General features: G+C 52.2%; 188 protein-coding genes and 5 tRNA genes (1 of these 193 cut by a window edge). 67 read left to right on the top strand and 126 right to left on the bottom strand.

Features of this window, described 5'->3' with window-relative positions; all coding sequences use genetic code 11:
- From pelA to pelZ, 4 genes are all read left to right on the top strand, one after another.
- Positions 1 to 1,056, top strand: the 3' portion of a protein-coding gene (pelA, locus tag CLR69_RS19690) for a pectate lyase PelA (RefSeq protein ID WP_129708436.1). 69 nt of this gene lie to the left of the window's left edge; only the last 1,056 of its 1,125 coding nucleotides appear in the window; the start codon falls outside the window, past its left edge; it ends in the stop codon at positions 1,054 to 1,056.
- 540 nt (positions 1,057 to 1,596) lie between these two features.
- Positions 1,597 to 2,721 (top strand): pectate lyase PelB, encoded by a 1,125-nt coding sequence (pelB, locus tag CLR69_RS19685; protein WP_129708438.1) that lies wholly within the window; start codon positions 1,597 to 1,599, stop codon positions 2,719 to 2,721.
- Between the two features lie 620 nt (positions 2,722 to 3,341).
- Positions 3,342 to 4,466, top strand: coding sequence for a pectate lyase PelC (gene pelC / locus CLR69_RS19680; protein ID WP_129708440.1), 1,125 nt, complete (start codon positions 3,342 to 3,344; stop codon positions 4,464 to 4,466).
- 167 nt (positions 4,467 to 4,633) lie between these two features.
- The gene (gene pelZ / locus CLR69_RS19675; protein WP_131535094.1) at positions 4,634 to 5,911 is read left to right on the top strand and encodes a pectate lyase PelZ; all 1,278 of its coding nucleotides are present in this window, start codon (positions 4,634 to 4,636) and stop codon (positions 5,909 to 5,911) included.
- Between the two features lie 85 nt (positions 5,912 to 5,996).
- On the opposite strand, the gene ppiA is transcribed toward pelZ, so the two are convergent.
- The 7 genes from ppiA to CLR69_RS19640 all read right to left on the bottom strand — a co-directional run bounded on the left by ppiA (position 5,997) and on the right by CLR69_RS19640 (position 13,394).
- On the bottom strand, positions 5,997 to 6,566 hold the full coding sequence (gene ppiA / locus CLR69_RS19670; protein WP_129708446.1) for a peptidylprolyl isomerase A: 570 nt from the start codon (positions 6,564 to 6,566) through the stop codon (positions 5,997 to 5,999).
- Between the two features lie 191 nt (positions 6,567 to 6,757).
- Complete coding sequence (locus CLR69_RS19665) at positions 6,758 to 7,534, bottom strand: ABC transporter ATP-binding protein (protein WP_197730596.1); 777 nt, start codon at positions 7,532 to 7,534, stop codon at positions 6,758 to 6,760.
- 44 nt (positions 7,535 to 7,578) lie between these two features.
- Positions 7,579 to 8,466, bottom strand: a complete 888-nt coding sequence (locus CLR69_RS19660) for an ABC transporter ATP-binding protein (protein ID WP_395303059.1) — start codon at positions 8,464 to 8,466, stop codon at positions 7,579 to 7,581.
- Positions 8,438 to 9,319, bottom strand: coding sequence for an ABC transporter permease (locus CLR69_RS19655; protein WP_129708934.1), 882 nt, complete (start codon positions 9,317 to 9,319; stop codon positions 8,438 to 8,440). Before CLR69_RS19655 ends, CLR69_RS19660 begins: the two co-directional genes overlap by 29 nt.
- A 38-nt stretch (positions 9,320 to 9,357) precedes the next feature.
- The gene (locus CLR69_RS19650; RefSeq protein WP_010277605.1) at positions 9,358 to 10,398 is read right to left on the bottom strand and encodes an ABC transporter permease; all 1,041 of its coding nucleotides are present in this window, start codon (positions 10,396 to 10,398) and stop codon (positions 9,358 to 9,360) included.
- Positions 10,399 to 10,529: 131 nt separating this feature from the next.
- Entirely contained in the window at positions 10,530 to 12,140 is a 1,611-nt protein-coding gene (locus CLR69_RS19645) for an ABC transporter substrate-binding protein (protein WP_131535110.1), read from the bottom strand.
- A gap of 99 nt (positions 12,141 to 12,239) precedes the next feature.
- A complete protein-coding gene (locus tag CLR69_RS19640; RefSeq protein WP_131535092.1) occupies positions 12,240 to 13,394 on the bottom strand; it encodes a mandelate racemase family protein in 1,155 nt (384 codons plus the stop codon).
- A gap of 634 nt (positions 13,395 to 14,028) precedes the next feature.
- Between CLR69_RS19640 and nirB the strand changes: the two genes are divergently transcribed.
- From nirB to CLR69_RS19600, 8 genes are all read left to right on the top strand, one after another.
- Entirely contained in the window at positions 14,029 to 16,599 is a 2,571-nt protein-coding gene (nirB, locus tag CLR69_RS19635; protein WP_131535091.1) for a nitrite reductase large subunit NirB, read from the top strand.
- A complete protein-coding gene (gene nirD, locus CLR69_RS19630; protein ID WP_129708458.1) occupies positions 16,596 to 16,964 on the top strand; it encodes a nitrite reductase small subunit NirD in 369 nt (122 codons plus the stop codon). The genes nirB and nirD overlap by 4 nt, the downstream gene beginning before the upstream one ends.
- Before the next feature lie 85 nt (positions 16,965 to 17,049).
- Positions 17,050 to 18,429 (top strand): siroheme synthase CysG, encoded by a 1,380-nt coding sequence (gene cysG / locus CLR69_RS19625; protein WP_131535090.1) that lies wholly within the window; start codon positions 17,050 to 17,052, stop codon positions 18,427 to 18,429.
- A 518-nt stretch (positions 18,430 to 18,947) separates the two neighbouring features.
- Positions 18,948 to 19,664 carry an ABC transporter permease gene (locus tag CLR69_RS19620; RefSeq protein ID WP_129708463.1) on the top strand — a complete coding sequence of 239 codons (717 nt, stop codon included), beginning with the start codon at positions 18,948 to 18,950 and terminating at the stop codon, positions 19,662 to 19,664.
- A complete protein-coding gene (locus CLR69_RS19615) occupies positions 19,664 to 20,398 on the top strand; it encodes an ABC transporter permease (RefSeq protein WP_129708467.1) in 735 nt (244 codons plus the stop codon). Before CLR69_RS19620 ends, CLR69_RS19615 begins: the two co-directional genes overlap by 1 nt.
- Complete coding sequence (locus CLR69_RS19610; protein WP_129708470.1) at positions 20,395 to 21,159, top strand: ABC transporter ATP-binding protein; 765 nt, start codon at positions 20,395 to 20,397, stop codon at positions 21,157 to 21,159. The genes CLR69_RS19615 and CLR69_RS19610 overlap by 4 nt, the downstream gene beginning before the upstream one ends.
- A gap of 98 nt (positions 21,160 to 21,257) precedes the next feature.
- A complete protein-coding gene (locus tag CLR69_RS19605) occupies positions 21,258 to 22,127 on the top strand; it encodes a transporter substrate-binding domain-containing protein (RefSeq protein WP_129708472.1) in 870 nt (289 codons plus the stop codon).
- Positions 22,128 to 22,220: 93 nt separating this feature from the next.
- Positions 22,221 to 23,678: a M20 family metallopeptidase gene (locus CLR69_RS19600; RefSeq protein ID WP_131535089.1), complete on the top strand. Its 1,458-nt coding sequence runs from the start codon at positions 22,221 to 22,223 to the stop codon at positions 23,676 to 23,678.
- A gap of 74 nt (positions 23,679 to 23,752) precedes the next feature.
- On the opposite strand, the gene trpS is transcribed toward CLR69_RS19600, so the two are convergent.
- From trpS to pilM, 12 genes are all read right to left on the bottom strand, one after another.
- The gene (gene trpS / locus CLR69_RS19595) at positions 23,753 to 24,757 is read right to left on the bottom strand and encodes a tryptophan--tRNA ligase (RefSeq protein ID WP_131535088.1); all 1,005 of its coding nucleotides are present in this window, start codon (positions 24,755 to 24,757) and stop codon (positions 23,753 to 23,755) included.
- The gene (locus CLR69_RS19590) at positions 24,754 to 25,458 is read right to left on the bottom strand and encodes a phosphoglycolate phosphatase (RefSeq protein WP_131535087.1); all 705 of its coding nucleotides are present in this window, start codon (positions 25,456 to 25,458) and stop codon (positions 24,754 to 24,756) included. Before CLR69_RS19590 ends, trpS begins: the two co-directional genes overlap by 4 nt.
- Positions 25,451 to 26,128, bottom strand: coding sequence for a ribulose-phosphate 3-epimerase (gene rpe, locus CLR69_RS19585; RefSeq protein WP_039492116.1), 678 nt, complete (start codon positions 26,126 to 26,128; stop codon positions 25,451 to 25,453). The genes CLR69_RS19590 and rpe overlap by 8 nt, the downstream gene beginning before the upstream one ends.
- 123 nt (positions 26,129 to 26,251) lie before the next feature.
- Positions 26,252 to 27,064: an adenine-specific DNA-methyltransferase gene (gene dam, locus CLR69_RS19580; protein ID WP_129708484.1), complete on the bottom strand. Its 813-nt coding sequence runs from the start codon at positions 27,062 to 27,064 to the stop codon at positions 26,252 to 26,254.
- A 79-nt stretch (positions 27,065 to 27,143) separates the two neighbouring features.
- Positions 27,144 to 28,163, bottom strand: coding sequence for an SPOR domain-containing protein (locus tag CLR69_RS19575; RefSeq protein ID WP_131535086.1), 1,020 nt, complete (start codon positions 28,161 to 28,163; stop codon positions 27,144 to 27,146).
- Between the two features lie 149 nt (positions 28,164 to 28,312).
- Entirely contained in the window at positions 28,313 to 29,398 is a 1,086-nt protein-coding gene (gene aroB / locus CLR69_RS19570; protein WP_131535085.1) for a 3-dehydroquinate synthase, read from the bottom strand.
- 51 nt (positions 29,399 to 29,449) lie between these two features.
- Positions 29,450 to 29,971 (bottom strand): shikimate kinase AroK, encoded by a 522-nt coding sequence (gene aroK / locus CLR69_RS19565; protein ID WP_005969451.1) that lies wholly within the window; start codon positions 29,969 to 29,971, stop codon positions 29,450 to 29,452.
- Positions 29,972 to 30,322: 351 nt separating this feature from the next.
- Positions 30,323 to 31,597, bottom strand: a complete 1,275-nt coding sequence (gene hofQ, locus CLR69_RS19555) for a DNA uptake porin HofQ (protein ID WP_131535084.1) — start codon at positions 31,595 to 31,597, stop codon at positions 30,323 to 30,325.
- A gap of 87 nt (positions 31,598 to 31,684) precedes the next feature.
- On the bottom strand, positions 31,685 to 32,062 hold the full coding sequence (locus CLR69_RS19550) for a DUF2531 domain-containing protein (protein ID WP_131535083.1): 378 nt from the start codon (positions 32,060 to 32,062) through the stop codon (positions 31,685 to 31,687).
- On the bottom strand, positions 32,059 to 32,646 hold the full coding sequence (locus CLR69_RS19545) for a hypothetical protein (protein WP_131535082.1): 588 nt from the start codon (positions 32,644 to 32,646) through the stop codon (positions 32,059 to 32,061). The genes CLR69_RS19550 and CLR69_RS19545 overlap by 4 nt, the downstream gene beginning before the upstream one ends.
- Complete coding sequence (locus tag CLR69_RS19540) at positions 32,639 to 33,208, bottom strand: PilN domain-containing protein (protein WP_131535081.1); 570 nt, start codon at positions 33,206 to 33,208, stop codon at positions 32,639 to 32,641. Before CLR69_RS19540 ends, CLR69_RS19545 begins: the two co-directional genes overlap by 8 nt.
- Before the next feature lie 2 nt (positions 33,209 to 33,210).
- Positions 33,211 to 34,062 (bottom strand): type IV pilus biogenesis protein PilM, encoded by an 852-nt coding sequence (gene pilM, locus CLR69_RS19535; protein ID WP_131535080.1) that lies wholly within the window; start codon positions 34,060 to 34,062, stop codon positions 33,211 to 33,213.
- 111 nt (positions 34,063 to 34,173) lie between these two features.
- Here pilM and mrcA point away from each other — a divergent pair, with 111 nt between their 5' ends.
- Positions 34,174 to 36,729, top strand: coding sequence for a peptidoglycan glycosyltransferase/peptidoglycan DD-transpeptidase MrcA (mrcA, locus tag CLR69_RS19530; RefSeq protein ID WP_131535079.1), 2,556 nt, complete (start codon positions 34,174 to 34,176; stop codon positions 36,727 to 36,729).
- A gap of 128 nt (positions 36,730 to 36,857) precedes the next feature.
- On the opposite strand, the gene CLR69_RS19525 is transcribed toward mrcA, so the two are convergent.
- Complete coding sequence (locus tag CLR69_RS19525; protein ID WP_131535078.1) at positions 36,858 to 38,282, bottom strand: DUF1593 domain-containing protein; 1,425 nt, start codon at positions 38,280 to 38,282, stop codon at positions 36,858 to 36,860.
- 232 nt (positions 38,283 to 38,514) lie between these two features.
- Entirely contained in the window at positions 38,515 to 39,072 is a 558-nt protein-coding gene (gene nudE, locus CLR69_RS19520) for an ADP compounds hydrolase NudE (protein ID WP_131535077.1), read from the bottom strand.
- Positions 39,073 to 39,508: 436 nt separating this feature from the next.
- On the opposite strand from nudE, the gene CLR69_RS19510 reads away from it, so the two are divergent.
- The 5 genes from CLR69_RS19510 to pckA all read left to right on the top strand — a co-directional run bounded on the left by CLR69_RS19510 (position 39,509) and on the right by pckA (position 45,799).
- The gene (locus CLR69_RS19510) at positions 39,509 to 41,656 is read left to right on the top strand and encodes an intracellular growth attenuator family protein (protein WP_131535076.1); all 2,148 of its coding nucleotides are present in this window, start codon (positions 39,509 to 39,511) and stop codon (positions 41,654 to 41,656) included.
- A 128-nt stretch (positions 41,657 to 41,784) separates the two neighbouring features.
- The gene (gene yrfG, locus CLR69_RS19505; RefSeq protein ID WP_129708522.1) at positions 41,785 to 42,471 is read left to right on the top strand and encodes a GMP/IMP nucleotidase; all 687 of its coding nucleotides are present in this window, start codon (positions 41,785 to 41,787) and stop codon (positions 42,469 to 42,471) included.
- 118 nt (positions 42,472 to 42,589) lie between these two features.
- A complete protein-coding gene (gene hslR / locus CLR69_RS19500; protein ID WP_129708525.1) occupies positions 42,590 to 43,000 on the top strand; it encodes a ribosome-associated heat shock protein Hsp15 in 411 nt (136 codons plus the stop codon).
- Between the two features lie 113 nt (positions 43,001 to 43,113).
- The gene (hslO, locus tag CLR69_RS19495) at positions 43,114 to 43,983 is read left to right on the top strand and encodes an Hsp33 family molecular chaperone HslO (RefSeq protein WP_129708527.1); all 870 of its coding nucleotides are present in this window, start codon (positions 43,114 to 43,116) and stop codon (positions 43,981 to 43,983) included.
- 196 nt (positions 43,984 to 44,179) lie between these two features.
- Positions 44,180 to 45,799, top strand: a complete 1,620-nt coding sequence (gene pckA / locus CLR69_RS19490; protein WP_131535075.1) for a phosphoenolpyruvate carboxykinase (ATP) — start codon at positions 44,180 to 44,182, stop codon at positions 45,797 to 45,799.
- Positions 45,800 to 45,995: 196 nt separating this feature from the next.
- Here pckA and envZ read toward each other — a convergent pair whose 3' ends face one another.
- The 10 genes from envZ to CLR69_RS19440 form a co-directional block, all read right to left on the bottom strand.
- Positions 45,996 to 47,360, bottom strand: a complete 1,365-nt coding sequence (gene envZ, locus CLR69_RS19485) for a two-component system sensor histidine kinase EnvZ (RefSeq protein ID WP_129708533.1) — start codon at positions 47,358 to 47,360, stop codon at positions 45,996 to 45,998.
- The gene (ompR, locus tag CLR69_RS19480; protein WP_005969424.1) at positions 47,357 to 48,076 is read right to left on the bottom strand and encodes an osmolarity response regulator transcription factor OmpR; all 720 of its coding nucleotides are present in this window, start codon (positions 48,074 to 48,076) and stop codon (positions 47,357 to 47,359) included. Before ompR ends, envZ begins: the two co-directional genes overlap by 4 nt.
- 321 nt (positions 48,077 to 48,397) lie before the next feature.
- Positions 48,398 to 48,808 (bottom strand): ParB N-terminal domain-containing protein, encoded by a 411-nt coding sequence (locus tag CLR69_RS19475; RefSeq protein WP_129708537.1) that lies wholly within the window; start codon positions 48,806 to 48,808, stop codon positions 48,398 to 48,400.
- Between the two features lie 62 nt (positions 48,809 to 48,870).
- Positions 48,871 to 50,022 carry an ABC transporter substrate-binding protein gene (locus tag CLR69_RS19470; RefSeq protein ID WP_131535074.1) on the bottom strand — a complete coding sequence of 384 codons (1,152 nt, stop codon included), beginning with the start codon at positions 50,020 to 50,022 and terminating at the stop codon, positions 48,871 to 48,873.
- Positions 50,015 to 51,265, bottom strand: a complete 1,251-nt coding sequence (locus tag CLR69_RS19465) for an MFS transporter (protein ID WP_131535073.1) — start codon at positions 51,263 to 51,265, stop codon at positions 50,015 to 50,017. Before CLR69_RS19465 ends, CLR69_RS19470 begins: the two co-directional genes overlap by 8 nt.
- Positions 51,266 to 51,302: 37 nt before the next feature.
- Positions 51,303 to 52,460: an NAD/NADP-dependent octopine/nopaline dehydrogenase family protein gene (locus CLR69_RS19460; protein WP_131535072.1), complete on the bottom strand. Its 1,158-nt coding sequence runs from the start codon at positions 52,458 to 52,460 to the stop codon at positions 51,303 to 51,305.
- Positions 52,461 to 52,470: 10 nt separating this feature from the next.
- Positions 52,471 to 53,487 (bottom strand): PLP-dependent cysteine synthase family protein, encoded by a 1,017-nt coding sequence (locus CLR69_RS19455; RefSeq protein WP_129708548.1) that lies wholly within the window; start codon positions 53,485 to 53,487, stop codon positions 52,471 to 52,473.
- Positions 53,488 to 53,500: 13 nt separating this feature from the next.
- Positions 53,501 to 54,904, bottom strand: coding sequence for a Y4yA family PLP-dependent enzyme (locus CLR69_RS19450; RefSeq protein WP_131535071.1), 1,404 nt, complete (start codon positions 54,902 to 54,904; stop codon positions 53,501 to 53,503).
- A gap of 41 nt (positions 54,905 to 54,945) precedes the next feature.
- On the bottom strand, positions 54,946 to 57,141 hold the full coding sequence (locus tag CLR69_RS19445) for a TonB-dependent receptor (protein WP_131535070.1): 2,196 nt from the start codon (positions 57,139 to 57,141) through the stop codon (positions 54,946 to 54,948).
- A gap of 81 nt (positions 57,142 to 57,222) precedes the next feature.
- Positions 57,223 to 59,124 carry an IucA/IucC family protein gene (locus CLR69_RS19440; protein ID WP_131535069.1) on the bottom strand — a complete coding sequence of 634 codons (1,902 nt, stop codon included), beginning with the start codon at positions 59,122 to 59,124 and terminating at the stop codon, positions 57,223 to 57,225.
- A 250-nt stretch (positions 59,125 to 59,374) separates the two neighbouring features.
- Here CLR69_RS19440 and CLR69_RS19435 point away from each other — a divergent pair, with 250 nt between their 5' ends.
- On the top strand, positions 59,375 to 60,256 hold the full coding sequence (locus tag CLR69_RS19435; protein WP_131535068.1) for an HpcH/HpaI aldolase/citrate lyase family protein: 882 nt from the start codon (positions 59,375 to 59,377) through the stop codon (positions 60,254 to 60,256).
- A 68-nt stretch (positions 60,257 to 60,324) separates the two neighbouring features.
- On the opposite strand, the gene greB is transcribed toward CLR69_RS19435, so the two are convergent.
- On the bottom strand, positions 60,325 to 60,804 hold the full coding sequence (greB, locus tag CLR69_RS19430; protein WP_129708562.1) for a transcription elongation factor GreB: 480 nt from the start codon (positions 60,802 to 60,804) through the stop codon (positions 60,325 to 60,327).
- 174 nt (positions 60,805 to 60,978) lie between these two features.
- On the opposite strand from greB, the gene olsF reads away from it, so the two are divergent.
- Both olsF and CLR69_RS19420 read left to right on the top strand, forming a co-directional pair.
- Positions 60,979 to 62,694 carry a bifunctional ornithine lipid synthase OlsF gene (gene olsF, locus CLR69_RS19425; protein WP_131535067.1) on the top strand — a complete coding sequence of 572 codons (1,716 nt, stop codon included), beginning with the start codon at positions 60,979 to 60,981 and terminating at the stop codon, positions 62,692 to 62,694.
- Between the two features lie 327 nt (positions 62,695 to 63,021).
- Positions 63,022 to 64,689, top strand: coding sequence for a methyl-accepting chemotaxis protein (locus tag CLR69_RS19420; protein ID WP_131535066.1), 1,668 nt, complete (start codon positions 63,022 to 63,024; stop codon positions 64,687 to 64,689).
- A gap of 93 nt (positions 64,690 to 64,782) precedes the next feature.
- Here the strand turns inward: CLR69_RS19420 and CLR69_RS19415 are convergent, their stop codons facing one another.
- On the bottom strand, positions 64,783 to 66,066 hold the full coding sequence (locus CLR69_RS19415) for a citrate synthase (protein ID WP_131535065.1): 1,284 nt from the start codon (positions 66,064 to 66,066) through the stop codon (positions 64,783 to 64,785).
- A 385-nt stretch (positions 66,067 to 66,451) separates the two neighbouring features.
- Between CLR69_RS19415 and CLR69_RS19410 the strand changes: the two genes are divergently transcribed.
- The 5 genes from CLR69_RS19410 (at position 66,452) to CLR69_RS19390 (ending at position 73,229) form a co-directional block, all read left to right on the top strand.
- On the top strand, positions 66,452 to 68,785 hold the full coding sequence (locus CLR69_RS19410) for a Tex family protein (RefSeq protein ID WP_131535064.1): 2,334 nt from the start codon (positions 66,452 to 66,454) through the stop codon (positions 68,783 to 68,785).
- A gap of 226 nt (positions 68,786 to 69,011) precedes the next feature.
- Positions 69,012 to 69,800 carry an IclR family transcriptional regulator gene (locus CLR69_RS19405; protein WP_129708576.1) on the top strand — a complete coding sequence of 263 codons (789 nt, stop codon included), beginning with the start codon at positions 69,012 to 69,014 and terminating at the stop codon, positions 69,798 to 69,800.
- Positions 69,801 to 70,126: 326 nt separating this feature from the next.
- The gene (gene kdgT, locus CLR69_RS19400; RefSeq protein ID WP_129708579.1) at positions 70,127 to 71,083 is read left to right on the top strand and encodes a 2-keto-3-deoxygluconate transporter; all 957 of its coding nucleotides are present in this window, start codon (positions 70,127 to 70,129) and stop codon (positions 71,081 to 71,083) included.
- Positions 71,084 to 71,094: 11 nt separating this feature from the next.
- Complete coding sequence (gene kduI / locus CLR69_RS19395; RefSeq protein ID WP_129708582.1) at positions 71,095 to 71,931, top strand: 5-dehydro-4-deoxy-D-glucuronate isomerase; 837 nt, start codon at positions 71,095 to 71,097, stop codon at positions 71,929 to 71,931.
- A 248-nt stretch (positions 71,932 to 72,179) separates the two neighbouring features.
- Complete coding sequence (locus CLR69_RS19390) at positions 72,180 to 73,229, top strand: asparaginase (protein ID WP_131535063.1); 1,050 nt, start codon at positions 72,180 to 72,182, stop codon at positions 73,227 to 73,229.
- A 141-nt stretch (positions 73,230 to 73,370) separates the two neighbouring features.
- Here CLR69_RS19390 and CLR69_RS19385 read toward each other — a convergent pair whose 3' ends face one another.
- From CLR69_RS19385 to bioH, 8 genes are all read right to left on the bottom strand, one after another.
- A complete protein-coding gene (locus CLR69_RS19385) occupies positions 73,371 to 74,726 on the bottom strand; it encodes an FtsX-like permease family protein (RefSeq protein ID WP_129708587.1) in 1,356 nt (451 codons plus the stop codon).
- Complete coding sequence (locus CLR69_RS19380) at positions 74,723 to 75,415, bottom strand: ABC transporter ATP-binding protein (protein ID WP_131535062.1); 693 nt, start codon at positions 75,413 to 75,415, stop codon at positions 74,723 to 74,725. Before CLR69_RS19380 ends, CLR69_RS19385 begins: the two co-directional genes overlap by 4 nt.
- An 8-nt stretch (positions 75,416 to 75,423) precedes the next feature.
- Positions 75,424 to 75,903, bottom strand: a complete 480-nt coding sequence (locus CLR69_RS19375; RefSeq protein WP_131535061.1) for a hypothetical protein — start codon at positions 75,901 to 75,903, stop codon at positions 75,424 to 75,426.
- Between the two features lie 12 nt (positions 75,904 to 75,915).
- A complete protein-coding gene (locus CLR69_RS19370) occupies positions 75,916 to 77,661 on the bottom strand; it encodes an alkaline phosphatase (protein WP_129708596.1) in 1,746 nt (581 codons plus the stop codon).
- Between the two features lie 124 nt (positions 77,662 to 77,785).
- The gene (locus tag CLR69_RS19365; protein WP_129708599.1) at positions 77,786 to 78,769 is read right to left on the bottom strand and encodes a GlxA family transcriptional regulator; all 984 of its coding nucleotides are present in this window, start codon (positions 78,767 to 78,769) and stop codon (positions 77,786 to 77,788) included.
- Between the two features lie 106 nt (positions 78,770 to 78,875).
- The gene (locus tag CLR69_RS19360) at positions 78,876 to 79,490 is read right to left on the bottom strand and encodes a LysE family translocator (RefSeq protein WP_129708602.1); all 615 of its coding nucleotides are present in this window, start codon (positions 79,488 to 79,490) and stop codon (positions 78,876 to 78,878) included.
- 149 nt (positions 79,491 to 79,639) lie between these two features.
- Positions 79,640 to 82,756, bottom strand: a complete 3,117-nt coding sequence (gene acrD, locus CLR69_RS19355; protein ID WP_131535060.1) for a multidrug efflux RND transporter permease AcrD — start codon at positions 82,754 to 82,756, stop codon at positions 79,640 to 79,642.
- Positions 82,757 to 83,133: 377 nt separating this feature from the next.
- Positions 83,134 to 83,901 carry a pimeloyl-ACP methyl ester esterase BioH gene (bioH, locus tag CLR69_RS19350; protein WP_131535059.1) on the bottom strand — a complete coding sequence of 256 codons (768 nt, stop codon included), beginning with the start codon at positions 83,899 to 83,901 and terminating at the stop codon, positions 83,134 to 83,136.
- 103 nt (positions 83,902 to 84,004) lie between these two features.
- On the opposite strand from bioH, the gene gntX reads away from it, so the two are divergent.
- Positions 84,005 to 84,706: a DNA utilization protein GntX gene (gene gntX / locus CLR69_RS19345; RefSeq protein ID WP_131535058.1), complete on the top strand. Its 702-nt coding sequence runs from the start codon at positions 84,005 to 84,007 to the stop codon at positions 84,704 to 84,706.
- A gap of 60 nt (positions 84,707 to 84,766) precedes the next feature.
- Positions 84,767 to 85,342: a Fe-S biogenesis protein NfuA gene (gene nfuA / locus CLR69_RS19340; protein ID WP_129708614.1), complete on the top strand. Its 576-nt coding sequence runs from the start codon at positions 84,767 to 84,769 to the stop codon at positions 85,340 to 85,342.
- A gap of 83 nt (positions 85,343 to 85,425) precedes the next feature.
- Here the strand turns inward: nfuA and malQ are convergent, their stop codons facing one another.
- The 5 genes from malQ to glpE all read right to left on the bottom strand — a co-directional run bounded on the left by malQ (position 85,426) and on the right by glpE (position 92,083).
- Complete coding sequence (gene malQ, locus CLR69_RS19335; protein WP_129708617.1) at positions 85,426 to 87,501, bottom strand: 4-alpha-glucanotransferase; 2,076 nt, start codon at positions 87,499 to 87,501, stop codon at positions 85,426 to 85,428.
- 12 nt (positions 87,502 to 87,513) lie between these two features.
- Positions 87,514 to 90,033, bottom strand: coding sequence for a maltodextrin phosphorylase (gene malP / locus CLR69_RS19330; RefSeq protein ID WP_131535057.1), 2,520 nt, complete (start codon positions 90,031 to 90,033; stop codon positions 87,514 to 87,516).
- 41 nt (positions 90,034 to 90,074) lie between these two features.
- On the bottom strand, positions 90,075 to 90,833 hold the full coding sequence (locus CLR69_RS19325; protein ID WP_005969330.1) for a DeoR/GlpR family transcriptional regulator: 759 nt from the start codon (positions 90,831 to 90,833) through the stop codon (positions 90,075 to 90,077).
- A gap of 24 nt (positions 90,834 to 90,857) precedes the next feature.
- The gene (gene glpG / locus CLR69_RS19320) at positions 90,858 to 91,691 is read right to left on the bottom strand and encodes a rhomboid family intramembrane serine protease GlpG (RefSeq protein ID WP_129708623.1); all 834 of its coding nucleotides are present in this window, start codon (positions 91,689 to 91,691) and stop codon (positions 90,858 to 90,860) included.
- A 68-nt stretch (positions 91,692 to 91,759) separates the two neighbouring features.
- Positions 91,760 to 92,083 carry a thiosulfate sulfurtransferase GlpE gene (gene glpE / locus CLR69_RS19315; RefSeq protein ID WP_129708627.1) on the bottom strand — a complete coding sequence of 108 codons (324 nt, stop codon included), beginning with the start codon at positions 92,081 to 92,083 and terminating at the stop codon, positions 91,760 to 91,762.
- 156 nt (positions 92,084 to 92,239) lie between these two features.
- On the opposite strand from glpE, the gene CLR69_RS19310 reads away from it, so the two are divergent.
- The 8 genes from CLR69_RS19310 to CLR69_RS19280 all read left to right on the top strand — a co-directional run bounded on the left by CLR69_RS19310 (position 92,240) and on the right by CLR69_RS19280 (position 100,533).
- Positions 92,240 to 92,695 (top strand): bleomycin resistance protein, encoded by a 456-nt coding sequence (locus CLR69_RS19310; RefSeq protein ID WP_242451664.1) that lies wholly within the window; start codon positions 92,240 to 92,242, stop codon positions 92,693 to 92,695.
- 185 nt (positions 92,696 to 92,880) lie between these two features.
- Positions 92,881 to 94,383, top strand: coding sequence for a glycerol-3-phosphate dehydrogenase (glpD, locus tag CLR69_RS19305; protein ID WP_131535056.1), 1,503 nt, complete (start codon positions 92,881 to 92,883; stop codon positions 94,381 to 94,383).
- A gap of 554 nt (positions 94,384 to 94,937) precedes the next feature.
- Positions 94,938 to 96,965: a type VI secretion system Vgr family protein gene (locus CLR69_RS19300; protein WP_131535055.1), complete on the top strand. Its 2,028-nt coding sequence runs from the start codon at positions 94,938 to 94,940 to the stop codon at positions 96,963 to 96,965.
- 1 nt (position 96,966) lies between these two features.
- On the top strand, positions 96,967 to 97,692 hold the full coding sequence (locus CLR69_RS19295; protein WP_131535054.1) for a DUF4123 domain-containing protein: 726 nt from the start codon (positions 96,967 to 96,969) through the stop codon (positions 97,690 to 97,692).
- Positions 97,689 to 98,174: a hypothetical protein gene (locus CLR69_RS19290; protein WP_131535053.1), complete on the top strand. Its 486-nt coding sequence runs from the start codon at positions 97,689 to 97,691 to the stop codon at positions 98,172 to 98,174. Before CLR69_RS19295 ends, CLR69_RS19290 begins: the two co-directional genes overlap by 4 nt.
- 6 nt (positions 98,175 to 98,180) lie before the next feature.
- Positions 98,181 to 98,303 (top strand): hypothetical protein, encoded by a 123-nt coding sequence (locus CLR69_RS23330; protein ID WP_277950133.1) that lies wholly within the window; start codon positions 98,181 to 98,183, stop codon positions 98,301 to 98,303.
- Entirely contained in the window at positions 98,300 to 98,818 is a 519-nt protein-coding gene (locus tag CLR69_RS19285; RefSeq protein ID WP_131535052.1) for a hypothetical protein, read from the top strand. Before CLR69_RS23330 ends, CLR69_RS19285 begins: the two co-directional genes overlap by 4 nt.
- Positions 98,818 to 100,533, top strand: coding sequence for a DUF2235 domain-containing protein (locus CLR69_RS19280; protein ID WP_131535051.1), 1,716 nt, complete (start codon positions 98,818 to 98,820; stop codon positions 100,531 to 100,533). The genes CLR69_RS19285 and CLR69_RS19280 overlap by 1 nt, the downstream gene beginning before the upstream one ends.
- Positions 100,534 to 100,665: 132 nt before the next feature.
- Here CLR69_RS19280 and glgP read toward each other — a convergent pair whose 3' ends face one another.
- The 5 genes from glgP to glgB all read right to left on the bottom strand — a co-directional run bounded on the left by glgP (position 100,666) and on the right by glgB (position 110,124).
- The gene (gene glgP / locus CLR69_RS19275; RefSeq protein ID WP_129708646.1) at positions 100,666 to 103,113 is read right to left on the bottom strand and encodes a glycogen phosphorylase; all 2,448 of its coding nucleotides are present in this window, start codon (positions 103,111 to 103,113) and stop codon (positions 100,666 to 100,668) included.
- Between the two features lie 75 nt (positions 103,114 to 103,188).
- Entirely contained in the window at positions 103,189 to 104,628 is a 1,440-nt protein-coding gene (glgA, locus tag CLR69_RS19270) for a glycogen synthase GlgA (protein WP_131535050.1), read from the bottom strand.
- A 28-nt stretch (positions 104,629 to 104,656) separates the two neighbouring features.
- Complete coding sequence (gene glgC / locus CLR69_RS19265) at positions 104,657 to 105,934, bottom strand: glucose-1-phosphate adenylyltransferase (RefSeq protein ID WP_129708651.1); 1,278 nt, start codon at positions 105,932 to 105,934, stop codon at positions 104,657 to 104,659.
- A 35-nt stretch (positions 105,935 to 105,969) separates the two neighbouring features.
- Entirely contained in the window at positions 105,970 to 107,946 is a 1,977-nt protein-coding gene (gene glgX / locus CLR69_RS19260; RefSeq protein ID WP_131535049.1) for a glycogen debranching protein GlgX, read from the bottom strand.
- Entirely contained in the window at positions 107,947 to 110,124 is a 2,178-nt protein-coding gene (glgB, locus tag CLR69_RS19255; RefSeq protein ID WP_129708658.1) for a 1,4-alpha-glucan branching enzyme, read from the bottom strand.
- A 387-nt stretch (positions 110,125 to 110,511) separates the two neighbouring features.
- Between glgB and CLR69_RS19250 the strand changes: the two genes are divergently transcribed.
- Positions 110,512 to 112,230 (top strand): sensor histidine kinase, encoded by a 1,719-nt coding sequence (locus tag CLR69_RS19250; protein ID WP_129708661.1) that lies wholly within the window; start codon positions 110,512 to 110,514, stop codon positions 112,228 to 112,230.
- Between the two features lie 91 nt (positions 112,231 to 112,321).
- Here the strand turns inward: CLR69_RS19250 and CLR69_RS19245 are convergent, their stop codons facing one another.
- The gene (locus CLR69_RS19245; protein WP_131535048.1) at positions 112,322 to 112,807 is read right to left on the bottom strand and encodes a GNAT family N-acetyltransferase; all 486 of its coding nucleotides are present in this window, start codon (positions 112,805 to 112,807) and stop codon (positions 112,322 to 112,324) included.
- 77 nt (positions 112,808 to 112,884) lie between these two features.
- The gene (asd, locus tag CLR69_RS19240) at positions 112,885 to 113,988 is read right to left on the bottom strand and encodes an aspartate-semialdehyde dehydrogenase (RefSeq protein ID WP_129708667.1); all 1,104 of its coding nucleotides are present in this window, start codon (positions 113,986 to 113,988) and stop codon (positions 112,885 to 112,887) included.
- A gap of 297 nt (positions 113,989 to 114,285) precedes the next feature.
- Between asd and CLR69_RS19235 the strand changes: the two genes are divergently transcribed.
- Positions 114,286 to 114,879 (top strand): YhgN family NAAT transporter, encoded by a 594-nt coding sequence (locus tag CLR69_RS19235; protein ID WP_039484765.1) that lies wholly within the window; start codon positions 114,286 to 114,288, stop codon positions 114,877 to 114,879.
- A gap of 372 nt (positions 114,880 to 115,251) precedes the next feature.
- Here CLR69_RS19235 and CLR69_RS19225 read toward each other — a convergent pair whose 3' ends face one another.
- Positions 115,252 to 116,628, bottom strand: a complete 1,377-nt coding sequence (locus tag CLR69_RS19225) for a GntP family permease (RefSeq protein ID WP_131535046.1) — start codon at positions 116,626 to 116,628, stop codon at positions 115,252 to 115,254.
- 158 nt (positions 116,629 to 116,786) lie between these two features.
- Between CLR69_RS19225 and CLR69_RS19220 the strand changes: the two genes are divergently transcribed.
- Positions 116,787 to 117,299, top strand: a complete 513-nt coding sequence (locus CLR69_RS19220; protein WP_131535045.1) for a gluconokinase — start codon at positions 116,787 to 116,789, stop codon at positions 117,297 to 117,299.
- A 9-nt stretch (positions 117,300 to 117,308) separates the two neighbouring features.
- On the opposite strand, the gene gntR is transcribed toward CLR69_RS19220, so the two are convergent.
- Positions 117,309 to 118,304 (bottom strand): gluconate operon transcriptional repressor GntR, encoded by a 996-nt coding sequence (gene gntR / locus CLR69_RS19215; protein ID WP_131535044.1) that lies wholly within the window; start codon positions 118,302 to 118,304, stop codon positions 117,309 to 117,311.
- 359 nt (positions 118,305 to 118,663) lie between these two features.
- On the opposite strand from gntR, the gene CLR69_RS19210 reads away from it, so the two are divergent.
- The gene (locus CLR69_RS19210; RefSeq protein ID WP_131535043.1) at positions 118,664 to 120,460 is read left to right on the top strand and encodes a glycoside hydrolase family 3 N-terminal domain-containing protein; all 1,797 of its coding nucleotides are present in this window, start codon (positions 118,664 to 118,666) and stop codon (positions 120,458 to 120,460) included.
- Between the two features lie 65 nt (positions 120,461 to 120,525).
- Here CLR69_RS19210 and CLR69_RS19205 read toward each other — a convergent pair whose 3' ends face one another.
- The 12 genes from CLR69_RS19205 to glpA all read right to left on the bottom strand — a co-directional run bounded on the left by CLR69_RS19205 (position 120,526) and on the right by glpA (position 135,622).
- On the bottom strand, positions 120,526 to 121,221 hold the full coding sequence (locus CLR69_RS19205) for a pirin family protein (protein WP_131535042.1): 696 nt from the start codon (positions 121,219 to 121,221) through the stop codon (positions 120,526 to 120,528).
- 208 nt (positions 121,222 to 121,429) lie between these two features.
- Positions 121,430 to 123,094: an alginate lyase family protein gene (locus CLR69_RS19200; protein ID WP_131535041.1), complete on the bottom strand. Its 1,665-nt coding sequence runs from the start codon at positions 123,092 to 123,094 to the stop codon at positions 121,430 to 121,432.
- Between the two features lie 101 nt (positions 123,095 to 123,195).
- Complete coding sequence (locus CLR69_RS19195) at positions 123,196 to 124,023, bottom strand: Cof-type HAD-IIB family hydrolase (RefSeq protein WP_131535040.1); 828 nt, start codon at positions 124,021 to 124,023, stop codon at positions 123,196 to 123,198.
- A 107-nt stretch (positions 124,024 to 124,130) separates the two neighbouring features.
- Entirely contained in the window at positions 124,131 to 124,988 is an 858-nt protein-coding gene (locus CLR69_RS19190; RefSeq protein WP_131535039.1) for a PTS system mannose/fructose/sorbose family transporter subunit IID, read from the bottom strand.
- Complete coding sequence (locus CLR69_RS19185) at positions 124,981 to 125,784, bottom strand: PTS mannose/fructose/sorbose/N-acetylgalactosamine transporter subunit IIC (protein ID WP_131535038.1); 804 nt, start codon at positions 125,782 to 125,784, stop codon at positions 124,981 to 124,983. The genes CLR69_RS19190 and CLR69_RS19185 overlap by 8 nt, the downstream gene beginning before the upstream one ends.
- A gap of 11 nt (positions 125,785 to 125,795) precedes the next feature.
- The gene (locus CLR69_RS19180; protein WP_131535037.1) at positions 125,796 to 126,290 is read right to left on the bottom strand and encodes a PTS sugar transporter subunit IIB; all 495 of its coding nucleotides are present in this window, start codon (positions 126,288 to 126,290) and stop codon (positions 125,796 to 125,798) included.
- 23 nt (positions 126,291 to 126,313) lie between these two features.
- Complete coding sequence (locus CLR69_RS19175; RefSeq protein WP_131535036.1) at positions 126,314 to 127,489, bottom strand: glycoside hydrolase family 88 protein; 1,176 nt, start codon at positions 127,487 to 127,489, stop codon at positions 126,314 to 126,316.
- On the bottom strand, positions 127,486 to 127,968 hold the full coding sequence (locus CLR69_RS19170) for a PTS sugar transporter subunit IIA (RefSeq protein WP_129708708.1): 483 nt from the start codon (positions 127,966 to 127,968) through the stop codon (positions 127,486 to 127,488). The genes CLR69_RS19175 and CLR69_RS19170 overlap by 4 nt, the downstream gene beginning before the upstream one ends.
- Before the next feature lie 207 nt (positions 127,969 to 128,175).
- A complete protein-coding gene (locus CLR69_RS19165; protein ID WP_131535035.1) occupies positions 128,176 to 130,791 on the bottom strand; it encodes a sigma 54-interacting transcriptional regulator in 2,616 nt (871 codons plus the stop codon).
- 700 nt (positions 130,792 to 131,491) lie between these two features.
- The gene (gene glpC / locus CLR69_RS19160; RefSeq protein WP_131535034.1) at positions 131,492 to 132,703 is read right to left on the bottom strand and encodes an anaerobic glycerol-3-phosphate dehydrogenase subunit GlpC; all 1,212 of its coding nucleotides are present in this window, start codon (positions 132,701 to 132,703) and stop codon (positions 131,492 to 131,494) included.
- Positions 132,700 to 133,962: a glycerol-3-phosphate dehydrogenase subunit GlpB gene (gene glpB, locus CLR69_RS19155; RefSeq protein ID WP_131535033.1), complete on the bottom strand. Its 1,263-nt coding sequence runs from the start codon at positions 133,960 to 133,962 to the stop codon at positions 132,700 to 132,702. Before glpB ends, glpC begins: the two co-directional genes overlap by 4 nt.
- Entirely contained in the window at positions 133,952 to 135,622 is a 1,671-nt protein-coding gene (gene glpA / locus CLR69_RS19150) for an anaerobic glycerol-3-phosphate dehydrogenase subunit A (protein ID WP_131535032.1), read from the bottom strand. The genes glpB and glpA overlap by 11 nt, the downstream gene beginning before the upstream one ends.
- A 318-nt stretch (positions 135,623 to 135,940) precedes the next feature.
- Between glpA and glpT the strand changes: the two genes are divergently transcribed.
- Entirely contained in the window at positions 135,941 to 137,290 is a 1,350-nt protein-coding gene (glpT, locus tag CLR69_RS19145; RefSeq protein ID WP_129708722.1) for a glycerol-3-phosphate transporter, read from the top strand.
- 75 nt (positions 137,291 to 137,365) lie between these two features.
- Positions 137,366 to 138,451, top strand: coding sequence for a glycerophosphodiester phosphodiesterase (gene glpQ / locus CLR69_RS19140; protein ID WP_131535031.1), 1,086 nt, complete (start codon positions 137,366 to 137,368; stop codon positions 138,449 to 138,451).
- Between the two features lie 82 nt (positions 138,452 to 138,533).
- Here glpQ and yigL read toward each other — a convergent pair whose 3' ends face one another.
- Positions 138,534 to 139,334: a sugar/pyridoxal phosphate phosphatase YigL gene (gene yigL / locus CLR69_RS19135; RefSeq protein WP_131535030.1), complete on the bottom strand. Its 801-nt coding sequence runs from the start codon at positions 139,332 to 139,334 to the stop codon at positions 138,534 to 138,536.
- Positions 139,335 to 139,383: 49 nt separating this feature from the next.
- Positions 139,384 to 140,421: a lysophospholipase L2 gene (gene pldB, locus CLR69_RS19130; protein ID WP_131535029.1), complete on the bottom strand. Its 1,038-nt coding sequence runs from the start codon at positions 140,419 to 140,421 to the stop codon at positions 139,384 to 139,386.
- A 132-nt stretch (positions 140,422 to 140,553) separates the two neighbouring features.
- Between pldB and rhtB the strand changes: the two genes are divergently transcribed.
- Complete coding sequence (gene rhtB / locus CLR69_RS19125) at positions 140,554 to 141,174, top strand: homoserine/homoserine lactone efflux protein (protein ID WP_129708734.1); 621 nt, start codon at positions 140,554 to 140,556, stop codon at positions 141,172 to 141,174.
- A gap of 69 nt (positions 141,175 to 141,243) precedes the next feature.
- Here rhtB and rhtC read toward each other — a convergent pair whose 3' ends face one another.
- The 3 genes from rhtC to pldA form a co-directional block, all read right to left on the bottom strand.
- Positions 141,244 to 141,867 (bottom strand): threonine export protein RhtC, encoded by a 624-nt coding sequence (gene rhtC / locus CLR69_RS19120; RefSeq protein ID WP_129708737.1) that lies wholly within the window; start codon positions 141,865 to 141,867, stop codon positions 141,244 to 141,246.
- Positions 141,868 to 141,910: 43 nt separating this feature from the next.
- Positions 141,911 to 143,737: an ATP-dependent DNA helicase RecQ gene (recQ, locus tag CLR69_RS19115; protein ID WP_129708741.1), complete on the bottom strand. Its 1,827-nt coding sequence runs from the start codon at positions 143,735 to 143,737 to the stop codon at positions 141,911 to 141,913.
- 98 nt (positions 143,738 to 143,835) lie between these two features.
- A complete protein-coding gene (gene pldA, locus CLR69_RS19110) occupies positions 143,836 to 144,702 on the bottom strand; it encodes a phospholipase A (protein ID WP_129708743.1) in 867 nt (288 codons plus the stop codon).
- Between the two features lie 251 nt (positions 144,703 to 144,953).
- Here pldA and CLR69_RS19105 point away from each other — a divergent pair, with 251 nt between their 5' ends.
- Entirely contained in the window at positions 144,954 to 145,442 is a 489-nt protein-coding gene (locus CLR69_RS19105; protein ID WP_131535028.1) for a thioesterase family protein, read from the top strand.
- A gap of 133 nt (positions 145,443 to 145,575) precedes the next feature.
- Positions 145,576 to 146,505, top strand: a complete 930-nt coding sequence (gene rarD, locus CLR69_RS19100; RefSeq protein WP_129708746.1) for an EamA family transporter RarD — start codon at positions 145,576 to 145,578, stop codon at positions 146,503 to 146,505.
- Here the strand turns inward: rarD and CLR69_RS19095 are convergent.
- From CLR69_RS19095 to lptM, 10 genes are all read right to left on the bottom strand, one after another.
- Positions 146,471 to 147,529, bottom strand: a complete 1,059-nt coding sequence (locus CLR69_RS19095) for an AbrB family transcriptional regulator (protein ID WP_129708749.1) — start codon at positions 147,527 to 147,529, stop codon at positions 146,471 to 146,473. The genes rarD and CLR69_RS19095 overlap by 35 nt on opposite strands.
- Before the next feature lie 199 nt (positions 147,530 to 147,728).
- Positions 147,729 to 148,679, bottom strand: coding sequence for a magnesium/cobalt transporter CorA (gene corA / locus CLR69_RS19090; RefSeq protein ID WP_129708752.1), 951 nt, complete (start codon positions 148,677 to 148,679; stop codon positions 147,729 to 147,731).
- A gap of 166 nt (positions 148,680 to 148,845) precedes the next feature.
- Positions 148,846 to 148,902: a YsgD/CorL family protein gene (gene ysgD, locus CLR69_RS23465; protein WP_349814568.1), complete on the bottom strand. Its 57-nt coding sequence runs from the start codon at positions 148,900 to 148,902 to the stop codon at positions 148,846 to 148,848.
- Between the two features lie 187 nt (positions 148,903 to 149,089).
- Entirely contained in the window at positions 149,090 to 149,836 is a 747-nt protein-coding gene (locus tag CLR69_RS19085) for a cyclase family protein (protein ID WP_131535027.1), read from the bottom strand.
- Between the two features lie 189 nt (positions 149,837 to 150,025).
- On the bottom strand, positions 150,026 to 152,188 hold the full coding sequence (gene uvrD, locus CLR69_RS19080) for a DNA helicase II (RefSeq protein WP_129708758.1): 2,163 nt from the start codon (positions 152,186 to 152,188) through the stop codon (positions 150,026 to 150,028).
- An 82-nt stretch (positions 152,189 to 152,270) separates the two neighbouring features.
- Positions 152,271 to 152,987, bottom strand: coding sequence for a 5-amino-6-(5-phospho-D-ribitylamino)uracil phosphatase YigB (gene yigB, locus CLR69_RS19075; protein ID WP_131535026.1), 717 nt, complete (start codon positions 152,985 to 152,987; stop codon positions 152,271 to 152,273).
- Positions 152,987 to 153,922, bottom strand: a complete 936-nt coding sequence (xerC, locus tag CLR69_RS19070) for a tyrosine recombinase XerC (RefSeq protein ID WP_131535025.1) — start codon at positions 153,920 to 153,922, stop codon at positions 152,987 to 152,989. The genes yigB and xerC overlap by 1 nt, the downstream gene beginning before the upstream one ends.
- On the bottom strand, positions 153,919 to 154,623 hold the full coding sequence (locus tag CLR69_RS19065; protein ID WP_129708768.1) for a DUF484 domain-containing protein: 705 nt from the start codon (positions 154,621 to 154,623) through the stop codon (positions 153,919 to 153,921). The genes xerC and CLR69_RS19065 overlap by 4 nt, the downstream gene beginning before the upstream one ends.
- A complete protein-coding gene (gene dapF, locus CLR69_RS19060) occupies positions 154,620 to 155,444 on the bottom strand; it encodes a diaminopimelate epimerase (protein WP_129708771.1) in 825 nt (274 codons plus the stop codon). The genes CLR69_RS19065 and dapF overlap by 4 nt, the downstream gene beginning before the upstream one ends.
- Before the next feature lie 77 nt (positions 155,445 to 155,521).
- The gene (gene lptM, locus CLR69_RS19055) at positions 155,522 to 155,689 is read right to left on the bottom strand and encodes an LPS translocon maturation chaperone LptM (RefSeq protein ID WP_131535024.1); all 168 of its coding nucleotides are present in this window, start codon (positions 155,687 to 155,689) and stop codon (positions 155,522 to 155,524) included.
- A 78-nt stretch (positions 155,690 to 155,767) separates the two neighbouring features.
- Between lptM and cyaY the strand changes: the two genes are divergently transcribed.
- Positions 155,768 to 156,088 (top strand): iron donor protein CyaY, encoded by a 321-nt coding sequence (gene cyaY / locus CLR69_RS19050; RefSeq protein ID WP_129708777.1) that lies wholly within the window; start codon positions 155,768 to 155,770, stop codon positions 156,086 to 156,088.
- 37 nt (positions 156,089 to 156,125) lie between these two features.
- On the opposite strand, the gene CLR69_RS19045 is transcribed toward cyaY, so the two are convergent.
- Complete coding sequence (locus CLR69_RS19045) at positions 156,126 to 157,298, bottom strand: MFS transporter (RefSeq protein ID WP_131535023.1); 1,173 nt, start codon at positions 157,296 to 157,298, stop codon at positions 156,126 to 156,128.
- 48 nt (positions 157,299 to 157,346) lie between these two features.
- The gene (locus CLR69_RS19040; RefSeq protein WP_131535022.1) at positions 157,347 to 159,902 is read right to left on the bottom strand and encodes a class I adenylate cyclase; all 2,556 of its coding nucleotides are present in this window, start codon (positions 159,900 to 159,902) and stop codon (positions 157,347 to 157,349) included.
- A 458-nt stretch (positions 159,903 to 160,360) separates the two neighbouring features.
- Here CLR69_RS19040 and hemC point away from each other — a divergent pair, with 458 nt between their 5' ends.
- From hemC to hemY, 4 genes are read left to right on the top strand one after another with little or no spacing between them, the layout of a single operon-like run.
- On the top strand, positions 160,361 to 161,302 hold the full coding sequence (gene hemC, locus CLR69_RS19035) for a hydroxymethylbilane synthase (protein WP_131535021.1): 942 nt from the start codon (positions 160,361 to 160,363) through the stop codon (positions 161,300 to 161,302).
- A complete protein-coding gene (gene hemD, locus CLR69_RS19030) occupies positions 161,299 to 162,039 on the top strand; it encodes a uroporphyrinogen-III synthase (RefSeq protein WP_131535020.1) in 741 nt (246 codons plus the stop codon). The genes hemC and hemD overlap by 4 nt, the downstream gene beginning before the upstream one ends.
- Positions 162,040 to 162,062: 23 nt before the next feature.
- Positions 162,063 to 163,187 carry a uroporphyrinogen-III C-methyltransferase gene (hemX, locus tag CLR69_RS19025; RefSeq protein ID WP_131535019.1) on the top strand — a complete coding sequence of 375 codons (1,125 nt, stop codon included), beginning with the start codon at positions 162,063 to 162,065 and terminating at the stop codon, positions 163,185 to 163,187.
- 2 nt (positions 163,188 to 163,189) lie between these two features.
- Positions 163,190 to 164,383: a protoheme IX biogenesis protein HemY gene (gene hemY / locus CLR69_RS19020; RefSeq protein ID WP_129708795.1), complete on the top strand. Its 1,194-nt coding sequence runs from the start codon at positions 163,190 to 163,192 to the stop codon at positions 164,381 to 164,383.
- A 584-nt stretch (positions 164,384 to 164,967) separates the two neighbouring features.
- Here the strand turns inward: hemY and CLR69_RS19015 are convergent.
- Entirely contained in the window at positions 164,968 to 165,618 is a 651-nt protein-coding gene (locus CLR69_RS19015) for a GntR family transcriptional regulator (RefSeq protein ID WP_131535018.1), read from the bottom strand.
- Positions 165,619 to 165,955: 337 nt separating this feature from the next.
- Here CLR69_RS19015 and CLR69_RS19010 point away from each other — a divergent pair, with 337 nt between their 5' ends.
- From CLR69_RS19010 to CLR69_RS18980, 7 genes are all read left to right on the top strand, one after another.
- Positions 165,956 to 167,308 carry an MmgE/PrpD family protein gene (locus CLR69_RS19010; RefSeq protein ID WP_131535017.1) on the top strand — a complete coding sequence of 451 codons (1,353 nt, stop codon included), beginning with the start codon at positions 165,956 to 165,958 and terminating at the stop codon, positions 167,306 to 167,308.
- A gap of 78 nt (positions 167,309 to 167,386) precedes the next feature.
- Positions 167,387 to 168,712, top strand: coding sequence for an MmgE/PrpD family protein (locus CLR69_RS19005; protein ID WP_131535016.1), 1,326 nt, complete (start codon positions 167,387 to 167,389; stop codon positions 168,710 to 168,712).
- A 75-nt stretch (positions 168,713 to 168,787) separates the two neighbouring features.
- Positions 168,788 to 169,549 carry a sulfite exporter TauE/SafE family protein gene (locus tag CLR69_RS19000; protein WP_129708949.1) on the top strand — a complete coding sequence of 254 codons (762 nt, stop codon included), beginning with the start codon at positions 168,788 to 168,790 and terminating at the stop codon, positions 169,547 to 169,549.
- Positions 169,550 to 169,770: 221 nt separating this feature from the next.
- Positions 169,771 to 170,823, top strand: a complete 1,053-nt coding sequence (locus CLR69_RS18995) for an amino acid ABC transporter substrate-binding protein (RefSeq protein ID WP_131535015.1) — start codon at positions 169,771 to 169,773, stop codon at positions 170,821 to 170,823.
- 125 nt (positions 170,824 to 170,948) lie between these two features.
- Positions 170,949 to 172,172, top strand: a complete 1,224-nt coding sequence (locus CLR69_RS18990; RefSeq protein WP_131535014.1) for an amino acid ABC transporter permease — start codon at positions 170,949 to 170,951, stop codon at positions 172,170 to 172,172.
- Between the two features lie 10 nt (positions 172,173 to 172,182).
- Positions 172,183 to 173,292, top strand: a complete 1,110-nt coding sequence (locus CLR69_RS18985; protein ID WP_131535013.1) for an amino acid ABC transporter permease — start codon at positions 172,183 to 172,185, stop codon at positions 173,290 to 173,292.
- A 42-nt stretch (positions 173,293 to 173,334) separates the two neighbouring features.
- Positions 173,335 to 174,135, top strand: a complete 801-nt coding sequence (locus CLR69_RS18980) for an amino acid ABC transporter ATP-binding protein (RefSeq protein WP_131535012.1) — start codon at positions 173,335 to 173,337, stop codon at positions 174,133 to 174,135.
- A gap of 65 nt (positions 174,136 to 174,200) precedes the next feature.
- Here the strand turns inward: CLR69_RS18980 and CLR69_RS18975 are convergent, their stop codons facing one another.
- The 6 genes from CLR69_RS18975 to purB all read right to left on the bottom strand — a co-directional run bounded on the left by CLR69_RS18975 (position 174,201) and on the right by purB (position 179,702).
- Positions 174,201 to 175,358 (bottom strand): M20 peptidase aminoacylase family protein, encoded by a 1,158-nt coding sequence (locus tag CLR69_RS18975; protein ID WP_014701786.1) that lies wholly within the window; start codon positions 175,356 to 175,358, stop codon positions 174,201 to 174,203.
- Positions 175,359 to 175,435: 77 nt separating this feature from the next.
- Positions 175,436 to 176,197, bottom strand: coding sequence for an amino acid ABC transporter ATP-binding protein (locus CLR69_RS18970; protein ID WP_039305227.1), 762 nt, complete (start codon positions 176,195 to 176,197; stop codon positions 175,436 to 175,438).
- A 9-nt stretch (positions 176,198 to 176,206) separates the two neighbouring features.
- The gene (locus tag CLR69_RS18965) at positions 176,207 to 176,878 is read right to left on the bottom strand and encodes an amino acid ABC transporter permease (protein ID WP_011095665.1); all 672 of its coding nucleotides are present in this window, start codon (positions 176,876 to 176,878) and stop codon (positions 176,207 to 176,209) included.
- A gap of 119 nt (positions 176,879 to 176,997) precedes the next feature.
- Positions 176,998 to 177,789, bottom strand: a complete 792-nt coding sequence (locus CLR69_RS18960; protein ID WP_107168958.1) for an amino acid ABC transporter substrate-binding protein — start codon at positions 177,787 to 177,789, stop codon at positions 176,998 to 177,000.
- The gene (locus CLR69_RS18955; protein ID WP_131535011.1) at positions 177,786 to 178,328 is read right to left on the bottom strand and encodes a GNAT family N-acetyltransferase; all 543 of its coding nucleotides are present in this window, start codon (positions 178,326 to 178,328) and stop codon (positions 177,786 to 177,788) included. The genes CLR69_RS18960 and CLR69_RS18955 overlap by 4 nt, the downstream gene beginning before the upstream one ends.
- A 9-nt stretch (positions 178,329 to 178,337) precedes the next feature.
- Positions 178,338 to 179,702 carry an adenylosuccinate lyase gene (purB, locus tag CLR69_RS18950; protein ID WP_129708822.1) on the bottom strand — a complete coding sequence of 455 codons (1,365 nt, stop codon included), beginning with the start codon at positions 179,700 to 179,702 and terminating at the stop codon, positions 178,338 to 178,340.
- A 248-nt stretch (positions 179,703 to 179,950) separates the two neighbouring features.
- Between purB and CLR69_RS18945 the strand changes: the two genes are divergently transcribed.
- Entirely contained in the window at positions 179,951 to 181,252 is a 1,302-nt protein-coding gene (locus CLR69_RS18945; RefSeq protein WP_131535010.1) for a histidine-type phosphatase, read from the top strand.
- A gap of 122 nt (positions 181,253 to 181,374) precedes the next feature.
- On the opposite strand, the gene CLR69_RS18940 is transcribed toward CLR69_RS18945, so the two are convergent.
- The 18 genes from CLR69_RS18940 to trxA all read right to left on the bottom strand — a co-directional run bounded on the left by CLR69_RS18940 (position 181,375) and on the right by trxA (position 198,351).
- Positions 181,375 to 181,451 (bottom strand) — tRNA-Pro (locus tag CLR69_RS18940).
- A gap of 44 nt (positions 181,452 to 181,495) precedes the next feature.
- A tRNA-Leu gene (locus CLR69_RS18935) sits at positions 181,496 to 181,582 on the bottom strand.
- A gap of 52 nt (positions 181,583 to 181,634) precedes the next feature.
- Positions 181,635 to 181,710: transfer RNA gene (locus CLR69_RS18930), tRNA-His, on the bottom strand.
- Positions 181,711 to 181,827: 117 nt separating this feature from the next.
- Positions 181,828 to 181,904, bottom strand: a tRNA-Arg gene (locus tag CLR69_RS18925).
- Between the two features lie 142 nt (positions 181,905 to 182,046).
- Complete coding sequence (thrP, locus tag CLR69_RS18920) at positions 182,047 to 183,435, bottom strand: bifunctional threonine/serine APC transporter ThrP (protein ID WP_129708828.1); 1,389 nt, start codon at positions 183,433 to 183,435, stop codon at positions 182,047 to 182,049.
- Between the two features lie 297 nt (positions 183,436 to 183,732).
- Positions 183,733 to 184,482, bottom strand: a complete 750-nt coding sequence (gene wecG / locus CLR69_RS18915; protein ID WP_129708830.1) for a lipopolysaccharide N-acetylmannosaminouronosyltransferase — start codon at positions 184,480 to 184,482, stop codon at positions 183,733 to 183,735.
- Positions 184,479 to 185,870: an ECA oligosaccharide polymerase gene (gene wzyE / locus CLR69_RS18910; RefSeq protein ID WP_131535009.1), complete on the bottom strand. Its 1,392-nt coding sequence runs from the start codon at positions 185,868 to 185,870 to the stop codon at positions 184,479 to 184,481. The genes wecG and wzyE overlap by 4 nt, the downstream gene beginning before the upstream one ends.
- On the bottom strand, positions 185,867 to 186,952 hold the full coding sequence (locus tag CLR69_RS18905) for a TDP-N-acetylfucosamine:lipid II N-acetylfucosaminyltransferase (protein ID WP_131535008.1): 1,086 nt from the start codon (positions 186,950 to 186,952) through the stop codon (positions 185,867 to 185,869). The genes wzyE and CLR69_RS18905 overlap by 4 nt, the downstream gene beginning before the upstream one ends.
- Positions 186,949 to 188,199 carry a lipid III flippase WzxE gene (wzxE, locus tag CLR69_RS18900; RefSeq protein ID WP_131535007.1) on the bottom strand — a complete coding sequence of 417 codons (1,251 nt, stop codon included), beginning with the start codon at positions 188,197 to 188,199 and terminating at the stop codon, positions 186,949 to 186,951. The genes CLR69_RS18905 and wzxE overlap by 4 nt, the downstream gene beginning before the upstream one ends.
- Before the next feature lies 1 nt (position 188,200).
- Complete coding sequence (gene rffA / locus CLR69_RS18895; RefSeq protein ID WP_129708841.1) at positions 188,201 to 189,331, bottom strand: dTDP-4-amino-4,6-dideoxygalactose transaminase; 1,131 nt, start codon at positions 189,329 to 189,331, stop codon at positions 188,201 to 188,203.
- 4 nt (positions 189,332 to 189,335) lie between these two features.
- Positions 189,336 to 190,067, bottom strand: coding sequence for a dTDP-4-amino-4,6-dideoxy-D-galactose acyltransferase (gene wecD / locus CLR69_RS18890; RefSeq protein ID WP_131535006.1), 732 nt, complete (start codon positions 190,065 to 190,067; stop codon positions 189,336 to 189,338).
- 54 nt (positions 190,068 to 190,121) lie between these two features.
- Entirely contained in the window at positions 190,122 to 191,195 is a 1,074-nt protein-coding gene (gene rffG, locus CLR69_RS18885; protein WP_197730594.1) for a dTDP-glucose 4,6-dehydratase, read from the bottom strand.
- Positions 191,186 to 192,448, bottom strand: coding sequence for a UDP-N-acetyl-D-mannosamine dehydrogenase (wecC, locus tag CLR69_RS18880; protein ID WP_131535005.1), 1,263 nt, complete (start codon positions 192,446 to 192,448; stop codon positions 191,186 to 191,188). The genes rffG and wecC overlap by 10 nt, the downstream gene beginning before the upstream one ends.
- A gap of 99 nt (positions 192,449 to 192,547) precedes the next feature.
- Positions 192,548 to 193,672 carry a non-hydrolyzing UDP-N-acetylglucosamine 2-epimerase gene (wecB, locus tag CLR69_RS18875; RefSeq protein ID WP_131535004.1) on the bottom strand — a complete coding sequence of 375 codons (1,125 nt, stop codon included), beginning with the start codon at positions 193,670 to 193,672 and terminating at the stop codon, positions 192,548 to 192,550.
- Between the two features lie 67 nt (positions 193,673 to 193,739).
- Positions 193,740 to 194,786: an ECA polysaccharide chain length modulation protein gene (wzzE, locus tag CLR69_RS18870; protein ID WP_131535003.1), complete on the bottom strand. Its 1,047-nt coding sequence runs from the start codon at positions 194,784 to 194,786 to the stop codon at positions 193,740 to 193,742.
- 21 nt (positions 194,787 to 194,807) lie between these two features.
- Entirely contained in the window at positions 194,808 to 195,905 is a 1,098-nt protein-coding gene (wecA, locus tag CLR69_RS18865; RefSeq protein ID WP_129708859.1) for a UDP-N-acetylglucosamine--undecaprenyl-phosphate N-acetylglucosaminephosphotransferase, read from the bottom strand.
- Positions 195,906 to 196,269: 364 nt separating this feature from the next.
- A complete protein-coding gene (gene rho, locus CLR69_RS18860) occupies positions 196,270 to 197,529 on the bottom strand; it encodes a transcription termination factor Rho (RefSeq protein ID WP_010283881.1) in 1,260 nt (419 codons plus the stop codon).
- 495 nt (positions 197,530 to 198,024) lie between these two features.
- Positions 198,025 to 198,351, bottom strand: a complete 327-nt coding sequence (gene trxA / locus CLR69_RS18855; RefSeq protein ID WP_011095683.1) for a thioredoxin TrxA — start codon at positions 198,349 to 198,351, stop codon at positions 198,025 to 198,027.
- 118 nt (positions 198,352 to 198,469) lie between these two features.
- Between trxA and rhlB the strand changes: the two genes are divergently transcribed.
- Together rhlB and ppx are read left to right on the top strand one after the other, a co-directional pair.
- Entirely contained in the window at positions 198,470 to 199,759 is a 1,290-nt protein-coding gene (gene rhlB / locus CLR69_RS18850) for an ATP-dependent RNA helicase RhlB (RefSeq protein ID WP_129708862.1), read from the top strand.
- A 6-nt stretch (positions 199,760 to 199,765) separates the two neighbouring features.
- Complete coding sequence (ppx, locus tag CLR69_RS18845; protein WP_129708865.1) at positions 199,766 to 201,262, top strand: exopolyphosphatase; 1,497 nt, start codon at positions 199,766 to 199,768, stop codon at positions 201,260 to 201,262.
- Positions 201,263 to 201,385: 123 nt separating this feature from the next.
- Here ppx and rep read toward each other — a convergent pair whose 3' ends face one another.
- On the bottom strand, positions 201,386 to 203,407 hold the full coding sequence (rep, locus tag CLR69_RS18840) for a DNA helicase Rep (protein ID WP_131535002.1): 2,022 nt from the start codon (positions 203,405 to 203,407) through the stop codon (positions 201,386 to 201,388).
- 159 nt (positions 203,408 to 203,566) lie between these two features.
- Between rep and ppiC the strand changes: the two genes are divergently transcribed.
- Positions 203,567 to 203,848, top strand: a complete 282-nt coding sequence (ppiC, locus tag CLR69_RS18835; RefSeq protein ID WP_015842110.1) for a peptidylprolyl isomerase PpiC — start codon at positions 203,567 to 203,569, stop codon at positions 203,846 to 203,848.
- 74 nt (positions 203,849 to 203,922) lie between these two features.
- Here the strand turns inward: ppiC and putA are convergent, their stop codons facing one another.
- Positions 203,923 to 207,894: a trifunctional transcriptional regulator/proline dehydrogenase/L-glutamate gamma-semialdehyde dehydrogenase gene (gene putA, locus CLR69_RS18830; RefSeq protein ID WP_131535001.1), complete on the bottom strand. Its 3,972-nt coding sequence runs from the start codon at positions 207,892 to 207,894 to the stop codon at positions 203,923 to 203,925.
- A 196-nt stretch (positions 207,895 to 208,090) separates the two neighbouring features.
- Here putA and putP point away from each other — a divergent pair, with 196 nt between their 5' ends.
- Positions 208,091 to 209,575 (top strand): sodium/proline symporter PutP, encoded by a 1,485-nt coding sequence (gene putP / locus CLR69_RS18825; RefSeq protein WP_131535000.1) that lies wholly within the window; start codon positions 208,091 to 208,093, stop codon positions 209,573 to 209,575.
- A 42-nt stretch (positions 209,576 to 209,617) separates the two neighbouring features.
- Here putP and CLR69_RS18820 read toward each other — a convergent pair whose 3' ends face one another.
- Complete coding sequence (locus CLR69_RS18820; RefSeq protein WP_129708879.1) at positions 209,618 to 210,505, bottom strand: LysR family transcriptional regulator; 888 nt, start codon at positions 210,503 to 210,505, stop codon at positions 209,618 to 209,620.
- Between the two features lie 101 nt (positions 210,506 to 210,606).
- Here CLR69_RS18820 and CLR69_RS18815 point away from each other — a divergent pair, with 101 nt between their 5' ends.
- Entirely contained in the window at positions 210,607 to 211,233 is a 627-nt protein-coding gene (locus tag CLR69_RS18815; RefSeq protein WP_131534999.1) for an NADPH-dependent F420 reductase, read from the top strand.
- A gap of 119 nt (positions 211,234 to 211,352) precedes the next feature.
- Here CLR69_RS18815 and ilvC read toward each other — a convergent pair whose 3' ends face one another.
- Entirely contained in the window at positions 211,353 to 212,831 is a 1,479-nt protein-coding gene (gene ilvC / locus CLR69_RS18810) for a ketol-acid reductoisomerase (RefSeq protein ID WP_129708884.1), read from the bottom strand.
- 185 nt (positions 212,832 to 213,016) lie between these two features.
- Here ilvC and ilvY point away from each other — a divergent pair, with 185 nt between their 5' ends.
- Both ilvY and CLR69_RS18800 read left to right on the top strand, forming a co-directional pair.
- Positions 213,017 to 213,907 carry an HTH-type transcriptional activator IlvY gene (gene ilvY / locus CLR69_RS18805; protein WP_129708887.1) on the top strand — a complete coding sequence of 297 codons (891 nt, stop codon included), beginning with the start codon at positions 213,017 to 213,019 and terminating at the stop codon, positions 213,905 to 213,907.
- A complete protein-coding gene (locus CLR69_RS18800; RefSeq protein WP_131534998.1) occupies positions 213,904 to 214,704 on the top strand; it encodes a lysozyme inhibitor LprI family protein in 801 nt (266 codons plus the stop codon). The genes ilvY and CLR69_RS18800 overlap by 4 nt, the downstream gene beginning before the upstream one ends.
- 18 nt (positions 214,705 to 214,722) lie before the next feature.
- Here the strand turns inward: CLR69_RS18800 and CLR69_RS18795 are convergent, their stop codons facing one another.
- The 7 genes from CLR69_RS18795 to ilvL form a co-directional block, all read right to left on the bottom strand.
- Entirely contained in the window at positions 214,723 to 215,466 is a 744-nt protein-coding gene (locus tag CLR69_RS18795) for a DUF2461 domain-containing protein (protein ID WP_131534997.1), read from the bottom strand.
- 106 nt (positions 215,467 to 215,572) lie between these two features.
- Positions 215,573 to 217,117, bottom strand: a complete 1,545-nt coding sequence (ilvA, locus tag CLR69_RS18790; protein ID WP_129708902.1) for a threonine ammonia-lyase, biosynthetic — start codon at positions 217,115 to 217,117, stop codon at positions 215,573 to 215,575.
- A gap of 5 nt (positions 217,118 to 217,122) precedes the next feature.
- Positions 217,123 to 218,973 (bottom strand): dihydroxy-acid dehydratase, encoded by a 1,851-nt coding sequence (ilvD, locus tag CLR69_RS18785; RefSeq protein WP_129708905.1) that lies wholly within the window; start codon positions 218,971 to 218,973, stop codon positions 217,123 to 217,125.
- Between the two features lie 77 nt (positions 218,974 to 219,050).
- Positions 219,051 to 219,977: a branched-chain amino acid transaminase gene (locus tag CLR69_RS18780; RefSeq protein ID WP_129708908.1), complete on the bottom strand. Its 927-nt coding sequence runs from the start codon at positions 219,975 to 219,977 to the stop codon at positions 219,051 to 219,053.
- A 25-nt stretch (positions 219,978 to 220,002) separates the two neighbouring features.
- Positions 220,003 to 220,263: an acetolactate synthase 2 small subunit gene (gene ilvM, locus CLR69_RS18775; protein ID WP_005969103.1), complete on the bottom strand. Its 261-nt coding sequence runs from the start codon at positions 220,261 to 220,263 to the stop codon at positions 220,003 to 220,005.
- A gap of 57 nt (positions 220,264 to 220,320) precedes the next feature.
- Entirely contained in the window at positions 220,321 to 221,967 is a 1,647-nt protein-coding gene (gene ilvG / locus CLR69_RS18770) for an acetolactate synthase 2 catalytic subunit (RefSeq protein WP_131534996.1), read from the bottom strand.
- Between the two features lie 140 nt (positions 221,968 to 222,107).
- The gene (ilvL, locus tag CLR69_RS18765) at positions 222,108 to 222,206 is read right to left on the bottom strand and encodes an ilv operon leader peptide (RefSeq protein ID WP_071531109.1); all 99 of its coding nucleotides are present in this window, start codon (positions 222,204 to 222,206) and stop codon (positions 222,108 to 222,110) included.
- Between the two features lie 395 nt (positions 222,207 to 222,601).
- Here ilvL and CLR69_RS18760 point away from each other — a divergent pair, with 395 nt between their 5' ends.
- Entirely contained in the window at positions 222,602 to 224,128 is a 1,527-nt protein-coding gene (locus CLR69_RS18760; protein ID WP_131534995.1) for a YifB family Mg chelatase-like AAA ATPase, read from the top strand.
- A 57-nt stretch (positions 224,129 to 224,185) separates the two neighbouring features.
- On the opposite strand, the gene CLR69_RS18755 is transcribed toward CLR69_RS18760, so the two are convergent.
- Positions 224,186 to 224,524, bottom strand: a complete 339-nt coding sequence (locus tag CLR69_RS18755) for a MaoP family protein (RefSeq protein ID WP_048262976.1) — start codon at positions 224,522 to 224,524, stop codon at positions 224,186 to 224,188.
- 120 nt (positions 224,525 to 224,644) lie between these two features.
- Here CLR69_RS18755 and hdfR point away from each other — a divergent pair, with 120 nt between their 5' ends.
- Positions 224,645 to 225,472, top strand: coding sequence for an HTH-type transcriptional regulator HdfR (hdfR, locus tag CLR69_RS18750; RefSeq protein ID WP_129708917.1), 828 nt, complete (start codon positions 224,645 to 224,647; stop codon positions 225,470 to 225,472).
- Positions 225,473 to 225,493: 21 nt separating this feature from the next.
- Here hdfR and yjfF read toward each other — a convergent pair whose 3' ends face one another.
- From yjfF to CLR69_RS18725, 5 genes are all read right to left on the bottom strand, one after another.
- Positions 225,494 to 226,456, bottom strand: a complete 963-nt coding sequence (gene yjfF / locus CLR69_RS18745; RefSeq protein ID WP_039286283.1) for a galactofuranose ABC transporter, permease protein YjfF — start codon at positions 226,454 to 226,456, stop codon at positions 225,494 to 225,496.
- Positions 226,456 to 227,466 (bottom strand): galactofuranose ABC transporter, ATP-binding protein YtfT, encoded by a 1,011-nt coding sequence (ytfT, locus tag CLR69_RS18740; RefSeq protein ID WP_129708920.1) that lies wholly within the window; start codon positions 227,464 to 227,466, stop codon positions 226,456 to 226,458. Before ytfT ends, yjfF begins: the two co-directional genes overlap by 1 nt.
- Positions 227,453 to 228,973 carry a galactofuranose ABC transporter, ATP-binding protein YtfR gene (gene ytfR, locus CLR69_RS18735; RefSeq protein ID WP_131534994.1) on the bottom strand — a complete coding sequence of 507 codons (1,521 nt, stop codon included), beginning with the start codon at positions 228,971 to 228,973 and terminating at the stop codon, positions 227,453 to 227,455. The genes ytfT and ytfR overlap by 14 nt, the downstream gene beginning before the upstream one ends.
- Positions 228,974 to 229,163: 190 nt before the next feature.
- The gene (gene ytfQ / locus CLR69_RS18730; protein ID WP_129708925.1) at positions 229,164 to 230,120 is read right to left on the bottom strand and encodes a galactofuranose ABC transporter, galactofuranose-binding protein YtfQ; all 957 of its coding nucleotides are present in this window, start codon (positions 230,118 to 230,120) and stop codon (positions 229,164 to 229,166) included.
- Positions 230,121 to 230,560: 440 nt separating this feature from the next.
- Positions 230,561 to 230,636: transfer RNA gene (locus tag CLR69_RS18725), tRNA-Trp, on the bottom strand.
- Positions 230,637 to 230,686 lie beyond the last annotated feature (50 nt).

Here is a 230,686-nt window from a genome sequence, read left to right as displayed (position 1 = left end):
AACACGGGAGGTTATGCCACCACTGACGGCGGCGACGTTTCCGGCGCTGTGAAAAAAACCGCACGCTCTTTACAAGAGATCGTCGATATCATTGAGGCAGCAAAAAAAGACTCAAGCGGTAAAGCAGTCAAAGGTGGGGCATACCCGCTCGTGATTACTTATAACGGTAATGAAGATGCGCTGATCAAAGCCGCTGAAGCCAATATCTGTGGCCAATGGAGCAAAGATCCGCGTGGCGTAGAAGTCAAAGAGTTCACCAAAGGGATCACCATCCTCGGGACCAACGGTTCTTCCGCTAACTTTGGTATCTGGATTGTAAACTCTTCCAACGTTGTCGTACGTAACATGCGCTTCGGCTATATGCCTGGCGGTGCAAAAGATGGCGATGCTATCCGTATTGATAACTCACCGAACGTCTGGATCGACCACAACGAAATTTTCGCCAAGAACTTCGAATGCGCTGGTACGCCAGACAACGACACCACCTTTGAATCGGCTGTCGATATCAAGAAAGCATCAACTAACGTTACGGTGTCGTACAACTACATCCATGGCGTGAAAAAGGTAGGTTTGAGCGGTTCAAGCAACACGGATACGGGTCGTAACCTGACTTATCATCACAATATCTATAGCGATGTTAACTCACGTCTGCCGCTGCAACGCGGTGGCCAGGTGCATGCTTATAACAACCTGTATGATGGTATCAAAAGTTCAGGCTTTAACGTCCGTCAGAAAGGGATCGCACTGATCGAAAGCAACTGGTTTGAAAATGCGCTTAACCCTGTGACCGCACGTAATGATGACTCCAACTTCGGTACCTGGGAACTGCGTAACAACAACATTACCAGCCCGTCTGATTTTACTAAATACAACATCACTTGGGGTAAACCTTCCACACCGTATATTAATGCAGACGACTGGAAGAGTACTGGTAAGTTCCCGGCAGTCCCTTACAGCTACTCCCCAGTATCCGCACAGTGTGTGAAAGATAAACTGGCGGACTATGCTGGCGTAGGTAAAAATCAGGCCGTACTGACAGCAGCCAACTGTAAATAAACGCGTTAATCCCGGTGTATTCACTCTGCACCGGATTCTCTTGAGCGAGCTATTTAAGCTCGCTCATTTTTAAGCGGCATAGAAATCAATAATAATTATTTCTTAACAAACTAAAATTAAATATACAATTAACCTCATAACAAAAAAACTGAATACACCTTGGTACTATATTTTTACTTAAGATGAATTTTTACGTTAGCCAGAGTATCTCTCACAATAAGAGTAGCGTTCTTAAATCAAACCAATGAAGAAACTGAGGTAAACTCGTTACTCGTTAAAAAATAACTCACTGATTTTATGTCATTTTAAAAGAGTGCTGTTTCCTATAAAATCCAAATCATTCAATCATCAGTATTACAAAATGTTTCCACTGTAATACATTTAACATTTCACCCTTGAATTGAACTTATTTTTTGACCACACTCCCCTTGGTTTTTCATCAAATTTGATGATTCATTTTTGTTGAAAAATGTATACCTGTGACATCGGGCATATGGAGCGATAAATGCCCATGAATTATATTCCAAGGAGACAGTTATAATGAAATATCTATTGCCTACGGCAGCCGCCGGATTATTACTTCTCGCTGCTCAGCCAGCCATGGCCGCCAATACGGGCGGTTATGCCACTACGGATGGCGGAGAAGTTTCCGGTGCCGTGAAAAAGACCGCACGTTCTATGCAAGAAATTGTGGATATCATTGAAGCCGCAACCGTGGATTCAAAAGGCAAGAAAGTCAAAGGCGGTGCATATCCGCTGATCATCACCTATAACGGTAATGAAGACTCGCTAATCAAAGCGGCCGAAAAAAATATCTGCGGTCAGTGGAGCAAGGACGCCCGCGGCGTACAAGTCAAAGAGTTTACCAAAGGGATCACCATCCAAGGCACCAATGGCTCATCTGCCAACTTCGGTATCTGGATTATCAATTCATCTAACGTTGTCGTACGTAATATGCGCTTTGGCTATATGCCAGGCGGCGCGCAAGACGGCGATGCTATTCGTATTGATAACTCACCGAACGTCTGGATTGACCACAATGAGATCTTTGCCAAAAACTTTGAGTGTAAAGGCACACCAGACAATGACACCACTTTTGAATCGGCCGTCGATATCAAGAAAGGGTCAACTAACGTCACCGTGTCATACAACTATATTCATGGCATCAAAAAGGTGGGGTTGAGCGGTTCAAGCAATACGGATACAGGCCGTAATCTGACTTACCATCACAATATCTATCGCGATGTTAACTCACGTCTGCCGCTACAGCGTGGTGGTCTGGTTCACGCTTACAACAACCTGTATGACGGTATCACTGGTTCTGGCTTTAACGTTCGTCAGAAAGGGATCGCACTGATCGAAAGCAACTGGTTCGAAAATGCGCTTAACCCAGTGACGGCACGTAACGACAGCTCCAATTTCGGTACCTGGGAGTTGCGTAACAACAACATCACGAAAGCGGCGGATTTCTCCAAATACAACATTACCTGGGGCCGCCCTTCTACGCCTCACGTCAATGCGGATGATTGGAAAAGCACCGGCAAGTTCCCTTCCATTTCTTATAAATACTCTCCGGTTTCGGCACAGTGTGTGAAGGATAAACTAGCAAACTATGCTGGCGTAGGTAAAAACCTGGCGGTACTGACAGCAGCTAACTGCAAATAAACACAGTCAGATTTACCCTCAAGCGAGCTCCATGAGCTCGCTTGTTTTTTATAGGAGCCCACGCGAGACATACCTACAAACAAACACAAATTAAATACCAAGCTAATTATATTAATTCGCAATCAATCGCCTTATTAACTAATGGAAAGACCATTTTTTAATTAAGGGTTAAGTGATAAAAAACAATGAATCCTCAACACAGGATTAATTAATAACTTGATCGGCATCAATTATTTTTTGACACTACCATCTCAATGAGAAAATTTTACTTATTCTTTGATAGCGCTCACAGTTATCACCTATATCAAAATATCCTCATCATAGAATAATAAAACGAAATATAATTTTATTTTTCATAAAAACTCTAAGCTCACTTATTTTATAAAAAATGAAAAGAATATTTTCATTTAAAATAGAGACTTATTAATCATCGATATTTCCCTGTGTTATTCAGTCGATATATTTAATATCTAAATATTGAATTATTTTATTTTTATGATAACACTTAAACGGGATTTCAATAAACCTTGATTTCATTTTTATTGAAACACCGCAATAATATAATCGGGTGATGTGGAACATTAATACCCAAAAAATTCTATTCCAAGGAGAGTACCTTAATGAAATACCTACTGCCTTCTACAGCCGCTGGGCTGTTATTGCTTGCGGCCCAACCGACGATGGCGGCAAATACGGGGGGTTATGCTACCACCGACGGTGGTAACGTTGCCGGTGCAGTGAACAAAACTGCACGCTCCATGCAAGATATTATCGATATTATCGAAGAAGCGAAGCTCGATTCCAAAGGTAAGAAAGTCAAAGGTGGCGCTTACCCGCTCGTCATCACCTATAACGGTAATGAAGACGCGCTGATCAAAGCCGCTGAGAACGATATCTGCGGTCAGTGGAGTAAAGACGCTCGTGGTGTGGAAGTCAAAGAGTTTACCAAAGGGATAACCATCATCGGAACCAATGGATCTTCTGCTAACTTCGGGATCTGGCTGGTAAAATCATCCGATGTAGTCATACGTAACATGCGTTTTGGTTATATGCCGGGCGGCGCACAGGACGGTGATGCTATTCGTATCGATAACACGCCTAACGTCTGGATTGACCACAACGAGATCTTCGCGAAAAACTTTGAATGCGCAGGCACAAAAGACGGTGACACCACATTCGAATCCGCGATTGATATCAAGAAAGCTTCCACCAACGTGACGGTGTCGTACAACTACATTCACGGTATCAAAAAAGTCGGTTTGAGCGGCTTCAGCAGCAGTGATACAGGCCGTGACCTGACTTACCATCACAATATTTACGATGACGTTAACGCTCGTCTCCCACTGCAACGTGGCGGCCAGGTTCACGCATACAACAACCTGTATACTGGCATCACCAGTTCTGGCCTGAATGTGCGCCAGAAAGGGATTGCGCTGATCGAACGTAACTGGTTCGAGAATGCAAAAAACCCAGTGACTTCACGTTACGACGGCTCCAACTTCGGTACCTGGGAACTGCGCAATAACAACATCATGAGCCCAGCCGACTTCGCGAAATACAACATCACCTGGGATAAAGACACCAAGGCCTACGTGAATGCTGAAGACTGGAAAAGCACCGGCACGTTCGCTTCTGTTCCTTACAGCTACTCTCCGGTTTCAGCACAGTGCGTGAAGGATAAACTGGCGAACTATGCTGGCGTGAATAAAAACCTTGCCGTGCTGACAGCAGCAAATTGCAACTAATCACGAAATGTAAAGTGTAATAAGCGAACTTCAGGCTCTTACCCTCATTATCCTGTGCTAGCAGGAGCCTGTAAGCGAGCGCAATGCCCACGGTTTATCCTTTGGGCCATACTTGAGCGAGCCCTAAGGGCTCGCTCATTTTTATCGTTAATATTCAAGGAAATGAAATGAAACGTTCTCTTCTGTTCGCCGCACTGTTTAGCACCAGCACAGTATTCTGTGTCGGCATACCGATGGCTAGCGCCGCCACACCGGCAGCACCAGAGTTGAAAGGATTCGGAACTGATACCGTGGCAGGCAGCGGTGGGCACATTATTCGCGTCACAACACTGGCTTCTTCCGGGGCTGGTTCACTCAGAGAAGCACTGGCCGCTAAAGGGCCACGCATTATCGTTTTCGAGGTTGGTGGCATCATCGACCTGAATAAAAGCGATCTTCGATTAACCGAGCCGTTTGTCACCATCGCTGGCCAAACCGCCCCTTCTCCTGGCATCACAATCATTCGCGGCGGAATGGGAATTAGCACGCATGATGTACTCATGCAGCATATTCGTTTTCGCATCGGCGATGCCGGTACGGGTAAAAAAAGCGGTTTTGAACGCGATGTTTCAATCAATGGCAAAGATGCCTATAACGTGGTCATCGACCACTCCAGTTTCGCCTGGGGGACAGATGAGAACCTGTCTATTTCAGGCCCACGCTACGACGGGCCGCAGGGAACCGCACACCGCATCACACTCTCAAACAATATCGTTGCTGAAGGCTTATACGACTCAGCTCACACCAAAGGCATTCACTCAATGGGGACGCTGGTTCACGATAACGTGACCGATGTGTCGATCGTGGGCAGCCTGTATGCTCACAACAACGAGCGCAACGCCTGGTTCAAGGCGGGTTCAACGGGCGTGATGGTCAATAACCTGATCTACAACCCTGGCATTTGGGGCGTTCGCGTTGGTGGCGTAAAAGGCGAGTGGGAAGGGAAAACCATGCCAGCCAGCCCACTCGTTTCCGTTGCAGGTAACGTGATGCACTACGGCGAAAATACCAAAGCAGGCTTAGGATTGGTAGGAAGCAACAGCTCCGGCGATGTCTGGATGTCAGATAACCTTGCATACGATGCCAAGGGCAAAGCCGCTCCGCAAACATCAGGCACCGGGATTACGTTGCTCAAAGTGTCCCCGATCTGGCCTGCGGGCTTAACGGCATCACCAGCCAGCGCCGTTACCAATCAGGTACTGCAAAGCGCGGGTGCGCGTCCCAAAGATCGTGATGCCGTCGATAAGCGTATCGTAGACAACTTCAAACAGCGGAAAGGTGGCTTCGTGAACAGCCAAGAAGACGTCGGCGGTTACCCCGTTGCAACAGCAACCTACCGTCAGTTAAACGTGCCGAGTACTGGCGTAGATGCCTGGCTACAGCAGATGGCAAAAGCACTGGAATAACGTGATAGCTGAGGTATTAAGATCGCAAAAGGCCACTCTCGTGGCCTTTTCATATTCTCAGTTTCTTACTTCTCTATCTCACCAATCAGGGCAACACTTTCGCGGATTGGATCACAACTGGCGTAGTCGGTACGTTCTGATAAGGCCCGACATTTTTCGTTGGTACCTGCGAAATCTTATCCACGATTTCCATGCCCTTCACGACTTTACCGAACACGGCGTAGCCAAAATCGCGCTGCCCGTGATCGAGGAAAGCGTTATCCGCTACGTTGATGAAGAACTGGCTGGTCGCACTGTCTTTATCAGAGGTACGCGCCATGGCGATGGTACCGCGTTGGTTACGCAAACCGTTATCCGCTTCATTCTTGATCGGCGCATTTGTCGCTTTTTGGCTCATTTCGCCAGAAAAGCCGCCACCCTGCACCATAAAACCAGGGATTACACGGTGAAATGTCGTCCCGTTGTAAAAGCCGTTGTTAACGTACTCGACGAAATTTTTTACCGAAACCGGTGCCTTCTGGTTATCTAAAGACAGTTCGATATTGCCCGCGGACGTCGTCAGCAGCACATGAGTAGTGCCAGAAGCCGCAAAGGCTGGGGAAAATGCCGCCAGTGAAATAAGGGCCGCCGCAGCAACCAGAGTACGTTTGAACATGAGAATTCCTTTTTGAAGAGGCCGACTACACAAAGCGTAATGATTGTAAGTATCCGCACCCTTCAACGCTACCCATTTACCTTTTTTTACGTATAAAAGTCTGTTCGTAACCAACTATTAGCGAAAACCTGCATAAAAGATAAAAAAAGAGCCGATTGGATCGGCTCTCATGATGTGATCGCGTATTGTATCTAGCCCATACGCTCAGAGCGCACCGCCAGATCGCGACTGTATTGACGGCTGGCATCCACCAGCATCGAGGTGTAGGCATCTTTCGGCACATCGCCGGTCAGGTCGTCGGTTTCCAGCGTTTCCAGTATTTTGCCGTATTGCATCACCGCCACTTTATGGCACAGGTGGGAAATGACGCCCAAATCATGCGTCACCATGAGATAGGTCAGTTTTTCCTGCTGCTGCAACTCCGTCAGCAGATTGAGAATCTCCGCCTGCACTGAGACATCCAGCGCCGACGTCGGCTCATCCAACAACAATACTCTCGGCTCCAGAATCAGCGCGCGGGCAATCGCGACACGCTGACGCTGCCCACCCGAAAGTTGATGCGGATACCGGCGACGGAAGTGTGTTCCCAATCCCACTTTCTCCAGCAAGGTATCGATACGGTCGTCACGGTCGTCAAAACGGTGGATCGACAGCGGTTCTTCCAGAATCGCCTCCACTGTATGACGGGGATGCAGCGATCCGTACGGATCCTGGAACACCATCTGTACCCGGCGACAGCGCGCCTGTTCGATCCGATGCGCCAGTTTCTTTCCGTCAATGTGCAGCGTGCCTTCCCAGTGATTAAATAGCCCGGCCAGACACTTCAGCACCGTGGTTTTACCGGAGCCCGATTCCCCAACCAGACCAAAGATATCGCCATCGTTGACGGTAAGGTTCACATCGTACAACACCTGATTCTTCGCGCTGCCGTGACCAAAAGAGAGATTCAGGTTATTCACTTCGATCATCGGCTTACGCTGACTCATTGCTTCAGTTGCCATGATTATCCCCTTTATCCGTTGATCCAGGCGGGATCGCGATTCATCACCGGCAAACGCGGACGTCGGTGATCGATATCCGGCAGCGAATTCAGCAACCCACGCGTATACGGATGCTGCGCGTTGTCCAGATCGGCGGCGGCAATCGACTCCACGACGCGCCCGGCATACATCACCAGCACTCGATCGCAGAAGCTGCGCACCAGATTGATATCATGGCTGATGAAAATCAGCCCCAGGCCGCGCTCACTCACCAGATCGTCCAGCATCGCCAACACCTGCAAGCGCACGGATACGTCCAGCGCGGAGGTCGGTTCATCGGCAATCACGATTTCGGGTTCGGTAATCAGCATCATCGCAATCATGATCCGCTGCCCCTGACCACCCGAAATCTCATGGGGATACAGATGATAAACACGCTCTGGCTGACGAATACGCACCACATCCAGCATCGCCATGACCTTTTCCTTCGCTTCGCGGTGCGACACCTTATGGTGTGCCAGATAGGCTTCGGCAATCTGATCGCCGACGCACACCACCGGATTCAGTGAATATTTTGGATCCTGCATAATCATGGATATGCGCTTGCCGCGAATCTGACGCATCCGCGCCTCATCCGCTTTCAGTAAATCGGTATCACCGAAACGTAGTTTGTCTGCCGTAATCCGCGCGCTGTGTGGATGCAGTTGTAATAACGCACGTCCGACTGTCGATTTACCTGAGCCGGATTCGCCGACAATCGCCAGCTTTTCACAGCCAAGCTGGAAGGAGACGCCGCGCACGGCATCCGTCACCGCACCACGATTCACGAAGCTTACCCGCAGATTTTCCACTTCCATCAGGGGCGAGCTTCCCGGCGCACGTTGAGAAAACTTATTCAGTTCTGGGATCGAGGATGTCACGTAGGCCGTCTCCAAGAAAGTTGAACGCCAGGCTGTTAATCAAAATCGCCAGCCCCGGAATAGTTACTAACCACCAGCACTCCATCATGTAACGACGACCCGCAGAGATCATCGCTCCCCACTCAGGATCGGGCGGCTGCGCGCCCAACCCCAGAAAGCCCAGACCCGCCGCCGTCAGAATGATGCCCGCCATATTCATGGTGATACGAATAATCACCGACGGCAGACACAGCGGCACAATATGGTGCAGCAGAATGCGGATAGATGATGCACCTTGCAGCTTTACGGCAGAAACAAAGTCCGCGTGGCGCAGCGACAGCGTCTCCGCCCTTGCAAGACGAGCAATCGGTGGCCAGGCCGTCAGCGTAATCGCGATCACCACATGGTCAAGACCAGGACCGAGTGCAGCAACAAACGCCAGCGCCAATACCAGGCTGGGGAAAGAGATGAAAATATCGGTGATACGCATCAGGATGGTATCGACGATACCGCCGTAATACCCCGAAACCACGCCCAGCGCCAACCCAATCGGCCCAACGGTCACCGACACCAGCGCAACGATATACAGCGTGATGCGTGAACCGTAGACCAGACGACTAAACACATCGCGCCCAAACTCATCGGTGCCGAAGTAATGTGCCGCACTCGGCGCCTGTAGCGCGTTGGCCAAATCCTGTACCAGAGGGTCGTGCGTGGCGATCCACGGCGCGAAGATAGCAACCAGCATCAACATCAGCACAATCGCGGAACCAATCGCGGTGAGCGGATTGCGCAGCATCGTCAAAAGAAACCCACCGATTCTCGCACCGCGTAGCCGCAGACGGCTCACGCGTTTTTCCGGCGGTGTCCGCATTACCGACTCACGGCTGACCGGCTGCTCAGAGGAAATATTCATGCGTTCGTCCTCGGATCAAAGATTTGATACAACATGTCCGACAGCAGGTTAAGCGTCACGAAGATCAACCCCACCAGCAGCACACATCCCATAACCGCATTCATATCCCCCAGCAGCAGGCTACCTGTCAGATAGGAACCAAAGCCCGGCCATGAGAAGACGGTTTCGATCAGCACCGCCCCTTCCAGCAGCGAGCCATACGCCAGCGCCACTACCGTCAGAAGCTGAACCAGAATATTGCGAAACGCATGCGCCCAGACAACACGGAACTCAGACAGTCCCTTAACTCGCGCCGTAATGATGTATTCCTGCGAAAGCTGCGCCAGCATGAAGCTGCGCGTCATACGGCTGATATAAGCTAGTGAATGGAAACCGAGAATCGTGGCTGGCAGCACCAGATGGTTCAGCGCGCTGCGGAACACATCCCACTCACCTGCCAGTAATGAATCCACCAGCAGCAGGCCGGTACGGTTCTCAACCAGGCCGTCGTAGGCCATATCAACCCGACCAGCACCGCCAACCCAGTTCAGCCAGGCATAGAACACCAGCAGCCCCATCATCCCGACCCAAAATATCGGTGTGGAATAGCCCGCCAGACTGATAAAACGCACCACATAATCCGCCCACTTACCGCGTCGCGCCGCAGCCAGCACGCCTAGCGGCACACCTAGACCCGCCCCAACAATAATTGCCATGGTGGCTAGTTCGATGGTGGCGGGGAAAACCCGGATAATGTCATCCACAACCGGCCGCCCAGTCAGGAGTGCATTGCCCAAATCCCCATGCATCAGTGAATTGAAGTAAATAAAGAACTGCACATACAGCGGTTTATCCAACCCCAGCTGTTGGTAAACCTGTTGATAGGTACTTTGGTCAGCGTCCTGCCCGACAATCGCCAGGACTGGATCGATTGGCATCACGCGGCCGATCACGAAGGTCAGGATTAATAACCCGAACAGCGTGACAACGACCTGAAACAGACGTTTTGCCAAACGACGCAGTACTCCACCCGGCTTGATCCAATCAGAGAAAACCATATTCTTTCTCCTGATAACCCAGTTAGCGGCGACAGCAAGTCACCACTCACGCGGTCATCTCTTTTGACGTATCTGAGCGGGATAATTAACCGGGAACATATCGGTTAATTCTCCGGTTTAACGTGTGGAAATTAGCGCTGTTTATAGACCTCGCGCAGATGCGTCGTAGAGGACGGGTGCGGTACATAGCCTTTCACGTCCTTACGCAACACCACAGAATCGATCATCTGCGACACCGGAATAATGGCCGGGAACAGTTCTTCATAGCGATTCTGTACGTCGATATACATCTGCTTTTGTTTCTGAGGATCTTTCTCCAACAGCGCTTGATCGATCATGTCGTTCAGCGGCTTATCGTAGAAAGAGGTGCGCCAGCCCTGGAAGTTGGTCAGTTTGGCTTCGTCGCTGTTATCGGGGTTATAGACAACAGAACGCAGGCTGGAGTGAGGATGCGGATCGACGCCGCCGCCGCCGCGGCCAACCAGCATATCGAAGTTACGATCGCGCATCGCGCCGTAAACCTGATTACCCGTGCCGGAGATGATTTTGGCTTTGATGCCCGCCTGTGCCAGCGTGGACTGTACCGATGTCGCCAGATTCAGGAACGGCTGATCGGACAAGACACGCAGCGTAGTTTCAAATCCATTCGGGTAGCCCGCTTCAGCCAGCAGCGCTTTCGCACGCGGCACGTCCAGCTTGTAGCCAGGATCCGGCAATGTCGCATCCATCCCTTTCTGGATAGGGCGCTGGTGATAGAAGCCATAGCCGGGCATCACCGTCTTATTAACGCCATCGTAATCAATCAGGTAACGAACTGCTTCACGTACTTTTGGTTTAGCGAAGTATTCATTTTTCAGACTCATAGCAACGTAGTACAACGTGCCTTTTTTCACCTCATCGACCACAACATCTTTGTCTTGTTTCAACGCGTTGATATCCGGCACCGACATCCCAGAGGCAACATCAATGTCACCTTTTTCAATCATCAGGCGCAGCGCCTGTGATTCGGTCATGTGGCGGAAAATCACGCGCCGCATTTTTGCGTCGCCCTGCCAGTTGTTCTCAACCTTGCTGATGCGCAGCACGTCTTTCGCCTGCCACACGTCCAGCTTGAACGGGCCAGAACCGGCTTCGTTCGTGGTCAGCCAGCCGTTGCCCCAGTCACCGTTTTTCTCATGCTTCATGACGGTTTTACTGTCCAGCACCGAACCGCTACCCAACGTTGCCAGCGAATAGATCACCAACTTAGGGTCGTTCGGTTTCGGCAGCTCGATTTCAACGGTGTGATCGTCTTTGGCACGGATCATCTTCTCCACGTTTTCCGCGGTGAAGCCGTAGGATTTCCACGTCGTGGCCTGTGCCATATTGAGGTTAAGCAGACGCTTCATCGACCAGGCGAAATCTTGTGCCGTCACGGGGTTGCCAGAATGGAATTTGGCGTTATCCACGAGATTGAAGGTAATGACGTTACCAGCATCATTGACGCTCCAGCTTTTCGCCAGAGAAGGCAGGATGTTACTCAGATTGGCAGGATCGAGCACCACCAGCGAGTCATAGAGGTTAACGATAATGCCCACCACTTCATTACCGGTCATCGCGGCCGGGTCGAGTGAGAGCATGTTGTTCATGTTCATCCCCACGATCAGCTGATCGTCAGGGGTTTTTGCCGATAGAATGGCCGGCGTAGCGGCCATGCAGAGTGAACCTAACAGCAGGGTACGGAGTATTGCTCGTGCTTTCATCATTATTCTCCAGGTGTGGGAGCATGGAAGACGACAACTTTTTATTTTTTAGGTAAGGCTATCTTTCAGATCGAACAAAAAACCATTCATACAAAAAAGTTATTCTTTACTTAGGGTATGCTCCTCAATCCAGTCAAAATTGATATCTTCTCCCAGCCCCGGACGTTGCGGCAGATGCACAAAACCTTCATCATCCATCGGATCGACAATCGAATTCAGATAAGCAGCAGGTTCGTCGTAATCGAGGAAAGGATGTAGCAGACCGCGCTCGTACCAGCGGCAGTTTTTGATCGCCCCAACGACGTTGAGGTTTGGTGCGCCGTTACCGTGAATTTCACAGTCCATACCAAAGGATTCCGCCAGGCTAGCGACCTTCATACACGGCCAGAGACCGCCCACGCCTTGCACGCCCGCACGTAAAATGTCGCATGCGCCTTCTTTCACCCAGTCAGCACGGCTGAAGTATTTACCTGACAAACTTTCCGGCCCGATGACATCGATATCCAGGCTCTTGGTCAGCCAGCTATAGGACGCCATGCTCTGTTCTTCCATTGGCTCTTCAAACCAAGTGAAATCAAGCTTTTGCAGTTCACGACCGATATAGAGCGCATCGCTACGGCTGTACCAGTGGTAACCATCCAGCATCAGGCAGATGTCTGGGCCGACAGCTTCACGTACTGCCGCACAGGCTTTCACATCCATTTTCGGGCTAGGCGCGAACGATACTGGCGGCATCCAGGTATGCAACTTGATGGCTTTATAACCGCGCTGCACCAGCTTTTCTGCAAACTGGCCAAACTCCTCTGGCGTCGATAAACCACCTTCCAGCTCATCACCACACATGGTACTGCCGTAGGCAGGGACTTTTTCACGATAGCCACCGAGCAGTTTATGTACTGGTATGTTCAGCACGCGTCCTTGCAAATCCCACAGTGCAGATTCCACAATCGACAGCGCGCGGTCGGTCAGTTGGTTGGCGCTGCCGCGTTGCCAATGCACCAGATCCTGCCAGAGGCGCTCACGGTCGAACGGATTCTGCCCAATTAACACTTTGCGGAAGAAAGCATTAACGATATGAGGACGAATCACTTCCGGCGGAGCGAAAGCGTAACCTTTTTGGCCGTCATCCGCCGTGATGGTCAACAGCGCCATCTTGGCCTGATTCTCGGCTCCCGGGTGTGAATGACCCGCACTGTCGGAAACCCGACGTGTGGGATAAGTGAAGACGGTGACATCAATTGATTCTATTTTCACGTTGTTACCTGCCTTGATGTTTAACACAGCTCATGTACGCGATTGCGCATGTAAGCCACACAAATAATTAAAGAAGCGCTCCACTGACGGTGTTGGGATGGTAGATAAAAAGTGCATATCTCTTTCTGGTACGACCTTATAAGTCGATCGGCATCACAAAAAGAAATAGCGTGCTGATTAAAAAAAAATAGCGTTTTATTTTTAATTATTAAGGTTGTTACGCCGTTAGTCATTAGGCAATTTCTTTCATATGAAGAAATTATGTCGTGGATAACTGTGCAGTTGCACATAAAGCTGTGAGCGTTATCACCAGAAAATTTCATATCCTTATTAAATAAATGGATAATCCCTTAGTTTTATTTTTGAGCCACCAGGAACGTGAATGATTGATAAGAGAGATGATTACCCTGATAGTGGATTGGCCGCTAATCAGTCCGCTTCTGACCAAAAGCGTGCTATAGATCTCATTTTTACCCGTCACTAAAACCCCAACAAAAACCAAGACTTAATAAAAAATAAGTAAAATCATCAACATACCCATAAAGAAGTATATAAAAGACAACTTGATATACATCAATAAGCGGCCTTTGTAGCGCGATAAGGTAGCCTCAGAAGAAGCAATTTTGAGGCAAAAATGAACAAAGTCAGACTCGCTGTAATCGGTAACGGGATGGTTGGCCACCGTTTTATCGAAGAGTTGCTGGATAAGGCCCCAACATCCACCTACGATATTACTGTTTTTTGTGAAGAACCCCGCGTCGCCTACGATCGTGTCCACCTCTCTTCTTACTTCGCACACCACACAGTAGAAGAGCTGTCTTTGGTACGCGAAGGCTATTACGAAAAGAACGGCGTTAAAGTCCTGTTAGGTGAACGTGCCATCACCATCAACCGCAGTGAAAAAGCCATTCACTCCAATTCCGGCCGTACCGTGTATTACGACAAGCTCATCATGGCAACCGGCTCCTATCCCTGGATCCCTGCCATTAAAGGATCAAACGGGCAAGACTGTTTCGTTTACCGCACCATTGAAGATCTGAACGCTATCGAAAACTGCGCGCGCCGCAGTAAACGTGGGGCGGTGATCGGCGGGGGTCTATTAGGTCTGGAAGCAGCTGGCGCACTGAAACACCTTGGCGTGGAAACACACGTCATTGAGTTCGCTCCGGTGCTCATGGCCGAACAGCTGGATTCACAGGGTGGCGCCCTGCTACAACGTAAGATTGAAAATATGGGTGTGCGAGTGCACACCAGCAAGAACACGCAGGCCATTCAGCACTCCGGTCTGGAAAGCCGCAAGACGATGGTGTTTGCCGATGGCAGTACGCTGGAAGTCGACTTTATCGTGTTCTCTACCGGTATCCGTGCCCAAGACAAGCTGGCCCGCCAATGTGCGCTGGAAATCGGCCCACGTGGCGGTATCACCATTAACGACTGGTGCCAAACTTCCGATCCTGACGTCTACGCCATCGGTGAATGTGCCGCATGGCAAGGCAGACCGTTTGGTCTGGTCGCACCCGGCTACAAAATGGCACAGGTTGCCGTCGACCACCTGTTAGGGCATGAAAACCGATTCCAGGGTGCCGATATGAGCGCCAAGCTCAAGCTGATGGGGGTCGATGTCGGCGGGATTGGCGACGCACATGGCCATACACCGGGCGCTCGCAGTTATATGTGGCTGGATGAAAACAAAGAAACCTACAAACGTCTGATCGTCAGCGCCGATAACAAAACGCTGCTCGGTGCCGTACTGGTTGGCGACACACGGGATTACGGCAACCTGCTGCAATTCATGTTGAACAAGATCCCGCTGCCAGATTCCCCTGAAGCGCTTATTCTTCCGGCTACGGCTGGCAGTGCGAAGCCGACGCTGGGTGTCGATGCGCTACCGGAAAGTGCGCAAATCTGCTCCTGCTTCGACGTATCCAAAGGCGACATTATCAAAGCGATTAACGGCGGCTGTCATACCGTCGCGGCGCTTAAGGAAACCACCAAAGCCGGTACAGGCTGCGGAGGCTGTATCCCGCTGCTGACACAGGTGTTGAATGCGGAACTCAGCAAGCAAGGGATTGAAGTCAATAATCACCTGTGCGAACACTTTGCCTATTCGCGTCAGGAGCTATACCACCTGATCCAAATCGAAAAAATCAAAACGTTCGATCAACTGCTGGAAAAACACGGTTCGGGCTATGGCTGCGAGGTCTGTAAACCCACCGTCGCGTCTCTGTTGGCTTCCTGCTGGAACGAATACGTGCTCAAACCACAGCACGCGCCGTTACAGGACTCCAATGATAACTTCCTCGGTAATATCCAAAAAGACGGCACCTACTCTGTCATCCCACGCTCCGCAGGCGGGGAGATCACACCAGATGGCCTGATCGCCATTGGCCAGATCGCCAAGCAATATAACCTGTACACAAAAATGACGGGCTCCCAGCGCATGGCGCTCTTTGGCGTACAAAAAGACGACCTGCCTGACGTATGGGCCCAGCTCATCAACGCTGGATTTGAAACAGGCCACGCTTACGCCAAAGCGCTACGTATGGCAAAAACCTGCGTCGGCAGTACATGGTGCCGTTTTGGCGTCGGCGACAGCGTGGGCTTTGGCGTCGAGCTTGAAAACCGCTACAAGGGCATCCGCACCCCGCACAAAATGAAATTTGGCGTCTCCGGCTGTACGCGGGAATGTGCTGAAGCACAGGGTAAAGACGTGGGAATTATTGCCACCGAAAAAGGCTGGAATCTCTATGTATGCGGGAACGGCGGGATGAAACCGCGCCACGCCGACCTGCTGGAAGCCGATCTGGACCGCGAGACTTTAGTCCGCTATCTGGACCGTTTCATGATGTTCTACATCCGCACGGCCGATAAGCTCCAGCGTACGTCCGTCTGGCTGGATAATCTCGAAGGCGGCATCGACTATCTACGCAATGTAATTGTGAAAGACAAGCTGGGCATTAACGATCAGCTTGAAGCCGATATCGCGCGGTTACGGGAAGGCTACGTCTGTGAATGGCAAGCGACACTGTCAGCCCCAGAAGCACAGAAACGCTTCGCCCACTTCATTAACAGCCCGGAACGAGACCCGAATGTACAAATGGTGGGTGAACGTCAACAACATCGTCCGGCACGCCCTGCCGAGCGTATTCCGGTGAAACTCATTACTCAGATAAAAAACAGTGAGCTTGAAGGAGAAAGCGCATGAGCCAGTGGACTACCGTATGTAAATTAGACGATATTCTGCCCGGTACTGGCGTTTGTGCGTTGATCGATCAGCAGCAAATCGCCGTGTTCCGGCCACGTAACGACGAACAGGTTTACGCCATCAGCAATATCGATCCTTTTGCACAGGCTAGCGTACTCAGTCGTGGGATAGTGGCAGAACATCATGAAGCGCTGTGGGTCGCAAGCCCATTGAAAAAACAGCATTTCCGCCTTTATGATGGTTTCTGTCTGGAGGATGGAGCCTATTCTGTTGCAGCTTATGATACTCAGGTAACCAACGGTGATGTGCAAATATCCATCGCAGACAGTGACGTAGCGGTTGATAATAGCCAGCCATTACCCTAGCCCTCATGGGCCGTGTCCTGAGTAAACCGCAGAACACACCACCATCTTATTTTTTAAGATAATCTGAGTTTTCAAGAGGCGTTACATGGATTACCTACCAATATTCTGTCAGCTACACGATAAACCTTGTCTGTTGGTAGGGGGCGGTGAAATAGCCGAGCGTAAAGCACGGCTATTGCTGGATGCTGGCGCAGTGATTACCGTCAATGCGCTCGATTTTAACAAGCAGTTTCGGACGTGGGAGCAGGATGCTCAATTAACGCTGGTACACGGCACCTTCGATCCTACGTTACTGAACGAAGTCTGGCTGGTAATTGCCGCCACAGACGATCAGGACGTCAACAATCACGTTTATGCCAGCGCCAGCGAGCGCCGAATTTTCTGCAATGTCGTCGATTCACCGGAACGCGCCAGCTTCATCATGCCGTCAATCATCGACCGTTCACCGCTGATGGTCGCGGTGTCCTCTGGCGGTGCCGCACCGGTATTGGCTCGCCTACTACGGGAAAAGCTGGAAAGTATTCTGCCGCAAAATCTCGGTAAGCTGGCAGCATTCGCAGGCGAATTACGCAGTCGGGTAAAAAAACGGTTCTGCAAGATGAGCGCACGCCGCCGCTTCTGGGAAAAGCTCTTCGTACACGATCGGTTGGCACAGGCGCTGGCCAATGAAGACAGCCAGAGCGTTCAACAACTGACGGAACTGCTGTTCTCCGCACCGTTGGATGACAGAGGTGAAGTGACACTGGTTGGTGCTGGGCCCGGCGACGCAGGATTACTGACGCTGAAAGGTCTACAGCATCTACAACAAGCCGACATCGTGGTTTACGACCGGCTGGTATCGAAAGAGATCCTCAACCTGTCACGCCGCGACGCAGAGCGAATCTTTGTCGGTAAAACGTCTGGCTATCACTGTGTTCCTCAAGAGCAAATCAATCAGTTGCTGGAAGAAAAAGCACGAGCGGGCCATCGCGTCGTCAGGTTAAAAGGCGGCGATCCCTTTATCTTCGGCCGTGGTGCCGAAGAGTTGGAGCATCTGCAACAGGCTGGCGTACCGTTCTCTGTCGTTCCCGGCATTACCGCCGCATCAGGCTGCTCCGCCTACAGCGGTATTCCACTCACCCATCGCGATCACTCGCAGGGCGTCAGACTGATCACCGGGCACGTCAAACACGACACCGACCTCGACTGGTCGAGCCTCGCAGCAGAAAAACAGACGTTGGTGTTTTACATGGGGCTTCAGCAGGCTGAGTACATTCAAAATAAGCTCATCGAACAGCAATTACCGGAAACGGTGCCGGTCGCCATTATCGAAAACGGCACCTCAACTAAACAGCGCGTTCTGAGTGGGCAGCTCTCCCAATTAAGCGAATTAGCCCAACAGGCCAGTAGCCCGAGTTTGATCATCATCGGCAACGTCGTCGGTTTACGAGAAAAGTTGAGCTGGTTCTCTGACCAGACAGCATAATCCTCTCTCTATCACCTCGCTCACCCGCTATCCATTCTGCCGGATAGCGGTTATTGCACCATCATAATGCAACGCCCCACCAAATAGCATAACAATGCACTATTTTGAACATACCCCCTTACAAAATGTCACTTTAATGCTTTACCACAGGCCATATCTGTCTTATTTTGACTAAAACAAAACCCATTAATAAGCAGACTATATGAATAAATAATCAATAATAGTTTACGTAAAACGTGGCCCGACTATTGCTTAGCTTTCTATAGATTTGCGGCACGACCTCTGAATCGTTCACATCGAACAGATTTCATCGTCAAACCATCGTGGTTCATTACATTAGTGCTTCATCGAGTTCGTACTCCATAGAGTCAGTACATCGTCGAGTTAGTAAAAATCGAAGAGTGATACATCGCGTCATTACGCATTTCTACTCTCGTTCCTGAACGGAGTAGGTAGTCCTCTCATCACAAAAACAGTTCTGTCCAGCAGAACCATAAGCAAGCAGTTTGGAGTCACTTGTGGAAGACGTTACTTTCTGGCAGCTCATCAGTTTTGGTGAACACGGCTGGGGGAAATTATTACTGATTGGAGCAGGAATGACGCTCGCACTGGCGATCTGCGGATTCCTGCTGGGAGCAGCGATCGGCACACTCGGTGCATGGTCCAAAATTTGCGGCAATCGCCCTGTACGCTATCTGGCCGATGGTTACACCACCATCACCCGCGGTATACCAGACCTGCTCATCATCTACCTGCTTTACTTTGGCGGCAGCTCCGCGTTAACCCTGCTCGCCAAACTGTTTGGCAGCAATGAATTCTTTGGCTTTCCGGGCTTCCTCGCAGGGGTAATCGCCGTTGGCATTTCCTCCGGCGCACAGCAGACGGAAGTCTATCGCGGCGCATTCTACGCCGTTTCCAAAGGAGAGATTGAAGCCGCCAAAGCCTGCGGTATGCCGACACTGCTACGCCTGCGCCGCATCATCATGCCGCTCCTGCTACGCCACGCCATCCCCGCACTCGGCAACGTATGGCAACTGGTGCTGAAAACCTCCGCGCTGGTTTCCGTTACCGGCGTTGCAGAGCTGATGACTCAGTCGCAAACCGGTGCCGGTTCTACTGGCAAACCGTTTGATTTCTTCATGGCGGCCGCGCTGCTGTATCTACTTATCTCAATCTGTTCCGGCTGGATTATGCGCCGTGCTGAGTCTCATTATTCCCGGGGTGTGAAACGCTGATGGATTTCCCTTTTCTGTACGAAACGTTTCTGGAAATTATTCCCGGTATCCCGCTGACGCTACAACTGGCGGTCAGCTCTGTTTTTCTGGGCTTCTTTCTGGCGCTGGGCTTAGCACTGATGCAGCTGTCATCCTTTGCCGTACTGCGCTCAATTGCACGAACCTACGTACTGTTCTTCCGCGGTACACCGCTGCTGGTTCAGCTGTTCCTGATTTACTACGGACTGGGGCAATTCCCCTGGGTTCGGGAAAGCATACTTTGGCCGTTCCTACGGGAACCACACTGGTGCGCCCTGCTGTCGCTCAGCCTATGTACCGGTGCCTACGCCAGCGAGATTATCCGTGGCGGATTGCAGTCCGTTCCCACAGGCCAGATCGAATCTGCGCGAGCCTGCGGCATGCCGTCGTTCATGATTTTCAAGCGTATCGTTTTCCCACTGGCGATTCGTCAGGCACTCCCGGCTTACGGCAATGAGCTGATTTCGATGGTCAAATCGACCTCGTTGGCTTCCATTATCACGTTGATGGAAATCACCGGTATTGCCGCACGCCTCATTGCGGAAACCTATCGGGCGCTCGAAGTCTTCCTGGTTGCTGGCGCTATTTATCTGTTTATTAACCTTATTCTGACACGCTTACTGATGTGGACAGAATTTACGCTTACCCCTCATCTCCGTGCGCCGGGCGCGCAACCGGCAGCGAAAAAAATTAAGAAATTGGGAGACCTGCAATGACGATACCCGCCATTAGCCTGCGCAACATTCATAAAAGCTTCGGCTCTCTGGACGTCCTGAAAGGGATTTCGATTGAGGCCAACCAAGGGGAAGTCATCTCAATTTTGGGTTCGTCCGGCTCAGGTAAATCAACGCTGCTGCGCTGTAGCAACCTGCTTGAGCTTCCCGATCAAGGCGAGATTATCGTCGGCGGAGAAGCCATTGAAATGAAGCCGAACCGTAAAGGGCAGAACCGCCCATCGAACCTCAAGCAGATAGACCGAATCCGTACCCAGTTAGGCATGGTATTCCAGAACTTTAACCTCTGGTCACACAAGACCGTGCTGGAAAACATCATCGAAGCGCCCGTGCACGTCCTAAAACGTCCACAGGCGGAGTGCGTGGAACACGCCGAGCAGTTGTTAGAGAAGGTCGGTCTGGCGGATAAACGTCACTACTATCCCGCTCACCTATCCGGTGGTCAGCAACAGCGCGCAGCAATTGCGCGTGCGCTCGCGATGGAACCGAAAGTCATGCTGTTTGATGAGCCAACCTCTGCGCTCGATCCAGAATTAGTTGGTGAAGTACTGCGCGTCATGCGCACGCTGGCTGACGAAGGGATGACCATGCTGGTCGTGACTCACGAAATGGATTTTGCCCGCGAAGTGTCTAACCGTATCGTCTTCCTCCATCAGGGGGAAATTGAAGAACAGGGAACGCCGGAGCAGGTTTTCACCGCCAGCCAGTCGGCTCGCTTCCGGCAATTTATTGCCAGTTGGTAAACACAATCCTACTGATTTCGTGCATCACCTTTATCGATTGGCGAAATTCCGTAGGGGAATAAACAAAATATAACGATATAGAATTCCGGGAGAAAAACATGATCAAATCAAAACTGACTCTGCTCGTCTGCTCGCTGTGCATGGCAGGCACGCTGGCCACCTCATTCACCGCCTCAGCGGAAGAGAAAAAATGGACGACTGTCCGTATCGCAACCGAAGGCGCTTACCACCCGTATAATTTCACTAAGCCAGACGGTACATTAGATGGCATGGAGATCGAGCTGTACAAAGTGCTGTGTAACAACATGCAGGTGAAATGCGAGATCATGGTTCAGCCGTTCACCAGTACCATCCCAGCCCTGAACGCCGGTAAATTTGACGCCATCATTTCGGGTATGTCCGCGACAGAAAAACGCCGCGAGGTGATCGATTTCAGCCAGCCGTACACACAGGCAGGGCAGACTTTCGCCGTGCTGAAATCCAGCAAACTTGCGAAAGATTTCCCAGACGCGGGCCAGCGTTTCTCCATTAACCCAGCGGATGAAGCCACCGCACAGGCAGAAATTGAGAAGCTGAAACCTCTGTTGGAAGGCAAAACTATCGGCGTACAGTCCGCTTCTATCGCCAGCGCCTTTTTGGACAAATACCTGAAAGGCGTGATGAAAGTTCGCGAGTATAAAACCACACAGGAACACGATCTGGATCTGAAGGCAGGCCGTGTGGATCTGGTTATCGCTTCTGCACCCTATCTGAAAAGTATTTCAGAAAAACCGGGCAATGCCGACATCGTAACACCAGGACCACAGTTCATCGGTGGCATTCTGGGTAGCGGTTCCTCCGTTGGTCTGCGTAAAAGCGACCCTGAGCTGAAGGCCATGTTCGATAAAGCGATCGATCAGGCCAAGCAAGACGGCACCATCAGGAAACTGAGTGAAAAATGGTTCGGAATGGACACCACACCACTCTGAGTGTGACCCTCTAGTTGAATCGCGTGTCATAGCCAGCTGGCTGTGACACGTCCCGCACAAATGCATCAAAGAAATCAAACGAGCGCACCACGCATGAATGCAATACACAATGAAGGAACGCTGCCTACCGTCAATCATCAGACTGTGGAAGAGATCTGCGGCCTGATTGCGGCCAAGCGGCAGCAATTCTGTACGCTGAGTGATGGTATCTGGGATACACCAGAACTGAACTACGAAGAGCATCGTTCGGCGGCACAGCACGAAGCAGTCCTTAAAGCAGAAGGCTTCCGCCTGACGACAGGCATCGCCGGCATGCCGACCGCGCTACTGGGCGAATTCGGCGAAGGTCTGCCCATTATTGCCATCCTAGGTGAATACGATGCCCTACCGGGCCTGAGTCAACAGGCAAACGTCGCAGAACCGAAACCACTGGAAAATGGCGGCAACGGCCACGGCTGCGGGCATAATCTGCTCGGCACAGCCGCGCTACAGGCGGCAACGGCAGTAAAAGACTATCTGCAAAAGCACGCACTGACTGGAACCGTGCGTTTTTACGGCTGCCCAGCGGAAGAAGGCGGGTCGTCAAAAGGCTTTATGGTCAAGGAAGGCGTCTTTGACGACGTCGATATTGCCCTCTGCTGGCATCCGGCGACCTTCACTGGCGTCAACAGCCCGGTATCACTGGCCTGTAACGAACTGAACTTTTACTTCAAAGGCCGTGCCGCTCATGCTGCCAGCAGCCCACACCTGGGGCGCAGCGCGCTGGATGCCGTTGAATTAATGAATGTTGGCGTGAACTACATGCGCGAGCATATGCCGTCCTCCGCGCGCGTTCACTACGCGATTACCGACAGCGGCGGTCAGGCACCAAACGTCGTTCAGGCCAACGCTACCGTACGTTACCTCGTACGAGCACGTCAGTTGCCGGAGCTGCATCAGTTGGTCAAACGCGTGAAGAAAATTGCCGAAGGCGCGGCGCTGATGACAGAAACCGAAGTCAGCAGCGAGGTGATTAGCGGCGATGCTAATCTGTTGGCAAACCCACCGTTGGAAGCGCGTATGCACGAACATCTGCTGGCGCTCGGCCCGATACCGTTCGATGACGAAGATCGTAAGGTAGCGGCGATGTTCCAAACGGCGCTGAGCGCCGAAGACATCGCCGAATCCTACGCACGTTTTGGCGTCAAACCTCAAGCGGGTTTAACACTGCACGACGGAATTTATCCGCTGTATAGCCCGAATGAAGCCTTTATCGGTTCCACCGATGTGGGAACGGTCAGTTGGGTTGTGCCAACCGTGCAGATCCGTAGCGCTACCTACGCGATCGGAACACCGGCGCATTCCTGGCAGTTGGTTGCACAGGGGAAAACCGGTGCAGCACACAAAGGTACGGAATACGCGGCAAAGGCCATGGCATCACTGGCTATCGATCTGCTGGTAACACCGGAATTGATTGCACAGGCAAAAGCCGACCATCAGGAAAGATTACAGCACACACCGTTTGAAAATCCGATTCCAGACGACGTATTCCCGCCTATCCCGCAGGGATAAGAATTTGATTCGAAGGGATAAATCAGAAAAATCAGTAAACCGTCAGGAGAGCATCTCCTGACGGTAATTAAGACTTACGGGCGGGAAACAAAACCAACAGCATCGTAGACTTTCTTCAACGTTTCCTGTGCGCGAGCGCTGGCTTTTTCCGCGCCTTCACGCATCACCTGTTGCAGGAAAGGCTCATCGTTGCGGAAACGGTGATAACGCTCTTGCAGTTCAGACAACATGCCGGATACGGCATCCGCTACCGCGCCTTTCAGGTGACCATACATCTGGCCATTAAACTCCTGCTCCAGCTCAGGGATGCTTTTTCCCGTCACACCAGACAGAATATCCAACAGGTTAGATACCCCCGCTTTATTCGCGACGTCATAGCGAATGACTGGCGGCTCATCGGAATCTGTCATCGCGCGTTTGATCTTCTTCACTACCGCTTTCGGATCTTCAAGCAGCCCGATAACGTTGTTGCGGTTATCGTCGGACTTGGACATTTTCTTGGTCGGCTCCAGCAGAGACATCACACGTGCACCTGACTTCGGAATGAATGGCTCAGGCACTTTGAAAATGTCGCCATACAGGCTGTTGAAGCGCTGACCAACGTCGCGGCTCAATTCCAGATGCTGCTTCTGATCTTCGCCCACTGGCACCTGATTCGTTTGGTACAGCAGGATATCCGCCGCCATCAGCACCGGATAATCAAACAGGCCAGCGTTGATATTCTCTTCATAACGCGCGGATTTATCTTTGAACTGCGTCATGCGGCTCAACTCGCCGAAATACGCGTAGCAGTTCAATATCCAGCTCAGTTGGCTGTGCTCAGGCACGTGTGACTGAACAAAAATGGTGCTCTTTTTCGGATCGATGCCGCAAGCCAAATACAGCGCCAGCGTATCCAGCGTCGCTTTTCTCAGCGCCTGCGGATCCTGACGTACCGTGATGGCATGCAAATCCACGATGCAATAGATGCAGTCGTAATCGTCCTGCATGTTGACCCACTGACGTAACGCCCCCATGTAGTTACCAATGGTCAATTCACCAGACGGTTGCGCACCGCTAAATACAATGGGCTTGCTCATACTAAGGGTTCCTGATTGTGTGAAGAAGAATGCCCTATCAGGGGCAAAATATCGGCAAAACGATCCAGAACGACATCCGGCTGACTCAGCTCGATCGCTTCACCATAGTTATAACCATACGTCATGCCGACACTGCGACAGCCCGCTGCCTGTGCCGCCTGAATATCATTACGGGAATCGCCGACAAACAAAAGCTCGCTGGCGCGCAGCCCTAATTTACCGAGTACCAAATAGAGTGGCGCGGGGTGAGGCTTTTTCACAATGACGTCATCGCCACCGATAATCAGCGAAAAATAACCACCGATCCCTAGACCTTCCAGCAGCGGCGCAACAAACGGCGTGGGTTTATTGGTCACCACCGCCATCGGAACGCCTTGCTGTACCAACTGTGCCAGCGTCTCTTTTACCTGTGGGAACAGCGTGCTTCCGCTATCGACTGTCTGCGCATAATAGCTATCGAACCGCTCACGGGTTTCCTGCAAACGTGAAGAGGTCGGCTCAACGCCAGCCCAACGTAACGCCCGTTCAACCATCACATCCGCACCATTACCAATCCAGGTTGCGACACGGGCTTCACCCGCCGCAGGCAACGATTGCGCCACCAATGCTTGATCGATAGCCGCCGCCAGACCTGGCGCGCTGTGAATCAACGTGCCATCCAAATCAAAAGCCAACCCGCGAATCGCGGTTAATTCAGTCATGTTTCGTCCTTGAAATTTCATTACGCATTTGATCAATGACGGCACGGTAATCTGGATGACCAAAAATAGCCGAACCCGCCACAAACATATCCGCGCCAGCTTCCGCTATTGCGCCAATATTCTCCACTTTAACGCCACCATCGACTTCCAGTCGAATATCGTAACCGCTGTCATCAATCAAGCGACGAACCTGGCGCAGTTTATCCAACGTGCTGGGAATAAAGGACTGACCGCCAAATCCGGGATTAACCGACATCAACAGAATGATATCCAGCTTATCCATGACGTAATCGAGATAACTTAACGGGGTCGCAGGGTTAAATACTAGCCCTGCCTTGCAGCCATGATCTTTGATCAACTGTAGTGAACGATCGAGATGATCAGTGGCTTCGGGGTGAAAGGTAATGAAACTGGCTCCCGCGTTGGCGAAATCGGGGATGATACGATCAACAGGTTTCACCATCAGGTGAACGTCAATCGGCGCGGTAATGCCGTAATCGCGCAGGGATTTCAGAACCAGCGGGCCGATCGTCAAATTTGGCACATAGTGGTTATCCATAACATCAAAATGAACCACATCAGCTCCGGCAGCCAATACGTTAGCGGTATCTTCACCAAGACGGGCAAAATCAGCCGACAAAATGGACGGCGCGATTAAAAACGGTTTCATTCATTTCTCCAAACGGTAAAGTCTGAATGCCTGCGGGTAACCTATTCTCGGCTAATGAGGCCTCCTGGACGACATTAACCGATTCACTGCGCTCTGTTTACCCCACCTGTACACAAAATGGTATTACCGATATAAAGCGAGTAACTCGCTTACTTTACTACGCCCTAAAATATTACGGCTAATCGTTCGACGCGCTTTGACAACATACAGCACAGCCTCCTGATACCACTCACGCGTCAACAACGTGTCATGATTGGAAATCAGCACTGGGATCTGGCTTTCTACAGACAAACGACGTGCCAATTGCGCCAAACTCTGCTGGTCGGCACGGCTGAAATTATTGGTGTGGTAGGCCGTAAAATTTGCAGTAGCAGACAGCGGCGCATAAGGCGGATCGCAATAAATAACCGAACCCTTCTCTGCTTTTTCCAGCGTATCCTGATAATGCTCACAGACGAAAGTGGCATTTTGCGCTTTGAACGCGAACCAGCGAATTTCTTCTTCAGGAAAATAGGGCTTCTTATAGCGCCCGAAAGGAACATTGAATTCACCGCGCATGTTGTAACGGCACAGACCGTTATAACAGTGGCGATTCAAATAGAGAAACAGCAGCGCACGACGATAGGCATCGCTGCAAAGATTAAACTCTTCACGCAGCAAATAAAACGTCTCAGACGTGTTTACCTCATCCGTAAAAAGTTTACGGGCGTCGGTAACAAATTCATCTGCATTCGATTTGACAATATTGTAGAGATTAATCAGGTCGCTATTAATATCGGCCAGTATGTAGCGATCGTATTCCGTATTCAAAAATACGGAACCCGCGCCAACAAAGGGCTCAATAAGACAGTCTCCTGCAGGTAAATAGCGACGAATTTCTTCTACCAGCGGATATTTACCACCAGCCCATTTTAAAAAAGCGCGGTTCTTCTTCATGCCGTCGTTAGTTACTCATACGTTTCAGAGCCGCGGATTGTACTCTGTGTCAGACAGCACATCAGGGCTAAAATTGGTGTTACTTATTCAAGTCCTGCTTCACCTGGCGGATCGGCTTAACCCATGGTTTTTTCGCTTGTACCTCTGCGGGCAACGCGGCAATCGCCTGTTTCGCTTCCGCAGAAGAAGCATAGACTCCGGTCACTAACACATACCAGGATTTTCCGTCTCGTTTGGTTTCATACACCCACGAATGGGCGAGGTTATGCTGTTTCGCGTAGGCTTTCAGCGTATCCGAACGTGAAGCGCTGCTCAGTTGCAACGTAAAATGGCTGGCAGGCGCATTTTGTACGGAAACGTTCTGTCCAGCAGCCGCTGGGGCCGCTTTTGCGTTAGTAGCAGGTTTGCTTGCTACTGGCGTTTTTGGCGCGTTGTTTGCAGCAGGCTTAGCGTTGCTAGCGTGCGCTGGCGCCGTATTGTGCGCATTTTTAGCTGAGGACGCCGCAGGGGTTTTCCCCGTTGGAGCGACCGTCGCTGGTGCCGTTGGCAGCGTCGAGTTTCCTGCCGCGCTCTGAGAAAATTCACTCACACGCCCCTGCTGCTGCGACAGCGCATCAGTAATATTACCCGGCAGTTCGATACGCTGCTGGCCTGTCACTGGCGGCTGAACCTGCGCATCAGTCGGCGTACCAGAAATCGGTGGTGCGCTTAATGTTTGAGGCGACATCGGCGCTTGAGAAGACGCCTGCGCAGGTGTCTGACCATGACCAGCATCACCAGGAACCGCCATAGGGCTCTCACCCTGTGAGGAAGGCTGTGCGCTCTGTGTCATAGAGGATGATGATGAAGAGAGATCGATATTTCTCTCGCCAGCCGTTTGATTCTGCGTTTGTGACGTTTGTGGCTGAGAAGGAGCCTGCAAAGCAGAACCGATACCCACGATCAGCAACACCAGCACCGCGATCCCGATGCCAATCATTAGGTGCTGTCTGGATAGCGCGATTTTTGGTACCGCGAAGTTACTGCTTTTTTGCTGACGAGTAGGTCGACGGTCACTGGTATCAGGCTTCAGCTCATCTTCCGGCTTGAACTCATCCATTTAACATCTCCCCACTAAAAAACTCGAATCCGCCACGCGGTCGCCAAGGCGAATCATTGAATCGTAACGCATTGTATTTTATTAACCATAACCCATAAGGGCTTGTCTGTCGTTAATACTTCTGTTTCATAACTGGCTAGCGTTGCGCATCAGGCCTGACAATCTGCTATCGAAGCCAACACCATGTCATGTGCAACTCCACCGCGGACTTCTGATTGACCAATTGCCGTTGGCAGTACCAAGCGTAGCTCACCTGCCAGTACTTTCTTGTCGCGCATCATGTGGGGAAGATAGGATTCAGGTGCCATTTGCGTCGGGCCGTTCACTGGCAAACCAGCACGAACCAGAAGAGATTTAACTCGCTCGACGTCCGAATCGGAGAACTGCCCGAGGCGACGTGCCGTATGCGCAGCCATCACCATGCCTGCCGCAACCGCCTCACCGTGGAGCCAGTTACCGTATCCCATTTCTGCTTCAATGGCATGTCCGTAAGTATGACCTAAATTGAGCAGTGCGCGCATGCCACTTTCACGTTCATCAGCTGCAACCACCGCCGCTTTGATTTCACAGCAGCGTCGAATGCAGTAAGCCAGCGCGTCATACTGAAGCTCACGCACTGCCTCAATGTTTTCTTCAAGCCAAAGAAAGAAGTCGCGATCCAGAATAATGCCGTACTTGATGACTTCCGCCAGCCCGGATGACAATTCCCGTGCCGGTAAAGATTTCAGGCAGTCTAGATCGATCACCACCGATACGGGCTGGTAAAACGCCCCGATCATGTTTTTACCCAACGGGTGATTGACGGCGGTTTTACCACCGACGGAAGAATCTACCTGTGATAACAGCGTTGTCGGCACCTGAATGAATCGGACACCACGCTGATAACTGGCTGCGGCAAAACCGGCTAAATCGCCGATGACACCACCACCCAAGGCAACAATCGTCGTGTCACGACCATGTGGCTTCGCCAGCAGCGCGGTAAAAACCTGATCCAATACGGTCAGCGATTTGTATTGCTCGCCGTCAGGTAAGATAACCTGATCGACGTGCACGCCATTGTTTTCCAACACACCACGGACGCGGTCAAGATACAGAGGGGCCAATGTCTGGTTTGTCACCAGCATGGCCTGATCCCCCGCTTTTAACGGCATAAAAGAAGCCGAATCATTAAATAATCCGGCGGCTATCGTAATGGGATAACTACGTTCCCCAAGTGTTACGGTAATTCTTTCCATGCTCGTTAAACAACCCGTTCAGGATCCGCTCAATGCGGATAAGGTATGCTCTTAGTTACTTTCCAGCATATTGATAATCTGGTTAGCAACGACCTTGGCACTTTGCTCGTCAGTCCGAATGGTAACGTCAGCGATTTCTTCATAAAGCGGGTTCCGCTCTTTCGCCAACGCTTCCAATACTTCACGTGGAGGGGTTTCAACCTGAAGTAACGGACGCTTCTTGTCACGCTGCGTGCGGGCCAGCTGTTTCTCGATTGTCGTTTCCAAATAAACGACAACGCCGCGCGCGGAAAGACGATTACGCGTCTCACGTGATTTGACTGAGCCACCACCTGTCGCCAGTACGATGCCTTGCTTTTCCGTCAATTCATTAATGACTTTCTCTTCACGATCGCGGAAGCCTTCTTCGCCTTCCACATCGAATACCCAGCCCACATCAGCTCCAGTGCGTCGCTCAATTTCTTGATCGGAGTCGAAAAACTCCATATTGAGTTGCTGAGCTAACTGACGGCCAATAGTGCTTTTGCCGGCACCCATAGGCCCAACCAGAAAGATATTGCGTTTCTCTGCCATGTTTTTTGGTATTACTAAGACAATTCGTTAATGATAACCCGCCCCGCCAATCAACCCAGCGGCGGGACCTAAACTGAAACCTCATGAGCGATAGTGCGAGAATCAGACAAAAAATTATCTCAAGACTCAGGGTAGTTTGGCAACCGAATAAAATGTCACACCGACCACAGGTGGCCAATGTAGTATGTTTTATCGACATTTTCGGTGGAACAACACTTCAGTGCTCAATTCGCTAACCCTTGTAAGCTAAATCCGCCGCAGCGTCAAACTCATAAGCGTCGAACGTGACAAAATATTGCTCCCTGTCCGAGCAGAAACTACCGTATAACATCAGAGCCAGACTGGGTTTACTCATAATGACGCGGGTATCAGCGTCGGTGTAATGAAAATGACCAATTCTCGTCGCGTATGCTGTTGAGTATGGTTTCTGAACAGATGACCAAATACGGGAACCTCACCCAATATTGGCACCTGTCTGTCGGTGTTTTTCTTTTGCTGTTGGAAAATACCGCCTAATACGATGGTTTCTCCATCAGCGACCGTCACCTGGGTTTGAATCTCCTGTTTATCGATCGCTAACGCCTCGCCATTATCACCCTGCTTAATCGTCTGTCCCGGCATGTTTTGACTGATTTTCAGGTTCAGCGTAATACGCCCGGCACGCAGAATGTCAGGTGTGACCTCCATACCTAATACCGCCTCTTTGAATTCGATAGACGTCGACCCGCTCGCACCGCTAGAAACCTGATAGGGAATCTCCGTCCCCTGTTTAATACTGGCGGTCTGCTGGTGTGCCGTAAATAGACGAGGACTGGCGATAATTTCGACCTGACTTTCCTGCTCCAGCGCCATTAATTCCAGATCCAGCAAGCGACCATTTAATCGGGCCAAATGGAACCCGGCATTTATCGCTGGCGTATCCACTGGCAAGCCAACGTTAAAATTATTCAGCCTGAGCGCTTTGTTTGCTGCGTCCCCTTCCCCCAGTCCCCAATTAACACCCAGCGCCTGCAAATGTTCACTGCTGATGGTGACAATATGCGCCGCTAGCTGTACCTGCGCTAACGGTAGATCGAGCTCTTTCACCCAAGGTTCGAGCTGTGATAGAGCCTCCTCCGTATCGCGAATCAATAAGGTATTCGTCCGTTTATCCACAGTTACGCTGCCACGCGTAGAAAGTAGCGTCCCACGCTGAGACTGAACACTGGCCGCCACTTCCGTCGCATCAGCATACTGCAAGGCAACGGAAAGATTGTGCAGCGGTAATTTCTGCGCCTGCTCCGCTATTCGTTCATCCCGTTCTTTCTGCAAGGACTCAAGATGGTCAGCAGGGAAAACCAGAAGCACATTACCGTTTCGCTCTACGCTGAGCTTCCCCATACGTAAAACAATATCCAACGCCTGCTGCCAGGGAATATCTGCTAGCCTCAGACTGAGATTTCCCGTCACGCCCGGCGCGATCACCACATTGAGCTGCTGATGATCGGCTAACGCCTGTAACACGCGAGATATCGGCGAATCTTCAAACGCCATCGATACCGAACTCTCCGCACTAGCCTGATATGGCATGCTGAGAAGCAGCAGCCAGCTCCACGCCAGCACCCGACATAACATCCTAATATTCATAACCTTCCTTGTTATTGAACTACGCTGTTGCCAAAAAATCGTTGTCCCAAAACCACTTTCAAACTATGCGGCACCAGACAGGTTTCTTCATTCCGCGGGCCTTTTGATAAACGGAGAAGCCAGCAGCAGCTTCTCAGGCAGGCCGTCACAACCTGCTTCACGCTCAGTGGGGACAAGTTTGGCCCCTGATTTATCCAATTCACTGACCAACCAGTTTCCTGGCGGGATCGTCTCGCCACTTGTCAGCCTGATCCATCCAGCCTCTGGCTGCGCGAACCAACCAATCCAACGAGCGCCAGAGCCAATAACGCCTTTTAGCTGCCCCTGTGGCAATGTTGCCGTGGGCGAACAACGCACAGCAGCCAGAGAACGAAAAGGGTCGATGCGTTCCACGTACTTTTCTGCCTGCGCACTATGTGGCAAAAAGAGCAACATCAATACGATACAAAGCGTGATATGACTCATGGCACCCCCTCAGGCCTGATTAGCGATAGCTCAACCTGTAAACGTGGCCTTTCTAATGACGGCTCCGTTTGAGCGGTATCTGGCTTTACGGTCAGTTGCGCGATTCGCAGCACATAAGGTAACTCCGTCAATTCACGAAGCACCTGCAACACGCTCGCGTAATCAGCGCTAAATGCCAATTGCCAACGTTCCTGAGGAGGTTCAGTTGCGTGACGCTGAGCGGGCTGCCAGGACAGCAAAGAAGCACCAGCTTGCGACAAAGGCTCGACAATAAGCTGTGCCAGTCTGTCGGGCTGAAAGGGGGCGGCTTGTACGGTTTTTGCCGCTAATTCCGTACGTAACACGGACAATAACGGCATTGCGTCTAGTTTTTGTTGCACCTCTTGTATATCCAGACGCGTCTGAACGGTTTGCGCTTCTATACTAATCGCCGTTCTCCGTACTTCGCCGATGAGGAATCCGCCTGATAGCAGTCCGGCAGCGGCAATAAACGCCGATTGAAGAACGAACTGCTGCCATAACGGCTTATTAATGAGCCTCGGCCAGTTCAGTACGACATCAATGACGATGGCTTGATTAATCATGGTCTTCCCCCGCAGAGGAAACGGCACTACCGCGCCAGTCGGCTTGAAAGGAAAAGCGCAGCCCAGTGCTCGCACCGCGCTCTCGGGTGGTATGCAGCAGTTGTACGCGTTCGACTGAAACATGGCGCAATAGCGCGTGCTGTAGCGTGATGATATCGCGATAGCTTTCACTTACACCGGAAAGCAGCAAGTGCGATCCGCGGTCGGTTATTTCCGTCAACCACAGACTCGCGGGCATCATACTGGCAAGCAGATCTAACAAATGGAGGTTACGGCGGTTGTCATGCCGAACTATTGCGTCAGCGCGTTCTTGCGCCTGATAGCGACGTAACGTCTCTCGCGCCTGGTGAGTCTGCTGATACAACGCCGTCAGTTGCTGCTGTTGGGCCTGCGCCGAATTAAACGCATCCTGCGCACGTTGCTGCCTATGTTGCCAAAGTAGATAAATCACCGCGATAAGGCAGAACATCAACCCCATCTGAAGCCACAACAGCCTTAGCCAACGACGTGCTCGCTGGCGCATTTGAGTTTTACGCCAGGGTAAAAGATTAATCAGCAGCATAGTCAGGCATCCTCTGAACGCAATGCCAGCCCACCCGCGATCGCAAAACTCGAAGGGAAGCTTGGCAGCGGCGGCTGCATTTGGCTAAACACCGTTAACGGCGACCATGGCTGTAGTACGTCAGTCCGCAGGCAAGGTAAATCAGGCGAGACGCTAGAGTAATAGACTATTTCCTCGACATCGCGCTGATAGCGAGTGCTTACAACGGATAAGATATCGGTCTCGTCATTCAGCTCATCAAGGTGTATCACGCCAGAGTAGAAAGCGTGATTAAGCGGAGATACCCACAGCCAGCCATCCAACAGGCGATGCAGAAACAAGCGGTTAGGCTCAAGCTCTGCCCGTTGTGCCATCGCTCGAAGCGCACACGTTGAAACCTCAAGAATATCAGTGCGTAATCCCGCGTTATTCAGGCATACCAGCCAATTATCGATCTCCTGTCGGCGTGCAGCCGTCACCAGCAGCGCCCCTTGCATTTGCGGGTCTTCCCGAGAGTCTATTGCCAATGATTCGCTGCCGATCGGCAGCTTACGTGCCGCCATGGTTTCAATATAGAGACTACGCTCTGGTTCCTGTAAACGCAGGTCGGGCAGCGGTAAATGCTGCTGTAAAATCAGTTGGGCAGGAAACCCCACCCGTAGAGAAATGTGTCCAGGCAGTAAACGACGCCATGTTCTTAAGACCTCACAAAGCGCCTCAGTATGGTGTAGACTACCTGAGCGCAACGTATCGTCTGGTAGCGGATATTGCCACCAGTGACGAAGCTGCCAGCCATAGCGGCGACGCTGAACTGCCAGCGCACGCATGAAGCCGTTTTGTATATCTAATCCAACCCGCCAGATGTGATAAGCCATGTTCAACCCGATTTCCTTATCCAATAAACGTATCCACAGTGCTGGGTTATCTTTATACTAGCGCCCGATTGTTTATAAACTGTCCAAACGCTACTGAATGGAAAATCCCAGGTGAAGTTCGTAAAGTATCTATTCATCCTTGCAGTCTCTTGCATTCTGCTGGGAGCTGCCTCGATATATGGTTTGTACCGCTATATCGAACCCCAACTGCCCGATGTCGCCGCGCTGAAAGACGTTCGGCTGCAAACGCCGATGCAGGTCTACAGCGCCGATGGTGAGCTGATCGCTCAGTTTGGTGAAAAACGCCGTATCCCGCTCAAACTGGATCAGGTTCCCCCTGAGCTGGTACATGCCTTTATCGCGACCGAAGATAGCCGCTTCTATGAGCACCACGGTGTCGATCCCGTCGGGATTATCCGCGCCGCGTCTATCGCGCTTACGTCCGGTCACGCCTCTCAAGGGGCAAGTACCATTACGCAACAGCTCGCCAGGAACTTTTTCCTGAGCCCGGAACGCACCCTGATTCGCAAGATCAAGGAAGTGTTTCTGGCTATCCGTATTGAGCAATTGCTGACCAAGGATGAAATCCTTGAACTCTATCTGAACAAGATTTACCTCGGCTATCGCGCCTATGGCGTTGGCGCGGCTGCACAGGTTTACTTTGGCCGTCCTGTTGACCAGTTAACGCTGAGCGAAATGGCGATGATTGCCGGTCTGCCGAAGGCTCCATCGACGTTCAACCCACTCTATTCGTACGATCGCGCCGTTGCCCGCCGCAACGTAGTACTTGCCCGTATGAAGGATGAAAACTACATCACGCAGTCGCAATACGATGCGGCACGTAACGAAAAGCTGGTCGCGAATTACCACGCGCCTGAAATTTCGTTCTCCGCACCGTATGTCGCAGAAATGGCACGGCAGGAGATGGTCAAACGCTACGGCGAGGATGCTTATAACGACGGTTATAAGGTCTACACGACTGTCACCAAAAAATTGCAAACCGCCGCACAGGATGCATTACGTAATAACATCCTCGCCTATGACATGCGCCACGGTTATCGCGGCCCGAGCAAAGTGCTGTGGAAAGTGGGAGAAGGTGTCTGGGATAAAGCGAAGATGACTGCCGCCCTGAAAGCGCTGCCGATCTACGGCCCGCTCTATCCAGCCATCGTTACCAGCACAACGGCAGACAACGCGATTGCTATCCTGTCTGATGGCAGCAACATTACCTTGCCGATGGCGGGCATGCGCTGGGCACGCGCATACCGTTCCGATACGCAACAAGGACCAACGCCGAAGCGCGTAACGGATGTTGTACAGGCTGGCCAACAGGTCTGGGTACGTAAAGTGAACGATGACTGGTGGCTGGCACAGGTGCCGGACGTCAACTCCGCTATCGTCTCGCTCAACCCGAAAAATGGTGCCATAGAAGCGCTGGTTGGCGGCTTTGACTTTAACCAAAGCAAATTCAACCGCGCGACACAGGCACTGCGTCAGATTGGTTCCAACATCAAACCTTTCCTGTACACCGCAGCAATGGACAAAGGTTTAACGCTGGCAACGATTCTGAACGACGTCCCGATCACTCGTTGGGATGCTGGGGCAGGATCTGATTGGCGGCCGAAAAATTCCCCGGCAACCTATGACGGTCCGATCCGTTTGCGTCAGGGGCTGGGTCAATCCAAAAACGTGGTGATGGTTCGCGCCATGCGTGCGATGGGTGTGGACTATGCGGCGGATTACCTGCAACGCTTCGGTTTCCCGGCGCAGAATATCGTCCATACCGAATCGCTGGCGCTGGGTGCAGCCTCGTTTACGCCGCTACAGGTAGTACGCGGTTATGCCGTCATGGCAAACGGCGGCTATCTGGTCGATCCCTATCTGATTAGCAAGATAGAGAGCGAAGCGGGTGGTACGGTCTTTACCGCAACACCGAAAGTCGTCTGCGATACCTGCAATCTACCGTTGGTCTACGGTGAAACGCCACGTTCTCCAGTGTTAGCAACCACTAACGTTGAAGATGTTGCCACGTCAAACGAAGCACCGCCGGTAGGTCTGCCGCAGCCAGAGCTGGAGCCTGTTACACCAGAGGCCGCACAGCAAAGCGCGGCGCAGCCTTATGCACCACACGTGATCAACACGCCGCTGTCTTTCCTGATTAAAGATGCCCTGAACAGTAACGTGTTTGGTGAACCGGGTTGGATGGGGACGGGTTGGCGTGCGGGTCGTGATTTGAAACGTCATGATATCGGCGGAAAAACCGGTACAACGAACAGTTCTAAAGACGCGTGGTTCTCTGGCTATGGTCCGAATCTGGTGACTTCAGTCTGGATCGGCTTCGACGATCACCGCCGCGATCTGGGTGCTAGCAGTGCATCTGGTGCAATCAAAGATCAGATCTCCGGCTATGAAGGCGGTGCAAAATCAGCGCAGCCTGCGTGGGATGACTTCATGAAAGCCGCACTGGATGGCATACCTGAACAACCTCTGACGCCACCGCCCGGCATCGTCAGCGTAGTCATTGACCGCAGCAGCGGTAAGCTGTCTAACGGTGGTGGGAACAGCCGCTCGGAATACTTCATTGACGGTACACAGCCGAAAGAATATGAAGTGCATGAAGTCGGCACGACGCTGATGGATAACGGACAAAGCGAAGAGCTATTCTGATATCCGGCATTACGTTCATTGATGGCCTTCCTGACGGAAGGCCATTTTTTATTGCCAATTCAACACAATTCTCTGTTGATCCGTTAACGAAGTTACCAGCTATCAAGGCCTTCTTCTTTCAAATCACATCACTTCGGCATCACGGTGATAATCGCCCGACGATAGGAAAACAGGTTTGGCGTGCCTTCGTCTTTCGCCTGCAAAATAATATGGAAAGGCGTCGGCGTTTTGACTTCAGGAGCGACAAACTGCGTTTGCATGCCTGAATCATTAGCCAATTTCACTTCTGGCGCAAAATGTACGCCAATCGCAGTAGCCGTAGGTTCCTTATATTGCCACCAGGTATAATTCACCTTGTCACCATCGCGGTCGTGTGAACCGTTAGCAGACAGCTTCACGATCTCACCCGCTTTCACGCTGAGCGCCACAATGGAACGCCCAGCCTGACCATTCAGCACCAGGTCAGGATTATGGTTGGCCTTGTTATTCTCCTTCGTCAGCGTCCAGTCCATGCGAGCGGCAAAATCACTCTGGAATGCCTCACGCCAGCGCCAGATTGTGGCCGAGGCGGTGCGGTACATTTTGCCATTATTGCTCATAACCTGATCGGACGTGCTGACGCGAAGTCCGCTGGTATCGCCCGGAACGATGGCCGCATAGCGTCCTCCCCAACTGCCATATTCCGTGTGCTCTGGATCGCCAAGTCCGTTTTGAATCAGATAGAGAAACGAGGGAGTATCCCCTTCCATCGTATATTCAATCGCAGGATAGACCGCGCCGAGTGGGCCTTTGCTGCGGATATGTTTGCTCAGCCATTCGTTATTCACCTGGCTCATATCGCTGCCTTCTGCAAACGACGAGGACATGCCAATCCAGGTAGACAGAAAATAATCATTCCAGGCATGGATACTGGTGATGTAGCGCAACGTCGGGAAATTCGCCCGAATCCAGGCACCGGTATTGTCCTGATCGGAGATCGCATATACGCGAATTTTACTGACAAACGCCGTCACCTGTTCCGGTGAGCGAGTAGTGCGTACGTCATGAAGAGCCTGTGCCAAATCGACAGCACCGCCCCATACCGTGATCCACAGCGGGCGGGCATCCTGTTTGTCCACCGCCTGAATAATCAACTTAGATGCTTCCGTCGCTTTATTATCGCCAACGACGTCCATGCCAAATCCGGCACGCCCAGATCTGACAACCTGACGCAATGCGTCCGCAGACGGGTAGCCGGACGCATGCTGGCGCAGATTGGGCAGCACCTGTTCGTAGGCATCAAGGCGCTGCATAATCATCTCTGGATTAACTTTATCCCTCAGCCAGGTTGACGTGGTTGCCACAATCCCCTCGACATCGAATTCATTACTGTAGAGCAGGAAGCGCACCAAAGACTGCGAATCATCCGGCTCATTGCCAATGTCCGTCAGGATAAGTATCCGGGTTTTCTCTGGCTCAGTTTCCGCAGTCAGACCCAGCGCAGGAAATAGCAACGTGCTCATCAGCGCCAGCAACATCAACGGCGCTCGTATTATCCCCTTCGGTATATTCATCATTTTCCCCTTTGTGTCAGTGTCGTTTTACTCATTTATCCAGGGCTAAAAAACAAAAAAACCCGCCGTGAATAGCAAGTTTTGCTATCCACGGCAGGTTCGCCTTAATTAATTCAGTCACGCCCTGTGCAGACGTTATAGACGCCAGCACCTGTCACGACAACGAACTAAAAAAGGATGTGTGACCAACATCACCGGAAAAGGTGTGCGCTTTCTGTTATGCCACAGGAAATTAACGGGGTATACGACGCAGCCAGTCATGCGTCAGAAACAGCGCACTGACATTACGTGCTTCACGGAAATCAGGCTCTTGCAGCAGCGACATCATGTTATCTACTGGCCAGCGGACTTGCGGCATAGGCTCCGGTTCATCACCTTCCAGGCTCTGCGGGTACAGCCCACTCGCCACCACAATATTCATCTGGCTGGAAAAATAGGAAGGCGCCATGGTTAACGTTGCCAGCAATTCCAGCTTTTCCGCACCAAAACCGACTTCTTCCATCAGTTCACGGTTAGCCGCTTCAAAGACCGTTTCACCGGGATCGATCAGCCCTTTGGGAAACCCCAGTTCGTATTCTTCAACGCCGACGGCGTATTCGCGGATCAAAAGCAGCTCATCATCAATGATCGGGACGATCATTACCGCCTGCCGACCGCTTGAACGCATCCGCTCATAAACCCGGCGCACCCCGTTGCTAAATTCAAGATCGACGGATTCCACGTTGAACAGGCGCGAACGCGCTATCGTTTCCACCTTGAGGATTTTAGGTTTTTGCAGGTTATGACTCATTGATGCCCCCAGAGAGTTACGACCAGAACGGCACCTTAGCCCAACGAGCATGAGAGGTTACCTTTACCGTAACCTGAATACGGAATGCTGTTGAATAAGAAGAGATCGTAAATAATCTTTTTTGATTCTGTTCACATTGTGCGTTAACAGTCACCTCCGCTGCAACTATCGTGACGATGAATTTACGTGTGAGCAACATGCAAGATACATCCTGAATGAGAAACCACCGCCAAAAGTCAATAACTTTAAAAAAATAGGATTATCCTCATTCAAGAGGCAATTTTTGCTTGTTACTATCATCACCTTATGCGATTAATTCCACTCACAATTACGTTATTAATCTAAGAAAACAATGCCATACGGGTTATCATCGATTGTATAATTTTGTTAAACTCCGACGAGAACAAGGAGCAGCGCGTTTTGGAATGGAGATGACATGAGCACAATATTTACCCTATTGGCGATATTGCTTGCCTGTCTGATCGTTATCGGAGGTCTTGTCGGCTACCGTATGCGACGCCGTTTCCTGTCCGCCCCACCCTTGCCCGTTTCGCAATCGCTTCCCCGTCGGTTAACTGAAGATGAACGGATCGCCGTTGAGCGTTATCTGACTCAGGAAAACAGTCAGCAAACCACGCCGCTTGATACCCCCAATACACAGCCAAAACTACCGCGTTCCCTGCAAAGTAATCGGGTTTATCCCATCACCCATACGATTACACGCTACGGCCTGAGCACCGATGTTCAGAATAAGTGGCGCTATTATATTGATACACAAGAAATCCATCTTCCCCCTAGTTGGGAACAGTTCATTACCGAAAACAACACCGTCGAACTGATTAAGACACGCTCGATCCCGCTGGTTATTTCTCTGAATGGACACTCGCTAACCGAGTGTCTTGACGATCGTCCGCTGGCTCCGCTAGCGGCTGGAATACCCGTACCAAATGCCTCCATCCGTCAGGAAGGTAATGAACACGCGGAGTTGGTCACTATCCGCAAAGAAACACGTGAAGAACATGCTATTCACCACTCTAGAGGCGTGAAAGAAACAGCCGTACTCTGCCTGTCTTTTCTACTCCTGTTCATCAGCCTGAATAGCCCAATTGCTCTGCTCCCCTGGTTGATAGGCACCGCATCATTGTTAGCAGGCTGGAGTCTGTGGCAGCTTTTCCGGTCGCCGTCTGCTCAGGAACTGCGGGATGTGCATTGCCTCCACGGTACACCTCAAGGTTTGGGACTGTTTGGCGAATCCAATCAGGGGCCACTCGGCAATATCTCTCTTGGCAATATCGATCTGATCTACCCACCCCATTGGCAACCCTATATCACGCAGGATCTGGGGAGAAAAATGGACGTAGATATCTACCTCAACCGCCAGGTGATCCGTCAGGGAGAGTACCTTTCGCTGCACGATGAAGTGAAAAATTTCCCGTTACAGCGCTGGAGCAGAAATCTGCTGCTGGCCGCGGGTTCGCTGCTCAGCCTGATTTTGCTGGTCACTAACGTGCAGCTTGAACTGCCGTTAAAACTCAGTCTGGCCTGGCTTCAAGGCGCACAGCGCATTGAGGTAACGCAAGTCAGCGATCTGGAAAAAGCTCAGCTCCGCATTGGCGACACGCTGGCCGTTCGCGGTAGCGGTATGTGCTATGTGCCAGCAGGAATTCCTCCCGTCTCCGCACTGTCGTCCTACGCGTTCAGCCCTTTCGATTGCTCCGCCATTTACTGGAACAAAGCCGCACCGTTACCGTTGCCGGAATCTGAGACAATTGAAAAAGCCTCCGCGTTGCTTAAATCAGTCAACAGTCAACTCCATCCGCAGGCGGACAAAGAAGGTCAGGTAAATTCTCAATTAGCGTCCACGATCCAGAAATCAGGGCTGATTTTGATGAAAAACTTCGCTGATGTCGTTTTGAGAACACAAGATTTGTGTAAACAGGAAAACGATTGTTCCCGCCTAAAAAATGCGCTGGTGAATCTGAGCGACGTCAAGAATTGGAATACGCTGGTAAAAGATGCCGACTCCGGCAAGCTAAAAGGCATGAATGTCGTGCTGCCCGCCGTCAGCGCAGAAACACTGGAGTCATTGGTCAACAGTTCCACCGATCAATTCTTCTATCAGGAAATCAACAACGCAGCAGAGTCGCTGAACAGCCCACCTCCCGATGGATTCCTGATTCGCAGCGACGAAGGTCGGCAGTTCGTTAATCATCCACTCCCACCGATGCCGCTCCATGAATATCGTCCATCGGATCAGTGGCAGGAACTCCAGCGGCTTTCGGCCATGCTGTTGCATACGCCGTTTAATGCTGAGGGCGTCATCACTCAGCTTAATACCGATGCCAACGGGACGCAGCACATCAGCCTGCACAGCGAACCCGATGTCATTACCGTCTGGCGCTATCTCGGCAGTTGCCTGCTACTTCTGCTCTTTTCCGTGACGTTTATCGTTAATGCGATCCTGACTGGCATTAAAATGCGTAAAAGTCAGAAACGAGTTACCGATATTCAGCGCTATTATGCCTCACGCTTCAATATGATGGCCGATTCGTTCCCAGATCACCGCCCCCTGCTACCCCGCTAACGGCATCGTGCCCTCTCTGCGGTTATGCTAACCTAGCGGAATCGGTTTCTCGTCCCTATTATCACAATTGCATTGCGCGCCTCATGCTTCATCACCCCCTATGGCACGACGCGACATCTGGAGTCGTTATGAATCCCCACGTTAACTGGCACAACATCGACACCGTGATACTGGATATGGATGGCACGCTTCTCGATCTGGCGTTTGACAGCTATTTCTGGCTTCAACTGGTGCCGCAGTCGCTCAGTGAAAAACGCCGAATCAGCCTTGAACAGGCGCACCAGCTTATCAAGCAAGAATATCAGGCGGTTCAGCACACGCTAAACTGGTATTGCTTCGATTACTGGTCAGAACGTCTCGATCTGGATATCTATCAAATGACGACGGATATTGGCACCCGAGCGCGATTGCGCGATGACACCACGCCGTTTTTAGCGGCACTGCGCGAGTGCGGCAAGGAGACGATTCTGCTGACCAATGCCCATCCACACAGTCTGGCGGTGAAAATCGAACATACGGGACTGGATCAGCACCTTGATTTATTGCTTTCCACCCATACTTATGGGTATCCAAAAGAGAATCAGCGTTTGTGGCAGGCCGTACAGCAGCAAACGGGCTTCGACCCCGCCAGAACGTTATTCGTGGATGACAGCGAGCCGATTCTGGATGCCGCGAAAACATTCGGCATCCATTACTGTCTGGGCGTACGTAATCCAGATTCTGGCCAGCAGGAAAAGGCATTCTTGCAACATCCATCAATGAACGACTATCTTGCGCTGCTACCAGCCCTACGTCACTCCGTTAACGCAGGGTAATGCAGGTGGCCTGAGGGGGAAACACGGTGATGAGGTTCCCGCAGGGATGCCTCGTGCCGTGGTCGCCCCCGGTAACGCGATCCTTAAACGATCGGCATGAGGGTAATCAGGGGGATTTATGGCGAAAGTTACCGAGCAAGCTGACGACGCGGTTCGTCTGGATAAATGGCTCTGGGCCGCCCGTTTCTATAAAACCCGAGCGATGGCCCGTGAGATGATCGACGGCGGCAAAGTGCACTATAACGGGCAACGCGGTAAACCGAGCAAACAGGTCGAGCTGAATGCCGAGATTAAGCTGCGTCAGGGAAATGATGAACGCACCGTAATCATTGTGGCTGTCAGCGGCCAGCGCAGAAGTGCGACAGAGGCGCAGGCTCTGTATCAGGAAACGGCTGCAAGCATTGAGAAACGAGAAAAGCTGGCGCAGGCGCGGAAAATGAATGCGCTGACGATGCCACATCCCGATCGCCGCCCTGATAAAAAAGAGCGACGCGATCTGATTAAATTTAAATACAGCGATCAGGACTAACACGCAGAGCTTCATTTGTTGGTCATCAAACGGCTGACAATAAGAGAAGACTCAGCGATTACCGCACCACTCATCGCTGCACAACTCATCGCGTACTACAACGAGAAAATATTATGGCTCACGACCAACTACATCGTTATCTGTTTGAAAATTATGCCGTCCGCGGCGAATTGGTGACCGTTAACGAGACATATCAACGTATTTTAACCAACCACGACTATCCGGCTGCGGTACAAACGCTGCTGGGTGAAATGCTAGTTGCCACCAGCCTGCTGACCGCAACGCTGAAATTCAGCGGTGATATTACCGTTCAACTTCAGGGCGATGGTCCACTGAAGCTGGCGGTGATTAACGGCAATCACCAGCAGCAGATGCGCGGCGTTGCCCGTCTGCAAGGGGAGATCGCACCAGGAAGTTCGCTGAAAGAGATGGTTGGCAATGGCTATCTGGTCATTACCATTACGCCGACTGACGGTGAGCGTTATCAAGGCGTCGTTGGTTTAGAAGGTGAAACGGTTGCGGAGTGTCTGGAGAGCTATTTCCAACAGTCCGAACAGTTACCGACGCGGCTATTTATCCGTACCGGACAGCACGAGGGCAATCCGGTCGCTGCGGGTATGCTGTTACAGGTATTGCCTGCGCAGGATACCGACCGTAATGATTTTGATCATCTGGCCCAACTCACCACGACTGTCAAAGCCGAAGAGCTATTTACCCTGCCTGCCAACGAGGTGCTGTACCGCCTTTACCATCAGGAAGAAGTCACGGTGTACGAACCACAGGATGTCGAATTCCGCTGCCACTGCTCGCGCGATCGTTGCGCTGATGCATTAATGACGCTGTCCGATCAGGAAGTGAATGAGATGATCGAACAAGATGGCGAAATCGATATGCACTGTGATTATTGCGGTACGCACTACCTGTTTAATTCTCTGGACATCCGCGCCATACGGCACGATTCATCAGGAAATCTGTTGCATTAATCGTTTTAACGGGTACGAAAGTACCCGTTTTATTTTGCTTATTTTCCCATCTATAAACCGCCGTGATTATTTTTCAAACACCTAAATAAGCAAAGTTATTAATGAATTTATTTAATTTTATGATTGCTATCGCGGTTAAAATAAGCTCACTCCCTACAATGTTTAGTAGTACGACTATAACTTGAGGAGTGGCAACATGCAGATCAACGGTATTACCCCGCAAGCCCTGACGGCTTATGGAATCCACGATGTCCGCGATATTGTCTACAATCCCAGCTATGAACTGCTTTTTGAAGAAGAACGCTCTCCTACCCTACAAGGCTATGAACGCGGTATCGAAACCCAACTGGGTGCAGTAGCCGTCGATACCGGAATTTTCACCGGCCGTTCCCCTAAAGACAAATACATCGTACGCGATGACATCACCCGTGACACCGTGTGGTGGTCCGATCAAGGCAAAGGTAAGAACGATAACCACCCATTGAGCCAGGAAACCTGGACGCATCTGAAGCAGCTCGTCACCACGCAGTTGTCTGGAAAACGGTTGTTCATTATTGATGCCTTCTGCGGTGCCAATCCAGACAGCCGCCTCAGCGTGCGTTTCGTGACAGAAGTGGCCTGGCAGGCACATTTCGTCAAAAACATGTTTATTCGTCCGAGCGATGAAGAACTGGAAGGTTTTGAACCGGATTTCATCGTGATGAACGGTGCAAAATGCACTAACCCTAACTGGCAGGAACAAGGGCTGAACTCTGAGAACTTTGTCGCGTTCAACCTGACGGAGCGCATCCAGCTGATTGGCGGCACCTGGTACGGTGGCGAAATGAAGAAAGGGATGTTCTCCATCATGAACTACCTGCTGCCGTTGAAAGGCATTGCCTCAATGCACTGCTCGGCAAACGTCGGTGAAAAAGGCGACGTGGCGGTCTTCTTCGGCCTGTCAGGTACGGGTAAAACCACGCTTTCTACCGATCCGAAACGTCAGCTGATTGGCGATGACGAGCACGGCTGGGACGATGACGGCGTCTTCAACTTTGAAGGCGGCTGCTACGCTAAAACTATTAAGCTGTCCAAAGAAGCGGAGCCGGATATCTTCGATGCCATCAAACGCGATGCGCTGCTGGAAAACGTCACCGTGCTGGCAGATGGCGCAGTGGACTTCAACGACGGTTCCAAAACTGAGAATACCCGCGTCTCTTACCCGATCTACCACATCCATAATATCGTTAAACCGGTCTCCAAAGCGGGCCATGCAACCAAAGTGATCTTCCTGACAGCGGACGCCTTCGGCGTGTTGCCACCTGTTTCCCGCCTGACATCCGATCAGACGCAGTATCACTTCCTGTCCGGCTTTACGGCCAAACTGGCGGGAACTGAGCGCGGCGTGACGGAACCAACACCGACCTTCTCCGCCTGCTTTGGCGCGGCATTTCTGATGCTGCACCCAACGCAGTATGCTGAAGTGCTGGTGAAACGAATGAAGGCAGCAGGCGCACAGGCCTATCTGGTGAACACCGGCTGGAACGGCAGCGGTAAACGTATCTCCATTAAGGATACACGTGGGATTATTGACGCCATTCTGAACGGCAGCATTGATGATGCAGAAATGCAGACGTTGCCTGTCTTCGATTTAGCGATCCCGACCTCGCTGCCCGGCGTCAATCCTGACATTCTCGATCCTCGTGATACCTACGCGAGCGTCGAGCAATGGCAGGAAAAAGCGGACGATCTGGCACAGCGCTTTATCACTAACTTCGATAAATACACCGATGCGCCAGCAGGCGCGGCGTTGGTAAAAGCAGGGCCGAAGCGCTAAACGTTCACAAGAAGCACAAAGAGAAAAGGCGCGGAATCCGCGCCTTTTGCTATTTTAGGACTTAAAAAGAGGCTTATGACTAACGCTGGTAGCCTAAGCCTCATTTTAGGAGAAACACGGGGATGAGGTTCCCGCAGGGACACCTCGCCCCGTGGTAGCTCCGTGTATCTCGGTTCTTAAACGATCGGCATTAGGCTTACGACTCTTTCGTGGCACCGTTATCCGCGACCGAGGAGGCTTCCGATAACAACGGCAAATACGCGCGGACACAAAGCCCACCGCGTTCGCTCGTGCCAACATCCAGCACACCATTGTGTGCATCGATGATACGCTGCACAATCGCCAGTCCCAGTCCTGTACCACTCGTGGTTCGTGCGCTGTCGCCGCGAACAAATGGCTGGAACAAGTGCTGTAATTGATCGGCCGCGATGCCTTCCCCGTCATCTTCTACCTGGAACCACACGCGCTGTAACTCACGTCCGGTACTGACTTTTATCCAACCGTTACCGTAACGCGCCGCATTCACCACCAGATTCATCGCCGCACGTTTTATCGAGAGCGAGCTGATACGCACGAGTAGTTCACCGGTAGCAAACTCGCTATCAATCTGACGCTCATAGCCGCTCTCCGACGCCACCACTTCGCCCATGATAGCGTTCAGATCGGCGACTTCTGTCTGCATTTCCTGACCGGTACGCAGGTAGTCGAGGAATTGCTCAATAATCGCATTACACTCTTCAATGTCCTTATTGATTGACTCAGCCAGATAGTCATCTTCCTTACCCATCATTTCGGTCGCCAGACGAATGCGCGTCAGCGGCGTACGCAGGTCATGACTGACGCCCGCCATCAGCAACGTGCGGTCATCGGCCAGCAGCTTCACGCCGGAGGCCATCTGGTTAAAAGCGCGCGTCACGGAACGAACTTCTGAAGCACCATATTCCCGCAGCGGCGGCGGAATAATGCCCTTACCGACCTGCAAAGCGGCGTGTTCAAGCTCAACCAAGGGTCGATTCTGCACCCGAATAAATAACCAGGCACCGCCAATCACCAGCAGCATTATCGCTAGCGTATAGCGGAAGAGCGGCGAGAAATCGCCCTGATGAATTTCAGTGAGAGGAACGCGCACCCAGATATCCGGTGACAGCCAGGTTTTCAGCCACACCACCGGCGTATTTTTACTGACTTCAACCCGCACATCCGTCGGGCCGCCCAGCTGTTGCGCCATCTGGTCACTCAGAAACTTGTAGTGCTGCGCCCAACGCAGGCCGCTTTCCTCCGCCGCTGCATTGGTGTACAGCGATATACCCAATTCGCGGTAAATCTCACGCCGGAACGCAGGTGGCACCTCAAGCGTGGAGCCATCTTCCAGTTGCAGACTGTCCGTCATCAGCATTCTTACTTCGTATGCCAGCACCTTATTGAACTGCTGCAAACTCGGCAAAATAGCGAAGTTGAGCACCACCAGATAGGTGGTGACCAAACTGACAAACAATAACGTGACAATCAGTAGCAACGTCCGTGCAAATGAGCTGCGCGGAGAAAAGCGCCATTGAATCATGCCTTACTGCCGTCCGGGACAAACACGTAGCCAAGGCCCCACACGGTCTGGATGTAGCGCGGGTGCGCCGGATCCTCTTCCACCATGCGGCGCAGGCGAGAAATTTGTACGTCGATGGAACGCTCCATCGCGCTGTATTCGCGACCACGCGCCAGGTTCATCAGCTTATCGCGAGACAGCGGCTCACGCGGGTGACTCACCAGCGCCTTAAGCACGGCAAATTCACCGCTGGTCAACGGCATCGGCTCATCATCGCGGAACATCTCGCGCGTGCCCAGATTCAGTTTAAATTTACCAAACGCGATAATCGCTTCTTCCTGTGATGGCGCGCCCGGCAGTTCATTTGCCTGACGACGCAGCACCGCACGGATACGAGCCAGCAGTTCACGCGGGTTGAAAGGTTTAGGAATATAATCGTCCGCGCCAATTTCCAGCCCGACGATACGGTCCACTTCTTCCCCTTTCGCCGTCACCATAATGATCGGCATCGGGTTGCTTTGGCTGCGCAAACGACGGCAGATGGATAGCCCATCCTCGCCCGGCAGCATGAGGTCCAGCACCATGAGGTGAAAGGATTCACGGGTCAGTAAACGGTCCATCTGTTCAGCATTGGCTACGCTACGTACCTGAAAACCCTGTTCAGTCAGATAACGCTCTAACAGCGCGCGCAAACGCATGTCGTCATCTACAACCAGAATTTTATAGTTTTCTTGCATTCTCTTTCTCCAAAGGCGTAATAGCGCCGACGCTGCTATTGTTCAGAAACACACGAATTACTGACAGTCGTTTCTGGTATACATTCTAGGCAAAATTGTTACAAAGCATATTAAAATTCGTGTAATCAATCATTTCCTGTGCTGTCAGTCATAAAATAATCGGCGATTTACGAAGATTACGGTTAGTAAAGATTGTCGTTTACGAAGATTATAGTAACGCCGCCGACAATAAAAAGGCACGGGGACGGTAAAAGCAGGAGAAAAGAGAGGCGGGAAGGCGTTGCCGCCCAGACTCAGGGCGACAGCGTGAAGCGGTTAACGTTAGCGCATCAGTTCATCCAGAACGACACTCACCGACGGCAGCGCGGGCTGAAAAAGGTGACGCGTTGTTTTATAGGGAAACAGGCTCTTTTCCGTCACAATCGTCTGCATGATCAGATTCTTGCAAAAAGGCTGCCCGGTCTTCCAGTGATAAACGGACACGCGGGGATCTTCATAATCGAGCAGTACACAAGGGATATGCTTTAATCCCAGCTCGGTGGCAGCACGTAACCGATGGTTGCCATCCATGATAATCCCTGTCTCTTTCTCTATCGGCACCAGCGTCGTCCAACAGCCACAACGACAGATGTCCTCCATCAGGCATTCCACGTTCGACATATCGACATTTTCAGAGGGCAACAAGAACTGCACGGGCGTAAGGGCAATGTGGTAGGTCATACTGTTAAACATTCTCCACCTCCTGACGTAACGGTCATGCGCAGCGCCGACATGACGCCGGAGCTGCCTCTCATTTACGGCGCAAGACTGACGAAATAGCCCGGCTGGTAGTCAACCGGTAAAAACTGCTGATGAAGCTGGCGGAAGGTGTCATCCGCGTTGAGATCGCGGAATAAGTCAGGATGAAACCACTCAGCCAGTTGCTGAATCGCGATGAAATCATAGGGGCCGTTGTAAAACTGATGCCAGATCGCATGGAACGCGCGTTTCTGTTTAGCGATAGTGTTGGTATAGGCCGGACGCCCCAAAAACCATTCCAGCCGCTTGCGCCCTTCAGCCATATCCTGCCCCGGCCCTAACCCAATCCAACGTCCGCCAGGTACGAAGGCCTCAAAGTTGCCGCTGGTGATCACCACTACTTCTGGGTTTTCTACAATCACCTGCTCAGGATGCATCTGCATAAAAGTGCTCGGTGCATTTTTTGCTGCCACGTTATCACCACCGGCCAGTTGCACAAATTTACCGAAATTATCCGGGCCAAACGTCAGGCAGCACTCATCGGTATAGCCACCCAGTCGCTCAACGAACACACGCGGAGAACGCGGATGTTTCGCTGCCAGCACGTCGGAAACGCGTTTTAACTGCGCCTCGCGGAATGCAAGAAACGCTTCGGCGCGTGCTTCCTGATTAAACAGCTTGCCGAACAGACGCATGGTCGGCGCGGTATTTTCCAGCGGGTGATAGCGGAAATCGACGTAGACGATCGGGATCCCGACGCTATCCAGTATCCGGTCGTAGCCCGCATCGACAATCGCCCGCTGTGCTTCAATGTTCATAATGATGACGTCAGGCTTCAGCGACACCGCCTGCTCCACGTCAAACGTGCCTTTCTCCGTGCCATCAAACGTCGGGATCGTTGCCAATTGAGGAAAGCGGTCGAGATACTGGTGCCACGTTGCTGGATCGGACTGAATCAGATCGCGCCGCCAGGCAACAATTCTTTTCGCCGGATCTTCCTTGTCGAGCATCGCCACCAGATAAAGCTGACGCCCCTCTCCCAGCATCACGCGCTGCACCGGCGTGTTGACTCTCACCTCACGCCCCAATACGTCCTTGATAACGGTTGAGGTTTGCGTAGCCTGCCCCACCAGCGGCAACAGGAACACCATCAACAGCACACTCAGGAATAACGGACGGCGACACTGCCGCTTCCAGCTATTAAACATTTTCGATATTTCCCTTCGTCGAGAGAGAGTCATGTTTTTCCGCCTGTATCCGCAGATGTCGTAGCAGCATCAGAGCAACCAGGAAGGTCACCAGATACGCGGCGCCAACGCAGAAGAATAGCGAACGTAATCCGGGGGTGTAGAGAACTAACCCGCCCAAAGAAATACCTAGAATCGAGGCAAATTGGCTGACGCTTTGCGCCACGCCGAGTATATAACCCTGCTGTCCCGCCCCCGCCGCACGGGAAATCATCGCCATCAGAACCGGCGTGGTTGCCCCTAGCAGCACACCCCACAGGAAGTAAAGCGGGATGAAAATCGCAATATTCAGCATTGTGGCAGCAGTCAATGTCACGATGGCACAGGCCATCGTGACCACACACAGACGGCTCAGCGTCTGTGGCAGTGAGAAGTTTTCAAAATAGCGCGCCCACAGCGACGCGGAGACAATCACGCCCGTTGCCTGCAAGCCATAGCACAGACCGATAATCCATTTATCCACCTGAAAGAAACCGTCCATGTAGAGGGAAAATGGCGTTTGCGGAATCATCCGGCTAGTCAGCAGCAGGCCAGAAATCAGCAGCAAGCCCGGAATCGGCGACAGCGCCCAGAGCCGTTTGCGGGGTATGTTGCTCTCCTGCGTGTCCTTGATCGAAACAGCAGGAGTCACGGGGGCAACATGCGGCAGGAACAGCGCCACGGTCATGCCACATAAAGCACACAGGATCGCGGCACTCAGGTTGATCCAGAAGAAGTTCAGATAATCGAGAATCAGCCCGCCGACAATTGCGCCCAGCAGCGATCCCACGTTGGTAGAGACCTGAAGCCAGGCAAACAGCCGCGTGCGCTGTAACGGGCTGACCACCGCGACGCCATACGCCTGCGCGGGCGCAATATACCCCGCACAAGCCCCCTGAATAAAACGCAGCGCGACTATTGTCCAGATGTCATTGGCCCACGCCAGCCCGAGCTGGGTCAACGCCAGCCCAAACAGCGCGCGGATCATCATGGCTTTGTTGCCCAACCGATCGCCCATTCGGCCCCAGAAAGCGCTGGTCAGCATAATACCCAGCATCGGCCCGACGTATACCGCAATCCCCGCGATACTCAGTTCCGCACCGGACGACATACTTTCCAGATGCAGCGGCCAAAACGGCCCGCTCATCTCCATCGCCCCCATCGCCACCAGCTGTACGACAAACATAAAGTGGATGATGAAAGCGACCTGCCCACTTAAGCGCATGCATCAGTTCCTTCTGCTTTCACGGCGTCACCCCGTCTCATTTCAGCCACTGTAGCGGAAAATAATCGGGACGATCCTGCGTGGAGGCTCCCATGTAATCGCTACACCACCGGTAGACTTCATCAATGTAAGGGACGCTAACCGCCAGATGCTCCGAAAGGGTCACTAACAGACTCAGGCCGTAGGCGATATCCTCCTGAAACACCCGGTGCTGGGTATCAAATACGTACCCGCCAGCATCATGCTTTCGCAGTGGCAAACCGATGCCGTAGTAGGCCTGATTGGTACGCAGTACGGAGAGCATCGTGTGTGCATCGGCAATCTGATCGCCATAGGCATCGATAATCTCCTGCTTGAGCGGCAGCACCGAATCCAACTGCACGCCAAGCCGCGTTTCCAGTGCCGCACACAGCCGCTGATTCTCTTCATCCATACGTTCCAGATAATATGCCCCCAATTCAGGGCAGTCGTTCCACCAACACAGCGGCTGCGAGAAGGGCCGCGCATGCCACTGGCCGTAGGGGCCGATCAGGCCATAAATTACTGCACTGTGCATAATCGGGTTACCCGGTGTCAGCGTGATCTCCAGATAGTCCGGCAATAGCACCACGGGCGCAGAATAGAGCCGTTGCAACAGCGCCATCAGCGCCTGCTGGCTCACAGCGGTTTCGCGCCGATGGGTGGCGACATACAGCGTGGCCTTTTCACCGCCCATCTTGATCGACTGACCTGACACTAAATCAAACGCAATGTGCGCGACGTCCTTCATGCCCCAGATCACCGCATTCGGCCGTGCAGCCAGCTCACGCTCAGCCAGCCAGTCAAAGCCACAAAAACCGGGGATCGCACCAACGTAGACCGGCTTATCGATAGGCAAATGGGGAACGATCCGTGTCAGAAGATCGGCACGAAAGTGGGCAGGAACGGTGATAATAACAACGTCGGCATCACGACAGGCTTCCGCCGGGTCGCAGGTCACGCAGTCCGGGGTGGCTGTCAGCGTTTCGCCATCCGGCAGCAACGCGTGTAGCCGTTTACCGTGCTGCTGATAGTCTTCCGGCAGTCGGGGATGACTGCCCAGTAGTGTCACCTTGACGTCTGGCCGTTGTTTAAACAGTACCGTGGCAAGATGGCCGGTTTTACCGGCCCCGCAAATCACCACGTTAAGCGGCTGCCCGCTTAGCGTTTCGCGCATCCTTGACTCCTTAGCTTGCCTGCTCCAGAGAAATCGCGTTGCCCAGCCAGCGATCGAGATCGTGCCACACGCCACTATCCGTGAGATTACGCGCCGCCAGCCACTCTTCGTTAAACACCGTGTGCAGGTATTTTTCACCGCCGTCGGCAATCGCCAGTACGACGTTACCGCCGATACGATCCTGATAGATCAGCTCCAGCGCTTTATAGATCACCCCGCCCGTTGAGCCGCCGACCAGCAGCCCGTAATGTCGTGCGACATAACGGGCCGTTTCAAACGCTTGTGCATCTGAAACCTGTTCGCCACAGTCGATGCAGCTGTAATCCAGTACCAGCCCCACGGTGTCACCTGCTGGCGTACCGGTACCGGACTGATAGTAAGGTTTACCGGGGTGGCCGAAGACGATAGAGCCAACCGGCTCAACAGCAATGGTCACAATATCCGGGTTATGGACTTTCAGGCCGTGTGAGATGCCAGTCATCGATCCGCCCGTACCCACGCAGCCGACAAACGCGTCAATCTTGCCAATCTGGCTGAATAACTCGCGGACAAAATCGGCATAGCCGCCTGCATTCGCCGCGTTATCCGACTGGTTCATAAACACCGCGCCGGGGATTTCCTCCGCGAGCTGTGCCGCCATACGCTGGCGCTCCACCACCGCCACTTCGTCTTCGCCGTAGTCGCCGGAGACATAGCGAATTTCTGCACCGAGCGCGCGCATGATGGCAATCTTGTCCTGTGCCGCATGATGATCGACCACGGCGATAAAGCGCAGACCGTATTCAATCGACGCCAGCGCCAGCCCGATGCCGGTATTACCCGATGACGACTCGACAATCGTGCCGCCGGGACGTATTTTTCCTGACTTCAGTCCAGCGACAATCATGTTTCTCGCCATGCGATCCTTCATGCTGCCGCCGGGGTTGTTCTTCTCCACTTTTAAAAACAAACGCGCATCCCCATAGGGAACGGGAATTTGTATAACGGGCGTATTACCAATTAAATCAGTTACTTTATTCAGGATCATGGTTCTGCTCCATTCAGTTATCACTGGAAAAAATCAGCTCACCTTTCTTACCTTTGAAAGCGCACAGGCGCGCAGGCAGCGGATGTCGATGAAACGCGTTTTCCAGCAGGTCCATCTGGTATCCCGCCGTATTCGCGTAAATCAGTAAATCGCCTGGCTGCGGCACGGTTTGAAAATGAATCAATCGGTTCGTAATGACATCGTCGTCCAGACAGCTGTGTCCGGCGATCCAGGCTTTACCCGGCGTCGGACGTGTGTCTTTTTTGACAGAAAAAACATGCAGAGGATCAATCAAAAACTCAGAGTTAAACCAGGTCTCGCACGCGCTGAAGCTGCTGCCTTCGACAAACACGACATGGTTGCCATCCGGCTGGCGGCGCGTTCGCGTGACGCGAAACACGGTAATCGCACTTTGGTCGGCCAGACTGCGTCCCGGTTCAATCGCCAGAATCAGGTCGTGCTGTTTCAGTATGTCCGCCACACAATACTGCCCGATAGAAGCTGACAAGAATGCCTCAAGATAGTCGGCTGCCGAGCGCTCGCCGCCATACGGGTAAAACGACGTCGGCACCTGACCGTGGCGGTAATCTGCCTCATTCTGCTCCGCCACATACGTCTGATAGCGAGAAGCCGAAAGATATTGAATCGGCAATCCACCGCCGATATCAATAATGGCGGGCTCCAAACCCCGTGCCCGCGCCTGCTCCAGTAATGGCAGCAGCTCAGCGAATGCGGCCACACGGGTATCGGGCTCATAGCCGCCCAGATGGAAATGGAAGCCTTCAAGATGAAGTACATCCTGTCTGGTGCTCAACATCTCCAGACAGCGCATAACCTCAGCAGCCAGCATGCCAAAACGGCTGGCCTGTGCGAACGATGGGCGATAGCGCAGCAGTACCCGTACCGGTTTCGTCACACGTAACAACGCCGCCAGCGCCAGCACCTCAGCAAACTCTTCAGGCGAATCCAGCACGATAAGCGCACGGTGATGCACCAGTTCAGTCAGAAACTCCCGCGTTTTTGCCGGACCGGTGGCGCACAGGCGCGCACCATCGCAACCTGCACGTAGCGCATCTTTCAGTTCCTGCAAACTGGAAACATCCACGCCGACGCCCGCGTTCACGGCCGCCTGTACCAGCCCCGGCGATTTGTTCACCTTCGCGCCGTAGTACAGGCGGCAGTCCACGTCGTGACGCTGCAACACGGTTCGCAATGCCGAAATATTGTTAGCCACGGTGTGCGGCCAGACAATATTCAGCGGCGACCCATACTGTTCAACCAGCCATGACAACCTTTGCGGCGAGTTGAAAAGAAACTGCTCAATCTCACTATCCAGATAAGGCGTCAATCTCTCAGGCCAGTGGGCCTGCGTAACAGCGGGGGAAGACACTGCGGCAAAGCTAAACAGGTTGCTCATCGCTATCTCCTTAACATTCAGTTCCTGAAAAATTCATATCCTTAAAAATCAACCGCTACGGAAAGCATCAGCGTCCGTGGCGTTCCTTGCGATACCGTGCTGAACGACGTCACGCCAGACCAGTAATTGCGGTCAAAGGCGTTAAGTACATCTGCACGGAACGTGGTAGGGGCGTTATAGATTCGCGTCTTGTAACGCGCGCCGAAATCAACGGTGGTCCAGGAAGGAATAGACTGGGTATTGATGGTGTTAACGTTCTGCTTCCCGTTATGGGTGACGTTGGCGTTCAGCGTCAGATCGCGCAGGAACGGCAGGTCATATTCCACGCCAGCGTTAGCCTGAAAACGCGACGTGCCCGGCGCGCGCTTACCCTGAGCCCCCGGCGTCACGCTTTTGGTCAGTTCGGCATCCAACAGCATCACCCCCCCGGTTAAACGCAGATCCTCCAGCGGTGAGCCAACCACATCGAGCTCAATACCCCGATTGCGCTGCTCGTTAGCGTCAACAAACGTGCCGTTAACCAGCGCGCCGCTTGGCTTGGTGATCTGGAAAACGCTCAGCGTGGAGATCGTCCCCAGCGCATCCACTTTCACCCCAGCTTCATACTGTTTGCTCTTATAGGGCGTGAGTACCTGCCCCGCATTGCTCGCCGTGGTAGGAGCGACATCGCCTTTACTCAGCCCCTCGATGTAGTTGGCATAGAGCGAGACGCGCTGCCAGGGTTTAACAATCACCCCGAGCATCGGGGTGATTGCGCTCTTGTCATAAGAAGAGCGCACCCCACCATCCGGTGCGGAGAAGTTATCCGAGTTGATCTGCTGATAACGTAAACCACCTGTAACTTGTAGTACGTCGTTCCAGAAGCCGAGCGTATCCGCCAGCGCGATACCCGACAGCGCGGTGGAGGAACGTTTGTATGTACTAGAAGGCGCGGCAATATCCTGTGCCGGAACATAAACCGGATTATAAATATTTGAATCAATCGCCGTTCCTGCCCTGCTGGCGCTGGCCTGACGATCGCGATAGTAGCTGGTCTGTGCCGACAGCTTGTGCGTCACCGATCCGGTTTCCACATCCGCACGAACACCGGTCGCCAAGGTGTAGCGGCTGGTGGTAAAGCGATAATTCCCTACGCCGGAACGAATATCGCCGTTATTGTTGGTAACCTGCGGCACTTGCTCCGACAGTCGGCTTACGTGTGCGCTGGAGCCACCCAAATCGGTAAACCAGGTGACGTTATCCGCCAGATCGTATTCGGTATGCAGCAGCACCGACTGATCTTTGGAGTGCCAGAAGCCCCACGGCTGGGAAATATTGTTATTGCCATCCGGCGCGTCGGGCACAGTCACCCCCGCCGCAAACGAATAAGGTCGCGACGGTGCACGGGTTTTCAGGTGCTGCGTAATGAGATCCAACGTGGCGCGGAAACGTTCTGATGAAAAATCCAGCCCAAGTGCGCCGACCTGTGTGCGCTTGTCGCTACCGTTCCACACCGTGTCGCCGTAGCCATAGTTGCCATTAAAACGAACGCCGAGCAGATTGTTATTTTCCAGCGCATAGACGCGAGAAATATCCGCATGCTGCGTGAATTGGGAATCAGACTGCCAGCTGGTGGTGAGGCGGGTCAGATTGCCTACGGTGGTCGGACGCTTGGTCACGGCATTAATCACGCCGCCCACGCTGCTGTTAGGCGACAGCCCATACAGCAGCGCCGAAGGCCCTTTCAGTACTTCCACCCGTTCAATGTAGTCGGTCATCAGTTGATAGTTGGGGGCAACACCGTAAACGCCGTTCATGGCGATATCGCTCAGGTTTCCTTCGTTGAGTGGAAAACCGCGGATGTAGTAAGAATCCAGCAGGCCCCCCTGAGAACTACTCACCCGCACCGAGGCGTCATGGGCAACGACCTGTCCCAGCGTTTGTGCCTGTTTGTTTTCAATAAACGATGAGGTCACGTTGCTGACGTTAAACGGCGTATCCATGACATCCTTTTTGCCCAGCAATCCGGTGCTGGACGAACGTGCCGACATACCGCCTGCCACCAGCCCCTGCGCAGCTTCGGCGTCTTTGGCTTCAACCACAATAGTGGAATCATCGCGCTCGCCCGTTTCAGCCTGCACAGGTATCGCGATGCCGCTTAGCACGGCCATTGCCGCCGTTACGGCGACGGCCAACGCGGAGGGAATAGGAAAACGCGTTTTCCCGGTAGGTGGAGTGAAGTTCTTCCTGGCGTTCATCAACAAAGTTATCCATCTCAAAATGAGGATTGAAAAGATGCTCCCGTTTTTCAGTCGGTGAGGCAGGAGCATCGCCATACATCACGACCCGATGCGGATTTCTTCCTCTTCGGTGAGGAAGGGATTGCTCAGGCCGTGCTGAATCCGGTAGTCGCGATATTCCTGGATATGCATGCGCAGCAGCGAACGCGTATACCAAGGTTGGGTCAAAAACATGTCGCGTTCGGTCTGCCACAGCTCGCCATCAACGCGCGACTTCACGGCGTCAAACGCCGCTGCGGTTTCCTCTTTCATCACTTGCCACAGTCGAGCATCGGCAAAGCCATATTCCGCGCTAAGCGCCAGCGCCAGTTCGTGCAGGTGGCTGACAAAACAGGCATCGACGACAAACATCCGCACGGGTTCAATATCGCCTTCAAATACCGTGGGCAGAATGCCGGGCCAGACGTAAGGTTGCAGGTGATAGCCGCGCTGGCGCAGTAGCGGCGCATAGGTGCGCCCGTCACCGAAATCGCGGATTAACAGTCCCTGCGCGACGCCTTCAGATGAAAAGAGGATCTGGCTGTTCTGCTGATGCGCTTCCAGCCCGATGCCGTACAGCAGATAGATGGCGATGACAGGACGGGTAACGGCGCGAACGTATTGACGAAACCACGCTTCAGCGCCAAGCTCGGACAGCGTAACCAACTCGGTGAACAGCGGTTGGTCGCGGTGAGGCAGCGCCGTAAACAGCGTGGCGACGGTCACGGGCAGCGAGCCGTCAGAACGTTCATAGGCGTGGGCATCACGGAAGACGACGGAGAGGTGTTTGCCCAGTGCGTCATCCTGATGCACCGCGTGTTTGTAGTGGAATGCGGCCTCTTCGCGGAAAAACTCCAGCCGCTGCTCAAATCCGCCTTCCTGCGTCAGAATCGCTTCGATAATGGTGCTAATACGCGGCCCCATATGGATCGATTTTGCCTGTAAGCTGCGCATTTCGCTGGTCATCCAGATGGCGACAGGCAACTTGATAAACGGGGAAGAAGGGGGTTCAACGGGCAAGACGGTACGGAAAGACATACCCGGCAGCGTGATGAGATCGGGGCCGTCGGTGAGCAAAATCCCTTCGGCGATCTCATCCACATAGTGGGATTTCACCCAGTTTTCCAGATGCCAGCTGTGAATTGGCAGTGGCAGCCACTGCGTCTCATCCAGCCCTTGTTGATTCAAGCGCTGTTTCCAGTCCTGCCAGAGCGCAGGAAACGCCTGAGCAAACCATTGATGAAAATCATCAACGTGCGGCATGCATTCCACATACGCCATATCGCGGCGCAGTGCGGTAATACGCAGCGGTACACGGGCATTGAATTCGGGCGACAGCAGTTGGACGTCTTCGTCACTCAAGCCCGGACGGGATTTCCAGGTTGGATAATAGGGATGCCCTTCCAGCGATCCCCACTGATCGAGAAACATCGCAGCGTCGCGAATACTTCGCTGCCGACGCAGCCACTGCGTGAAATATTCCTGTCCATCCTGCTGCATGGCATCAGCCACCTCAGCACGCCATTGACACCGATAACGCCGGGCGTTCGTATCGTTACGGATACTATTGCCGACATCTTTTTTCAGGCCATTAATACCGCTGTCTTCAGGATGAAAATCAAAACTATCACGGAGTAAATCAATCAACTGCTCGTGATCAGTAATGGGGAAAGACACACCATTGGAATTAATGTGATAAATATTTCCATTATTAATATAAGTGTTTGCCGGGGCCGAATAAATATCATCAAACTTCAATTCGCCATTGCTGTCGCGCAAAGAAAACGTTGCCTGACCGTAATTAACCTCAGTAAAAATCAGGTTATATTTATTCAAAATTCCTTCCGCGAAAAAGCAGCGAATCAATCGCCTTAACGCATTTTTATTTGAATAATCAGAGAGAAAATCATCTGAAATCTTCCGTATATCCCTGTGTTCAACTGCGTCTACCTTGATATTCATAACCACTCCTCATACCGATAAAACAAGTAATAATTGATTGCAGTAACGTATAAAAGGGTGTCATTAGACCTCGGGTTAACACATCCCGAAACTTAATAAAAATGTCGCGATTGATAGATTGAAAAATAATGAACGGAAAGCTAGCATATCACCAACGACAATGTAAATAGGTATCATTCTTATTCGCAACTAATTAGTTACATTTTTATAAATTCATTTTTTATCAATTAAATAAGCAAAGGAGAACAGCATGGAACACGCTAAGACCTACCTCTTCGTGCCTGGAAATGCGCCTCATCGCTTTCAACATGCCATCAGCTGTGGAGCCGATGCGGTGATATTTGATCTGGAAGATGCTGTTCATCCTGATGAAAAAAATCAGGCTAGAGAAAATATTATCCAGTGGTATGAAAACGATACTCCCGTCTCTGAAATAAATTGTAAAAAACATATACGTTTAAATAAATTTGGATCACCAGAATTCAATCAAGACATAGAGTTTCTAAATAAACTCAATAATAAAGAGAGATTAAGAAATAGAACCGCATCCAGGCATGAAATAGCCACACAGGAAATTGTCTTACCGAAAATAGAGTCCGCGGCAATGTTGAATGAAGCGCGGAAAATGATAAGTCGTAATAGATTGGAAAACGTGAATATTATTGCGATTATTGAGACTGCTCGGGGATTACATAATGCGGAAGAAATTTGTGCCGCAGGTGTAGAAAGGGTGGCGTTTGGTTCACTAGATTTCTCACTCGATATCCATTGCGATCAATCTTTACACGCATTGCTGTATGCCAGGAGCCGTATTGTACTGGCGTCCAGATTGGCTGATTTACCGCCGCCAATAGATTGCGTTAATCCTGACTTCACGCACCATGAGCGAGTGCTGGCTGACGCATTACATGCGCGCTCGATCGGCTTCTCGGCCAAACTCTGCATCCATCCCTCACAGATCGATGCTGTTCAGCAGGCTTTCACGGCAGATAGCAGCAAAATAGACTGGGCAAAACAGGTTTTGAAAGCGGCCGAACACAGCTACGCTTTCCAGATAAACGGCGAGATGGTGGACTTACCCGTCATTGAACAGGCCAGACAGCTCTTGCGGGCACAAAATTCAGATAACTAAACCTGTTTTAGGATACATGGCGTTTTTTACGTCAGCGGTGAATCCGCCCGGCGTGAACCGGGCGACGCTCATGACTTAACGTAATCAATCGCGTTGACGAACCACTCACGCGGGCCGTCTGGCGTGTTCACGGTGAACTCTTCATCAACCGCTTTTTTCAGCATCGCGCGTGCCATCGGTGAATCGATCGAAATATAGTCTTTACTGTCGCCATAGATCTCGTCTGGGCCGACAATCCGCAAGCGCTTCACATCACCTTGCTCATTTTCGATCTCTACCCAGGCACCAAAAAATACGCTGCCATCCTGCTGCGGTGAATAATCAACGATTTTCAATTCCGTCAGACACTTTCTCAGGTAACGCACACGACGATCGATCTGGCGTAATAGACGCTTATTATAGGTGTAGTCCGCATTTTCCGAGCGATCTCCCAGACTCGCCGCCCAGGATACGATTTTAGTAATTTCCGGGCGCTTTACATTCCAGAGATGCTCGTGCTCTGCTCGTAATTTTTCATACCCCTCGCGGGTAATCAGATTGGTTTTCAAGTCAATAACCCCGTTAGGCTCTTAGTCAGTACCACGTTCTTCAAAATATCCGCGCGCAAAAAATCGCACGTTCATTACACAGATTTACAATTTTGGCTAATAATCTATCAACAGACATAAATATGTCATTTCTATCCCGTACTTTTAGCCACGGAGAGCTACGGAGAACGATTTATGTTTAGCTTAGACGCCATTCTGCAAGATCTTGCCCCGCATCGCCATACGCCACCCTGGCAGAAAACGGTTTTGCGTTCTCTGCTATTTGAAAATGAAATGCAGCAATTTGCGCGGCGTTACCCGCACTTGAAAGGATTGGATCTGGTCGAACAGATCCTTGATTACTTCAACTTCAGTTGCGAAATGGTCGAGGGGGATTTAGAGAATATCCCCAGCCAGGGGCCGGTGGTGCTGGTCGCCAACCACCCGATTGGCTCACTGGACGGCCTGGCGTTATTACGCACCGTCGCCAGCGTCAGGCCCGATGTCCGCATCGTCGCCAGCCAGCTACTCTCTTATGTCGCCCCGCTCAAAAATCTGTTTTTTTCCGTCGATAACTTCAACAACCGTACCAAACGCCAGCAAATCAGCGCCATCCAGCAGCATCTGGAAGGCGACGGCGCGATCATCGTATTCCCTGCTGGCGAGGTTTCACGTGCCAGCCTGCAAGGTATTCGTGATGGTCATTGGCACAACGGATTTATCCGCATGGCAAGCAAAGCCCGTGCACCCGTAGTACCCATCCATATCGGCGGACGCAACAGTACGCTGTTCTATCTCTCCTCCATGATTTATCGCCCGCTGTCCACCCTTCTGCTAGTCAGAGAAATGTTCGGTCAGCGTGGGCAAACTCTCAAACTGCGTATCGGAGCCAGAATTCCCTATACGTCCTGGAGCCAAGGCGAATGGAACGCCAACGATCTGGCGGCCCGCTTCCGGCGACATGTTTATCGATTGGGACAAGGAAAACCTGGCTGCTTTGTGGGTGAGAAGCCCATTGCGCTGGCCGAAGATCGTGTGCTGCTGAAGCGCGCGCTGTCAGAGTGTGAAACGCTGGGCACCACGCCGGATGGCAAAGTGGTCTATCTGTATCGGCGCGGTGAAGAGGATTACGTACCGCTGTTGCGTGAACTCGGACGCCTGCGTGAAATCGCCTTCCGCGCCGTGGGCGAAGGCTCCGGTCAGCGCCGCGATCTGGACAGCTATGACGATGACTATATGCACCTGATCCTATGGGACGATCGCGAGCTAGAGATTGTGGGTGCTTATCGCTTTATCTCAACGGCAAGCCTGATCGCCGAAAAAGGGAAAAGCGGCCTCTATAGCCACAGTCTATTCCAGTACGGCGACGAAATGGACCCGATACTGGCGTCAGGCATTGAACTGGGACGCAGTTTTATTCAACCAAAATACTGGGGTAAACGCGGACTGGATTATCTGTGGCTGGGTATTGGTGCTTATCTGGCGCGTTATCCAGAACATCGCTATCTGTTTGGTCCTGTGTCACTTTCTGGCACCTTACCGTCAAATGCCCGCGATTTGCTGGTCGCTTTTTATCGGCTGCACTTCTCGCCAGATTTGCCAATGGCAACATCACGCCGCCCCTACCCTGCCTCGTTACCCGATGTCTTAAAACAGTTTGGAGGCACCGACTATCAAGAGGATCTCACACGGTTGAAAAGCATGCTCAGCAATATGGGCTGCGCCATTCCAACACTCTACAAGCAGTATTCGGAGCTGTGTGAGCCCGGAGGCGTGCGATTTATCGACTTTGGCATCGATCCCGATTTCAATAACTGCATCGACGGTCTGGTGTTAATTGATATCTCCCGCTTTAAACCACAGCGTTATCAGCGCTATATTGCCCCTTTTATCAGCGATAAAACCTCTTGATTGATTAGTGCGTTAGCCTCTGAAGGGCTAACGCACCACTTCCCTTCGTGCCAATCGTTTCAGAACCGAGATACGCGGAACGCGTTTTGTCTCTCAGATCACACATTTCATACGAAATCCCTCTCACGGTAATTTACGTGATCAACTGAACGCTTTTCCTGCCGATATTAAAGATATTCTTATCGATATGTTTTTGAATGCGGGAGTGGCCGATGTATCCCGAAAATGCTAAACATAGCTATAATACCTTGTCATTACTTGCATCGGTTACGATAGCAAGCACCCACCGTTATACCTTCATAGCATGTCAAAAAATTAAGGATGTTTATGAATATGCTGAACAGAATCAAACTCGGCAAGATGCTGGGTATGGGATTTTCTCTGGTTATCATCATCAGCCTGATGGTGGCATTCTTCGGACGACTCCAACTGGTTGGGCTGGGTAACGACATTGACCGACTTTCGGGCACTACGCTAGCCAATATGTTATTGATTCAGGAAGTTAAAGCCGGTTTTGATGCCAATGCTCGCCTGATCCGCAACATTGCGATTAGCACGGACCCTGCACAAATCAAGCAGGAAAAGCAGTTCGTTGATGAGCAAATCGCCCGTAATACCGCCAACCTGAAAAAGCTGGGGCAACAGTTGGATACCGCAGGAACTAGCGCGCTGTTGAAGCAGTTTCAGGATACCCGCCCGCCGTACCTTGCCGCGTTTTTGAAAGCCATAGAACTGGTGCAATCCACCGATCCACAACGGCGTCTACAGGGTAACGCTATTATTCTCAATGAGATGCAGACTGCACAAAACGCGCTGTTTAAAGTGTTGGACGCGATGATGGCCTCACAACAGCAGGATACCAACGAGATTGTCAGCCACGCCCAGCATAGCGCGCAATCCGGCAGCGTCATCATGCTGATTCTCGCCCTTGCCGCCACCGCGATGGCCGCAGTCGTAGCCTGGTTGATTACCCGCACGTTAAAAAATCAGCTGGGTGGCGAACCACTTTATGCGACCCACATTGCCCGGCAGGTGGCCGATGGCGATCTGGCTGTCGATATCAACATCAAGCCGGACGATCACAGCAGCCTGTTAGCCACTATGCATCATATGAGTAATAACCTCGGTGATATCGTCGAGCAAGTGCGACAGAGCAGCGAAGCCATCGCTTCCGGTTCCAGCCAAATCGCCGCAGGCAGCGAAAATCTTAGCCAACGCACCGAAGAACAAGCTGCCAGCTTGCAGCAAACCGCCGCATCGATGGAGCAGATGAGTCAGGCCATTCGTCAAAATGCGCATACCGTGCGTAGCGCCACGCAACTTGCCAGCCAGGCCAGCGAAACGGCAACGAAAGGTGGTGATGCCATCAGCGATATGGTCATTACGATGAAAGAGATCTCCACCAGCTCGCACAAAATCCGGGACATTATTAGCGTCATTGATGGCATCGCCTTTCAGACCAATATTCTGGCGCTGAATGCGGCGGTCGAAGCCGCTCGTGCAGGCGAGCAAGGTCGCGGCTTCGCCGTGGTAGCCGGAGAGGTTCGTTCACTGGCACAGCGCTCTGCCTCCGCAGCCAAAGAGATTGCGGTACTGATCAACACCAGTGTCGAGAAAGTTGAAGCAGGGAATCGTCTGGTTGAAGACACTGGCAGCACAATCGATGAACTGGTACGTCAGGCACGCAGCGTGGCAGATTTAATCGGCGAGATCGGGACGACCACGCAGGAACAGGAATCCGGCATTTCGCAAATCCATGATGCAGTGAACCAGCTCGATCAGGTTACGCAGCAGAACGCAACGCTGGTTGAAGAGTCCGCCAATGCAGCAACCAGCCTGAGCGAACAGTCGTCCCATCTGGTCACACTCATGAACCATTTCCACCTGCGAGGCACGCCAGCAACCCGTCCCGCACCGATGACAAAGAAAGCACAACCGACCCGCTTGGCACTTGCTCCGGCAGGAAACACGCAGGATAACTGGGAAAAATTCTAACGCATTTCCCCTCCCCCTGATGCCGCAGCATCGGCATCAGGGGGCAATCGCATTAGTCCTTCATTTGAGAAACATTATCCCTTCTGAGAAACATCATTTCTTCTGAGAAACATAGTCCCGACGCGGCTGTCCGGTATAAATTTGGCGTGGGCGGTAGATGCTGATTTCCTGCTGTTTGTGCATTTCATCCCAATGCGCGATCCAACCGATCGTCCTGCCAACGGTAGAAATGACGGTAAACATCGACGGCGGTAGCCCCATCGCTTTCAGGATGACGGAGGTATAGAAATCGACGCTCGGGTAGAGTTTATTCTCCAGAAAATACGCATCCGTCATGGCGATATGTTCCAGCTCCATCGCCACCTGCAACAGGCTGTCTTCCGTGCCAAGTTCATTCAGCACTTCGTAACAGGTTTTACGCAGAATCGCCGCGCGTGGATCGAAGTGCTGATAGACCGAGTTACCGAATCCCATCAGACGGAATGAGTCACAGCGGTCTTTCGCACGCCGTACAAATTCAGGAATGCGATCGACCGTTTTAATCTCTTCCAGCATGTGCATGCAGGCTTCGTTCGCACCGCCGTGCAGCGGCCCCCACATCGACGCCAGCCCAGCCGCAATGCAGGCGAACGGATTCGCGCCAGAAGAGCCAGACGCTCTGACCGCCATGGTGGACGGGCATTGACCATGATCGGCATGCAGAATCAGGATGCGGTTCATCGCCCGTTCCAATACCGGATTGACTTCATATTTCTCTGCCGGAATCGAAAACAGCATGTGCAGGAAGTTGCCAGTATAGGAGAGAGAATTACACGGATAGACGGACGGCTGTTCGACGGAGTATTTGTAGCACATCGCTGCCAACGTCGGCATTTTTGACAACAATCGCACTGCCGCCAGTTCGCGGTGCTCTGCGTTGTGGATATCCAATACATCGTGATAGAACGCGGCCAATGCGCCAACGACCGCACACATCAGCGCCATCGGATGGGAATCGCGACGAAAGCCGCTGAACATCCGGGTAATCTGCTCATGCACCAGCGTATGGCGGGTAATGTTATCAGCAAATTTCGCATACGCCTCCGGTGAAGGCGCTTCGCCGTGCAGCAGGATATAACAAACCTCAGTAAAGTCGCACTGCTCGGCAAGCTGTTCGACAGGGAAGCCCCGATGCAGTAACACGCTGTTCGCTGCGTCAATATAGGTAATTGCCGACTCACATCCTGCCGTATTGGCGAAACCGGGGTCATAGCTGCACAACCCGTGTTCACCGAGAGGGCGAATATCCACCGCCGCTTTCCCCAATACGCCGGAACGCATTTCCAGCGTAATATCCGCCTGCCCTTCTGCCGCCAACGTGGACGTTCTGACTGTCATGAATCTTCCTCCTGCCCGAATAATGATGTTGTTCCCGTCCGCTCTCACAGGCTTTGGATAGGTAACCCCGTGCTATACGCCCTGATTAACGCGACGCTCAATTTAAAACGGCACTCAATTTACAGCGACACTTAATTTACAGCGACACAAGGCCAACGTATGTCATACGCTAAAATCGTGAGTGGGTTGCAAGAATCTGACGGAATATTGATTTAGGTAAAGATTGTTGCGTTGAACAGTCCGAGATCTTCCACGCTTTCCAGACGGCGGCGGCTGGCATTTTGCACGCTCAATCCGTATAACTGTCCTCACTTGTTTACTCCAATACTTATTTATTCCACTACTTATTTACTCCACTAACTTGATGACGATTGATATCAGACCTATGAATGATTCATTAAGCCAAATTATCGCCAGCGAATTGCAGGCGCGCACGGAGCAGGTAGACGCCGCAGTCCGCCTGCTGGACGAAGGAAATACCGTCCCTTTTATCGCCCGTTACCGTAAAGAAGTGACCGGCGGGCTGGATGACACCCAACTACGCCAGCTCGAAACGCGTCTCGGTTACCTGCGTGAACTGGAAGATCGACGCCAGACTATTCTGAAATCCATCGACGAGCAGGGAAAGTTAACCGCGCAGCTCGCTACCGCCATTAACGGCACGCTGAGCAAAACCGAGCTTGAAGATCTCTACCTGCCGTATAAACCTAAGCGACGCACGCGTGGACAAATCGCGATTGAAGCCGGTCTGGAACCGTTGGCTGACGGCCTATGGCAAGACCCAAGCCAAGAGCCGGAACTGACGGCACAGGCTTATGTCGATGCCGAGAAAGGCGTAGCAGACGTGAAGGCCGCGCTGGACGGCGCACGTTACATCCTGATGGAACGCTTTGCCGAAGACGCAACGCTGCTGGCAAAAGTGCGTCATTATCTGTGGAAAAACGCGCATCTGGTTTCCCGCGTGGTAGAAGGGAAAGAGGAAGAAGGCGCGAAGTTCCGTGACTATTTCGATCATCACGAACCGATTGCGCAGGTGCCCTCACACCGCGCGCTGGCAATGTTCCGTGGGCGTAACGAAGGCGTACTGCAACTGGCGTTGAACGCCGATCCGCAACACGAAGAAGCACCGCGTGAGAGCTACTGTGAACAGATTATTATCGACCATCTGAATCTGCGGCTAGGCAACGCGGCAGCCGACAGCTGGCGGCGCGCCGTCATTAGCTGGACGTGGCGCATCAAAGTCCTACTGCACCTTGAAACCGAGTTGATGGGCAGCGTGCGTGAAAAAGCCGAAGACGAAGCGATCAACGTTTTCGCCCGTAACATGCACGATCTGCTGATGGCCGCGCCTGCGGGCATGCGCGCCACCATGGGTCTCGATCCGGGTCTGCGTACCGGCGTAAAAGTCGCGGTAGTGGATGCCACCGGCAAGCTGGTCGCGACCGACACCATTTATCCGCACACCGGTCAGGCAGCTAAGGCGGCACCGATCATCGCCGCACTGTGCCTCAAACATCAGGTTGAGCTAGTGGCGATTGGTAACGGCACCGCATCGCGTGAAACCGAGCGCTTCTTCCTCGACACACAGAAACAGTTCCCGGATATCAAGGCGCAGAAAGTGATTGTCAGCGAAGCAGGCGCGTCGGTGTATTCCGCCTCTGAACTGGCCGCGCTGGAATTCCCCGATCTGGATGTATCGCTGCGCGGCGCGGTATCCATCGCCCGCCGTTTGCAGGACCCGCTGGCGGAGCTGGTGAAGATCGATCCGAAATCCATCGGTGTTGGCCAGTATCAGCATGACGTGAGCCAGAGCCTGCTGGCGAAGAAACTGGATGCAGTGGTCGAGGACTGCGTAAACGCCGTCGGCGTTGATCTGAACACCGCGTCCGTTGCGCTGTTAACACGTGTCGCAGGGCTGACGCGCATGATGGCACAAAATATTGTGACCTGGCGTGATGAGAACGGCCGTTTCCACAACCGCGAACAGTTACTGAAAGTCAGCCGTCTGGGGCCAAAAGCCTTTGAACAGTGCGCGGGCTTCCTGCGTATCAACCACGGCAATAACCCTCTGGATGCGTCCACCGTTCACCCGGAAGCCTATCCAATTGTGGAGCGAATTCTGGCCGCGACCGAACAGGCGTTGCAGGAGTTAATGGGGAATCCAACCGCGCTGCGTAACCTGAAACCGTCGGATTTCACCGATGAACGTTTCGGCGTACCCACAGTGACTGACATTATCAAAGAGCTGGAAAAACCGGGTCGCGATCCGCGTCCTGAATTCAAAACCGCCAGCTTCGCCGACGGCGTGGAAACCTTAAACGATCTGCTGCCGGGTATGATTCTTGAAGGCGCGGTCACCAACGTCACCAACTTTGGCGCGTTTGTGGATATCGGCGTCCATCAGGACGGCTTGGTCCATATTTCATCACTGGCCGATCGTTTCGTCGACGATCCACATAAAGTGGTGAAAGCCGGTGACATCGTGAAAGTGAAAGTGATGGAAGTCGATCTACAGCGTAAGCGTATCGCACTGACCATGCGGCTTGATGAGCAACCGGGCGACACCGCATCACGTCGTAGCGGTGGCAATGCACGTGGTGACAGCAATACCTCACAGCGTCAGCCAGCCGGCAAACCACGTCCACGCCCTGCTAGCGCACCTGTCGCAGGCAACAGTGCAATGGGCGACGCTCTAGCAGCGGCATTTAAAAAGCGTTAATCCCCGTTCTTCTATTATTTAAAAGATTACTGACCCCATTAATGAGGTCAGTAATCTTTCCTGCCAAAATATCGCTATTCTGTTTCCCTAATAAAACTACGTTTCATTTATATTGAAATATTCAACCATTTTACGATTGATTTGTGATCTGCATCTAGGTAAATAAATTACCGTTGCGTTATTATTGTTCTATATAGGAAACCATAGTTTTACATATAGAACAATCATGAATATATTCCAACAGCTCGAACACAGTAAAGCACCGGCAGCGGTTCGTTTAGTGATGATTATTGACTATATCGCCAAACGTGATGAAGCCAGCTTCACTGAGATTTGTACTGATTTGTCTATACCCAAAAGCAGCGTGCATCATTTATTAGAAGTGTTGGTGGTTACACAACTGCTACGCCAGCGCGCTGATGGGCGTTATGTTTTGGGGCTAAGACTATTTGAGCTGGGTGGTCTGGTAATAAAGAATATTGACCTGCGTAAAGACACAATCAACTTTATGCATGAGCTGGTTAAAGAGACGGAATTGACCTGCCATCTGGGTATTTTAGACGGTGATAACGGATTCTTCCTGAGTAAGGTGGAATCTCCCAAGGCCATCGTAAAAACATCCTGGGAAGGTAAGAAAATTGTTTTTAACCGTATGTCTCTGGGAAAAGTGTTATTAGCCTGGCTACCGCAGGAAAGAATTGAATCACTGATTGCCGATTGTACTTTTGAGTATTTAACACCACGGACGATTACCAACAAAGAAGATTTCCTGCAACACTTGAAAACCGTCAAGGAGCAGGGTTGGGCAATAGACGATGGCGAAGACATAGAAGAAATCTGCTGTATGGCCGCGCCGATTTTTAATCAGGATGGTGACGTCATCGCCGCTATCGGCGTTAACGGTATGCAATCGCAATATGCTAACGGAAAAAAAGAGAAGCATCTGGCAAGCCTGATTAAAACCAGCAAAGCTATCACCGATCATATTAACAGTCGGAATATTGATATTAGATAATATATCCATATTAAATATACATAGTGAATTTGTGATTTATTAAAAAATCACTCAGCAACAGTCACGAAAAAACACCTGTAATCGCGAATTACGCATTACGGGAAGACTATCTATATCTGAACCATGCTCAAAACCATAAACATCAAAGCAACGAAGAGTATTTATTATCAATTTTATAATAAGGACGACCATCTTCAATAATTAATGAAATTGGGTAATAACACCTTAGTTATTATTCCCCTCTATTTATTACTTTATACAAATAACCTCTCTGTCTTTATTGACGGCGGGCTGAACATATTTCTATTTTTACAATGAGAACTGTTATGAAAATCAAACAAGCTATTGATAAAATCCCTGGGGGATTAATGCTGGTTCCGCTCTTTTTGGGCGCGTTCTGTAATACCTTTACACCGGGGGCTGGGAAATATTTAGGTTCTTTCAGCAACGGTCTTATTACTGGCACGATACCTATTCTGGCCGTTTGGTTTTTCTGCATGGGCGCATCTATTGAGCTTAAAGCAACGGGAACGATGCTGAAAAAATCAGGCGTTCTGGTGGTGACAAAACTCGCCACCGCCTGGGTTGTTGCGCTGATCGCGGGCACATTCTTGCCGGGAGACGGCATCCAAAACGGCTTGTTGGCGGGCATCTCCGTTCTTGCGCTGGTCGCGGCAATGGATATGACTAACGGCGGTTTGTACGCCGCATTGATGAACCAATACGGTTCGAAAGAAGAAGCCGGTGCCTTCGTGCTGATGTCTCTGGAATCGGGTCCGTTGATGACCATGGTCATTCTGGGTGCGAGCGGTATCGCCACTTTTGAACCTCAATTATTTGTTGGTGCCGTACTGCCTTTCCTGATTGGTTTTACATTGGGCAACCTGGACCCAGACTTGAGAAAACTGTTCGGTAATTCAGTACAAACCCTGATTCCTTTCTTCGCCTTTGCGTTGGGCAACACCATTAATTTATCAGTGATCCTTCAAACAGGCTTCGCAGGTATCTTCCTCGGCGTATTGGTGATTATTGTTACCGGTATTCCATTGATTCTCGCCGATAAATTTATCGGCGGTGGTAATGGAACCGCAGGCGTGGCCGCATCCAGTAGCGCAGGTGCTGCCGTCGCCACGCCCCTTCTGATCGCGAATATGGCTCCTGAGTTCGCGCCAGTCGCTCAGCAGGCGACAGCGTTAGTCGCCACCAGCGTCATTGTGACGTCAGTATTGGTGCCCATCATTACGGCATTATGGGCAAAACGCTTTTCACCTAAACACGCATAGAAGGTAACAGAATGGACGTACGACAGAGTGTACACAGTGAACATGCGAAAACGCTTGATACCACCGAGCTGAGAAAGAAATTTCTCATTGAGAAAATCTTCACGCCAAACCACTACACCATGACTTACAGCCACATCGACCGCATTGTTGTGGGTGGGATCATGCCGGTAGATGGCGAGATAACGTTTGATGACGACATCGGCAAACAGTTTGGCGTGAACTATTTTCTTGAGCGGCGCGAGCTGGGACTGATCAATATCGGCGGCCCGGCAAAAATCGTTATCGACGGCACCAGCTATCAGGTTGGCAATGAGGAAGCGCTCTATGTCGGAAAAGGCGCCAAAGCCTTAGCTTTTAGTAGCCTGGATAAGACTAAACCGGCAAAGCTGTATTATAACAGCGCGCCAGCGCATGCCGTTTACCCGACACGCATCATCACACAGGATGAGGCGATCAAAGCCCCGTTGGGAGACGTCACAACCTGCAACAAACGGACGATTTGCAAATATCTGGTGCCAGAAGTGGTGGAAACCTGCCAGTTGAGCATGGGGCTAACCCGTCTGGCGGAAGGCAGCAACTGGAATTCAATGCCGACGCATACCCATGAACGCAGAATGGAGGTTTACTTCTATTTTGACATGGCGGAAGACACCATTATTTTCCATATGATGGGCGAACCACATGAAACGCGCCATCTGGTGATGCATAACGAACAGGCAGTGATCTCGCCGAGCTGGTCAATTCACACTGGCGTCGGCACCAAAAACTACGCCTTTATCTGGGGCATGATCGGCGAAAATCTGACGTTTGACGATATGGACCATATCGCGATGTTGGATTTACGCTAATCCCCTTTGGCGTTACGCCGAGAAAGTAAGATGCAACAGGGTGAACCACGTTCACCCTGTTTCTTTATGTTGTATCAGGAAAGCACTCACCATTGCGGTGCAATATGGTCGCCCTCTCCCGCTGCGATGCACCAATAAAAAACAAAATCCCATTTAATCAGCTGATAAACAAAGAAAATTCGCCTAAAAAATTGGTATAGAAGTTGCTTTTGTTCTTGCATTCACATGCCAAAAACAAGGACCTGCCAATGCAACTCTCATTCATCGCTCGCACCATCACCGCCGCTTGTCTGATGCTGTCATCCCATGCGCTTCTGGCCGATGACGCCAAACCTGGCGTCACTATCTATGCTACCGGCGGCACCATCGCCGGAAAGGCAGAATCCAATACGGACACGACAGGCTATAAGGCGGGCGCGATCGGCATTCAGGAACTGCTGAATGCGGTACCGACTATTGGCGATGTTGCGACGGTAACAGGTGAGCAGATCGCTAACACCGCCAGCGGAAATATCGATCAGGCCATTCTGTTAAAGCTATCCAAAGCGATTAACAAACAGTTAGGTGATTCAAATACGCACGGCGTCGTCATTACTCACGGCACCGATACGTTGGAAGAGACCGCGTTCTTCTTGGATCTGACGGTAAAAAGTGAGAAACCAGTGGTAATTGTTGGCGCAATGCGTCCCGCCACTGCCATCAGCGCGGATGGTCCTATGAACCTGCTGGAAGCCGTCACGCTGGCAACCAGCAAGAACGCGGAAAAACGCGGCGCGCTGGTATTGCTGAACGATCGCATCGGCTCCGCATTCTATACCACTAAAACCAATGCCACGGCGCTGGACACGTTCAAAGCCAATGAACAAGGCTATCTAGGCGCATTCTACGGCGGCGTTCCGCGTTTCTTTTATCAGCCTGCTGCCCCCGAGAACAAACCGTTCTTTGACGTAAGCAATAAAGAAACGCTGGCGAAGGTCGACATTCTCTACGGCTATCAGGATCAAGACAGTGGTCTGCTGAATGCCGCCATTGAACAGGGCGCAAAAGGCATCATTATCGCGGGTAGCGGCAACGGCGCGACGCCTACACGAATCAAAGAAGACATCAAGAAAGCGGTAGCGAAAGGCATTCCAGTAGTGATCAGTACGCGTACCGGTAGCGGCTATGTAACCGATAAGAAGAAAGACGGGGCAATCGGCAGTGGATTCTACAACCCGCAAAAAGCACGCATTTTGCTTTCGCTGGCGTTATCTAACGGCGACAACATCGAAAAAATCCGCACCTATTTCGAGCAGTAGGAGCAGGTTAAGCCGTAATAATGGGGGTATCCCGCGCATAAACCTGCGAGATACCTTTTAAAACAACGTATTACTTTCAGTATGGATGCACACGTGCGCCGTCATTTACGACGGCGCACGCCGCTATTCCCCGCTACACACTTATTCCCCTCGCAGCGCCGTTGCGGGAGATTGACGATAAGACAGCATGGCCGGAATGGTGAGGACGACAGCAGCGACCAGCAACAGGAGCAAGACGAAGTGGATGTCTTCCCATTCCAACGTCACCGGCAGAACAAAGCCGCTTTTTTCGCTCATCACCACCGCAATCGCCTGTGCAGCAAGGTAGCCCAGGCCGACACCCAATAGCACGCCGACGCTCACCAATGACATCAGCCCGCTCCAAATCAGCGTGAAAATGCCGTAGCGCGGCGCGCCAAATGCGCGGAGTGCGCCAATCTGTTTCTGTCGCTGCCGCAGGTGAATAACCGCCACCATTGCGACGGCTACACCCACCAGCCCCTGCGTCCCCAGCGAGATATAGGTCAGCAGTTCACGAATATCGCCCAGCATCGAGTACAACTTCACCAGCACTTCACCGGGGAACACCGCCAGCGTGGTGTTGCTACGATACAGCGAGCGCAGTTGATAAGCGCCCGCGATCGTTTTCGGTTTCACGACAATCGCAGGGAGTCCCGCCTGATGTTTGTGCTCATGTGCTTCTGCATCGCTATGATCGTCACCATGTGCAGTCGTAGCCGGATGCGAGGCATCATCATGATGTTCCTCACCTTCAGGATGATGTTCTCCATCAGATGAATGCGCCACGCTGGGTTCGTCGTGGTGCACATCTTCGTGATCGTGTGCATCTTGTTCATGCGCATCATCTGCATCATGCGGTGGATGGATCCCATGCACTCGCCACACGGCATTTACTGGCACCAGAATCGCTTTATCCCACGCACTACCGTCAGCAGGTAACACACCGACAACGGTATAGCTGACGTCATCATGCGCGTGCGCTCCTTCCGTTCCCACCTGACCATGAATAGGGCTAAATTTACTTCCCACCGTCAGCCCCGTTTGCGCACCAACCACAGCCTCAAAGCCGTCATTAAACACGCGTCCGGCGGTAAGCTGTCGCTTACCGTTATCTGTGACCAACGGCAGCGTAGTGCCGATAATCGGCATCCCTTGATAGAAATCACCGAACGCGACCGGTGCCGCCCAGGCGACCAGAGGGTTCTTCTCCAAATCCGTCAGCACCTGTGCAGGAATCAACGTCAGCGCAGACGGTTGCAGGAACACGGATGACAGCACCAGTTGCGTTTCACTCCCCGGCGCGCCAATCACCAAATCGAAACGATCGGCCGCTTTGGCACTCCCCATGCGCAGCGCTCTTTCCTGCAAACTCACCGAAATACTTAACGCTGTCGCCATCGCGATCAGCAACACCACGACCAGCACACCCGGCCAGAGCCGACGCCAGTCGACCCAGATAAGACGCCATGGAATCATGCACGATCCTCCTGATACGGCGTGTCCGCCACGAGGCGTCCTTTTTCCAGTTGAATACAACGCGACATCTGCGATGCCAGACGTGCATCGTGCGTGATGGCAATAAGCGTTGCACGACTCTCTCGCGCCAGCGTCACCAGCAGGTCAGCAATCTGCTCACCGCTCAGCGCATCCAGACTGGCCGTCGGTTCATCGGCGACGATAATGTCTGGATTGCTCAGCAAGGCTCTCGCGACCGCAACCCGCTGCTTTTCGCCGCGTGATAACACCTCAACCGGGCGTTTTCCCGTATCCAGTCCGACCTGTGCCAGCAAATCTGCCGCCCGTTGCCTGAGCGACGTGGGTATCCGCCAGTGATGAAACTGCGCGGGCAGTAAGACGTTCTCTATCGCATTCAGACCGGGAAAAAGGTGGAAATCCTGCATCACCAGCCCGATATGCTTTGCCCGCCAGCGGTCACGTTCCGCTTCATTCAACTGCCAAATGTCCTGCTGTTCCCACTGCACCTGACCCGTTCCACTGTGATCCATGCCAGTAATAGCATTCACCAGCGTGGTCTTACCGGAGCCAGAAGGCCCCATCACGGCAACCCGCTCGCCAGAACGAATCGACAGTGCGGGAATATCCAGCACGGCCTCAGACGTATCGGGGAAGGTCACACTCAGGTGTTGAATCAATAACTCAGCCATCAGCGCTCCTAAAGGGTATCGAACGTGGCTTCACGCAGTCGCAGTAGGCTGACAAAACCCGTTTCAGGATCGGTCCACGATCCATGCTCCAGCACGCCTTCCACCTCAATCATGGTGTTGTTCTGTACGAAGGTCTGTCGCTTGGCGAGATAGACAACGACGATATCTTCTGGCCAGTCCGCATCAGACGAGCAGAAAGGGCACAGCGCCATCGGCATTTTGGTTAAAACAAAGAATTGTGACTCCGCCTTGAGTGGCGGTGCCATAAAGCCACTCATCTTTACCCGTTTACCGGAGAGTGCTTTGACGTCATTGGAGAATTCCAGACCCAGCACGCCGTAAGAGGCGTATAGCTTATCGAAGGAGAGTTCAGACTGCGCGGCGTTCACCGGGGCGATACCACCGAGGAGGAGGAGCACCAGCACCGCACGCAGCCAGGAGAATAAAAGCGGGGTTGCCCCCGCTTTGCTGCATTTCGCATTATTCATAGCGTCGTAGGATTACTTTTTGTCCTGCGGTTTCACCGCAAGCGCGTCCACAATCACCCGGAACAGGTCGGTGTTTTCCATGTAACCACGGATACGTTCTGCACCTGGGCCGCTCGCCTGAATCACCATATCGTCAACGGCATGAACGCCGGTATCGGAAGAGCGTGGCAGGATCCCTTCACGGAATACCGCACCCGGCACTTTCTCGTAGGCTTTGTTGGCAACATACTCATCTTTTTCGTTCTTGATAGCAGGAACGAACTGGCCATCCAGCTTCGGACGGAACGTTTCATAATAGTCTGGGTAGTTGTTGAAGAACACCGCCAGACGCTTGGAGACGTTCAAATCATCCGGGTAACCGTCTTTATTGGCGTCTTTATAGTTCGGATAGCCTGCGTCTTCATACACGCCGACTTTCTCACGCATCTCGGTGCCTGGCTTGCTGTCATCTACCGTACCGATGATAGACAGGCCGTGCGTATGGTCGCCCGTTACGATAATCATCGTGTCTGGGTTTTTCTCCACGAACTTCTTGGCGATCGCGACAGACTGATCCAGCATGATGGTGTTAGTAAACGCACGTTCCCAGTCCAGCGGGTGAGAGGCTTTGTCGATCAGCGCAGATTCTACCATCAGGAAGAAACCGTCTTTGTTTTTGGACAGCACATCCAGCGCCGCCTGCGTCATTTCAGTCAGGTCAGGCTGATTAGGGAATTTCTTGGCAACGTCATTTTTCAGGAAACGACGATCCATCACACCATCCATATTACCGGTGTGGAACAGCCCCAGCAGTTTGGTGGCCTGTGAAGCGTTTTTCTTCAGTGAATCCGCATCGGTAACCAGTGAGTAACCCGCCTGCTGGAATTTCTCAACGTAGTTAGTCTCGTCTTTGCGCTTTGAACCCGGCGTGCTTTTCGGCAGGAAGTAGGCAGAACCACCGCCCAGCATGACCGTAGGCTGCACGTTGTAGAACATTTCAACGATTTCAGCTTTATCCGCACGGCGGCGAGTGTGGGAAACCACCGCGGCTGGCGTGGCATCCTGAAGTTCAGCATCGCTGACGACACCGACAGACATTTTGGTAGAACGGGTCAGCAGCTCACCCAGCGTCTCTTGCTTCGGGTGATCCAGTGAATTTTTGCTACGGCTGACGTACACACCCAGCGCATTCACACCGGATTTATGACCGGTCATGTAAGCACTCATGGTGTTGGCGCTATCGGCCGCGATGGAGTCGGTACTGGATGTACCGCCAAACGCCATATATTGCAGGTCATCAATCGCCAAACGACCATCCGCTTTCCCTTCCGTCACCCCTTTGGACAGGATGCGCGCGCCGGTGCGGTGCGCAACGGACAGGCCATCTCCGATGAACAGAATGACGTTCTTGGCTTTACGCGTACCGGGCGCGGAATAAACGTCCCAGCTCACCTGAGTCTTTTTGCCTTTGGCTTCCGCTTCTACTACGTATTTGCCTGCTTCTGGCAGATTCACGTCTCGCAGCCAGATCGTGGAAGCGTTGCCGCCATCCTCACGCTCAACAAACGAGGCCGTTTTGCCCAGCACCTGCTGGTAATCTTTGCCGTTGATCAGAATGCGGATATCTTCCGGCTTGAGTACTTCATCAAACTCGACTTTAAAATCGAATTTCCCGCCCGCCAGCATGGTGGCGCGGTCAATGGGATAAATGGCCTGAGCCTGCACCATTCCTGGCAGTGCAGCAGAAATCAGTAAAGGCAGTAACCAGCGAGCTTTCATTGTTATGTCCTTGGTTGCGTAGTTTAGCAGGACATAACGTAGTTACCTTTTTTTACAGTTTGATGAATTTCACCATAAATTATTGCATCTACCTCTATTTTTAATAACAAATACAATCTGGCTGTTACGTTTCAAATGCATTCGCTCGACGCCATTTTCCAGGCGTCAGACCCAGATGCTGCCGGAAAATACGACTCAAATGGCTGGGATCTGAAAATCCGGTATCTGCCGCAATTTGGGACAAGGTACGGGAAGTGCGTAACATCAACCAACAGGCCTGAGCGATCTTCATGTCCATGTATGCCTGCTGGATGGTACGGCCGATACTCTTTTGCAGCGACCTATCCAATTGTCTACGCGATAGGCCGCTGCGCTGAGCAATATCCTCAGAAGTTAGCCTGCTTGCCAGACTCTGACGCATAATAACCAGCGCCCGCCGTACCGACGTCGGCGCGCCTTCAAGCTCAGGGCTGTTCCATGTCAGGCTGGACGGCGGAACAAACCCACCGACCAACATATCTGACAATCCCTTGATAGCCCGTTCTCTTCCCAGTTTTTTTTCCAGCAGAAAGGCGGCCAGCTCGATGGTGGCGCTGCCGCCGGGGCAAGAATAGAGATTCCCTTCCTCCATGACGTTCTTGTCTGTAACGGGGGTGATCGACGGAAACAACGCTTTAAACTCACTGAAATGACGCCAGTGAACAAGAATACGCTTGCCGGAAAAACCCGTCTCCGCGAGAAGAAAGGCGGCGTTATCGACACTCACAAGGGGGATTTTGCTGCGTCGAAGGTGCCGCAGCAGCGGGAGATAAGAAGCGGTATCCGATAATATTTTGGCTGGCGTATTCCCACCGAAGATCACGAAATAATCGCAGTTTCCAGCATGAATTTGTCGTGCTGAAACTGCCTCGTCTGGCACGAGCACCGCTCCACAGCTTGCTGTCACAGGCAGGCTATCCAGCGCGGTCAGCGTCCAGGAACAGTTCAACTGACGGCTATAGTCCTCCTCATCGCTGGAGAACCGTAGCTTGTCAAGAAACCCACCGACTGACAAAAGGGAAAAACCCGGCATCAGCAGCAGAACAAATTTTACCTGGGTATTAGCCATTTTATGCCTGCTCAAAAAATGGATCGCGACAACACAATCCAGACAGAGATAATCCTATTTTAACGCTCAGCGGAGAAACGCGTTTTTTTGGAACAGGACTCGTCGTTTACTGCATAAACAATACCAGACCGCCAATCATCATAAAGATGGCACCACAGACCAGACTAAAGGCTTTGCCATGCACAGCAAGGTAAGCTCGGAATCGTCCCGCCGTCAGGTTGATAGCCAGTTCAACCAGAAACTCCACGGCAGCGAAGGTGGCAACCATCACGGCAAATTGCAGCAATGTGTCCTTTGTCGGATCGATAAATTGAGAGAGAAATGCGCCGAAAAATAAGAAGACTTTTGGATTCGAGCCTGCCGATGCCGCGCCCTGGGTAAAGAGAGATAACCGATTTATCGAGGCCACCAATGGCGCAGATTCACCGATGTTCAGCGTCCTTAACCGCCATTGCCTGAAGCCCAGCCAGATAAGGTACATACCGCCCGCAAATTTTAGGTAAACCAGAAAAGAAGGGTAAGCCTTAAGCAACACGTCAATGCCAAACAGGGACACAATCATCAGTAGCGTAAAGGCCAGTATGCCGCCCCAAATGGTATACAGGGTGACAGCAGGCCCGAATCGGATACTGTGCGTGATGACCAATAACGCATTCGGCCCAGGGGTCAGGGCAAGGCCACAACAGGCAAGCGCGAAGTAAAACCACACATGGATATCCATAACATCTCCTCTTTTACAGAGGTATTAGAGCGAACTGTTCAGCGTGAAGAAATGAACAGTTCGGACTAAATAGTGTTGTTTATGGACACCCAGCCAGCCACCATTCGACGAATGCCATCATGTCGTCAGGCAATGTCACCTATTATTCCCTATTCCAGCACCTTATCCTTTAACGGAAAGCGGCGGCGCACGACGACAAAGAATAGCGGCACGAAAAAGATAGCGAGGAAGGTGGCAGCCAGCATGCCGCCGATCACGCCCGTCCCCACCGCATGCTGGCTGGCAGAACCCGCGCCACTGCTGGTCGCCATCGGCAGTACGCCAAAAATAAATGCCAGCGACGTCATCAATATCGGCCGCAGTCGCTGGCGGGAAGCCTCCAGCGTGGCCTCAACCAGATCCTTCCCTTTGTGGTTCATCTCGTTAGCGAATTCCACAATCAGAATGGCGTTCTTTGCCGATAACCCGACCACCGTCAACAGCCCAACCTGAAAATAGACATCGTTTTCCAGACCGCGCGCCCAGGTCGCCACCAGCGCCCCGAGCACCCCCATCGGCACCACCAGCATGACGGAGAACGGCACCGTCCAGCTTTCATACAACGCAGCCAGACACAGAAACACCACCAGCAGCGAAATCGCATACAGCGCCGGAGCCTGCGCCCCGCTCAAACGCTCCTGCAAGGACATCCCCGTCCACTCCAGCCCAAAACCTTCCGGCAGCTTCGCCACCAGCGACTCCATAATAGTCATCGCTGTACCAGTACTCACGCCCGGCGTGGCCTCACCGACAATCTCCAACGATGAATAACCGTTGTAACGCTCTAAGCGTGGCGATCCGGTTTCCCAAACGGTTTGCGCAAACGCGCTGAACGGCACCATGCCGCCGCTGTTGTTGCGCACATACCATTTACTGATGTCGTCCGGCAGCATGCGGAACTTCGCTGCCGCCTGCACATAGACTTTCTTCACACGGCCACGATCAAGGAAGTCATTGACGTAGGTCGAGCCCCAGCCGGTTTTCAGCGTACTGTTAATGTCATCCACCGACACGCCCAGCGCCTGTGCTTTGCGCTGATCGATATGAATACGTAATTGCGAACTGTCATCCAGACCGTTGTGGCGCACGCGCGCCAGTTCTCGGTTGCTGTCAGCCATGTTCAGCAGTTGATCCCGCGCTTCCATCAGCGCATCGTGCCCCAGTCCGCCGCGATCCTGTAACCGCATAGCGAAACCCGCAGCGCTCCCCAACCCGTTGATAGATGGTGGGCTGCTGGCAAACACGCGTGCTTCCTTGATATTACGAAAGGCTTTAGTTGCACGTTCAATAACGGCAAACGAACTGCTCTCTGGCGTCGTGCGTTCATTCCAGTCCTTAAGACGCACAAACAGCCGTGCCACGTTCTGCCCATTCCCGCCCGGCCCCGAGCCAATGGTAGAAAACACGGATGTCACCGTGTCCTTTTCCTGCGTAAGGTAATACTGCTCGATCTTGTTGACCACCTGTAAGGTCTGCTGCTGTGTCGCTCCCGGAGGGAGCTGCACCTGAGTCGTAAACACGCCCCGATCTTCCTGTGGCAGGAATGAGGTAGGCAGCCGAAAAAACAGAAAAGCCATAACGCCGATGATACCCATATACAGCAGCAGCCAACGCCCGCTACTGATCAATATTTTGCCCACGCCACGTTCATACTTCAGGGACGTGCGGGTAAAACTCCGGTTAAACCAGCCAAAGAAGCCTTTACGACCGTGATGTTGGCCCTTGGCGAGCGGCTTGAGCAGCGTCACACATAGCGCGGGCGTCAGAATCATCGCCACCAGCACCGACAGAATCATTGACGTCACAATCGTGATGGAGAACTGGCGGTAAATCGCCCCCGTGGTACCACCAAAGAAAGCCATCGGCACAAACACGGCGGACAGCACCAGCGCAATCCCTACCAGCGCCCCCTGCACCTGCCCCATCGATTTCCGCGTCGCGTCTCGCGGCGAGAGCCCCTCTTCGCTCATCACCCGCTCCACGTTTTCGACTACTACGATGGCGTCGTCCACCAGCAGGCCAATCGCCAGCACCATAGCGAACATCGTCAGCGTGTTCAGGCTAAAACCGAAGGCATACAGCACGGCAAACGTACCGAGCAGCACCACCGGTACAGCAATCGTCGGAATCAGCGTAGCGCGGAAATTCTGCAAGAACAGGTACATCACCAGAAAGACCAGCAGCACCGCTTCAAACAGGGTTTTCACCACATCGGTGATAGAAGCTTTAACAAAAGGGGACGTTTCGAAGGCGATTTTGGCTTCCAGCCCGTGTGGGAAGTACCGCGACAGTTCTTCGATACGTTCTCTGACGCGCTTATCGGTTTCCAGCTCATTCGCACCAGACGCCAGCGTCACCCCCAGGCCAGAAGCGGACTGACCGTTGAAACGGCTGAGAAAATCGTAGCGTTCGGCACCCAGTTCGACTTCCGCAACGTTAGCTAAGGTCACAGCAGAGCCGTCCTGATTGACGCGCAGCGTGATATCACGGAACTGCTGTGGCGTCTGTAACAGGGATTGTGCGTTGATCGTCGCGTTCAGCGCCTGATTATCCACCGACGGTACTCCGCCGACCTGTCCTACCGAAACCTGACTGTTCTGTGATTCGATGGCCCGTACCACGTCGCTGGTCGTCAGCGCATAGTTCATCAGTTTGGCAGGATCCAGCCAGATGCGCATCGCATACTGTGATCCATAAGCAGAAACCTCGCCGACCCCACTGATACGGCTAATCGGTTCCTGAATATTCGTCGCGACATAATCGGCGATATCCTGTTTATCCATACTGCCATCGGTAGAGACAAACGCGACCATCAGGATATTGGTATCGCCAGTTTTACTCACGGTGACGCCCTGCTGCTGGACTTCCTGCGGCAGCTTGCGGATAGCGGATTGAAGCTGGTTTTGCACCTGCTGACGGGCTTCATCGGGATCGGTACCCGCCTCGAAGGTCAGCATGACACGGGCCTGTCCGGTATTGCTGCTGTCCGAGGACATGTACATCAGGTTGTCCAGCCCGGTCATGCTCTGTTCGATAACCTGCGTAACGGTGTTTTCCAGCGTCTGTGCCGATGCGCCAGGGTAGCTCGCCGTGATCCTTACGCTGGGCGGAGCCAGATCGGGATACTGTTCTAGCGGTAATGATTTGATCGCCAACATACCGCACAGGCTGAGAAGGATAGCCAGCACCCACGCAAAAATAGGACGGTCGACAAAAAAATTCGCCATCTCTCCAACACTCCTCAGCCATATTTTGACGAGGCTGCTTTATGAGCAGCCTACTTATAATCGAACAGAATCGGGTTCATTCAACCCAGAGAAAAACCTGCATACAAGGTAATGCTGATCACTTCAGCATGGATTTACTCGCCCAGTTCCTGTGCTCGCCCTGACGGGCTGCCACAAGTGGCATTTAAAATGCGTTTGCATTTTATAAGGGGAAACACGGTGATGAGGTTCCCGTAGGGATGCCTCACACCGTGGTAGCCCCCGGTATCTCGATCTTGAAACGACCGACATTATGCATACAGCGTGTCGAATAACCTTAACTGCCAACATTGGCTAGATCGTGGAGAAATTGAGGAGAAAATGTAAATTATCGTCGGCTACGCCTGAGCAAACGCGATCACCTGCTCGGTAAACGCATCAGGATGCGAGATAAACGGCGCATGCGCGGCCTTTGGCATCACCACCGACGTCGAATTCGGCCACTCGTCATCCAGCAATCCGGCGACCTTGCGCGGCACCAATCCGTCTAACGCGCCATAGAGCCGCAGCAGAGGCACCGTCAAATCGGTTAACGGCTGGCGTAAATCCGCTGCACGCAAAATATCCAGTCCGCCATTAAGCACATCCACTGAGGGCATCGGTTGTTCCAGAACCACACTTTTTAGCAATCTTGCATCTTGCCGTGCGCTCTCCGTTCCCAACGTTTGCAGTGCCAAAAACCGCTCAACCGTGCGCTGAAAATCCTCACTGAGCTGCTGCTGAAAGCCCTGTAATACGTTCGGCTTGATACCCGGCCAGCCATCCTGTGCGCTGAAACAGGGCGATGACGCCACGGTAATCAGTTTTTCTACCCGAGAAGGGGCGCTCAGCGCAATTTGGCTGGCAACCAATCCACCCAATGACCATCCCAGCCAGACGGCACGCTCCGGTGCCTGCATCAGTACAATGTTCGCCATGTCACTCAGGGACATCGGCCCGAATCCCTGACTTCTGCCATAGCCCGGCAGATCGACCAGATGCAGACGGAAATGCGGAGCAAGTCGCACCACCATGCTTTGCCATACCTGTGCGTTCAATCCCCATCCGTGCAGCAACACAAGATCCGTATTTCCTGCGCCTTCGGTCTGCCAATACAACGATGCCATCAGTTATCTTCCTTCCTCAGGGAACCCCTTCACGCTTACGTAGGGTCAATATATTTCAGGGAAAAGCCCCCTATTTAGGGGAGAACTATATTTAGGGAAAAATATGTTAACCATCGCAGCACGCTGCTGGCTATGTTTATTGCCGCTTCATCGCAGCCAGCAGGGAATTTGTTCGTACTGTCAGCGCCATTTGCCCCACTTGCCTCCTTGCTGCCCGCGCTGTGGCTTACCCGCTAGCCAGACAACACGTCAATGTGGCCGCTGCCTGCAACATCCACCGCCGTGGCAATCGATGACCTTTGTCAGCGACTATGCGCCGCCGTTTAACACACTGCTTAAACATTTCAAGTTTCACGGTAAAACCGAACTGGCAGTGGTACTCGCACGACAGCTGTTATTGCGCTGGCAGATGACATATCGCGAACGAAAACTCACTGGGCAACTTCGCCTATTCCGCCCCGATCGCCTGTTTACCGTTCCCCTACACCGAAACCGCCAGTGGCATCGTGGTTTTAACCAGACCGAACTGCTCGCTCGCCCTCTCGCTCACTGGCTGAACTGTGCTTACGATCCACGCGAGTTGCAGCGCACGCGACGCACACTGCTTCAGCAAACGCTAAGCGCCGGTGCACGACGAAGAAATCTACGAGGTGCCTTTTCCTGTGATGTCCCGCTATCCGGGCAGCAGGTGGTTTTACTGGATGATGTGGTTACGACGGGCAGCACCGCAGCCGAAATCAGCAGGCTGTTACTGGCTCAAGGCGCGGTGGGCGTTCAGGTCTGGTGTTTGTGCCGAACCTTGTAGTTGGGGGGAGGATGGGCGTATTATAACCGATAAGTGCAGTCAACTATTGAGCTTACTATTATGATCCGTATTACCGATGCTGCTCAGGAGCATTTCCTGAAACTGTTGGCAAAACAGGAAGAAGGCACACAGATTCGCGTATTTGTTATCAATCCAGGTACGCCAAACGCCGAGTGCGGTGTCTCTTACTGCCCGCCGGATGCCGTAGAAGCCAGCGATACCGTACTGAAGTTTGAAAAGATTTCCGCCTACGTGGACGAACTCAGCGCACCTTACCTGGAAGAGGCTGAAATCGACTTCGTGACTGACCAATTAGGTTCTCAGCTTACGCTGAAAGCACCGAACGCCAAAATGCGTAAAGTGGACGACAGCGCCCCGCTGATGGAACGCGTTGAGTATGTACTGCAATCGCAGATCAACCCACAGCTGGCTGGCCACGGTGGTCGTGTGACGCTGATGGAAATTACCGATGATGGCCTGGCGATTCTGCAATTTGGCGGCGGCTGTAACGGCTGTTCTATGGTCGACGTCACGCTGAAAGAAGGGATCGAGAAAGAGCTGCTGGAAAAATTCCCTGAGCTGAAAGGCGTGAGAGACCTCACCGAACATCAGCGCGGCGAACACTCCTACTATTAATGTCCCCCGCTACTGATTTTTCCTGCTGATGTATTCTGCTTAATCCTCCCGCAGTTTAGGGGAGGATTACCCTGCCGCTCTACTTAACCTTTTACCGGTACACCGCGACGTAAATCCACATCCCGAACCAGTCGTTCAAGGCAGCGGTCAGCGAAGATCGATTCCAGCGGACGCGTGAGCTTACGCCGCCAGTTGGGATACTCGCGATTAGTGCCCGGAACATTGACCGGCGTCGCCATATCCAGCCAGTCTTCCAGTTGAAACCCGACCAGTGCGCTGGCGCTATCTGCAACATAGCGGTGAACGCCACGACTCAGCGGTGCGCCCATTGTCGTCAGCGCCGAGTTGCGGCCAACACGCTGCGGCAATAGTCCGTAATGGTGTAATGCGTTAAGCAGCCCCTGCTTTGCTTTCTCACGCTGTTGCATCTGCTCTTGCAACAACGACTCCTCAGGGTAAAGCCCTAGCTCACGCCCAAGCGATAAGTCCACCGTTTGCCAGTAGCCGCGCAGTGTCGGTAGGTCGTGAGTGGTAATGGTTGCCATCGCCTGACGCGGATAATCTTCAGGGGCGCGAAAATGGTTCTCTTCGTCCTTTTCAAAGAACAGCACTTTGTAGGAATAGATGCCGTAGTCATGCAGTTTGCTGACAATTTCCGGCGGCACCGTGCCTAAATCCTCACCGATAATCAGGCAGCGATGTCGCTGGCTTTCCAGCGCCAGCACCGCCAGCAGATCGTCGACCGGATAATGCACATAAGCTCCGCTGCCTGCTGACTCCGCTTTGGGGATCCACCACAGGCGCAAGAGCGCCATCACATGATCGATGCGCAATGCACCGCAGTGTGCCATGTTGCTGCGCAGTACATCGATAAAAGGTTGATAGCCGCGAAGCTGCATCATGGTGGGGTTCATCGGTGCAAGCTGCCAATTTTGTCCCTGTGGCCCCAGCGGATCCGGCGGTGCCCCGATAGAAGCATCGAGACAATATAGCTGTCGTTCGTCCCAGGTTTCCGCGCCGCCTTGTGCGACGCCAACGGCCAGGTCGCGATACAGACCTAGCGGCAGACCAAGCTGTTTACTGTGTGCGTAGCAGTCCGCTAATTGCTCATGCGCCACCCATTGTAGCCAGCTGTAGAACGTAATCTCATCGCTGTTTTCACGCCGGAATGACTTCACCGTTTCACTGTGTACATCATGATAGCTGGCAGGCCATTGGTGCCAGTCCGCGTAGTTCTCGCCCTGCTTTTTCAGGTAGGCCTGCAACGCATCAAACGTCGCCTGGAGTTGCAGGCTCTGTCCGCCGCTGACGACAAACTGACGAAAGGCGCTAATGCGCGGATCCAGCGTACTGCGGGTAGTAAAGTAGCGAAATGCCAGCCGCAATGCAGTCAGTTTGAGCTGCGTAACGGGCTCATAATCGACCCAGCGACCCGCTCGCAGTGACGTAACCGCACTTTGCGTATCCTCACGATGCCACCACTCCTGCGCTTCGGCACTCTGCTGGAAATCATCGATTCGATTCACATCGATATAAATAATGTTCAGCCAGTGTCGGGAAGAAGGACTGTAAGGGCTCGCAGCTTCTGGCAGGGCGGGATACAGCGAATGCAGCGGGTTCAGTCCCACAAAGGCACCGCCACGCCGGGCAATTTGTTCCACCAGTTGGCGCAAATCGCCAAAATCCCCCACGCCCCAGTTGTTCTGCGAACGCAGGGTGTAAAGCTGGACAGTAGCCCCCCACCAGCGTTTTCCCTGCTGTAAGGCTTCGGGTTCATAGCAACGGTGAGGCGCCACAATAATCCGGCAACTCCAGCGTTGGTCCGCCTGCGTCAGCGTCAGGTAGTGGTAACCCAGCGGCAACACGCCCGGCAGAGCCAGCATTGAGCCACCCGTTATCTGCCCTTGAATTTGACCGCCGTTTTCATACATCAGCGTCCAGAGGAATTCACCGCGACCAGCAAGCTCGATGACCGCATCTCGGCCTTGCAAAAAGACACGAACAGGCGGCAAGGGCGCATTACCGCTATCAGAAACGTCCATCATTGCCTGAATCTGGTTTCTGATTGCGGCCGCAACAATGTGCTCTTTGCCATAGGCATCGGTATAGCTTTCCGCGATGCCTGTCTGTTGGCTTGCCAGTTTATCCACCTTGAACACCCTCTCCTTTTCCTAACGATGCGCCTGCCAAATGCGCGTCTGGTAATCATGAATCGCTCTGTCCGAACTGAACATCCCCATTCTGGCGGTATTCAGCACACAGCGGCGCGTCCATTCATCCGGTTCGCGGTAAAGCGCATCAACACGCTGCTGCACCTCACAATACGGTGCAAAATCGGCCATTAACATATAGGGATCGCCCAGTTTCAGCAGGCTATCCAGCAGCGGTGCAAATGCGTTTTTATCCCCCTGACTGAACGCGCCGCTCGCTAGCTCGTTCAGCACCTCACGCAGCAGCGGCGTCGCAGTAAGGTAGTCAGACGGTTCGTAACCCTGCGCCTGTAACGCTTTGACCTGCTCCACGGTGTGGCCAAAAATGAACAGATTGTCTTCACCAACCTGCTGCGCCATTTCCACATTCGCCCCGTCCAACGTACCGACAGTCAACGCCCCATTCAGCGCCAGTTTCATATTGCCAGTACCGGACGCTTCTTTACCTGCCGTCGAAATCTGCTCAGATACATCAGCGGCAGGGATCATCCGTTCAGCCAGCGATACACGATAGTCCGCCGGGAAGATGACCCTTAGGCGATCGTTAACCCGGCGATCCTGATTAATGACCGCAGCAACCCGGTTAATGGCATAAATGATGTTTTTCGCTAATACATAGCCCGGTGCCGCTTTGGCACCGAACAAAAAGACGTGCGGCACTATATCCAGATGCGGATTGTCACGCAATTGACGATATAGCGCGAGAATATGAAGTAGATTCAAATGCTGGCGCTTGTATTCATGCAATCGCTTGATTTGCACGTCAAACAGCGCCAGTGGATCGACCACGATGTCGTACTGCTGGCGGAGATAGTTCGCCAGTTGTATTTTATTATCGGCCTTGATTTGTCGATAACGTTCACGAAAACCCGCATCGTCAGCGTAAGGTTCCAACCCTTGTAGAGCAGGCAAATCATTCACCCACGGTGTATGCAGCGTGTCGTCAATCAACGCCGAGAGCGCTGGGTTACACTGCTTCAGCCAACGGCGTGGCGTAATCCCGTTGGTCACATTGTGGAATTTGGTCGGCCACAGCTGGTGGTATTCAGGGAACAGATCTTTCACCACCAGCTCCGAGTGCAATGCCGCCACACCGTTGACCGCAAAGCAGCTCACGACGCACAGGTTCGCCATGCGAATCTGGCGCTGATGGCGGATGGCAAGCTTAGCCCACACCAGCCGATCGCCAGGCCATTTGCGTTCAACCTGCGCTTTAAACTGCGTATCAATCTGCCGGATAACCGACAGGTGGCGTGGAAGTAGGCGACCAAACAGCCGCTCGTCCCAGCGCTCAAGCGCTTCCGGCATCAGCGTGTGGTTGGTATAGGCAAAGGAACGCCCGGTTATCGACCAGGCTTCATCCCACGACATCTGATGTTCATCCAGCAGCAGGCGCATTAATTCAGGGATCGCCAGCGTCGGGTGAGTATCATTAAGCTGGATGACTTCATAATCCGGCAACGCAGACAATGCGCGCCCTGCCTCGAGGTGGCGACGCAAAATATCGGCCACCGCACAGGCGCAGTGGAAATACTGCTGCATCAGACGCAGGCGCTTGCCTGCCGCATGGTTGTCATTCGGATACAGCACGCTGGTCAGGCTGGCGGCGGAAATACCCGCCTGCGCCGCGCGCAGATAGTGACCTTCATTGAATAAGGTTAAATCAAACGGGTCGCGATGCGTCGCACGCCACAGTCGCAGCGGCTGAGCGGCACCGTTGTGATAACCAATCACTGGCAGGTCACAGGCTTCTCCTCTGAAAACCGTATCCGGCAGCCAACGCAGGCTCCCGTCGGTCTGGGGTTGCAGACGCCCACCGAACCCGACATCCACCGCCAACTCTGCTCGCGGTAAAAGCCACGGATAGGTGTCACGCTGCCAGTCATCAGCCGTTTCCTGCTGCTGTTCTTGCGCAAAATGCTGACGAAACAGACCATACTGATAATTGAGACCGTACCCCGTTGCAGGCTGCCCCACCGTCGCCATCGAATCCAGAAAGCAGGATGCCAGCCGCCCTAATCCACCGTTGCCTAAACCCGGATCGGTTTCCTGCTCCAGAATATCGCTCAGGTTGAGTCCCTGCTCGGCCAGCGCGGCGGCGACGGCGTCATACCATCCCAGATTCAGCAGATTGTTGCCCGTCAGACGGCCGGGCAGAAACTCCATCGACAGGTAGTTCACATGGCGCTGAGGGGGATTGGAAACGGGAGGTGTTAACGCGGAGTGCGTCAGTAACTGTTCGGCTAGCGCAAGACTGACGGCGCGCCAGCATTGGACTGGTGTCATCGCCTTCAGAGAAGCAAAGCCACCGAGCTGCCGTTGGCGAAGCAGCGCGGCGGCAAACTGTGATGTATCAAAATCGATAGCTGGGTGGGAGGAGGAAACGGGCTGCGTCAGAGCCTCTGACTTTTTTGCAGCCACTGAACGTTTTGACGATCCTGACTTTTTCGAAGAACCAGACTTGGTTGAAGAATCTGACATCGTGCCCCTCCTTTGTCCATCATGGAAAAGGCACATCGGACTCAACACAACTCCAACTGTACCTTATGTTGTTCAATGATTTTCAGTACGCTGGGTGGTGGTGACTGATCGGTAAAAAGATAGTCGATCAAATCCATGTTACCCAAATTCACCATCGCATTGCGGCCAAACTTGGAATGATCCGTCACCAGCATGACGCAGCGAGAATTTTCAATAATCGCCCGTTTTGTGCGCACTTCATGGTAATCAAACTCCAGTAATGACCCATCCATGTCAATACCGCTGATGCCCAAAATACCGAAATCCAGACGGAACTGAGAGATAAAATCGAGCGTCGCCTCACCCATGATGCCGCCATCACGGGTGCGCACTTCGCCACCGGCCAAAATCAGGCGAAAATCTTCTTTTGCCGTCAGCAGCGTTGCCACATTCAGGTTATTGGTGACCACACGCAGATCCTTATGCTGCATCAGCGCATAGGCCACCGCTTCAGGCGTGGTGCCGATATCAATAAACAAGGTGGCACCGTCTGGAATCTGGCTCGCCACCCGACGGGCAATCCGCGCTTTTTCATCCGACCACATCATTTTACGGTCATGATAGGCTGTATTCACTGAACTGGATGGCAAGGCCGCGCCACCGTGGTGACGATGGATTTTATTCTGTTCGGCCAGATCGTTCAGATCGCGACGAATGGTCTGCGGGCTCACCGCAAAATGATCCACCAGTTCCTCAGTACTGACATACCCCTGCCGACGCACCAGTTCAATAATGGCGTCGTGCCGTTGTGTCTGCTTCACATTTATCCCCTAAGACGCCCCGATTTACCGGGGGTTTGTTTTATTATACGTGTCCCAAAAGGCCATCAATAGCCCGACAACCAGACCAGCCACATGCGCCGCATTTGCGATCGACATGCCTAAAATATCGAAATATCCGGCGACCAGCCACAGTAAAGCAAAGGCCATCAAACTACGTGGCATAGATAAATAGCCATCAGGCTCTCTTTCCCCTCGCAGCCAGACATACCCCATCAGGGCATACACCACGCCAGACAGGCCACCAAAATAGGTGCCGCTAAACCAGGACTGCGCCCAGCCGCTGACCAGCGCGGAAACCAGTGTGATGACCAACAGCTTGCCGGTTCCCAGCACTTTTTCAACTGGTCCCCCCAAATACCACCACCACATCAGATTGAACAAAATGTGTAGTAGGGAAAAGTGCAACAAAGCATGACTGAACCAGCGCCACAGCTGTAGCTGCTGCCCTTCAGCGGGAAACGCCAGCCATGTCATGACGCTCTCATAGCCTGAAACCTGCATCAGGATGAACACCGCAATCGTCACAACCATCACGGATAGCGTGAGCGGCCCGGCCTTTTGCTTCAGCGTTTGCAGGTAAGAATAACGCTGGTATTGAATACCGGTATCCATCGTTCCCGTTTGCCAACTGGCCGCCAGATAGCGCGGATTTGTCGGATCGTGCAGAAAGATCTCCAGCGCTTCCTGAACCTTGCTCAGTTGGGTTTCATCTTCCAGCCACAGTTCAGCTTCATGTCCGTGAGGCCGCATTTCCAGATGAACCTGTTGCGTGCGCATATAATCAACAAATGCCTGAGCCAGACGCGGGTTGGAGAGAGCAATAACGCGAATCATCATAGCGGGAAGCGCCAGTGAGTGGGTTGAGTTAGGAACATGATAATAAAGATTCTTTCATCGTCATGCGATCAGGCTTGTGACTGCGTGTCTTGCGGGTAACGATTTTGCCAGGCTTCAAAGCCACCATCGATACTGTACACCGAGTCAAACCCCAGGCTAATCAGGTACTGTGCGGCATTGCGGCTACTAATACCGTGGTAGCAAATCACCATGACCGACGCTTCCAAGTCAGCTCCGCGCACAAAGTCAGATAGCGTTTCGTTCGTCAGGTGCGTCGCGCCGGGAACATGGGCAACGGCAAAGCTCTGTGGATCGCGAATATCAACGACAACGCCCCCTTCCTGCCAGCGGGAATGGGCTTGCTCAATGCTAATAGCTTCAAATTGTTCCATCTAAAGTGACAACCTTGTTAATAATGGACAGGATGTTAGTAACAACTGGCGTCATTGTAACCCGCCTTCAGCGGCATAAAACCTATATGATTATAAGGTTATTTATAAAAACAGTGTTCCACTAACGTGAAACGTGACGATAAAAACGGTAACCACATGACGCAGACCTACTGGAACCGCATGGTACCTGAACTCACAGTGACGGACTTTTCCGCTTCGCTACATTTCTATGTACGCATACTCGGTTTCACCGTAACGATCCGCCGTGAGAATCCAGATTTCGCCTATCTTAGCCTGGGTGAAGCGCAGCTGATGCTGGAAGCATTGCACGATGGAGGATGGAACACGGGGAAGCTCGTCAAACCTTTGGGACGGGGCATTAATCTTCAGATTGAGGTAGATGATGTAGGGTCGCTGCTGGACAGTCTGGCGCAGCATCGCATCCCACTTTATCGGTCACTGAGAGATAACTACTACACAATAGAAGCTGGCGAAGATACGACAGAGCCAACCCAAGCCTGTCAGCGAGAATTTCTGGTTCAGGATCCTGATGGTTATCTCCTGCGCTTCAGCCAATATATCGAACAGACATCACCTCCTAACGAGCGATGACGTCAAAAATAGCCCTAAAAAGCCCTCAATACCCCTTATTTTAATGTGACAACTATCATCATATTGTTAGCTTCATCACGCATAAATGTTTTTATTTGGTTAACCATTAGCTGATTTGTTTGTTTTCGATTATCATAATGCTCGAAAACGAACATTTTGATTTATTCGAGGGTGGAGGAAGAAACGTGGAAACCAAAGATCTCATCGTTATCGGCGGCGGAATTAACGGTGCAGGCATCGCCGCAGATGCGGCTGGGCGGGGTTTATCCGTCCTGTTGTTGGAAGCACAGGATCTCGCCTGTGCCACGTCCTCCGCCAGCTCCAAACTGATTCACGGCGGCCTGCGTTACCTTGAACACTACGAGTTTCGTTTGGTCAGTGAAGCGCTGTCTGAGCGTGAAACGCTGCTGAAAATGGCTCCGCACATTATTTTCCCAATGCGCTTTCGTTTGCCTCATCAGCCGCACCTGCGTCCTGCCTGGATGATTCGTATCGGCCTGTTCATGTATGACAACATTGGCAAGCGCGTCAGCCTGCCTGCCAGTAAGGGACTGAAATTCGGTGCAGATTCCGTTCTTAAGCCTGAACTGAAGCAAGGCTTTGAATATTCTGACTGCTGGGTGGACGATGCGCGTCTGGTGGTGTTAAACGCGCAGGAAGTGACAAAACGCGGTGGCGACGTCCGCACCCGCACTAAAGTTACCCGCGCCCGCCGTGAGCAAGGCGTATGGATCGTGGATGCCGTGGATTCACTGACCGGTGAAACCTTCACCTGGCGTGCCAAAGGTCTGGTGAACGCGACCGGCCCGTGGGTAAAAGAATTCTTTGATGACGGCTTACAGCTGAAATCGCCTTACGGCATCCGTTTGATCAAAGGCAGTCACATCGTGGTGCCGAAAGTTCATAATCAGCCGCAGGCTTATATTCTGCAAAACAAAGATAACCGTATCGTGTTCGTGATCCCGTGGCAGGACGACTATTCGATCATCGGCACCACTGACGTGGAATACAAAGGTAATCCGCACGATGTGAAGATCGACGACAACGAAGTCGGTTACCTGCTGGATGTGTATAACGATCATTTCAAACAGCAGCTCACGCGTGATGATATCGTCTGGACCTACTCTGGCGTGCGTCCGCTGTGTGATGACGAATCCGATTCTCCACAGGCAATTACGCGTGATTACACGCTGTCGGTAGACGACGATAACGGCCAAGCTCCACTGCTTTCTGTATTTGGCGGCAAGCTGACGACGTACCGTAAGCTGGCCGAGCACGCGCTGGACAAGCTGCACAAATACTATCCTCAGGCGGGCAAAGCCTGGACGAAAGATGCGGTACTGCCGGGTGGGGATATCGCTGGCACACGTGATGACTACGCCGCTGCGCTGCGTCGCCGCTTTAATCTGCCTGAATCACTGACGCGCCGTTACAGCCGTACCTACGGTTCAAACAGCGAGCTGATTCTGGCAAACGCGAAAGGCCTCAGCGATCTGGGTGAAGATTTCGGTCATGACCTATATGAAGCGGAGCTGCGCTATCTGGTCGAGAAAGAATGGGCCGTCACACTGGACGACGTCATCTGGCGCCGCACCAAGCTGGGCATGCGTTTTGATGACGCACAGAAACAACGCATCAGCGATTGGTTAGCAAGCTACCGCCAACAGCAGATGGCAAAAGCGGGTTAATCGTTTCTATATTTACTTCTCGATCAGGCCCCTGATCGAGAAGCCTTCCCTCTGTAAAAATAACAGACGTCAAACATCAGCAATATATCCGTATCGTACCCTGCCCTTAGATGATTATACCGTCACTTAGTTCGCTGACTAATTTATCAACAACTAAATTATTTTAATTAAAATCAATTAGTTTACTCAGATTTTGTCCTTTCCTTGTGCTATCAGCGCTGCGAGCATCTTGTTATCCTTTACACGTATTTTCTCAAAAGGAATAGCATCAAAGATGTCACATGGAATGTTTTCATTATTCTTCACTCCGCTTCAACCCCGTGTCCTTTTTGTCTCTGATGGCGTGAGTACGCCAAATCTCTGCTGCTCCTGATTTTCTGCGTTTTCCTCTGAAACCGTGTTTCCCGTGAGATGTTTTTAGCAACCTGATTTCTGGTGTGAGCGGACTCAGACCACAACGCAGGTTTTCATTTTAATCAGGATAGCGATATGCCGCTCCGGGGCATGCGGTAGCCATGTCTACGGCGAAGGAAGAAGGAAGAAGGAGAGGACAGGTGGCAAACAGTACAGGATTACAGTTCACCGTAAAGGTCGGTGCATTGGCGGCAAGCACCTTTGCTGTGGTGGATTTCAGGCTGGATGAGGGGCTGAATCGGCCCTTCAGCCTGTCACTGAGTCTGGCGAGCGCGTTGCCGGATATCGATTTTGGTGCCGTGCTGGACCAGCCGTGTGAGCTGCTGATTTGGTATGAAGGTGAACTGAAGCGTCGGGTCAGCGGGATTATCAGCGGGTTCACGCAGGGCGATACCGGCTTCCGGCGCACGCGCTATCAGGCGGAAGTCCGGCCTGCTCTGTGGCGGCTGGGGCTTCGCACCAACGCCCGACTCTTTCAGGCACAGAAGCCGGACGCGATTATCGGCGCATTGCTGGAAGAGGCGGGCATTACCGACTACGCGTTTGCACTGCGTAACGAGCACGCGGTGCGGGAATACTGTGTGCAGTACCGGGAAAGTGATTTGGCGTTTATCACCCGTCTGGCTGCCGAAGAAGGGATGTATTTCTTCCACGAGTTCGAGGAAGGCAAGCATCGGTTAGTGTTTGCTGATGATGCGGGGGCACTGACCAAAGGCCCCGAGCTGTTCTTCAACCTGGCGACGCAGGGGCTGAGTGAAGGTGAGTACGTGCGACGCTTCCACTACGCAGAGCGGGTGAGCACGGCGGAAGTAGAGCTGAAGGACTACAGCTTCAAGACACCGGCTTATGGGCTGTCGCACAAGAAGATGAGCACCGAGCTGGAGCACCAGCGCGAAAGCTATCAGCATTACGACTATCCGGGGCGTTATAAGCAAGACCCGAGCGGCAAGGCGTTCAGCGGCTATCGTCTGGATGCACTGCGGTCAGGGGCAGTAACGAGCGAAGGCGAATCCAACTGCGCGGGGCTGATGCCGGGCAACACCTTCACCCTGACGGAGCACCCGAATGCAACGCTGAACGCGGTATGGCAGACGGTGAGCGTGACGCACGTCGGGCAGCAGCCGCAGGCGCTGGAAGAGGAAAGCGGCGGCGAACCGACGACCATGAGCAACAGCTTTGCGGTGGTGAAAGGGACGACGACGTGGCGCGCCGCGATGCCGTACAAACCGATGGTGGACGGCCCACAAATCGCTACGGTGGTGGGGCCGGCAGGAGAAGAGATTTACTGCGACCCGTACGGTCGAGTAAAACTGCAATTCCCGTGGGACAGATACGGCGCGAGCAACGACCAGAGCTCCTGCTGGGTACGCGTCAGTCAGGGGTGGGCGGGCGGTCAGTACGGTATGATAGCCATCCCGCGCATCGGTCATGAAGTGATCGTCAGCTTCCTCGAAGGTGACCCGGATCAGCCGATTGTCACCGGGCGTACGTTCCATGCGACCAACCGTCCTCCTTACGACCTGCCTGCGCACAAGACGCGCACCGTGCTGCGTACGGAAACCCATCAGGGCGAAGGATTCAACGAGCTGCGCTTTGAAGATCAGGCAGGTCAGGAAGAGATTTATATTCACGGTCAGAAAGATCTCAATGCGCTGATTGAGAACGATGTTGTCTGGCATATCAAACATGATGCACAGACGGATATTGATAATGACCGTGTCACTCGCATTAAAGCCAACGATCACCTGACGGTCGAGAGCGAGAAACGTGACCATGTTAAAGGAGATTACTCCCTGAGCGTCGATGCCTCAATGCACCAGAAACTGGGGCAGGCCTTGCTGGTCGAGGCCGGGCAAGAGATTCATCTTAAATCGGGTAACAAAATAATGCTGGAAGCCGGGGCTGAACTGACTCTCAAGGTTGGTGGCAGCTTCGTGAAGATTGACCCCAGCGGCGTGACGCTGGTCGGCCCCAGCATCAAGATGAATTCAGGCGGCAGCCCAGGCTGTGGCTCTGGTTGGGCAGGCCAACTGCCCTCATTACCGGGAGCGGTTGAGGTGATTGCGCCGCCCCAATTGCCCAAAATACCGCCTCTTGAAAAACCGGTCTGTATTCCCTGTCTGCTGCGTGCCATGGCGCAGGGCGATGCGTTGATACAAGGAGAATAAGATGCTACCCGAAGCAATCTGGCATCAGGGTGCCTGTATCGTACTGTTGGAAGGGGCTTACCTCACCGCTGAGCAGCGGGAACGGTTGTGCGAAAGGCCATTTTTGCCGCTCTATTTTCATGATGACTTGTTTGAATTGATCAATCTGGGTCCCTGGCTTTGGTATTGTCCGCAAGAGGAAGAAATATTACTGGCTACGCTCGTTCAGCAGGGGCATGTGGTTGGCCTGCTTGAAAGCGGCCAACCCCTAAGCGCCCTGCAAAAGCAGTTGGCTTTGGGTGTGAGGGTGATTGAGCCCGAAGGGAAATTTAGCCAACTACTGCGGTTCTATACACCGCACGCACTGCCTCTGCTTGTCGAGCAACACGACGCCCCGTGGCTCGGTGGGCTTTTTGGGAGGATTGACCGCTGGTGGTTACGAGAATGCGACGGCAGTTGGCGCGAACTGAGTCTATCGATCTCTCCCACAGAACCTGTTCTGGTGAAATTGACGCCTGCGTTATATCAAGCGTTGCAAGGTTCATCTGACGAGCATCGCCTACTCGCTCTGTGGCAAGAGGGGGATAGCATAAGACATTTCCCACCCTGTGAAAGAATGAACATGGTCCGCAAGGCATTGGCGAAAGCCGAGCAGGCTGGAGCGACAGATGCCCAAAGACGGTTATGGGCATTGGCCTATCTGGAAGGTGGCCGTCAGGCGCTGGAAGAACAAAAGGGACGAGCATGAGCGCGGCAAACGGTTTGATTAGAGCAATCTCGGGGCTGATAACGGCGATATGGCAGATATTGCCGCGCTGGGGGCGGTGGCTGGGCTGGACGTTCCTGGTTCAGGAGCGACACGGTGGGGCGTCAATTGTCGTCTATTCAGTGATCGACCGCCCCATCAGCTATGTGTACGTCAACGGAAACATGGGAGGAAATACCTTTGCGTTTGATGGGCTTAATTCAGGAGGGAGTTCTGCGGGACCTTATCGGATAGAGGGGGATACGGTCAAAATAGACTGGGAATTGGATATGACAGAAGAGCAGGAGAAAGCTGGACTCCAATTTGAAAAGCATACAGTGACCCTACCGATGCCGAAACGTGATAAGGGCCAAAATGGTTTCTGTGTGCTGATGTTACCTGATAATAAACCGATGATCCGGTGGGCTGAAAGCTGTGTCGTTGAAATAGATAGCATCGTCGATACATATAGAACAAGGAGATAAATTAAAGTGGACTGGGATGATATGGAGTGTCGCGTTGCGCGTGAAGAGAGCCGTCATCAGGCGGGCGTAATGGCTAACCCGCGCGTGACAAGGGAATTGAATCAGCAAGAGAAAAAGGGACGAGCATGAGTGCGGCAAACGGTTTGATTAGAGCAATCTCGGGGCTGATAACGGCGATATGGCAGATCTTGCCGCGCTGGGGGCGGTGGCTGGCGAGCATTCTGCTGGTGCTCTGGCTGGGCTGGACGTTCCTAATACAGGAACGACATGGCGGAGCGTCATTGGTGGTTATGTCAGTAATGGATCGGCCGATTAGTTATGCCTATGTCAACGGAAATATGGGGGGAAATACCGATGCATTTGACGGGCGGAATGCGGGGGGGAAAACCGCAGGTCCCTATCGAATAGGCGGAGGTACAGCCATTATTAAATGGGAACTTGCGATGACTCGCAAACAATATGATGAGCTTGGATATCGTCCAGAGATCCATACTGTAGTCTTACCGATGCCTAAACGAGAGAAAGGCCTGAATGATTTTTGTGTACTGTTTTTGCCCGATAACAAGCCGATGATACGTTGGGCTTATCGTTGTCACCAAGATATGCAGGATGTAATAAATACTTATCGGACGAGGAAGTTGTAATGGTGGATTGGGATGATCTCGAATGTCGCGTTGCGCACGAAGAGAGCCGTCATCAGGCGGGGATAGGCACCTGTTCTCTCGCGTTACAAATCGGCTTCTTCTTCGATGGTCTAAAACGCAATATCAATGTAGATGAGGATAGCCAGCATCTGACTAACGTAGGCCGTTTGTTTCGTGCTCATCCAGAAAGAAGAACGTCAGAGATTGGCTCGTCATATGTTTATTCTGCGGTCTACATTCCTGGATTAGGTACCACGCTTGATGATACAGCCACTGAGCGCTTACATAGTATTATGGACGCCCGACAGCAGGCGCTGCCTGAGGATTATGCCGATGCACTGATTGAGCAGGGTAAAGAAACGGCAGTCGATACCGTCAAAGGCGTTTTCAAAGGAGACTGGAGTCAGGTGCTCTCCAACAAGCTGGGCGACTTAGTGACCATGAAGAGTGGCTTCGATGCCACCGTCTCCGCAGCCAAAAAGGCGGCGACCCGCGCGCTGCTCGAGGCGGCCGAACCTATCCGGGATAACCCGATCGTGGCTGAATTGCTGATGACCGGCGTCGATGCGCGAGTGGATTCAGCAAAGAACCAATTCAAGTTGAATGTGGTAGATGTAAAAAAAATTAATCAACTGCCCATCAAACTGATCCAAATTTCCGTTTTTGGTGCCGATCTGGGGGCCGCATTGGCCCGACGCTTTATCGACGAGTTACTGGGGTCGGTTTGTACCAAAGTGGGAAACGAATACCGCTACGAAGACAGCAAGGTCGAAGTGATTTTTGCAGGGCTGTTCGACTGCACGCGCCGTAGCTCGATGGATATGGGCGATACCGTGGCTGCCGCCTCTGACGGGGCGGGATTAGTTGCCCGTCATCCCGTGGTCGGGCTTATCACTACGGCCTTTGGCGCGAAAGTGATTGCGTTCGATAAACCCCTTCACCCCGCAGTCAAAAGCGCCTTGCACTTGATTGCGGCACATGAACGACGAGAATATCGTCCTCTGTTGCCTCTGGGGCCACTCAGATCCGGCTGGCGTGAAGTGCTCTGCCCCGGCATCAGTGAAGACGTAACGGGCGGGCTGTTGCCCAACGAACAGCGCCCCAGTGCCGAACTGTGTCGGGTACCACTACGACAAATGTTTGAAACCGCACGTCGGGCGCAGGTTCCTTTTCCCAACTTCCCCACTCTCGATGCTAAAAACCCACGAATAGCCCAGTATTTCATCATGCAGGATAGCCGACTGGGCTATTCCGCGAAGAAATACAGTGAGTACTACAGCAAATGGGTGGGAAAAATGACACCGACGCCGGAAGCGTTCGAACTGCATATGATCCACTACTGCTTTTGGCTGGGGGAAAAATTGCATGACTATAAAATACTCCGCCAAAACGTGAGCGGAAGCGAGCGGGATAAACTCAACGCGCAGTGGGGCTGGCTAATACAGGTCGGACGCGATGCGGAAAACGTGTTGAGAAGCAGAGGGCTGCGTCGGCAGATGTATCGGGGGGCCGATTTGGTGAAGTTCTTTAATGGCTCTGAGCGGGTGCCTCGTGAGGCGGATATCTTCTTCAACTATTTTATGCACGATTTCACGTCTGAGGAACTCAAGTTCGCTACGCTGAACGAGCAGGCGAATACCATGTTGAGGAGCAATAATTTCTTCGTCCCGCGTGGCATAGAGATCGTCGCTGCCGATGACGAAGCCGCAGCATGATCGTTGCAGCAAGCCTGTCTCTCTGACGTCTCACGGTCATCGTCGGAGTATCATCGGCGGCTTATACAGGCGTTCATTGAACGCCTGTTATCTTTTCAAAAATTAGCCCTTAATGGAAAAGCTTTCCCCCCATCACAGCCGTATCGGTTTGATATTCCAAATATCTTCTGCATATTCACCGATAGTGCGGTCAGACGAGAAATAGCCCATGCCGGCAATGTTTTGTACCGCACAGCGCGCCCATTCATCCTTGTTCTGGTACAGCTCGTCCACCCGATCCTGCGTATCCACATAGCTACGATAGTCTGCCAGTAGCTGGTAGTAATCACCAAAGTTCACCAGTGAATCAAACAGATCACTGTAACGTCGGCTGTCATCAGGGCTGAAGACGCCCGTGGTAATTTGCGTCAGCACGCGGCGCAGTTCTTCATCCTGATCGTAATATTGCCGTGGGTTATAGCCGCTCTGGCGTAACGCTTCGACCTGATCGGCCGTATTGCCGAAGATAAACATATTCTCTTCGCCAATATGTTCCAGCATTTCGACATTCGCGCCATCCAGCGTGCCGATCGTCAGCGCGCCGTTCAGTGCAAACTTCATGTTACTGGTTCCCGACGCTTCCGTCCCTGCCAGCGAGATCTGCTCAGAGAGATCGGCAGCCGGAATGATCAGCTGTGCCAGACTCACGCTGTAGTTCGGGATGAAGACCACTTTCAGCCGATCGTGCAATGCCGGATCGTTGTTGATCACCTTCGCGACGTCGTTGATCAGGTTGATAATGTGCTTCGCCATGTAATAGGCCGATGCCGCCTTGCCCGCAAAGATGGCGACACGCGGTACACGCACGACTTCCGGATCGTCTTTAATGCGGTTATAGAGCGTGATGATGTGCAATACATTCAACAACTGCCGTTTGTATTCGTGAATACGCTTAATCTGCACATCGAACAGCGACTCGGGGTTAACTACTATGTTCAGATTTTCCGCCATATAGGTCGCTAAGCGCACTTTGTTCTTCAACTTCACCTTACGGATTTTCTGCACAAATGCTGGGTAATCGATGTGCTGTTTCAGTTCGCTCAACTGACTCAGGTCGGTGCGCCAGGTCTGCCCTATCGTGTCGTCCAACAGTTTGGAGAGTGATGGGTTAGCCAGCGCCAGCCAGCGCCGTGGTGTCACGCCATTGGTTTTATTACAGAAGCGATTAGGGAAGAGCCGAGCGAAATCGGCAAACAGAGACTGCACCATCAGATCCGAATGCAGTTCCGATACGCCGTTGACCTTATGGCTGGCAACCACCGCCAGCCACGCCATCCGAACTTTACGCCCGTTGTTTTCATCAATGATGGAAACTCGTGCCAACAGGTCGTTGTCATCGGGTACTTCTTTCTGAACGTATTCCAGAAAATGCTCGTTAATTTCAAAAATCAATTGCAGATGGCGCGGCAGGATTTTACCCAGCATATCGACAGGCCAGGTCTCCAGCGCTTCCTGCATCAGCGTATGGTTGGTATAGGAGAAGACTTTCCTCACCACAGTCCACGCCTCTATCCATTGGAATTTATGCTCATCAATCAGCAGACGCATCAACTCAGGGATGGCCAACACGGGATGCGTATCATTCAGGTGGATAGCAAATTTTTCCGCCAGATTGGCGTAGGTCTTATGCATCATCCAGTGACGATTCAGGATGTCCTGCACCGTAGCCGAAACCAGAAAGTATTCCTGACGCAAGCGCAGCTCACGGCCTGAATAGGTGGAATCATCGGGGTACAGCACGCGCGACACATTTTCCGAGTGGTTTTTATCTTCAACCGCTGCAAAATAGTCACCCTGATTGAATTTACCCAGATTGATTTCGTTACTGGCCTGCGCGCCCCACAAACGCAGTGTATTGGTCGCATCGGTATCAAAACCGGGGATGATTTGGTCGTAGGCGCACGCGATAACTTCTTCCGTTTCCAGCCAGCGCATTTTGCTGCCTTCCTGCTGGATTCGACCGCCAAAGCGCACTTTGTAGCGCGTGCTGTGACGCGGGAACTCCCACGCATTGCCGTATTCCAACCAGTAGTCCGGCGATTCTGCCTGCTTGCCGTTAACGATATTCTGTTTGAACATGCCGTATTCGTAGCGAATACCGTAGCCGCGCCCCGGCAGAGCCATCGTCGCCAGCGAATCCAGGAAGCAGGCCGCCAGACGCCCCAGACCACCGTTACCTAGGCCAGGGTCATTTTCTTCCTGTAGCAGATCGTCCAGTTCCAGCCCCATGCCATCCAGCGCCGCTTTCAGATCGTCATACAATCCCATCGCCAGTAGCGCGTTCGACAACGTCCGCCCCAGCAAAAATTCCATCGACAGGTAATACACCTGCCGCACATCTTGAGAAAGCTGAGCACGGTTCGAGCGTAGCCAGCGTTCCACCATCCGGTCGCGCACGGCAAGCAGCGTGGCGTTCAGCCAGTCATGTTTATTCGCAATCGAGGGATCTTTCCCCACAGTAAACATGAGTTTGTAAGCAATAGAGTGTTTCAGCGCTTCCACACTGAGCGTTGGCGAAGTATAGATAAACGGAGAGTTCATAATATTCATTCCCAAGTGAGTGTCACCATACCCTGTCGTTTTCAGATTGCACGCGGATGACGCGCAGCGAGAAAGCTAGTGGGTATACAAGCGTTGATAGAGCGCCCCATAAGCCTGAGCAGAAACCTGCCAACCAAAGTCCATCGCCATCGCCTGACGCTGCACATAGCGCCATAGCGTGGGTCGGGACCACAGCACAAACACACGACGAATCGCGCGGGATAGCGATCCCACAGTACAATCGTTAAAGACAAACCCGCTTGCCAGACCATCCGCCAGATTCTCTAGCGAACAGTCGGATACCGTATCCGCCAGCCCACCCGTTCGGCGCACCAGCGGCAACGTGCCATACTTCAAGCCATAGAGCTGTGTTAACCCACAAGGTTCAAATCGGCTGGGCACCATGATGACATCCGCACCGCCAATGATTCGATGCGAGAAGGCTTCGTGATAGCCAATCTGTACGCCAACCTGACCGTGATATTCGGCTGCGGCGGCCAGAAAACCTTCCTGCAAATCGGCATCCCCTGCGCCTAATACCACCAGTTGCCCCCCCTGCTCCAGCAAATCGGGGATCGCGCTTAATGCAATATCGAGCCCTTTCTGGCTGGTCAGACGGCTGACGATGGCAAAAACCGGGGCCTTCTCGTCAACCTTCAAGCCCATCGCTGTTTGCAGACGTCGTTTGTTTTCCGCTTTGTTCGCCAGCGCATCACGACTGTAATGGTTTGTGAGTAACGGATCGTGCGCCGGATTCCAAATCGCGTCATCAACGCCATTAAGAATGCCAGACAGCCGCCCTTCTTCTTCACGCGCCTGTAGCAAACCCTCCATACCGTAACCATAGGCTGGCAGCGTGATCTCATGCGCGTAGGTCGGGCTCACGGTCGTAATGTGATCAGCGTAGAACAATCCCGCTTTGAGGTAGGAGATCTGGCCGTAAAACTCTAGCCCGTAGACTTGAAAGAAATCGCTCGGTAAGTGGAGATTCGCCATATGCCGGGCATCAAACAGCCCTTGATAGGCAAGGTTATGAACGGTAAACACTGATTTCGCAGGGCGGTTACGCGCAGCCAAATAGGCACAGGTCAGCCCCGCGTGCCAGTCATGGGCATGCACAACATCAGGCCGCCAGTAGTGGTCCAGCCCGCACGCCATTTCACATCCCATCCATCCCAGCAGCGCGAACCGCAGATAGTTATCGGCATAAGCGTAAAGTGCCGGGTCGTGATAAGGGCTGCCCGCGCGTTCATATAAATCGGGCACATCAATCAAATAAATACCGACGCCGTTAAAATGGCCGAACAGCAAGGTTACGTGTCCGGCGAAGGTGTCCAGTTCACGCACGACCTCTAGGTTAGCGATGCCTTTTTTCAGATCGGGGAAGGCAGGCAAGATGACGCGGACATCCATCCCCGCCGCAATCTGCGCGCCGGGCAACGCACCAGCCACATCCGCCAGTCCACCGGTTTTCAATAGTGGAAATAGCTCTGAACAAACATGTAAGACCCGCATTATTACTCCCGTTTTGTTCCGATGGTGTTTACAGCTTTTCCAACATCGATCGCGTGACCAGCACGATCCCCTCTTCCGAACGGTAAAAACGGCGGCTATCCTCTTCCGCGTTTTCACCAATCACCATGCCTTCCGGCAAGTGGCAGGCACGATCGATCACGCAGCGGCGTAAACGACAGGAGCGCCCCACGTTGACATCCGGCAGGATCACCGTCGAATCTATACTGCAAAAAGAATTGACCCGCACACGCGGGAACAGCACCGAATGCGTGACAACCGAGCCAGAGACGATGCAGCCTCCCGATACCAGCGAGTTCATCGTCATACCATGGCTGCCGGAACGGTCCTGAACAAATTTGGCTGGCGGCAACGATTCAATCGCGGAACGAATCGGCCAGTGCCGATCGTACACATCCAGCTCCGGCGTGACTGACGCCAGATCGAGGTTGGCACGCCAATAGGCTTCCAACGTGCCGACATCTCGCCAATACTGGTTTTCATCTTCACCCGACGTGACGCACGACAGAGTAAAAGGGTGCGCCCAAGCCAAACGCTGCGAGACGATCTTAGGGATCAGATCCTGCCCAAAATCATGATTAGAGTCCGGCGCGTTATGATCCGCTTCCAGTAATTGATAAAGATAGTCCGCATTAAAAACATAGATCCCCATGCTCGCGAGCGCCATATCGGGGTTATCTGGCATCGGCGTTGGGCTATCCGGTTTTTCGGCAAAATCGAGGATCCGATGCTGTTTATCCACGCTCATGACGCCAAAGGCGCTGGCTTCTTCCAGCGGCACGGGCAAGCAGGCGACGGTACATTCAGCCCCCTTTTCCACGTGATCAATCAGCATACGTGAGTAGTCCATCTTGTAGATGTGATCGCCCGCGAGGATCACTACATACTCCGCACGGTAGCGCCGAATGATATCGAGATTCTGGCAAACCGCGTCTGCCGTTCCCCGATACCAATGATCAGTAGAATGGCGCTGCTGCGCGGGCAGCAAATCAACAAACTCGTTCATCTCCGCATTCAAAAACGACCAGCCACGCTGAATGTGCTGCACCAGCGTATGAGACTGATATTGTGTAATCACACCAATGCGGCGAATGCCGGAGTTCAGGCAGTTAGAGAGCGCGAAATCAATAATGCGGAATTTGCCGCCAAAGTGAACAGCGGGCTTGGCGCGCAGCGCCGTCAACCCTTTCAGTCGCGTTCCACGGCCTCCGGCCAAAATTAATGCCACGGATTTCAAAGGGAGCTGTCTTGCCAACATCAGAGGGTCATGCTTGTCGTTATTCACCATGGCTATCTCCTGATTATTCTTTTAATGGCTTGCGCTTAGGCGGTCTGTTTTATCAAGACGCATACCGCCTGCGCTTGTCCGTGCCAGATTCCACCCTCGGGCGGGTTCGTTTCATCAAACGGCGGTGAAACCTGCCAGTGGCCTTCTGGCAAAATGAACGCGCCGCCATGCAGGCTGGCGTTAAACAGCACAAGCCAACGACCAGACAGTAAAATCTGTAGCTGATGCTCCCCTTGTTCCCACTGCGGCGGCGTCAAAGGCTGCCCTTCGCTGTTCAACCACTGCACCGCGCCATTGCCTTCTTGCCACCACGTTTCCTGCTGTAGTGCCGGGATCGTGCGGCGAAGCTGGATCAATCCGGCGACAAATTCGCGCAATGTGCTATCCGCGTTTTCCCAGTGCAGCCAGGTCAATTCATTGTCCTGACAGTAAGCGTTGTTGTTGCCCTGCTGGCTATGACCCAGCTCATCGCCCGCCAGCAGCATGGGTGTTCCCTGCGACAAAATCAGCGTCGTCAGCAGCGCCTTCTGGCTAGCCAACCGGCGCTGAAGGATGTCATCCTCCGCTTCCATCCCTTCCGTACCGTGGTTATTGCTGAAGTTACTGTCGGTACCGTCGCGATTGTCCTCACCGTTGGCATCATTGTGCTTGTGGTTGAAGCTCACTAAATCGCGCAGCGTAAAGCCGTCATGGGCCGTCAGTTTGTTGATAGAGGCGTAAGGCAGGCGGTCATGCTGCTGGAAGATGTCGCTGGAAGCGGCAAAGCGGCGGGCAAATGCGCCGAGAGAGAGGTCACCATGCAGCCAGAAGCGGCGCATGTCGTCACGATAGCGGTCGCTCCACTCTGCAAACGGCGTCGGGAACTGACCCAGTTGATAGCCGCCATATCCAATATCCCACGGCTCGGCGATCAGCTTGCAGCCTTGCAAGCGGCTATCGTTTTTCATGGCAGACAGCAGCGGTGCAGCGGCGGTAAAATCGGGAGTACGGCCCAGCACGGTAGCCAGATCGAAGCGGAAACCATCAACGTGGCAGACCTCACGCCAGAAGCGCAGGCAGCCCATCACCCAGTCAATCACCGCCGGATGATTCAGGCGCAGCACATTGCCGCAGCCGGTCCAGTTATGATATTCACCGCTTTCACCCAGCCAGTAATAGCTGCGGTTGTCGATGCCGCGCTGGCACAGCGTAGGGCCTTCAACGTCCAGTTCGGCGCTGTGGTTGAACACCACATCCAGAATGACCTCAATACCTGCGTTATGCAGTGCTTTCACCGCATCCCGGAATTCATTCAGCGCGTCGTCGCCTGCGGCCAGACTATTATCCACGGCAAACGGCAGCAGCACGTTATAGCCCCAGTAATTACGCAGCCCCATTTGTTGAAGCCGAGGTTCATCGGCATGCTGCTGCACCGGAAGCAGTTCCAGCGCGGTCACGCCCAGCGATGTCAGGTAGTCAATCATCACCGGGTGGCCTAACGCCGCATAGCTACCGCGAATATCTTCGGGAATATCGGGGTGCAGTTGCGTCAATCCGCGAACGTGCGCCTCATAAATCACCGTCTGATTCCAGGGCGTTTGCGGATGTTGATCATCCTGCCAGTCGTAATCCTCTACTGTGACCACGCACTTCGCCATGATCTCAGCGCTATCGCGTTCATCTCGCTGGTCAATTCCGCCTTGCAGGCTAGCGTCATCTACCACCCAGCCATCAAGCTGGCGCGCGCACGGGTCCAACAGCAGCTTATGCGGATTGAAACGTAAACCCTGTGACGGTTCGAACGGCCCATCGACACGAAAACCGTAGCGTAAGCCCGGCTGCGCATCGGGAAGATAGCCATGCCAAATATCGCCGCTGCGCGCCGTCAGCGCGATCCGCTGCTCCTGCTGGCGCTCATCAAACACACACAGTTCTACCCGCTCGGCATCCGCCGAAAACAGCGCGAAATTCACGCCACTGCCGTCAAAACTTGCCCCCAGCGGCGTCGGCTTGCCCGTCTGCAATTCTGCCATTTACGCCTCCTTCACCAGATACAGTGTGGCAAGCGGCGGAATGGTCAAGACAAGGGAGTGATGGCGTTGATGACTGCCCCACTCCTCACTGTAAATCGTCCCAACATTGCCCTGATCGCTACCGTTGTAGTGAACAGAATCGGTGTTTATGACTTCACGCCAGCCGCCAGGCTGGTTAATGCCAATCCGATAACCATAACGTGGCACGGGCGTAAAATTGCTGACCACCAGCACTTCGTTGCCCTGCTCATCACGCCGGACAAAGGCAAAAACCGAATTTTCCCGATCGTCCACCACCAGCCATTCAAAGCCCTGCGGCTGAAAATCCAGCTGATACAGTGATGGCTGCTGGCGATAATAATGGTTGAGATCGCGCACCAGCGCCTGAACACCGCGATGCCATCCTTCCGGTTCATCCAGCAGATGCCAGTCCAGACTGGCGTCGTGATTCCACTCACGCCCTTGTGCAAATTCACCGCCCATAAACAGCAGCTTCTTGCCGGGATACGCCCACATAAAGCCGTAATAGGCGCGTAAATTGGCAAATTTCTGCCAGACATCACCGGGCATACGATCCAGTAGCGAACGCTTGCCATGCACCACTTCATCGTGGGACAGCGGCAGCACGAAGTTCTCGCTGTAGGCGTACAACATACCGAATGTCAGCAGATCGTGATGGTATTTGCGGTGAACCGGATCGTGCTGCATATAAGCCAGCGTGTCGTGCATCCAGCCCATATTCCATTTGTAGTGAAACCCTAAACCATTGCAGTCCGGCGGCAGCGTGACACCCGGATAGTCCGTAGACTCTTCAGCCAGCGTGATCGCCGCCGGTGCCGCATGACCCAGCATGTGGTTGGTGTAGCGCAGAAACGCAATCGCTTCGAGGTTCTCTTTACCGCCGTAATGGTTCGGTACCCACTCGCCTTCACTGCGGCTGTAGTCGCGGTAAATCATGGAAGCCACGGCGTCTACCCGCAGCCCGTCGATGCCATAGCGCTCCATCCAGAACAATGCGTTACCCGCCAGGTAGTTACGCACCTCATGGCGGCCATAGTTATAAATCAACGTGTTCCAATCCTGATGATAGCCTTCACGCGGATCGGCGTATTCATACAGCGCGGTGCCGTCAAACTGCGCCAAGCCGTATTCGTCGCCGGGGAAATGCCCCGGAACCCAGTCCAGCAGAACGTTGATACCCGCACCATGGAGCGCATCAACAAACGCTCTAAACTCTGATGCCGTACCGAAACGACGCGTTGGCGCATACAGTCCCAGCGGCTGATAACCCCAGCTGCCATCAAATGGGTGTTCATTAATCGGCATCAGCTCAACGTGTGTGAAGCCCATGTACTGTACATAATCAATCAGTTGCTTCGCCAGTTCCTGATAGCTCAGCCAAAAATTGTTATCCGTATGCCGTCGCCACGAACCGAGGTGGACTTCATAAATAGAGATAGGGGAACGCAGGCTATTCGCCTCACGGCGAGCCTCATTGGTCGGGACTTTCTCAGGCAGCGGCGTAATCAGCGATGCAGTGTCCGGGCGCATCTGCGCTTCAAACGCATACGGATCGGCCTTCAGCCGAACGCTACCGTGACTGTCGATCATTTCGTATTTATAGAGCTGCCCCGCTTTCACATCGGGCAGAAATAGCTCCCAAATGCCGTTTTCCCTGCGCAAGCGCATCGGATGACGTCGGCCGTCCCAGAAGTTGAATTCTCCCACCACCGAAACACGTTGAGCATTCGGCGCCCAAACGGCAAAACGCGTGCCTTCAACCCCATCCAGCGTTTCCAGATGTGCGCCTAGTCGCTCGTAAGGTCGCAGATGGGTACCTTCAGCCAGCAGCCAAATATCCATATCCTGCAACAGCGGGCCAAAGCGGTAAGGATCTTCAATCACCCAAGTTTCTTCACGCCAGGTGACAGCCAATTGGTAGTGAAAAGCCTGTTTCCGACGCGGCACCAGACCACAAAAAAAACCGCGTCCATCGATACGTTCCAGCTCGGCGATTTTTCGTCCATTGCTGGCATCAACGACCCAGGCGGCCTCCGCATCTGGCAGCAACGCGCGAACTTCAAGACCTTTGGAGGAATGATGCATACCTAACAGCGAAAACGGATCGGCATAATGCCCGGAAATAAGTGAATTAATCGCCTCAGAAAACGCTGACATGGTATCCATCCTCTGATTAACCATTTGAATTAAATAAACAAGTCACATAAAAAACACATTACGTTGCGCTTATATTCTTCTGTTACTTGTTTTCAACAAAAATCCAATAAAAATAATGGGTTATTAGCTTGCTAATGAATAACGGCGACGTGTAAAAATAATGAATACTATGAAAGAGTTCTTGAACCACGTCCCTTAATTCAGCGTAGTCAAAGAACGGAGAAATATCTGAGAACTGATCAAATTTTTCCGTTTATATTTATATGAATAAGTTATGACACGGGATAATTAGCATCTTTTGTTTAAAGATCGATTCGCCCGTTAGCAAAAAGCAGTACAATTTGGCGATTGTGTATGTTGATAGATGATGTATTAAGAGACCAGCCCATGGTTAGCCAGATTGATCTCATTCTTTCCCTGTTACAGCAGATGTGTGTTTATCTGGTGATTGCCTATTTACTCAGTAAGACACCGCTGTTTATCCCGCTAATGCAGGTCACCATTCGCCTGCCACACAAGCTGGTGTGCTATCTGGTTTTTTCCGTGTTTTGCATTATGGGAACCTACTTCGGTCTGCATATAGACGATTCGATTGCCAATACCCGTGCGACCGGTGCTGTGCTCGGGGGCATGCTGGGCGGCCCTTCCGTTGGCTTTCTCGTCGGGTTAACGGGCGGATTACACCGCTATTCAATGGGAGGCATGACCGCGCTGGCCTGTATGCTGTCGACTATCGCCGAAGGTCTGCTCGGCGGGCTACTGCATCGCTATCTGGCACGCCGCAACCGTATCGATCTGCTCTTTAAGCCCCTCGTCGTCGGCCTGACCGCACTGGTTGCGGAGATACTGCAAATGGCGATTATTCTGCTGGTCGCCCGTCCATTTGATAACGCCGCAGAACTGGTGAGGGATATTGCGCTACCGATGATGATTACTAATACCATCGGTTCCGCCATGTTCATGCGTATCTTGCTCGACCGACGTGCCATTTTTGAAAAATACACCTCCGCGTTTTCCGCCAAGGCGCTGCAAATCGCGGCCCGCGCTGAAGGGGCGTTGCGTCAGGGATTCAATCCACAAAACAGTATGCGCGTTGCCCGTATTTTGTATGAAGAGCTGGGTGTCGGTGCCGTGGCGATTACAGATCGCGATAAATTACTGGCGTTTATCGGGGTGGGTGACGACCACCACAATGTTGGTGCGCCTATCACGTCATCACACACGCGCCGGGCGATAGACAACAATCAGGTGGTGTACGCCGATGGCAACGAAGTGTCTTATACCTGTTCCGTGTCGCCGCAGTGTAAGCTCGGCTCCACGCTGGTGATCCCGCTGCGTGGCGAAGATCAGCGTGTTGTCGGCACGATCAAGCTTTACGAGCCCAAGAATAAGCTATTTTCCAGCATAAACCGTACGCTGGGAGAAGGGATCGCCCACCTGCTTTCTGCACAGATTCTGACTGGACGTTTTGAACAACAGAAACAGCTGCTGGCGCAGTCGGAAATCAAGCTGCTGCACGCGCAGGTCAACCCACATTTTCTGTTCAACGCATTGAACACGCTATCCGCCGTGATACGACGTAATCCCGATCACGCCCGCCAGTTGGTGCTCTCTCTGTCGACGTTTTTCCGTAAAAATCTCAAACGCAGCAACGATGAAGTGTCGCTTAATGACGAACTGGAGCACGTTAATGCCTATCTCGAAATCGAAAAGGCGCGCTTTGCCGATCACCTGACGGTAGAAATTTCGCTACCTGAGACGCTGCGTGAGGCGCGACTGCCGGCATTTTCCCTGCAACCGATTGTCGAAAATGCGATTAAGCACGGTACCTCACAGATGATTGAAAACGGGCACATCCACATTAGCGGACGCCTGCATGCCAATACGCTGGAACTGTCAGTCGAAGATAACGCTGGCACCTATCAACCCCGCAGCGGTGGCGATGGGCTAGGCATGAATTTGGTCGACCGCCGCATTAAAGCACGCTACGGCAACCGCTATGGCATCACGGTGGTCAGCGAAGCAGATAAATTTACCCGGGTCGAAGTACGCGTCCCGCTGATTTCAGCGCGTAAAGCATTGGAACAGATGGATAGCGTGGCGTGACGAGGGGGATAAACATGTCAGGTCTCCAGAATAAAATCAGGCGATGAAAACGGCCTGAAAGCAGGAGATGATTCTTAGTCTGACGGGTGACTCAAACCGGGTGAATCTTCGATTGATATATATCGGGACGCGTAATCGTCCAGACATAGTTTTCTTTGTTAATCGGAGAATATCCTGCTTTTTCATAGAGCCATGGAGCAGTAGAGGTCAGTAGAATAATACGCCGCAGCCGCTTAAGTACCGGATGGTCAAGGCAACATTCCATTAACCAGCTTCCCAACTTTTGCTGCTGATATTCTTCTAGAATATAAACATCACAGAGATAACCAAAAGTCGCAAAATCCGTCACGACTCGCGCCAATCCAATCTGCTTATCGTCAGTAAATAAACCGAAATTAAGGCTGTTAGTGATAGATTCCCGAACAGTATCAATATCAATGCCTTCTGCCCAACTTGAACGCGTTAAATAGCAATGTATGGCATGAATATCCAGTAGATCATTATTTGTCGTAACAACAAATTTCTGATTTTCCCATGTTAATACCCGTGACATATCCTTTTCACTGTTGGTACTCATTCGTTTATTTTCTCGATGTAATCTGAGTATGAAACTGGCGCAACACCAACCGATGCTGCGCCAGCAAGCAAGGTGAATTACAGCAAGATGCGCAGCATACGACGCAGCGGTTCAGCGGCTCCCCACAGCAGCTGATCGCCGACCGTGAAGGCGGACAGGTATTCCGGCCCCATGTTCAGCTTACGCAGACGACCCACTGGCGTGGAGAGCGTGCCGGTTACCGCAGCAGGCGTCAGTTCACGCATGGTGATGTCGCGATCGTTCGGAACCACTTTCACCCAGTCGTTGTGAGTTGCCAGCAGTTGTTCGATTTCCGGCAGCGCGACGTCTTTTTTCAGTTTGATGGTGAATGCCTGGCTGTGACAGCGCAGTGCGCCAACGCGCACGCAGAGGCCATCAACAGGAATGACGCTGCTGGTGCTCAGGATCTTGTTAGTTTCCGCCTGACCTTTCCACTCTTCACGGCTCTGGCCGTTATCCAGCTGTTTATCGATCCACGGAATCAGGCTGCCTGCCAACGGCACGCCGAAGTTATCAGTCGGCAGCGCACCGCTACGGGTCAATGCCGTGACTTTACGCTCGATATCCAGAATCGCAGAAGCTGGATCTTGTAGCTCTTTCGCCACTTCACCGTGCAGTGTCCCCATCTGAGCCAGCAGTTCACGCATGTGACGCGCACCGCCGCCAGAAGCGGCCTGATACGTTGCAGCAGAAACCCACTCCACTAGGTTGTTAGCAAACAAGCCGCCCAATGACATCAGCATCAGGCTGACGGTACAGTTACCGCCCGCAAAGGTTTTGATGCCTTTATCCAGACCTTGCTGAATCACCCCGTGGTTAACCGGATCCAGAATAATAATCGCATCATCTTTCATACGCAGCGAGGATGCGGCGTCGATCCAATAACCCTGCCAGCCACTTTCACGCAGCTTTGGGTAGACTTCATTGGTATAATCGCCGCCCTGACAGGTAATGATGATGTCTAGCGCGCGCAGTGCTTCGATATTATAAGCATCCTGCAACACGCCTTGATGACCACCCAGTGCCGGTGCAGGTTCACCGTGCTGAGAAGTCGAAAAGAATACCGGGTGAATCACATCAAAGTCGCGTTCTTCCACCATGCGCTGCATGAGAACCGAGCCGACCATACCGCGCCAGCCAATAAAACCAACATTTTTCATGGTAACTGTCCTGCTTTGGGGGTAACAAAAAGAATTCTGGCTAACGTCGATAGCGCTTAGTTATTGCTGACTCAGTGATCTGCCGCAGAGGTCGCGCGCGTCGTGTCGTAAACCTGTAAATTATCGTGTCGTTCAACCTTACAAAATGTACATAAAGTCGCAAGTGAATTTATTCGATAGTACGGCATTTTTCAGCAGTCATTCTAATATCATCAACCTGGCACAGGATAACAATGTTGGTCAGTCCATGAAGATGGCCCCGGTCAGGAAATACGGTTTTGGGAGTAAAAAACCAACATGACAGAAATGATCTCTGCAACGGTACTCCTGTTGCTCATTATGGACCCACTCGGCAACCTGCCGATTTTCATGTCTGTACTCAAGCACCTCGACCCCAAACGCCGACGTGTAGTGCTGATCCGTGAAATGCTGATCGCACTTGGACTGATGCTGATTTTCCTGTTCGCCGGTGAACACATTCTGGCGTTCCTGAATCTGCGCACCGAAACCGTGTCCATTTCCGGCGGTATTGTGTTGTTCCTCATCGCGATTCGGATGATTTTCCCTTCTCAGGAAGGCAATAGCAGCGGTCTGCCAGCGGGAGAGGAGCCGTTTCTGGTGCCAATGGCGATTCCTCTGGTGGCAGGGCCGTCGATCCTCGCGGCGCTGATGCTGCTTTCCCACCAGTATCCCAATCAGTTACCCCACCTGACGCTGGCGCTGTTCATCGCTTGGACGATCTCCTTCATCATCCTGTTGATGTCAGATTTGTTCTTGCGGTTGCTGGGTGAGAAAGGCGTAAGTGCGCTGGAAAAATTGATGGGCCTGATTCTGGTGATGCTATCGACGCAGATGTTCCTCGACGGCATACGTGCGTATATGAAGTTATAGGCGTCGTTGCCCCCAGAGTCTTATACATAAATGCGCAAATTATTATGAGGGTTGACGTTATCTGGCGTAAAAATTATGCAGCGGTGGGCATGACCACCGAGTGAGCGGCAGGGACGCCGCGAAAGACTGTGCCGCGCTGGGAGCGCGTCACAGTCGGCTCGAAAGGGGGTCATGAACGCCGATGGCACCGCGTAGCGGCATAATTTAGCCAGAAGCCAGGGGTCATGGGGCGCGCGGCGTTTGAGCCGCCCCATGTCGGGCGCGTGCTACAACGTAGCATGAAAATAACGACATTATCGCGCACGAAACCGTCTCTTAGTCGGCATAAAAAATGTGGCTAAAAGCCCCCTCCACAAGGGGGGGCTAAACACATCAGAGGAAAATACTCCCCACTAACGCAATCAGGAACGCGATGGTGCCGAGCAGCGTTTCCATCACCGTCCAGGTTTTCAGGGTCGTCTTCTCATCCATTTCGAGGAAACGACCAACCAGCCAGAAACCGGAGTCGTTCACATGCGATAGCACGGTCGCTCCCCCCGCAATCGCCACCACGATAAAGCAGAGATCGAACTGACTCAGCCCAGGAGTCGCCGCCACCGCAGGCGCCATCAGCGCCGCCGTGGTCGTCAATGCCACCGTCGCCGACCCCTGCGCCACACGCAGTGCGGCAGACACCACAAACGCCGCCACAATCACCGGCATACCGGTATCCGCCAGCGCGCCAGACAGCGCATCGCCGATGCCGCTGGAACGCAGCACACCACCGAACATCCCACCCGCACCAGTGACCAGAATAATCGAGCAAACCGGGCCCAGCGCGCCTTCACAGATCTTCTCAAGGTGTTTACGGCTATGCTGACCGCTAAACATAATCATGGCGAACAAGACAGTAATTAGCAGCGCAATCGGCGTTTTCCCCAACATACGCAGGAACTGCACCAGACCGCTATCACCGCTGATAACGCCCATTACCGTCAGAGTATTCAGACCGGTATCGAGGAAAATCAGGATTAGCGGCAGCAACAGCACCCACATCACCACGCCAAACGCCGGTGGCGTATGCTGCTCGTCCGCTTTGACTTCTGTCAGGAAGGTTGACGGCAACGGCAAATGGAATTTTTTGCCTGCCCACAGGCCGAACAGATAACCGCCCAGATACCAAGTGGGGAAAGCAATCACGGCCCCCACCAGCACCAGCAGACCAATGTTGGCACCCAGCAGTTCACTGGCAGCAACCGGGCCGGGATGCGGCGGCAGCAAGGCGTGCATAACGGCAAAGGCACCGGCTGCTGGGAACGCATACGTCAGCGTCGAGCCACCAAAGCGTTTTGCCACACTGAAAATAATCGGCAACATCACGATCAGACCAGCGTCGAAAAAGATCGGGAAGCCGAACAGTAGAGAAGCAAGACCCAGCGCGAAAGGCGCGCGTTTCTCACCAAATTTATTGATGAGCGTATCCGCCAGCACATTTGCGCCACCGGTCACCTCCAGCAGGCGGCCAATCATTGCCCCCAGACCAACCAGCAGGGCAACGGATGCTAACGTGCTACCGAACCCACTGAGCAGTGTAGGTACGAGTTTCTCGAAAGGCGTTTTTGTCGCCAGCGCCGTGATCAAGCTCACCAGCGTCAACGCCAGAAATGCGTGGACACGGAAGCGCATAATCAGCACCAGTAACAGTGCGACCGAACCAGCAGCGATGGTTAATAGCACACTGGCGCTATAAGCGGATGTTATTTCTGTCATCGTTAATAATCTCTTTAGGGCACCCAGTCTGGATTGGCTGATTGTTTGTGAGGTGTATCACATCATCATTTGATACCGGTAACATGATACGGGTAACATGTTAAAATCGGGAACCATTAAGTATCATTTAATTTACAGTTTGAGATAGAGATCAAATTATGTCAGGTCGAAGCATTATTCTGATGGGCGTATCAGGCAGTGGAAAATCCTCAGTTGGCGCTGAACTTGGCCGCGCCATTCAGGCAAAATTTATTGATGGCGACGATCTGCACCCGCGCGCCAATATCCAGAAAATGGCCAGCGGTACGCCGTTGAATGATGAAGACCGTGCACCGTGGCTCGAGCGACTTAGCGATGTCGCCTACAGCCTGGCACACAAAAACGAGACGGGCATCATCGTCTGTTCCGCGTTGAAAAAGCGTTACCGCGATCGCCTGCGCGAAGGGAACGAAAAGATGGTGTTTATCTATTTGAAAGGCAGCTTTGAACTGGTTCTGGAGCGCCACAAAGCCAGAGCAGGCCACTTCATGCCGACAGACCTGCTGAAAAGCCAGTTCGATGCGCTGGAAGAACCGGGCAGTGATGAACAGGATGTCCTGAAGGTCGATATTGACGGCACACGGGAAGAAGTCGTGCAGCGCTGTGTTGAAGCACTGCGCGCAGCAGGCTAATGACGCGACTTAGAGGCTTTCGCCGTCCAGTAGAGTAAAGCCGACATCGACCATCTCCTGCTCCACTGGCTCGCCTCGCAGGCGGGCCAGCAGGCGCTCGGTGCCAACGCGACCCATGTGTTCACGCGGCGTCAGTACGCTAGCCAGCTTCGGCACCATCGCCTGCCCAATGTCGTGTCCGTGGAAACCGGCTACGCCAATATCTTCCGGTACGCGCAGCCCCTGCCGCTGGCATTCAAACATCGCACCGACGGCTAAGTCGTCATTGGTACAAAACAGGCTATCAACCTGCGGGTATTCCGCCTGCGTCTGTCGCAACAGCTCACCACCGAGCGAATAGGAAGACGCCCGCTCGCTCATCACACAATAACTTTTGAGATCGCTTTCCCACATCGCTTGCTCGTAGCCCCGACAGCGCATGAGGGTTCGCTCATCCTGTCGTGCGCCGAGATAGACGATATGACGATGCCCCAGCGCCACCATACGTAATGTCATCTGGCGGGCAGCTTCGACGTTATCAAACCCGACGGCCATATCCAGACAGGGTGAAACGGAATCCATCAGCTCCACCACTGGAATGCCAGCGACGTCCAGCATCTGTCGCGTTCGCGGTGTGTGGGTGCGTTCAGCCAGAATAAGCCCGTCAATGTGATACGACAGCAGTGAAGTTAGACGCTGTTCTTCTCTGTCAGGATGATAGCCATAGTGCGCCAGCATGGTCTGGTAGCCATGCGCTTCCGCCGTGCGTTCAATCCCACGCAACACCTCAGCGAAAACCTGATTGGTTAATGATGGCAACAGTACGCCAATCGCCCGGCTAGTCGAGCTGGCGAGCATATTCGGTGCGAGATTAGGGATGTAACCCAGCTCATCCAACGCAATAGCGATCTTTTCCTGCAAGGCGGCGGACACCTGAGCGGGGTTGCGCAAATAGCGGCTCACCGTCATTTTGGTAATCCCAACGCGGTCAGCAACATCCTGGAGAACGGGTCTTTTCTTCTTCATCGTCGACTAAAAATGCCTGAAAAACAGTAAGCTAAGTCTAGCAAAAAAAACGTAAAGAAAGTAAAGGTGGAGGGGAATAAAATAATTAACGTGTGCCAGAAAATACGCAATGCCCTTTAAGTATTCATGTTGATAATAACGACTCAGCTTATTTTAGCGCGGCCCATCCATTACCCCGATGCCTAAAAATCAAACAACTCACTAATTAAGATTAATATTTACTCTTTTTTATACTCTATTTAATAGATTTTCAGAATATTGCTGTCTGATATCTGAATATAAAAAATGACAGGTGAAGCTATAGCACTCAAATATTACTTCTCTGTCATTAAACCCTGGTCTGAAAGAGGAAATATTTTATGAATATTAAACAGAAAATAAAGGCAATGACGCTGGAAGAGAAAATCGGACAAAAGCTCATGCTGGACTTTCGCTATTGGGATCCAACGGGAAAAAGTAAACAGGACATGACAGTTCCCGATGAAACGGTAGGTAAACTAATCACGGATCACCATATTGGTGGCGTGATCCTATTTGCCAACAATTTGAAGGATAAGCAGCAAATTAAAAAACTGACCGCGTGGTATGCCGCGATGGAAACCTGTGGCGGCGTCCGACTATTCATTAGCACAGATAATGAAGGGGGAAACGTTTTCCGCCTACCGCGCGGCGATTACGCATCATTTCCCGGCAATATGGCACTATCCGCAGCGATTGAAGGGGGTTCTGATATACAGATTGCCAGCGAACAGGGACGTCTGATGGCACAAGACATGATTTTTATGCATATCAATACCAACTTTGCACCGGTCGTTGATGTCAACACGAACCCTTTCAACCCAGTCATTAACGTGCGCGCTTTCAGCGACGACGTGAATACCGTTTATCGTTTGGCGGAAAAAATGACGGCAGGCATGAAACAGCAAGGATTGATCACCGCTTACAAGCATTTTCCGGGGCACGGTAGTACATCCACGGATTCTCATACTGGTCTGCCTCGCGTTGACCGCTCACGAGAAGACGCCTTTGCCATCGATATCATGCCTTATAAACGGGCGATTGATAACCAGACAGTATCGGATATGGTCATGACGGCTCATATTCAGTATCCGGCACTGGATAACGATCAGATTACTACACGTAGCGGTGAGAAAATTACGGTGCCTGCGACCATGTCACATGCGATCCAGACTGATATCCTGCGCGGTGAGTTGGGTTATGCTGGTGTGACGATTTCAGATGCACTGGATATGGGCGCGATTGCCGATCATTTCAGTCAGGAAGACGCTGTGCGACAGGTGTTCACCGCTGGCGTGGATATCGCCCTGATGCCCATCAGTATTTCATCTCCTGAGCAGGTCAAACTCTTGCCAGACTTGATCCAACACATTGTGGACATGGTGAAGAAAGGGAACATCAGAGAAGCTGAAATTGATGCATCGGTAGAGCGAATTTTAACCCTCAAAGCACGGTATCACCTGTTATGTAAGAAAAAACGAGCCGTCGCTGACGCTTCTTCTACATGGGGATACAAGGTAGAAAAACACATTGCCGATCGTTCCATAACCGTGGTGATCAACCAGCAATCACTGTTGCCATTAAAAGACAAAACCCTACGCTATTTTATCCTGACGCCTTGGGGAGAGCAGGCCAAAGGCATCGCAGCGGTGATGACACAGGAGGGATACCTGAATGTGGTTGCAGCAAAGGAAACGGAACTGACCGATGCCCAAGTCAGAGATCATATTTCCAACTGTGACGTATTTCTTCTCGGGACGTTGTCAACCAGCTTTACGCCAGTTGAGCAGGATGGCACCGCCACCGCACAAGCAAAAGACGGTGTCGCGAATAACCCTTACCCTAACTGGTTACGACATGCTACCAATCTGGGAAAAAAGCGCGTTCACCTTTCACTACGTGCACCGTATGACATTATCAACTACGCTGGCGATGTTAACGCTGCTGTGGCGACGTATTCCTATTACGGGTATGACAACGGCAGCTGGCGTGGTCGCTCGATGATTTCTTTGGCAGAGGTACTGACAGGTAAGCGCGCCCCACAGGGAAAACTCCCAGTCAATATCTGGCAATACTACGATGTGGAAACGAATACCGGTACGGTGGCGTTTTCCAGAGGGTTTGGGCTGAGCTGGTAATGTGGCTGATGAAATAAGCCCGCGTCCTTTCCTACGCGGGCTTATCCGTTATTTCTTAACCGTCGTTATACTGGCGGCAAATCAAACAGCAGAATTTCGCTATCTTCGCTGGCGTGTACGGAGATCGCCGTTTCGTCCCACACTGCGAACGCATCGCTGGTTTCCGCTTTTTGGCCGTTAATCTCTACACTGCCGCGAACAACCTGAACCCAGACGCGCCGATCGGCCTGAATCTGATACACCGATTGCTCCTGCGCTTTCAGTGCCCAGCGCCACAGCATCATGTCCTGAAAGACTTTCAGCGAGCCGTCACGCGCATCCGGTGACAGCACCAGTTGACGCCCTTGCTGCACATCAAAGCGCTTCTGTTCGTAGCGCGGCGTCAGCCCGGTTTTTTCCGGGATAATCCAGATTTGATACAGGTGCAGCTGTTCATCCTTGCTGGCATTGTATTCAGAGTGACGAATACCCGTTCCCGCACTCATAATCTGGAATTCGCCCGCTGGCACCTGCTCTTTATTTCCCATGCTGTCCTGATGCTCAACCGCACCGGATAAAACATAGGTCAGAATTTCCATATCTTTGTGCGGGTGTGTGCCAAAGCCCTGACCGCCTTCAATAAAGTCTTCATTAATTACGCGCAGTGCTGAGAATCCCATGAAATCAGGATCGTAATAATCGGCAAATGAGAACGTATGCCAGCTGTCGAGCCAGCCGTGATTCGCATGTCCGCGATCTTGCGCTTGACGTAAATAGATCATGTTCTTTCCTCCCGCGTTTTTGATAAGGAAAGTGTAACGGGCGGAGGTAAATAAGATAGCGCAAAAAACTCACCGCTCTGTTCGAAAAATCAGAACGGGATGCCGCATTGGGAAATGGGGTACAACACACACTCATTTGTATGGAAAAATTGTGTATGGAACAATTGTGCACGGAACCAGAGGTTCGCTCCGGTTCCGTATTCGAGTATTACTTAACAACACCTAACGCGGTAGGATCGGGATATAACATCATCCAACGGCCATTATCATTGTTAACGCTGGTTCCGGTTGCTGAAAGTTGATAAGTATCAGCATCCATTACAACATAGCGACGGTTAGACACGGCAAGTAACGTACCGTTGCCATTACCCGAATCGGTATAAATAAATGACTCGCTGTCGGTCACATTGTCAGCAGATGCTAATAAACGCCCATCAGAGGAGACAGAAATATATTTCCCTGTCTGTATCGAACGAAAAGCGAATCTATTCTGATTAATGTAAACAGCCTGAATGCCACTATTTACCGACGGATTGACCCCATTCACGATAATTGGCGCGGAAGCACCGGTGATGGCAGCCAGCGTTCCCGTGCTATCTTTATTCAGAGATTTACTGACGGACTGCAATACAATATACATATTGCTTGAAGAAGAATCTGTCGCATTGATTAATCCTTCATAGGAAGGATGATCAAAATAAAACTTACCTATCGGCATACGACTAATGACTTCTTTAGTGTAAGGCAGTTTGGTTTCAGACACGCCAGCTGCGGTGAATAAGCTGAGAATACCACGATATATTGGCCTAAACTCGCCACGAAATGCAGAAGAGATGGTCAGTCCTGGGATCCATGCGTGCCCTTTTCCCATGTCCGCAAGCGTATAACCTTTGCCAGGAATCGGCGTATAGGGAACTGTATATCCCAGGTTATATTTCGCTGTATACTCCGCCGCCTTAACGAGTGGATAAGTATTATTCGGGTAGCTCACCATATCTGCGCCATTAGTGTGATATTGGCGCTGGTTATAGCCAATCTGTGCGGCCATCACTAATAACCCTAATCCACCTTGCGCATGCGCCTGATCCCGGCCACTCTCCTGTAGTTGCCCATTATCATTTTGTACATAATGGATAACCGAACCGTTGCCTTCCCCCTGTTTAAAGTAAGTTACGGCATTGTCATATATTTCAGAATCGTTCAGCCAGACACCTAAGCTCAGATGAAATACGGTGTCAGCAGCATCCCAGTTGCCATTCGCCCAGCCACCGTTCACCTGACCATATGTTTTGGTTAAGGGGTAAAATACGTTGCTCATCATTTTACTAAACTGCGCAATATCAGCCGATGACCAGCCGCTTTCGGTGTAACGCAAAATTTCAGCCGCATTAAGCAATTTATAGCCATAAAGACTGGCGGCAAGCTGGGCGTCATTACCCTTAATTGCCGTCAAGGTCGTTGACCAACCGTTAAGAATTTTTATCGCTGCTTTAGAATAGACAGGATTTTTTGTAATAGCCCATTCAATTGCGAGGGACAATGCGGCTGAAGCACTATTCTGTAATTCGCCATTTCCCGCGCTGCCATTAGTGGGATCGTTTCGGTATACCACCGCTTTTGGCGTGACCGAATAAGTTGAGCTTGCCAAATAGTGAGCTTGCAGCAGTTGCCAATCCGTATACCAAGGCTCTTGCTTATTATCGACTCCCGTCTTCATTCGCGCCAAATCAGCTTGCGTATAAAGCATGCCTGGATGCAGGAACGCTTTATCATTGGCGGCCGCGTGACTCACCGTTAGTCCGCCTAGAAACAAACTAAAAAACATCATTATTAAGAAAAATATACTTTTCTTCTTACTGAAGCAGATATCCATACACAGTTTCCTTTTTATTGATAGACCACAGAAATCATGGAGCAGTAGTTACATTGATTCTCTACCCTAAATAATTCGAGTTACAGGAAGACGGCACGCTATCAACCAATGCCACCATTTTTTGGGATCACGTAACGTTGAAGCGCGACAGCCACGCCTTCGTTGTCATTATTTGTCGTTACCCAGTCCGCAATCGCTTTAATCGTTGGCACCGCATTACCCATCGCGATCCCCGTTCCCGCGAATGCTAACATCTCTCTATCATTTTCCTCATCGCCTATCGCCAGAACAGTCTCTGGAGGAATAGTAAGATAGCGAGCCAACGCCTGACAGGCCGCGCCTTTGTTAACGCCATACTGCATGACTTCAAAATAGTTAGGTTCACTACGCACGAAATAATAGCAGCGGGAAAGAGATGAGGGAACGCGTTCGGTCAGAGCATCAATCGTGGTTCGTCCCTCAATAAACATCATTTTTGGCGTTTGTCGTCGGGAACGCGTTTCCCAATCTGAAGGCAGGCTAACCATCGGCATACGGCAGTATCGCAGAGCACCTGCGTCAGGTGGAACGGGCCTGCTGGCGACCAACTGCTGCCCATCAATTTGGTAGCATTCCAGATTCAGGCTACGACCAAAGTGCGTCAACGTCAGAATATCGTCATGTTCTAGAACATGGGCGTTAATCATGGCGGATTCTTCCTGGCTCCAGGTCAACGCACCGTTACAAGCAATCGCCCAGCAACGAGGGCCGACTAACGCTAACTGCTCCATGAGTTGCAACACGCTGGGCAGCGTTCGCCCTGACACCAACGCAACATGAAGCCCCATAGCGAGAGCCTCTTGCAGTAGCCTGCGTGTCGCTGGCGTCACTTCTTTTTGTGAAGTCAGCAACGTGCCATCCAGATCAATAGCCAGCAATTTAAATCTCATTGCCTCTTCCTGCTCATTATCGCTCTTAACGCGAACGAGAACGCGGGATATCAGCACCCCGCGCCACCTAACGGTAAGTATCCTCCCTTAAATGAGGGAGGATACATTTAGATGATGCCAACACCTGCCGCGGCAAAGCCTGAGACAATTAACAGGATAAGCACCCGATTCGGGCTGACTTTTTTCTGAAGCAGTTTGAAGCACCCCAGAACCAAAAGCAGTGGGATGAGGCCGACACAGATCTTGTCGAGGATCTCCTGCAAGACGAAGGGCTGACCCGCGATGGTGGTTTGGTAGGTCGCAGTAAACTTCACCATACTGGCGCTCATCGCTCCAACCATCATCAAGCCCATAATCGACGATGCTTTGGTAATGCAGCCCAAAAGACCTGACTGGGTCGCTTCCGCAATGTATTTCGACCCCAGCCGATACCCCATTACCCCGCCATAATAACGAACCAGATAGCTTGGAATGTTGTAGACCAGCAGGAAGAGCAAGGGACCAAGCGGATTCCCCTGAGAGGCCAACCCTATCGCAATCCCGGTCGCGATGATGCGCAATACGCCATAGAAGAAAGAGTCTCCGACACCCGCGAACGGCCCCATCAAGGCGACTTTGATACCGTTGATACTGGATTTATCAAAATCGGGGTTATTGGCGTTTTCTTTTTCCATCGACAGCGTCAACCCCATAATGAAGGGAGCCAAATGCTGGTTGGTATTAAAGAACTGGCTATTACGCTTTAACGCATCAAGATAACGATGCGGGTCTGGGTAGATTTTTTTCAGCATCGGTGCCAGTGCCCAACCGTAGCTCAGCCCTTCCATACGGGTAAAATTCATCGATCCCAGTAGCTGAAACTGACGGAAAAACAGTTGGCGAAACAGTTTTTTCTCGCTCTTATTATCGCTGTATGCGCTGACGTTATTTGTTGTGCTGGTATGGTTGGTTTGGATATCAGTCATTGAAGAACCCATCCTTATCGTCTACAGATGCCGTAGGAGTAACAGCGGTATTCTGCTTGTTAGCTTTGAGTTGGTTGAACTCGTTAAAACACAGGTAAACAGCGACAGACGCGGCGATAATGGCGATCCCCATGATCGGCAGTTTTAAGTAGGCCGCCATGGCAAAACCGATAAAAAAGAAAGCCGCGATATTACGGTTCCACAGCGCCTGAAGCAGAATGGCAAAGCCCAGAGCAGGAAGCATGCCGCCTACCGCCGTCATGCCACGCATGACGGTACTTGGGATACTTTCCACCAAACTACGGATGACATCCGTACCGTACAGCACACCAAAAAATGCGATTACAGCAAACGGTACGCCGTAGAACAGAGTCATACCCAACGTCATGCCGAGTGCTGCACGATCCCTTCCCTTTTCAAGCAGAGCGTCATATTTCTCGACCAGTCCGGTGTAAATCAGTTTCTCAACCTGATAGACGAAGACCGCCAGCAAACTGATGGGTAATGCCAACGCTACGGCAACGGCGGGCTCTGCATTCGTTAAAATGGTAAAGGCCGTAGCCAAAACCGATCCGACCGCAAGGTCGGCAGGCACCGAACCCCCGATGGTGATAGTGCCGAGGAAAATCAGCTCTAACGCGGCACCAATAATAATTCCCTGCTGGAAGTCGCCCAGAACGAATCCGACCATCGCGCCACACACCAGCGGACGCTCAATCAATGGCTGCCCCAGCGTGTGGTCGGCAAATTTGGCGATATACATCACCAAAGCAATAAGAAGTGCTGTTGTTAACATGGTGACCTCGCTTAATGAGCGTTATCCAGCATCTCAATCAGGTTTTTTATCGGATGTGAAGGTAAGACCTGATACTCCACCGCAACGCCACGTTCAGCAATTGCATGGAAATCAGCCACATCCTCCGGCGTCACATACACGGTGTCGCTAATTCTCGCTTTTGCCGCCAGGTTGTCGGTAATACGCCCGTAGTTCGCAACGTTTAAGGTTTTTATCGCAGGAACCTGTTCAATCAGACGTCGGGCATCAGCAGCGTTATTAATGATGATCAGAATTTTCATACTGTCGGATCGTGCGTCATTTAGGACATCGGCGGCATCCGCCACCGTCATAATGGCGCATTTGGCCGTATCTGGAGCGGCCATGCGTAACGACATCTTTTGTACGTCGTTATTCACAATCTGATCGTTCGCAACCAGAATGCGATTCACTCCGAGGTGTTTTGTCCAGACAACGGCGACCTGTCCGTGAATCAGACGATCGTCAATACGAATAAGAGAAATCATGCTGTTACTCCTGTTATTAGAATCTACCAGTAGGGTGTCCAGGTTCGGGTAAGGCGTACCAGGGCTTCGAACCAGAAATAGTCGCCCCAGAGATTGGGTTCGTTAATTCCCATGTTGCGGCCAAAGTTATAAACACCTTCACGCAACAGCCCATCAGCGTGATGAGCAAAATAGTGCTGACGCAAATTCTGCGCGATCTGCGTGATGGCATGGTGATAAGCGGGACGCAGCGGATCGGTAATCGGTAGTTGCTTAAGCAGTTCCGCCATCCCACACACCGCGATCGCCGCCGCTGAGGTGTCACGAAATGCGTTATCCTGCGGCGTGAAGATAAGATCCCAATAGCAGACGTAATCTTCCGGCAGTCGGTTGAGAAAGTAGTGAGTCAGTTTGCGCGATAGCTCTGTAAGCTCGCCCGCGCCGGTGTAGTTGAAACCCAGCGCAAAGCCATACATGCCCCAGGCTTGACCACGCGACCAGCAGGAGTCATCGCTAAATCCCTGATGAGTATCGCCATGCAACGGGCGGCCCGTGTGAATATCCATATAAAAGGTATGGAAGGTTGACGCATCGTCTCTGACCAAATGGCGCGCCGCTAAAGTAAGATGCCGCTGTGCAGCCTGCCGATAGCGGGCATTTCCCGTCTCATTAGCAGCCCAGAACAAAAGGGGGACGTTCAGGTTACAATCAATAATCATGCGTCCCTGACGTGCTGGGTCGCTGAGATCACCCCATGCCTGAATCACACCGGCGGTTTCGTTATAGCGTTGGTAAAGCAGTTCAGCAGCACGCAGCGCGAGTGAGCGGGCACGCTCATTCCCAGTAAGACGCCAGGCATTCACGCAAGACAGCAGGTACAGGAACCCTAAATCGTGGGTATCAACTTTGATTTTTTTATCCAGACGCGCTTCAAAGCTGTCCAGTAATCCTTCCGCTACCTGACGATATTTATTATCCCCGGTAACCTCCCAGGCCAGCCACAACATGCCGGTCCAGAACCCCTCCGTCCAATCGACCTTCTCAACCACAGGATAGTGACCATTGTTGGCACTGGCCGCAGGAAACGTTTGGCTAAAGCGCGGCAACATTTCATCCAGGCGTTTCAGGACATCCTGAATGGCGTCGCTGAGCCATGCCTGAGAAAGCGGTGGTTGGCTTGCCTCGTAACGCGTATCCAAAGTTTCAAGAACGATTGTCATTGCGCAGGCTCCGTAGTAAAGAAATCGTCGGAGCTATCCTGCCCAGGGGTAAAGTTTGCTTCACGCGCGGCCTGAAGCTCTGGAATGGTATTCATATATTGCATGCCTTCTACCGCCATCGTGATGGCCTCACGTACCCGCACGGCGGTATCGCTGTTTTCAGACAGGCAAAATGCCATCAGCATAATCAGATTTACGCCGCTGATAACGTGCATATGCGGATATTTCACCATCAACTGCACGGCAGTGTTATTCACACTTCCACCTTGCATATCGGTAAAAATAACCAACTCATTGCCACGTCGCGCCGACTCTTGTGCAATGCTGCTGAAACATTCGGCCAATTCAGCCGTAGAGCCAATATCGCCACAATAAGCACAAATAGGTTGAATCGCATGATCCTCGCCAATCAGTAAATTCAGGGCGGATACAATCCCTTCTGCGTATCGGCCATGACTGGCAATATAGATTTCTCGCATAGCGCGTTCCTTAATATATTTACGGCAACTGGAAGCATTAATGCACTTACCATGCCATGTTTATATTTTATTGTTTTCACTGGTTTTTATTGGCGCTATTAGACGCTAGAAATACTGTCTAAATCGGTATGTTGGGATGTGTCGAAAGCTGTGCTGACGTATTTATGTCAGCACAGAAAAATGGGGAAATACTCGGATGTCACTACATCATTGCAACGCGGGGTCAGAGGAAATCCAGGGCTCCATGATTTCATAAATCATCAGCACTTCGGTCAGTGGAATGACAATATGATATTTTCGATTAAGTACCTGAAAAAAAGTATCGTGAACGTCAACAAACGCCAGCTGCGCTGCTGTCAGTTCTGAATCATCGCGATGACACATTCCTGTATTGACCATCACCCGCTCAATCATCAGCGCGATGTGCATAAAAAGATTAATACGCAAATAGCTTTCAAAATGAATTTTATAAAAAAATTCATACTGCTTAATAACGGCTTCGACTTCATCAATAATAATTACCGGATTCAGAAAATTAAGACGTCCGGCAACGCCTTCGACTGTAAATAGCTTAACCACCTCATCAATCATCGGCTCCATTCCGCCGGGGACGAGCAAATCGGTAAAGTAATCCCGATGCAGAATATCAACCTTCTCTTTTATCAGTTGCTCCACGCTAATAATAGGGATGTAACCCGCATCAAGATCGGTCGTGGTAATGACAAGTCGCGTACCATTTAATGCCTGATCGGCCTTTGATAGCTTATATTTTAAATCATCATATTCCATCGTAACGATATCTATCGTATCGGAAGCCAGATAGCGGAATACAATATCTTTTAATTTTCTGGAAATGCCTTCACCGGATATACATGAAATAATAATTTTGTTACCAGCCAGCATACCTGCGTAATAGCGTGTTTCGACCTCATAGGCACCTTTTACACTGTCGATAATCTCTTCCATTGACAGCCGATACTGAATTTTAGATGCAATATCCAATGCCATCGCGGTGCTAACATTATTAATCACAAGCAGCTCGCCATGCAGATGCAGTTTTATTTCCTCATAGATTTCTTTCAGCGATCCCATATCGACCAAGATGATCAACCCCGCACGCTGTTTAATACTATCCAAATGCGCGATCAACATATCGATCATCTCACGCGTCGAGGTCGAATGGGGCATATCAAACGCTTTAAAGTAGTATCCCCCGGTTAATTGGTTGGCAACTCCGGCAATACTGGAGGCCGTGGATCGACCGTGGGAGACAATAACGCCCTGAATCAGGTCATCATCACCAGATAATTTGTTCATCGCACAGCTCAGCAGCGGCATAAGCAAAGGATAATCGGTGTTTGTCACAAATTTTTTCAGCAAGGACGTACATTCAAGCGCCAACAGCCTGGCTTTTGAAGAAACGTAGTCGGTGATGGATGAAAGCTCATTGATGTGCCGATCTTCCCACGTATTACTCATGACGTAGTGAAGGCAAAGCCAGACCGTTTTTCGATAATCCGCGTTGCATTCGATACCCGTCTGATTCTCCAACTCATTGATGGCCCGCATCGTGTTTTGCCAGATATAACCACTGTAGAGTTCATCTTGCTGAACGGTGCAATTCAGTGTTGTGAGCAAATGTTCGAGCTTTCGATTTAGCAGCAGGGTATTACCACTGTGGCAAAATTCTTTGAATATCACGTCATCCCGCATCGCTTTTGGCAACAGAGAGGAAATATCGAGGGAAGCTGAAGGTTTTCGCGCGGAAAACACTAATGTCTCCCCATTCATCTGACCAGGCAGGGAAGACTGCAATTCAATAAATTCTGCATGTTGGCTTTCGCTCCACGCACTGGCACACATCACCCTGATTTGGTTTTTCAATTCACCAATATTGCCCCGGATAGGAGAGGCCACCAGCTGGTGCATCAACAGGCTATCCATATGAATATCGCGGTTCAGATCGCGCGCTTCGCGGCGTAAAAAATATTCTACCTGAGCAACGCGTTCTGTTAGCGGACGGGAAATAAAGTTTGGTAACGCAATACGGACGGGAATCCGCCGACGAAAAGTATTTAGCAAAACGGTATCGACATTTTCCGTCGTGGCAAAAATAAAACGAATGGAGGCCGATTGGCGGGTTCGGTTATCCCCCAGGCGATAGAAGTAGCCTTTATCCATAAATAAAAACAGCTTTTCCTGATTTTCCGCGGATAAGCGATGCACTTCATCAAGAAACAGGAAGCTACCATCGGCATCATCAAAAGCCCCTTTTTTATCACGGTCGGCACCGGTAAAAGCGCCTTTAATATAGCCAAACAGCGTGGCAGAAAGCAGTTCAGGATTATTGGCATAGTCGGCACAGTTCAGCTCTATCAAAGGCTTGTCCGAGGCAACAATGCCGCGTTCCTGCGCATAGCGATGGATAATGGCGGCCAAATGGCTTTTCCCGACGCCACTCTCTCCAGACAGCAATATCGGTAGCCCTCGGCCAGGATAATTCACGGCGGATCGGCAAGAAGAGATCGTTTTCTCCAGGCTTCCTCCAGCACCAATCAGCTCGCTAAAAACATCGTCATGCTTTATCTGTACAGTGACATCTGGTGCGGCTTGCGGACGTCTAGTCTCGACATAAAAACGGACAGGACGAGTATTTTTTTTATGGAGTTTGCCCTCATCGCACAGGCGATTAAGGTAATGGCTGATAACGCTGCGGCTCACCTGAATAAAATCCACACAGTCCAATGCCGTGAACCCATGAGTATTGCTGGCATAGTGCGTGATGATGCTTTGGAATAATTTATCTTTTGCTGACAAAGCCATGAGCGGATTCCACCGTGGTGAGCAAGACAGCGTCTATCCATCGTTAGACACTAGACACTAAGAATTCATTGAACACTAATGACTATCTGCTCTACGGTGAGAAAATGAAACGTCGTTTTTACTTTGTTGTGATCGCCTTCGCATCCTGAATGCTGCTGAGTAAACGAGCCCCAAAGATACCTCAGGGAAACAATCGCCAACGCGATGTATCGGTTCAACACCAGAGAATAATTGATGGCGATGGAATCAGAGCAAGGGATTTCGGAAGGCTAAAGCAGGGTTGTCTGTCTAGAAACGTTGATCGACAGGCAAAAAAAAGCCAGCACCCGAGCTGGCTAAATAATACTGGAAGCAATGTGAGCAATGTCGTGCCTTCACAGGGAAGCTGGATCGTCGTGAACACCATTAACAAATCATCGTTAAACAATTCATCATTAACACAGGTACATGACATCGTTCCCCGGAACGCACAGCAATAATAATCATTATCATTCGCACTTGTAAAGTTCTTTTTGCGATAAATTCTTATTCTCAATAAGGATGGGGGAACAATGCATTTTACTTAATGCGAGCGCTTAAAAACCAAGATACGCGGAGCGGCCACGGGGCGAGGTGTCCCAGCAGGAACCCCATCCCCGTGTTTCTCCTAAAATGAGGAGTAAGTGATCTGTATTACCCGTTTTGCTCCGCTTCTGCTTTTTTACTCTGGCTGCGCTAATGACCTCGCCAACAGTGTGATCGGGTGTTCACACCGTTTGCTGGTTGACATTTCAATCTGCCATTTACAGGTTTCGCAGTCCGTTACCACGATATCAACCCCGCTCTCTTCAATCTGCTGGAACAACGGAGCGCCAATGCCTTGCGACGTGGCGTAATTCTCTTTTTTAAAGCCGTAGGTGCCCGCAATACCGCAGCACTGGGAATCCAACATAACCAGTTCAAGACCGGGGATGCGTTGCAGTAGCGCCAGCGTGTATGCCGTCCAGCCCATTCGCTCCAGGTGGCAAGGTGTGTGATATGCCACCCGCAGCGGTAATTTACGCAGCGGCAGCGTTCGCCCCTCTTCTTCCAGCAGGCGATAGAGCTGGCGCGTCACCAGTTCGACACCATCGCGTACGTGGCCGTTATCCACTCCCAGCAGATGTGGATATTCGTCCCGCAGCGTGAACGTACAGCTGGATGACGTCGCGACCACCGACAGAGATTTCTGATTAATCGCCTCATCCAACGACGTGATATTGGCGTGCGCCTGCTTTCTGGCCTTGTCATGGAAACCATTGGCGATCAGCGGCACACCGCAGCATTTCTCTTTATTCAGCAATTGAACGCCAATGCCCATCGCGTTAAAGACCTGAACCAGATCTTTGCCCAACTGTGGATGGTTATAGTTCACATAGCAGCCATGGAAGTAAGCGATCTGTTCATCATAGGCCTTCTGCTTTGCCGCCTGCTGGCGATACCAGTGCCGGAAGGTGCCAAACGAATATTTTGGCAGTTGGCGACGATGGTCGATTTTCAACGCTTTATCCAGCAGTTGGCGCACCGGTTTCAGGCTGGTAGCCGTATTGACCAGCGGCGCAAACGGTGTAGCAATCGCCCCCATGAAGTCGGTATGACTCAGAATCGCGTCACGCAGCGTTGGCTTATGGTTGCTGTGTGTCGCTTTCGCACGCTGAATAATGTCACCGATTTTGACATCCGACGGGCACGCAACCTCACAGCGTTTGCAGTTGGTGCAGTATTTTAGCGCATCGTCGTACAGTGCCGGATCTTTACGCCGCAGGCGTTCACCGTCCGGCCCAGCCTGTTTCGGACCTGGGTAAAGTGGATTCACGCGCGAAACCGGGCAGTACGTGGTACAGACCGTACATTTGATGCAATCTTCAAAACTGTTATCGCTAAGCAGGCTCATAGGTTGCCCTCCTTCAAAATCTGTTCGGCAACATGGAGTGCGCTGAGCAAGGACACCCCCGCTCCGCATCCCTGCAAAATCGGGTCGAAACCTTCCAGCACCGCCCCAATCGCATACAGATTGTTGACCGTTTCCCCCCCGATACGCGGATGCAGGTGTTCATCGACGATCGCGCCAAATTGCATATAGGGCTGCGGTGCAAAGACATCCTGCTGGCTCCAGCCTTCGCGCTGCTCAGCAAACCGAACGTCCAGCCCAAAGACTGGTTCGGTCACTCGATCGAACTGCGTCATCAGTCCGTTACTGAAGAAACTGCCGCTCGCCAGCACCGCGTGCTTCGCCCGCAGCGGAATATCACGATGATGATGGCTATGGACGGCAATCTCCTGTGAAGACAGCGATGCACGCACCGCGCGATCGCCCGGCATCACCATGCCACCCAGTTGACGAAAACGCCGTGACAGCGCTTGATGCAAACGTAAGCCGAGTACTGACGGCGGTAAGGTCGGCAGCAGCAAGACAGGTTTACCCAATGCCGTCGCCAATTCACTCACGATCTCGGGGCTGTCCAACCCCAGACAGGCAGGCATGATGATGGCATCGTTACCGTTGGCCAGAAGTGATAGCTCTTCCAGCAGCGCCGCACGATTTTCTGGTCGATCCAGCACACGAGCGATATTTACCGCGCGGAATTCGCTGGGGTTTTGACGTAACCGATCCAGAACAGGCAGCTTGAGCTCATCGCTACGTGCTGCGATACCCTGCGTCTGAAGCGTACCAGCGACAATACGTGCCTGAAAATCCAGAAAACCTTCAATACCGGCAATCAGCGGGTTGTCGCCAAAACGGGAATCCGGCAAACCACGCGTGACGCCGTCAACCGGGCTCAGCCAGCATGCACGAAATTTCCCTAACGGCGTCATACGCCAGTGGTTCTGCTGATGATTACCCAATAGGGAGATATTGCTGCGTTCCAGCAACGCCTCGACCTGTGGCAACAGTGCGGCAACCGCCGACGCCCCCATACGAGAATAGGGGTGATGAGGTGCCTGACTCGCTAGCTCGTCCAACGCAGCGAGCGGTTGGCTAACGGGCTGCCCGTCAGGAAGATGGGAGAGTAAATCCAGCGCGCCGGAAGAAAAATGCAGGGCATTCTGCCCAGCGCTGACAATCGCACAGCGTTTTCCCTGCTCTGCCAAGCGGATACCACAGGTCAGCCCTGCCAGTCCTCCGCCGATAATCACAACGTCATAGCGCATGACGATCCTCCTGACTGTCGCTGGCCGTCAGGCCGCACAATCCCTGATAAATCCAACTGGTAAATTCGCTTTCACGCAGCGCATTGCCCCACGCAATCGGACGAATGCCTTTCCAGCGTTCGTTCAAAAATTGGCTGAGCTGCGTAAGCGACTGCTCCGGCGTCGCGGTGCCCAGACGGCACAGCAAGCCTGCCGCACGACAGGCACACAGTTCACCCTGACAAGTACCCATACCAACACGAGTACGCCGACGTAAATCAATCAGGTTATTCACCTGCAATGATTCCACGGCGTAGCGCACTTCACCGGCCGTCACGGCCTCACATTCGCACACCAGACTGCGGTCCAAACGCTCGCCGGACAGCATCCGCCCGGCTCGTTCACCGTGGCGATAAACCGCCGAACCGCGCAACGGCGCAGAGAGCGGTTTTGCAGCAGGATAAGCTGACAGGGCATGGGGAGTAGTTTTCACCTCCGTCAGCGATTCAGAACCGGGCAGCGGCGTCTGGGCCGTCGAGCAGGCAACGTCATGTCCCAGCTTTTTGCAGATAGCGTCCGTCACCCATTCCGCCATCAGACGATAGGTCATCAGCTTGCCGCCAGTGATAGTAATAAATCCTTCCAGCCCGTCACGGCTGGCATGGTCGAGCAGCACAATGCCACGGCTCACGCTACGCCCGCTGGGATCGCTATCGCTGGCAACCAACGGCCGGACGCCCGCATAGGCGCGTAGAATTCGCGTACTTGCCAGCGCGGGAGACAGCATCGAGCCCTCCCGCATCAGCGTTTCCACTTCAGCAGGCGTCACCAGCATATTGTCGATCTGATCGTAGTCGATGTGGGTTGAGGTCGTCCCAATCAGCGAGATGGTATCGCCCGGCACCAGAATGTCGGCATCCGCCGGTTTACGGCAGCGGTTGATCACCATGTTGTTGATGCGGTGTCCAAGAATCAACAGCGCACCTTTTGCCGGGAACATGCGCACACGCAAATCGGCATATTCCGCAATGTGTTGCCCCCAAATGCCACCCGCGTTGACCACCACCTGCGCGTATATTTCTGTTTCTATACCTTTTTTATGGTCGAAAACGCGCACACCGGTAATACGATCGCCCTGACGAATCAGCCCGATGACCTCATGATAGGTCAGCACTTCCGCGCCGTGCTCGCAGGCATCAATCATATTGGCCGCCGTCAGGCGAAAAGGATCGACAGAACCATCCGGCACCCGCACCGCACCAATCAGCGTCGGGTTTGCAGCGGGTTCCAGCCGCAGCGCTTCCTGTGGCTCCAGCGCCTGTGCGCGAATCCCCGCCTGTTGGCAAGCGGTAATGAACTGCCCCTGCCAACCGAGATCGTCTTCCGGCAAAGTGATAAACAGTCCATCGGTAGGTTCAATACAGTGCCGGGCAATCCGCCGGAGAATCTGATTCTCTTCAATACATTCTCGGGCAGACTCGCCATCGGTTACCGCGTAGCGGGCGCCGCTATGTAATAAGCCGTGATTACGTCCGGTCGCGCCGGTCGCAATATCATAACGTTCAAGCAACAGGCAGCGAAGCCCACGCAGGGCACAATCCCGTGCCGTACCCGCCCCCGTCGCACCACCGCCGATGACAACCACGTCAGTTTCTCGCCAGTTCCCAATGTTTTGCTTCATGTTCTCGCTCCAGGCGGAGGATATAGAGGGTGTATGTTGCTATTGGGACACAAAAAGAAGGGTTAATGTTTGATAAAGAGCAAAAACGAACACCAAACGAAAACAAAGGGGAGTTTAAAAACAATAAGTGTGATTTACATCACTAAAACCACACTGTGGAATTTTCCGATTCTGTTAACATGAGCGCAAAAATCGTCACAGTTTCATAAAAATGTAACATTAGCGTCATGAATCACACTCATTTGTACGCTAGCCGCTTACAATAACGTTCGTAATAGAACAAAAAAGCTATCGTTTTTTTTCGCATTGGAGATATCTATGCTGAGTATTTTTAGGCCCGCAGCCCACCAGGCGCGCGTATCGCAGGATCGTGTCGATCCCCTCTATCGCCGTCTGCGCTGGCAGATATTCATGGGGATCTTTTTTGGCTACGCCGCCTACTATCTGGTACGCAAAAACTTCACACTGGCCATGCCTTACCTGATTGAACAAGGTTTCTCACGCGGTGACCTCGGCTTTGCGCTATCAGGTATCTCTATCGCCTACGGCTTTTCCAAATTCATCATGGGTTCGGTATCTGACCGTTCCAATCCACGGGTTTTCCTGCCTGCGGGTCTAATTCTGGCGGCTGCCGTCATGTTATTCATGGGCTTCGTGCCATGGGCAACGTCCAGCATTGCCATCATGTTCGTCCTGCTATTCCTATGCGGCTGGTTCCAGGGAATGGGATGGCCACCATGTGGACGCACCATGGTTCACTGGTGGTCACAAAAAGAACGTGGCGGCATTGTGTCGGTATGGAACTGTGCTCACAACGTCGGTGGCGGGCTTCCGCCTCTGCTGTTCCTGCTGGGTATGGCCTGGTTTAACGACTGGAAAGCTGCTCTCTACATGCCAGCCTTCGCCGCCATTCTGGTTGCGCTAATCGCATTTGCCCTAATGCGTGATACCCCGCAATCCTGTGGTCTACCGCCAGTCGAAGAGTACAAAAACGACTATCCGGTTGATTACAATGAGAAAGACGAAGAAGAACTGACGGCTAAGCAGATTTTCATGCAGTACGTTTTCCCGAACAAACTGCTGTGGTACATCGCTATCGCCAACGTCTTCGTTTACCTGTTGCGTTACGGCATCCTAGACTGGTCACCGACTTACCTGAAGGAAGTGAAACACTTCGCACTGGATAAATCCTCCTGGGCTTACTTCTTGTACGAATACGCGGGTATCCCCGGTACGCTGCTGTGCGGCTGGATGTCTGATAAGGTCTTCAAAGGTAACCGTGGTGCAACGGGCGTGTTCTTCATGACGCTGGTGACAATAGCAACCATCGTGTACTGGATGAACCCAGCCGGTAATCCGGGTGTGGACATGGCCTGTATGATCGTCATCGGCTTCCTGATTTACGGCCCGGTGATGCTGATTGGTCTGCACGCGCTGGAACTGGCACCGAAGAAAGCAGCGGGTACCGCAGCGGGCTTCACCGGTCTGTTCGGCTACCTCGGTGGCTCCGTTGCCGCCAGCGCCATCGTCGGCTACACCGTTGACTTCTTCGGTTGGGACGGCGGCTTCATGGTGATGATCGGCGGCAGCATTCTGGCGGTGCTTCTGCTGATTGTTGTTATGCTGAATGAGAAAAAACATAAAGCAGAGTTAGCCAATCGCGCCTAACCCGCTCTTGTAAGCATCCCTCTGGCGGCGTCCTGATGACGCCGCCTTTCTCTCAACAGAAAGAGGTTTGATCGCATGAACGTTACCGTAACATCTCTGATCTCCGCCCTCGCGCTCTCCGTTTCCTTTAGTGCTTCTAGTAACGCAGAGACTTCCGCTTCATCAACCGATAAAATCGTTATTGCCCATCGTGGAGCTAGTGGCTATCTGCCTGAGCATACGCTTCCGGCGAAAGCGATGGCCTACGCTCAGGGTGCCGATTATCTGGAACAGGATCTGGTACTCACCAAAGACAATGCGCTTATTGTCCTGCACGACCACTATCTGGATCGCGTTACCGATGTGGCAGAACGTTTCCCTCAACGCGCCCGTAAAGATGGACGCTTTTACGCTATCGACTTCACGCTACAAGAGATCAAATCGCTAAAATTCACCGAAGGATTCGACATTAAAGACGGCAAACAGGAGCAAAGCTACCCGAACCGTTTTCCAATGTGGAAATCCGATTTCCGCATTCATACCTTTCAGGAAGAGATTGAATTTATTCAGGGTTTGAACCACTCAACTGGCAAGAACATCGGCCTCTATCCCGAAATTAAAGCACCGTGGTTTCACCATCAGGAAGGGAAAGACATCGCGCGCGAGACGCTGACGGTGTTGAAGCAGTATGGCTATACAGAGAAAAGCGATAAGGTCTTCCTGCAATCGTTTGATGTTACAGAGTTAAAACGCATCAAAAACGAATTGCAGCCGCAGATGAAGATGGATCTGAACCTGATTCAACTGATCGCCTATACCGACTGGCATGAAACCTACGAGAAGCAGGCCGATGGAACGTGGGCGAATTATAACTATGACTGGATGCAGCAGCCCGGGGCAATGAAACAGATTGCGACCTATGCCGACGGTATCGGCCCGGACTACCACATGCTCGTTCAGAAAGGTTCGACGCCTGACAGCATCACCTTTACCAATATGGTGAAGGAAGCTCATCAGAATAACCTTCAGGTACACCCATTTACGGCAAGAGCCGACAGGCTACCGGCGTACGCCAAGGATATCGATCGGCTCTACGATATTCTCTATCGCCAGGCAGACGTTGACGGCTTGTTTACCGATTTCCCCGACAAAGCGGTCGATTTTCTGAAAAAACCGCGCTAAAGCGCTAATGCTGATCGCTGAAGTTCCGCGTTCCCATCGGGCACTGCGTGCCCGATGATGCGTCAGAGCGAGAATATACGACTTACTTCAGAAACAGTTCTCGCAGGTAATTTGGCACCGCGCTATCTGCGTTAGAACCAATCACTTCGCGATCCGGCAGTAAATCTTTCAGGCGTTGATGCGCATTCTGCATGACGCAGCCTTTCCCGGCCATCGACAACATTTCGTAGTCGTTCATGCCATCACCAAACGCCACGCATTCTTTGAGCGAGAAGCCGATAATCTTCGCCACCTGCTCCAGCGCATGCCCTTTAGACACGCCGCCCGCCATCACTTCCAGACAGGTCAGGGTAGAAAAGCTCACGTTGACACGGTCGCCCCAGCGCGCGTTGATCGCTTCTTCCAGCGGAAGCAGTTGCTCATGAGTATCGCAGGTAAAGAACACTTTGCTGACGCCATCAGTCTCAAGCAGCGCTGGCTCAAACAGCTTGTATTTAAAGATCGACTCTTTGAAGAAACGTTCTTCTTCCGCGCGCGGACGGTTCATAAACCATTCATCATCGCGGTAAACGTGCGTCAGCATATCGGGATTAGTGTGTACGACGCTGTAAAGGTCGCGGGCAATGTCCTGATCCAGATTGTGACTGAAAATCAGCTCGCCCTGCGAGTTGTGCACGCGTGCGCCATTCGAGGTAATCATAAACGCGCTGATGCCGAGGTTATCGCGGATCTGCGCAACATCCATATGATGCCGTCCGGTAGCGAACACAAAGTGAATCCCTTTCTCCGTCAGCAGTCTGAGGGTTTCTTTCGCATAAGGGGACAGCGAGTGGTCAGGTGACAGCAGCGTGCCATCTAAATCGGAAGCAACGACATGGTACATAACGATGAGATCTCACTTCTGGTGTATTGGCGGCACTCGCCGCAAAAAATTAAGGGTAACGGGCAAAGTGCGCAAAAATCAGCGCAAATGCGTGAGCACGAAGGTTATCCGTTTCAAATAGAATTTCATGCCGCGCACCGTGGATAACCTGCAAAACACCGTTTGAATTGGCGCTAGCGCTCTGTGTCAGTGCCTGGCAAAACGCATTCTGGCTGCGGTTATCCACCACACGTTCTTCTCCCGCCTGTAGCAGCAGAAGCGGTGTCGTCACAGCACTAGCCTGTTCCAGCAGCTGTTTCCCCGCCTGTATCGCCTCACGCACCCAGTGGTAGGTGGGCCCACCTACGCGCAAATCCGGCGAGTCCGCGTAAAATCGAATACTACGCTGGTAGCGTTCACGGCTGTGCGTCAGCACATTCATCCGATAAGGCAAAGGACGCCACTGTCCAGTGCCGATAGCGTAGTAATCACGTATCGCCGGGCGACGTTCCGCCCAGTCGACAATCCACCCGGCAACGCAATGGGGAAGCGGCAAACGAATGCCAAACATCGGCGCGCACAGCGCCACAGCATCAAACATCGCGGGCTGACGAATCAGAAGCTGTGCCAGAATCGCGCCGCCCATTGAATGCGCCAGCGCAAAACGGCGGGTATAGCGCTTCGGGCCAATATGCTGCTGACACAACGTTTCCGCGTCATCGACATAATCACTGAAACGCTGCACATGTCCGCGATGGCCATCTTGCAACACCCGCCCCGAACGTCCTTGCCCTCGGTGATCCATGATGAGCACGTCATAGCCACTATGAAAGAGGTCATACGCCACTTCGCTATATTTGACGTAACTTTCGATGCGGCCAGAGAAAACCACGACAATCTTGTCGTGCTGCGGCGCGGTAAAACGAACGAACCGAATCGGCACCTCATCCACGCCAGAGAATTCGCCCTCTTCGCGCTGACGCCAGAAATCCAGTAATTCTCCGGTAGCAAAAGCGGCAAACTGCGCTTCTCGCATTAACAGACCTGCCGTTAACGATTCAGGCGTTAACCGTTCCGACGTAAACAACGTATTGTGGCGTTGAATCATCACACCTCTCCGGTGACGCAGGGAAAACAAAGCTAGCGGAAGAACATGACAAGCGGTGGAGCACGAGCGTATTGTGACATAAAAAACAGACAGACTCTCGTAATACAGCGCGTGATTCAGGAGCAGGATTTCATGACATTGGATTGGTGGTTAACCTACTTACTCACAACACTTATTCTCAGCCTGTCACCCGGTTCGGGAGCCATCAACACCATGAGCACCGGAATTAGCCACGGCTATCGTGGCGCGGCGGCGTCAATCTGTGGTTTACAGGTCGGACTGGCGATTCATATTGTGCTGGTCGGCATTGGGTTAGGCGCATTGCTTAACCAATCCGTGCTGGCTTTTGACGTACTGAAATGGCTGGGCGCGGCTTATCTGATTTGGCTGGGGATTCAGCAGTGGCGCGCCGCAGGTGCACTTGACCTTAAGGCGCTCGCCAGCGCGATGCCGCGTCGCAAACTCTTTAAACGCGCGGTGCTGGTGAACCTGACCAACCCGAAAAGCATTGTGTTTCTGGCAGCATTGTTCCCGCAGTTCATTATCCCTCACCAGCCGCAAGCCGCACAGTATCTGGTGCTGGGTATCACCACCGTTGTGGTCGATATCATCGTGATGATTGGTTACGCCACGCTGGCCACGCGTATCGCCGGATGGCTGAAAGGCCCACGGCAGATGAAGACACTCAACCGGATATTTGGATCGCTGTTTGTGCTGGTCGGCGCGTTACTTGCCACCGCGAGAAAAGCCTGATGAAGACAACGCACCGCATCGAATGACGGCGCGCTGTTGTTTCTCCACCAGAAACGCTCTGGGAAAAGATTAGCGAGAGAAAATCAGGTGCAGGCCGAAACCGGTAAACAACACACCAGCAACACCATCCACCCATTTCGCCAGACGCTGATAGCCACGACGCATTGCAGGTAGTGCGAAAACCAACGCGACCAGACTAAACCAGATCAGCGTTTCAATCGAGATCAGCGCAAACAACCCCCAACGCGCACCGCTGCCGACGCTGTCGCCGACAAACAGCGAAAACACGCTGCCAAAGTAGATCAGCGCTTTGGGGTTTGCCAGATTCGTCAATAATCCACGCATAAAGGTTTTACCGCGCTGAGGTAACACCACTGCCGTTTCCTGCGTGGTTTCCAACTGTGCTTTACTTCGCGCCGAACGCAGCATTTGCCAGCCCATCCAGCACAGATACAGCCCACCACCGACGGTAATTGCCGTATGCAGCCAGGCCATTTTTTGCAACAGCAGGTGCAGCCCCAGCAGCGCGATTGCCGCCCAGATCACCACGCCCAGAGAAATACCCAGCACGCCCATCATCGCTTCGCGGCGGGAACGGCTGGCCGCGGTTTGTGAAACGAAAAAGAAATCCGGCCCCGGGCTCATCAGTGCAATAAAATGCACCAGCGCCACCGTCAGAAATAGCATCAGCATGTTGATTTTCCTGTTTTTTAAATGTAATCAGACAAGGCGAACATCACTCGTCATCATTATCGACATGATCGCGAATCATGTTCATGAAAGGTGCACCGAAACGTTCGAGTTTACGGTGGCCGACGCCGTTGATGTTCAGCAGCTCACCCGCAGTGATAGGCATGAGTTCAGCCATCTCTAGCAGCGTGGCATCACTGAAAACCACGTAAGGTGGAATGTTGTCTTCGTCCGCGATGGATTTACGCAGCTTGCGCAATTTGGCAAACAGCTTGCGGTCGTAATTGCCGCCGTAAGATTTTTGATTAGCGCGGGGCTTCAGGTTAATCACACGCGGCACGGCAAGTTGCAGCGGCATCTCCCCCCGCAATACCGGACGTGCAGATTCGGTAAGCTGTACGGCGGAGTGCATCGTAATATTCTGATTCAGCAAACCCAGATGAATCAGTTGGCGCAGCACGCTGACCCAATGTTCTTGCGATTTATCCTTACCAATACCGTAGACCGGCAGTTTGTCATGGCCGAAATCACGGATACGCTGATTATTCGCACCGCGCAGTACCTCGACGATATATCCCAGACCAAAGCGCTGCCCGACACGGTAGACGCAGGAGAGCGCCTTTTGCGCCTCAACTAACCCGTCGTAACGCTTCGGCGGATCGAGGCAAATATCGCAGTTACCGCAGGCCTGTTGACGCCCTTCACCGAAATAGTTCAGCAGCACCAGACGTCGGCAGGTCTGCGCTTCGGCAAACGCGCCCATCGCATTGAGCTTATGGCGTTCTATATCCAACTGCGGCCCAGCGGGTTTCTCTTCCAGACAGCGACGCAGCCACGCCATATCGGCCGGATCGTAGAACAGTGCCGCTTCTGCCGCGAGGCCATCACGTCCGGCACGCCCCGTTTCCTGATAGTAGGATTCGATGTTGCGCGGAATATCAAAATGCACCACGAACCGCACGTTAGGCTTGTTGATGCCCATACCAAACGCGACCGTCGCTACCACAACCTGAAGATCGTCACGCAGGAACGCTTCCTGTACCTGTGCGCGTCGTTCATTGTCCAGCCCAGCGTGATAAGCCCCTGCGCTCAGCCCACGAGCCTGCAAACGCGCGCTGATATCTTCCACGCGAGAGCGACTATTACAGTAGATAATGCCGCTTTTCCCCCGCTGCCCCTGTACGAACATCCAGAGCTGATCGAGCGGTTTGAACTTCTCCACCAGCGTGTAGCGGATGTTTGGGCGGTCAAAACTGCTGATCTGAATCAGCGGCGACTGAAGATCCAGCAGGCGAACGATATCGCTCCGCGTGGTCTCGTCAGCGGTGGCCGTCAACGCAATAAAAGGAAGATGAGGAAAACGCTGCTTAATCTGCCCCAGCGCGCGGTATTCAGGGCGGAAGTCGTGTCCCCATTGGGAAATACAGTGCGCCTCATCCACCGCGATCAGAGAGATCTGCCAATGGGCGAGATGATCGAGGAAGCTATCCGTCGTCAGGCGTTCCGGCGCAATATAAAGTAGCTTGATCTGACCAGTACGACAGCCTGCCATCACCTCAAGCTGCTGTTCACGCGTCTGCGTCGAATTGAGGCAAGCGGCGGAGACGCCGTAGGCCTGAAGCTGATCGACCTGATCTTTCATCAGCGAAATCAGTGGCGACACGACCAGCGTCAGCCCGTCCATCACCAAAGCGGGGATTTGGTAGCACAGTGATTTACCGCCGCCTGTTGGCATGATAACCAAACAGTCCTGCCCACTGAGCGTCGCGCTGATAATTTCCTGCTGACCCGGTCGGAATTGCTGGTAGCCGAACGTGTCCCGCAGAACCTGAACCGCCAGCGCTTCCTTATTCAATACTTCCGCCGTAGACACGCCTTCCCCAATTCAATGAAATCAAACAGGCGCTATTTTCAGCGCCGTCGGGTAAAACTGCAATGGTTAAAAACCGCAATCGCTAAAACACACGATCGTTAGAACATATCGTTCAGCGTCACCCCAACACCAAAGCGGGTCTGACGGTGGTTGTAGTCAATCAGGGATTCGCCGTAGCCGCTAAAGACTTTGGTGTAGAAGCGAACATGACGTGTCAGCGGGTAGCTCCAGCCCAGTTCACCACCGCCGTAACCGCTGTTCCAGTTATAGCGGCCTTCCGCGCTAAACACACTCTCGCCCCACACATACCCGACGCGCAAACGATAATGACCCATGTATTTAATGATATCCGGGTTATCGTCCTGGCTGTCGGAGAAACGCACCCATGGCTTCACATCAACCTGCCAGTTGCCGTTCTGCGCCATCAGACGCATATAAGCACGGTTCCAACTACGTGAAGTCGGCTCGGAACGGCCATTAGACTGGTGATTAAAGCCCATCTCCACATCCCGCAGCGTCCAGCCTGCTAAGGTGTAGTTGGTTGCCCAGCCCAGGAAGACCTGTGGCTCATAGTCGGTTTCACGGAACGGAGAAGACTCACTTTTATTAGACAGCTGCCACCAGGAACGCTGGGTATAAGACGCCCCCAATAAGGAGTTTCCCCCCAGAATGCCACGCCAGATCGGGAAACCGAGACTCAGTTGATAGTGCACTTCGTCTTTACGCGCTTCATCGCCCCAGTTATAGCTCTGTATCGCCGTTTTATTGATGTTGCTGGTATAGGTATACAGTAAGTAGTTACTTTCGTAAGGATAGAGAATAAACGGGGTATCATGCTCTTGTAACAGGCTAGCGATAATACTGCCACGTACCGCGGGTTGATTCGGCGCAGGGGCGTTTGTTGTATCTTCAGCATGAGCCTGTGCCATCAGTAATGCTGCCAGTACGAGTACTATTTTACGCATTCATTTTCTCCGACATTTTTTTATACGACGTTCGTTTTATCCGACGTTCGTTTAACTAACTCGTGGTGAGTCGTTCCCCACTCAAGCCCGCCATTCTACACAGTTCAACGACGTTTGAATTATCGTTCTCCCGTTTCTCGGTCTTTTCTGGAAAGAAACAAAATCAGCGCATAAAATAAACACTTGCATAACTTAAAACCATCAAATTAACTACATTCGACGAGTGTCTCTTATTTGGGCGGGAAACAACCATGGCTGACATACCATCATTTCAGGGAACCACACTAACCAGAGATACCGTGCGCCAGCTCGTTGGCGAGATTTTCATTTACAAGATGCCGTTCAACATCGAACTAGGCCTTGAATTACAGCAGTTTGAAGCCGACAAAGCCGTATTGGCGTTCGCTCGTCAAGATAAGCTCATCGGCAATGCGGCACAAAAGATTCTGCACGGCGGCGTGATTGCTGCGGGGTTGGACGTTGCCGCTGGATTGGTCTGCGTCGGCAACACGCTGCTGCGCCATGAGACAATCAGCGATCAGGAGTTTCATCACCGACTCGCACGCATGGGAACCATTGATATGCGAGTCGATTATCTGCGTCCGGGTTATGGGGAGCGCTTCACCATCACCAGCACGCTGCTGCGCGGTGGTAATAAAATCGCGGTCGCACGCGCCGAATTGCATAACGAACAGGGTTCGCATCTGGCCAGCGCCACCGCAACCTATATTGTCGGATAGCACGTAATATCGGATAACATTTATCGTTGGCAAACATCCGTCGCTAGCAACGCGTGTCTTTAACACTTTACGTGAAAGCGCCCACAGTTTTGGGTAGACTTAGCGTTTTCCCGCCGTCCTTATCGAGTTACCCATGAACGCGCAACAAACCCGTGAGGGGATCTTTTTCGCCCTCGGTGCGTATTTTATTTGGGGAATTGCTCCCGTTTATTTCAAGCTGCTTGAGCACGTTCCACCCAATGAAATACTGACGCACCGTATTATCTGGTCATTCTTTTTTATGCTGATCCTGCTGACGGTCGGTCGGAAATGGCGTCAGGTGAGCCATGCCTGCCGCAACGTCAAACACCTGTTTCTGCTGGCATTAACGGCGGTACTTATTGGCGGGAACTGGCTGTTGTATATCTGGGCGGTCAACAACCATCACATGCTGGAAGCCAGTCTGGGATATTTTATCAACCCGCTGGTCAACGTCATGCTGGGTATGATTTTTCTGGGCGAACGCTTTCGCCGTCTGCAATGGCTGGCTGTGCTGCTCGCCGTGATTGGCGTACTGGTTCAGCTGTGGACATTTGGCTCGCTGCCGGTTATCGCGCTCGGTCTGGCATTCAGCTTTGCGTTATACGGTCTGCTGCGTAAAAAGATTGGTATCGATGGGCAAACCGGCATGCTGATCGAAACGCTGTGGCTACTGCCGGTGGCGGTCACCTACCTATTCTTTATTGCCGACACACCAAGCAGCCATCTGACAGCCAACCCCTGGTCGCTGAATCTTCTGCTGCTCTCCGCAGGTATCATCACCACGGTGCCGCTCTTGTTCTTTACCTCGGCGGCCATGCGCCTGCGCCTGTCAACGCTCGGCTTTTTCCAGTATCTCGGCCCTACCATCATGTTCATACTGGCAGTGGTGTTCTACGGTGAAACATTCAGCAGCGACAAGCTGGTGACGTTTGCCTTCATCTGGGGTGCGCTGGCGCTGTTTATTCTGGATGCACTTTATACGCAACGTAAGCTACGACGCACGTCAGCTACAGCGTCCCAGCCTCAACACGACGGGAAATAAAGCGCGATAAGATCGGGCTAAACAGCAGCGTCGAAAACAGCCGCAGCGTCTGCATGGCAATAACAAACGCCATATCGACCCGACTGCCTGCGGCAATAATCGCAATCGAATCCAGCCCGCCGGGGCTGGTCGCCAGAAAAGCGGTCAGCATATCCACCGGCATAATTTTCGTCACCATCCATGCCATTCCGCCACACAGCAGCATCAATCCAACAATTGACGCTATCATGTGAGGCAATGTACGTATCGCCAGCAAAAAGATGGGGCGAGTGAAACATAAACCCACGCTCCACCCAATCACGGCGTAGGCCAACGCCAGCAGCCATTCCGGCGTTTGCAGTTGTAATGTACCGCTGGCATGCAGCATCGAACCGATAATCATCGGCCCCAGTAACGCCCCAGAGGGAATACGTAAGCGTCTTGCTAACCATGCACTACCAAATGCTACGCCGAGCGTCGCGAGAAAACGCCAGTCCAGCGAAGGGAACCACACTAGCATGGCACTGTTTTCTGCCGCTTCGTCACCCAAACTCAGACGTGCCACGAACGCTGCCGAAGCGGTCACCATCAGCACACGTAAATATTGCATGAAGGCGACCAGTCGTACGTCCGCGCCGAACTCTCCAGACATGGCAACCATGGCAGACGCACCACCCGGCGATGCTCCCCAGGTACCGGTTGTTCCGGGCAGTTCGCTAAATTTGACCAGTAACCAGCCAGATAATCCGCTGGCAGCCAGCGTCGCCAACAGAATGAACAGCACCAGCGGCCATTCATTCAGCAAAGGAGTCAGGATAGAAAATGACAGGCTTTGTGCAACCAAACAGCCCAGAACAGCATTACTGCCCACAAAGCCGACGGGCGGGATGCGAATCGTCGCACCATTCAGCCCCATGACGACGCCGACCATCATCGGCCCCAGCAACAGTGCAGCAGGAACGTGGTAAATCTGTAGCCCAAACCCAAGGGATAATGAAACTGACAGCAGGATTCCCCATTGCACCCACGGTGACATCCCTTTCATGCACACAACCTGTTTTTAATAATAGAAAGTAAGGATAGAAAGACTGTCAGTCATTCTATACAGAATGAGCAGAGAATAAACGCATACAGAACAAGAAACAGAACGAAATAGTTAGGTGAGAAACTATAGGTTTTAGATAATTCAAGGCAGGATTTTGATGCGCCTGATTGAGTTAACCATCAGGCACACCTGGGCAGGTTTACAGCCAGTTTTTACGTTTGAAATAGAGGTACGGAGCTAGCCCGGCGAGAATCATCAGTACGATCGCACCCGGATAACCAAACGACCACCTCAGTTCTGGCATAAACTCAAAGTTCATCCCGTAACTGGACGCCACCAGCGTCGGCGGCAGGAACACGACGGATACCACCGAGAAGATCTTGATAATCCGGCTCTGCTCAATGTTGATGAAGCCCATCGCCGCCTGCATCAGGAAGTTAACCTTCTGGAACAGGGATTCGTTATGCGGCAGCAGAGATTCGATGTCGCGCAGAATTTCGCGCGCTTGCTCCAACTGGCCAGATGGCAAGCGGGCTTTACGCACCAGAAAGTTTAGCGCGCGTTGGGTATCCATCAGACACAGGCGAACTTTCCAGCCCACATCTTCCAGTTCCGCCAGCGTGGACAGGGCGTCGTCGTACTCGTCACCCTGACGCCCTTCCATAATAATGCGGCTCAGCGATTCCAAATCGCTGTAGATGTTTTCAATTTCATCCGCCAGTTGCTCAATTTTCGTCTCAAAGAGATCGAGCAGCAGTTCGTAAGCATTGCCGTCCACCATCGTTTGATTACGAGCGCGCATACGATACAGGCGAAACGCAGGCAGTTCGCGCTCACGCAAGGTATACAAGCGACCATCGCGAATGGTAAATGCCACGGTAGAGTTACCGGCGTGGTCGTCAGCATCTTCAAAAAAGAAAAAGGAGTGAATATGCAGGCCGTCTTCATCTTCAAAAAAACGAGCCGACGCCTCAATGTCTTCCAGTTCCGGGCGAGTTGCCAGACTTTGTCCCAGTTCGGTTTGTACTTTCTCACGCTCATCGTCTTCCGGTTCGATCAAATCGACCCAAACAGACGTGGTGAGATCATCGGAGTCATCCAATTCCAGACGAGATAAACGGCAATTATCCAGTTTAAATGCGCTCAGCATGGGCCATAGCTCCCCTTTCAGTAGCAGAGATGGACAACGCGATTGAAGCACAGAAACAGAGGTGAGGTGTCACCGATAGGTTTCAGTCCGTTCGACGGATCTGACTCATAGCGACAAAAACAGCATCGCTGACAACCACGAAGGATATCAGCAGAGGAAGATAGCCTTAGAAGTTGTACCTAATGAACAGGTTAGTGAGCCAGTATCGACTGGGTGTGTCCAAGGCGTTAGTCCTCCGAGAATAATGATGCGCGCATGTTACGCTGAGATGAAACAGACTTCAACTTTAAAACCGCGGCTGAAACACGCTGTAAAATATTGGTCAAATGGATACGCTTTATCCAGTAAATCCGTCGCTGAAATCAGTAAAAACGCAGTTCCCCAAAACAAAAAGGAACCGCGTATAGGCATTAAGCGTTGTCTGGTAAATAAGCAATGGCACGGACGGGGAAGCCAGGCGCACCAGCAAAATTAGGATAGCTGACGTGAATATAGGCGCCGGTAGATGGCAGTTGATGCAGATTATTCAGCACTTCCACCTGCCAGGCATTCTGGTTCAGCACAAAGAATTCACCAATAAGCCCGCTGTTGCGACGGAAATCAGCGGCGGAATCCGTATCCAGCGTTTCGTGCCCTACCGCGCTAATGCTGCGCTCTTCAAACAGGAACGTCAGCGCCTCAAGCGACCACCCCGGCGTATGGCTGTTTCCCTGCTCGTCCTTATTCGCAAAGGCATCAATATCTGGCCAGCGCGAACTCCAGCCGCTGGCAAACGCGACAAAGCTTCCTGACGGAATATCCCCGTGGTCACGTTCAAACGCCAGAATGTCTTCGACAGAAAGACGATAATCGGGATCGAGCGCGACGGCGTCTTGTTTATGAAGCACCACCAGCGGCAGCAACAGTTCTTTATTATCAATCCGATCCAGATAACGCTTACCCGCAACAAAATGTCCCGGCGCATCAATATGCGTCCCCGTCTGGGTGGCAAACGTCACAGCCTGCGCATAGAACCCATGCTCTTCAACATTAAATAAGGTCTTGCGCTGTAGCACGCCTTCAAACGCGCCAAAAATAGGAATCGACTCCGTAATCGTATGTGTAAGATCGACCCATTTTTTCTTCTGTAACTCGGCAATAATCTGATCTAGCGTCATGGGCATGCTCCTTTTTTATTGTGATACCACACATCCATGGATACGCGGCAGGCCACCTAGCATTGTCGAAAATGACGAGAAAGATTAATACAGGATTTTTATAAGTTATATATACCCATCACACTCCAGGCGGCATATGCATTAGCTGCGCGACTCGAATGATTTAGGGTATAGCTGAACGCGTGACGATCACACCGTTTCCAGTCTGGCATAGGCGGCAACCAGCCATTTAATACCCTGCCCCTGAAACGCGACCTGAAGACGGGCATGATCGCCGCTGCCTTCCAGATTCACGATAGTGCCTTCGCCGAATTTCGCATGGCGAACACGCTGCCCCAGTTTGTAGCCACTGTCATTTTGCGTTATCGGCGTGCCAAGACGTTGGTGATTAACCGGACGAGAGACGCTGGCGCGTAACCGTACTTCTTCAACGCACTCTTCTGGCAGTTCACCGACAAATCGGGAAGGCCGATGATAGGCTTCTTTGCCGTATAAACGGCGAGATTCGGCGTAGGTTATCGTCAGTTTTTCCATCGCACGCGTGACGCCAACGTAAGCCAGACGACGCTCTTCTTCCAGACGTCCGCCTTCATCCAGCGACATTTGGCTAGGGAACATGCCTTCTTCCATACCGACGATAAACACCTGCGGGAACTCCAATCCTTTCGCCGAGTGCAGCGTCATAAGCTGCACCGCGTCCTGATTAGCATCCGCCTGGCCTTCACCCGCTTCCAGTGCGGCATGCGACAAGAATGCCTGAAGCGGCATCAGATCCTGATCTTCTTCCTGATAGCTGAACTGGCGCGTAGCCGTCACCAGTTCCTCAAGGTTTTCTACCCGTGCCTGTCCTTTTTCGCCTTTTTCCTGCTCGTACATACTCCACAGGCCTGAATCTTTAATCGCCCGGTCGGTTTGCACATGCAGCGGCAGTTCAGCGGTTTCATAAGCCAGCGCATCAATCAATTCGATAAAGCGTTGCAGCGATGCCGCCGCACGTCCGGCCAGCACCTTCTCCTGCAACAGCGCACGTGTGGATTGCCACAGCGTCAGTTGACGATCTCGAGCCGTCTGGCGCACCACGTCGAGCGTGCGATCGCCAATGCCGCGCGTCGGCGTATTCACCACACGCTCGAACGCCGCATCGTCATTACGATTGGCGATCAGACGCAGATAAGACAGTGAATCTTTGATTTCCTGACGTTCGAAGAAGCGCATTCCACCGTAGATACGGTACGGCATACTCTGCTGCAACAGCGCCTCTTCCAGTACGCGCGACTGGGCGTTGCTCCGATACAGAATGGCGTTATCTTTCAGCGCACCACCATTTTCCTGCCAGGCTTTAATTCGGTTGACGACGTAGCGTGCTTCATCCAGTTCGTTGAACGCGCAATAAAGCGAAATGGGTTCACCCTCAACACCGTCCGTCCAGAGATTCTTGCCAAGCCGCCCGCCGTTGTGGGCAATCAGGGCATTCGCCGCTTTCAGGATGTTGCTGGTCGAACGATAGTTCTGCTCCAGGCGAATCGTCTCTGCGCCAGCGAAATCTTTCAGGAATAGCTGAATATTTTCGACCTGTGCCCCGCGCCAGCCGTAAATCGACTGATCGTCATCACCGACGATCATCACCTTAGCGCTGTCGCCCGCCAGCATACGAATCCAGGCATACTGAATACGGTTGGTATCCTGAAACTCGTCCACCAGAATATTGGTAAAACGCTCACGATAGTGGTTCAGCACATGCGGCTTGTTCAGCCACAGTTCATGCGCACGCAGCAACAATTCTGCGAAATCCACCAGCCCAGCGCGATCGCACGCTTCCTGATAAGCCTGATACACGCGCTGCCACGTTTGCTCGATAGGGTTGCCGTAACTTTCAATGTGCTGCGGACGTAAACCTTCGTCTTTCTTACCGTTGATGAACCACATCGCCTGACGCGGCGGCCACTGCTTCTCATCCAGATTCAGCGCTCGAATCAGCCGTTTCAACAGACGCAGCTGATCTTCGCTGTCCAGAATCTGGAAATCCTGTGGCAAATTGGCATCCATATGGTGCGCACGCAGCAGACGGTGCGCCAGCCCGTGGAAAGTGCCAATCCACATCCCTCCCTGACTGGTGCCGATCAGATGGTCAATACGATGACGCATCTCCGCCGCGGCTTTGTTGGTAAACGTCACCGCCATGATGGAATACGGCGAACAGTTTTCGACGGACAATAGCCAGGCAATGCGATGAACCAGTACCCGAGTCTTGCCGCTGCCTGCCCCCGCCAGCACCAATAAATTGCTGCGCGGCGCGGCTACTGCGTCACGCTGTTTGTCGTTGAGGCCATCGAGCAGATCAGAAACGTCCATAGGTACGGGTTATCCGGTGACGGGAAACGCCGCGCACATAAGAGGCATTTCCACTGGTGATTTATACAGATTAATGTTGTGATTATAGCAATGCCGACAGCGATGCCAACCGCGAAATTTCAATATGTGGCAGCAACCGGGCATCGCCAATCTGTGTCAGGCTGCCTTCGCGCAGGTTAATCCAGCAGGCCTGCATACCACAGCGGATCGACCCCGCGACATCGGTGGTGAGATCGTCGCCGACATGCAGGATCTCATGTAAAGGCAGGTTGAGTTTTTCCGCCGCCAGATGGTACATATCATCAAAGGGTTTGGCGCGGCCATGCGGACCCGCCCGCAGGATGAAAGAAAAATAACCTTCCAGACCAAACCGGTGCGGTTCGGCGTTGCCGTTGGTGATCGCCGCCAGCGGTACTTTTTCGGCTAATGCCGCCAACGTCTGGTGCGTCTCTTCCGTAATCGCAATTTGGCTACGCCAATGGGCAAAGTTTTCCATTGCGGCTTTTGCGCCATCTTTAGACTCTGCGGCACTCAGGCCACGCTCTAACATCGCCAGTTCAACCGCACGGCGACGCCATTCGGTGACGTCGTGATAGATGTCCGGCTCACGCTCCAACAAGGTCTGGCGTAAGTGTTGGAAATCATCCGCCTGAAAATCACGAAGCGCAGGATGGTACTCTTGCAGGAAGCGGATTGACTCTTGCCCCGTGCGTCGAATGACATCCGCGTTATCGTACAGCGTGTCATCCAGATCGAACGTGATCGCACGGATCGGGCCAAGAGATCGGTAAAAATGCATCAGGGTTTCCCTCGTTTGGCGCGTGGATGCGCAGCATCGTACACGGAGGCTAAATGTTGAAAATCAAGATGGGTATAAATCTGCGTTGTGGACAGGTTGGCATGACCGAGCAGCTCTTGAACCGCGCGTAAGTCACCGCTGGATTCCAGCATGTGCGTCGCAAAGGAGTGGCGCAGCTTGTGCGGGTGAACATGGCTATTAACGCCCTGCTTAACACCCCACTCGGCAAAACGCTTTTGCACGTTGCGCATCGAAATGCGCCGCCCTTGATTGGAGATAAATACGGCATCATCCTGTGGGCCAAACAGTTCACGCAGCGCCAACCAACGTTCCAGCCAGATTACCGCCGTTTTTCCTATCGGTAATTTGCGCTCTTTACTGCCTTTCCCCATCACCCAGACTTCACCGCTTGCCAGATCGATATGCTGATAATCCATACCAACCAGCTCTGCCAGACGCAGCCCCGCGCCGTACATCACTTCCAGCATTGTGCGATCGCGCACCGCAAGGGGATCGTCCAGATCGATCTCCAGCAGGCGGTTCATCTCATCCACATCCATATTCTTTGGTAATGGACGTCCGGCTCGCGGTGTGGATACCCCTTTAGCCGGGTTCGCTGTCAGCACACCGCGTGACACCATCCAGTCAAGAAAACTGCGCAATGCCGATAAACGTAGCGCCAGACTTCCTGAATGTAGCCCATCGCGCTTACTGCGGGACACCACGGAGCGCACGCCAGAGGCGTCCAGCTTGCGCCAGTCGGCGATACCCGCAGCGGAGAGGATCGTGATAACCGCAGATAATTGGCGCGAATAGCTGGTCAACGTCAACGGGCTTAACTGACGTTCTACTTTCAGATAGCGCAGGAACGCATCAACATCGGCTTGTAGAGGAGAAGAGAAAGAAGCCTCCGATGGTGCGGGCTGTCGACTCATACCCGCTCAACCCAGCGCGCCAGCATCGCAGGCAGCATCATGGCCATTTGCTGAAGCAGCACAGTTCCCATGCCATCCTGATAATGGTGGCTATCCCGGCTGCTAAAAATCAGTACACCTAAATCGTGATGATTTCCCATCAGCGATAGCGCGACCGACCCGACCTGTCTGGCCTGAGGTAGCAGAAGCAACAGCTCCGGCCCGTTCAGACTGCCAAGATAGTGGTTGTGCTGTCCGAAACGCTGGATGCGCAATGGCTCAAATGTGGAGCGGTTTAGCCCAAGGTGGGTAAAACCGGAAGGTGCGCCGATACGCCATTTGTCGCTAAACAGACGAACCGTTGCCCCTGCCAGGCCAAGCTGACGCGCCCAGCGCTGCAAGCGATCCAACATGTCTGTCAGGCTATCGGCGGATGCCAATTCAGTTTGTAACCCAAGCAGGCGATTAAACAGCACCTCGTTTGCGCCCGCTTGCTCCATCAACAGCGTGATTTCTTCCTCAAGCTGAGTAATGTGATTACGCTGGCGCGCCAGTTGCCATTCCACCAGCGACACGGTTCCCCTTACGGGGTGAGGAACGCGCATCTGCTCGACAGGACGCGCATTGCGGATAAAAAAATCAGGATTTTGTTGCAGGAACTGCAAAACCATCTCGTCACTGAGTGCGATCTCGCGTTCTGCCTGTTCCTCGACATTTTTCATAAATGAATAAATCCATCATAGACATGCGTTGCAGGCCCGGTCATGAATAACGGATGTCCCGGCCCATCCCACTGGATATCCAACTCTCCGCCCGGCAGCGATACGCGAACTTTCGCGGACAATAATCCCTGCTGGATCCCAACCGCCACGGCAGCACACGCGCCGCTACCACACGCCTGCGTTTCTCCCGCACCGCGTTCGTACACCCGCAGACGGACGGTATGGCTATCGACAATCTGCATAAAACCGATGTTGGCGCGCTCAGGAAAACGTTCGTGACTTTCCAGCAGCGGTCCTAGTGTTTCCACCTTCGCGGTTGTCACATCCTCAACCTGAATCACACAGTGCGGGTTGCCCATCGACACCACGCCACACAGTACCGTGTGCTCGTCGGCACGCATGATGTAGGTTTTCTCCGCTTTAACCGCGCGAAAAGGCACCTGTTGCGGCTCGAAATTCGGTTCGCCCATGTTGACGCGTACCAGTTCATCGTCGGTCACAGACAGCACCATCCGGCCAGTCTGCGTACTGACGGCGATATCACGCTTGTTGGTTAACCCTTTCAAGCGAACAAAGCGAGCAAAGCAGCGCGCACCATTACCGCACTGCGCCACTTCGCTACCATCCGCATTAAAAATACGGTAATGAAAATCCAGCTCAGGATCGTAGGGCGGCTCAACCACCAACAGTTGATCGAATCCCACGCCACAGTGCCGATCCGCCAAACGGCGAATCAATTCGGGTGAAAAATAAACGTTTTGCGTAACGGCATCAACAACCATGAAATCGTTGCCTAACCCGTGCATCTTAGCGAACTGCATTATCCTGACTCCCCCGCTTGCTTAACCGGGCGCGATAAACATCTACGTGACCTGTTATTTAGTATTACCGTCACACATTAAGGATGCATTGACGCTTTCTTTTGCGGCGGCTGGTTCTCATTTTGCTGAGTCGTTGACGCACCGGATTTACCATCGGCGGGTATATACAGCGGACCTTTCATACCACAGCCGAATAAACTCGCTACTGCTAACACCAGAAAAAACTGGCGAAATACGTTCTTCATCACGTTAATGACCTGTCATTAATACTCGTATGCTCTCTATAATCGCAGGTGGATCATGAAAATCAATAGGAATCGAAAATGAACGATAGCGAGTTCCACCAATTAGCCGACGAACTCATGCTTCAGTTGGAAGAAACATTGGATCGGTTTGAGGGTGATGCCGACATCGATTACGAAACCAACGGCGGTGTGATGACACTGAGTTTTGAGAACGGCAGCAAAATTGTGATAAACCGACAGGAACCGTTGCACCAAATATGGCTGGCAACCAAAGCAGGTGGCTATCACTTTACCCTTCAGGAAAAGCATTGGATATGCGATCGCAGCGGTGAGGATTTTATCGCGCTGCTGTCATCAGCCTGTTCGGCTCAGGCTGGGGAAACGGTCCACTTCGGGTAACGTCCACATTATCAACGGTATCGCGGCGCAGCGTACATCAGCGTCGTCCCAGAACGATCAGCGCCAGTACCATCAATAGCAGCATACCGATACCGACCATATTCACCAGCGGCCAGCCGCTGGCCAGCGCCATCAGGCTACCGGCAGACAACGAAGCCAACGCGTTAGGCACATATACCACCAGCGAGTTAATGCCTTGCAAACGGGATTTATGCACTGAATGGGTAAAGGCGTTCAGCATAAATGTCCCGCCGTTGAACATAAACGCCCATCCGACACCGAACAGCACCAGCGAAAAAAGGAAGTGCCAGAACGTTAAACCGCTCAGCGCTACCGCCACACCGGCAACGTTACACACCATGCCAATCGCCACGACCTGAGCGGGTGTCAGCCGCTTCGCCAACAGCACGAGCAGCAGCGCAGGGGCATACATCGCGACAAAATGCCATTGCAAAACCGTCGCACTATGGCTGACAGAAAAATGGTGCTGATGCATCGCCAGCGGCGCTGAGTTCATCAGCAGCGTCATCACCACGAATCCGACGGAACAGCTTGCCGTTCCTAACACGAACGCCCGATTTTTCAGGATCGCCACCAGTGGTTCACTGCGCTGAGCGCTGGCCGTAACCATCGGCATCGGGGGCAATTTGAGGCCAAGCAGCAGCAGTGACGTGACAACGCAGATGATCCCTGCGGCAAGAAAACTGCCGAGAAACGGATATGAGACCCAAAGCTGAGAAGCCTGGCTGGCCGCGAACGGGCCAAGGAAACCACCCAGCACACCGCCGCTGATCACCCATGATATCGCCCGATTTTTCTGCTGATTATCGGTAAAGATTTCGGCAGCCGCGAAGCGATAATACTGATTGAAAGCGCAGGACATCCCCAGAACAAATGTCGAAAAAACAAAGAGGAAAAAGCTGTGTAGCACAATCGCCAACGCCGCCAAAAGCGCGCCTACTAGCCCCAACAGCGTGCCGATAATGAATGCATTGCGCCTGCCATATTTCGTCATCAATGAGGAAACGGCGTAAATCATCAGCGCCGCGCCGCATACCGTCGCGGTAATCGGTAACGTAGTCAGCAGCGGAACGGGCGTCATCGATACCCCAACCAGCGTGGAACACAGCGTCATCAGGGAAATAAGACTGCCAGTCAGCCCTTGTCCGAGCGCCAGCAGTATCAGATTTCGGCGTTGCAACGAATCCATCAATACATCCTTTTCTGAATACGCTGAAAGCCGAGTGTCAGGAAGTGACTATAAGATTTGTAGCCGCTGCTTCATCGTCATCACCTCATCATCCACCACGGGCGTAATGCACAAATGAGAAAGCGCACTGCTGCGGAACGGAATCACCTGCGTGCGACCGTCCAACTGTACGATTTGGTAGAACTGCGGCAGGTTGAAATTGATAAAGCTAGAACCGTAGGTAAAGCGATCATGCGAAGACGAATAGAAACGGCTGACGTCGCGAACCAGTTCCTCTTTGCTGCCTTCACAGTGGTGGTATACCTCAACGCGATTCGACTCATCCAGAATGTAGATATTAAAACCCTGATTTTCAGTCAGGTCTTCAAAGAAGAATTGGATGATCCCTTCGCTGGCGACACCATCAACCACTGGCGGTAAATGGACATGATTGGTTTCAACCTGAACCGGCTGACCTTGCAGTTTGTTGTTGGAAATCGCGCCATAAAATTCGACTGCATTTTCCAGCTTCTGCACCGATACACTCAGCCGCTCAAAGAACAGCCCCCAGGTTTGGCCTGCTACTTTTACTGCTTTGAAGCGACCAGGCTCCTGACGCGTACTGGTCAGGCGCAGCTCAATACATTCGGAAACCAGCTGTTGTACGCGAGTACGAATCAGCCCGCGCAGATGCTGGCTATAGCAGAATACTTCCAGTGATTCTGGCAGCGCAGCATCCTGATGCATTTTGCCCAGAATAGTTTTTAGCGCTTCCAACACGGCCTGCTCACCGCTGAAATGCAGGGTACGCACTTCGTTCCACGAGTTGCGATACAGCAGATCGATACTACCAACCAGACACTGCTGCTGCTGACCGAAGCTGAACACATCCAGATGACGGAAATCGAAATGCACTACCTGATTACGGAAAGCTGCCGTCGGATCGTGTTCCAGATTGACGATAATTGCCAGATGACGAATTTCACACGGGCTGTACAACGCCTTCGGCGTCGGTGCAGGCAGGCGCAGCGGGAAATGGCTGGCAACATCGTCTACCAGCGCTTGCAAGCGCGTGATATCGCACAGCTCGTTACCTTTAATGTACAGACGCGTGCTTGGCGTCAGCAATCCATTAAAATATGCCCACGCCACCAGCTTGTTCAGATAGCGGTTATATTCCAGCGGCTGATGGCTGATGATCGCATCCATCGACGGTGCCTGATTGTACAGGTACCAGCCGGAACGGTTCGCGCGCCCAGGCGGAACATAAATAAAGGTTAAATTCGGCTCAGACAAATCGGGCGAAATTTGTGGGTTCAGCAGGGTAACTTTACCCGGCAGAGCTTCAAACGCAGCGTACAGCTTACGGGTCAACACACCGATATCCTGCGGGCTAGCGCTGACGCTTAAATTATTACGGCGGGCAAAGCGAATCAGGTTGCGATAAGTCTGCATCATCGCATCCAACAGCTCATTATGTGCTTCGCGTACCTGTTCGATTTTCCAGTTGGCGCGGTTGTCTAACATCGCCAGATGTTCGTCGCTCCAGCCCCACTCTTGTACCAGTTGACTCAGAATCTGGCGGCGCCAGCCAACGCAGGCTTGTTCTCTGGAGAGCTTTTCACAGACTTTTAAATAGAAACATCGACGTGCCAGATCGAGGCGCGTTGGGTCGTTGATCGCTGTTAGGTAGTGCGTTACGCGATCCAACATCATGCAGTAAGGATCAAGACCGAAAGAGACGATCTCGCCGTCATGCAGACGTTTTTTAATTTCGGTCGAAAGCAGGCTGGTATCCGGGTATTCCCAGGAATACGCTTCCAACAGCAGCGTTTTCAGTACTGCTTTATAAGGGGAGTCGATACTTTTATAGAGCTGCCAGAGGCTAGCGCCGAAATACTCTTCAGCAGACAGCGTACTTAAACCACCTAAATCCATCCACTCGTTCGGTGCCAGCGCCCCCTGCGAGTACAGCGACAGCACATATTCGTCGTAATGGGATTCTTCTTCGACTGGCACCATGTTCCACAGAATGCGTTTACCGGCCATACGTACTGCGGTCCGGTAGAATTCGTCGAGTAACAGGATATGCTGCATGGTGCCGCAGTCTTCACCGCTCAAGCTACCACTTTCGTTGTGGCGGAAACGGCTTTCATCCATCAGGAAGAAACTGACCTCAGCGCCCTGCGCGGCTGCCCACTGCTCCAGCAGCGTACATTTCTTCTGTAAGAGTTGGCGCTCTTCACTATCCAGCCAGGATTGGTGGCACACCCAGATATCGAGATCGGAGCTACAGCTCTGCCCGATAGACGAGGTGCTCCCCATTGAATAGATGCCGGTGATCGGCAGCTCGCCCTTCGGATGAGAACAATCAAACTGACCCCAGCGCAATGCGATGCCATCAAGGTACTGTTGTTGCTTTTCATCAGGCGTGTGGGTGCAGATACCATGAGGCACCTTGCCTTCAAGGTAGCCGGGCATCAACGGGTGATGATGATGTAATAAAATGGGCAGAAGACTGTAAACCTGCTGAAAAGCAGGCTTCATTGCTCCCAGAGCACGGTCAACACGCAGTTGGTTGATCGCATCCAGTCTTTGCTTCAAAGTCTCGATGTAGAAGTACAAGACGTTTCGCCTGATTTATCCCAGTGCCTAGAAAAACCCCGTGTTCCAAACTCGCCAATGATAAAATTAGAAGAATGTTTAGCGAATTATTGCTGGAAACGTGATCAATTTAACACCTTGCTGATTGGGCGTAAAGAAAGTAAAGAAAGTTAGACTTACCTATCTTGCTTTATTACGAATTTCTCTACCCGACTGCATCAGCACGGCTTCCTTACTCGTCATACTTCAAGTTACATGTGCGTTGGCTGCGTTCACTCACCCGAATCACTTACTTGTGTAAGCTCATCGGGACTCCTTCCCTTGCCGCCTTCCTGAAACTCGAATTATTTAGAGTATATCTAGATTTGCGGCACCCGAATTTCAGACCGTTTTAAAAGGCGCGCCGCTAATGCCCACAACCTGACACCAACGCACCATCAGTGATACGATGGCGGAAAATGATAAAAACGGTATCAAGCATGTTAGCCAATATTATTAGAATTGCCACCCGACAAAGCCCGCTAGCCCTATGGCAAGCACGATATGTTCAGCAGTGCTTGAACCATCTCTACCCCGATTTATCTGTGGAACTGGTACCGATGGTAACCCGCGGCGACATCATCCTGGATACGCCACTGGCAAAGGTCGGAGGTAAGGGATTGTTTGTTAAAGAGCTGGAGCTGGCACTGCTTGAAGGACGCGCTGATATCGCCGTCCACTCCATGAAAGATGTGCCTGTCGAATTTCCTGATGGCCTCGGACTGACCACCATTTGCGAACGTGACGACCCGCGCGATGCTTTTGTTTCCAACCGTTACGACAGTCTCGAACAATTACCGGAAGGCAGTTGTGTTGGTACATCCAGCCTGCGCCGCCAGTGCCAGTTACGTGCCCGACGCCCCGACCTGGTGATTCGTGATTTGCGCGGCAATGTTGGAACGCGTCTGGCAAAATTGGACAACGGCGAGTATGACGCCATTATTCTGGCTGTCGCTGGCCTGAAACGTCTCGGCCTTGAAGAACGTATCCGCTGTGCGTTGAGCCCAGAAGAGTCTCTGCCTGCCGTCGGACAAGGCGCTATCGGCATCGAATGCCGTTTAGATGACGACCGTATTCGCCAACTCCTTGCTCCACTCAATCACACCGATACCGCTGCCCGCGTACTGGCTGAACGTGCTATGAATGTACGTCTTGAAGGCGGCTGTCAGGTGCCGATTGGCAGCTACGCCGAACTGGAAGGCGATACGCTGTGGTTACGCGCACTGGTTGGCGCACCGGATGGCAGCCAAATGATCGTCGGCGAGCGGAAAGGTAGCATTTCAGACGCCGAACAAATCGGCATCGCACTGGCTGAAGAGTTGTTGGCAAAAGGGGCCAGCGCAATCCTTCAGGCCGTTTATCAAGGGTCAAGTTCATCATGACTATTCTGGTTACCCGTCCGTCACCAACTGGCGAACAACTGGTGACCCGTTTAAGAAAGCTCGGCTATCACGCCTGGCACAGCCCGTTGATCGAGTTTTCGCCTGGACGAGAACTTGCTGGCTTACCTGCGCAATTACAAGCACTACACGTTGACGATCTGGTGTTTGCGCTCTCACAACACGCGATTCATTACGCCGATCCGATGCTGGCACGCACGGGCACAAGCTGGCCTGCCCACCTCGCTTATTATGCTATTGGCCGTACTACGGCACTGGCATTGCATAAAATCAGCGCACACCCCGTTGCCTATCCACCCGAGCGTGAAACCAGCGAAACACTGTTACAACTCCCTGAACTGCAAGATGTTGCAGGGAAACGTGCACTATTATTGCGTGGCAACGGCGGAAGGGAACTGTTAGGAGAGACGCTAACCGAGCGAGGCGCACAGGTGACCTACTGCGAATGCTATCAGCGCAGAGACGTTCACTATGATGGGCCGGAGCAAAGCCGCCACTGGCAGCAAATAGGCATCGACAAACTGGTGATTACCAGCGGAGAAATGCTACAACGGATCTATACTTTAGTACCTGATTACTATCGGGCTTCCTGGTTACTTGGCTGCCAGTTGATCGTCGTCAGCGAACGACTGGCAGAACAGGCTCGTCAGCTTGGCTGGCACACGATCCAGGTGGCCGATAACGCCGATAACGATGCGCTTGTGCGCGCACTACAATAAACCTGATCATGGGATGTACCATTATGACGGAACACAATACCCCCACAGCTCCATCCGACGAGGTTGCTGAACGGGTTGAACCCGCGCATCAGCAGCAGGATCTCACACAACAACCCAAGCGCAGCGGTGTTGTGCTGGGGGCCATCGCCATCGTGATTGCGCTGGCAATAGGCGCGGGCTTGTATTACCACGGCCACCAGCAGGCACAGCGCGAAACCGCCTCGCTTCAACGTCTGGAATCACAGCTAAACGCTTTGCAGCAACAGCAAAAGCAGGAACAACAGCAATGGCTGGACGCTCAACAGCAGCAAAGCAAGGCACAGGACACGGCAGCACAGCGTCTTGAAGCGCTAACGCGTCAGTCAGACGAATTACGCGATAAGCTGGCGGCGCTTTCCAGCCATGACACCAATACCTGGCTGATCGCCCAGGCAGATTTTCTGGTGAAACTGGCGGGACGTAAGCTGTGGAGCGACAAAGATGTCACCACCGCAGGCGCATTATTGAAAAGCGCGGACGCAAGTCTCGCGGAAATGAACGATCCTAGCCTGATAGAAATCCGCCGCGCATTAACCAACGATATCGGTGCACTCGCAGGCGTTAGCCAAGTCGATTTTGACGGCATTATCCTGAAAGTGAACCAGCTTACCGACCAGTTGGACAACTTGCAGCTCGCCGACAATAACACCGATGAAACGCCAATGGATGCCAACAGCACGGAGCTGTCTGCCTCCTTGAGCGAGTGGCGCCAGAATCTGAGCAAAAGCTGGCACAATTTCATGGCTGATTTTATCACTATCCGCCGTCGGGATAGCGCTGCCGAACCGCTTCTGGCTCCGAATCAGGACGTCTATCTGCGTGAGAACATTCGTTCACGCCTGCTGGTTGCCGCACAGGCGATTCCTCGCCATCAGAATGAAGTGTACAAACAGTCGCTGGAAACGGCAGCAACCTGGGTTCGCGCTTACTTTGATACCACCGACCCCACGACGCAGGCCTTTTTGGATCAGCTTGATGCCTTAAGCCAGCAGTCGGTTTCACTGGATGTTCCCGCTGAGCTACAAAGTCAGGCGCTGTTGGAAAAACTGATGCAAACGCGCGTTCGTAACCTACTGGCTCAGGCGCCAGCCACACAGCAGGGAGAGTGAACATGCTGAAAGTCTTATTGCTGTTCCTGATCCTGATCGCAGGCGTGGTGATCGGCCCGATCGTCGCAGGTCACCAAGGCTACGTTCTGATCCAGACGGATAACTACGACATTCAAACCAGCGTGACGGGTCTGGTCATTATGCTGGTGCTATTTTTCCTCGCCTTCTTGGCGGTGGAATGGGTGCTGCGCCGAATCTTTCGAACCGGCTCCCGCACACGCGGATGGTTCCTCGGTCGCAAACGCAGCCGAGCCAGAAAACAGACCAAAGCCGCGCTGCTCAAGCTGGCCGAAGGTGATTATTTACAGGTAGAGAAACTGCTGACTCGCAACGCCGATCATGCCGAGCAGCCCGTGGTTAACTACCTTCTGGCAGCCGAAGCCGCCCAGCAGCGTGGTGACGAATTCCGCACCAAGCAATATCTGGAGCGCGCCGCCGAGGTTGCAGATACCGATCAGCTTCCGGTCGATATTACGCGCGTGCGCATTCAGCTAGCGCGCAACGAAGATCATGCAGCACGTCACGGCGTGGACAAATTGCTGGAAGTCGCACCTCGTCACCCTGAAGTGCTGCGTCTGGCTGAGCAGGCTTTTCTGCGTACCCAGGCCTACAGTGCGCTGCTGGATATTCTGCCAGCGATGCGCAAGATCAATCTGTACCCTGAAGCGCGTTTGCTGGACCTGCAACAACAGGCTTATATCGGCCTGATGAATCAGGCGATGGCAGATGGCGGCAGCGAAGGGCTGAAATCGTGGTGGAATAATCAGAGCCGCAAAGTGCGCCATGAAATCCCGCTTCAGATCGCGATGGCTGAGCATTTGATCGAGTGTGACGATCATGATACTGCCCAAAAGATCATTCTTGATGGCCTCAAACGTCAGTATGACGAGCGTTTGATCCTGCTGATGCCCCGCCTCAAAGCTGGCAACCCAGAACAGCTGGAAAAAATGCTACATCAGTACATCAAGCAGCATGGCGCAACGCCGCTATTAAGCAGCACATTAGGTCAACTGCTGATGAAACACGGCGAATGGCAACAGGCCAGCGATGCCTTCCGCACCGCATTAGAACTCCGCCCAGACGCTTATGATTATGCCTGGCGCGCCGACGCACTAGAGCGGCTGCATTTACCAGATGAAGCGGCACAAATGCGGCGCGAAGGGCTGTTACTCACGTTACAGCAACCAGCCAGCTAATCACTGCGTAATCCCTTTCATAAGGCTCCTTCTTGGAGCCTTACTTATTTTTATGCTTCGATCGCAGGCTGTACCGAGCATTTTCATCAGACGAAAAAAAACGCTTACCGATAAACGGTAAGCGTTGAAAATATCAGGTCTGTCAGACAACAGAATGGTGCCTCACTCAACGTTATGTCCGGAAAGCCCGATGGAGATTTGCATCTTCATCTGGAGTTGGACGATAGGCACCTCAAATTGGCTCTGCGTCATTCCCAGGATTATGAAGCCGAAGCAAACATAGAAGGTGGAATGAGCATCTACCCGCTCATTTAAGCATAAATTATGCCAACATGCATAATTTTATTGCCACAGCTTAGTTAATTCACTCTAACAGGCTAATAGTAAATACTATTTTTATTTTTTCATCGGAAGAACAGCACAGACACAATGGGGGATAAAAACGAGATCGAACTCACAAATCCTGTCGCCATTCAGAGACGAATTTATCAGATAAAATATTAATCATTATTAATCAATAAATTAAATGTCTCTTTTTTGCGACAGCAGATCACCCCAAGTGTCGTGTTTTTCCGACAGACTGGTTAAAGCTGTTGATTTAACATGCTTAACCGGGCGCGGTAGCCGTTACGAATATGCTGGCAGGCAGCGTCTTGTGCCGTGTCCTTATCACGCCGCACCAGTGCTTCCACAATAGCCTGGTGTTCACGTCGTGCTTCTTCGGTTCGTTCCGCCGACTCATAGGTGGTTCCACGCAGTAGCGACAGATGTATACGTAAATTCTCCAGCATCTCGTTCAGATACGGATTATGGGTCGCCCGATAAATCTGCCGATGAAAAAGGCGGTTGTGATCGTGCAGTTGCCGGCTGTCGGTGAGCGTTTTCTCCACGTTGACCATATCCTGCAACAGTTCCAGTTCTTCTGCCGAAGCAGAAGCCACAGCCAGTTCCATCGCCAGCCGCTCCAACCCTTCACGTACGGCGAAAAGCTGACGCAGCCGCTCATAGCTAATCTGCGCAATCATCAGCCCACGCTGAGGACCAGGTTCCACCAATCCCAACGCCTCCAGCCGATGCAACGCCTCACGAATCGGCGTGCGGCTGAGCCCAAACTGCTGCGCCAGCCGTGTTTCCTGCAAGCGTTCGCCTGGCAGCAGCTCCCCCTTCTCGATCGCATTAATCAGTATCTCAAACGGCGACAGCGCCATCTCTTTATCGTTAAGTGTTAAGTTCATAATCCCTTGATATGTGGTGTGACGGTGAAAATGGGTTCACACGCAGACGGGTAAAGCGCCTCACCTTTACGGTGATTCTCGCATTCACGCTGCGCCACGAATCGTCATGCGTTGAGAAAAATTCAAGTTTGCCCGACGCCCTGCCTTTAGCAAGATATCGCATCGCATATTTTGTGCTTAGCTTAGCGAAAAAGCGTCTTTGTCACTGCATGGGCGATTGAATATGCTTTTCGCCACACACTGTATACAAATGCATTCAACAAGACAAAACGCGAATCCCAAAAATGTTCGGCTCTGCTGGCAATGTCATCGCGTTTTCGCCTAAGGAGCCCCTACGATGTCTGCCACACCGACACTTCCTCGCGGTAACGCGCTTAGCCAGTTTATTCACACCGCCCCCACGATGACGATTCCCGATGCCGTCTGGTATGAAGCTAAACGGGCACTCATTGACTACCTCGGCGTCGCCATTGGCGCAGTAGGAGATAATGCCGCTAGCGCAGTTCAACGCGTGGCACAACGCTGGCAGGCCCAAGGTAACGCGCAAATCATTCTTGGTGCAAAAACCACACCAGCGCTGGCAGCACTCATCAACGGCACGCTTTCTCATGCAGCCGACTATGACGACACGCATCCTGCTGGCGCGGGGCATCCTAGCGGCCCTTGTTGGTCTACGGCGTTGGCAATGGCACAACACTACGGCGCAGATGAACGCACCACGCTTATTGCTTTCATCACTGGATTTGAAGTTATGGCCAGACTGGGCGGTGGCTGGGTGCCCGGCGTAGGCCGCAGCCTGCAACGTCGCGGTTTTCATCCGACGTCAATTGTCGGGCGCGCAGGAGCCGCCGCTGTCGCAGCTTCCATTCTACGCCTTGAGCCCAACGCCATTGCCAATGCGTTGGGTGCAGCCGCAACCATGATGGGGGGATTGCAGAAATCGTCCGGTACACACGGCAAACCGTTTCATGCGGGCAAAGCAGCAATGGACGGCATCACAGCAGCGGAACTGGCGGACGAAGGCTTTATCGCCGCTCATCACTTTTATGAAACCGATGGTTGGGTGAAAACCTTCGTGCAGGACAGTAGCGCCGTTATCCCGCCGCTCGATTTTGGCGACAGCTGGGAGCTATTGGGTAACGGCTACAAGCTGTATGCCAGCTGTCGGGGAACCCATGCGTCAATTGAAACGGCACTGAAGCTCTACCCACAGTTGAAAAGCCGCGTTATCACCCGTATTCATGCCAAAGTTCATCCGATGGGAATGGTGAATGCCGGGATCGCCAACCCGCAAAACCCGCTGGAGAGCAAATTCAGTATTCCGCACTGCATCGCGCTGGCACTGAGCGGCTACCGCCTCAACGATACAGACTTCACTCAGCACGCCGTTGACGACCCCGCGCCGCGCCAACTGCTGTCGCGCTTGCAGATCGATGCAGTAGAAGGGCAATCGGCCAGTTCCGCGTTTATCGACATCGAACTGGAAGACGGAGAAAAACTACACGCGGAAACCGACGTGTATCGCGGTCATCCGCAAAACCCGCTGACCGACGCCGAACTGCGCGCCAAGTTTGACGCCCTGACCCTTCCTGTATTAGGGGAAGTCCGTAGCGATCGGCTCTATCAGGCGGCTTTCCACTTTGAGCAGCCTGGTTCGCTTGCCGTTCTCACCGGGCTATTAGCCGGCTAACGCGCTTCAGTTCGACATGAACAATTCGACGTAAACCATTCAACATAAAAAATTTCACGATAACGACAGGATGCTTTCATGACCATTGCCCGCCAGCTTGCCCATAATCTGCTGGGATTTTCTCGCCAGACGTTCCCTGCCGACGTATTGGCACACGCACGAACCGCTGTGATTGACACGTTGGGCGTCACGCTTGCGGGGGGAATTCAGGACGGTGCGCAAAAACTCAGAGCGGTGATCGTGCCATCAGCCGCCGTAGGGAAAAGCCGAATTTTCGGTACGGACCTCAAACTCAACGCGCTGGATGCCGCGTTGCTGAACGGCACATCCGCCCATTTACTCGATTTCGACGATTCAAACTCCTGGCTGCACGGGCATATTTCTGTCGCCGTACTTCCAGCCCTGCTGGCGCTGGCAGACGAGCAGGATGCCAATGGGGAAGCGATCCTGCATGCCTACCTGTGCGGCTATGAAACCGCAGTACGCATGGGCAAAGCCGTCAGCCCTTTTCAATATCGTAACGGCTGGCATCCAACAACCTCCGTTGGCATTTTTGCTGGCGTCGCCGCCTGCGCGGTATTGCTGAAGCTTAGTGAAGAAGAAACGGCGACCGCCTTTGCGATTACCGCATCGCTGGCCTCCGGTATCAAATCCAACTTTGGCAGCCAGACGAAATCACTGGCGGTCGGCCACGCCAATCGCAGCGCCGTCATGGCGGTATTATTGGCGCGTCAGGATTACAGCGCAGGCGATACCGCGTTTGAACACCACCACGGCTATTTCAACGTCTACAACCGTGCAGATGAAAACTATGACACCACGCCGTTAACCGAACCCTGGTCTGCGCCGTCCCACATTCTGGATCCTATAAAAGGGAATAATTTTAAATACTTCCCCTGCTGTTACGCCATTCTGGCTCCGCTGGACGGGCTACTGGCGCTGCGCGAGGAAACTGGACTGAATCCCGAATCGCTGGCCCGCATTCAGATTGCCATCCACCCCATTCGCTTCCCGCACATCAACATTCCCGCACCGGATACGCCGCTGGCAGGGAAATTCAGCCTACACTACTGCATCGCCCGCGCTTGGGTGCAGGGGAAGCTGACGCTGGATGATTTTATTGACGATGCAGCGCTGCACGACCCAATTACGCAGTCGCTAATGACGCGCGTGGAGCTGATCTGCCATGACGAAAACACAACCCACACGGCATATGTCACGCTAGTGACCCACGACGGCAACACTTATCATCGTCGTATAGCAGGCGCGCTAGGCTCCAGCGCAGAAAATCCGCTGCCGGACAATCTGATCGCGGAGAAGTTTATCGACTGTGCCAGTCAGGCTTTGCCGCACGCCGAGGCGCTGGCGTTATATCGGCGACTGCTGCGCGATGATTATCGTTAACGGCGGAAAGGGTGCTTGATACGCATTGATCGCATCAGGCATTATCATTTGCTCGACCACGCGATGGGTTTCGCCATGCTACATTTTGTTCCACCCGATATTTCTCCGCTCTTTGCCGGTATCCTGATTTTTTGCAGCTTTTTGACGTCGGCATTGACGGCAGCACTGGGACTGGGCGGCGGCGTCACGCTACTGGCGATCATGGGTCTCGGGATGCCGGTCAGCAGCCTGCTGCCGGTTCACGGTATCGTCCAGCTTGGCTCCAACCTGAGCCGCAGTCTGATTCAACGTTTGTATATTGTCTGGCCACTGGCGCTGTGGTTTTTTATCGGTAGCATCATTGGTATTGCTGTAGGCGCGCCCGTTGCCGTTTGGATCCCAGACAGCGTGGCAAAAATCGCGCTGGCCTGTTTCATTCTGTGGTCGGTTTTTCGTAAACGCACCGCACCAAAACCGGTTAATCGGTTGTTCTTCGTCCTCGGCGGTGCGCTCACCAGCCTTGGCACCATGATCGTCGGTGCAACCGGCCCGATGGTCGCCGGGCTTATCAGCTCTCAAGGGGTAACCAAACAGCCGCTTATTGCCACGCATGCGCTCTGTATGGTGTTACAACACGGCTTGAAGATACTGGCATTCGGGATGATGGGGTTCGCCTATCATGACTGGCTGCCAATGCTGGCTGCAATGATTGTCAGCGGTGTATTGGGCACCTGGCTAGGCACGCGCCTGCTGGATAATCTGCCCGAAAAACTCTTCCGCACCACCTTTCGCCTCACCATGTTAATTCTCAGCACCCAACTCATGTGGCAAGGCGTACAGGGTCTTCTCGCCCGCTAAATCATCCCTCAGTGCCTTGCTTACTGTGCAAGGCATCGTTCCCTTTCCTCCTTCTACTCATCCACGAAATAGCTATATCCATTATTCAGCTTTAGATAGAGAAATATGCTATTTGCCATTTATAGGCAACATTGAGAACATTTGTATACAAAAGAACGCAGCATAATAAAAACCATCAATTACAACAAATTAAAACAACACCGACCATTCTGAGGATACTTATGTTGAGAAAACTACTCTCGTTGACAACCGCCACAGCGCTGACTTTAGGGGGTCTTCTGTTGCCTGTTGCTCACGCTAATGCCGCTGACGCCGGAAACGGCGAGACGCTCAAAAAGATCAAAGCACGCGGTGAACTGGTTTGCGGCGTACATCCAGCACGCCACGGTTTTTCCGCGATTGATAGCAAAGGACAGTGGACTGGGCTGGACGTCGATTATTGCCGTGCGTTAGCCGCTGCTATTTTTGGCGACGCGAGTAAAGTACGTTTTGCCGCTCTTTCCACCGCGCAGCGTTTCCCAGCGATTCAGTCTGGTGAAGTTGACGTGCTATCACGCAATATCACCGCCGATTTGTCTCGCGATACCTCGCTTGGGTTGAACTTCGCACCGCCTACGTTCTATACCGGAACAGGATTCATGGTGCGTACCAGCGCCAATGTGAAGAAGGTGGAAGATCTGGACGGCGCGACCGTCTGCATCACGCCGGGTAGCAGCACCGAACGCAACGTTGCGCAAATTTTTGCATCACGCAACCTGCATTACACTCCGGTAGTCATCGAGAACAATAAAGAGTACGTCGCAGCCTATCTGTCTGGGCGTTGCGACGTCATTGCTCGCGATAAAGTCGCCCTACCCGGCGTGCGCACCTTTGATGCGGAAAAACCCGCTGACCACGTGATTCTGCCGGGAATTTACTCAAAAGAGCCGCTGGCGATGGCAGTCCGTCAGGGTGATGACCAGTGGTACGACATTGTGAAATGGGTGGTTTACGCCACGTTTAATGCGGAAGAGATGGAAATCGGCCAACAGAACGTAGATAGCAAACTCAAATCGACGGACCCGGATGTACAGGCATTGCTTGGTGCCACTGGCGATTATGGTCAAAAGCTGGGGCTGAATAACCAGTGGGCTTACAACCTGATTAAGCAGGTAGGGAATTACGGCGATATTTATAACCGCCACTTCGGGCCAGACACACCGGCACCGTTGGAGCGCGACCTGAATAACCTCTGGACGAAAGGCGGCTTGCTCTACGGCCTGCCCATTCGTTAATTCATCCAACCATCGGCGTCAGCCTCGATAATATCCAGGCTGACGCCATATCACCGTATTCACGCACAATATCCCTCGGATAGCGCGCTGCAATCGGTAATGACCAGAAGAAAAGACCGCCGGTAATGAAATCACCAGACAAGACGCTACTGCCAACCTCAGCAACACCGTGGTCGGAAACGCCATCTCATTCGCACCGTCTGCTAAACGCGTTTGACAGCAAGTCCCTGCGCGCCTGGATTTATCAGTGCCTGCTCGGCCTTCTGATCGTCACGTTCAGCTACTGGTTGTACGCCAATGTGGTCGAAAACTTGCGATCGCAAAACATTGCCACCGGCTTCGGTTTTCTCGATCACACTGCACAGTTCGAAATTGGCGAGAAGCTCATCGCTTTTACCCCACGTGACAGCTACCTACGTGCACTTGGCGTCGGATTACTGAATACCCTCTACGTTACGCTATGCGGCATCGTGCTTGCCACCCTGCTGGGTTTCTCAGTCGGAATAGCTCGTGTCTCGCGCAACTGGCTGCTGGCGCGGCTCGCTGGGGGATACATCGAAATGATGCGTAACATCCCGGTGATCTTGCAGGTGATTTTCTGGTCGGTGGTCATCCGTAACCTGCCTTCACCACGCGACGCTATTGAGCTTGGCAGTTTGGGCTTTCTGACCAATCGCGGGCTGTCTTTTTCCATTCCCGCCGCGCATCACGGCTGGCTATGGACTGGCATCGCCCTACTCGCTGCCGTCCTGATTAGCCTGATCCTGAACCGCGTGGCGCGCTACCTGCGGGAAAACGCAGGGCGTTCTCTGCCTACAGGCCGCCTGACATTGTTAGCACTTATCGGGTTACCACTGCTGGTCTGGTGGCTTTCCGGCGCACCAGCAGAACTTGATCGCCCAATCCTGCGCGGCTTTAACTTTCGCGGCGGCTTTACCGTCAGTCCTGAATTTACTGCTCTGTTGCTCGGTATTGCGCTCTACTCTTCGGCGTTTATCGCGGAAATCGTGCGAGCAGGGATTCAATCTATCCCCAAATGTCAGTTGGAAGCGGCACGCGCGCTGTCTTTTTCCCCCTGGCACATGATGCGCCACATCATCATTCCACAGGCCATGCGTGTCATCGTTCCGCCACTGACCAGCCAGTATGTCAGCCTGTCGAAAAACAGCTCGATCGCGGTCGTGGTCGGCTACCCAGAACTGGCAAACATCAGTAACACGTTGATGAATCAAACCGGTCAGGCGCTCGAAGTCATTGCCATCATGATGGTGGTTTACCTGACCGTCAGTATCGTGACATCGCTGCTGATGAACCTGTTTAACCGCGCCGTCGCCATCAAAGAGCGTTGAGGAGCACTGAATGTTATTTCCAGCACTGTCACTCTCCGCCGTCCCCAACCGCCTACGCACGCCGCTGCTGTGGCTGCGTCGTCACCTGTTCAGCAGCGTGCCGCAAACTGTGCTCACGCTATTACTGGCGGTGCTGATGTGGAATGTTGGCAATAAACTGCTGCACTGGGGCATCCTCAATGCCGTGTGGTACACCACTGACCCGGATGTCTGCCGTGCGGCGGCGGGTGCCTGCTGGGCGGTAATCGTAGAAAAACATCGCCCCATTTTGTTTGGTCTTTATCCTTACGATGAACATTGGCGTCTGGTGTTGGCGATGGGGATCTGGTTTCTGGCTCTCGGTCTATCGCTGATGCCCCGTTTCTGGCATTCGCGCATCCTCTTACCGCTGTGGATCGTCGCGGTAGTCGGCATTGCTATCCTGATGTCCGGTGGCGTGCTTGGCTTATCTTACGTGCCTTCCAGCGAATGGGGTGGCCTGCCGCTAACGATTCTGCTGTTTAGTGGCACCGTCATTATCGGCATGCCCGTTTCAGTTTTACTGGCGCTAGGGCGGCGCTCGCCGCTGCCTTTTCTACGCGGTCTGTCGGTTATTTTTATCGAAGGCCTGCGCGGCGTACCGCTCATCACAATCCTGTTCGTTGCCGTTAATGTATTTCCACTGTTCCTGCCCGCAGGCATAGAAATCAACAAGCTGCTGCGTATCATTATCGGTATCGCGCTGTTTTTCGCCTGCTATCAGGCCGAGGTCATTCGCGGCGGTTTACAGTCCGTCCCGCGCGGACAATATGAAGCGGCGATGGCGCTCAATCTCAGTTATTGGCATACAACGACCAAAATCATCCTGCCGCAGGCACTGCGCATCTGCCTGCCCGCCATGACCAACCATATTATCGCCGCGATGAAGAACACCTCGTTCGTCATCATTATCGGACTGTTCGACATCCTCACCGCCACCAGCTCGGTGATGCAGGACCCGCTATGGCGGCGCTATTACATTGAAACCTATATTTTTATCTCGGCTATCTATCTGCTGTTTGGTTTCTTGCTCTCACGCTACGCGCTGTGGGTAGAAAAACGCATCGATGCCAGTCGTAATCCAGAAACGTATCACGGTTAAGCGATAGCCGTTGATGAAAACACCGACAGGAGCTTTTTTATCATGAGCTTAGCCACAGACACTTTAGTTACAAGCCATGTAGTTACAGGAAATGTAGTTACAGACAATAACGTCATCATTGAGATCGACGCTGTCAGCAAATGGTATGGCGCGTTTCAGGCGCTGAATAACGTGACGCTTAACGTGCAGAAAGGCGAGCGCGTGGTAATTTGCGGCCCCTCAGGCTCCGGTAAATCCACGCTCATCCGCTGCATTAACAGACTGGAAGAGCACCATAGCGGACACATACGCGTGAACGGCATTGAGGTCAATGACAACATCAAGAACATCAACCGCGTACGCTCCGGCATCGGTATGCTGTTCCAGCAGTTCAATTTGTTTCCCCACCTGAGCGTACTGGATAACCTGACGATTGGCCCGACACTGGTCAAGCAGCGTAAGAAGCAGGAGGCCATCGATTTAGCAATGCACTATCTGGAAAAAGTGCATATCGCCAATCAGGCACATAAATTCCCGCTACAGCTCTCTGGCGGCCAGCAGCAGCGCGTGGCGATTGCTCGGGCGCTGTGTATGCAGCCGGAAATCATGCTGTTTGATGAACCGACTTCTGCGCTGGATCCTGAGATGATTAAAGAGGTACTCGATGTGATGCTCGATCTGGCGGAATCCGGTATGACGATGATTGTCGTTACCCATGAAATGGGTTTTGCCAAGACAGTCGCTGACAAGGTCATTCTGATGGCCGACGGTAGCATTGTGGAATCTGCACCGCCGCAGGACTTCTTCAACACGCCATCACATCCGCGCACGCGCCAGTTCCTGGATCAGATTCTAAGCCACTAAAGACGAGAAAGGGAAAATATCCGCGCCGAAAAACTGGCGCGGATTGCATTCTTTAACAGAAAAACTTAGCGAGAGGATAGCTGCTCTAAGCTCTGTTTCGCGACCTGATACAGATAGTGTGCGGTCGGGAACAGCGCGCTGTCGTCAACGCGGAATTTCGGGTGGTGCAGCGCATAGGGGCCACCAGAACCGACCATCATGAACGTACCCGGCAGTTTCTGCTGATAGAACGCGAAGTCTTCACCAATCGGGCTGGCTTCCACACGGCGCGCTTCAAAGCCTTCGTCACTTGCCACGTTCAGTGCAAACTCAACCCACTCTGGCGTGTTGATCACCGATGGCGGCCCTGCGTGCCACAGGAACTCAATTTCCGCGCCAAAGGTGCTGGCGATACCTGAAACAATCTGGCGGAAACGCTGCTCAATCAAATCACGCGCGTCCTGATTAAACGTTCTGACCGTGCCTTCGACATACGCCGTATCGGGAATAACGTTCCAGGTGCTGCCGCTATGAACCTGAGTAATCGACACCACCGCATTATTGTCGGACGACACCGTGCGGCTGATGATGGTTTGCACCGCAGAAATCAACTGACCCAGAATGATAATCGGATCGTTACCTTCATGCGGTTTCGCCGCGTGACAGCCTTTCGCCGCAATCTTGATCTCAAAACGGTCAACACCCGCCGTTAACGCGCCGTCTTTCCCACCGATGACGCCAACGGGTAGCGTCGGATCGTTATGGATACCGAAAATCGCTACCGCATTGTCCAATGCGCCGACAGCAATCACTTCCGGCGCACCCAGCCCTGTTTCTTCAGCTGCCTGGAACAAAATCCGCACCGTGCCTTTCAGCTCAGGTTCGATCTTCTTCAGCAGAATCGCCGCGCCCAGCGCAGCAGAAGAGTGAAAATCATGACCGCAGGCATGCATCACGCCTTTGTTGAGCGACGTGAATTCTACGCCAGATTCTTCTTCAATCGGCAAGGCATCAATGTCCGAACGGACCACGACCAGTGGGCCATCCTGTAGGCCACCGACTTCTGCGACCAGACCGGTTTTCAACGGCAGATCGAGGACGCGAATCCCTTCTTTTTCCAATACCGCACGAATCTTTTTCGTCGTTTCGAATTCCTGATTCGACAGTTCAGGATTGCGATGTAAATCGTGGCGAAACGCCTGAATAAACTGAGCCAGAGGCTCGTGCTGAGGTGCTGTTCTCATCAATTCTTACTCCACATTATCGTGCCCCGTCTGGCAGGGCGGCCTTGTTCAGGCGTGCAGGTGTGTCTACGTGTGCGTTAAATATCGTACTCAAGCGGCTCAGGCAGCTTGGTCAACTGACGCAGGAAACGCTGGGTTTGCGGGTTGTCCGAGAAGCTAATCACCTGCTCCGCTGGACCTTCCTCAACGATATGACCATCCGCCATGAAGATCACTCGGTCAGCCACTTCTTTCGCAAACTGCATTTCATGGGTGACAATCACCATCGTGGTGTCGTTTTTTGCCAGCTTCTGAATCACCTGAAGCACTTCGTGTACCCTTTCTGGGTCCAGCGCCGAGGTCGGTTCATCAAACAAAATGGCTTTCGGATCTACCGCCAGCGCACGTGCAATACTCACGCGCTGCTGCTGCCCACCGGACAACGTCACCGGATACTGTGCCGCTTGCGGCAGCAGACCAACCTGCTCCAGCAGCGCCAGACCGATTTCATCCGCCTGCTTCTTCGGCATTTTTTTCACGACAATCAACGCTTCCGTGACATTCTCCAGCGCCGTCTTGTTCTTAAACAGGTTGTAACTCTGGAACACCATCGCCGTCTGACGGCGCAGCGCGTAAGCCTCTTTGGAGGAATAGCGGCGCGTATCCAGCGTTTGTTCACCAATTTCGATTGTGCCCGACTCCGGCGTTTCCAGCAGGTTCAGACAGCGCAGCAGCGTGGACTTACCCGAACCGGATGGGCCGATGATGGCAACCACTTCGCCTTTCGCGATATCCAGACTAATGTTGTCCAACACCACCTGATCGCCAAAGCGTTTAGAAAGATTCTTTACACTGATCATGTCAGCCCCTTATCGCTGTAGCGAGTGATTCAGTTTCTTCTCAAGCTGTTTTTGCAGCCAGGCGTAAACCACAATCACCATCCAGTAAATCAGCCCCACAACCAGGAATGTCTCGAAGAAACGCAGAGATTCAGCGGCAATCATCTTGCCTTCCGCGAACAGTTCGGAGACACCCAGCGCAAAAGCCACCGAGGTATCTTTAATCAGGGAAATGAAGGTGTTCCCCGTTGCTGGCAGCGCATTCAGCATGGCCTGAGGCAACACGATGCGACGATAGACCTGCGCTTTGCTCATGCCAATGGACAGGCCCGCTTCTGTCTGGCCGAAATCCACCGAGGCCAGGCCCGCACGGAAAATCTCAGCCATATAGGCGGAGGTTTTCAAGCTAAAGCCGATAATCGCGGCCGTCATCGCATCCAGATTGGACAAGCCAGGAAATAGCTGCGGCAAGCCGAAGTAGATGATAAACAGCTGAACCAGCGACGGAATGCCGCGAAACAGCGAGATATACAGTTCAACGATTTTTACCACGACGACGATCTTGCTTTCACGGACTAACGCCAGGATAAGGCCGAGAACCATAGCAAAAAACATCGACACCACGGCAAGGAACAGCGTGGTCGGCAAATACATTAATACCTGGGGAAAGACCTTTAACAGGTAGGCAAGATCGATATTCATAAGTAATACCATTAATGCTTCCACCGGCCATATTGCGCCGGTGGAACAGGGTTATGACTATTGGCTTTATAACGAATCATCTGGCTACATGACGACTCAGCCAGAATGACGGCGTGAGGTTATTTAGCCGGTGATACCGTGATGTCTTCGCCAAAATATTTTTCGGAGATAGATTTCAGACGTCCATCTTCACGCATTTTCGTCAATTGTGCATCGAACTGTTTACGCAGCGCATCGCCCTTCTCGTCCTTATGGAACGGGAAGCTGACTTCTTCAATCACCAGCGGTTCACCAACCAGCTTGAACGGCAGGTTACGCTTATTGATCTCTGCTAACAGGATCGGACGTGAATTCACGTAGCCTTCAACGCGTTTAGACAGCGCATCGTTCATCGCGCCATCGCGTGTTTCATAAGTACGGATGTTTACGCTGCCATCGGCAAAGGCTTTTTTCAGGTTGTTAACGTGGTTAGAACCCAGAACCCCAGCAACCGTCTTCCCTTTCAGGTCGGCCAATGTATTAATGTCCGTGTTATCTTTGTGCGTCACAATCTGGCTACCGTAGAAGCTGTACGGCTGGGCGAAATTGTATTTTTCCTGACGCGCTGGGGTAATTGCTACCACGTTAGCTACGGTATCCAGCTTTTTCGCTTCCAATTGCCCCATTAGGCCGCTGAAATCGGCAGTAACCCATTCAACTTTGTAGTTCAGATCTTTCGCGATAGCTTCCGTGACTTCAACGTCAAACCCGACCAGCTTGTTATCTTGCTTGAAACCACTTGGATAACTTTGACCCGTTGAACCCACTTTCAATACTTTTTCCTGTTCGGTGCCGCTCTTCCCAGAATCACAGCCGGCAACAAGAAAGGCGGTCGTCAGCGCCAAAACAGACAACGTTACTTTTTTCATCATTTTACTGCCTCTCTTTTTGAATTTTTATCTTTCCACTGGTCATACAATTGGTTATCAAGGATTTTTTCCATCCAGATTGTCAGGTGTCCTTTTCCCAGATTCGTCTGCCCGACTTCCTTGAAACCATAATTTCTGTACATCTCAATCAGCCACGGGTGGTTTTGCGCGGTGCCAAGCGACACGGCAGGCGCTTTGAGCTGGGTAATCAGAATTTCTTCTTCAAGCCAGCCCATCATTTGCTTACCCAATCCCTGCTTTTTATAGCCGGGGTGCGTCGCAAACCAGCCCAGATGCGGTAGACCGAACGGGCCCGGCTCTGGCCCCCACGGATAGCGGATGGTAAATGACGACACCATCTCCCCGCTTTTTTCCATCACATAAACGCCGTGCGAGGCGATATGCGCTCGCACCATGTCGATATCTGCATGGGCGGCGGCAAAATTGATGCCCAACTGGCGAATAGGCTCAAATGCGGCCAGCGCCAGCGCCAGAAAAGTTTCATCATCCGCAAGCGTAGCCTGACGAAATACGATACTCATGGTTTCACCTTATGCTGGCAGCAGACCGGAGTTATCTGCATAGCGAATCACGTCATCAACCTTCTGTGGCGCGCTGCCAACATAGTTAGCCGGATTCAGCCATTCGTCCAGATCGGTGGCAGTTACCTGTTCAGAAAGCACTGGATGAGCCAGCAACACCGATTTAAAGGACTGATTCTGCTCGAATGCCTGCATAGAGCATTCGTAAACCAGATGGTGAGCAGTCTGCTTACCGAGGCGTTTACCAATCTCGAACATCACTTTCTCGGATAACAACAGACCATTTTGCAGATCGAGGTTCGCTAGCATCTGCTTCTCGTTGACGGACATCCCACGCAGAATACCAAGCGCATTCTGAAGCTGGGCAGATAGATAGATGTTGATTTCCGGCAGTGCAATCCATTCGGCACGCCAGCTCATCGCATCACGCTCGTGCTCAACTTTCATGGATTCATGAATCAGCGCGGCGCTCTTGAACAGCGGTGCTGTCAGGCTCGCCAGCCCTTCCAGCGCGGCAGGGTTACGTTTGTGCGGCATCGTGGTAGAACCGATTTTCCCTTCAGAGAACGGCTCTTCGATTTCGTTAATCTCGGTGCGCATCAGGTTGTACAGCTCGTTACCGATTTTGCCCAGCGTACCGCTGATCAGAACCGTAACGGATGCATATTCGGAGAAGCGATCGCGGGCGGACTGCCAGCCGATATTCGGTGTATTCAGCCCCAGTTTATCCAGCGTCAGACGCTCGATTTCTGGCCCTTGCTCTCCAAAAGAGGCATAAGTGCAAATAGCACCGTTGATGTTGCCGACCAAAACACGCTCTTTGATTTCACCCAGACGTTCGAGGTGACGGATAAACTCATCCAGCCAAACGGCCAGCTTGAAGCCAAACGTGGTGGGCAGCGCTTGCATGCCGTGGGTACGGCCAGCCATCAGCGTGTGTTGATATTTCTTCGCCAAACGTTTCAGTTCAACGGCCAGCAGTTGTGTATCTCTGACGACAATATCAAAAGATTGTTTCAGCTGTAACACTGTCGCGGTATCAACGATGTCCTGCGTGGTCACGCCGTAGTGAATAAACTCACCCGCCGCGCCACACTGTTTCTGAATCGCGGCAATCGTCGGCATCAGAGAGTGCTTCATGCGTGCTGCATCTTTTGCAATCTCTTCAACGTTAAGCGCGCTTGCGTCAGCGTTTTCTGCAATGGTTTTTGCCGCATCCAGCGGAATGACACCCAGTTCACCCTCGGCAAGCGCCAGGGCAACCTCAACTTCAACCTGCTTAGTCAGGCGGTTATGCTCGGACCAGACGCCGCGCATTTCAGGCGTGCCAAAATTATTCCCTATAAGAAGAAAATCAATAAGATGTGATGCCATAATTAACTCGTTAGTGTTGGATTTATCAGGCGGGGTTTTATGTCGTCTTTTTAATTTTTAAAAATATAACATGCGGAAATTATGCGCTTTATACCTTTCGGATCTATCTTAGATCGAAAAGTTTGATTGCAAAGTATGCATCTGGAAATGTTCGCTAACACTCTCTCTTGGGCTAAGAAACCCACTTGTCACTTTCCCCTCTCTACAATGAAATCCCTTGCCCATTTCACTGCTGACGAAGGATTATCATGCTTTCCCACCATACATCGCGAATAATACGTATTTTATTGATTATCATACCTATTATTTCAACGTTCTCTACCCAGGCTCAGGACCGTTATCAGTTGGAAAAGGTGGTTGAAGTCAGCCGTCATGGTGTTCGCCCCCCGACCGAATCCAACACCACCGCGTTAGAATCCGGTACGGCACGACAATGGCCGCAGTGGGTCACGCGAGAGGGTGAATTAACCGGACATGGCTATGCAGCCACCGTATTAAAAGGCCGCTATGAGGGTAAGTATTACCGTCAACAGCATCTGTTCGCTTCAGGTTGCCCGACGGAGCAGCAGATTTATGTACTCGCCAGCCCATTACAGCGCACTCGCGCAACCGCGCAGGCCTATATGGACGGCATGTTTCCCGGCTGCGGCGTTGCTACGCATGCCGTTGAGAATGAAAAACAAGACCCGCTGTTCCATGGCGATAAAATGGGGATTGGCACACTTGACCCTGAACAGGCAAAAGCTGCCGTGCTGAAAGCGATGGGGGGTGATTTGGATACCGCCTATCAACGCCTTAAGCCCAGCATCGAGTTGTTGAAGCAGGTCGTATGCGAAGCAGACAAACCCTGTCCGGTGTTTGAAAAACCGTGGGCACTCAAACAGGATAAGGATGGCTCAATTTCTATCAGCGGTCTGAATACGCTGGCGAATATGAGCGAGGTTTTCCTGCTGGAATATAGCGAAAATCTACCGCTAGGACAGGTTGCCTTTGGTCACGTCCGCAACACGCAAGACCTCATCCCATTGATGGCACCGATGACCGCCAAATACGATGTCACCAATGATGTCCCTTATATTGCACAGCGTGGTGGCTCGTTATTGATGCAGCAAATCACTCAGGCTCTCGCGCAAGGGACGCCAGCAAAACAGGATACGACCCAAGGCGAGCCGCCGACAGCGCCTTACTTGCTGTATGTCGCCCACGACACCAACATCGCCTATTTGCGCACGCTATTGCAGTTTCATTGGCAGCTACCCGGTGACACCGCCGATAACATCCCGCCCGCTGGCAGTCTGGTTTTTGAACGCTGGCGCGATACCACGACTCAGCAGCATTTTTTGCGTATTTATTTCCAGACACAATCGCTGGATCAGATCCGTTCGCTGACGCCACTGGGCGAGCAACAGCCGTTACTGCAAGAAGAATTTACGTCTCAGAGCTGTCAGCAGACAGAAAAAGGTACGCTGTGTCCTTTTGATACGACGCTGGAATCCATGCGGAAAAGTATCGATAGCAGTGCGCTGGCAACGGTGCATTACGCACCATAGCTCGCGAGCTTATTGGGACAACAACATCTTGTCGGGTTGATGAATCCGACAAGACTTTTGCAAGAGAAGGCAAATTGCAGACGAAAAAAAAGCACATCTTTCGATGTGCTTTTTTTTGTAATTGGTCGGCGAGAGAGGATTCGAACCTCCGACCCACTGGTCCCAAACCAGTTGCGCTACCAAGCTGCGCTACTCGCCGAATATACTGCTTTTGTGAACATCACTGATGTTCTCGTTTGTGTGTGGTGCGAAGAGAGGGACTTGAACCCTCACGTCCGTAAGAACACTAACACCTGAAGCTAGCGCGTCTACCAATTCCGCCACCTTCGCATAACTCACAAACTCTTTAATTAACAAAAAAACGTTAATTAACGATTAAATCTGGGGTGGCTAATGGGACTCGAACCCACGACAACTGGAATCACAATCCAGGGCTCTACCAACTGAGCTATAGCCACCATCACCACATTCTACATCTTATTACGCGGCACTTCCTTTTTACGGGATACTTTCTTTACGAAGGTAAATGTACCACCGCAGCTCTTGCACACAACATACTCGTTTACACAATATAATGGTGCGCCCGACAGGATTCGAACCTGAGACCTCTGCCTCCGGAGGGCAGCGCTCTATCCAGCTGAGCTACGGGCGCTTAGCGCCGTTGCGGGACGGGATATTACGGACTTAGCGACTGGCTGTCTAGTGCTTTTTTATCGAAATGATGCGTTTGCTTATGCTTTGTTCATTTCAAGCCAAATAACATACAAATCCGCTCTTCCCGCCCCTAAACACGACTATTTACCCTCTGTCAGCGACGTTTTTTTGCCCAATCCCAGCACGAAATAACACAGGCTGACCACGGCTAAAAAGGCGATACCGACCAATAAAGACATCCGCGTATCGATATTTAGATACATCCCCACCAGCACACACAGCAAAAATGCCATCGTCAGGTAGTTTACCCACGGGAACAGTATCGATTTAAACGGATGGGCGGCCAGCGCTGCACGATGCTGCTCACGGAAACGTAGTTGGCTGATCAGCACCACAAACCACGGTACCATGCCCGGCAACACGCTGGCGCTATAGACATAAACAAACACTTTTTCCGGGTTAGGGATGAGGTAATTCAATACCGACCCCGCCATCAGACAAAGAATGGAAATCATGACGCCTGCTGCGGGTACGCCGCTAGCCGTCACTTTACCTAACCAGGCTGGGAGTTGGCGGTTGTTGGCTAATGAATACAGCATGCGGCCACAGCTATACATACCGCTGTTGCAACCGGACAGCGCGGCAGTCAGTACGACAAAGTTGATGATACCTGCTGCTGCCGTAATACCGATTTTCGCGAATGTCAGCACAAACGGGCTGCCGGACGTACCGATTTCATTCCAGGGGAAAATCGTAACGATAACGAAGATCGCGCCTACATAGAAAATCAGGATGCGCCACAGAATGTTGTTGATCGCACGCTTGAGCGTCACCTGCGGATTTTTCGCTTCGCCCGCCGTAATACCTACCAGTTCAACGCCTTGATAGGACGCAACCACCAGACATAGCGCGAACAGCAGACCTTTCCAGCCCCCCGCGAGGAAACCGCCGTGCTCGGTCAGGTTACTGAATCCTGTCGCCTGACCGTGATTACCGAAGCCAAAGAAAATAATGCCGACGCCGACCACTATCATCACCACGATGGTGGTGATTTTAATCATTGCGAACCAGAACTCGATTTCTCCATACAGCCTTACCGCAGCAAGGTTGGCGCCCGCCACCAAGGCAACAGCGGCGATAGCCGGTATCCATTGCGGTAAATCGGGGAACCAGTACTGAACATACACGCCAATAGCGGTAATTTCCGAAATCCCGACCGCCATCCACATAAACCAATAGCCCCACGCGGTGAGATAACCGAAGAAGGGGTGCATGTATTTATGCGCATAGACGGCAAACGATCCCGCAACTGGCTCCAGATAGAGCATTTCGCCCATTGAGCGCATGATGAAGAAAACGAAGATCCCAGCGACAATATAGGCCAGCAATACTGACGGCCCCGCCCACTTCAACGCACTCGCTGCGCCCATAAATAGCCCGACGCCGATCGTGCCACCCAGCGCAATCAGCTCAATATGTCTGGCTTCCAACCCTCGATGGAGTTTTTCCTGTTTTACATCTTCTGCCATATATCCTCTGTCTTTGTGTTGTGCTTATCCCAGCTGTTGCTGGTTATTGTTCTTATTTAGGAAATGCTACCTATTAGAAGCATGTCCTTCGCCTCAAATTAGCGGCCATGAAAATACCGTAATGTGGGTTTGAATAACACATCGAGGATGGCGAATCTGTTAAAGATAGAATTCTGTCTTTCTAATTGTTTGGTAAATAGACAATTAAAATCGAATAGAAATAAAAAAACAGAGTTATCTACTGTAGAGAAAGGTGGAGGGAAAGGTTGGCGCGCTTAACGCGCCAATTCAACAACGCTACAGGCGACCGCTATAGTGATAGGCAACGTATTTCAACAACCTAAGCTGCCGAAAAATACGACTCGGCTGGGACAATAAGCGATACAACCATTCCAACCCTAAATTTTGCCACACGAGCGGTGCGCGCTTCACATGTCCGGTAAAGACGTCATATGTTCCACCCACGCCCATATACAGTGCATCAGGATAGTGGTGGCGACAATCGCGCATCAGAATTTCCTGCCGTGGCGACCCCATTGCGACAGTAACAATTTGTGCACCGCTGGAACGAATACGTTCAAACAACGCATCACGCTGTTCTGGCGTAAAATAGCCATCCTGACTGCCAACAATATTGACGTTCCACTGCGCCCGCAGTTTTGCTTCCGTTTGTGCCAGCACCTCCGGTTTGCCGCCCACGAGAAAAACCGGCGTTCCCTGCTTGCCGGCCCGTTCCATTAGCGCTTCCCAGAGATCGGCCCCCGCAATCCGCGTGACGTCAGCCTGCGAGTATTTACGCCGAATGGAACGCACAATGCTGATGCCGTCCGCATACTTATATTCTGCGCGATCGAGCAGCGTACGTAGCGCCACATCTTTTTCCGCCGTTAGCACTTTCTCCGCGTTAATCGCGACGAGCGTCCCCGTTTCAACCCGCTCCCCAGTAAACAGATAATCAACAAACTGCCCCATATTGCGGAAACCGTGAATAGGCAAACCACGAATGGTATATAAAGGGATTGTCTCTGTGGTTTTCAACGTTGTCATATCTGCTCCTTTATCACAGGATCCTGTACGGTGTTGGGTGTCGGCGCTAGCGTTGTGGCACGCACACGCATCAGACGCTGCCGGATGAGTCCGGCACTTTCCAGCAACCAGTAGAGCAGTTTGGCAACAAGCAGGCACAGGCCAAATACCAGGCAGAAAAACACCACACGTGAAACAAAAGAATCGACGCCTTCACGCGTCAGCACAATAATATTGAACACCGCACCAAAGCAGAACGCCTGCAAAATAGCAGCTTTATAGCGATTGTTGTCGTTCTTCCCTAACTCATACACCCAGTCGAACCACTTGATAACCAGTCCGACCGCAATTGCGCCGAACGGGATAAACAGCACGCCGCCCATCACGACTAGCGAACCCAACAACGTGGGGGATATCGCCAGCCCAGAATGGTTATTCAACACTTCCCAGGTAAAATAGTTCGCACTGTTTAACACCAGATTAGGACGGTCCGGCCATAGCCAAGAGGGAATAAAGACGTAGAAATCACGAGCAATCGGTGCCAGCCCCTGAAATTCGATCTTGTCATAGTTCTGCCACAGCAGCGCAAGATTCTCCCAGGGCGAGAAAGTGTCACGAGTTAAATAGAGGAAGGTATAAAAGGCGTAATCACCGCTGACGTCTAGCCCATAGCGCTTCAGCGCCAGCCAGAACATCCCGACAATCCCGAACATACCGGCGGCCACCAGCATCCAGAGCGTAATCCAGCCGCGCACAATGCCAATAAACAAAAACAGAGCAAAGGCAATGATCAGATTCGCGCGCGTTCCACCAACAATCACATACGTCAGCATCCCGAACGCGACCGTTCCAATGAGGAACATCAGCCACGCACGCTGCGTTTGACGCAGGAAATACACCACCAGCATCGCCGGAATGAAAAAGTAGAAGAAGCGTTTCAACGCCACGCCGGACACATCACTGGAGAATATCTGACTGTAAGAACGTAGCTTAAACAGCAAGAAACCATTGTTAAGAAAGAAAATACCAACGGTGGCTACCGCAATTAGCGCCAGCAGCAACCAGGTCAGGTTGGCTTCAACCCGATTCACTGTCAGGAGTGGTGCGCGTGGCGTGGCGGTTTTCTGGCGCAGTCGCGTTTTATAGCTGACGTAATAGATCGCATAGAATGCCGTCGCGGACAGCATCGCCTGAAGAAGATACTGCACAGGGACAACGTCAACACCAAATCGAAACACCAGCACGCAGGTAAAAGGAAATCCAAAATAGAACGTCAATAAATAGAGCAGGGAAAACAGTACGTTAAAATTGAAACGCACACGCCGAAATTCCATCCAGGTCAGGCTCAGGATAAAGATGACTGAAATCAGGTAGACGATAAACAGCCCACCAAATTGCCCCAGCGTCATGTCGGTTCTCCCGCAGCTAACGCCAGCGCATCCCGCCAGCCTTGCAGATAATTGGGATTGAAGAATGCGATCTGATGTTTATCCACCGATGCTAATTGGCGCTGTGCCTCACGCACCAACGCTTCATCCAGTTCGTCACCGTAAAACAGCACAGGAAGGCCTTGTTCCGTTAAATCCTGCCAGAACGGATTTTGCCGACTAAGCACAAACGGTACACCAAACTGAATCAGCAAACATAGCGTCCCGATTCCCTGCTGCCGATCGAAGATAAAATAGCCCAGATCGCAGGTGCGCAGCATGTTGAGGTAATCATCAAACGCCAATTGTTCTTTCAGCAACTGGAAATTTTTCACGCCGAACAGCGCTAAACCGTCCTTCTCCACCTGAGCAATGTAGGACGCATTATTCGCGGGGTAGCCCATTGGCACAATAACCCGCACATTGTTCCCGAACTGCTTGTGAATCGTCCGTAGCGCTTCCTGATGGCGGTTCGTGCGATCGCCAGAATTACCGACCAGAATTGTCATCGGTCCAGCCAGCGGTTTATCCACCTGCATGTCCGTCAGCGCCGGATCCATCCGCGTGGGGAAGTACAGCAATGACGTCGGCACGCGAGAAACACGCTGCTGATACCATGCCAGATCGCCACGCGTAGCAAACACGTGTCCAACACGCTTTTGTGCCATACGTCGAAGCCAATAAAACAGGCGGTATTTCAGGCTGCTTGCTTCTTCGTACAAATCCGCGCCCCAAACGTGCCAGTAAACCTGCTCAGATTTGATCTTCCCACTCAGCAGCGCCAGCCACAGCGTGGGGTTAAACTGCCCGTGCAGGAAAAAACGCATCTTACGATTTGATTTCGCTCTGGCGATAACCGCCTCAGCCAGCGTTTTTTTATCCACGCAGGTTTCGATACGCAATGCAGGAAAATCGGCTGGCGAAATACCGTCGTGAGAAGCCACGATGAAATGCCGAACCTGATGATCGGGAAGTTCCGTCGCCAGTACGTCGTTAAAAAAACGTAAAACGGTCTGGTTATGATGCGGGATATCAGATCCCAATACATGAATCAGTGTCGTCATGCTCGCCTACGGTAAATAATGAATACGCAACAACAAAGCAAAAAATAGGCCAGATAGGTTGCCATATAGGCCTGCGCTGCGCCTTGTGCGCCATAAAGCGGGATCAACCAGTGAGAAAAACCGGTTAACAGGAGAAACTGACTGGCTTCCGTGAGCAGATAAAAGCGCAGTGCCGCTTTCGCAATGACCAGATAGCCAAAAACGTAAGCGCCCACTTTCATTACATCGCCTACCAACTGCCAAACGAAGAGATCTCTCATTGCGGTAAACTGGCTGGAGAACAGCAGCCAGATAGCAAAATCTCGCAGCAGCCACACGCAAAAGCTGACACCCGCTACGACGGGCAGTACAAACTTCAGCGAGCGCACAATTTCCTGCGCCAGCGCAGCCTTGTCCGTCAGGCGCGAAAGTGTCGGCAACAGATAAACGGTAAAGGAGGCAGTAATAAATTGCAGGTAAGCATCGGAAATACTGCTGACGCCCTGCCAAATGCCCACTTCATCCCAGCTGTAATGCGCCGCCAGCAGGTTACGCATCATGATATACGCGACGGGCAGCGTCACAGCAGTCATCAACGCCATCAGCGTAAACTTGCCCAGTTGCCCAGCAATGGCACGATCCCATGCCGGTTTTAGCGATGCCAGCGACAGCGGCGTGCGACGCAATAGCATAATCCCTGCCGGAATCACCAGCAGTGCAGGCACCAACGCCAGCCCCGCCAGTGCACCAACATACCCACCCAGTCGCAAGCAGAGCCAATAAGCCGCCAACCCGATCAGGCTACCGCCGATCACGGCTAGCGCGTTGCCTATCGCATCCCGATAGCCTTTGAGGATTGCCAGAAACAGGTTGGCGTAGGCAATGCCCATCTGGATAAACGCCAGCGCACGCACCACATCGCGATAGTCATCATGCCCAAACAGCAGATTAGCGATAGGCGCGGCGGCAACCAGAAAGAGTATCGCCAGCAGCGTTGAGAACCCCAATACCAACGTGATGGACGTGCCTAGTAATGGCTTCAGTCGGTCCGGCTGTTGCTGATACTCCGCGACGTATTTGGTAACGCCGTTGAAAATCCCCGCCCCAGCTAACACACCCAGCACCGTAATAAGCTGGCGGAAATTCCCTGCCATCCCCACACCGCTAGGGCCAAACGTGACCGCCAGCAGTTTGACGACAACCAGCCCCGCGCCAATTTTTATCAGCGTGGAGCCTGCCGTCCATATCGATGCTTTCGCCAACGACATATCAGGAGAAGAAGCTCAGAATGGTATTGATGACGGTCCGCTGATTGACGTCAGACAGGTTGTAGAACAGCGGTAAGCGCACCAGCCGTTCGCTTTCCTGCGTGGTGTAGCGATCTTCACCGGGGAAATGACCGAAGTTCAGACCGGCCGGGCAGCTGTGCAGTGGGATATAATGAAAGACCGTCATGATCTCGGCTTCTTTCATGTAATTGATAAACGCACTGCGGTCGTCCTGATCGCGCAGTTTGATATAAAACATGTGTGCGTTATGAATCCCATTGGCTGGGACGGTTGGTAGAGTAATACGCCCGGCATCAGCCAGCGATTTAAATGCAGCATAATAGTTCTGCCACAGTTTCAGACGACGTTCGTTGATTGGTCGCGCCGCTTCCAGCTGTGCCCAGAGATAGGCAGCCTGAATATCCGCCATCAGATAGCTTGACCCGATGTCGCGCCAGGTGTACTTATCCACTTGTCCGCGGAAAAACTGGCTACGGTTGGTGCCTTTTTCACGGATGATTTCCGCACGCTCCACCAGTCTTGCATCATTAATCAGCGTGGCGCCGCCCTCTCCGCCCGAGGTGTAGTTTTTGGTTTCGTGAAAACTGAAGCAGCCGATGTGGCCGATAGATCCCAAAACGCGCCCTTTGTAGCTGGACATCACGCCCTGTGCCGCATCTTCCACGACATATAAATCGTATTTCTTCGCCAATGCCATAATCGCGTCCATCTCACAGGCCACGCCCGCGTAGTGAACCGGCACGATAATGCGCGTTTTTTCCGTAATTGCCGCTTCGATTTTCGTCTCATCAATGTTCATGGTATCCGGGCGGATATCGACAAACACGATCTTCGCGCCGCGCAGCACAAAGGCATTAGCGGTAGAAACGAAGGTATAGCTCGGCATAATCACTTCATCACCGGGCTTCACGTCAAGCAGGATGGCGGCCATCTCTAACGAAGCCGTACAGGAAGGCGTGAGCAGGACTTTCTTGCTGCCGGAATAATGTTCCAGCCACTGCTGACAACGACGAGTAAACCCGCCATCGCCGCACAATTTGCCGCTGCTCATGGCAGCTTGCATATAATCCAGCTCCGTACCGACAACTGGTGGCGCATTAAATGGAATCATGTATTCACCTGTATAACCAATACGCCGTGCTCTCAATCGTGGCACCACGGCGAAGATAAAGACGAAGAGCCGCTACGTTGCCAACCTGCGTCGCGACCCGAAGGCGTATTAACCCTTGCTGTCGACACCACGTTTCCGCCAGCGCCATCAGTTGTGAACCAATGCCGCGTACCGTAACGCCCGGCCAAACGCCCAGTAGTCCGATACGGGCATCCGAATCATCGACCCTGCGCAGCGTGACCCATCCTTGTGGATGACCTGCAGTATCTTCCATCAGCAAACAGCAGTGGTCGAACGTACCGCGTACGGCATTTTCACTCCACTGAGCGTAAAAATATCCGCTATCTTCCGGCTGATACCACGGAGAACGAAAACGGCTCAACGCAAAAACACGTGATGCCGCCTCCCTCAGTGCAGGAATATCGTCAAGCGTGGCTTCACGCCAGCGCGGTAGCGGCGTAACAGCGGTAGGCAAATGCAGCGGCAGACTGAGATCGACCTCGCCTTCCACCAAGCGAAAGCCAAGATCGGCGAGCGCATCCGCCAACACCAGGTTATCAGCCGCGATTTTAGCCTGCGTGAGCGCAAATGCATTCAATACATCCGACGTTAATGCGGGCGCTGAAGGCGAAAAATTCAGCTTACCACTAGCAATCTGGAAGAATTCGCTCTCCCAGCCCAGCGGTTCTACTGTGGCGCGAATTTCTCCCTTTCCTACTGATATGGGATGGGACATCATTTCGCTCCTTTCTTTTACGCCATCTGGATTTTCCGTCATCTCAGTACAGGTTTAGTCGTTCAGTCCTAAACGCTCACCGGTATAGGAACCGTCCTGCACGCTGCGCCACCATTTTTCGTTATTCAGATACCAACTGACGGTTTTTTTCATGCCCGTCTCAAACGTTTCCTCTGGGCGCCAGCCCAACTCACGTTCAATTTTCCCGGCATCGATCGCATAACGCATGTCATGGCCTGGGCGGTCTTTAACGTAGGTGATGAGATCGCGATAATGCGCCACGCCAGCGGGTTTATTCGGTGCCAGCTCTTCTAACAGTGCACAAATGGTTTGCACCACTTCAATGTTTTTACGCTCATTGTGACCACCGATGTTGTACGTCTCGCCGACTTCGCCTTCCGTCACCACTTTGTACAGTGCGCGTGCATGATCTTCGACAAACAACCAGTCACGAATTTGCGCACCGTCACCATAAACCGGTAATGGTTTACCCGCGACCGCATTCAGAATCACCAGCGGAATCAGCTTCTCGGGGAAATGGTAAGGGCCGTAGTTATTCGAGCAGTTAGTGATAACCGTCGGGAACCCGTAGGTGCGCAGCCAGGCGCGAACAAGGTGATCGCTGGAGGCTTTCGATGCCGAATAAGGGCTGCTTGGGGCATAAGGCGTAGTTTCTGTAAACAGATCGTCCGTCCCATGCAGATCGCCAAAGACTTCATCGGTGGAAATATGGTGAAAACGGAACGCGCTTTTGTCCGCATCCGCCAGATTCTGCCAATAGTGGCGTGCCGCCTCCAGCATCGTATAGGTGCCGACAATATTGGTTTCGATAAACGCCGCAGGGCCATCGATAGAGCGATCGACGTGGCTTTCTGCCGCCAGATGCATCACCAACGCAGGCTGGTATGCCGTAAAGACACGATCCAGTTCAGCGCGATCGCAAATATCAACCTGCTCAAACGCAAAACGTTCGCTATCAGCAACGGGTGCCAGCGAAGACAGGTTACCTGCATAAGTCAGTTTATCGACAACGACGACACTGTCCTGCGTCTCAGTCAGAATATATCTGACTAACGCGGAACCAATAAACCCTGCACCACCGGTAATTAAAATACGTTTCAACGCCATACTCCTTTAGTATCAATAACCCACTGTTGTTTCACATCGTCTGGGTTAATCGCTTTAAACTGACGGTGGTCGACCAGCATCACTAGCACATCGGCTTCTTTTAATGCACTGCTGGTATCGACCAATTTTACCTGCCCGGCCAACACGGGTGGCAGGTGTTTGACATTCGGTTCAACGGCTAACGTCACGCCAGTATTCCACTGCGCAATCATGGCGGTAATTCCCACGGCAGGGCTTTCTCGCAGATCGTCAATATCCGGCTTGAATGCTAATCCAAAGCAGGCCACCTTGACCTCACTGGCGCGTTTATCCGTTTGCACCAGATAATCCGCCACTGCTGCCTTGACCCGATCCACTACCCAGAGCGGCTTTCCATCGTTCACCAGCCTGGCGGTATGAATCAATCGAGCCTGCTGCGGATTCTGTGCCACGATAAACCAAGGGTCGACCGCAATACAGTGTCCGCCTACGCCGGGACCAGGTTGCAGGATATTGACGCGGGGATGGCGGTTTGCCAATCGGATAAGTTCCCATACGTTAATGTTTTGCTCAGTACAAATCAGCGAGAGCTCATTGGCAAAAGCAATATTGACGTCGCGGAAGCTGTTTTCAGTCAGCTTACACATTTCGGCAGTGCGGGAGTTAGTGACCACACACTCACCTTCTAGGAAGATTTTATACAGCTCGCTGGCGCGAGCGGAGCACACTGGGGTCATACCGCCAATAACACGGTCGTTTTTAATCAGCTCAACCACGACCTGACCGGGTAGCACCCGTTCAGGACAGTAGGCAATATTGATATCCGCCGTTTCCCCGACCTGCTGTGGAAACGTCAAGTCCGCGCGCGCATCGGCTAGCCACTCGGCCATTTGCTCAGTCGCACCCACGGGGGAAGTCGACTCAAGGATCACCAGATCGCCTTTCTTCAGTACCGGGGCGATAGACGCAGCTGCGGCCTGAACGTAGGTCAGATCGGGTTCGTGATCGCCTTTGAAAGGAGTAGGAACTGCGATCAAGAAAGCATCGGCTGGCACAGGTTTTGTCGTCGCCTGGAGGTAGCCATTTTCTACCGCGACCTTGACCAACGTGTCCAAATCGGGCTCGACAATATGGATTTCACCGCGATTAATGGTCTCAACCGCCAGTTTATTCACATCGACACCGATGACTTTTTTCTGACGCGACGCAAACGCCGCGGCGGTGGGTAAACCGATGTAGCCTAAACCGATTACGGAAATGGTAGTGAAGCTCATAGTGTCACCTGATATTTTTATGTCTGCCGCCGCAAGGCGACGTTCAAAATCGCTCTTGGCGGTTTTTTATGTCGGGCCGTCGTGTGACGACGTTTAAAATCACTCCTGGCGATTTTTTAACGCATCGACAATACGTTGACAGGCTTGGCCATCGCCATAGGGGTTGTGGGCACGACTCATTGCCTGATACGCCTCTTCATCCGTCAACAGCATAGATACCGCATCGACAATGCTAGCGACTTCCGTGCCAACCAGTTTGACCGTGCCCGCTTCCACCGCCTCTGGCCGCTCTGTCGTATCCCGCATCACCAATACCGGCTTTCCTAACGACGGCGCTTCTTCCTGAATGCCCCCCGAATCGGTCAAAATCATGTAAGAACGATTCATCAAATACACGAAAGGCAGATAGTCCTGCGGCGCAATCAGCATCACATTATCAATGTCGCTCAGGATACGATTCACCGGCTCACTGACGTTAGGGTTCAAATGAACCGGGTACACAATCTGTACTTCAGGGTGTCGACGGGCAATATCCGCCAACGCGCCACAAATGCGCTCAAAGCCGCCGCCAAAGCTTTCGCGTCGATGTCCGGTAACCAGAATCAGTTTCTTGCTGCCGTCCAAAAAGGCATATTTTTCGTCGAGGCTGCGGCGTAACGAGGCATCTCCGAGGATACGATCGCGTACCCAAAACAACGCATCAATCACCGTATTGCCAGTGACAAAAATATGCCGATCGGACAAATGTTCACGCAGCAAATTTTGGCGGGAATTCTCCGTCGGAGCAAAATGGTACATCGCCAGATGCCCGGTAAGTTTACGGTTAGCCTCTTCCGGCCAAGGCGAATACAGATTGCCAGTACGTAATCCTGCTTCTACGTGACCAACGGGGATTCGCTGATAAAAAGCTGCCAGGCTGGTTGCCAACGTTGTGGTGGTATCGCCGTGTACCAACACCAAATCTGGTTTGAACTCCGCCATGACGGGTTCGAGCCCTGATAAAATCCGGCATGATATCTCACTGAGTCCCTGTCCCGGTTTCATAATATTCAGGTCGTAATCCGGCGTAATATCGAACAAATGCAACACCTGATCCAACATCTCCCGATGCTGGGCTGTTACGCAAATTCTCGATTCAAAGGCTCCATCCTGAGCCAGGGCATGAACCAGCGGTGCCATTTTAATGGCTTCCGGCCGGGTGCCGAAAACAGTCAACACTTTCACATTGAATCTCTTTAATCAGGTTAGGCGCAGGCGCTCACTCAGCATCAAACGCAAATCAGCAAGCTGGTTAACGCAGACGGCGAGCCAAGGCAACACCCGCTCCCACTAACACACCAATCGCACCCCACATCACCATCAGGAATGCCCGGCGCGGGCTGTCACGTTTCACCGGCTCTTCCGGCGTACGTAAATAACGATACGTCTGGAAACTGGCCTCAAGCGTTGGGCCAACATTCAACGTCGCCAACATCGCGCGATTTTGATCGTAATCCAGTTCGTAATGTGGGCCGCCAGTCTGCAACGTTTCCAGTCGGGCTTGAAGCATCGGCCTGCCGAGCAGGAACATTTCCGATGCGGGGATTTCATCTGCTGGTGTATCCGTCTGGCTACGGCTAATACCTTGCTGTTGTGCGATTTTCAGCGCCAGTTCAACGCTGCGGACTTCGCGATCGTAAATCGCTTTTGCTACCGCTTCCTGACGCTTGATCTGCGACTTCATGAAAATGGTTCTGGCAGCCCAGGCTCCCTTGATTTCTTCATTTAGGTGATTGGCTGCACGTTGGCTGGCAAAAGCCACATACTGACGAAGCAACGTGTTGGAGTCTGTGGAGGTTTCCGCCACCAGTTTCACAGAGTCATTAGTCTTTTTCCCGTCGTCGCGCGGCGTAAACTGAATATTATTGACCAGTTCATCCAGCAGGGCCGCATCGGCCTTTTCATCGCCTTCCAGACGTTGCTTGTAATAGTCAGCCTGCAGCCAGAAATCACGACGGGTATCGTAAGCCGCTAACTGCATGATGAATTCATCATAGGCATCAGCCGAAATAGACGGTTGTTCTGGCTGAGGAGTGGAAAAAGATCGGGCGTCGAGGTTACGCAAAAATTGCTGCTGCGAATAATACCCCCCCAACATATTAACCGTCGGCTTGTCGGTAATCGCTGTTGCACTCCATTCCTGCTTAACAAGATAGGAATAGCCTAATGCCACAACAGCAAACAGCAGGCCGATTGCTATCGGCCACACCTTTCCACGCCACAGAAGGCGAAATAACCCACGGATGTCCAGTTCGTTATCAATCAACGCATTCCCGGTAGACAAGTTCTCTGATTTCATTACTTCCCCAAAATTATTTGGTCAGGATGACTGCTTTTGCTCATCGGAATGCCGCATACGGCGTTTGATTCGCTTGATAAAACGGGCGACCCGCCATGCTCGTTTCAGGCAGTAGCCATACAGTAGAAATGTAAGCAAAAATAATGCCAACATTAACCATTCGGGTATAAAAAAGAAATACTCACCCAGCACGCCGATTGCAGCCAACAAAGCAGCAGCAAGCGTAATCAGCACAAACGCCTGGCGGGAAGAAAAGCCAGCTCGCATCATTAAATGATGGATATGCTGTCGGTCAGGCGAGAATGGACTCATCCCTTTGCGCAAGCGCCGATACATAATGGCGATCATATCAATCAGCGGGATGGCGATAATCCATAATGCTGTCACGGGGTTAATCGGATGCTGTGGGCCTTGCGTCGTCTGAATCAGAAGCCAGATAGCTGTAAAGCCAATCATCGTGCTACCCGCATCGCCCATAAAGACCTTGTAGCGTCGTCCAAACACGCCGAGGTTAAGCAGAATATAAGGCAACGTCGCCGCGATCATGGCGAAACACCACAATGCCAGATTCGCATGGCCACTCAGATACAACAAAATCCCCATCGCTCCGAATGAGACGCTGGACAATCCACCGAGTAATCCATCGATCCCATCCACCATATTGAACGCATTGATAGCCGCCCAAACGGCAAACAGCGTAACCAGATAGCCAAACGGCCCTAGTGCCATCTGCCATGGACCGAAAATGTGCCCCAGGTTATGTATCGTCAAGCCAGCAAAAGCCATCATTACCACTGCGACAAACGCCTGCACAACAGCACGAATTTTCACGCTGATATCAAAACGGTCGTCCAGCATGCCGACAAAAACCAACACACCCGCGCACATCAGGTAAAGGCGGAAATTGAGAATATATTGATCGGTAATAAAGTAGGTAAAACAGATACCCGCATACACGGAAATGCCGCCAACCAGAGGCACAAGACCCCGATGACGTTTACGGTAGTTGGGACGATCGACAAGTCCTATTTTACCCGCGATGCCGCGAGCAAAAAAAAGGAAGCCCAGAGAAAACAAGAAAATAAATAGTAATTCGGTACTCATAGTGAGTAAGTTCACCGTTAACAGCTGCGCTGTAGCTGTTCAGTATAGACTCGGTTTACGCCTTATATCCTATCACCCACATTGATCGCCAGTACAAATTGAAGTGACAACCACGGCTTCCGTGCGGAAAACGCGCTCACATCTGGTCAATTGGGGGGATAAAAAAACGCCACGACCCAGCGTGGCGTTCCCCGAGTTATCCGTAATGTACCCATCATACTTCAAGCCGCATGTGCGTTAGCAATACTCGGCTCATCTCTGAGCCTCGCCCGAAGGGCCGCCGCAAGCGGTGTTCAAATCGGTCTGGAACCGATTTGTCGTGCACTTGCCGCGTTCCTGCAACTCGAATGATTTAGGGTATATAGATGAACGCCCGGATTTATGAACGTTTCATCATATCGAAGAATTCATCGTTGGTTTTCGTCATCGCCAACTTATTGATGAGGAACTCCATCGCATCAATCTCACCCATTGGGTGGATGATCTTGCGTAGGATCCACATCTTCTGCAATTCTTCAGAGGTGGTAAGCAGCTCTTCTTTACGCGTACCAGAACGGTTGTAATCAATCGCTGGGAACACGCGTTTTTCTGCGATTTTACGAGCCAGGTGCAGTTCCATGTTACCTGTACCTTTAAATTCTTCGTAAATCACTTCGTCCATTTTGGAGCCGGTATCAACCAACGCGGTGGCGATGATTGTCAGGCTACCGCCTTCCTCAACGTTACGCGCCGCACCGAAGAAACGCTTAGGACGATGCAGGGCGTTGGCATCCACACCACCAGTCAACACTTTGCCCGAGGCCGGAACAACGGTGTTGTAAGCACGCGCCAAACGGGTAATGGAGTCCAGCAGGATGATAACGTCTTTCTTATGTTCAACCAGACGCTTCGCTTTTTCGATCACCATTTCAGCAACCTGAACGTGACGGGAAGCCGGTTCGTCAAACGTTGACGCAACCACTTCGCCTTTCACCAGACGCTGCATCTCGGTAACTTCTTCCGGGCGTTCGTCAATCAGCAGTACCATCAGCACACAGTCAGGATGGTTGTAAGCAATGCTCTGCGCGATGTTTTGCAGCAGCATGGTTTTACCCGCTTTTGGCGGCGCAACAATCAGACCACGTTGACCACGACCAATCGGCGAAGCCAGATCCAGCACACGCGCCGTCAGATCTTCTGTCGAACCGTTACCACGTTCCATACGCAGACGAGAGTTGGCATGCAGCGGTGTTAAGTTTTCGAACAGGATCTTGTTGCGGGCGTTTTCAGGTTTGTCGTAGTTGACTTCGTTAACTTTCAGCAGCGCAAAGTAGCGTTCACCCTCTTTTGGCGGACGAATCTTGCCAGAAATGGTGTCACCAGTGCGAAGGTTAAAACGGCGGATTTGGCTGGGAGAAACGTAGATATCATCGGGGCCTGCGAGGTAGGAACTGTCTGCGGAGCGAAGAAAGCCGAAGCCATCTTGCAATATCTCCAGCACACCGTCGCCGAAAATATCCTCGCCGCTTTTGGCATGCTGCTTCAGAATAGCGAAGATAATATCCTGTTTACGCATGCGGGCTTGGTTTTCCAGCCCCATATTTTCGCCAAGAGTAATTAACTCAGAAACTGGCGTATTCTTTAATTCGGTAAGATTCATAGTGGTGGGTTCTTTAACTCGGGGTAAATCTCGAACTATTAACGTGAATGGTATGGCAGGATCATCCGTGCCTCTATAACAGCCTTCGACCACCGGATTCCTGTCTGGTTTCACACCTGAAGCGCATTAAATCCGCGCAAAACAACATCCGCATAAACGATATCCGCATAAATCAACGGCAGGAGATCGAAGACACATAAAACCAATTATTGTAAAACTAGTAGACTGCCCAAATCGGATCACAAATGTGTTGTAAAACAACCACTTTGCAAAACAATCATTTTGTAAAGCAACGACTTTTCGATTTAGACACAGAATAATGCTTTAGACTCTAACTTTCAGGCTCAAGCCTAAGGGCTTAAACATAGGCAAGTACGATATGCAGTGCTGAAGAATCTAACACGCTTCCCGACGAGCAGCAAGCAGTCAATATGAGAATTGCATATTGCCCGATTGTGCCCGCCGGCAATACCCTTTTGAAGGGTATCAAGCTAATTACAGATTCGCCGTCAGGAACTCTTTCAGTTGCCCTTTGGACAGTGCGCCGACTTTTGTCGCAGCGACTTCGCCATTTTTAAACAGCAGCAGAGTAGGAATGCCACGGATACCATATTTTGGTGCGGTAGCTGGGTTTTCATCAATGTTCAGCTTGGTAACCGTCAGTTTACCTTCAAACTCTTCGGCGATTTCATCCAGAATAGGAGCGATCATTTTGCAAGGACCACACCACTCAGCCCAGAAATCAACCAGGGTAGCGCCCTCAGCCTGCAATACTTTCGTGCCAAAGCTGTCATCAGTCAGGTGAATTATTTTATCGCTCATATTTTACTCCGCAGGATTATTTCTACCTTGTTGGTGTAGCATTAACCAACAACAGGTTGACTTTATTTCACCGGATACGCTTTCGTAAAGCAATCGTTAGCTGATATTCTACCACACTATGAGCAAAACACACTTAACTGAACAGAAGTTTTCCGACTTCGCCCTGCACCCGCAGGTTATCGAAGCCCTTGAAAGTAAAGGGTTTCATAACTGTACGCCTATTCAGGCGTTAGCTCTGCCATTAGCTTTGTCAGGGCGTGATGTTGCGGGTCAGGCGCAAACCGGTACCGGCAAGACGCTGGCTTTTCTCGCGTCTACTTTCCATTATTTGCTTTCACACCCTGCAAACGCAGAGCGTCAGACCAATCAGCCACGTGCCTTAATTATGGCGCCAACTCGTGAACTGGCTGTCCAAATTCACTCAGACGCAGAAGCGCTGTCTCACCTGACCGGGTTAAAACTGGGTTTAGCCTATGGTGGAGACGGCTACGATAAGCAGCTTAAAGTGCTGGAAAACGGCGTTGATATTCTGATCGGAACCACTGGTCGTTTGATTGATTACGCCAAACAAAACCATATCAATCTGGGTGCGATTCAAGTTGTCGTGCTAGATGAAGCGGATCGCATGTACGATCTTGGCTTCATCAAAGATATCCGCTGGCTGTTCCGCCGCATGCCACCAGCGGCACAGCGCCTGAACATGCTCTTTTCTGCCACGCTCTCCTACAGAGTGCGTGAACTCGCGTTTGAACAGATGAATAACGCAGAGTATGTAGAAGTTGAACCGGAACAGAAAACTGGCCATCGCATTAAAGAAGAACTGTTTTATCCGTCCAACGAAGAGAAAATGCGCCTGCTCCAGACACTGCTGGAAGAAGAGTGGCCAGATCGCTGCATTATCTTCGCAAACACCAAACATCGCTGTGAAGACATCTGGGGTCATCTAGCTGCTGACGGCCATCGCGTTGGCCTGCTGACAGGCGACGTCGCGCAGAAAAAACGTCTGCGTATTCTGGAAGAATTTACCCAGGGTAATCTGGACATTCTGGTGGCAACAGACGTTGCAGCGCGCGGTTTGCACATTCCTTCTGTAACCCACGTGTTCAACTACGACCTGCCGGATGACTGCGAAGACTATGTTCACCGTATTGGCCGTACAGGCCGTGCGGGACAAAGCGGATTTTCTATTAGTCTCGCCTGTGAAGAGTACGCGCTGAATCTCCCGGCTATCGAAACCTATATCGGTCACGGCATCCCGGTCAGCAAATATAACAGCGACGCGCTGATGAATGATTTACCCGCGCCGAAGCGTTTAACGCGTCCACCGCGTTCCAATAATGGCCCGCGCCGACACAGTGCGCCACGCCGCAGTGGAGCGCCCCGTAATAACCGTAAACGAGCGGACTAACCGTTGATGCTGAGCTCTTCTTCACTTTACGCTGCCATCGACCTCGGCTCGAACAGCTTCCATATGCTGGTCACCCGGGAAACCGCAGGTAGCATTCAGACGCTGGCGAAAATAAAGCGTAAAGTCCGCCTTGCAGCAGGGTTGGATAAGCAGAATCGGCTCTCGCAGGAAGCGATGCAACGTGGCTGGCAGTGCCTGCAATTGTTCTCCGAACGGTTGCAGGACATCCCGCAGGATCAGGTGCGCGTCGTCGCGACCGCAACCCTACGGCTGGCAACGAACGCTGACGAATTTCTGCAACGGGCTCAGGAAATTCTGGGCTTGCCGATTCAGGTTATCAGCGGTGAAGAAGAAGCACGCTTGATTTACCAAGGTGTGGCGCATACCACGGGTGGCCCAGATGCACGCCTGGTCGTGGATATCGGCGGCGGCAGTACCGAACTGGCAACGGGGATCGGCGCAAAAACCACCCAGTTGATCAGCCTCCCAATGGGATGTGTAACGTGGTTGGATCGCTATTTCAGCGATCGCAATCTGGAAGCGGGCAACTTTGAACGCGCTGAAAACGCAGCGCGTGAAATGCTGCGCCCCGTCGCGGCCTCTCTGCGAGAACAGGGTTGGCAAATCTGCGTCGGCGCTTCCGGCACGGTACAAGCGCTACAGGAAATCATGGTCGCGCAGGGCATGGATGAATACATTACTCTGCCGAAGCTCAGACAGCTTAAAGAGCATGCTATTCAGTGCGATAAGTTGGAAGAGTTGGAAATTGATGGTCTGACGCTGGAACGCGCACTGGTCTTCCCCAGCGGGCTCGCCATTCTGTTGGCAATCTTCCAGGAACTCGACATCAAAACGATGACGCTGGCCGGAGGCGCACTGCGTGAGGGACTGGTTTATGGCATGCTACATCTGCCTGTCGATCAGGATATCCGCCACCGCACGTTAGCAACTCTGCAACGCCGTTATCTGCTGGATACCGAACAGGCTAAACGCGTCAGCACACTGGCGGACAACTTTCTGCAACAGGTTGCCCGTGACTGGCAGTTAGATAGCCGATGTCGCGAGTTACTGCGCAGCGCCTGTCTGGTGCACGAAATCGGTTTGAGCATTGATTTTCGCCAGTCACCCCAGCATGCAGCCTATTTGATTCGCCATAGCGATCTCCCCGGCTTTACGCCAGCCCAGAAGAAACTGTTAGCCACACTCCTGCAAAATCAGATTAACCCCGTCGACCTCATGCCGCTCAGTCAGCAGAATGCGCTACCGGTGAGTCAGGCACAGCGCCTGTGCCGCCTGTTGCGTCTGGCGATTATTTTTGCCAGCCGTCGCCGCGATGACACATTGCCGGCAGTACGGTTACGTGTAGAAGGTGAAGCGCTGCGTTTGATTCTGCCTGCTGGTTGGTTGGCTCAACACCCGTTACGAGCAGAAATGCTGGAACAGGAAAGCCGCTGGCAAAGCTACGTACACTGGCCACTAATGCTGGAAGAAACCCCAGCTTAACATCCCCTATGCAGGACAAAAATTTAACGTTTTGAACACCGCTTGCGGCGGCCCTTCGGGCGAGGCTCAGAGATGAGCCGAATATTGCCAACGCACATGCAGCTTAAAGTATGACGGGGATGGTTATTCCCCTTTGGCTTTCGCTAACATCGCTCGAATATTAGCAACGTTAGTCTGACCTTTCTGCATACGCTCTTGTGCGCTAACGACCTTTCTTTCCGTTTCCCACACGACATCATCCTGCGGTAGTTCAAGCAGGAAGCGACTCGGTTCTGGGCGTACCAGTTCGCCATACTGGCGGCGTTCTTTGCACAACGTGAAAAACAGCTCGCGTTGGGCACGCGTAATCCCCACGTATGCCAGACGACGTTCTTCGTCGACGTTATCTTCATCAATACTGCTCTGGTGTGGCAACAGGCCTTCTTCCATCCCAACCAAAAAGACGTATGGGAACTCCAGGCCTTTGGATGCATGGAGCGTCATCAGCTGTACCTGATCCAGTTCCTCTTCACTTTCACCACGCTCCATCATGTCCCGCAGCGTGAAGCGCGTCACCACCTGCGTCAGCGTCATGGGTTCATCCAGTTCGGAGCCTTCCAGCATTTCCGTCATCCAGCTAAATAGCTGATTGACGTTCTTCATCCGCATTTCTGCGGCTTTTGGGCTTGGCGAGGTTTCATAGAGCCAGCTTTCGTAGTCCAACCCATGTATCAGGTCGCGCACGGCAGCCACCGGTTCACGCTCTGCCAGGCGGGCAATCTCCGCCAACCACTGGGTAAACCGTTGCAGTGATTCCAACCCACGGCCGGTCAGTGACTGGCTGAGCCCGAGATCAAAACTCGCGCTGAACAGGCCTTTATTACGTTGCCCTGCCCACTCGCCCAACTTCTTCATCGTCGCAGGGCCAATCTCACGCTTGGGCGTATTCACAATACGTAAGAACGCGCTGTCATCGTCCGGGTTAGTCAATACACGCAGGTAAGCCAGCAAATCTTTGATTTCAGGCCGTGAGAAAAAGGACGTGCCACCGGAGATACGATACGGAATACGGTTCTGCATCAGCATCTTTTCAAACAGACGCGACTGGTGGTTACCACGATACAAAATGGCATAGTCACCGTACTGCGTCTTTTTAATAAAGTGATGGGCAATCAGCTCACCAACAACCCGCTCCGCCTCGTGATCTTCGCTGTTGGCAGTAATCACTTTAAGTTCATCACCGTAACCCAGCTCCGAGAACAGTCGCTTTTCAAAAACGTGCGGGTTATTGGCAATAAGAATATTGGCCGCTTTCAGGATACGCCCCGATGAGCGGTAGTTTTGTTCCAGTTTGATCACGTCAAGTGCGGGAAAATCCTGCTGTAGCAGCACCAGGTTCTGTGGTCGTGCGCCGCGCCAGGAGTAAATAGACTGATCGTCATCTCCAACGACGGTAAAACGTGCGCGGGTGCCGACCAGCAGCTTAACCAGCTCATATTGGCTGGTGTTGGTGTCCTGATATTCATCCACCAGCAGGTAGCGCAAGCGGTTCTGCCAGCGTTCACGCACCTCGGCATTCCGCTTCAGCAATAGCGTAGGAAGCAGAATCAGATCGTCGAAATCCAGCACGTTACAGGCACGCAGATGCTCGTGATAAAGCGAGTAGCAATGTACAAACAGCTTGTCGCGTTCAGACCGAGCCGTCGCCGCCGCACCCGCAGGATCGATCAGATCGTTTTTCCAGTTTGAGATCGTTGAGATCAGCTGTTGCAGCAGAACTTTATCATTTTCCAGCCACTGCTCCGTGAGCTCTTTCAGCAGTGCCATCTGATCCTGATCGTCAAACAGGGAGAAATTAGATTTCATGCCCAGCGCAGCGTATTCACGCTTGATGATTTCCAGTCCCAGCGTATGGAAGGTCGCAATCATCAGCCCGCGTGTTTCTTTACGCCCCAGCGTTTGCGCAACACGTTCTTTCATTTCACGTGCCGCTTTGTTGGTAAAGGTCACAGCAGCAATGTGCCGAGCCTGATAGCCACACTGACGGATAAGGTGCGCAATTTTATTGGTGATAACGCGGGTCTTGCCTGAGCCTGCGCCCGCCAGTACCAGACAAGGTCCGGTGACGAATTCGACAGCATGTTGTTGGCTGGGGTTTAAGCGCATAACGATCTTGCTCACTCATAAAACGGAAGGCGATTGTAGCAGAAAGCGATACCGATCTTGACCGAGGATTTGTTATTAAGGAAAGCACGTCACTGTCTACATCTTGCGTTGCAAATGTTACATTGCGCGCAGGAATCACTTTTGCAAAAAGGTAACAACATGGCAAATACCGCAGCAGCCCTGCACATTCTGGTGGACACCGAACAGCAGGCTAACGACATTCTTGCTCAACTGGAGAAAGGTGCCGATTTCCAAAAACTGGCGCAGAAACATTCAACCTGTCCTTCAAAACGCAACGGCGGCGATTTAGGTGAGTTTCGTAAAGGCGACATGGTACCTGCTTTCGATAAAGCGGTGTTTTCCTGTGAATTGCTGAAACCGTTTGGTCCGGTGAAAACCCAGTTTGGTTACCATGTAATCAAGGTGCTATACCGCAACTAAGTCATCCCCCAACCGCTCCAAACATAAAAAGCGCGCCCACCTTCCGGTTCGGCGCACTTTTTCTATTGAACACCTTAGCCTATCGTCATCAGGCTCGCATTACCGCCCGCAGCAGCGGTATTGATACTTAAAGAACGTTCAATCAGCAGACGTTCCAGTTGAACATCGGTATCGCCATGCGTATAGCCCAGCAGCAGAATAATCGGGCCATCGCGTTCTGCAAGCGCCTCGCTGACCTGACGTAATCGATCAGCATCCCCATGGTAGATGGCACCATGAAAAGACATCTCATCATGCTGTTGCCAGTCATGCGTGAATTGAATGCGCGACTGAACCCCCTCAGGCAAACGGGCATAGAGCGTTTTCTCATGCTCGCTTTCCGGCCACAGCAGTTTCCCACCCGTTGCCAGCACCGCAGCGGCCTGAATCAGGCGATCCTCATCATTGTCCGCCAGACACAATATCCGCTCGCGCGGCAGCAGCGTGTAGGTATTACTCTCCCCTGTCGGGCCGGGCAACCGTCGCGTTGTTCCGCTGACGCTATGTTCTCTGTAACGCAGGCACTGTGCCGCCAGCTCATGACGTTCGCCAGCAATCGCCCAATCTTCCAACGCTTGTAACCCCGCCAACAGCAATGTTCGGGCAGAGGTATCCGGTGCCTGCTCACGGCTATTCCTGGCAAATTCTACCGCGATCGCGTCGTCCTGCCGGTGTGCCAGCAAACGATACAGGTAAAGCGGCCCGCCAGCTTTTGGCCCGGTTCCCGATAAGCCTTCCCCGCCAAAAGGCTGAACGCCGACAACGGCCCCCACCATATTGCGGTTCACGTACTGGTTGCCCACCTTCGCCCGGCTCGTCACGCGCTGGATAGTCTCATCAATGCGCGTATGCACACCCAGCGTCAGACCATAGCCCGCCGCATTTATCTGTTCAATTAACGTATCCAACTGCTGGCTTTGATAGCGAACGATGTGTAAAACTGGACCAAAAACTTCTTTTTCCAGCTCACCAATGTCAGTCAGCTCAATCAGCGTCGGCTTCACAAACGTTCCCCGATAGCACGCCGCCTCATCATGCGGGTACGCAGCCTGATACACCGTATGACCTTTCGCCCGCATCGTCTGAATATGCTGCTCTACATTCTCTTTCGCCTCGGCATCAATCAGCGGGCCGATGTCGGTCGATAGTCGCTCAGGATTCCCCATTCGACACTCCGCCATCGCGCCACGCAGCATAGTCAGCGTGCGATCCGCAATGTCCTCTTGCAGGCACAAAAGACGCAGTGCCGAACAACGCTGCCCAGCACTGTCGAACGCTGAGGCCATCACGTCATTCACCACCTGTTCCGTCAGCGCGGACGAGTCGACAATCATGGCATTCAGGCCACCCGTTTCAGCTATCAGTGGCGTCAAACGTCCCTGTGGATCTAGCCGACCAGCAATGCTGCGTTGCAGGATTTTGGCCACGGCAGTCGAACCGGTAAACACCACGCCGCGTACCCGTTCATCGTTCACCAACGCCGTGCCGATCGTTTCCCCCAATCCCGGCAACAGTTGCAATACACCGATGGGAACACCCGCTTCATGCAAAATACGCACGGCCTGTGCCGCAATCAGCGGCGTTTGCTCAGCGGGTTTCGCCAATACGCTGTTTCCTGCCGCCAGTGCGGCAGAGATTTGCCCGGTAAAGATCGCCAGCGGGAAATTCCACGGACTAATACAGACGACAGGCCCCAGCGGACGATAAGTATCGCTGGCGAAGGTTTCCCGAACCTGACTCGCGTAATAGCGTAAGAAATCTACCGCTTCGCGCACTTCCGCAATCGCGTTACTGAAGGATTTACCGGCTTCCCGCACCAGCAACCCCAGCAGACTTTGCAACTGCCCTTCCATCAGTGATGCGGCTCGATTCAATATTGCCGCACGCTCTGTGGGCGGCGTCGCAAACCAGATGGTACCGGCACGTGCCGCCGCCGCTAGCGCCAATTCAACATCCGCGGTGGAGGCATCACGTACATAGCCCACCACATCGTGAACATCGGCGGGATTCACCACGGGCTTTTGTTCACTCGCCTCACACTCCCCCTCAATCATCGGCTCGGCATACCACGGCTGCACCGCATGACTCAGCAACGCGCTGGAGAGCGAAGCCAACCGATGTTCATTAGAGAGATCCAGCCCGCTCGAATTTTTCCGCTCCTGGCCATATAGCTGACGCGGCAGAGGAATACGGGGATGCGGTACGCCCATGCTCCATTCCACTTTTGCCAACGCCTCTACGCCGCGAATCGGATCGGCAATGAGTGTTTCCAGTGCCATTGACGTATCCGCAATGCGATTAACAAATGAGGTATTCGCGCCATTTTCCAACAGGCGTCGCACCAGATAAGCCAGTAGCGTTTCATGGGTTCCGACCGGAGCGTAGATACGGCACGGACGGTTCAGTTTGCCGTCCGCAACAGCCCCAACAACCTGATCATAGAGCGGTTCCCCCATGCCGTGCAGGCATTGGAACTCATACTGACCGGGGTAATAATTGTTGCCCGCCATGTGGTAGATCGCACTTAACGTCTGCGCATTGTGCGTGGCAAACTGCGGGTAAATCAGATTGGGTACGGCCAGCAGCTTGCGGGCGCAGGCCAGATAAGACACATCGGTATAGACCTTACGCGTGTAGACCGGATAACCCTCCAACCCGTCAACCTGCGCCCGTTTGATTTCACTGTCCCAGTACGCGCCTTTCACCAGACGAATCATCAACCGCCGACGGCTGCGCTGCGCCATCTCAATCAGTACATCGATCACATACGGGCAACGCTTCTGGTAAGCCTGAATCACAAACCCGATACCGTTCCACCCCGCCAGCTGCGGCTCCATACAGAGCTTTTCTAGCAGATCGAGTGAGATCTCCAGTCGATCGGCTTCCTCTGCGTCAATATTGATCCCGATATCGTACTGCCGCGCCAACAGCGTCAGTGATAACAGCCGTGGGTACAACTCATCGATCACACGATCATACTGCGCACGGCTATAGCGCGGATGTAGCGCCGATAGCTTGATGGAGATGCCCGGCCCTTCATAAATTCCACGCCCGTTTGAGGCTTTGCCGATAGCATGAATCGCCTGTTGATAGGCCGTCAGATAAGCAGCAGCATCGTGCGCCGTCAGCGCCGCCTCGCCTAACATATCGTAAGAGTAGCGGAAGCCTTTATTTTCCCGTTCACGGGCGTTAGCCAGCGCCTCACCGATCGTTTCCCCGGTGACAAACTGCTCCCCCATCAGCCGCATAGCCATATCGACACCTTTGCGGACGAGCGGCTCACCGCGTTTACCGATGATGCGGTTAAGAGAATTAGACAGATTCGCTTCATTGTGTGTCGCCACCAACTTTCCGGTAAACAGTAGACCCCAGGTTGCAGCGTTCACGAAAAGCGATGGGCTGTGGCCAAGATGTGCCTGCCAGTTCCCTCTGCTGATCTTGTCGCGGATTAGCGCATCGCGCGTAGATTTATCAGGAATACGCAGCAGCGCTTCGGCTAAACACATCAGCGCCACCCCTTCCTGAGAAGAAAGGGAGAATTCCTGTAGTAACCCTTGCACAATCCCCGCACGTCCACTTCCGGCTTTCTGACTGCGTAATTTCTCTGCCAGTCGATAAGCCAGTTTCTGCGTTAACTGCGACATTTCATCGGTAAGTCTTGCTTGTTCAAGCAAGATAGGTACCAGTTCACTTTCGGGACGGCGATAAGCAGAAGTAATCGCGGCGCGAGTCACTGACTGGGGAAGAACCTGTTCGGCGAAATCCAGAAAGGGTTGGTAGGTTTCTTCTTGCCGAGATTGCGGCATAATCTCTTCCGCTTCAGTGCGGCTGATATTCGCCGATTGCGGTGTTTCAGGAGTGTCGAGGCCACTTTCGAGGCGTTCGAGGTAATGGAAAATAGCCTGTTTGATCAGCCAGTGCGGTGTGCGATCAATACGCTGTGCAGCGATCTTGATACGCTCGCGCGTTTCCTCATCGAGTTTTACACCCATCGTGGTAGAGCCCATAAAGTCCACTCCTGTAATGAGAAGATGCACATCGGGATAACGTCAATATCAACCATGTTGCAACTTTGTGCAACCTTGTTAACAAATGGAACGGTTGCTGCCCATCATCACCTTCAGACCTCGTTCCGGCCTGAGTGATTACGATAAAACACAGCGTCGCTGCGACAGCGGCACGAAAAAGAATGTGGAGAGTTAAATGACAATAAGCACACCCATGCTGGTGACGTTTTTGGTGTACATTTTCGGGATGGTCCTCATCGGCCTGTTTGCCTACCGCGCCACCAATAACTTTGGCGATTACATTCTGGGCGGGCGTCGGATGGGTAGCGTAGTGACCGCACTGTCGGCGGGTGCTTCCGATATGAGCGGCTGGCTGCTGATGGGGCTACCGGGTGCCATTTTCATTTCTGGTATTTCTGAAAGCTGGATCGCGATTGGTCTGACGCTAGGTGCCTACCTGAATTGGAAATGGGTCGCTGGACGCCTGCGCGTACACACCGAAATAAACCACAATGCACTCACCCTGCCTGACTATTTCACCCACCGCTTTGAAGATAACAGCAAATTACTGCGTGTGATCTCCGCGTTAGTCATCCTGGTTTTCTTCACCATCTATTGTGCATCCGGCGTCGTCGCGGGGGCTCGTCTGTTTGAAAGCACCTTTGGAATGAGCTACGGCACCGCATTATGGGCAGGGGCCGCAGCGACTATAGCCTATACCTTTATCGGCGGCTTTCTGGCTGTAAGCTGGACGGACACCGTTCAGGCCAGCCTGATGATTTTCGCCCTGATCCTGACGCCTGTGATGGTCATTTTATCGCTGGGAGGAATAGACACCTCACTCATGGTGATTGAAGCGAAAAATCCGGCCAATCTGGATATGTTTAAAGGGCTGAATTTTGTCGCCATTATCTCACTGATGGGCTGGGGCTTGGGCTATTTCGGCCAGCCGCATATTCTGGCGCGTTTTATGGCTGCGGATTCACACCACACGATCCACAGCGCGCGCCGCATCAGTATGACCTGGATGATTCTTTGTTTGGCCGGTGCGGTGACGGTGGGCTTTTTCGGCATCGCCTACTTCAGCAATAACCCTGACCAGGCGGGCAACGTGGCGCAGAATAGCGAGCGCGTCTTTATCGAGTTATCCATGCTGCTGTTCAACCCGTGGATTGCTGGCGTTCTGCTATCGGCGATTTTAGCTGCAGTCATGAGTACGCTGAGCTGCCAGTTGCTGGTGTGCTCCAGTGCCATCACCGAAGATTTATACAAGCCATTCCTGCGCAAAAATGCCAGTCAGAAAGAGTTGGTATGGGTGGGACGCGCGATGGTGCTATTAGTCGCTATCATTGCTATCGCGCTGTCGCTGAACCCTGAAAACCGTGTACTGGGTCTGGTGAGCTATGCCTGGGCAGGGTTCGGTGCCGCCTTCGGACCGGTGATTCTGATTTCTCTGCTGTGGCCACGTATGACGCGTAACGGCGCTCTGCTCGGTATGATCGTGGGGGCAGCAACCGTGCTGGTCTGGAAACAGTACGCCTGGCTGGGCCTGTATGAAATCATCCCTGGATTCATCTTCAACAGCCTGACCATTTTTATCGTCAGCCTGCTGGGTAAAGCACCATCAAAAGCAATTACCGATCGCTTCAATCAAGCAGAAGCAGAGTACCAGTCCGTTTAGTCATAACACCCGTGGCACAGTCACTGTGCCACGGGCTCATTTTTATCCGAAATTTGCTCTGACGGCATCAACAAAGGTTTTAATTTTAACCGCCGATCGCCGTCCCATCGGCACCATGACATGAACCGGGCGGGCAGGCCCATTATAGTCAGAGAGCACCTGAACCAGTCGTCCGCGATCAATTTCCTTGCGTAACACAGCTTCTGGCCCAAGCGTGATGCCATATCCCGCTATCGCAGCATGCAACAGTGCATTCCAATCATTAGCAAAAAGCCTACCTTCCGGCCTAACTTCTTCAGGCTTCCCGTCCTTCTGAAATACCCACCGACAAGACGTCGCGACAGCGCGGGCGCCATAAATAAGACAGGCATGGCGTGCAAGGCTCGATGGAGTATCCGGTGAGCCTGCACGAGCCAGATAGTCAGGTGATGCGCAAGCGATCAACGAGTAAGGTTGAAGCGGCCAGGCCACCATTGAACTATCCGCCAATTCACCGATGCGAATGATGACTTCAAACCCCTCCTCAATAGGATCGACAATCCGATCATTCAGCGTCAGCGCAATTTGCGTGTCGGGGTAACGTGCGAGATAGCCTGTGATAAACGGCGCGAGCAAATGCGATCCCCAGGTAACCGGTGCATTCACCTGAATAATACCGGAAGGTGTCACCTGCATTTCACGGGCAATCGCATCGGCGTCCTCCGCTTCGGCAAGCACAACCTTGCAGCGCTCGTAATAGCGCAGACCAATATCCGTCAGGCTCTGTTTACGCGTGGTGCGGTTCAGTAACCGAACGCCGAGCCTCGCTTCGAGCCATGCCACTTGCTTCGCCACCATCTGTGGTGAGATGCCCAGCCCCTCTGCGGCGGCGGCAAAAGACCCCAACTCCGACGCTTTGACAAAGATGTTCATACTGGTTAGTCGATCCATGATTCGCTCATATTTGTTGTTTGTTTTCTCTTAAAATCACGATTTATCTTCAAATTGTAGGCAATTAAGATTTTCTTCTCAAAAGCATTAAGGAGAAAAAGATGAAAATTGGCATTATTGGTGCAGGCTTTGTTGGGCGAGCGATAGCGAAATTAGCGCTTCAGAACGGTCATCAAGTCATGCTCAGCAACTCACGCGATCCCCAGTCGCTTTTCAGTCTCCGTCCCATGATCGGCTGCGATATCGGAACCGGCACTCAGGCAGCGCTATTTGGCGACATTATTGTTATCGCCGTTCCCTTTACCGCTATCGATAAGCTCCCAGAGAAAGCTTTACAGGGCAAATCCGTCATCGATGCCGTCAACTACTATACCGAGCGAGATGGCGAGGTAACCGCACTTGATACGCGCAGCACTACCACCAGCGAACTACTGGCCGGTTATTTACCGAGCGCAAAGATTACCAAAGCGTTCAATGCCATCCCCATGACGCAGCTTGAAAGTGATGGTTTGCCTGCGGGTTCTGCCAATCGTCGGGCATTACCGATTGCGGGTGATGATGAGCAGGAAAAAGCCATTGTGGCCAAACTCTATGACGCATTTGGATTTGATGTCGTCGATGCTGGAAAATTGTCTGAGGGATGGCGTTTTGAAAGGAATATGCCGTCTTACTGTGTACGGATGACAAAATCTGAATTAACCACTGCGCTGGCACTTTCCTCACGCTAAAGCACAGCCGATATGCAGCGTAGATAACGCAGACTAAGGGATAACTACGAGTAAAAAAATGCTGCTCCCAAGGGAGCAGCATAGAAATCATCGTGTTTCGGTAAACGTAAAATCGAACATTAACCTGCGACAGCGATACGCTTCATGTCTTTCATGTAACCGCGCAGCGTGTGGCCTACGGTTTCGATCGGATGGTTACGGATGGCTTCGTTAACATCACGCAGTTGCGCGTTGTCCACTTCAGTGCCAGCAACCGCTTTGCCCAGATCGCCCGGTTGCAGAGATGCCATGAACGCCTCTTTCAGCAACGGAACAGCAGCGTTAGCAAACAGGTAGTTACCGTATTCTGCGGTATCAGAGATAACCACGTTCATTTCATACAGACGTTTACGCGCAATGGTGTTGGCGATCAGCGGCAGCTCATGCAGTGATTCGTAATAAGCCGATTCTTCGATAATGCCTGAGCTCACCATGGTTTCAAACGCCAGCTCAACGCCCGCTTTGACCATCGCAACCATCAGCACGCCATTATCAAAGTATTCCTGCTCAGCGATTTTACCGTCGAACTGCGGTGCGTTTTCGAACGCGGTTTTGCCGGTCTCTTCACGCCAAGTCAGCAGTTTCACGTCATCGTTCGCCCAGTCAGCCATCATGCCGCCGGAGAATTCGCCAGAGATGATGTCGTCCATGTGTTTCTGGAACAGCGGAGCCATGATGCCTTTCAACTGCTCAGACAGTGCGTAAGCGCGCAGTTTCGCCGGGTTAGACAGGCGATCCATCATCAGCGTAATGCCACCCTGTTTCAGGGCTTCGGTAATGGTTTCCCAGCCGAACTGAATCAGTTTTTCTGCATACGCAGGATCGGTACCTTCAGAAACCAGTTTGTCGAAGCCCAGCAGAGAACCAGCCTGCAACATACCACACAGGATAGTCTGCTCACCCATCAGGTCAGATTTCACTTCTGCAACGAAAGAGGATTGCAGAACGCCAGCACGGTGACCGCCAGTGGCCGCAGCCCAGGCTTTGGCGATTGCCATGCCTTCGCCTTTTGGATCGTTTTCAGGGTGAACGGCGATCAGCGTCGGTACGCCGAAACCACGTTTGTATTCTTCACGCACTTCCGTACCTGGGCACTTCGGTGCCACCATCACGACGGTGATGTCTTTACGGATTTGCTCGCCTACTTCAACGATGTTGAAACCGTGGGAGTAACCCAGCGCTGCGCCCTGTTTCATCAGCGGTTGTACCGCCTGAACCACTGCGGAGTGCTGTTTGTCCGGCGTCAGGTTAACGATCAGATCAGCCTGCGGGATCAGATCTTCGTAAGTGCCCACGGTGAAGCCGTTTTCGGTCGCTTTACGCCATGATGCACGTTTTTCTGCAATGGCTTCAGCACGCAGGGCATAAGCGATATCCAGACCAGAATCGCGCATGTTCAGACCCTGATTCAGCCCCTGAGCACCACAACCGACGATCACCACTTTTTTCCCTTTCAGGTAGCTCGCCTCATCGGCAAATTCATCACGCCCCATAAAGCGGCACTTGCCCAATTGATCCAGCTGCTGACGCAGGTTTAATGTGTTGAAATAGTTAGCCATGTCGTGCTCCGTATACGGTTTTGTTTGTCTGTTATTCAGAAAAGGATTCCCGCGAGATGGGAATTCACTATGACCCCATCATATGACAGGAATTGCGTTGCTTAAATTGATATATTAGCAACGTCATATTGCACTATCTGCAAGATAAAAAACGGCTGCAAGATAAAAAACGGGGCCTGCATCGCATGGATTTACGTGATCTCAAATTATTCCTGCATCTGGCAGAAAGCCGACACTTTGGCCGTACCGCCAAGGCGATGCATATCAGCCCGTCCACGCTGTCGCGGCAAATTCAGCGACTGGAAGAGGATTTAGGGCAAACGCTGTTCCTGCGCGATAACCGTACTGTGCAGCTCACTGATGCCGGAGAGCACCTGAAGCTGTTCGCTCAGCAAACGCTGCTGCAATACCAGCAGCTACGCCACACGATAGACCAGCACGGGCCGTCACTAAGCGGAGAACTGCGGATCTTCTGTTCCGTCACCGCCGCCTACAGCCATCTACCGCCGATTCTGGATCGCTTTCGGGCGCTGCACCCGCTGGTTGAAATTAAACTGACCACCGGCGATGCCGCCGATGCCGTTGAGAAAATTCAGTCAAATGATGGGGATTTGGGGATTGCAGGACGCCCGGAAGCGCTGCCTACAAGCGTTGACTTCATCCCGCTTGATAAACTGCCTCTGGCGTTGATTATCCCAGCACTTCCCTGCCCTGTTCAGTCGCTGGTGCGCCAATCCGAACCGGACTGGTCGCAGATTCCGTTCATCTTGCCAGAACACGGCCCGGTGCGTAAGCGCATCGATCAGTGGTTCCGACGCAACCACATCACCAGCCCACAGATTTATGCCACCATCTCCGGGCATGAAGCGATGGTATCGATGGTCGCGCTGGGATGTGGCATCGCGTTGATTCCCAACGTCGTGCTAGAGAACAGCCCGGAGCCAGTACGCAACCGCGTCTCTGTCTTTGTCGAACAGGTGATGGAGCCGCTTGAACTGGGGGTCTGCGTACAGAAAAAACGGCTTAGCGAACCGCTGATTGCCGCCTTTTGGGACATATTACAGGACACACCATGAAGATAGCCTTCACTGCCATCATCGCAGCTGGGGTGGCGCTCGCCTCCCTCAGCCACTCTGCGCAAGCCGCCACTTTTCCCTGTGAAAAAGCCGCCTCTGTGCAGGAAAAGCTGATTTGCGCCAGCCCGTTGCTCGGGCAGCTAGATGAAGAACTGGCGCAGGCATGGAAGACATCCCGCGCATTCCTGACGGCGTATGGCAACAGCGCGCCGTGGGAGAAAACACTCAACCAGTTTCAGCGCAGCTGGCTTACCACGCGCGATCAGTGCAAAGACGAGGACTGCCTGCGACAGCGTTATCAGCAGCAGTTAAATCGGCTGCGCTACCTAAATGACATCGCGCAGCACGCTTTACCTTCCCCGATTACTCCGGTGAAAAGTACGTCCTGCTTCCACGGTTCGTTCAGCTATACATATGTTATGTCAGGACTTTCCGCCGAGGAGTACCGCGATCTGGGGGATTATTTTCGGGAAATGTATGACCAGAAAGCACCCTACCACGCCGTCAGCCTGACGATGACCAACCAACGTGGCAAGATTGAGGGCGGTGCTTCCATTGCATTCCGCTACGGTAACAAGCTGGATGATTCCGACTTCACTGCCCGTCAGATGAGCGATAGGCAAGCCATTGGCAAAGGTGAGAGCAGCTTCGGTCAGCAGGTGAAAATACTGCTTACCTGCGTTGACGATGACCATCTGCAAATCGCCACCTTCGGCAGCAACCAGGAGGAAGGCTACCTGTTTAACTATCTGTTGGAGCGCGATAAAATTCCACTGAAGCAGGAACAAACACCGTAGCGTTAGCGATCTCTGGTTCTAGCGTTCAAACCACTTATCCGCCGAAAATGCCCGCGTATCGGACTCTGCTTCCTGCGCGGCTTTCTTCATGGTTTCAATATTCATCAGGTAATGATAGAGCGGTTCAAGCTGGGTAAATCCCTGAGACAGGACTGCCACGAGGTCACCGGAAAATAGCGCTTCCATATCCTGCCGGGTACATATCGCGGCAAACGATTTGCGGTTATACCAGTCTGCCAGTTCCGGTTCCTGATCTTTAATCAGTGGGCGTTTGTAGCTTTCCCCTTCCAGCGTGAAGGTATTACCCAGGCAGCTTGCAACCTCAAGAAACTGCGGCGAATTACCGCGTAGCGTCTGACGAAACAGATCCATCGTATTCCGCGTCGCACTGTAATAGCCAAGCCCATAGCGCCAGGTATCCGGCGTAATTTCAAAGAAATACACCGGTGCATCCGTCCAGTCTTTGCGGGTACGTTTGAACGTCAGCCACATGTGGCTACGGTAACGTGACTTATCGTGAGAAAAGCGCGTATCGCGATGAATACGAGAGAGAGTCTTACCAATTGCCGGGCGAGTTTCAAAGTGGTCGTCAATCTGCAACATAGTCAGACTGAGTTCATCCACCAGCGTGCGAAATGGCGCAACCAGTTGTTCATCGTAAACTGCGCGATGCTCGTCAAACCACGCTTTATCGTTGTACTGACGCACCTGCTGAAGAAACGTTAAACCCGCTTGAGAAAAACCCATGAACTGCGTTGCCATAGAGAAATGCCATCCCTGTTGCTGTCAGATGACCTAAAGATAACGCCGCCGACGGTGAAACACCATCGGCGGCGTGAAGGGAACACTCAACGTTTAACCAACTAACTTAACCAGCCAGAAAGAAGCGGAACGCTGGGTTATTGGTTTCGTCATGGCATTCATAGCCCAGCGCCTGCAAATGCTGCTCGAACTCCCGATCGCCTTCATCCAGTTCGAACGCAGCCAGCACGCGGCCAAAATCTGTGCCGTGGCTGCGGTAATGGAACAGCGAAATATTCCAGTGCGCCCCTAGCGTCTGCAAGAATTTAAGCAACGCACCCGGCGACTCCGGGAACTCAAAGCTGTACAGCCGTTCCTGTAGCGGTTTGGAAGGGCGTCCACCGACCATATAACGAACATGTAGCTTCGCCATTTCATCATCGGACAAATCCACCACTTCATAGCCGTCTGCGGACAGTTCAGCGATGATCTCCTGCCGCTCTGCATAGCCGCGCGTCAGACGCACGCCGACAAAAATGCAGGCATCTTTGGCATCCGCGTAGCGATAGTTGAACTCAGTAACAGAACGACCCCCCAACAGTTGGCAAAACTTCAGGAAGCTTCCCTGTTTCTCAGGGATAGTCACAGCCAGCAAGGCTTCACGCTGTTCACCCAGCTCGCAGCGTTCTGAAACGTAGCGTAATCCGTGGAAGTTGACGTTCGCACCAGACAGAATATGTGCCAGACGCTCGCCCTGAATCTGATGCTGTTGGATGTACTTTTTCATCCCCGCCAACGCCAACGCACCGGACGGTTCAGCAATCGCGCGAACATCTTCGAACAGGTCTTTCACTGCCGCACAGATGGCATCACTATCGACGGTAATCACGTCATCCAGATATTCCCGACACAGCCGGAACGTTTCATCGCCGATGCGCTTCACCGCGACGCCTTCGGCAAACAGCCCGACACGTGGCAGGTCGACCGGTTGCCCGGCATCCAGCGCCGCGCGCAGACAGGCAGAGTCTTCCGCTTCCACGCCGATAACCTGAATTTGCGGCATCAACTGTTTGATCAGTACGGCGACGCCTGCCGCCAAACCACCACCACCGACCGGCACAAACACACGATCCAGATGGGCATCTTGCTGTAGCAACTCCATCGCTAGTGTACCCTGCCCGGCAATCACCGCAGGGTGATCAAACGGCGGCAGAAAGGTCATATGCTGTTGCTGTGACAACTCAATCGCCTTGGCTTTGGCTTCATCAAAGTTAGCGCCGTGTAGTAGCACTTCCCCGCCAAAACCACGCACCGCATCCACCTTGATATCGGCCGTCGCCACTGGCATCACAATCAGCGATTTAATCCCCAGCTTGGTGGAGGATAGCGCCACGCCCTGTGCATGGTTACCGGCAGACGCCGTCACCACACCGTGCGATTTTTGCTCATCGCTCAAACCCGCCATCATCGCGTACGCGCCGCGCAGCTTGAAGCTGTGCACCGCGTGCCGGTCTTCACGTTTTACCAGAATGACATTACCCAACCGCGAAGAGATCTTCTCCATCTTCTCCAGCGGTGTGACCTGCGTAACTTCATACACTGGCGACCGTAAGATCGCCCGCAGGTACTCCGCGCCCCCCGGCGCGGCAGGAAGAGGTTGTGACACAGCCATCAGCATTAGCCTCCCAGCTTGCTTTTATCTCGCACAGCGCCTTTATCCGCGCTGGTTGCCAGACTGGCGTACGCACGCAGCGCAAAAGAAACCTGACGTTCGCGATTATGTGGCGTCCAGGCCTGTTCGCCTCTCGCCTCTTCCGCTGCGCGGCGGCTCGCTAACTCGTTATCATCCAGAACCAGCGCAATACTACGGTTCGGAATATCAATCGCAATGATGTCACCATCCTGTACCAGAGCAATAGTACCGCCGCTGGCTGCTTCAGGTGATGCATGGCCGATAGACAGACCAGAAGTACCACCAGAGAAACGACCGTCAGTGATCAGCGCACAGCTTTTACCCAGCCCCATGGATTTCAGGTAGGTGGTCGGATACAGCATTTCCTGCATGCCCGGCCCGCCTTTCGGTCCTTCATAGCGGATCACAACCACATCGCCCGCCACAACTTTACCGCCCAGAATGGCGTCTACCGCATCATCCTGACTTTCATAAACTTTCGCTGGGCCGCGGAAGACCAAGCTGCCCTCATCTACACCAGCGGTTTTCACGATACAGCCATTCTCTGCCAGATTGCCGTACAGCACGGCCAGACCACCATCCTGACTATAGGCAAACTCGCGGGAGCGAATACAGCCTTCCTGACGATCGGTATCCAGTGAATCCCAGCGGCAATCCTGCGAAAACGCCTGCGTGGTGCGGATACCCGCCGGGCCAGCGGAATACATGCTTTTCACACTTTCATCCTGCGTCAGCATGACGTCGTAAGCTTCCAGCGTTTCCGGCAGCGTTTTACCCAGCACGTTGTTAACTTCACGGTTTAACAGGCCAGCTCTGTCCAACTCGCCCAGAATACCGATTACACCACCCGCGCGGTGTACATCTTCCATGTGGTATTTCTGCGTACTCGGCGCCACTTTACACAGGTGCGGAACCTGACGTGACAGCCTGTCGATATCGGTCATGGTGAAGTCCACTTCACCTTCCTGCGCAGACGCCAACAGGTGCAGGACGGTATTGGTGGAGCCACCCATCGCAATATCCAGAATCATCGCGTTTTCAAATGCCGCTTTATTAGCGATGTTGCGCGGCAGCACGCTCTCATCATCCTGCTCGTAGTAGCGCTTCGCCAGACCAACAATGCGTTTGCCTGCGTTCAGGAACAGTTGCTTACGGTCAGCGTGCGTCGCCAACAGCGAACCGTTACCTGGCTGAGACAGACCCAGCGCTTCAGTCAGGCAGTTCATGGAGTTGGCAGTAAACATACCGGAACAGGAACCACAGGTCGGGCAGGCAGAACGTTCGATCTGATCGCTCTGTTGGTCGGAGACTTTCGGATCTGCGCCCTGAATCATTGCATCAACCAGATCCAGCTTGATGATCTGATCGGATAATTTGGTTTTTCCCGCTTCCATCGGGCCGCCGGACACGAAAATCACTGGGATATTCAGGCGCAGCGACGCCATCAGCATCCCTGGGGTGATTTTGTCACAGTTGGAGATACACACCATTGCATCCGCGCAGTGGGCATTCACCATGTATTCTACCGAGTCGGCAATCAGTTCACGGGAAGGCAGAGAATAGAGCATACCGCCGTGGCCCATGGCGATGCCGTCGTCCACTGCGATAGTGTTGAATTCTTTCGCAACACCGCCAGACGCTTCGATTTGCTCGGCAACCAGTTTACCCAGATCGCGCAAGTGCACATGGCCGGGCACGAATTGGGTGAAGGAGTTGACCACGGCGATAATGGGTTTACCAAAATCATTGTCGGTCATCCCGGTGGCGCGCCACAAGGCACGGGCGCCGGCCATATTACGGCCGTGCGTGGTGGTGGCTGAACGGTACTTAGGCATGCTCTATTACTCCAAAAATTACGAATTTGGCGATGACGGAACGCGTCACCGCCTGACTTTCTGTCTGTCTGAATTAATTACTGATTTACCGGATCCAACCAGCCCCATTTATCTTCGGTCTTACCCGTAAAGAGGCCAAAGAACGCCTCCTGCAAGGCTTTGGTGACCGGGCCGCGTTTACCAATACCGACCTGAATACCGTCTACGCTACGCACTGGGGTAATTTCTGCCGCCGTGCCGGACATAAACACTTCATCCGCCAGATAGAGTGACTCGCGGGACAGCACCTGCTCACGCACTTCGTATCCCGCATCTTTCGCCAACTTGATGATGGCATCACGCGTAATGCCCGGTAGCGCCGAAGAAGTAAACGGCGGCGTGAAGATAATACCGTCCTTCACTTCAAACAGGTTCTCACCCGCGCCTTCAGAAACATAACCGTGGACATCCAACGCGATCCCTTCCTGATAACCGTGGCGGCGTGCTTCGCTACCCACCAGCAGTGAAGACAGATAATTACCGCCCGCTTTAGCAGCGGTTGGAATGGTGTTCGCCGCGACACGATTCCAGGACGACACCATCGCATCAATACCGGCTTCCAGCGCTTCCTCACCCAGATACGCACCCCACGGGAAAGCCGCGATAATAACGTCGGTTTGGTAACCGTCCGGCGGATTTACGCCCATACCCACATCACCAATAAACACCAGTGGACGGATATAGGCGCTGGTCAGGTTATTTTTACGCAACGTTTCACGGCAGGCTTCCATCAGCTCATCCACACTTTGCGCGACGGGCATGCGGTAAATTTTTGCCGAATCATGCAGGCGCTGCATGTGCTCGCGGTGACGGAAAACCACCGGCCCCTTATGTGAATTGTAGCAACGAACGCCTTCAAAGACGGAGGTGCCATAATGCAGGGCATGTGACATTACATGTACTTTTGCTTCAGCCCATGGAACCATCTCGCCATTGAACCAAATGTAGTCCGCTTTTTTTGTCATTCTTCTTTTTCCTTACTCTGTTGCGTTAGGCGCTGATCTGCTGTGATGTCGTCATCGGTTGAATATCAACACAAGCAATATCCAACAGCTTGCTCAATTGTGTTGACAATAAATCCACCGAACGATGGCTGGCAACGGTCAGTTCAATATTAATGTGATCGGTATTAGTGGTTTGCACCATATTCATAGCGCAAACTTTGAAGCCGCGATGACGAGTAACACGCAATACTCGCTCCAGAACTTCGGGACGAAAGCGCGCCTGAATCGAAAGTTGATGGTGTGTCATTCTATTGTCTCCAGCACTTATTCTGTGTAAGTCAGCCATTAGTTGGTTTCGTCGAGCTTATTGAATTTTATCGAGCATCGTTTCGTTGCCCGCGCCCGGCGGAACCAGCGGCCAGACATTCTCGTATTCGTCTATCGATACGTGCAGTAAATAGGGACCTTCGCTGTTGAACAGAGCATCCAGCGCGACATCAATTTGATCTTTACGGGTGATGCGCTGGCCAGGGATATCAAATGCGCTCGCCAGCGTCAGGAAATCAGGGTTATCCGAAAGGTCGGTTTCACTATAGCGTTCATCAAAGAATAACTGCTGCCACTGGCGCACCATGCCTAACCGTTGGTTATCCAGCAACACGATCTTCAACGGCAGTCGTTTTCGTTTGATGGTGCCCAATTCCTGAACGTTCATCATGAAAGAACCGTCACCGGAAATACAGATAACCATGTCATCCGGGCGTGCTACCTGTGCGCCTACCGCAGCCGGTACGCCAAAGCCCATCGTACCGAGGCCGCTGGAGGTGATAAAATTCTCAGGGCGGCTGAACGTCATATGCTGTGCAGCCCACATTTGGTGCTGGCCCACATCGGTCGTGACCACGGTATCGGCATTCATTCGGTCGGAGATCGTTTTCAGCAATGCAGGCGCGTAAATCGCTTGGCCGGGGTGGTCATAACGCCAAGGATATTCCGCCTTCATCATGGTGGCTTGCTGACGCCATGCGCTGACGTTCAGCGGCTGTTGCAGCGCAGGTAATACCGCCTTCAGATCGCCTTGCAGTGCAACATTGGCATGACGCAATTTACTCAGTTCCGCAGGGTCAATGTCCATGTGAATAACGCTGGCATGAGGTGCGAAGGCGTTCAGCTTGCCGGTCACGCGGTCATCAAACCGCGCCCCGACCGCGATTAACAGATCGCACTCCTGCACAATAAGGTTCGCCGCTTTCGTGCCGTGCATACCAATCATTCCGAGGTAATAGGGATGATTGGCATCCACGGCACCCAGCCCTTTCAGCGTTGAAACCGAAGGGATATCTGTCACACTCAGAAATTCTCGCAGCGCCGGAACCGCATTCGCCATACCGACTCCACCGCCAACGTACAGCACCGGTTTTTGTGCTTTCGCCAACAGGGCGTACGCCTGCGCAATATCTTGTTCGGGGAAATCAACATCGTTAGCAACGGGTGCAAAGTTCGGCGTGAAATCGCCGACAGCCAACTGAATATCTTTGGGAATATCAACCAATACAGGGCCAGGGCGGCCGCTGTTGGCAATCGCGAACGCTTCTGCCATCACTTCCGGCAATGATTCGAGAGACTCAACCAGAAAACTGTGTTTCGTACAGGCCAGCGACAGCCCCAACACGTCGATCTCCTGAAAAGCATCGGTGCCAATCAGCGCGGACCCTACCTGCCCGGTAATCGCCACCACCGGTACGGAGTCCAGCAGTGCATCGGCCAAACCGGTGATCAGGTTGGTAGCACCAGGGCCAGATGTCGCGATACAAACGCCAACTTTACCCGTCGCACGGGCATAGCCAATCGCCGCCATTGCCGCGCCTTGCTCATGGCGACACAGCAGGTGTTTTACGCCGCCGTCATAAAGTGCATCATAGACTGGCATTATCGCACCGCCCGGATAACCAAAAACGGTTTCCACGCCCTGTGCTCGCAACGCTTGTACCACCCACTGTGCTCCATTCATAGTTATTTCCCCGACATCTTATGGGAATAACAGAATTTTATGCTGATGTTCATTTTCTGTTCCTTTCCGTTATAGATTACGCCCAACAAAAAACCCCCGACCTTTCGGTGCGGGGGTTTTCTTGAATTAGGCCTTGATTTCTAAGCCATTCTTCGTCCAAGTGCAGCCCCGCACGGTGGGATAATAATCACCACCACGCTAATCACGACTAGGCTAATCACTAGGGATAGGGCTTTCATAATAGGTTGTTCATTAATCTTCTGTCGAACGAATGCCTACAGAGTTATCACAGTCAGACATGGCGTGACAACAATTTTTTTTCATCACCACCTGTAAGGATTACCTATGATACGGGAAAAAATACAACGTAATCATAAGGTAGAAGTACATCAAATTATTTTCGTTCATTGGCGTAAAAATGAGCACACGACGGGAAACTACGAGCATTACCGATCGGCATGCAATCTTAAGAAAGTCGTACCCCGTGAATAATTGCGGCCCATCATGCACAAATTTTATCCATTGCTGAAACAGAGAATTATGTTCTGATACCGCCGCGCAGAATGGCGACAACGTCCTCTACTTCTTTTCCCTTGCCAGACATGATGCAAATCATCAGCAAAGGGGAAATAGCATGTCATTGGCAGTTACCTACACTCGGGCAATGATTGGCGTACAAGCGCCTGATGTTTACATCGAAGTTCACATCAGCAGTGGATTACCGGCATTAACGCTGGTGGGGTTGCCAGAAACCACCGTCAAAGAAGCGCGCGATCGCGTGCGCAGCGCACTTATCAATTGCGGGTTTACGTTCCCTGCAAAGCGTATCACGGTCAACCTCGCACCAGCAGACTTGCCCAAAGAAGGAGGACGCTACGATCTGCCCATTGCTCTGGCGATTCTGGCAGCGTCAGAACAAATCGATGGTGAAAAGCTAAACCGCTACGAATTTCTCGGCGAACTCGGCCTGTCTGGCACGTTACGTGGCGTTAATGGCGCGATTCCAGCCGCATTGGAAGCCATAAAATCAGGCCGCCAGCTTATCCTGCCAGATGACAATAAACGAGAAATGACGCTGATACCGCAGGGAGAAGCGCTAATGGCGGGGCATCTGTTGCAGGTGTGTGCTTTTCTCAGCGGAGAAGAGAAACTGCTCAGTTGCTCTGATATGACACCCGTTCCGCAGTCTGGGGAAGATACGCTCGACTTGAAAGATATTATCGGTCAGGAGCAAGCTAAACGCGCGTTGGAAATCGCGGCTGCAGGTGGCCACAATCTGCTATTGCTAGGGCCGCCGGGAACAGGGAAAACCATGCTGGCGAGCCGATTAGGCAATCTAATGCCGCCATTGAGCGATGACGAAGCGTTGGAAAGCGCCGCCATCAATAGCCTAATCAACATTGATGCCACCATGACGCGCTGGCGAGCCAGGCCCTTCAGAGCGCCTCACCATAGCTCTTCCATGGCTGCACTCGTCGGTGGAGGATCGCTGCCCAAACCCGGAGAAATCTCGCTCGCCCACAACGGTGTACTTTTCCTGGATGAATTACCGGAGTTTGAGCGGCGCGTTCTGGACTCACTACGAGAGCCTCTGGAATCCGGTGAAATTATCATTTCCCGCACCCGCGCTAAAGTATGCTACCCGGCACGCGTTCAGCTTGTCGCCGCGATGAACCCCAGTCCGTCAGGTCATTATCAGGGCATTCATAACCGCTTACCTGCACAACAGATATTGCGCTATCTCAGTAAACTTTCCGGTCCCTTTTTGGATCGCTTTGACCTTTCTATTGAAGTCCCTTTGCTACCACCAGGGGTGTTATCTCAACAACATTACCAAGGTGAAAGCAGCGCGACGATTCGCGAGCGCGTGCTGATCGCAAGGCAGATACAGTTGAAGCGGGCAAATAAAATCAATGCGCTGCTAACTTCACGCGAAATAGAAAAACACTGCAAATTGGAGATGGCCGATGCTTCCTATCTGGAAGACGTTATGAATAAACTTGGCTTATCCGTACGCGCCTGGCACAGGATATTGAAAGTCGCCCGCACGATCGCTGACCTCGGTAATCGGGACAATATCGAGAGAAAACATCTTGCCGAAGCGCTGAGCTACCGCTGTATGGATCGATTACTCATCCAGCTCCACAAAAGCCTTGAATAGCGGAAACACGATATTTACTCAGCACAAAAGAAAATGGGGCTAACGCCCCATTCTTAATTAATCATCACTTTCAGTGTATTCTTCTACCGCGTCCATCTGCGGCTTACCGCCGGACAACGTATGGAAGCGTTTAGGACGACGGACACGTTCCAGATATTTGGACCAGATTTTTTCCAGTTCCGTTTCCGCTTTACGTTCGCCGCGACACATTGCAACAAACGATGTCTCTTCCCCAGTTACTGGTTCACGTTTGCCCAAATCCAGCTCGTTAAACGCGTAACCGTGGCGCTCCAACAGTTGTGCTTCTTTAATAGTAAAGTCGCCATGTCGGGAAAAACCACGCGGGTAGAACTTGTTATCAAAAAAACGATGAGTGGTAGAGAAGCTTTCTGCCATCTTACACGCTCCTAATTCTTCTATGGTCGTGTTGTTTATGGCGCGGAGTATTAGATAGGCTTGACATTGTGTAAAACAAAACATTTAAATCATTACGACAAAATTTTTTTGGAGATGGGCGTGGATACCGAATTACTAAAAACCTTTCTGGAAGTCAGCAGGACAAGACACTTTGGCCGTGCCGCCGAATCCCTGTATCTGACGCAGTCAGCGGTGAGTTTTCGGATTCGCCAGTTGGAGACGCAGCTTGGTGCCAACCTGTTCACACGTCATCGGAACAATATACGTCTGACGCCCGCTGGCGAACGGCTTCTACCCTATGCAGAAAGCCTTATCGGTACCTGGCAGATCGCCAAAAAAGAAGTCGCTCGCTCGCAGCAACACAGTCTGCTTTCGGTGGGGGCAACCGCTTCACTCTGGGAGGCGTACCTCACTCCCTGGCTACAATCGCTTTACCAACAGCGCCCGTTGCTCCAGTTGGAGGCACGCATTGCCTTACGGCACTCGTTGGTCAAACAACTCCATGAGCGCCAATTGGATCTGTTGATAACGACCGAACAACCAAAAATGGAAGAATTAGCAAGCCAGTTACTGGGGAATTTTTCCCTTTCACTGTTTTCAGCAGAAGCACATCCACCCGGACAGGAACTACCCTATATAAAATTGGAATGGGGCGCAGATTTCCATCAGCAAGAAACTCGCCTGTTGGCAAGCGATCAGCTTCCTATTCTGACAACAACATCCGCCCATTTGACCCGCCAACTGCTTGAAACAACTGGCGGTTGCGCGTTTTTACCCAGTCATTGGTTACAAACTTACTCCAGCCTGCGGATAGTCGGCGATAGTCAGCCCGTCGTGCGCCCATTTTACGCCGTTTGGTTACAAAACAGCGATCAGCAGACGATGATTCGTCAGTTGCTAAAAACGCCTATTGTGATTAATCCATGACCTATTTTTCTCACATCCAACTTAAGCACGTCTGGCTAACCAGAAGGTGCTTAATGCTTTCTGTAACCCAATGAAAGCAAACAACAGGAAGCCAATGACGATTTTTGTCCACCATGAACTCAAGGTGCCATCAAATGTGATATACGTTTGAATCAGGCCCTGAATCAATACACCAAACAGGGTTCCCAATACCGTCCCGACGCCACCGGTCAATAGCGTACCGCCGATCACGACAGCCGCGATGGCATCCAACTCCACACCGCTTGCTGCCAGAGCATAACCCGCTGAGGTATATAGCGAAAAAACAATGCCTGACAGCACCGCTAACGTACTGGAGAGCATGTATATATGAATCGTCGTCCGTCTGACGGGCACCCCCATCAGCTCCGCAGAATAGCTGTTACCGCCAATCGCATAAACACGGTTACCGAACCGGGTACGATGTGCCATCACAATCCCCAGCAGCACCACAATCAGCATAACTAACGCCAGAAAGGTGAATCGCCCCCCATCAGGCATGCGCCATGCTAAACCCGCCAGTTGGCTATAGACCGGATGATCGATTGGAATCGACTCCTGTGAAACGATAAAGCTCATCCCTCGGACAAAAAACATACCGGCTAGCGTGATAATAAATGCAGGCAATTTCAACGTATCGATAATCCATCCCATTAATCCACCAAACATGGCTCCCATCACCAGCGCAATGGCGAACGCAAAGAAAGGATCAATTCCATACGTACCGATTAATTTGGCCAGTAACACACCAGTAAACGCAATGACTGACCCTACGGAAAGATCGATCCCGCCAGACAGAATGACAAACGTCATCCCAACTGCCACGATCCCCAGAAAGGCGTTATCCGTCAGTAAATCAAAGAAAACTCGTGTCGAAGCAAAACCGGGAAACTGGCTGAGGCAAAACAGATAACCAGCAATAAATACCAGAATCGTCATCAACAGGGGGAAGTGGCGTTTCAACATTATGTTTTCCTCCTGAACAGGTGATGCAGCGAAATACGAGGAGATTGCATAACCAAAACCAACAGAACGACGAGTGCTTTCAGAACCAGATTAAATTCCGGTCGATAGCCAGATAGCAGGATTCCCGTATTCATACTTTGAATAATCAAAGCGCCGACGACGGAGAGCAGTAAATTAAAGCGTCCTCCAAGTAGCGAACCGCCACCAATCACCACGGCCAGAATCGCATCTAATTCCAGCCAGAGGCCTGCATTGTTAGCATCCGCACCACGGATATCCGCCGTTACGATCACGCCCGCCACGGCGGCACACACGCCGCATATGACATAAGCCGCGACCAATACCAGCTTTGTACTCACACCAGCATTACGAGCTGAGCGTAAATTAATCCCGACGGATTCGATAAATAGTCCAAGCGCCGTTTTACGAGTTAAAGCCCACAGGGCCAGCAGCGTCACGCTGGCAATAATCACTGGCATCGGTAGATAGAACAACGTTCCGCTACCCAGCGTAGCCAATCCGGCGTTATCAAACGTGATAATTTGACCTTCGGTAATCAGTTGAGCGATTCCCCGTCCCGCCACCATCAGCATTAACGTCGCAACAATCGGCTGAATCTGCAACACGGCAACCAGAAAGCCGTTCCATAGCCCACACAGTGCGCCAACTAATAGCGCAGTCAGTAATACGGAAGGAAGTGGGTGGCCAGCAGCAGTAAGCGTTGCGGCAGTAGCTCCTGCAATCGCCATGACCGCACCAACTGATAAATCGATACCACCCGTTGCAATAACCAGCGTCATACCTAATGCCAATAGCGCAACGGGCGCACCGCGGTTAAGGATGTCGATAAGGCTACCGAATAAACGCCCATCCTGAATGTGCAGGGCGAAGAAATTGGGTGCGACCATGCTATCAACCAGCAAGATAGCTACGAGAGCCAGAAGTTGTGGCACCCCTTTGGTGAACGTCAAACGCACTTTTCTGGCAGGTTTAATTTTATTGTCTGTCATCAGCCGCTCCCGTTTGTACCGCAATGGCCTGCATTACTGCCGCAACCGAGATCTCGCTATGTTCGAGATGTGCCACATGCTGCCTGTCACGCAGTACAATGATGCGGTCGGCATAACCAGTCAGCTCTTCCAGTTCAGAAGAGATCACCAATAGCGCCATCCCCTGCTCACACAATTTTTCGATAAGGCGAATAATTTCAGCATGAGCACCAACATCAATTCCCCTCGTTGGCTCATCCAGAATCAAGAAACGTGGTTCTGTGGCCAGCCAACGCGATAGCAGCACTTTTTGCTGATTCCCTCCCGATAGATACTGAATTTCCTGCTCAGCACTAGGGGTGCGAATCCCCAATAGGCTGATAAACTTTTCAGCTATCCGAGTTTGTTCGCGTAAAGACATCGGCTTTAACCAGCCGCGCTGAGCCTGAAGTGCCAGAATAATGTTCTCTCGAACCGTTGCAGCACCGACGATACCGTCAGTTTTGCGATCCTCTGGGCAATAACCGAAACCCAGCTTTCCTGCTGCACGCGGCGTACGAATGTTGACGCGTTTGCCATCAACCCACGCTTCACCAGCGTCGGACACGTTGATGCCAAATATCAGTTGCGCGGTTTCTGTCCTTCCGGATCCCAATAGACCAGCCAGACCAACAATTTCTCCCGCTCGCACGGAAAGTTCGAAGTCATTAATAAAGCCACGTCGGCCATAATGTTTAAATTGCACAATGGGTTCACCAGATGCGTCACTGTGTGCAGCGCGTTTCAATAACGTTTCATCAAAACTGTGGCCTAACATCATTTGAACTAATTCAATTCGCGGTAACTCTACAGCAGGCAATGTCCCGACTAACTGTCCATTGCGTAAAACGGTAATTCTGTCGCTAATACGGTAAACCTGATCCAGAAAATGCGTGACAAATATCATGCCGATTCCGCGATCGCGCAGCTTCCGCAATATATCGAGTAGCATATCGACTTCTTTTGCATCGAGACTGGCGGTGGGTTCATCAAGAATCAAAACCTTAGCGGAGAGATCGATAGCTCTGGCAATCGCTACAATTTGCTGGACCGCGATAGAATAATTGCCAAGTGGATGGCTAACATCAATCACCAACCCATAATTTAGTAAGAGTGCTTCGGCCTGACGCTGGATCTTATGTTGATCAACAATGCCCCATCGTGTGGGCTCACGGCCAATAAATAAATTTGCTGCAACAGACAGATTCGGTAATAGATTAACTTCTTGATATACCGTGCCGATACCCAATGACTGAGCATGTGCCGTATTAACAGGATTAATCGTTATACCATCAAGGATAATGTCACCAGATGAGCGATGGTAAACGCCAGTCAGTGCCTTAATTAGCGTTGATTTACCTGCACCATTCTCCCCCAATAGAGCCACTATTTCGCCGCGATTGAGCGTAAAATCCACCTGATCTAATGCTTTCACCCCCGGAAACTCAACGCTCATACCCTGAATATCTAACAACCGTGTCGTTTCCATCAGCATCACCTATGCAACAACTTAACAAGGCTACGTTACACCTAAGAAATATTATGGTAAGTAGGCTGACAATATTCACTGTCCCTTTATTTAAAGGCGCAGAAAACAGGGTAAACCCACTTTTCCATATTCATATTTCTGCTAGGTATTTAGCAAAATTTATATAAATGATGAGTCCACAATATAAATATCAATAACCAAGATCTTTTTTGGTTTCATATTCCTGTTTTGCCGTATCGGGCAACAATAAACGAGACTCTGTTTGGATAAATTTTTCAGGCTGTTTCCCATCTTTCTTCATCGCTAATAGAGCATCAAAAGCGGGTCCAGCCATATTGGGGGTTAACTCTACAGTCGCATTAGCTTCACCATTTATCATGGCTTTGAAAATATCGGGGACACCATCAATAGAGACAACTTTTATTTGTGAACCAGGTTTTAGGCCCGCTTCTTTAATTGCCTGAATAGCACCTATAGCCATATCATCATTATGTGCATAAACCGCACAGATATTTTTTCCGTTCTGTTCTGCTTTAATAAAGCTTTCCATGACTTCTTTACCCTTGCTACGAGTAAAGTCTCCTGATTGTGAACGGATAATTTTTATCTGCGGATCTGAAGCTATACCTTCAGCAAATCCTTTCTTACGGTTTATCGCGACACTAGCCCCAACAGTCCCCTGTAACTCTACAACATTACAAGGTTTGCCTGCGGCCTCTTTCACAAGCCATTCTCCTGCCACTTTTCCTTCATAGACGCTATCGGAAGCAATAGCAGCGGTGTACAACGATGGATCGCTAACCTCAATCGTTCTATCGAGTAGGAAAACTGGGATTTTTGCTTCCTTCGCTTCCTGCAAGACTGGTGCCCAACCTGTAGCAACGACTGGGGCAATAAATATGGCATCTACACCCTGCGCGATGAACGAACGCACAGCCTTAATCTGATTCTCTTGTTTTTGCTGAGCATCAGCGATTTTCAACGTTATTCCACGTTTCTCGGCCTCCTGCTTTGACACTTTGGTTTCCGCAGAGCGCCATCCTGATTCTGAACCAATCTGGGAAAAACCAACCGTTAAGGGTTTTGCCTGTACGGCACCGCATAATGCAGTGCTTATAGCAACAGCTACCAGTAAACGTCTGTACATACTTAAACTCCTTCTGTGTAGTCTTACAGCTACTTAGTCAGGTTTCAGGTACAGCGTAGCGTTACGAATTTCTGCTGTAGCGCTACCGATGTGATGTTGGCAGGTATAATTAACAAGTGAATGCAACCTGAAGGATCGCTCTGAAAAATGATTTACCCTTCACTCAGGTTGTAGATAGTTTTAGTTCAAATATCGGGCAAGGTAGATGAGCAAGTTCACAACCTGGTATTACGGTGATTTTGTACATATTTACAGCTAAATCATCACGATCTATTAGAAATACACCAGAGGTGTTTTATCTTTTAAATAACAATATATTAGGTTAGTTAGATATCCAGGAAGGGAGAATAATTAAGAAATCAATGAGAGTTACACGAGGCAGGATTGAGCATAGAACACATATCAAAAAAACCCTTCACGATAACGTGAAGGGTTCAATTTGGCAGGGGCGGAGAGACTCGAACTCGCGACACCCGGTTTTGGAGACCGGTGCTCTACCAACTGAGCTACGCCCCTAAATTTCGCTTAACATTATGCCTGCTAAAGTTAGCAGGCATAATTTTTAA

Source organism: Pectobacterium zantedeschiae (genome assembly GCF_004137795.1).
Taxonomy (GTDB): Bacteria; Pseudomonadota; Gammaproteobacteria; order Enterobacterales; family Enterobacteriaceae; genus Pectobacterium; species Pectobacterium zantedeschiae.
The sequence above is the reverse complement of the archived record's forward strand: the minus strand, read 5'-3'. Positions and strand labels throughout refer to the sequence as shown.

What these genes read in the sequence shown, in the direction of transcription:
- nfuA (WP_129708614.1), top strand. Translation starts at nt 84,767, where the DNA reads ATGATCCGTATTACCGATGCTGCTCAGGAGCATTTCCTGAAACTGTTG.
- envZ (WP_129708533.1), bottom strand. Translation starts at nt 47,360, where the DNA reads ATGATTCAATGGCGCTTTTCTCCGCGCAGCTCATTTGCACGGACGTTG.
- yjfF (WP_039286283.1), bottom strand. Translation starts at nt 226,456, where the DNA reads ATGTTGAAACGCCACTTCCCCCTGTTGATGACGATTCTGGTATTTATT.
- ilvY (WP_129708887.1), top strand. Translation starts at nt 213,017, where the DNA reads ATGGATTTACGTGATCTCAAATTATTCCTGCATCTGGCAGAAAGCCGA.
- ompR (WP_005969424.1), bottom strand. Translation starts at nt 48,076, where the DNA reads ATGCAAGAAAACTATAAAATTCTGGTTGTAGATGACGACATGCGTTTG.
- CLR69_RS19370 (WP_129708596.1), bottom strand. Translation starts at nt 77,661, where the DNA reads ATGAAAGCTCGCTGGTTACTGCCTTTACTGATTTCTGCTGCACTGCCA.
- CLR69_RS19205 (WP_131535042.1), bottom strand. Translation starts at nt 121,221, where the DNA reads ATGATCTATTTACGTCAAGCGCAAGATCGCGGACATGCGAATCACGGC.
- CLR69_RS19650 (WP_010277605.1), bottom strand. Translation starts at nt 10,398, where the DNA reads ATGGTTTTCTCTGATTGGATCAAGCCGGGTGGAGTACTGCGTCGTTTG.
- uvrD (WP_129708758.1), bottom strand. Translation starts at nt 152,188, where the DNA reads ATGGACGTTTCTGATCTGCTCGATGGCCTCAACGACAAACAGCGTGAC.
- rep (WP_131535002.1), bottom strand. Translation starts at nt 203,407, where the DNA reads ATGCGCTTAAACCCCAGCCAACAACATGCTGTCGAATTCGTCACCGGA.
- CLR69_RS19200 (WP_131535041.1), bottom strand. Translation starts at nt 123,094, where the DNA reads ATGGATATCTGCTTCAGTAAGAAGAAAAGTATATTTTTCTTAATAATG.
- CLR69_RS19590 (WP_131535087.1), bottom strand. Translation starts at nt 25,458, where the DNA reads ATGACTGAATTAACCGCGATTCGCGGGTTGGCTTTTGATTTGGATGGC.
- CLR69_RS18780 (WP_129708908.1), bottom strand. Translation starts at nt 219,977, where the DNA reads ATGACAAAAAAAGCGGACTACATTTGGTTCAATGGCGAGATGGTTCCA.
- CLR69_RS19575 (WP_131535086.1), bottom strand. Translation starts at nt 28,163, where the DNA reads ATGGATGAGTTCAAGCCGGAAGATGAGCTGAAGCCTGATACCAGTGAC.
- ytfQ (WP_129708925.1), bottom strand. Translation starts at nt 230,120, where the DNA reads ATGTACAGACGTTTACTGGTAGCTGTTGCTATAAGCACTGCATTATGC.
- CLR69_RS19185 (WP_131535038.1), bottom strand. Translation starts at nt 125,784, where the DNA reads ATGTTAACAACAGCACTTCTTATTGCTTTGGTGATGTATATCGCCAAA.
- CLR69_RS18995 (WP_131535015.1), top strand. Translation starts at nt 169,771, where the DNA reads ATGTTGAGAAAACTACTCTCGTTGACAACCGCCACAGCGCTGACTTTA.
- ilvA (WP_129708902.1), bottom strand. Translation starts at nt 217,117, where the DNA reads ATGGCTGTGTCACAACCTCTTCCTGCCGCGCCGGGGGGCGCGGAGTAC.
- CLR69_RS18965 (WP_011095665.1), bottom strand. Translation starts at nt 176,878, where the DNA reads ATGAATATCGATCTTGCCTACCTGTTAAAGGTCTTTCCCCAGGTATTA.
- CLR69_RS18945 (WP_131535010.1), top strand. Translation starts at nt 179,951, where the DNA reads ATGCTTTCCCACCATACATCGCGAATAATACGTATTTTATTGATTATC.
- CLR69_RS19375 (WP_131535061.1), bottom strand. Translation starts at nt 75,903, where the DNA reads ATGAATAATGCGAAATGCAGCAAAGCGGGGGCAACCCCGCTTTTATTC.
- pelB (WP_129708438.1), top strand. Translation starts at nt 1,597, where the DNA reads ATGAAATATCTATTGCCTACGGCAGCCGCCGGATTATTACTTCTCGCT.
- rhtB (WP_129708734.1), top strand. Translation starts at nt 140,554, where the DNA reads ATGACATTGGATTGGTGGTTAACCTACTTACTCACAACACTTATTCTC.
- aroK (WP_005969451.1), bottom strand. Translation starts at nt 29,971, where the DNA reads ATGGCAGAGAAACGCAATATCTTTCTGGTTGGGCCTATGGGTGCCGGC.
- CLR69_RS19290 (WP_131535053.1), top strand. Translation starts at nt 97,689, where the DNA reads ATGAGCGCGGCAAACGGTTTGATTAGAGCAATCTCGGGGCTGATAACG.
- acrD (WP_131535060.1), bottom strand. Translation starts at nt 82,756, where the DNA reads ATGGCGAATTTTTTTGTCGACCGTCCTATTTTTGCGTGGGTGCTGGCT.
- CLR69_RS19210 (WP_131535043.1), top strand. Translation starts at nt 118,664, where the DNA reads ATGAATATTAAACAGAAAATAAAGGCAATGACGCTGGAAGAGAAAATC.
- hemD (WP_131535020.1), top strand. Translation starts at nt 161,299, where the DNA reads ATGACTATTCTGGTTACCCGTCCGTCACCAACTGGCGAACAACTGGTG.
- glpA (WP_131535032.1), bottom strand. Translation starts at nt 135,622, where the DNA reads ATGAAGCAAAACATTGGGAACTGGCGAGAAACTGACGTGGTTGTCATC.
- CLR69_RS19295 (WP_131535054.1), top strand. Translation starts at nt 96,967, where the DNA reads ATGCTACCCGAAGCAATCTGGCATCAGGGTGCCTGTATCGTACTGTTG.
- CLR69_RS19510 (WP_131535076.1), top strand. Translation starts at nt 39,509, where the DNA reads ATGAGCACAATATTTACCCTATTGGCGATATTGCTTGCCTGTCTGATC.
- ytfR (WP_131534994.1), bottom strand. Translation starts at nt 228,973, where the DNA reads ATGGAAACGACACGGTTGTTAGATATTCAGGGTATGAGCGTTGAGTTT.
- CLR69_RS19045 (WP_131535023.1), bottom strand. Translation starts at nt 157,298, where the DNA reads ATGGATTCGTTGCAACGCCGAAATCTGATACTGCTGGCGCTCGGACAA.
- CLR69_RS19645 (WP_131535110.1), bottom strand. Translation starts at nt 12,140, where the DNA reads ATGAAAGCACGAGCAATACTCCGTACCCTGCTGTTAGGTTCACTCTGC.
- CLR69_RS19615 (WP_129708467.1), top strand. Translation starts at nt 19,664, where the DNA reads ATGGATTTCCCTTTTCTGTACGAAACGTTTCTGGAAATTATTCCCGGT.
- CLR69_RS19415 (WP_131535065.1), bottom strand. Translation starts at nt 66,066, where the DNA reads ATGACAGTCAGAACGTCCACGTTGGCGGCAGAAGGGCAGGCGGATATT.
- CLR69_RS19475 (WP_129708537.1), bottom strand. Translation starts at nt 48,808, where the DNA reads ATGTTTAACAGTATGACCTACCACATTGCCCTTACGCCCGTGCAGTTC.
- wzxE (WP_131535007.1), bottom strand. Translation starts at nt 188,199, where the DNA reads ATGTCGTTGGCGAAAGCATCGATATGGACGGCAGGCTCCACGCTGATA.
- CLR69_RS19410 (WP_131535064.1), top strand. Translation starts at nt 66,452, where the DNA reads ATGAATGATTCATTAAGCCAAATTATCGCCAGCGAATTGCAGGCGCGC.
- purB (WP_129708822.1), bottom strand. Translation starts at nt 179,702, where the DNA reads ATGGCATCACATCTTATTGATTTTCTTCTTATAGGGAATAATTTTGGC.
- corA (WP_129708752.1), bottom strand. Translation starts at nt 148,679, where the DNA reads ATGCTGAGCGCATTTAAACTGGATAATTGCCGTTTATCTCGTCTGGAA.
- CLR69_RS19010 (WP_131535017.1), top strand. Translation starts at nt 165,956, where the DNA reads ATGTCTGCCACACCGACACTTCCTCGCGGTAACGCGCTTAGCCAGTTT.
- wecD (WP_131535006.1), bottom strand. Translation starts at nt 190,067, where the DNA reads ATGTCCCATCCCATATCAGTAGGAAAGGGAGAAATTCGCGCCACAGTA.
- CLR69_RS19195 (WP_131535040.1), bottom strand. Translation starts at nt 124,023, where the DNA reads ATGAGATTTAAATTGCTGGCTATTGATCTGGATGGCACGTTGCTGACT.
- CLR69_RS18760 (WP_131534995.1), top strand. Translation starts at nt 222,602, where the DNA reads ATGTCATTGGCAGTTACCTACACTCGGGCAATGATTGGCGTACAAGCG.
- glgX (WP_131535049.1), bottom strand. Translation starts at nt 107,946, where the DNA reads ATGGCAGAATTGCAGACGGGCAAGCCGACGCCGCTGGGGGCAAGTTTT.
- CLR69_RS18980 (WP_131535012.1), top strand. Translation starts at nt 173,335, where the DNA reads ATGAGCTTAGCCACAGACACTTTAGTTACAAGCCATGTAGTTACAGGA.
- CLR69_RS19005 (WP_131535016.1), top strand. Translation starts at nt 167,387, where the DNA reads ATGACCATTGCCCGCCAGCTTGCCCATAATCTGCTGGGATTTTCTCGC.
- bioH (WP_131535059.1), bottom strand. Translation starts at nt 83,901, where the DNA reads ATGGCATCGTTGTATTGGCAGACCGAAGGCGCAGGAAATACGGATCTT.
- pelC (WP_129708440.1), top strand. Translation starts at nt 3,342, where the DNA reads ATGAAATACCTACTGCCTTCTACAGCCGCTGGGCTGTTATTGCTTGCG.
- CLR69_RS19455 (WP_129708548.1), bottom strand. Translation starts at nt 53,487, where the DNA reads ATGATCCTGAATAAAGTAACTGATTTAATTGGTAATACGCCCGTTATA.
- glgP (WP_129708646.1), bottom strand. Translation starts at nt 103,113, where the DNA reads ATGAACTCTCCGTTTATCTATACTTCGCCAACGCTCAGTGTGGAAGCG.
- CLR69_RS19165 (WP_131535035.1), bottom strand. Translation starts at nt 130,791, where the DNA reads ATGGCTTTGTCAGCAAAAGATAAATTATTCCAAAGCATCATCACGCAC.
- pelZ (WP_131535094.1), top strand. Translation starts at nt 4,634, where the DNA reads ATGAAACGTTCTCTTCTGTTCGCCGCACTGTTTAGCACCAGCACAGTA.
- wzyE (WP_131535009.1), bottom strand. Translation starts at nt 185,870, where the DNA reads ATGACGCTGGGGCAATTTGGTGGGCTGTTTATCGTCTACCTGATTTCA.
- CLR69_RS19105 (WP_131535028.1), top strand. Translation starts at nt 144,954, where the DNA reads ATGGCTGACATACCATCATTTCAGGGAACCACACTAACCAGAGATACC.
- CLR69_RS18985 (WP_131535013.1), top strand. Translation starts at nt 172,183, where the DNA reads ATGTTATTTCCAGCACTGTCACTCTCCGCCGTCCCCAACCGCCTACGC.
- CLR69_RS19610 (WP_129708470.1), top strand. Translation starts at nt 20,395, where the DNA reads ATGACGATACCCGCCATTAGCCTGCGCAACATTCATAAAAGCTTCGGC.
- rpe (WP_039492116.1), bottom strand. Translation starts at nt 26,128, where the DNA reads ATGAAACCGTTTTTAATCGCGCCGTCCATTTTGTCGGCTGATTTTGCC.
- CLR69_RS19085 (WP_131535027.1), bottom strand. Translation starts at nt 149,836, where the DNA reads ATGACGCTAGATCAGATTATTGCCGAGTTACAGAAGAAAAAATGGGTC.
- ilvL (WP_071531109.1), bottom strand. Translation starts at nt 222,206, where the DNA reads ATGAAAGCCCTATCCCTAGTGATTAGCCTAGTCGTGATTAGCGTGGTG.
- putP (WP_131535000.1), top strand. Translation starts at nt 208,091, where the DNA reads ATGACAATAAGCACACCCATGCTGGTGACGTTTTTGGTGTACATTTTC.
- rho (WP_010283881.1), bottom strand. Translation starts at nt 197,529, where the DNA reads ATGAATCTTACCGAATTAAAGAATACGCCAGTTTCTGAGTTAATTACT.
- CLR69_RS18755 (WP_048262976.1), bottom strand. Translation starts at nt 224,524, where the DNA reads ATGGCAGAAAGCTTCTCTACCACTCATCGTTTTTTTGATAACAAGTTC.
- xerC (WP_131535025.1), bottom strand. Translation starts at nt 153,922, where the DNA reads ATGAGTCGACAGCCCGCACCATCGGAGGCTTCTTTCTCTTCTCCTCTA.
- CLR69_RS19460 (WP_131535072.1), bottom strand. Translation starts at nt 52,460, where the DNA reads ATGCGCGAAACGCTAAGCGGGCAGCCGCTTAACGTGGTGATTTGCGGG.
- CLR69_RS19385 (WP_129708587.1), bottom strand. Translation starts at nt 74,726, where the DNA reads ATGATTCCATGGCGTCTTATCTGGGTCGACTGGCGTCGGCTCTGGCCG.
- CLR69_RS19665 (WP_197730596.1), bottom strand. Translation starts at nt 7,534, where the DNA reads ATGATCGAAGTGAATAACCTGAATCTCTCTTTTGGTCACGGCAGCGCG.
- CLR69_RS19655 (WP_129708934.1), bottom strand. Translation starts at nt 9,319, where the DNA reads ATGCGGACACCGCCGGAAAAACGCGTGAGCCGTCTGCGGCTACGCGGT.
- wzzE (WP_131535003.1), bottom strand. Translation starts at nt 194,786, where the DNA reads ATGAAATCAGAGAACTTGTCTACCGGGAATGCGTTGATTGATAACGAA.
- gntX (WP_131535058.1), top strand. Translation starts at nt 84,005, where the DNA reads ATGTTAACCATCGCAGCACGCTGCTGGCTATGTTTATTGCCGCTTCAT.
- CLR69_RS18905 (WP_131535008.1), bottom strand. Translation starts at nt 186,952, where the DNA reads ATGACGACACTGATTCATGTATTGGGATCTGATATCCCGCATCATAAC.
- CLR69_RS19220 (WP_131535045.1), top strand. Translation starts at nt 116,787, where the DNA reads ATGTCAGGTCGAAGCATTATTCTGATGGGCGTATCAGGCAGTGGAAAA.
- nudE (WP_131535077.1), bottom strand. Translation starts at nt 39,072, where the DNA reads ATGAGTCATAACCTGCAAAAACCTAAAATCCTCAAGGTGGAAACGATA.
- CLR69_RS19250 (WP_129708661.1), top strand. Translation starts at nt 110,512, where the DNA reads ATGGTTAGCCAGATTGATCTCATTCTTTCCCTGTTACAGCAGATGTGT.
- CLR69_RS19525 (WP_131535078.1), bottom strand. Translation starts at nt 38,282, where the DNA reads ATGAATATACCGAAGGGGATAATACGAGCGCCGTTGATGTTGCTGGCG.
- cysG (WP_131535090.1), top strand. Translation starts at nt 17,050, where the DNA reads ATGGATTACCTACCAATATTCTGTCAGCTACACGATAAACCTTGTCTG.
- CLR69_RS19390 (WP_131535063.1), top strand. Translation starts at nt 72,180, where the DNA reads ATGCAACTCTCATTCATCGCTCGCACCATCACCGCCGCTTGTCTGATG.
- CLR69_RS19285 (WP_131535052.1), top strand. Translation starts at nt 98,300, where the DNA reads ATGAGTGCGGCAAACGGTTTGATTAGAGCAATCTCGGGGCTGATAACG.
- asd (WP_129708667.1), bottom strand. Translation starts at nt 113,988, where the DNA reads ATGAAAAATGTTGGTTTTATTGGCTGGCGCGGTATGGTCGGCTCGGTT.
- rhtC (WP_129708737.1), bottom strand. Translation starts at nt 141,867, where the DNA reads ATGCTGATGCTATTTCTGACGGTGGCGCTGGTGCATTTTATTGCACTG.
- CLR69_RS19065 (WP_129708768.1), bottom strand. Translation starts at nt 154,623, where the DNA reads ATGAAAAATGTCGAGGAACAGGCAGAACGCGAGATCGCACTCAGTGAC.
- CLR69_RS18970 (WP_039305227.1), bottom strand. Translation starts at nt 176,197, where the DNA reads ATGATCAGTGTAAAGAATCTTTCTAAACGCTTTGGCGATCAGGTGGTG.
- ilvG (WP_131534996.1), bottom strand. Translation starts at nt 221,967, where the DNA reads ATGAATGGAGCACAGTGGGTGGTACAAGCGTTGCGAGCACAGGGCGTG.
- CLR69_RS19545 (WP_131535082.1), bottom strand. Translation starts at nt 32,646, where the DNA reads ATGATTAATCAAGCCATCGTCATTGATGTCGTACTGAACTGGCCGAGG.
- CLR69_RS19235 (WP_039484765.1), top strand. Translation starts at nt 114,286, where the DNA reads ATGACAGAAATGATCTCTGCAACGGTACTCCTGTTGCTCATTATGGAC.
- putA (WP_131535001.1), bottom strand. Translation starts at nt 207,894, where the DNA reads ATGGGCTCTACCACGATGGGTGTAAAACTCGATGAGGAAACGCGCGAG.
- ppx (WP_129708865.1), top strand. Translation starts at nt 199,766, where the DNA reads ATGCTGAGCTCTTCTTCACTTTACGCTGCCATCGACCTCGGCTCGAAC.
- glpG (WP_129708623.1), bottom strand. Translation starts at nt 91,691, where the DNA reads ATGATGATTCGCGTTATTGCTCTCTCCAACCCGCGTCTGGCTCAGGCA.
- CLR69_RS19000 (WP_129708949.1), top strand. Translation starts at nt 168,788, where the DNA reads ATGCTACATTTTGTTCCACCCGATATTTCTCCGCTCTTTGCCGGTATC.
- CLR69_RS19095 (WP_129708749.1), bottom strand. Translation starts at nt 147,529, where the DNA reads ATGAAAGGGATGTCACCGTGGGTGCAATGGGGAATCCTGCTGTCAGTT.
- nirB (WP_131535091.1), top strand. Translation starts at nt 14,029, where the DNA reads ATGAACAAAGTCAGACTCGCTGTAATCGGTAACGGGATGGTTGGCCAC.
- thrP (WP_129708828.1), bottom strand. Translation starts at nt 183,435, where the DNA reads ATGGCAGAAGATGTAAAACAGGAAAAACTCCATCGAGGGTTGGAAGCC.
- yrfG (WP_129708522.1), top strand. Translation starts at nt 41,785, where the DNA reads ATGAATCCCCACGTTAACTGGCACAACATCGACACCGTGATACTGGAT.
- CLR69_RS19465 (WP_131535073.1), bottom strand. Translation starts at nt 51,265, where the DNA reads ATGCGCTTAAGTGGGCAGGTCGCTTTCATCATCCACTTTATGTTTGTC.
- CLR69_RS19015 (WP_131535018.1), bottom strand. Translation starts at nt 165,618, where the DNA reads ATGAACTTAACACTTAACGATAAAGAGATGGCGCTGTCGCCGTTTGAG.
- ilvM (WP_005969103.1), bottom strand. Translation starts at nt 220,263, where the DNA reads ATGACACACCATCAACTTTCGATTCAGGCGCGCTTTCGTCCCGAAGTT.
- CLR69_RS19280 (WP_131535051.1), top strand. Translation starts at nt 98,818, where the DNA reads ATGGTGGATTGGGATGATCTCGAATGTCGCGTTGCGCACGAAGAGAGC.
- CLR69_RS18960 (WP_107168958.1), bottom strand. Translation starts at nt 177,789, where the DNA reads ATGATGAAAAAAGTAACGTTGTCTGTTTTGGCGCTGACGACCGCCTTT.
- CLR69_RS19435 (WP_131535068.1), top strand. Translation starts at nt 59,375, where the DNA reads ATGGAACACGCTAAGACCTACCTCTTCGTGCCTGGAAATGCGCCTCAT.
- nirD (WP_129708458.1), top strand. Translation starts at nt 16,596, where the DNA reads ATGAGCCAGTGGACTACCGTATGTAAATTAGACGATATTCTGCCCGGT.
- ilvD (WP_129708905.1), bottom strand. Translation starts at nt 218,973, where the DNA reads ATGCCTAAGTACCGTTCAGCCACCACCACGCACGGCCGTAATATGGCC.
- CLR69_RS18815 (WP_131534999.1), top strand. Translation starts at nt 210,607, where the DNA reads ATGAAAATTGGCATTATTGGTGCAGGCTTTGTTGGGCGAGCGATAGCG.
- rffG (WP_197730594.1), bottom strand. Translation starts at nt 191,195, where the DNA reads ATGGCGTTGAAACGTATTTTAATTACCGGTGGTGCAGGGTTTATTGGT.
- CLR69_RS19175 (WP_131535036.1), bottom strand. Translation starts at nt 127,489, where the DNA reads ATGACAATCGTTCTTGAAACTTTGGATACGCGTTACGAGGCAAGCCAA.
- CLR69_RS19420 (WP_131535066.1), top strand. Translation starts at nt 63,022, where the DNA reads ATGAATATGCTGAACAGAATCAAACTCGGCAAGATGCTGGGTATGGGA.
- CLR69_RS19360 (WP_129708602.1), bottom strand. Translation starts at nt 79,490, where the DNA reads ATGGATATCCATGTGTGGTTTTACTTCGCGCTTGCCTGTTGTGGCCTT.
- yigB (WP_131535026.1), bottom strand. Translation starts at nt 152,987, where the DNA reads ATGCATTTTTACCGATCTCTTGGCCCGATCCGTGCGATCACGTTCGAT.
- glpB (WP_131535033.1), bottom strand. Translation starts at nt 133,962, where the DNA reads ATGCGCTATGACGTTGTGATTATCGGCGGAGGACTGGCAGGGCTGACC.
- wecC (WP_131535005.1), bottom strand. Translation starts at nt 192,448, where the DNA reads ATGAGCTTCACTACCATTTCCGTAATCGGTTTAGGCTACATCGGTTTA.
- glpC (WP_131535034.1), bottom strand. Translation starts at nt 132,703, where the DNA reads ATGAGCCTGCTTAGCGATAACAGTTTTGAAGATTGCATCAAATGTACG.
- CLR69_RS19445 (WP_131535070.1), bottom strand. Translation starts at nt 57,141, where the DNA reads ATGAACGCCAGGAAGAACTTCACTCCACCTACCGGGAAAACGCGTTTT.
- CLR69_RS19440 (WP_131535069.1), bottom strand. Translation starts at nt 59,124, where the DNA reads ATGAATATCAAGGTAGACGCAGTTGAACACAGGGATATACGGAAGATT.
- aroB (WP_131535085.1), bottom strand. Translation starts at nt 29,398, where the DNA reads ATGGAAAGAATTACCGTAACACTTGGGGAACGTAGTTATCCCATTACG.
- hemC (WP_131535021.1), top strand. Translation starts at nt 160,361, where the DNA reads ATGTTAGCCAATATTATTAGAATTGCCACCCGACAAAGCCCGCTAGCC.
- CLR69_RS19170 (WP_129708708.1), bottom strand. Translation starts at nt 127,968, where the DNA reads ATGCGAGAAATCTATATTGCCAGTCATGGCCGATACGCAGAAGGGATT.
- rhlB (WP_129708862.1), top strand. Translation starts at nt 198,470, where the DNA reads ATGAGCAAAACACACTTAACTGAACAGAAGTTTTCCGACTTCGCCCTG.
- glgC (WP_129708651.1), bottom strand. Translation starts at nt 105,934, where the DNA reads ATGGTGAATAACGACAAGCATGACCCTCTGATGTTGGCAAGACAGCTC.
- CLR69_RS19380 (WP_131535062.1), bottom strand. Translation starts at nt 75,415, where the DNA reads ATGGCTGAGTTATTGATTCAACACCTGAGTGTGACCTTCCCCGATACG.
- CLR69_RS19365 (WP_129708599.1), bottom strand. Translation starts at nt 78,769, where the DNA reads ATGGCTAATACCCAGGTAAAATTTGTTCTGCTGCTGATGCCGGGTTTT.
- hslO (WP_129708527.1), top strand. Translation starts at nt 43,114, where the DNA reads ATGGCTCACGACCAACTACATCGTTATCTGTTTGAAAATTATGCCGTC.
- CLR69_RS19245 (WP_131535048.1), bottom strand. Translation starts at nt 112,807, where the DNA reads ATGAGTACCAACAGTGAAAAGGATATGTCACGGGTATTAACATGGGAA.
- pldB (WP_131535029.1), bottom strand. Translation starts at nt 140,421, where the DNA reads ATGATTCAACGCCACAATACGTTGTTTACGTCGGAACGGTTAACGCCT.
- malP (WP_131535057.1), bottom strand. Translation starts at nt 90,033, where the DNA reads ATGTCAGATTCTTCAACCAAGTCTGGTTCTTCGAAAAAGTCAGGATCG.
- hemY (WP_129708795.1), top strand. Translation starts at nt 163,190, where the DNA reads ATGCTGAAAGTCTTATTGCTGTTCCTGATCCTGATCGCAGGCGTGGTG.
- CLR69_RS19605 (WP_129708472.1), top strand. Translation starts at nt 21,258, where the DNA reads ATGATCAAATCAAAACTGACTCTGCTCGTCTGCTCGCTGTGCATGGCA.
- CLR69_RS19540 (WP_131535081.1), bottom strand. Translation starts at nt 33,208, where the DNA reads ATGCTGCTGATTAATCTTTTACCCTGGCGTAAAACTCAAATGCGCCAG.
- CLR69_RS19450 (WP_131535071.1), bottom strand. Translation starts at nt 54,904, where the DNA reads ATGAGCAACCTGTTTAGCTTTGCCGCAGTGTCTTCCCCCGCTGTTACG.
- rarD (WP_129708746.1), top strand. Translation starts at nt 145,576, where the DNA reads ATGAACGCGCAACAAACCCGTGAGGGGATCTTTTTCGCCCTCGGTGCG.
- CLR69_RS19180 (WP_131535037.1), bottom strand. Translation starts at nt 126,290, where the DNA reads ATGATTTCTCTTATTCGTATTGACGATCGTCTGATTCACGGACAGGTC.
- cyaY (WP_129708777.1), top strand. Translation starts at nt 155,768, where the DNA reads ATGAACGATAGCGAGTTCCACCAATTAGCCGACGAACTCATGCTTCAG.
- CLR69_RS19225 (WP_131535046.1), bottom strand. Translation starts at nt 116,628, where the DNA reads ATGACAGAAATAACATCCGCTTATAGCGCCAGTGTGCTATTAACCATC.
- gntR (WP_131535044.1), bottom strand. Translation starts at nt 118,304, where the DNA reads ATGAAGAAGAAAAGACCCGTTCTCCAGGATGTTGCTGACCGCGTTGGG.
- pldA (WP_129708743.1), bottom strand. Translation starts at nt 144,702, where the DNA reads ATGCGTAAAATAGTACTCGTACTGGCAGCATTACTGATGGCACAGGCT.
- pckA (WP_131535075.1), top strand. Translation starts at nt 44,180, where the DNA reads ATGCAGATCAACGGTATTACCCCGCAAGCCCTGACGGCTTATGGAATC.
- CLR69_RS19190 (WP_131535039.1), bottom strand. Translation starts at nt 124,988, where the DNA reads ATGACTGATATCCAAACCAACCATACCAGCACAACAAATAACGTCAGC.
- CLR69_RS18800 (WP_131534998.1), top strand. Translation starts at nt 213,904, where the DNA reads ATGAAGATAGCCTTCACTGCCATCATCGCAGCTGGGGTGGCGCTCGCC.
- olsF (WP_131535067.1), top strand. Translation starts at nt 60,979, where the DNA reads ATGTTTAGCTTAGACGCCATTCTGCAAGATCTTGCCCCGCATCGCCAT.
- kdgT (WP_129708579.1), top strand. Translation starts at nt 70,127, where the DNA reads ATGAAAATCAAACAAGCTATTGATAAAATCCCTGGGGGATTAATGCTG.
- trpS (WP_131535088.1), bottom strand. Translation starts at nt 24,757, where the DNA reads ATGAGCAAGCCCATTGTATTTAGCGGTGCGCAACCGTCTGGTGAATTG.
- glpT (WP_129708722.1), top strand. Translation starts at nt 135,941, where the DNA reads ATGCTGAGTATTTTTAGGCCCGCAGCCCACCAGGCGCGCGTATCGCAG.
- glpQ (WP_131535031.1), top strand. Translation starts at nt 137,366, where the DNA reads ATGAACGTTACCGTAACATCTCTGATCTCCGCCCTCGCGCTCTCCGTT.
- dapF (WP_129708771.1), bottom strand. Translation starts at nt 155,444, where the DNA reads ATGCAGTTCGCTAAGATGCACGGGTTAGGCAACGATTTCATGGTTGTT.
- ppiC (WP_015842110.1), top strand. Translation starts at nt 203,567, where the DNA reads ATGGCAAATACCGCAGCAGCCCTGCACATTCTGGTGGACACCGAACAG.
- glgA (WP_131535050.1), bottom strand. Translation starts at nt 104,628, where the DNA reads ATGCGGGTCTTACATGTTTGTTCAGAGCTATTTCCACTATTGAAAACC.
- CLR69_RS19550 (WP_131535083.1), bottom strand. Translation starts at nt 32,062, where the DNA reads ATGAGTCATATCACGCTTTGTATCGTATTGATGTTGCTCTTTTTGCCA.
- CLR69_RS19600 (WP_131535089.1), top strand. Translation starts at nt 22,221, where the DNA reads ATGAATGCAATACACAATGAAGGAACGCTGCCTACCGTCAATCATCAG.
- CLR69_RS19310 (WP_242451664.1), top strand. Translation starts at nt 92,240, where the DNA reads ATGACGCAGACCTACTGGAACCGCATGGTACCTGAACTCACAGTGACG.
- hofQ (WP_131535084.1), bottom strand. Translation starts at nt 31,597, where the DNA reads ATGAATATTAGGATGTTATGTCGGGTGCTGGCGTGGAGCTGGCTGCTG.
- ilvC (WP_129708884.1), bottom strand. Translation starts at nt 212,831, where the DNA reads ATGGCTAACTATTTCAACACATTAAACCTGCGTCAGCAGCTGGATCAA.
- hslR (WP_129708525.1), top strand. Translation starts at nt 42,590, where the DNA reads ATGGCGAAAGTTACCGAGCAAGCTGACGACGCGGTTCGTCTGGATAAA.
- ppiA (WP_129708446.1), bottom strand. Translation starts at nt 6,566, where the DNA reads ATGTTCAAACGTACTCTGGTTGCTGCGGCGGCCCTTATTTCACTGGCG.
- wecG (WP_129708830.1), bottom strand. Translation starts at nt 184,482, where the DNA reads ATGACAACGTTGAAAACCACAGAGACAATCCCTTTATATACCATTCGT.
- pilM (WP_131535080.1), bottom strand. Translation starts at nt 34,062, where the DNA reads ATGGCTTATCACATCTGGCGGGTTGGATTAGATATACAAAACGGCTTC.
- kduI (WP_129708582.1), top strand. Translation starts at nt 71,095, where the DNA reads ATGGACGTACGACAGAGTGTACACAGTGAACATGCGAAAACGCTTGAT.
- CLR69_RS18975 (WP_014701786.1), bottom strand. Translation starts at nt 175,358, where the DNA reads ATGAGAACAGCACCTCAGCACGAGCCTCTGGCTCAGTTTATTCAGGCG.
- trxA (WP_011095683.1), bottom strand. Translation starts at nt 198,351, where the DNA reads ATGAGCGATAAAATAATTCACCTGACTGATGACAGCTTTGGCACGAAA.
- CLR69_RS18795 (WP_131534997.1), bottom strand. Translation starts at nt 215,466, where the DNA reads ATGGCAACGCAGTTCATGGGTTTTTCTCAAGCGGGTTTAACGTTTCTT.
- glpE (WP_129708627.1), bottom strand. Translation starts at nt 92,083, where the DNA reads ATGGAACAATTTGAAGCTATTAGCATTGAGCAAGCCCATTCCCGCTGG.
- CLR69_RS19405 (WP_129708576.1), top strand. Translation starts at nt 69,012, where the DNA reads ATGAATATATTCCAACAGCTCGAACACAGTAAAGCACCGGCAGCGGTT.
- ytfT (WP_129708920.1), bottom strand. Translation starts at nt 227,466, where the DNA reads ATGACAGACAATAAAATTAAACCTGCCAGAAAAGTGCGTTTGACGTTC.
- CLR69_RS18955 (WP_131535011.1), bottom strand. Translation starts at nt 178,328, where the DNA reads ATGAGTATCGTATTTCGTCAGGCTACGCTTGCGGATGATGAAACTTTT.
- rffA (WP_129708841.1), bottom strand. Translation starts at nt 189,331, where the DNA reads ATGATTCCATTTAATGCGCCACCAGTTGTCGGTACGGAGCTGGATTAT.
- lptM (WP_131535024.1), bottom strand. Translation starts at nt 155,689, where the DNA reads ATGAAGAACGTATTTCGCCAGTTTTTTCTGGTGTTAGCAGTAGCGAGT.
- yigL (WP_131535030.1), bottom strand. Translation starts at nt 139,334, where the DNA reads ATGTACCATGTCGTTGCTTCCGATTTAGATGGCACGCTGCTGTCACCT.
- CLR69_RS18820 (WP_129708879.1), bottom strand. Translation starts at nt 210,505, where the DNA reads ATGGATCGACTAACCAGTATGAACATCTTTGTCAAAGCGTCGGAGTTG.
- dam (WP_129708484.1), bottom strand. Translation starts at nt 27,064, where the DNA reads ATGAAGAAGAACCGCGCTTTTTTAAAATGGGCTGGTGGTAAATATCCG.
- glgB (WP_129708658.1), bottom strand. Translation starts at nt 110,124, where the DNA reads ATGTCAGCGTTTTCTGAGGCGATTAATTCACTTATTTCCGGGCATTAT.
- CLR69_RS18990 (WP_131535014.1), top strand. Translation starts at nt 170,949, where the DNA reads ATGAAATCACCAGACAAGACGCTACTGCCAACCTCAGCAACACCGTGG.
- hemX (WP_131535019.1), top strand. Translation starts at nt 162,063, where the DNA reads ATGACGGAACACAATACCCCCACAGCTCCATCCGACGAGGTTGCTGAA.
- CLR69_RS19470 (WP_131535074.1), bottom strand. Translation starts at nt 50,022, where the DNA reads ATGTTTAATAGCTGGAAGCGGCAGTGTCGCCGTCCGTTATTCCTGAGT.